The 230,686-nt window shown below is 70.2% G+C and carries 187 protein-coding genes, 3 tRNA genes, 3 pseudogenes and 1 riboswitch (1 of these 194 running past the window's edge); of the genes and pseudogenes, 102 read left to right on the top strand and 91 right to left on the bottom strand.

The window, feature by feature from the left end:
• Window positions 1-606, bottom strand: partial view of a DEAD/DEAH box helicase gene (locus G4Z16_RS10265; RefSeq protein WP_197354310.1) — the 5' portion only. The gene continues 1,164 nt to the left of window position 1, outside the view; the window shows 606 of its 1,770 coding nt (coding positions 1-606); it begins with the start codon at window positions 604-606; the stop codon falls past the left edge of the window.
• Between the two features lie 328 nt (window positions 607-934).
• Between G4Z16_RS10265 and G4Z16_RS10260 the strand changes: the two genes are divergently transcribed.
• Complete coding sequence (locus tag G4Z16_RS10260) at window positions 935-1,666, top strand: ferritin-like fold-containing protein (RefSeq protein ID WP_197350532.1); 732 nt, start codon at window positions 935-937, stop codon at window positions 1,664-1,666.
• Between the two features lie 160 nt (window positions 1,667-1,826).
• Here the strand turns inward: G4Z16_RS10260 and G4Z16_RS10255 are convergent, their stop codons facing one another.
• The 4 genes from G4Z16_RS10255 to G4Z16_RS10240 form a co-directional block, all read right to left on the bottom strand.
• The gene (locus G4Z16_RS10255; protein ID WP_197350531.1) at window positions 1,827-2,117 is read right to left on the bottom strand and encodes a hypothetical protein; all 291 of its coding nucleotides are present in this window, start codon (window positions 2,115-2,117) and stop codon (window positions 1,827-1,829) included.
• 149 nt (window positions 2,118-2,266) lie between these two features.
• Entirely contained in the window at window positions 2,267-2,497 is a 231-nt protein-coding gene (locus tag G4Z16_RS10250; protein ID WP_197350530.1) for a DUF3107 domain-containing protein, read from the bottom strand.
• Between the two features lie 189 nt (window positions 2,498-2,686).
• The gene (locus G4Z16_RS10245) at window positions 2,687-3,310 is read right to left on the bottom strand and encodes a TetR/AcrR family transcriptional regulator (protein WP_070011093.1); all 624 of its coding nucleotides are present in this window, start codon (window positions 3,308-3,310) and stop codon (window positions 2,687-2,689) included.
• Window positions 3,311-3,430: 120 nt separating this feature from the next.
• Window positions 3,431-3,661, bottom strand: a complete 231-nt coding sequence (locus G4Z16_RS10240) for a hypothetical protein (RefSeq protein ID WP_197350529.1) — start codon at window positions 3,659-3,661, stop codon at window positions 3,431-3,433.
• A 114-nt stretch (window positions 3,662-3,775) separates the two neighbouring features.
• Here G4Z16_RS10240 and G4Z16_RS10235 point away from each other — a divergent pair, with 114 nt between their 5' ends.
• From G4Z16_RS10235 to moeZ, 7 genes are all read left to right on the top strand, one after another.
• On the top strand, window positions 3,776-4,807 hold the full coding sequence (locus G4Z16_RS10235) for an alpha/beta fold hydrolase (protein WP_197350528.1): 1,032 nt from the start codon (window positions 3,776-3,778) through the stop codon (window positions 4,805-4,807).
• The gene (locus G4Z16_RS10230) at window positions 4,807-6,354 is read left to right on the top strand and encodes a DUF3152 domain-containing protein (RefSeq protein ID WP_246530777.1); all 1,548 of its coding nucleotides are present in this window, start codon (window positions 4,807-4,809) and stop codon (window positions 6,352-6,354) included. The genes G4Z16_RS10235 and G4Z16_RS10230 overlap by 1 nt, the downstream gene beginning before the upstream one ends.
• Window positions 6,355-6,669: 315 nt before the next feature.
• Window positions 6,670-8,640, top strand: coding sequence for a DUF3492 domain-containing protein (locus G4Z16_RS10225; RefSeq protein WP_197350527.1), 1,971 nt, complete (start codon window positions 6,670-6,672; stop codon window positions 8,638-8,640).
• Entirely contained in the window at window positions 8,637-9,920 is a 1,284-nt protein-coding gene (locus tag G4Z16_RS10220) for a hypothetical protein (protein WP_197350526.1), read from the top strand. Before G4Z16_RS10225 ends, G4Z16_RS10220 begins: the two co-directional genes overlap by 4 nt.
• A gap of 145 nt (window positions 9,921-10,065) precedes the next feature.
• Window positions 10,066-10,989, top strand: a complete 924-nt coding sequence (locus tag G4Z16_RS10215; protein WP_197350525.1) for an NAD-dependent epimerase/dehydratase family protein — start codon at window positions 10,066-10,068, stop codon at window positions 10,987-10,989.
• Window positions 10,977-11,810, top strand: a complete 834-nt coding sequence (locus G4Z16_RS10210; RefSeq protein ID WP_197350524.1) for a spherulation-specific family 4 protein — start codon at window positions 10,977-10,979, stop codon at window positions 11,808-11,810. The genes G4Z16_RS10215 and G4Z16_RS10210 overlap by 13 nt, the downstream gene beginning before the upstream one ends.
• 61 nt (window positions 11,811-11,871) lie before the next feature.
• Complete coding sequence (moeZ, locus tag G4Z16_RS10205) at window positions 11,872-13,050, top strand: adenylyltransferase/sulfurtransferase MoeZ (protein WP_197350523.1); 1,179 nt, start codon at window positions 11,872-11,874, stop codon at window positions 13,048-13,050.
• Window positions 13,051-13,167: 117 nt separating this feature from the next.
• Here moeZ and G4Z16_RS10200 read toward each other — a convergent pair whose 3' ends face one another.
• Entirely contained in the window at window positions 13,168-16,200 is a 3,033-nt protein-coding gene (locus tag G4Z16_RS10200) for a lysylphosphatidylglycerol synthetase family protein (protein WP_246530776.1), read from the bottom strand.
• A gap of 122 nt (window positions 16,201-16,322) precedes the next feature.
• Here G4Z16_RS10200 and G4Z16_RS10195 point away from each other — a divergent pair, with 122 nt between their 5' ends.
• The 5 genes from G4Z16_RS10195 (at window position 16,323) to nudC (ending at window position 26,482) form a co-directional block, all read left to right on the top strand.
• The gene (locus G4Z16_RS10195) at window positions 16,323-16,688 is read left to right on the top strand and encodes an MGMT family protein (RefSeq protein ID WP_197354306.1); all 366 of its coding nucleotides are present in this window, start codon (window positions 16,323-16,325) and stop codon (window positions 16,686-16,688) included.
• A gap of 206 nt (window positions 16,689-16,894) precedes the next feature.
• On the top strand, window positions 16,895-20,344 hold the full coding sequence (locus G4Z16_RS10190; RefSeq protein WP_425508155.1) for an ATP-dependent helicase: 3,450 nt from the start codon (window positions 16,895-16,897) through the stop codon (window positions 20,342-20,344).
• 120 nt (window positions 20,345-20,464) lie between these two features.
• Window positions 20,465-23,944 (top strand): ATP-dependent helicase, encoded by a 3,480-nt coding sequence (locus G4Z16_RS10185; protein ID WP_197350522.1) that lies wholly within the window; start codon window positions 20,465-20,467, stop codon window positions 23,942-23,944.
• Between the two features lie 10 nt (window positions 23,945-23,954).
• A complete protein-coding gene (locus G4Z16_RS10180; protein WP_197350521.1) occupies window positions 23,955-25,436 on the top strand; it encodes a dipeptidase in 1,482 nt (493 codons plus the stop codon).
• Window positions 25,437-25,456: 20 nt separating this feature from the next.
• Window positions 25,457-26,482 (top strand): NAD(+) diphosphatase, encoded by a 1,026-nt coding sequence (gene nudC, locus G4Z16_RS10175; RefSeq protein WP_425508066.1) that lies wholly within the window; start codon window positions 25,457-25,459, stop codon window positions 26,480-26,482.
• 31 nt (window positions 26,483-26,513) lie between these two features.
• Here the strand turns inward: nudC and G4Z16_RS10170 are convergent, their stop codons facing one another.
• On the bottom strand, window positions 26,514-26,756 hold the full coding sequence (locus G4Z16_RS10170; RefSeq protein ID WP_028434153.1) for a mycoredoxin: 243 nt from the start codon (window positions 26,754-26,756) through the stop codon (window positions 26,514-26,516).
• A gap of 157 nt (window positions 26,757-26,913) precedes the next feature.
• Between G4Z16_RS10170 and G4Z16_RS10165 the strand changes: the two genes are divergently transcribed.
• The 4 genes from G4Z16_RS10165 (at window position 26,914) to G4Z16_RS10150 (ending at window position 30,479) form a co-directional block, all read left to right on the top strand.
• Window positions 26,914-29,238, top strand: coding sequence for an ATP-dependent DNA helicase UvrD2 (locus G4Z16_RS10165; protein ID WP_197350519.1), 2,325 nt, complete (start codon window positions 26,914-26,916; stop codon window positions 29,236-29,238).
• 149 nt (window positions 29,239-29,387) lie between these two features.
• On the top strand, window positions 29,388-29,663 hold the full coding sequence (locus tag G4Z16_RS10160) for a hypothetical protein (protein ID WP_197350518.1): 276 nt from the start codon (window positions 29,388-29,390) through the stop codon (window positions 29,661-29,663).
• Between the two features lie 130 nt (window positions 29,664-29,793).
• The gene (locus G4Z16_RS10155) at window positions 29,794-30,159 is read left to right on the top strand and encodes a WhiB family transcriptional regulator (RefSeq protein WP_281393681.1); all 366 of its coding nucleotides are present in this window, start codon (window positions 29,794-29,796) and stop codon (window positions 30,157-30,159) included.
• The gene (locus G4Z16_RS10150; protein ID WP_197350517.1) at window positions 30,156-30,479 is read left to right on the top strand and encodes a hypothetical protein; all 324 of its coding nucleotides are present in this window, start codon (window positions 30,156-30,158) and stop codon (window positions 30,477-30,479) included. Before G4Z16_RS10155 ends, G4Z16_RS10150 begins: the two co-directional genes overlap by 4 nt.
• A gap of 302 nt (window positions 30,480-30,781) precedes the next feature.
• Here the strand turns inward: G4Z16_RS10150 and G4Z16_RS10145 are convergent, their stop codons facing one another.
• Complete coding sequence (locus G4Z16_RS10145; protein WP_197350516.1) at window positions 30,782-32,200, bottom strand: ABC1 kinase family protein; 1,419 nt, start codon at window positions 32,198-32,200, stop codon at window positions 30,782-30,784.
• Window positions 32,201-32,254: 54 nt separating this feature from the next.
• Window positions 32,255-33,355 (bottom strand): ThiF family adenylyltransferase, encoded by a 1,101-nt coding sequence (locus tag G4Z16_RS10140; RefSeq protein WP_246530775.1) that lies wholly within the window; start codon window positions 33,353-33,355, stop codon window positions 32,255-32,257.
• A 192-nt stretch (window positions 33,356-33,547) separates the two neighbouring features.
• On the opposite strand from G4Z16_RS10140, the gene G4Z16_RS10135 reads away from it, so the two are divergent.
• On the top strand, window positions 33,548-34,108 hold the full coding sequence (locus tag G4Z16_RS10135) for a M48 metallopeptidase family protein (RefSeq protein WP_246530774.1): 561 nt from the start codon (window positions 33,548-33,550) through the stop codon (window positions 34,106-34,108).
• A 44-nt stretch (window positions 34,109-34,152) separates the two neighbouring features.
• Here G4Z16_RS10135 and G4Z16_RS10130 read toward each other — a convergent pair whose 3' ends face one another.
• Both G4Z16_RS10130 and G4Z16_RS10125 read right to left on the bottom strand, forming a co-directional pair.
• The gene (locus tag G4Z16_RS10130; RefSeq protein ID WP_197350513.1) at window positions 34,153-34,689 is read right to left on the bottom strand and encodes an NUDIX hydrolase; all 537 of its coding nucleotides are present in this window, start codon (window positions 34,687-34,689) and stop codon (window positions 34,153-34,155) included.
• Window positions 34,686-36,257, bottom strand: coding sequence for a zinc-dependent metalloprotease (locus G4Z16_RS10125; RefSeq protein WP_197350512.1), 1,572 nt, complete (start codon window positions 36,255-36,257; stop codon window positions 34,686-34,688). The genes G4Z16_RS10130 and G4Z16_RS10125 overlap by 4 nt, the downstream gene beginning before the upstream one ends.
• A gap of 265 nt (window positions 36,258-36,522) precedes the next feature.
• Here G4Z16_RS10125 and G4Z16_RS10120 point away from each other — a divergent pair, with 265 nt between their 5' ends.
• The 4 genes from G4Z16_RS10120 (at window position 36,523) to G4Z16_RS10105 (ending at window position 39,757) form a co-directional block, all read left to right on the top strand.
• Window positions 36,523-37,620, top strand: a complete 1,098-nt coding sequence (locus G4Z16_RS10120; protein ID WP_028434161.1) for an SDR family oxidoreductase — start codon at window positions 36,523-36,525, stop codon at window positions 37,618-37,620.
• Window positions 37,621-37,676: 56 nt separating this feature from the next.
• On the top strand, window positions 37,677-38,135 hold the full coding sequence (locus tag G4Z16_RS10115) for a molybdenum cofactor biosynthesis protein MoaE (protein ID WP_197350511.1): 459 nt from the start codon (window positions 37,677-37,679) through the stop codon (window positions 38,133-38,135).
• Window positions 38,136-38,382: 247 nt separating this feature from the next.
• A complete protein-coding gene (locus G4Z16_RS10110; RefSeq protein WP_197355067.1) occupies window positions 38,383-38,637 on the top strand; it encodes a hypothetical protein in 255 nt (84 codons plus the stop codon).
• A 25-nt stretch (window positions 38,638-38,662) separates the two neighbouring features.
• Window positions 38,663-39,757: a YlbL family protein gene (locus G4Z16_RS10105; protein WP_197350510.1), complete on the top strand. Its 1,095-nt coding sequence runs from the start codon at window positions 38,663-38,665 to the stop codon at window positions 39,755-39,757.
• Between the two features lie 69 nt (window positions 39,758-39,826).
• On the opposite strand, the gene G4Z16_RS10100 is transcribed toward G4Z16_RS10105, so the two are convergent.
• Window positions 39,827-40,399, bottom strand: a complete 573-nt coding sequence (locus G4Z16_RS10100; protein ID WP_197350509.1) for a PPA1309 family protein — start codon at window positions 40,397-40,399, stop codon at window positions 39,827-39,829.
• 131 nt (window positions 40,400-40,530) lie between these two features.
• Here G4Z16_RS10100 and G4Z16_RS10095 point away from each other — a divergent pair, with 131 nt between their 5' ends.
• The 4 genes from G4Z16_RS10095 to G4Z16_RS10080 all read left to right on the top strand — a co-directional run bounded on the left by G4Z16_RS10095 (window position 40,531) and on the right by G4Z16_RS10080 (window position 45,730).
• Window positions 40,531-43,401, top strand: coding sequence for a UPF0182 family membrane protein (locus G4Z16_RS10095; RefSeq protein ID WP_197354301.1), 2,871 nt, complete (start codon window positions 40,531-40,533; stop codon window positions 43,399-43,401).
• Window positions 43,402-43,476: 75 nt separating this feature from the next.
• Window positions 43,477-43,550 (top strand) — tRNA-Met (locus G4Z16_RS10090).
• Window positions 43,551-43,735: 185 nt separating this feature from the next.
• A complete protein-coding gene (locus tag G4Z16_RS10085) occupies window positions 43,736-45,517 on the top strand; it encodes a tetratricopeptide repeat protein (protein ID WP_197350508.1) in 1,782 nt (593 codons plus the stop codon).
• A 139-nt stretch (window positions 45,518-45,656) separates the two neighbouring features.
• Window positions 45,657-45,730, top strand: a tRNA-Met gene (locus tag G4Z16_RS10080).
• 107 nt (window positions 45,731-45,837) lie between these two features.
• Here the strand turns inward: G4Z16_RS10080 and G4Z16_RS10075 are convergent.
• A complete protein-coding gene (locus G4Z16_RS10075; RefSeq protein ID WP_028434167.1) occupies window positions 45,838-46,254 on the bottom strand; it encodes a Fur family transcriptional regulator in 417 nt (138 codons plus the stop codon).
• A 65-nt stretch (window positions 46,255-46,319) separates the two neighbouring features.
• Between G4Z16_RS10075 and G4Z16_RS10070 the strand changes: the two genes are divergently transcribed.
• Window positions 46,320-46,466, top strand: a complete 147-nt coding sequence (locus tag G4Z16_RS10070) for a hypothetical protein (RefSeq protein WP_197355066.1) — start codon at window positions 46,320-46,322, stop codon at window positions 46,464-46,466.
• 114 nt (window positions 46,467-46,580) lie between these two features.
• Here the strand turns inward: G4Z16_RS10070 and G4Z16_RS10065 are convergent, their stop codons facing one another.
• Window positions 46,581-46,988: a CBS domain-containing protein gene (locus G4Z16_RS10065; protein WP_197350507.1), complete on the bottom strand. Its 408-nt coding sequence runs from the start codon at window positions 46,986-46,988 to the stop codon at window positions 46,581-46,583.
• 170 nt (window positions 46,989-47,158) lie between these two features.
• Window positions 47,159-47,953, bottom strand: a complete 795-nt coding sequence (hisN, locus tag G4Z16_RS10060; RefSeq protein WP_197350506.1) for a histidinol-phosphatase — start codon at window positions 47,951-47,953, stop codon at window positions 47,159-47,161.
• Between the two features lie 226 nt (window positions 47,954-48,179).
• On the opposite strand from hisN, the gene G4Z16_RS10055 reads away from it, so the two are divergent.
• Entirely contained in the window at window positions 48,180-48,791 is a 612-nt protein-coding gene (locus G4Z16_RS10055; protein WP_197350505.1) for a TetR/AcrR family transcriptional regulator, read from the top strand.
• A gap of 33 nt (window positions 48,792-48,824) precedes the next feature.
• Here the strand turns inward: G4Z16_RS10055 and G4Z16_RS10050 are convergent, their stop codons facing one another.
• The 4 genes from G4Z16_RS10050 to G4Z16_RS10035 all read right to left on the bottom strand — a co-directional run bounded on the left by G4Z16_RS10050 (window position 48,825) and on the right by G4Z16_RS10035 (window position 52,454).
• Window positions 48,825-49,151 (bottom strand): DMT family transporter, encoded by a 327-nt coding sequence (locus G4Z16_RS10050; RefSeq protein WP_197350504.1) that lies wholly within the window; start codon window positions 49,149-49,151, stop codon window positions 48,825-48,827.
• A gap of 102 nt (window positions 49,152-49,253) precedes the next feature.
• Window positions 49,254-50,264, bottom strand: a complete 1,011-nt coding sequence (gene rsgA, locus G4Z16_RS10045) for a ribosome small subunit-dependent GTPase A (protein ID WP_197350503.1) — start codon at window positions 50,262-50,264, stop codon at window positions 49,254-49,256.
• A gap of 14 nt (window positions 50,265-50,278) precedes the next feature.
• The gene (gene aroA / locus G4Z16_RS10040) at window positions 50,279-51,643 is read right to left on the bottom strand and encodes a 3-phosphoshikimate 1-carboxyvinyltransferase (protein WP_197350502.1); all 1,365 of its coding nucleotides are present in this window, start codon (window positions 51,641-51,643) and stop codon (window positions 50,279-50,281) included.
• Between the two features lie 97 nt (window positions 51,644-51,740).
• Window positions 51,741-52,454 (bottom strand): M50 family metallopeptidase, encoded by a 714-nt coding sequence (locus tag G4Z16_RS10035; protein WP_028434174.1) that lies wholly within the window; start codon window positions 52,452-52,454, stop codon window positions 51,741-51,743.
• 118 nt (window positions 52,455-52,572) lie between these two features.
• Here G4Z16_RS10035 and G4Z16_RS10030 point away from each other — a divergent pair, with 118 nt between their 5' ends.
• From G4Z16_RS10030 to G4Z16_RS09985, 10 genes are all read left to right on the top strand, one after another.
• Window positions 52,573-53,391 (top strand): SOS response-associated peptidase, encoded by an 819-nt coding sequence (locus tag G4Z16_RS10030; protein ID WP_197350501.1) that lies wholly within the window; start codon window positions 52,573-52,575, stop codon window positions 53,389-53,391.
• Window positions 53,392-53,512: 121 nt separating this feature from the next.
• Complete coding sequence (locus G4Z16_RS10025; protein ID WP_246530772.1) at window positions 53,513-54,235, top strand: alpha/beta hydrolase family protein; 723 nt, start codon at window positions 53,513-53,515, stop codon at window positions 54,233-54,235.
• Window positions 54,236-54,480: 245 nt separating this feature from the next.
• Entirely contained in the window at window positions 54,481-55,131 is a 651-nt protein-coding gene (locus G4Z16_RS10020) for a sigma-70 family RNA polymerase sigma factor (protein ID WP_197354298.1), read from the top strand.
• Complete coding sequence (gene rsrA, locus G4Z16_RS10015; protein ID WP_246530770.1) at window positions 55,128-55,487, top strand: mycothiol system anti-sigma-R factor; 360 nt, start codon at window positions 55,128-55,130, stop codon at window positions 55,485-55,487. Before G4Z16_RS10020 ends, rsrA begins: the two co-directional genes overlap by 4 nt.
• Before the next feature lie 222 nt (window positions 55,488-55,709).
• Window positions 55,710-57,200 carry an HD-GYP domain-containing protein gene (locus G4Z16_RS10010; protein WP_197350500.1) on the top strand — a complete coding sequence of 497 codons (1,491 nt, stop codon included), beginning with the start codon at window positions 55,710-55,712 and terminating at the stop codon, window positions 57,198-57,200.
• Window positions 57,197-58,441 carry an HD-GYP domain-containing protein gene (locus G4Z16_RS10005; protein ID WP_197350499.1) on the top strand — a complete coding sequence of 415 codons (1,245 nt, stop codon included), beginning with the start codon at window positions 57,197-57,199 and terminating at the stop codon, window positions 58,439-58,441. Before G4Z16_RS10010 ends, G4Z16_RS10005 begins: the two co-directional genes overlap by 4 nt.
• 174 nt (window positions 58,442-58,615) lie before the next feature.
• A complete protein-coding gene (locus tag G4Z16_RS10000; protein ID WP_197354296.1) occupies window positions 58,616-59,614 on the top strand; it encodes a hypothetical protein in 999 nt (332 codons plus the stop codon).
• 111 nt (window positions 59,615-59,725) lie between these two features.
• Window positions 59,726-60,385, top strand: coding sequence for a peptide deformylase (def, locus tag G4Z16_RS09995; protein ID WP_197350498.1), 660 nt, complete (start codon window positions 59,726-59,728; stop codon window positions 60,383-60,385).
• A gap of 228 nt (window positions 60,386-60,613) precedes the next feature.
• The gene (locus G4Z16_RS09990; RefSeq protein ID WP_197350497.1) at window positions 60,614-61,366 is read left to right on the top strand and encodes a D-Ala-D-Ala carboxypeptidase family metallohydrolase; all 753 of its coding nucleotides are present in this window, start codon (window positions 60,614-60,616) and stop codon (window positions 61,364-61,366) included.
• Between the two features lie 92 nt (window positions 61,367-61,458).
• Window positions 61,459-61,989 (top strand): hypothetical protein, encoded by a 531-nt coding sequence (locus G4Z16_RS09985; protein ID WP_197350496.1) that lies wholly within the window; start codon window positions 61,459-61,461, stop codon window positions 61,987-61,989.
• A gap of 123 nt (window positions 61,990-62,112) precedes the next feature.
• Here the strand turns inward: G4Z16_RS09985 and G4Z16_RS09980 are convergent, their stop codons facing one another.
• The 6 genes from G4Z16_RS09980 to G4Z16_RS09955 form a co-directional block, all read right to left on the bottom strand.
• Window positions 62,113-63,087: a ribonucleotide-diphosphate reductase subunit beta gene (locus G4Z16_RS09980; RefSeq protein WP_246531260.1), complete on the bottom strand. Its 975-nt coding sequence runs from the start codon at window positions 63,085-63,087 to the stop codon at window positions 62,113-62,115.
• Window positions 63,088-63,164: 77 nt separating this feature from the next.
• Window positions 63,165-65,588, bottom strand: a complete 2,424-nt coding sequence (locus G4Z16_RS09975; RefSeq protein ID WP_197350494.1) for a ribonucleoside-diphosphate reductase subunit alpha — start codon at window positions 65,586-65,588, stop codon at window positions 63,165-63,167.
• A gap of 179 nt (window positions 65,589-65,767) precedes the next feature.
• Window positions 65,768-65,890, bottom strand: a riboswitch (cobalamin riboswitch).
• A gap of 51 nt (window positions 65,891-65,941) precedes the next feature.
• Window positions 65,942-66,442, bottom strand: a complete 501-nt coding sequence (locus G4Z16_RS09970) for a GNAT family N-acetyltransferase (protein ID WP_197350493.1) — start codon at window positions 66,440-66,442, stop codon at window positions 65,942-65,944.
• A 76-nt stretch (window positions 66,443-66,518) separates the two neighbouring features.
• Complete coding sequence (gene mctP / locus G4Z16_RS09965) at window positions 66,519-68,147, bottom strand: monocarboxylate uptake permease MctP (protein WP_197350492.1); 1,629 nt, start codon at window positions 68,145-68,147, stop codon at window positions 66,519-66,521.
• Window positions 68,144-68,428 (bottom strand): DUF3311 domain-containing protein, encoded by a 285-nt coding sequence (locus tag G4Z16_RS09960; protein ID WP_197350491.1) that lies wholly within the window; start codon window positions 68,426-68,428, stop codon window positions 68,144-68,146. Before G4Z16_RS09960 ends, mctP begins: the two co-directional genes overlap by 4 nt.
• Before the next feature lie 196 nt (window positions 68,429-68,624).
• Window positions 68,625-69,422 (bottom strand): GntR family transcriptional regulator, encoded by a 798-nt coding sequence (locus G4Z16_RS09955; protein WP_197350490.1) that lies wholly within the window; start codon window positions 69,420-69,422, stop codon window positions 68,625-68,627.
• A 327-nt stretch (window positions 69,423-69,749) separates the two neighbouring features.
• Here G4Z16_RS09955 and G4Z16_RS09950 point away from each other — a divergent pair, with 327 nt between their 5' ends.
• The 6 genes from G4Z16_RS09950 (at window position 69,750) to G4Z16_RS09925 (ending at window position 77,820) form a co-directional block, all read left to right on the top strand.
• Entirely contained in the window at window positions 69,750-71,018 is a 1,269-nt protein-coding gene (locus G4Z16_RS09950; protein WP_197350489.1) for an extracellular solute-binding protein, read from the top strand.
• A 106-nt stretch (window positions 71,019-71,124) separates the two neighbouring features.
• Window positions 71,125-72,120 carry a carbohydrate ABC transporter permease gene (locus tag G4Z16_RS09945; protein WP_197350488.1) on the top strand — a complete coding sequence of 332 codons (996 nt, stop codon included), beginning with the start codon at window positions 71,125-71,127 and terminating at the stop codon, window positions 72,118-72,120.
• Window positions 72,117-73,016: a carbohydrate ABC transporter permease gene (locus G4Z16_RS09940; RefSeq protein WP_246530769.1), complete on the top strand. Its 900-nt coding sequence runs from the start codon at window positions 72,117-72,119 to the stop codon at window positions 73,014-73,016. The genes G4Z16_RS09945 and G4Z16_RS09940 overlap by 4 nt, the downstream gene beginning before the upstream one ends.
• 137 nt (window positions 73,017-73,153) lie before the next feature.
• Window positions 73,154-74,779, top strand: coding sequence for a glycoside hydrolase family 3 protein (locus G4Z16_RS09935; protein WP_197350487.1), 1,626 nt, complete (start codon window positions 73,154-73,156; stop codon window positions 74,777-74,779).
• An 83-nt stretch (window positions 74,780-74,862) separates the two neighbouring features.
• Window positions 74,863-75,963, top strand: coding sequence for an SIS domain-containing protein (locus G4Z16_RS09930; RefSeq protein ID WP_197350486.1), 1,101 nt, complete (start codon window positions 74,863-74,865; stop codon window positions 75,961-75,963).
• A gap of 369 nt (window positions 75,964-76,332) precedes the next feature.
• Window positions 76,333-77,820, top strand: coding sequence for a sensor histidine kinase (locus G4Z16_RS09925; protein WP_197354292.1), 1,488 nt, complete (start codon window positions 76,333-76,335; stop codon window positions 77,818-77,820).
• Between the two features lie 160 nt (window positions 77,821-77,980).
• Here the strand turns inward: G4Z16_RS09925 and G4Z16_RS09920 are convergent, their stop codons facing one another.
• On the bottom strand, window positions 77,981-78,244 hold the full coding sequence (locus G4Z16_RS09920; RefSeq protein WP_016469673.1) for a WhiB family transcriptional regulator: 264 nt from the start codon (window positions 78,242-78,244) through the stop codon (window positions 77,981-77,983).
• 312 nt (window positions 78,245-78,556) lie between these two features.
• Window positions 78,557-79,525, bottom strand: coding sequence for a diacylglycerol/lipid kinase family protein (locus G4Z16_RS09915; RefSeq protein WP_197350485.1), 969 nt, complete (start codon window positions 79,523-79,525; stop codon window positions 78,557-78,559).
• 79 nt (window positions 79,526-79,604) lie between these two features.
• Here G4Z16_RS09915 and G4Z16_RS09910 point away from each other — a divergent pair, with 79 nt between their 5' ends.
• Window positions 79,605-80,042, top strand: coding sequence for a hypothetical protein (locus G4Z16_RS09910; RefSeq protein ID WP_197350484.1), 438 nt, complete (start codon window positions 79,605-79,607; stop codon window positions 80,040-80,042).
• A 57-nt stretch (window positions 80,043-80,099) separates the two neighbouring features.
• Here the strand turns inward: G4Z16_RS09910 and G4Z16_RS09905 are convergent, their stop codons facing one another.
• The 6 genes from G4Z16_RS09905 to G4Z16_RS09880 form a co-directional block, all read right to left on the bottom strand.
• Window positions 80,100-81,113: an RNA polymerase sigma factor SigF gene (locus G4Z16_RS09905; protein ID WP_197350483.1), complete on the bottom strand. Its 1,014-nt coding sequence runs from the start codon at window positions 81,111-81,113 to the stop codon at window positions 80,100-80,102.
• Window positions 81,110-81,532, bottom strand: a complete 423-nt coding sequence (locus tag G4Z16_RS09900) for an ATP-binding protein (protein WP_055486106.1) — start codon at window positions 81,530-81,532, stop codon at window positions 81,110-81,112. The genes G4Z16_RS09905 and G4Z16_RS09900 overlap by 4 nt, the downstream gene beginning before the upstream one ends.
• A 267-nt stretch (window positions 81,533-81,799) precedes the next feature.
• Complete coding sequence (locus G4Z16_RS09895; RefSeq protein WP_197350482.1) at window positions 81,800-82,285, bottom strand: GNAT family N-acetyltransferase; 486 nt, start codon at window positions 82,283-82,285, stop codon at window positions 81,800-81,802.
• 9 nt (window positions 82,286-82,294) lie between these two features.
• The gene (locus tag G4Z16_RS09890) at window positions 82,295-83,206 is read right to left on the bottom strand and encodes a 1-aminocyclopropane-1-carboxylate deaminase/D-cysteine desulfhydrase (RefSeq protein WP_197354291.1); all 912 of its coding nucleotides are present in this window, start codon (window positions 83,204-83,206) and stop codon (window positions 82,295-82,297) included.
• A gap of 128 nt (window positions 83,207-83,334) precedes the next feature.
• The gene (locus G4Z16_RS09885) at window positions 83,335-83,925 is read right to left on the bottom strand and encodes an N-acetylmuramoyl-L-alanine amidase (protein WP_197350481.1); all 591 of its coding nucleotides are present in this window, start codon (window positions 83,923-83,925) and stop codon (window positions 83,335-83,337) included.
• A gap of 85 nt (window positions 83,926-84,010) precedes the next feature.
• A complete protein-coding gene (locus tag G4Z16_RS09880) occupies window positions 84,011-85,579 on the bottom strand; it encodes a helix-turn-helix domain-containing protein (protein ID WP_197350480.1) in 1,569 nt (522 codons plus the stop codon).
• 228 nt (window positions 85,580-85,807) lie between these two features.
• Between G4Z16_RS09880 and G4Z16_RS09875 the strand changes: the two genes are divergently transcribed.
• Window positions 85,808-87,184 (top strand): NsdA family TPR-like regulatory protein, encoded by a 1,377-nt coding sequence (locus G4Z16_RS09875; protein WP_197350479.1) that lies wholly within the window; start codon window positions 85,808-85,810, stop codon window positions 87,182-87,184.
• Between the two features lie 88 nt (window positions 87,185-87,272).
• On the top strand, window positions 87,273-87,803 hold the full coding sequence (locus G4Z16_RS09870; RefSeq protein ID WP_028434204.1) for an NUDIX hydrolase: 531 nt from the start codon (window positions 87,273-87,275) through the stop codon (window positions 87,801-87,803).
• 209 nt (window positions 87,804-88,012) lie between these two features.
• On the opposite strand, the gene G4Z16_RS09865 is transcribed toward G4Z16_RS09870, so the two are convergent.
• Window positions 88,013-88,249: a hypothetical protein gene (locus G4Z16_RS09865; protein ID WP_197350478.1), complete on the bottom strand. Its 237-nt coding sequence runs from the start codon at window positions 88,247-88,249 to the stop codon at window positions 88,013-88,015.
• An 84-nt stretch (window positions 88,250-88,333) separates the two neighbouring features.
• Window positions 88,334-89,242 (bottom strand): LysR family transcriptional regulator, encoded by a 909-nt coding sequence (locus tag G4Z16_RS09860; protein ID WP_246530768.1) that lies wholly within the window; start codon window positions 89,240-89,242, stop codon window positions 88,334-88,336.
• A gap of 68 nt (window positions 89,243-89,310) precedes the next feature.
• Here G4Z16_RS09860 and G4Z16_RS09855 point away from each other — a divergent pair, with 68 nt between their 5' ends.
• The 3 genes from G4Z16_RS09855 to G4Z16_RS09845 all read left to right on the top strand — a co-directional run bounded on the left by G4Z16_RS09855 (window position 89,311) and on the right by G4Z16_RS09845 (window position 92,020).
• On the top strand, window positions 89,311-90,264 hold the full coding sequence (locus tag G4Z16_RS09855) for an EamA family transporter (protein WP_246530767.1): 954 nt from the start codon (window positions 89,311-89,313) through the stop codon (window positions 90,262-90,264).
• Window positions 90,265-90,292: 28 nt separating this feature from the next.
• Window positions 90,293-91,474 (top strand): methyltransferase, encoded by a 1,182-nt coding sequence (locus G4Z16_RS09850; protein ID WP_197350477.1) that lies wholly within the window; start codon window positions 90,293-90,295, stop codon window positions 91,472-91,474.
• 222 nt (window positions 91,475-91,696) lie between these two features.
• The gene (locus tag G4Z16_RS09845) at window positions 91,697-92,020 is read left to right on the top strand and encodes a hypothetical protein (protein ID WP_197350476.1); all 324 of its coding nucleotides are present in this window, start codon (window positions 91,697-91,699) and stop codon (window positions 92,018-92,020) included.
• A 203-nt stretch (window positions 92,021-92,223) separates the two neighbouring features.
• Here G4Z16_RS09845 and sodN read toward each other — a convergent pair whose 3' ends face one another.
• Entirely contained in the window at window positions 92,224-92,619 is a 396-nt protein-coding gene (sodN, locus tag G4Z16_RS09840; protein ID WP_028434210.1) for a superoxide dismutase, Ni, read from the bottom strand.
• Window positions 92,620-92,760: 141 nt separating this feature from the next.
• Between sodN and sodX the strand changes: the two are divergent.
• A pseudogene (sodX, locus tag G4Z16_RS09835) lies at window positions 92,761-93,180 on the top strand (nickel-type superoxide dismutase maturation protease); the annotation flags it as partial.
• Here sodX and G4Z16_RS09830 read toward each other — a convergent pair.
• Window positions 93,126-93,812: a CGNR zinc finger domain-containing protein gene (locus G4Z16_RS09830; RefSeq protein ID WP_425508065.1), complete on the bottom strand. Its 687-nt coding sequence runs from the start codon at window positions 93,810-93,812 to the stop codon at window positions 93,126-93,128. The pseudogene sodX and the gene G4Z16_RS09830 overlap by 55 nt on opposite strands.
• An 87-nt stretch (window positions 93,813-93,899) precedes the next feature.
• Between G4Z16_RS09830 and G4Z16_RS09825 the strand changes: the two genes are divergently transcribed.
• On the top strand, window positions 93,900-94,733 hold the full coding sequence (locus tag G4Z16_RS09825) for a class I SAM-dependent methyltransferase (RefSeq protein WP_197350474.1): 834 nt from the start codon (window positions 93,900-93,902) through the stop codon (window positions 94,731-94,733).
• 129 nt (window positions 94,734-94,862) lie between these two features.
• On the opposite strand, the gene G4Z16_RS09820 is transcribed toward G4Z16_RS09825, so the two are convergent.
• Entirely contained in the window at window positions 94,863-96,059 is a 1,197-nt protein-coding gene (locus G4Z16_RS09820; protein WP_281393680.1) for an NAD(P)-dependent malic enzyme, read from the bottom strand.
• 651 nt (window positions 96,060-96,710) lie between these two features.
• On the opposite strand from G4Z16_RS09820, the gene G4Z16_RS09815 reads away from it, so the two are divergent.
• The 4 genes from G4Z16_RS09815 (at window position 96,711) to G4Z16_RS09800 (ending at window position 100,669) form a co-directional block, all read left to right on the top strand.
• Window positions 96,711-97,667, top strand: a complete 957-nt coding sequence (locus G4Z16_RS09815; protein WP_197350473.1) for an ABC transporter substrate-binding protein — start codon at window positions 96,711-96,713, stop codon at window positions 97,665-97,667.
• A 227-nt stretch (window positions 97,668-97,894) separates the two neighbouring features.
• On the top strand, window positions 97,895-98,857 hold the full coding sequence (locus G4Z16_RS09810; RefSeq protein ID WP_197350472.1) for an amino acid ABC transporter permease: 963 nt from the start codon (window positions 97,895-97,897) through the stop codon (window positions 98,855-98,857).
• Window positions 98,858-98,862: 5 nt separating this feature from the next.
• Window positions 98,863-99,615, top strand: coding sequence for an amino acid ABC transporter ATP-binding protein (locus tag G4Z16_RS09805; protein WP_197354285.1), 753 nt, complete (start codon window positions 98,863-98,865; stop codon window positions 99,613-99,615).
• 91 nt (window positions 99,616-99,706) lie between these two features.
• Complete coding sequence (locus tag G4Z16_RS09800) at window positions 99,707-100,669, top strand: zinc-binding dehydrogenase (RefSeq protein WP_197350471.1); 963 nt, start codon at window positions 99,707-99,709, stop codon at window positions 100,667-100,669.
• Window positions 100,670-100,724: 55 nt separating this feature from the next.
• On the opposite strand, the gene G4Z16_RS09795 is transcribed toward G4Z16_RS09800, so the two are convergent.
• Window positions 100,725-101,246, bottom strand: coding sequence for a DUF6624 domain-containing protein (locus G4Z16_RS09795; protein ID WP_197350470.1), 522 nt, complete (start codon window positions 101,244-101,246; stop codon window positions 100,725-100,727).
• A 603-nt stretch (window positions 101,247-101,849) separates the two neighbouring features.
• On the opposite strand from G4Z16_RS09795, the gene G4Z16_RS09790 reads away from it, so the two are divergent.
• The gene (locus G4Z16_RS09790; RefSeq protein ID WP_197354284.1) at window positions 101,850-102,440 is read left to right on the top strand and encodes a Uma2 family endonuclease; all 591 of its coding nucleotides are present in this window, start codon (window positions 101,850-101,852) and stop codon (window positions 102,438-102,440) included.
• A gap of 24 nt (window positions 102,441-102,464) precedes the next feature.
• Here G4Z16_RS09790 and G4Z16_RS09785 read toward each other — a convergent pair whose 3' ends face one another.
• From G4Z16_RS09785 to G4Z16_RS09760, 7 genes are all read right to left on the bottom strand, one after another.
• The gene (locus tag G4Z16_RS09785; protein WP_197350469.1) at window positions 102,465-103,478 is read right to left on the bottom strand and encodes a PadR family transcriptional regulator; all 1,014 of its coding nucleotides are present in this window, start codon (window positions 103,476-103,478) and stop codon (window positions 102,465-102,467) included.
• A 1-nt stretch (window position 103,479) separates the two neighbouring features.
• The gene (locus tag G4Z16_RS09780) at window positions 103,480-104,340 is read right to left on the bottom strand and encodes a DUF4097 family beta strand repeat-containing protein (RefSeq protein WP_197350468.1); all 861 of its coding nucleotides are present in this window, start codon (window positions 104,338-104,340) and stop codon (window positions 103,480-103,482) included.
• 200 nt (window positions 104,341-104,540) lie between these two features.
• Window positions 104,541-106,292 (bottom strand): thiamine pyrophosphate-binding protein, encoded by a 1,752-nt coding sequence (locus G4Z16_RS09775; protein WP_197350467.1) that lies wholly within the window; start codon window positions 106,290-106,292, stop codon window positions 104,541-104,543.
• Entirely contained in the window at window positions 106,289-107,680 is a 1,392-nt protein-coding gene (locus G4Z16_RS09770; RefSeq protein WP_197350466.1) for an MFS transporter, read from the bottom strand. The genes G4Z16_RS09775 and G4Z16_RS09770 overlap by 4 nt, the downstream gene beginning before the upstream one ends.
• Entirely contained in the window at window positions 107,677-109,359 is a 1,683-nt protein-coding gene (locus tag G4Z16_RS09765) for an amidohydrolase (protein ID WP_197350465.1), read from the bottom strand. Before G4Z16_RS09765 ends, G4Z16_RS09770 begins: the two co-directional genes overlap by 4 nt.
• 82 nt (window positions 109,360-109,441) lie before the next feature.
• A complete protein-coding gene (locus G4Z16_RS32430; protein ID WP_246530766.1) occupies window positions 109,442-111,214 on the bottom strand; it encodes an urease subunit alpha in 1,773 nt (590 codons plus the stop codon).
• The gene (locus tag G4Z16_RS09760) at window positions 111,211-111,801 is read right to left on the bottom strand and encodes an urease subunit gamma (RefSeq protein WP_246530765.1); all 591 of its coding nucleotides are present in this window, start codon (window positions 111,799-111,801) and stop codon (window positions 111,211-111,213) included. The genes G4Z16_RS32430 and G4Z16_RS09760 overlap by 4 nt, the downstream gene beginning before the upstream one ends.
• A gap of 122 nt (window positions 111,802-111,923) precedes the next feature.
• Here G4Z16_RS09760 and G4Z16_RS09755 point away from each other — a divergent pair, with 122 nt between their 5' ends.
• Entirely contained in the window at window positions 111,924-113,120 is a 1,197-nt protein-coding gene (locus G4Z16_RS09755) for a PucR family transcriptional regulator (RefSeq protein ID WP_197350464.1), read from the top strand.
• A gap of 42 nt (window positions 113,121-113,162) precedes the next feature.
• Here the strand turns inward: G4Z16_RS09755 and G4Z16_RS09750 are convergent, their stop codons facing one another.
• Window positions 113,163-113,345, bottom strand: a complete 183-nt coding sequence (locus tag G4Z16_RS09750) for a DUF6104 family protein (RefSeq protein WP_197350463.1) — start codon at window positions 113,343-113,345, stop codon at window positions 113,163-113,165.
• A 95-nt stretch (window positions 113,346-113,440) separates the two neighbouring features.
• On the opposite strand from G4Z16_RS09750, the gene G4Z16_RS09745 reads away from it, so the two are divergent.
• The 4 genes from G4Z16_RS09745 to G4Z16_RS09730 all read left to right on the top strand — a co-directional run bounded on the left by G4Z16_RS09745 (window position 113,441) and on the right by G4Z16_RS09730 (window position 120,301).
• Entirely contained in the window at window positions 113,441-113,860 is a 420-nt protein-coding gene (locus G4Z16_RS09745) for a CU044_2847 family protein (RefSeq protein ID WP_197350462.1), read from the top strand.
• Between the two features lie 152 nt (window positions 113,861-114,012).
• Window positions 114,013-116,148, top strand: a complete 2,136-nt coding sequence (locus G4Z16_RS09740) for a VMAP-C domain-containing protein (RefSeq protein ID WP_197350461.1) — start codon at window positions 114,013-114,015, stop codon at window positions 116,146-116,148.
• Between the two features lie 73 nt (window positions 116,149-116,221).
• On the top strand, window positions 116,222-117,250 hold the full coding sequence (locus tag G4Z16_RS09735) for an AAA family ATPase (protein WP_197350460.1): 1,029 nt from the start codon (window positions 116,222-116,224) through the stop codon (window positions 117,248-117,250).
• A gap of 6 nt (window positions 117,251-117,256) precedes the next feature.
• The gene (locus G4Z16_RS09730) at window positions 117,257-120,301 is read left to right on the top strand and encodes an SAV_2336 N-terminal domain-related protein (protein ID WP_197350459.1); all 3,045 of its coding nucleotides are present in this window, start codon (window positions 117,257-117,259) and stop codon (window positions 120,299-120,301) included.
• 166 nt (window positions 120,302-120,467) lie between these two features.
• Here G4Z16_RS09730 and G4Z16_RS09725 read toward each other — a convergent pair whose 3' ends face one another.
• Window positions 120,468-120,617, bottom strand: coding sequence for a hypothetical protein (locus tag G4Z16_RS09725; RefSeq protein WP_197350458.1), 150 nt, complete (start codon window positions 120,615-120,617; stop codon window positions 120,468-120,470).
• A gap of 177 nt (window positions 120,618-120,794) precedes the next feature.
• On the opposite strand from G4Z16_RS09725, the gene G4Z16_RS09720 reads away from it, so the two are divergent.
• Window positions 120,795-121,979 (top strand): aKG-HExxH-type peptide beta-hydroxylase, encoded by a 1,185-nt coding sequence (locus G4Z16_RS09720; protein ID WP_246530764.1) that lies wholly within the window; start codon window positions 120,795-120,797, stop codon window positions 121,977-121,979.
• A 76-nt stretch (window positions 121,980-122,055) separates the two neighbouring features.
• Window positions 122,056-125,094 (top strand): FxSxx-COOH system tetratricopeptide repeat protein, encoded by a 3,039-nt coding sequence (gene fxsT, locus G4Z16_RS09715; protein ID WP_197350456.1) that lies wholly within the window; start codon window positions 122,056-122,058, stop codon window positions 125,092-125,094.
• A 92-nt stretch (window positions 125,095-125,186) separates the two neighbouring features.
• On the opposite strand, the gene G4Z16_RS09710 is transcribed toward fxsT, so the two are convergent.
• From G4Z16_RS09710 to G4Z16_RS09695, 4 genes are all read right to left on the bottom strand, one after another.
• A complete protein-coding gene (locus G4Z16_RS09710; RefSeq protein WP_197350455.1) occupies window positions 125,187-129,038 on the bottom strand; it encodes a multifunctional oxoglutarate decarboxylase/oxoglutarate dehydrogenase thiamine pyrophosphate-binding subunit/dihydrolipoyllysine-residue succinyltransferase subunit in 3,852 nt (1,283 codons plus the stop codon).
• Window positions 129,039-129,298: 260 nt separating this feature from the next.
• Window positions 129,299-130,402 (bottom strand): HAMP domain-containing sensor histidine kinase, encoded by a 1,104-nt coding sequence (locus G4Z16_RS09705; RefSeq protein ID WP_197354283.1) that lies wholly within the window; start codon window positions 130,400-130,402, stop codon window positions 129,299-129,301.
• 136 nt (window positions 130,403-130,538) lie between these two features.
• On the bottom strand, window positions 130,539-131,348 hold the full coding sequence (locus G4Z16_RS09700; protein ID WP_246531257.1) for a response regulator transcription factor: 810 nt from the start codon (window positions 131,346-131,348) through the stop codon (window positions 130,539-130,541).
• Window positions 131,349-131,443: 95 nt separating this feature from the next.
• Window positions 131,444-132,193 carry a spermidine synthase family protein gene (locus tag G4Z16_RS09695; RefSeq protein ID WP_246530763.1) on the bottom strand — a complete coding sequence of 250 codons (750 nt, stop codon included), beginning with the start codon at window positions 132,191-132,193 and terminating at the stop codon, window positions 131,444-131,446.
• A 139-nt stretch (window positions 132,194-132,332) separates the two neighbouring features.
• Here G4Z16_RS09695 and lon point away from each other — a divergent pair, with 139 nt between their 5' ends.
• Both lon and G4Z16_RS09685 read left to right on the top strand, forming a co-directional pair.
• Complete coding sequence (gene lon, locus G4Z16_RS09690) at window positions 132,333-134,780, top strand: endopeptidase La (RefSeq protein ID WP_197350454.1); 2,448 nt, start codon at window positions 132,333-132,335, stop codon at window positions 134,778-134,780.
• 210 nt (window positions 134,781-134,990) lie between these two features.
• Entirely contained in the window at window positions 134,991-136,118 is a 1,128-nt protein-coding gene (locus G4Z16_RS09685; RefSeq protein WP_197350453.1) for a hypothetical protein, read from the top strand.
• A 185-nt stretch (window positions 136,119-136,303) separates the two neighbouring features.
• Here G4Z16_RS09685 and G4Z16_RS09680 read toward each other — a convergent pair whose 3' ends face one another.
• A complete protein-coding gene (locus G4Z16_RS09680) occupies window positions 136,304-137,155 on the bottom strand; it encodes a lysozyme (protein ID WP_197350452.1) in 852 nt (283 codons plus the stop codon).
• A gap of 258 nt (window positions 137,156-137,413) precedes the next feature.
• Between G4Z16_RS09680 and G4Z16_RS09675 the strand changes: the two genes are divergently transcribed.
• A complete protein-coding gene (locus tag G4Z16_RS09675) occupies window positions 137,414-137,860 on the top strand; it encodes a MarR family winged helix-turn-helix transcriptional regulator (protein ID WP_246530762.1) in 447 nt (148 codons plus the stop codon).
• Here G4Z16_RS09675 and G4Z16_RS09670 read toward each other — a convergent pair.
• On the bottom strand, window positions 137,832-138,752 hold the full coding sequence (locus G4Z16_RS09670; protein ID WP_197350450.1) for a protein phosphatase 2C domain-containing protein: 921 nt from the start codon (window positions 138,750-138,752) through the stop codon (window positions 137,832-137,834). The genes G4Z16_RS09675 and G4Z16_RS09670 overlap by 29 nt on opposite strands.
• 419 nt (window positions 138,753-139,171) lie before the next feature.
• Here G4Z16_RS09670 and G4Z16_RS09665 point away from each other — a divergent pair, with 419 nt between their 5' ends.
• Genes G4Z16_RS09665 through G4Z16_RS09645 form a run of 5 tightly spaced genes read left to right on the top strand, consistent with a single transcriptional unit; the run spans window position 139,172 to window position 144,772 of the window.
• Window positions 139,172-141,886, top strand: coding sequence for a sensor histidine kinase (locus tag G4Z16_RS09665; protein ID WP_246530761.1), 2,715 nt, complete (start codon window positions 139,172-139,174; stop codon window positions 141,884-141,886).
• The gene (locus G4Z16_RS09660; RefSeq protein WP_197350449.1) at window positions 141,883-142,440 is read left to right on the top strand and encodes a roadblock/LC7 domain-containing protein; all 558 of its coding nucleotides are present in this window, start codon (window positions 141,883-141,885) and stop codon (window positions 142,438-142,440) included. The genes G4Z16_RS09665 and G4Z16_RS09660 overlap by 4 nt, the downstream gene beginning before the upstream one ends.
• Window positions 142,437-142,847 carry a DUF742 domain-containing protein gene (locus G4Z16_RS09655; RefSeq protein ID WP_028434234.1) on the top strand — a complete coding sequence of 137 codons (411 nt, stop codon included), beginning with the start codon at window positions 142,437-142,439 and terminating at the stop codon, window positions 142,845-142,847. The genes G4Z16_RS09660 and G4Z16_RS09655 overlap by 4 nt, the downstream gene beginning before the upstream one ends.
• A complete protein-coding gene (locus G4Z16_RS09650) occupies window positions 142,828-143,469 on the top strand; it encodes a GTP-binding protein (protein ID WP_197350448.1) in 642 nt (213 codons plus the stop codon). The genes G4Z16_RS09655 and G4Z16_RS09650 overlap by 20 nt, the downstream gene beginning before the upstream one ends.
• A gap of 46 nt (window positions 143,470-143,515) precedes the next feature.
• A complete protein-coding gene (locus G4Z16_RS09645; protein ID WP_197350447.1) occupies window positions 143,516-144,772 on the top strand; it encodes a styrene monooxygenase/indole monooxygenase family protein in 1,257 nt (418 codons plus the stop codon).
• Between the two features lie 136 nt (window positions 144,773-144,908).
• Here G4Z16_RS09645 and G4Z16_RS09640 read toward each other — a convergent pair whose 3' ends face one another.
• The 6 genes from G4Z16_RS09640 to G4Z16_RS09615 all read right to left on the bottom strand — a co-directional run bounded on the left by G4Z16_RS09640 (window position 144,909) and on the right by G4Z16_RS09615 (window position 149,758).
• Complete coding sequence (locus tag G4Z16_RS09640) at window positions 144,909-146,003, bottom strand: C40 family peptidase (RefSeq protein WP_197350446.1); 1,095 nt, start codon at window positions 146,001-146,003, stop codon at window positions 144,909-144,911.
• Window positions 146,004-146,146: 143 nt separating this feature from the next.
• Window positions 146,147-146,998, bottom strand: coding sequence for a protein kinase domain-containing protein (locus G4Z16_RS09635; RefSeq protein WP_197350445.1), 852 nt, complete (start codon window positions 146,996-146,998; stop codon window positions 146,147-146,149).
• A gap of 181 nt (window positions 146,999-147,179) precedes the next feature.
• Complete coding sequence (locus G4Z16_RS09630; protein WP_197350444.1) at window positions 147,180-147,443, bottom strand: hypothetical protein; 264 nt, start codon at window positions 147,441-147,443, stop codon at window positions 147,180-147,182.
• 27 nt (window positions 147,444-147,470) lie between these two features.
• Complete coding sequence (gene soxR, locus G4Z16_RS09625; RefSeq protein ID WP_197350443.1) at window positions 147,471-147,947, bottom strand: redox-sensitive transcriptional activator SoxR; 477 nt, start codon at window positions 147,945-147,947, stop codon at window positions 147,471-147,473.
• Window positions 147,948-148,009: 62 nt separating this feature from the next.
• Entirely contained in the window at window positions 148,010-148,765 is a 756-nt protein-coding gene (locus tag G4Z16_RS09620; protein WP_197350442.1) for a TetR/AcrR family transcriptional regulator, read from the bottom strand.
• A 36-nt stretch (window positions 148,766-148,801) separates the two neighbouring features.
• Window positions 148,802-149,758 carry an AurF N-oxygenase family protein gene (locus G4Z16_RS09615; protein WP_197350441.1) on the bottom strand — a complete coding sequence of 319 codons (957 nt, stop codon included), beginning with the start codon at window positions 149,756-149,758 and terminating at the stop codon, window positions 148,802-148,804.
• Between the two features lie 238 nt (window positions 149,759-149,996).
• Between G4Z16_RS09615 and G4Z16_RS09610 the strand changes: the two genes are divergently transcribed.
• The 4 genes from G4Z16_RS09610 to G4Z16_RS09595 all read left to right on the top strand — a co-directional run bounded on the left by G4Z16_RS09610 (window position 149,997) and on the right by G4Z16_RS09595 (window position 154,593).
• Window positions 149,997-151,127 carry a ferritin-like domain-containing protein gene (locus tag G4Z16_RS09610; RefSeq protein ID WP_197350440.1) on the top strand — a complete coding sequence of 377 codons (1,131 nt, stop codon included), beginning with the start codon at window positions 149,997-149,999 and terminating at the stop codon, window positions 151,125-151,127.
• A 304-nt stretch (window positions 151,128-151,431) separates the two neighbouring features.
• The gene (locus G4Z16_RS09605; protein ID WP_197350439.1) at window positions 151,432-152,280 is read left to right on the top strand and encodes a SigB/SigF/SigG family RNA polymerase sigma factor; all 849 of its coding nucleotides are present in this window, start codon (window positions 151,432-151,434) and stop codon (window positions 152,278-152,280) included.
• Window positions 152,281-152,849: 569 nt separating this feature from the next.
• Window positions 152,850-154,283 (top strand): 3-hydroxybutyrate oligomer hydrolase family protein, encoded by a 1,434-nt coding sequence (locus G4Z16_RS09600; protein ID WP_197350438.1) that lies wholly within the window; start codon window positions 152,850-152,852, stop codon window positions 154,281-154,283.
• Window positions 154,284-154,419: 136 nt separating this feature from the next.
• Window positions 154,420-154,593, top strand: a complete 174-nt coding sequence (locus G4Z16_RS09595; RefSeq protein WP_197350437.1) for a CsbD family protein — start codon at window positions 154,420-154,422, stop codon at window positions 154,591-154,593.
• A 216-nt stretch (window positions 154,594-154,809) separates the two neighbouring features.
• Here G4Z16_RS09595 and G4Z16_RS09590 read toward each other — a convergent pair whose 3' ends face one another.
• Window positions 154,810-155,703, bottom strand: coding sequence for an RNA polymerase sigma factor SigF (locus G4Z16_RS09590; protein WP_197350436.1), 894 nt, complete (start codon window positions 155,701-155,703; stop codon window positions 154,810-154,812).
• 291 nt (window positions 155,704-155,994) lie between these two features.
• Between G4Z16_RS09590 and G4Z16_RS09585 the strand changes: the two genes are divergently transcribed.
• The 4 genes from G4Z16_RS09585 (at window position 155,995) to G4Z16_RS09570 (ending at window position 158,307) form a co-directional block, all read left to right on the top strand.
• Window positions 155,995-156,438 carry an ATP-binding protein gene (locus G4Z16_RS09585; protein ID WP_197350435.1) on the top strand — a complete coding sequence of 148 codons (444 nt, stop codon included), beginning with the start codon at window positions 155,995-155,997 and terminating at the stop codon, window positions 156,436-156,438.
• 116 nt (window positions 156,439-156,554) lie between these two features.
• Entirely contained in the window at window positions 156,555-156,974 is a 420-nt protein-coding gene (locus tag G4Z16_RS09580; protein WP_197350434.1) for an STAS domain-containing protein, read from the top strand.
• Between the two features lie 151 nt (window positions 156,975-157,125).
• Window positions 157,126-157,467: an SCO4225 family membrane protein gene (locus G4Z16_RS09575; protein ID WP_197350433.1), complete on the top strand. Its 342-nt coding sequence runs from the start codon at window positions 157,126-157,128 to the stop codon at window positions 157,465-157,467.
• A gap of 273 nt (window positions 157,468-157,740) precedes the next feature.
• Window positions 157,741-158,307, top strand: coding sequence for an NlpC/P60 family protein (locus G4Z16_RS09570; protein ID WP_197350432.1), 567 nt, complete (start codon window positions 157,741-157,743; stop codon window positions 158,305-158,307).
• Window positions 158,308-158,432: 125 nt separating this feature from the next.
• Here G4Z16_RS09570 and G4Z16_RS09565 read toward each other — a convergent pair whose 3' ends face one another.
• Complete coding sequence (locus tag G4Z16_RS09565; RefSeq protein ID WP_246530759.1) at window positions 158,433-159,290, bottom strand: endonuclease I family protein; 858 nt, start codon at window positions 159,288-159,290, stop codon at window positions 158,433-158,435.
• A gap of 480 nt (window positions 159,291-159,770) precedes the next feature.
• Between G4Z16_RS09565 and G4Z16_RS09560 the strand changes: the two genes are divergently transcribed.
• The 5 genes from G4Z16_RS09560 (at window position 159,771) to G4Z16_RS09540 (ending at window position 165,768) form a co-directional block, all read left to right on the top strand.
• Window positions 159,771-162,143 (top strand): isoamylase, encoded by a 2,373-nt coding sequence (locus tag G4Z16_RS09560; RefSeq protein ID WP_197350431.1) that lies wholly within the window; start codon window positions 159,771-159,773, stop codon window positions 162,141-162,143.
• Between the two features lie 192 nt (window positions 162,144-162,335).
• Window positions 162,336-162,626: a hypothetical protein gene (locus G4Z16_RS09555; protein ID WP_197350430.1), complete on the top strand. Its 291-nt coding sequence runs from the start codon at window positions 162,336-162,338 to the stop codon at window positions 162,624-162,626.
• Between the two features lie 30 nt (window positions 162,627-162,656).
• On the top strand, window positions 162,657-163,853 hold the full coding sequence (locus tag G4Z16_RS09550) for a putative T7SS-secreted protein (protein ID WP_197350429.1): 1,197 nt from the start codon (window positions 162,657-162,659) through the stop codon (window positions 163,851-163,853).
• 50 nt (window positions 163,854-163,903) lie between these two features.
• Entirely contained in the window at window positions 163,904-164,623 is a 720-nt protein-coding gene (locus G4Z16_RS09545) for a hypothetical protein (RefSeq protein WP_197350428.1), read from the top strand.
• Complete coding sequence (locus tag G4Z16_RS09540; protein WP_197350427.1) at window positions 164,620-165,768, top strand: hypothetical protein; 1,149 nt, start codon at window positions 164,620-164,622, stop codon at window positions 165,766-165,768. The genes G4Z16_RS09545 and G4Z16_RS09540 overlap by 4 nt, the downstream gene beginning before the upstream one ends.
• Window positions 165,769-165,858: 90 nt before the next feature.
• On the opposite strand, the gene G4Z16_RS09535 is transcribed toward G4Z16_RS09540, so the two are convergent.
• The 4 genes from G4Z16_RS09535 to G4Z16_RS09520 are packed head-to-tail and all read right to left on the bottom strand — an operon-like array spanning window position 165,859 to window position 170,442.
• Window positions 165,859-167,097, bottom strand: coding sequence for a family 1 glycosylhydrolase (locus G4Z16_RS09535; RefSeq protein ID WP_197350426.1), 1,239 nt, complete (start codon window positions 167,095-167,097; stop codon window positions 165,859-165,861).
• Window positions 167,098-167,117: 20 nt separating this feature from the next.
• Entirely contained in the window at window positions 167,118-168,053 is a 936-nt protein-coding gene (locus G4Z16_RS09530) for a carbohydrate ABC transporter permease (protein ID WP_246530758.1), read from the bottom strand.
• On the bottom strand, window positions 168,050-169,030 hold the full coding sequence (locus G4Z16_RS09525; protein WP_197350425.1) for a carbohydrate ABC transporter permease: 981 nt from the start codon (window positions 169,028-169,030) through the stop codon (window positions 168,050-168,052). Before G4Z16_RS09525 ends, G4Z16_RS09530 begins: the two co-directional genes overlap by 4 nt.
• A 53-nt stretch (window positions 169,031-169,083) precedes the next feature.
• Window positions 169,084-170,442: an ABC transporter substrate-binding protein gene (locus G4Z16_RS09520; RefSeq protein ID WP_197350424.1), complete on the bottom strand. Its 1,359-nt coding sequence runs from the start codon at window positions 170,440-170,442 to the stop codon at window positions 169,084-169,086.
• A gap of 322 nt (window positions 170,443-170,764) precedes the next feature.
• On the opposite strand from G4Z16_RS09520, the gene G4Z16_RS09515 reads away from it, so the two are divergent.
• The gene (locus G4Z16_RS09515; protein WP_197350423.1) at window positions 170,765-171,829 is read left to right on the top strand and encodes a slipin family protein; all 1,065 of its coding nucleotides are present in this window, start codon (window positions 170,765-170,767) and stop codon (window positions 171,827-171,829) included.
• Between the two features lie 205 nt (window positions 171,830-172,034).
• Here G4Z16_RS09515 and G4Z16_RS09510 read toward each other — a convergent pair whose 3' ends face one another.
• The 6 genes and pseudogenes from G4Z16_RS09510 to G4Z16_RS09485 all read right to left on the bottom strand — a co-directional run bounded on the left by G4Z16_RS09510 (window position 172,035) and on the right by G4Z16_RS09485 (window position 178,447).
• Window positions 172,035-173,120: a class I SAM-dependent methyltransferase gene (locus tag G4Z16_RS09510; RefSeq protein ID WP_197350422.1), complete on the bottom strand. Its 1,086-nt coding sequence runs from the start codon at window positions 173,118-173,120 to the stop codon at window positions 172,035-172,037.
• 1,188 nt (window positions 173,121-174,308) lie between these two features.
• Window positions 174,309-174,587, bottom strand: a pseudogene (locus G4Z16_RS09505) (hypothetical protein); the annotation flags it as partial.
• Between the two features lie 492 nt (window positions 174,588-175,079).
• Entirely contained in the window at window positions 175,080-175,538 is a 459-nt protein-coding gene (locus G4Z16_RS09500) for a (2Fe-2S)-binding protein (protein ID WP_197350421.1), read from the bottom strand.
• A 10-nt stretch (window positions 175,539-175,548) separates the two neighbouring features.
• Window positions 175,549-177,855: a molybdopterin cofactor-binding domain-containing protein gene (locus tag G4Z16_RS09495; protein WP_197350420.1), complete on the bottom strand. Its 2,307-nt coding sequence runs from the start codon at window positions 177,853-177,855 to the stop codon at window positions 175,549-175,551.
• Window positions 177,856-178,056: 201 nt separating this feature from the next.
• Window positions 178,057-178,221: a hypothetical protein gene (locus G4Z16_RS09490; protein WP_197350419.1), complete on the bottom strand. Its 165-nt coding sequence runs from the start codon at window positions 178,219-178,221 to the stop codon at window positions 178,057-178,059.
• On the bottom strand, window positions 178,211-178,447 hold the full coding sequence (locus tag G4Z16_RS09485; RefSeq protein WP_197350418.1) for a hypothetical protein: 237 nt from the start codon (window positions 178,445-178,447) through the stop codon (window positions 178,211-178,213). Before G4Z16_RS09485 ends, G4Z16_RS09490 begins: the two co-directional genes overlap by 11 nt.
• On the opposite strand from G4Z16_RS09485, the pseudogene G4Z16_RS32425 reads away from it, so the two are divergent.
• The 4 genes and pseudogenes from G4Z16_RS32425 to G4Z16_RS09470 form a co-directional block, all read left to right on the top strand.
• Window positions 178,430-178,741 (top strand): annotated as a pseudogene (locus G4Z16_RS32425) (helix-turn-helix domain-containing protein); the annotation flags it as partial. The gene G4Z16_RS09485 and the pseudogene G4Z16_RS32425 overlap by 18 nt on opposite strands.
• Window positions 178,742-178,889: 148 nt before the next feature.
• Complete coding sequence (locus G4Z16_RS32420) at window positions 178,890-179,420, top strand: DUF5753 domain-containing protein (protein WP_246530757.1); 531 nt, start codon at window positions 178,890-178,892, stop codon at window positions 179,418-179,420.
• The gene (locus G4Z16_RS09475) at window positions 179,396-179,617 is read left to right on the top strand and encodes a DUF397 domain-containing protein (protein ID WP_197350417.1); all 222 of its coding nucleotides are present in this window, start codon (window positions 179,396-179,398) and stop codon (window positions 179,615-179,617) included. The genes G4Z16_RS32420 and G4Z16_RS09475 overlap by 25 nt, the downstream gene beginning before the upstream one ends.
• A gap of 215 nt (window positions 179,618-179,832) precedes the next feature.
• On the top strand, window positions 179,833-181,977 hold the full coding sequence (locus tag G4Z16_RS09470; RefSeq protein ID WP_197350416.1) for a LamG-like jellyroll fold domain-containing protein: 2,145 nt from the start codon (window positions 179,833-179,835) through the stop codon (window positions 181,975-181,977).
• An 81-nt stretch (window positions 181,978-182,058) separates the two neighbouring features.
• On the opposite strand, the gene G4Z16_RS09465 is transcribed toward G4Z16_RS09470, so the two are convergent.
• Window positions 182,059-184,761: a LuxR family transcriptional regulator gene (locus tag G4Z16_RS09465; RefSeq protein WP_197350415.1), complete on the bottom strand. Its 2,703-nt coding sequence runs from the start codon at window positions 184,759-184,761 to the stop codon at window positions 182,059-182,061.
• A 207-nt stretch (window positions 184,762-184,968) separates the two neighbouring features.
• Between G4Z16_RS09465 and G4Z16_RS09460 the strand changes: the two genes are divergently transcribed.
• The 4 genes from G4Z16_RS09460 to G4Z16_RS09445 all read left to right on the top strand — a co-directional run bounded on the left by G4Z16_RS09460 (window position 184,969) and on the right by G4Z16_RS09445 (window position 192,229).
• A complete protein-coding gene (locus G4Z16_RS09460; protein ID WP_197350414.1) occupies window positions 184,969-186,474 on the top strand; it encodes a 3' terminal RNA ribose 2'-O-methyltransferase Hen1 in 1,506 nt (501 codons plus the stop codon).
• The gene (locus tag G4Z16_RS09455) at window positions 186,471-189,173 is read left to right on the top strand and encodes a polynucleotide kinase-phosphatase (RefSeq protein WP_197350413.1); all 2,703 of its coding nucleotides are present in this window, start codon (window positions 186,471-186,473) and stop codon (window positions 189,171-189,173) included. The genes G4Z16_RS09460 and G4Z16_RS09455 overlap by 4 nt, the downstream gene beginning before the upstream one ends.
• 368 nt (window positions 189,174-189,541) lie before the next feature.
• Window positions 189,542-191,368 (top strand): LamG domain-containing protein, encoded by a 1,827-nt coding sequence (locus G4Z16_RS09450; protein WP_197350412.1) that lies wholly within the window; start codon window positions 189,542-189,544, stop codon window positions 191,366-191,368.
• A 297-nt stretch (window positions 191,369-191,665) separates the two neighbouring features.
• The gene (locus tag G4Z16_RS09445; protein ID WP_246530756.1) at window positions 191,666-192,229 is read left to right on the top strand and encodes a hypothetical protein; all 564 of its coding nucleotides are present in this window, start codon (window positions 191,666-191,668) and stop codon (window positions 192,227-192,229) included.
• 152 nt (window positions 192,230-192,381) lie between these two features.
• Here the strand turns inward: G4Z16_RS09445 and G4Z16_RS32920 are convergent, their stop codons facing one another.
• Window positions 192,382-195,165 carry a helix-turn-helix transcriptional regulator gene (locus G4Z16_RS32920; RefSeq protein ID WP_197350410.1) on the bottom strand — a complete coding sequence of 928 codons (2,784 nt, stop codon included), beginning with the start codon at window positions 195,163-195,165 and terminating at the stop codon, window positions 192,382-192,384.
• Window positions 195,166-195,443: 278 nt separating this feature from the next.
• Between G4Z16_RS32920 and G4Z16_RS09435 the strand changes: the two genes are divergently transcribed.
• Window positions 195,444-195,839 (top strand): nitroreductase family deazaflavin-dependent oxidoreductase, encoded by a 396-nt coding sequence (locus G4Z16_RS09435; protein ID WP_197350409.1) that lies wholly within the window; start codon window positions 195,444-195,446, stop codon window positions 195,837-195,839.
• A 78-nt stretch (window positions 195,840-195,917) separates the two neighbouring features.
• Here G4Z16_RS09435 and G4Z16_RS09430 read toward each other — a convergent pair whose 3' ends face one another.
• The 6 genes from G4Z16_RS09430 to G4Z16_RS09405 form a co-directional block, all read right to left on the bottom strand.
• Entirely contained in the window at window positions 195,918-198,209 is a 2,292-nt protein-coding gene (locus tag G4Z16_RS09430; RefSeq protein ID WP_197350408.1) for an FdhF/YdeP family oxidoreductase, read from the bottom strand.
• A 482-nt stretch (window positions 198,210-198,691) separates the two neighbouring features.
• The gene (locus G4Z16_RS09425; protein ID WP_197350407.1) at window positions 198,692-199,396 is read right to left on the bottom strand and encodes a GNAT family N-acetyltransferase; all 705 of its coding nucleotides are present in this window, start codon (window positions 199,394-199,396) and stop codon (window positions 198,692-198,694) included.
• A 475-nt stretch (window positions 199,397-199,871) separates the two neighbouring features.
• Entirely contained in the window at window positions 199,872-200,177 is a 306-nt protein-coding gene (locus G4Z16_RS09420) for a hypothetical protein (RefSeq protein WP_197350406.1), read from the bottom strand.
• 370 nt (window positions 200,178-200,547) lie between these two features.
• Complete coding sequence (locus tag G4Z16_RS09415) at window positions 200,548-201,513, bottom strand: GNAT family N-acetyltransferase (RefSeq protein WP_197350405.1); 966 nt, start codon at window positions 201,511-201,513, stop codon at window positions 200,548-200,550.
• Between the two features lie 222 nt (window positions 201,514-201,735).
• On the bottom strand, window positions 201,736-202,092 hold the full coding sequence (locus G4Z16_RS09410; RefSeq protein ID WP_425508154.1) for a hypothetical protein: 357 nt from the start codon (window positions 202,090-202,092) through the stop codon (window positions 201,736-201,738).
• Window positions 202,093-202,300: 208 nt separating this feature from the next.
• Entirely contained in the window at window positions 202,301-203,272 is a 972-nt protein-coding gene (locus G4Z16_RS09405) for a cation diffusion facilitator family transporter (RefSeq protein WP_197350404.1), read from the bottom strand.
• A gap of 451 nt (window positions 203,273-203,723) precedes the next feature.
• Here G4Z16_RS09405 and G4Z16_RS09400 point away from each other — a divergent pair, with 451 nt between their 5' ends.
• Window positions 203,724-205,883 carry a hypothetical protein gene (locus tag G4Z16_RS09400; protein ID WP_197350403.1) on the top strand — a complete coding sequence of 720 codons (2,160 nt, stop codon included), beginning with the start codon at window positions 203,724-203,726 and terminating at the stop codon, window positions 205,881-205,883.
• A gap of 330 nt (window positions 205,884-206,213) precedes the next feature.
• Entirely contained in the window at window positions 206,214-208,847 is a 2,634-nt protein-coding gene (gene rph / locus G4Z16_RS09395; protein WP_197354276.1) for a rifamycin-inactivating phosphotransferase, read from the top strand.
• 54 nt (window positions 208,848-208,901) lie between these two features.
• Here the strand turns inward: rph and G4Z16_RS09390 are convergent, their stop codons facing one another.
• Together G4Z16_RS09390 and G4Z16_RS09385 are read right to left on the bottom strand one after the other, a co-directional pair.
• A complete protein-coding gene (locus G4Z16_RS09390) occupies window positions 208,902-209,441 on the bottom strand; it encodes a hypothetical protein (protein ID WP_197350402.1) in 540 nt (179 codons plus the stop codon).
• 100 nt (window positions 209,442-209,541) lie between these two features.
• Window positions 209,542-210,057, bottom strand: coding sequence for a putative immunity protein (locus G4Z16_RS09385; RefSeq protein ID WP_197350401.1), 516 nt, complete (start codon window positions 210,055-210,057; stop codon window positions 209,542-209,544).
• A gap of 727 nt (window positions 210,058-210,784) precedes the next feature.
• On the opposite strand from G4Z16_RS09385, the gene G4Z16_RS09380 reads away from it, so the two are divergent.
• Window positions 210,785-212,935, top strand: a complete 2,151-nt coding sequence (locus tag G4Z16_RS09380) for a DUF1996 domain-containing protein (RefSeq protein ID WP_246530755.1) — start codon at window positions 210,785-210,787, stop codon at window positions 212,933-212,935.
• Window positions 212,936-213,652: 717 nt separating this feature from the next.
• Here G4Z16_RS09380 and cydC read toward each other — a convergent pair.
• The 7 genes from cydC to G4Z16_RS09345 all read right to left on the bottom strand — a co-directional run bounded on the left by cydC (window position 213,653) and on the right by G4Z16_RS09345 (window position 221,794).
• Complete coding sequence (cydC, locus tag G4Z16_RS09375; protein WP_197350400.1) at window positions 213,653-215,443, bottom strand: thiol reductant ABC exporter subunit CydC; 1,791 nt, start codon at window positions 215,441-215,443, stop codon at window positions 213,653-213,655.
• Window positions 215,440-217,041, bottom strand: a complete 1,602-nt coding sequence (gene cydD, locus G4Z16_RS09370) for a thiol reductant ABC exporter subunit CydD (protein WP_197350399.1) — start codon at window positions 217,039-217,041, stop codon at window positions 215,440-215,442. Before cydD ends, cydC begins: the two co-directional genes overlap by 4 nt.
• Window positions 217,038-217,757 carry a cytochrome d ubiquinol oxidase subunit II gene (locus G4Z16_RS09365; RefSeq protein ID WP_197350398.1) on the bottom strand — a complete coding sequence of 240 codons (720 nt, stop codon included), beginning with the start codon at window positions 217,755-217,757 and terminating at the stop codon, window positions 217,038-217,040. The genes cydD and G4Z16_RS09365 overlap by 4 nt, the downstream gene beginning before the upstream one ends.
• Before the next feature lie 11 nt (window positions 217,758-217,768).
• A complete protein-coding gene (locus G4Z16_RS09360) occupies window positions 217,769-218,950 on the bottom strand; it encodes a cytochrome ubiquinol oxidase subunit I (RefSeq protein ID WP_197350397.1) in 1,182 nt (393 codons plus the stop codon).
• Window positions 218,951-219,058: 108 nt separating this feature from the next.
• Window positions 219,059-219,724 (bottom strand): response regulator, encoded by a 666-nt coding sequence (locus tag G4Z16_RS09355; protein WP_197350396.1) that lies wholly within the window; start codon window positions 219,722-219,724, stop codon window positions 219,059-219,061.
• Window positions 219,721-220,848 carry a sensor histidine kinase gene (locus tag G4Z16_RS09350; RefSeq protein ID WP_197350395.1) on the bottom strand — a complete coding sequence of 376 codons (1,128 nt, stop codon included), beginning with the start codon at window positions 220,846-220,848 and terminating at the stop codon, window positions 219,721-219,723. The genes G4Z16_RS09355 and G4Z16_RS09350 overlap by 4 nt, the downstream gene beginning before the upstream one ends.
• An 884-nt stretch (window positions 220,849-221,732) precedes the next feature.
• Window positions 221,733-221,794: transfer RNA gene (locus G4Z16_RS09345), tRNA-Ser, on the bottom strand.
• 141 nt (window positions 221,795-221,935) lie between these two features.
• Here G4Z16_RS09345 and G4Z16_RS09340 point away from each other — a divergent pair.
• Entirely contained in the window at window positions 221,936-222,451 is a 516-nt protein-coding gene (locus G4Z16_RS09340; protein WP_197350394.1) for a hypothetical protein, read from the top strand.
• The gene (locus G4Z16_RS09335; protein ID WP_197350393.1) at window positions 222,448-223,344 is read left to right on the top strand and encodes an aminoglycoside phosphotransferase family protein; all 897 of its coding nucleotides are present in this window, start codon (window positions 222,448-222,450) and stop codon (window positions 223,342-223,344) included. The genes G4Z16_RS09340 and G4Z16_RS09335 overlap by 4 nt, the downstream gene beginning before the upstream one ends.
• A gap of 9 nt (window positions 223,345-223,353) precedes the next feature.
• On the opposite strand, the gene G4Z16_RS09330 is transcribed toward G4Z16_RS09335, so the two are convergent.
• Window positions 223,354-224,754 carry an NsdA family TPR-like regulatory protein gene (locus G4Z16_RS09330; protein ID WP_484600478.1) on the bottom strand — a complete coding sequence of 467 codons (1,401 nt, stop codon included), beginning with the start codon at window positions 224,752-224,754 and terminating at the stop codon, window positions 223,354-223,356.
• Window positions 224,755-225,005: 251 nt separating this feature from the next.
• Between G4Z16_RS09330 and G4Z16_RS09325 the strand changes: the two genes are divergently transcribed.
• Both G4Z16_RS09325 and G4Z16_RS09320 read left to right on the top strand, forming a co-directional pair.
• Window positions 225,006-225,575, top strand: coding sequence for a bifunctional DNA primase/polymerase (locus tag G4Z16_RS09325; protein ID WP_246530754.1), 570 nt, complete (start codon window positions 225,006-225,008; stop codon window positions 225,573-225,575).
• A 1,006-nt stretch (window positions 225,576-226,581) separates the two neighbouring features.
• On the top strand, window positions 226,582-228,750 hold the full coding sequence (locus G4Z16_RS09320; RefSeq protein ID WP_281393677.1) for an ATP-binding protein: 2,169 nt from the start codon (window positions 226,582-226,584) through the stop codon (window positions 228,748-228,750).
• A 101-nt stretch (window positions 228,751-228,851) separates the two neighbouring features.
• Here the strand turns inward: G4Z16_RS09320 and G4Z16_RS09315 are convergent, their stop codons facing one another.
• Window positions 228,852-230,234, bottom strand: coding sequence for a YDG/SRA domain-containing protein (locus G4Z16_RS09315; protein WP_197350390.1), 1,383 nt, complete (start codon window positions 230,232-230,234; stop codon window positions 228,852-228,854).
• Window positions 230,235-230,686: the final 452 nt, after the last annotated feature.

Genomic DNA, 230,686 nt, shown 5'->3' with positions numbered 1-230,686 from the left:
GATCTTCTCGACGTCCGGGAGGAAGCCCAGGTCGAGCATCTCATCGGCCTCGTCCAGGACGAGTGTGCGCACGTCGGAGAGCCGCAGCTTCTTCTGGCCGGCCAGGTCGAGCAGCCGTCCGGGGGTTCCGACGACGACGTCGACGCCCTTGCGAAGAGCCTCGACCTGGGGCTCGTAGGCGCGCCCGCCGTAGATCGACAGCACACGTACGTTGCGGACCTTGCCCGCCGTCAGCAGGTCGTTCGTGACCTGCTGGCACAGCTCGCGCGTGGGGACGACGACGAGCGCCTGGGGGGAATCGGTGAGCAGCTCCGGCTCGGCCCGCCCGGACTCGACGTCGGCGGGAACGGTGACGGATTCGAGCAGCGGAAGGCCGAAGCCCAGCGTCTTGCCGGTGCCGGTCTTCGCCTGGCCGATCACATCGCCGCCGGCGAGGGCGACGGGGAGGGTCATCTGCTGGATGGGGAAGGGAGTGTTGATGCCGACGGCTTCGAGAGCCTCGGCAGTCTCGGAAAGGATTCCGAGTTCGCGGAAAGTCGTGGTGGTCAGGATGCTGGCCTCTTCTGTGTGACGCGCGAGGAGGCGGCGAGGAGGGTCGTACCGCATCAACCGGGGCGGCGACTTGCCGGCCCGCCGGTCTGTGCGGGACCACTGGCTCTCGCTCAAGCGCACTTCACGCGAGCGGTCCCTCATGGTCACGGGACGGTGGGGATCACGCGCCTCGCGGAGGGCTGTCGGGGTCGGAGCCGATCGGGCCTCCGACCGGGCATCCGCTATTGCGTACAAGCATCCCGCCGTCCGGCGGGAGCCAATATCACTGTACCCCGGATCCGCGCATGTGTACCGGGGCGATTGTTGTGTACGAGTTCACTGTGGCCTGCGAGGCCGGAACCAGGGGCTTCCGGGCCAGGTGGTGCGGGCTATCGTGCTCAGCATGGAGACCAATGGGAAGAGCCCCGAGACGGTGCACACAGGGATCGCCACCCAGGACTGGACCGAGGCGTCCGCCGATCCCACGTACCGGGCGGCAGTGGTGGATCTGCTGGGTGCACTGGCCTACGGGGAACTTTCCGCCTTCGAAAGGCTCGCGGAGGACGCGAAGCTCGCGCCCACGCTCGCCGACAAGGCCCAGCTGGCCTCCATGGCGTCCGCCGAGTTCCAGCACTTCGCGCAGCTGCGGGACCGTCTGTCGGTCATCGACGCGGAGCCGACCGAGGCCATGCAGCCCTTCGCCGCGGCACTGGACGAGTTCCACCGGCAGACCGCGCCCTCCGACTGGCTCGAGGGCCTGATCAAGGCGTACGTCGGCGACTCGATCGCGGCCGACTTCTACCGCGAGGTGGCCACGCGCCTCGACTCCGACACTCGCGCCTTGGTGCTGGGAGTGCTCGACGACAGCGGGCATTCGAGCTTCGCCGTGGAGAAGGTGCGGGGCGCCATCGAGGCGGACCCGCGCGTCGGCGGTCGCCTGGCGCTGTGGGCGCGGCGGCTGATGGGGGAGGCCCTCTCGCAGGCGCAGCGCGTGGTCGCGGACCGCGACGCGCTCTCGACGATGCTGGTGGGCGGCCTCGCGGACGGATTCGACCTGGCCGAGGTCGGCCGGATGTTCTCCCGTATCACCGAGGCGCACACGAAGCGCATGGCGGCGCTGGGGCTGGCGGCCTGAGCGGGGACCTGCGCGGCGCACGAGGGGGAGCGGCCGTCGTCAGTGGCGCCCTGTGGCTGGTCCCCGACGCCCGAAAGAGCGACGGGGACGGACGGGCGGTGCTTGACCGGGCGTGAGCCGTGCTCGGGACGCTGTCCCGGCAGGCTCCGCCGGCGCGCGCCTACACGTGCGGAGGGCTCGGGACCTCGGCGCCCAGCCGCTGCGTCGGGCGCACGCCCTCGACGAGCAGCAGTGAGAGGATCGCCACACTCACGAGCGCCGCGACCGTCAACGTCACCAGCGAGTGACCCCCGCCGAGAACGATGTGACAGATCAGCCCGCCGAGCAGCGCGGCCGCGGGGCCGGTGGCGAGCACGAGTGAACGGTTGGGGAGTCGCTCGGGCAGCTGCCGGGTGGCGGCGTAGGCGATGGCCAGTCCCACGGCCATGGCGCCGAGTGCCTCCCAGATCATGGGACCTCCTCGGGGTGGACGGCGGCCGGTCCGGCCGCCGTGCAGTTCGAGTCGCTCCCGTACTCCCCTTGTGGCAAGCACGCGAAACGGCGGCTCCCCGAAAGATTCGGGAAGCCGCCGTAATGCCCGACGTATGAGTGCCCGAGCACTCAGATCGTGCCGAACCCCACCTTGCGGCCGCTGTGTTCGCCGATCTCGACGTAGGCGACGCGGTCCGCCGGAACCAGGATCTTGCGACCGTGCTCGTCCGCCAGGTTGAGCATGTTCGAGCCGCTGTCGGCCAGTGCGGCCGACACCGCGCTCTCGATTTCTTCGGGAGTCTGCTTGCTCTCGAAGACGATCTCGCGGGGCGCGTGCTGCACGCCGATCTTGACCTCCACGGCTATGTCCCTCCGAACGGGCAGTTGAATACGCGGTCAGCCGCGCTGTACCGGGCCAACATTAGCCCGAGGGCGGCCGGTCCCGGGGCCCGGCTCCGCACGCCCGGAGCGAACAAGCGGGAGCCCCCGCGGTCTTCCGCGGGGGCTCCTTGCACGCCCGTGTCAGGTCCCCGTCGGGACCCCGTGAGGTCACTGCATGGGGAAGCCGGCGATGCCCCTCCACGACAGGGACGAGATGAGTTTCGCGGCCGCGTCGCGCGGGATGGGGCGGCCCGAGCCGAGCCAGTAGCGCGCGGTGATCTGAGCCATTCCGCACAGCCCCACCGCGAGCAGCATCGACTGGTCCCGCGAGAGCTTGGTGTCCTCGGCGATGACCTCGCTGACGGCTTCCGCGCACTCCAGGCTCACCCTGTCGACGCGGTCGCGTACGGCGGGCTCGTTGGTGAGGTCGGACTCGAAGACGAGCCGGAAGGCCCCGCCCTCGTCCTCGACGTACGCGAAATAGGCGTCCATCGTCGCCGCGACGCGCTGCTTGTTGTCCGTCGTGGAGGCGAGGGCGGCCCGTACCGCCTCCAGAAGCGACTCGCAGTGCTGGTCCAGCAGCGCAAGGTAGAGGTCGAGCTTGCCCGGGAAGTGCTGGTAGAGCACCGGCTTGCTGACACCTGCCCGGTCGGCGATGTCGTCCATGGCTGCCGCGTGGTAGCCCTGCGCGACGAAGACCTCCTGTGCTGCTCCCAGCAGTTGGTTACGTCGGGCCCGGCGCGGCAGGCGCGTGCCACGTGGGCGCGCCTCGGTCTGCTCGATGGCTGTCACGCCGCCTCCCTGATCGGTCTCTGTGCGCGGTATGCGCTGCGCCCGCCATCGTACTTTTCAGTAACCGGACTGTGACTGCCGCGGGCCGAATATTTCATTTCGGCACCGACAGCGGGCGCGTCATCGATACTCATCCTCGTTCACTTCAACCACGCGTGCCTGCTCGGCGGCGTCGGCGGGGTCGACCTCGATGTCCTCGCGGCCGGTGATCGGCTGGTCCCGCTGACGGAGCAGATCGGCGTGCTGTTCCGCGGCGTCATCCGGCGGAGCCTCGATCCCGGTTACTGCGTCGTCCGGCTCCTCCTCGTAGGTGTCCTCGAAGTTGTCCGGGTCGGTCGGGTCAACAGACATGCTCGCTCCCCTTTCCACGAAGGACGCCTCCTATTCGAGGCTACGTCCTGGCCGCAGTGCTCATGTGACGACGAACACCGGTGAACCCGCGTGATCGTCTCGTAATATTGCGCCATGTCATCGACCGAGCAGCCCGGCCTGCGGGACGCACCGGAGCCGGCGCAGACGGTGCCGCCGGCCGGTGATCCGCCGGTCCATGACGGCGAAACCGTACGGTCCGTGTCCCTCACCGGCCTGACTCTGAACGTCCGGTCCCGGCGCCCGTCGCGCGCCGGCCTGCCGCCCGCCGTGTACGTGCACGGACTCGGCGGGTCCTCGCTCAACTGGTCCGCGCTGATGCTGGAGCTCGTGGGCGACGTCGACAGCGAGGCCGTCGACCTCCCGGGCTTCGGCCTCTCCCCGCCGCCCGATGACGGCAACTATTCGCTCTCCGGGCATACACGTGCCCTGATCCGCTATCTCGACGCGTGCGGGCGCGCCCCCGTCCACCTCATGGGGAACTCGCTCGGTGGCGCGGTCGCGACGCGCGCGGCGGCCCTGCGCCCCGATCTCGTGCGAACGCTGACGCTGATCTCGCCGGCGCTGCCGGAGCTGCCGCCCCAGCGGACCGCTGTGCCGACGGCCCTCCTGGCGGTCCCCGGCGTCGCCGGTCTTTTTGCAAGGCTCACAAAGGACTGGTCGGCGGAGCAGCGGACCAGAGGGGTGCTGGGGCTGTGCTACGGCGACCCGGGACGCGTCTCACCAGCGGGATTCTCCGCGGCGGTCGCAGAATTCGAACGAAGGCTGCGGCTGCCGTACTTCTGGGATTCCCTCGCGCGTTCCGCGCGTGGCCTCGTCGACGCCTACACTCTGGGCGGTCAGCATTCGTTGTGGCGGCAGGCGGAACGCGTGCTCGCACCGACACTGCTGGTGTACGGCGGGCGGGACCAGCTCGTGAGTTTCCGCATGGCGCGACGCGCCGCTGCGGCGTTCCGCGACAACAGGATGCTGGCTTTGCCCGAGGCTGGGCACGTGGCGATGATGGAGTACCCGGAGATCGTCGCGTGTGCGATTCGTGAACTGCTCATTGACACAGCACGGTTGACGGCTCATGCCGAGGTGGGCAACCCTTCGCCGCTGAGGCCCGTACCCCCGAAAGGTGACTAGTGGGACGCCATAGCCGCAAGGGGCGCGCAAAGGCCGGTCATCCGTCAGAGCAGTCGGTGCCGCGCGGCGACGCGCCGCCCGCGTACGGCAAGGCGGAACCACCGGCCGGGGCCTCCGGTTTCCGGAACTCCTACGGCCCGCCCGATCCGCGCCCCGCGTCCCCGGGCGATTCCTCCTCCTGGACGAGCGAGGAGCACCCGCGCAGGTACGGCAACGGACGGAACGTGCGCGGCGGTCATCCCGAGCATCGCGAGCCGGGTGGCGGCTGGGGTGCCGACGGCGCGGGCCGCGGTCCCGAAGGGGGCGACGCGGTCGGCCGGGTGCTCCAGGGCATGCCCGGCTCGTCAGCAGGCATGGGACGCCCGTCCGGCCCGCGGCAGGACTACGTCGACGCCTTCGACGACGACGTCTTCGGAAAGAGTGCCACCGGTGCGACGAGAGCCGTGCGGGCTCCCGCCCCGCGTCATCCGGGCAACGGCAACGGCAATTCCAACGGCAACGGGCGGCCCGGCGGCACCGGCCGCACCGGGCCGCTCCCCGTGCGGAGCCCCGGAGGCCGCAGGCCCGGAACTCCGGGGCCGTGGAACGGCTACGAGGGCCCACCGGTCTTCCCCCAGGGCCGGCCGACCGGGGCGGAGCCGTGGCAGGACCCCCGCGAGACCACCGCCGATGGTCTGCCGCGTGCCACCCCCTTCGTGCCCGCGCAGGTTCCGCGCACGGAGAAGGGCGGCAAGAAGGGACGGGTGCTGCTGACAGGCGCGCTCGCCGTGGCCGTGACGACGGTGCTCGCGTTCGTCGTCGCCGGTCAGATCGCCGGGAGCAGCCAGTCCGGCGACGAGAAGGCGGAGGGCGCCGGCGCCGAACGCGGCCTGTCCACGGCGGACGGTCCCGCCTCCCGCTCGGGCAAGGGCCGGGGCGTCCCTGGCGACGCTCAGGGCGCGGCGCCGACGTACACGCAGAAGCTGGCAAAGACCTACAAGCTGGACTCCGGGTTCAAGGGCAAGGGCAAGTTCGACGCGGTCGCGGGCAAGGCCGAGGGCGTCGGCGGCAGCGAGGTCGTGCGCTACCGCGTGGACGTCGAGAAGGGCCTTCCGCTGGACGACAGCCTCTTCGCGGATGCCGTGCACAAGACGCTCAACGACAAGCGCAGCTGGGCGCACGGCGGGGAGCGCAGCTTCGAGCGGGCCGAGAAGGGGAACGTCGACTTCGTCATCACGCTGGCCAGTTCGCCGACCACGGACGAGTGGTGTGCGAAGTCCGGACTGGACACGAGCGTTGACAAGGTCTCCTGTGACTCGGCATCCACGGACCGCGTCATGATCAATGCCTACCGGTGGGCGCAGGGTTCGAAGACCTTCGGGGACGACCGGATGCTCGCCTACCGGCAGATGCTCATCAACCACGAGGTCGGGCACCGCCTGGGCCGCGACCACGTCGGCTGCCCCAAGGACGGCGCGCCGGCGCCGCTGATGATGCAGCAGACCAAGTCGCTGACCACGGAGGGGCGGAAGTGCCGCCCCAACCCCTGGCCGTACCCGCGCGGATAGGGTCCCAGCGCGCCGTTCGGCGCGCTGCTCCCGCGCACCGTGAGGGAACCCTCGGCCCGCTCCTCTGCCTCTCCTGGGGCTCCGGGCCTGCGTGAGCGACGTCGGAGCGACGGTTCCGTTCCATGAGTCCTTATTGGACACCTAGCGCACCGGAACGTCCGACTGGGCAGTAAGTCACCGTCATTCACCCCTTTTGGTGGCGCGACGGACAACCGTCCACCGTGTGCGAACGACGCGCATAGCGTCTTCCGCGTCACGCCATCGGCCCGTTCGGGCGGTGGCCCACTCGGAGAACCGGTCGGGGGTGGTGCGTCCGTGCGCATCGCATTGCTTACGGAGGGTGGTTATCCCTATGCACGCGGTGAGGCGGTCGTCTGGTGCGACCGGCTGCTGCGAGGTCTCGGCGGGCACGAGTTCGAGGTGTACGCGCTCAGCCGCAGCGCCCGGCAGGAGAGCGGGCGCCGGTGTGAACTGCCGGGCAACGTACGCCGGTTGCACACGGCGGCGCTGTGGGGCGCCGCCGCGGGCAGAGGGTCAGCCGAGGCGCGGGCGGGCTCGTCCGGCTCGTACGGACGGCGGGAGAGACGGCGCTTCGAGGAGTGCTTCGGCGAGCTGGCCGCCGCCGTGTGCGGAGCCGGGCGCGGCGGGGGAGGCGTCCCCACGGGCGATGAGGCCGCGGACGGCCTGCTGGCGGACCGTTTCGCCGCAGGTCTCTACGGCCTCGCCGAGCTGGCCCGCGATTGCGGCACCGGGCTCCGCGCCGCGCTCCGCTCCGAACCGGCCGTCCGCATCCTGCAGTCCGCCTGCCGCGCGCCGGGAACGCTCCGCGCCGTGCATTCCGCGCGGGTCAGGGATCTGCTCGCGGTCTCCGAGAGGCTGGAGCGCGCACTGCGTCCGCTCTCCCTCGACTGGTACGGAGACGGGCAGGAAGACGAGGCGGACGGATGCGGTCGGGGTCTGGCGGGCGTCGACGTCTGCCACGCGGTCGGCGGCGGCCCCGCGGCGCTTCCGGGCCTCCTGGCGAAGCGATTCTTCGGAACGCCCCTGCTGATCACCGAGTACGGCGTGCGGGTCCGCGAGCACTATCTCGCCAGCGCCGCGGACGCGGTCGCGCCGGCCGCCGCCGGAGCAGCCGTGCGAGCGCTTCTCGGCTCGTTCCAGCGGCAGTTGGCGCGCGAGGCGTACACGCAGGCGCAGCTGATCACGCCGGGGAACATCCACGCCCGCCGCTGGCAGGAGCGCTGCGGCGCGCCCCGCGGGAAGCTGCGCACGGTCTATCCGGGCATGGATGCCGCGCCCTTCGCCGAACTCGGCGAGGAGGCGGGCAGACCGCGCAGCGAGGTGACCACGGCCCGGAAGGCCAAAGTCGAGGTGCGCTCCGGCGCCTCCGGAGCCGGAACACGGCGTGCCGCGGATGGCGCCACGCTCGTGTGGGCGGGACGCATCGAGCCGTCCAAGGACCTGATCGGCCTGCTCCACGCCTTCGCCGACGTGCGGCAGGCCGTCCCCGGGGCACGGCTGCGCATCGTCACCACCGCGCCCGCTCACGGCAACGAGGCACGCGAGTACGAGTCGAGGTGCCGGGCGCTGGCCGCGCAGCTCTTCCCGGACGAGGCGGCCGACTCCGTCGCCGTCGGCGAGAACCCCGTCTCCTTCGAGGAGTTGGGCACCCCCTCGGTGCCGACAGCGGCCGACGCGTACGGCGCCGGATGCGTCGTGGTGCTCTCCAGCTCCGTCGAGGGCTTCCCCGTCCCGCTGGTCGAGGCCATGTTCAGCGGGCGTGCCACCGTCTCGACGGACGTGGGTGCCGTCTGCGAGGTCATCGGCGGCACCGGTCTCGTCGTACCGTCGCGCAACCCGCGTGCGCTGGCGGACAGTTGCATCGCCCTGCTGCGCGATCCGGAGCGGCGGGAGCGGCTGGGAGCCGCCGCGCGTGCCCGCGCCCTCGAACTCTTCACGGTCGAGCAGAACGTCGCGGCGTTCCGCGCCATCTACCTGGAGCTGATGTCCAGGTGGCCCGTCGGCGCCGGAAACGCCGTTGGTTCGGCCGCGGCCGGCGAGGCCGAGGAGCCGCTGCCCTTCTCGCGGCCCCCCGAGTCCCATGTGCCGGGCCGCTGGGCCGCGGGCACGGCCGGACCGGGTGGCAGCCACGCGGGGCGGCCCGTGCCGGGTGTCCGCGCACCGGTGGCCCTGGTGCCGCTCATGCTCTCCGCGGCGGCGGGCCGTCCGGCCCTTCTCTCCGCAGCACATGCGGGTTCGGAAGACCCGAGGGGTGAGGGCAGATGAGCGCCCACGGATCCACACCCGGCACTGCGGCCGATGCGGGCGCCGGAACCGCCGCGCCGCCCGTCCCGGCGGCCCTGCCGTACGAGCCCCGCACACCGGAGGCCGCGGACCCGTGGGACACCCGCTCCAGGGCGCTGGTCGAAGGGAGCGGGCACCGGCCGGGAGGCGGCACCGGAACGCGGCCCACCGCGGCGGTGCCAGGGCAGAGGACCGCGACGCAGAGGACCGCGACGCAGAGAACCGCGACGCATCCGGTCCATCCCGCTGACCCGGTACGGGAGTTGATGCACCGGCACCGGGAGCTGTGCGAACAGGCCGTCGACCCGCTGGAGATCGCCGCCGCGCTGGAGGCGCACGGCGTCACCGACCGGGTGGCCGCGCGCTTCCGGCACCGGGACGTCTTCTCCCTCGCAGAGGAGCTGTTCGCGCGGGTGCCCCGTGCCGAGGGCCGGGGGTCCGAAGTGACAACTCCGGCTCCGCCGCGAGGAGTCGGCCCTGCCGCCGCACCGGTCCTCGCCGTGCCGCGCGTGCTGCTTCCTCTGCTGGTGGTCCTTCCGGGCGTGCTCGCGGCCGCGGGCGTCGCCGCGGTGGCGTCGGCCGGTGACGGTTCCGGCCAGGGCCCTGGAGCGGGCCGCGCAGGCATCGCCGTCGCCCTCGGGCTCGCATGCGCGCTCGGGCCCGCAGCGTGGTGCGCCCGCTGGTTCGCCGTGCGGGTGCGGCGCAGGCTCGAACGCAGCCGCAGCCTGGACGAGTTCGCCGCCGGAGTGTGGCCGCTGCTGACGGCGGCCACGGTGCTCTTCACCGGTGCGCTGACGGGCGCTCAGCTCGCCGTGCGGGAGATGGCGGCCGTCGCCGGTGCACGGATCGGCGGACCAGGCGGCCGGGACACCACAGTGCTGCCGTCCGAGCTGATCCCGGCCGTCACCGCGCTCGGAGTCCTGCTCTTCGCGGCGCTGCTGCTCGCGGCGCACGGATTCCGCGGGACCGCCGCCGCCGGCGTCGTCGCCGCCTGCGCGCTGCAGGCGGCCGCCGCCTCGGCCGTGGCGGCCGTGCCCCCGCCGGCGGGCGGCACAGATCTGGCCGTCGCGGTCGCCTGCGGATGCACGGCACTGGTCCTGCTGGCCTGCGCTTACCGCCTGCTCAGCCGCGCCTCCGCGCACCGTCCTCAGGACGCCCCGGCGAAGGCCGAGCCGCCAGGCGGGGACGGAGTCCGAGGCGGCCGCGAGCGCTGCGAATGCGAGCGCGACCGCTGCGGGAGCCCCGGCGGCGCGGAGATCTGATCGCCGCCGTTGTCCCCCCGCACCCACACCCCCGCGTACGAGGCCCCGCCGAGGGCTCCGCGCGCGACCCGGAGAACGACAAGGAGCAACACCAGATGAACACTGCACGGCCGCCCTACCCCAAGTCCGAACAGGGGGACGCGCGATGAGAGTGCTCCTGCTGGGCGCCGGCGGCTACCTCGGCCGCTTCGTCGCCGACCGGCTGCTGGCGGACCCCGCCGTACAGCTGACGGCCCTCGGGCGTAACGACGACGCGGACGTCCGCTTCGACCTGTCCACCGGAAGCCCCGGCGCGCTGACCCGCTTCCTGGACGCGGTCCACCCCGGCGTCGTCATCAACTGCGCGGGCGCCACCCGTGGCGGTGCCCGGGACCTGACCCGGCACAACACCGTCTCCACGGCCACCGTCTGCGAGTCGCTGCGCCGCAGCAGCTGCGACGCGCGCCTGGTGCACATCGGCTGCGCCGCCGAGTACGGGCCGTCCACCGCGGGCTCGTCCATCGGGGAGGCGGCGGTGCCGCGTCCCGGCGGGCCGTACGGCGTGAGCAAGCTGGCGGCGACCGAGCTGGTGCTCGCATCGGGGCTGGACGCCGTCGTGCTGCGCGTCTTCTCACCCGCGGGCCCCAGCACTCCGGCCGGTTCTCCGCTGGGGCGGCTGGCGGAAGGCATGCGGCGGGCGATGCAGCAGGGCGACAGCGAGCTGAAGCTCACCGGGCTGAGCGTGCAGCGGGACTTCGTCGACGTGCGCGACATCGCACGAGCGGTGCACGCAGCGTCGCTGTCGGCGGCGCAGGGCGTCATCAACATCGGTACGGGAAGGGCCGTGCGGCTGCGCGAGGCCGCGGGCGTGCTCGCGCGGGTCGCCGGTTTCGGCGGCTCGCTGCACGAGCTGGAACCCGGCGGCGCGCAGACGACGCCCACCGCTTCGTCCACGCCCTACCCGGACGGCTGCGGCAGCTGGCAGCAGGCGGACGTACGGACAGCGCGCGACCGTCTCGGGTGGCGTCCCCGCATCGGCCTCGAGGAGTCGCTGGCCGACATCTGGATGGAGGCGGCATGCCGCATCTGATGACCCCCGGCGGAGCGGTGCGCGCACCGGCCGGGCCGACCGGCCGCACCGGATTCGGCGTACCGGGCTGGGCGCACCCGATGCTCGCGCCCGTCGAGTGGGCGGCGCTGTCCCGGCCGGGGCTGCCGTTGCACTGGGCGGTGCTCGACGTGGCGGGCGGTCCCGGAGCGAGGCCCGACCCGTACTGCCTGGCTGCGGCGGCCAGGCTGCGCGAGTCCCGCGTGACCGTACTCGGCCATCTCGCCATGCGGGACGGGACGCGGTCGTTCGGTGAACTGGTCGCCGACGCGCACCGCTTCCTCGACTGGTACGGCGTGGACGGTTTCTACCTCGCGGACTGCCCCGCGGAGCGTGCCCAACTGTCCGAGACGGCGCGGACGGTGACGACCCTGCGCGCGCTGTGCGCACAGCAGCGCCGCTACCAGGACAGGCACGCCGTCGGCCCTCGCGCCGGTGCGGGGGAGTACGAGCCGGGTCCCCGTCCGCGAGCGGCACTGGTCTTCGGGCACGGTACGCATCCGCATCCCGGATACGCGGACCTGGCCGACCAGTTGGTGACCTTCTCCGGCTGCTGGCCCGACTACCGGTGGTCGCAGACCCCCGAGTGGACCGCGGACCATCCGCCGGAGCGCTTCTGCCACCTCGTGCACGGCGTTCCGCGCATGCACATCGACGAGGCGCTGCGCGTCGCACGATGGCAGGGGGCGGGCACCGTGTGGTTCACCGACAGGACGGACCGGCGCGGCCAGAACCCCTGGGAGGCGCTGCCCGGCTACTGGGACGAGCTCGTCTCGCGTCTCGGACCGGGTGTCTCGGAATGAGACCGTGCGTGGCAGTGTTACGGGAGAACAACCGTACGTTCCACCGACCAACGGAGTCCCCGTGTCGCTGCCACCCCTGGTCGAGCCGGCTGCCGAGCTCACCGTTGACGAGGTCCGCAGGTACTCGCGTCACCTGATCATCCCCGACGTCGGGATGGACGGGCAGAAGCGGCTGAAGAACGCCAAGGTGCTCTGCGTCGGTGCGGGCGGCCTCGGGTCGCCCGCCCTGATGTACCTGGCCGCAGCCGGCGTGGGCACCCTCGGCATCGTGGAGTTCGACGAGGTCGACGAATCGAACCTGCAGCGCCAGATCATCCACAGTCAGTCGGACATCGGGCGTTCCAAGGCCGAGTCCGCAAAGGACACGGTGCTGGGGATCAACCCGCACACCACCGTCCAGATCCACGAGGAGCGTCTCGACTCCTCGAACGTGATGGACATCTTCGCCCCGTACGACCTGATCCTCGACGGGACGGACAACTTCGCCACCCGCTACCTGGTCAACGACGCCTGCGTGCTTCTCGGCAAGCCGTACGTGTGGGGTTCCATCTACCGCTTCGACGGTCAGGCGTCCGTCTTCTGGAGCGAGCACGGCCCCTGCTACCGCTGCCTGTACCCCGAGCCCCCGCCGCCCGGCATGGTGCCGAGCTGCGCCGAGGGCGGCGTGCTGGGCGTGCTGTGCGCCTCGATCGGCTCGATCCAGGTGAACGAGGCGATCAAGGTGATCGCCGGCATCGGCGAGCCGCTGCTCGGGCGCCTGATGATCTACGACGCCCTGGAGATGAGCTACCGGCAGGTCAAGGTCCGCAAGGACCCGGACTGCGCCGTCTGCGGTGAGAACGCGACCGTCACGGAGCTCATCGACTACGAGGCGTTCTGCGGCGTCGTCTCCGACGAGGCGCAGGAGGCCGCCGCCGGGGCGACGATCACGCCCAAGCAGCTCAAGGAGTGGATGGACGACGGCGAGTCCATCGACGTCATCGACGTGCGCGAGCCGAACGAGTACGAGATCGTCTCGATCCCCGGCGCGAGGCTCGTCCCGAAGGACGACTTCCTGATGGGGACCGCGCTGCAGGACCTTCCGCAGGACAAGAAGATCGTCCTGCATTGCAAGACGGGTGTCCGGTCCGCGGAAGTCCTCGCCGTGCTCAAGGACGCGGGCTTCTCCGACGCCGTGCACGTCGGCGGTGGCGTCATCGGCTGGGTCAACCAGATCGAGCCCGACAAGCCGGTGTACTGAGCCGCTCGCACCGTACGAACAGCGGTACCGCGGATCCACGGCCGGGGGCCGGACGCAATGTGCGCGTCCGGGCCCCGGCCGTGCGCGCGTCCCCCGGTGGCCACCAGCCCGGGTGCCTCAGATGGCGCCCTTCCGCGTGAGATACGAGAACGACAGCCAGCCCGGTCCCACCGGCAGCCACAGCGTCAGCAGCCGGAAGAGCAGCACCGCGGGCGTCGCGATCTCCTTCGGCACGCCGAACGTGATCAGACCGGCGATGAGCGCCGCCTCGACCGCGCCGAGACCGCCCGGCGTCGGTGCCGCCGATCCCAGTGCGTTGCCGGCGAGGAAGACGACCGCGATGCTCGCGTAACTCGCCTCGTGGCCGAAGGCCCGCACGCAGGCGGCCAGGCACATCACGAACAGCAGCGTCATCAGCAGCATCCCGCCGATGCCCGTCACGAGCTTCCGCGGGCGCTGCACCACGTCCAGCATGCGCGGCACGACGCCGGCGAAGAGTGAACGAAGCCTGGTGGAGACGAACCTGCGCAGCGCCGGGATGGCCGTGACGATCAGCACCAGCACGGCGGCCGCCAGGAGCCCGGCGATGACGGTCCTCGACGGCGAGAGTGTCGGTGTGTGCTCGGTCCCGGTGACATAGCCGAAGAACAGCAGCAGCGTGATGTGGCTGCCCAGTCCGAAGAGCTGCGAGGCGCCGACACTCGCCACCGCGAGCCCCGGCCGTACCCCGGACCTCTGCAGGAAGCGTGCGTTCAGCGCGACGCCGCCGACGGCCGGCGGTGCGACCAGCTTCACGAAGGATCCCGCGACCTGGGCGACGACGGTGCGCAGGAAGGACACCTTCTCCGGTACGAAGCCCAGCAGCGCCATGGCCGCCGCGAAGTAGGTGAGCGCGGAGAAGAGCGCGGCGCCGCCCACCCAGGCCCAGTTCGCCTCGCCGACGACCTCTCCGAACTGCACCTGCGTGAGCTGCGAGAGCAGGAAGTACGCGGCCAGCGCACCAGCGATGAAGGTGACCAGGGTGCGGGGCCGGACCCTCTCCAGACGCGCCGGCTCTATGGGTGCCTGCGGCCTGACCAGCAGGACCTGCTTGCGGATCTGCGCCAGCAGGTCCTCCTCGCGCGCTTCCTCGAGCGCGTCGTCGATGGCCCGCTTCTCCGCGTTCTTCTCGGCACGCAGCGATTTGCGGTCCGACTTCTGTGCGGCGGCGTGCGACGTGCTCTCCCCGGCCTCGCCCCTGGTCTCCTTGCCACCACGTGAGGCGCTGATGACGGCCTCGCGTTCGCGCTGCGCACGCTCCTTGGCGAGCCTGCGCAGCGTGGTGCGCGTGCGGCGGCTGAGCGCGATCGGCTGGAGCATGGGCAGGCTGTCGGCGACGGAGTCGGGCCCCAGGACGTCGACCGCGGCGGCGACCGCGCGCTCCGCTCCGACACGCAGCCCGAACGTCGTCATCATCTGGGCGATGTCCATGCGCAGCACGACGTCGCCGGCCGCGATCTCCCCGCCCCGCACGTCCTTCAGATAGACCGTCCCGGAGCTGTCCACAAGCAGCGCGTCCCCGACCAGACGCCGGTGCGTGATGCGCCGCGACTGGAGTGCCTCGACCTGCCGCCAGGCCGCCCGCATGAGGTTGTCGGTGATCTCCCTGTCCTGGAGGGAGTCGAGGGTGCGGGCGTCGATGTGCTCGTACACGAGCATCACCGCGTCCGGCCCCAGCTCGGAGGTGGCGACGAGGCGCGGGGCGTTGGCTCCCGCGGCGATGACGGCGTACGCGAGGAGCGCCTCTTGTTCGAGCGCCTGGCGCAGGGACTGGAGGCTGCGGTTCTGGATGATGCCCCGCAGTGTCAGGCGCCGCCACACCCGGTAGAAGAAGCCGTGCGCCTGCTGTTCGCGGTCGACGACGGTCACGTCGATCGGTGGTCCGTTCTCCAGCGTGACGAGGTACCGGCGGCCGTGGTCGCCCGACTCGGTGCCGTCGAACGACTCCGTGTCCTCGACGCGCTTGGCGCTGACCGGGTTGAAGCCGACGCGCCGCAGCCCGGCGAGCAGGGTGTGCCCGGTCGGGCGCACGTTCGGGGTGCCGACGGCGTACAGGGTGCCGTACGCGACCGTCCAGCCGATCAGGACGGTGACGAGGATCGAGAACAGCGTCGAGTAGCCGGGGAAGAGGATGGCGAACGCGTTCAGCAGCAGCACCGCCCACAGCAGCACCCGCCAGCGCGGCCTGCGCGCCATACCCACGGCCGTCATATAGGCGATGACCGGGGCGAGATAGCTGTGCACGGGGGTGGTGAGGTCGTTGTCGGTGATCTGCTTGGTGAGGGCGTCGCGCACCGAGTCCGGCGCCGCCTGCGCCACCCACAGGTCGACGGCCAGCGAGGCGCCGTGAGCCAGCACCGCCGCGAGGACGCCGTCGGCGATGCGCAGCCCGTCGCGCTTGATGAGCCGCTCGATCGCGAACGCCACGGGGACGAGCAGGATCGCGATGCTCGACGCGAGGCCGGTGATGCTGATGAGCAGCGGCGGTGCCTGCTGCGTGCCCTTGTCGATGTCCTGTTCGAGGCCGGCCGTGGTGCCGTGGGCGAAGTTGGCGATGATCAGGACGATCGTGATGCCCAGCAGGCCGAGCCCCAGGCGGAGCAGGTCGGACGGGCGGTGCACGCGTGCCGAGAGCAGCGGTTCGTCGCTGTCGACGGCGCCGGACGGCTCGGATGTCCCGGCGCCCCCGGCCCCCTCGGAGCCTCTGGTGCCGGCAGCACCGTCGCCTTCGCCGCGGGCCTCCGTGCCGGCCTCCGCACCCGCGGAGGTCCCCTCCGCGTCCGCCCGCCCGGCGGCCGCAGGTCTCCCGTCGGCCTCACCGGCGGCCCGGGACCGCCCGGACTCTTCGGACTGCTGGGACTCCCCGGGATGCCCGGCGTCCTCGGGTCGTCCAGATTCGATGGGCCCTTCCCCCTCGCCCGATCCGTTCGGGCCGTGCCACTGCCTGGCGGTGTGCGGCTCGTGCGTCCCCGCGCTTCCGGCGCTGCCGGTGCTTCCGGCGCGCCCGCCGGTCCGTCCGCGGGCAGCACCGCGAGAGGCGCCACCCGCACCCGCGGCGGGTCGCTCACCCTTCCGCTCGCCGGCTGCCGGCCCGTCCTGATCCCGTATCACTCGTCACCGCCCGCACGATGGTGGCACGACGCGGCACGGAGTCGGCCGCCCAGGGTGGCCTCGTACGCCGGGAGAGCCCTGCCTCGGAGCGGCTGTCGGTGGCGTACGGCACCATTGCCGGCATGCATGCGAGCGAGCCGGGGCCGCCGGAACCACCCGGACCGCCCGAACTGCCCGAGTACGCGGAGCGGGTTCTGGAAACCGCCGAACACATCCCGCCGGGCCGCGTCATGACCTACGGCGACATCGCCGAATGGCTCGAAGAAGGCGGCCCCCGCCAAGTGGGCCGTGTCATGGCGCTGTACGGAGGTGCCGTGCCGTGGTGGCGTGTCGTACGGGCCGACGGCGCGCTGCTGCCCGGCAACGAGCTGCGCGCGCTGGAGCGCTACAGGGCGGAGGGCACGCCGCTGCGAGAGGCGGGCCGTGCCACTGACGGACACCTTCCGCGCATCGACATGCGGCGGGCCAGGTGGAACGGCGAGACGTGACCACGTACTGCGGCTGCTCACAGCTACCACCTTCCGCCATCTCCGCTCCCGGCTCGTACCTGGCCACCCGTACGGAGTACACGAGTACCGCGCTGCGGCCCGTGTGCCCGCTGGCGTAGCGTCTGCACCAGTCAGCACAGACCCTCCCCGAGGCGATCCACGTGAGCTCCTCCATCCCGTCCGACGCGCACCGGCCGGGCTCCGGCATCGGTCCGGCCCCGGGCCACGGTCCGGTCGCCGGTACGTACCGGCTGGTGCGCACGCGGCCGGAGCCCGAGGACCCTCCTGCCTTGGACGCACAGCAACGCGAAGTGGTTGACCATTCCGGCGGTCCGCTGCTCGTGCTCGCGGGGCCCGGCACAGGGAAGACCACGACGCTCACCGAAGCCGTAGCGCAGAGGGTACGGGCGGGAGGCGATCCCGACCGCATCCTCGTACTCACCTTCAGCCGCAAGGCCGCCGTGGAGCTGCGCGACCGGATGGCCGCGCGCCTGTCGGGGCTCCCGGAACACACCTCCGCCCCGCAGGCGACCACCTTCCACTCGTACTGCTACGCGCTCGTCCGCGCGCACCAGGACGCCGAACTCTTCGCCGAGCCGCTGCGGCTGCTGTCCGGCCCCGAGCAGGACCTGTACATCCGCGAACTGCTGGAGGGGCAGCTGGCCCTGGAGTCCGAGGGCCGCGGCCGCATCGCCTGGCCCGACGAGCTGCGCGCCTGCCTCACGACGCGCGGCTTCGCCGACGAGGTACGGGCCGTGCTCGCGCGCAGCAGGGAACTCGGCCTCGGCCCGGACGAACTCGGCGACTTCGCACGGCGCACCGGGCGGCCCGACTGGTCCGCCGCGGCGGGCTTCCTCGCCGAGTACCTCGACGTGCTCGACGCGCAGGGCGTGCTCGACTACGCGGAACTGGTGCACCGTGCCGTGCTGCTGGCGGAGAGCGCAGATGTCGCGGACGAGCTGCGCCGGCGCTACGACGCCGTCTACGTCGACGAGTACCAGGACACCGATCCGTCCCAGGTGCGGCTGCTGAGGGCACTGGCCGGAGGCGGCCGCACCCTCGTCGTCTTCGGCGACCCGGACCAGTCGATCTACACCTTCCGCGGTGCCGACGTGAACGGCATCCTCGACTTCCCCGAGGTGTTCCGGCAGCGCTCGGGCGCTCCGGCCCCGGTCCGAGTGCTGCGTGCCGGACGCCGCAGCGGGGGCCGGCTGATGGAGGCCACGCGTGAGATCACCCGTCGCATCCCGCTGACGCGGCTGCCGGCGGAGGCCGTACGGGCGCACCGCGGCCTCGTGGCGCAGCGTCCCGGCGGAAGGGTGGAGACGTTCACGTGCCCGACGGCGGGCGCCGAACTCGACAACATCGCCGACCTGTTGCGGCGCGCGCACCTCGAAGAGGGCGTTCCCTGGTGCGAGATGGCGGTGCTGGTCCGCGCGGGCGGCCGTACGATCCCGGCCGCGCGGCGGGCACTGACGTCGGCGGGCGTCCCGCTGGACGTGGACGGGGCCGACGTGCCGCTGCGCCATGAACCCGCTGTCGCACCGTTGTTGACGGCGCTGAGGTCGGTGGCGCACGCGGCCGCCCACGTGGACCCGGCTCCGGGCGACGGCGGCTCCACGGGCACCACCCCGGACGGGGGCGAGGGCGGCAGCCCCGCGGCCGGGTGGCTCGACACCGCGACCGCCCTCACGCTGCTCGGCTCGCCGCTCGGCGGCATGGACGCCGCCGACCTGCGGCGGCTCGGGCGCGCCCTGCGCGAGGAGGAGCGCGCGGCGGGGGAGAGCGTGCCGCGCCCCTCCGACGTACTGCTCACCGAAGCACTCGCCGAGCCGGAGCGACTGGTGGCGCACGACCCGGCGTACGCGCGCGGAGCGCAGCGCCTCGGTCTGCTGCTGCGCAAGGCGCGGGAGCTGCTGGCGGGCGGCGGCACGGCGGAGGAGGCGCTGTGGCAGCTGTGGGACGGCACGCCCTGGCCGCAGCGTCTTGAGCGCGCCGCCTTCCGTGGCGGAGCCGCCGGGCGCAACGCCGACCGCGATCTGGACGCCGTGTGCGCGCTGTTCGACGCGGCGGCCCGCGCCGAGGAACGCACCGGCGGCCGGGGCGCCTTGAACTTCCTGGAGGAGATCGACGCCCAGGACATCGTCGCCGACACGCTCACCCGCCGGGGTGTACGTCCCGATGCGGTGCGGCTGATGACGGCGCACCGCTCGAAGGGCCTGGAGTGGTCTCTCGTCGTCGTGGCGGGCGTGCAGGAGGGCCTCTGGCCCGATCTGCGGCGCCGCGGCTCGCTGCTGGAGCCCGACCGCATCGGCCGTGACGGACTCGCCGAGCCGCTGTCCCCCGGAGCGCTGCTGACGGAGGAGCGCAGGCTGTTCTACGTGGCGGCGACGCGCGCGAAGGAACGGCTGGTCGTCACCGCCGTGCGGGCTCCCGCGGACGACGGCGACCAGCCGTCGAGGTTCCTGAGCGAACTCGGCGTCGAGCCGAGGACGGTCAACTCCCGCCCGCGGCGCCCGCTTTCGGTCTCCGCGCTCGTCGCGGAGCTGCGTGCCACGACCGTCGACCCGGCGGCCTCTCCGGCGTTGCGGGCAGCCGCAGCCGAACGGCTCGCCCGGCTGGCCGGGCTGAGCGACGAGGAGGGCCACGCGCTCGTACCGGCGGCGCACCCGCACCGCTGGTGGGGGCTGCACGAGCCGACGCGTTCCGCCACACCGCTGCGCGACCGGAACCAGCCCGTCACGCTGTCGGGCAGCGCGCTCGACCAGCTGGCCAACTCCTGTGCGCTGCAGTGGTTCCTGGCCCGCGAGGTGAAGGCCGACGCCCCCGCCACCGCCGCGCAGGGCTTCGGGAACGTGCTGCATGTGCTCGCCGACGAGGTTGCCTCCGGTGGCACGCCCGCGGACCTCGCCGTCCTGATGGAGCGGCTGGAGACGGTCTGGGACGGGCTCGCGTTCGAGGCGCCGTGGAAGTCCCGTCAGGAGAAGCAGAACGCCCGCGCGGCGCTGGAGAGGTTCCTGCGCTGGCACGTGATGCGGAGCGGTGCGCAGGGACCGGAAGGGACGGCGGACGCGGCGCACGCGCCGGACGGCGACGCCGACGACGACAAGCCCACCGTCGCGGGCAGCGAACTCGGCTTCGACGTCACGCTGGAAGCGGGTCAGTACGCGGTGCGGATCCGCGGCAGCGTCGACCGCGTGGAGAGCGACGGCCAGGGGCGCGCGTACGTGGTCGACTTCAAGACGGGGCGCTCCAAGCCGACCGGCAAGGAGGTCGCGCGCCATCCACAGCTCGCCGTCTACCAGTTGGCCGTCCGCGAGGGCGCTGCCGACCACCTCTTCGGGGGGAAGCGCCCGGAACCGGGCGGCGCCGAATTGGTGCACCTGCGGCTCGGGGCGTCCGAACGGGACGGCGGCGACTCGCTGCCCGTGGTGCAGCGTCAGGAGGCGCTGAGCGAAGGCCCCCAGGCGGGCGACGGCGACGGTGCGGAGGGCAGTGAGGGCGAAGGGGGCGAGTGGGTGGGCGAGTTGCTCGCGACGGCGGCCGGACGCGTTCTCGACGAACGCTTCACGCCCTCGCCCGGCTCGCAGTGCACGCACTGCTCCTTCCGCGGTGCCTGCTCCGCCCGCAGTGAGGGGCGTCAGATCGTCGAGTGACCGACTGCCGTGCGCACAGCGGCGGTTGACGAGACGTCGGCCGGGCGGCCCAACGGGTGTTGCCGTACCGCGACGGCCTTTCCACGGCAGTTGTCGGCGGGAGCCGTTAGCGTCTCTCCCGTGCCCGCACGACTCACCAGTACCGGACAGCTCGAAGAGCTCCTCGGTATCCCGTTCACTCCGGAGCAGCTCGACTGCATCACCGCGCCTCCCGCTCCACAAGTGATCGTGGCCGGTGCGGGTTCGGGCAAGACGACGGTGATGGCGGCGCGCGTGGTGTGGCTGGTGGGCACCGGCCGGGTGCAGCCGGAGCAGGTGCTCGGCCTGACGTTCACCAACAAGGCCGCGGGCGAACTCTCCGAGCGGGTACGCAAGGCGCTCGTACGGGCCGGGTTCACCGACCCCGACCCCGACGACCCGGAGAACGCCCGCGGCGAACCGCAGATCTCCACCTACCACGCCTTCGCGGGGCGGCTGCTGACGGAGCACGGGCTGCGCCTCGGCATCGAGCCCGGCTCCAGGCTCCTCGCCGACGCCACGCGCTTCCAGCTCGCGGCGAGCGTGCTGCGCGCGGACCCGGGCCCCTTCGAGGCGCTGACCAAGTCCGTCGCCGCGCTCGTCGAGGATCTGCTGGCCCTCGACGGCGAACTCAGCGAACACCTGGTCCCGCCGGGCGGACTCCGCGCGTACGACGAGGAGTTGCTCGCCGCACTGGACAGCGTCCCTCTCGGCAACGCCGCGCTGCGCAAGGTGCCGCAGGCCGCTCTCGGCCGCAGTGAACTCCTCGGCCTGGTCGAGAAGTACCGCGCGAGGAAGCGTGAGCGGGACCTGCTGGACTTCGGCGACCAGATCGCCCTCGCCGCGACCCTGGCGCGCGAGGTCCCGGAGGTCGGCAGGGCCCTGCGCGCCCAGTACTCCGCCGTCCTCCTCGACGAGTACCAGGACACCTCGGTGGCTCAACGCGTGCTGCTCTCCGGGCTGTTCGGCGCCGGGCAGGACGGTTCGGGTCAGGACGGTTCGGGGCAGGACGGTTCGGGTCAGGACGGCAATGGGCAGAGCGCGGGTCGCGGCGAGGGCGCGGGCCACGCCGTCACCGCCGTCGGCGACCCGTGCCAGGCCATCTACGGCTGGCGCGGTGCCTCCGTGGCCAACCTCGACGACTTCCCACTGCACTTCCCCCACGCCGACGGCCGCCCCGCCCGTCGCTACTCCCTCAGCCAGAACCGCCGCAGCGGCGGGCGTCTGCTCACCCTCGCCAACACCCTCGCGGCCCCGCTGCGCAGGCGCCACGAGGGCGTGGAGGCGCTGCGGCCCGCACCGGGCGCCGAGAGCGACGGCCTGGTGCGGTGCGCGCTGCTGCCCACGCACGAGGAGGAGGTGGAGTGGCTCGCCGACTCCCTCGCCCACCTCGTGCGTACGGGCACACCGCCCGGTGAGATCGCCGTACTTTGCCGCGGCGCGGGCGACTTCGCCGAGATCCAGGGCGCCCTCGTCGCCCGCGAACTCCCCGTCGAGGTCGTCGGTCTGACGGGCCTGCTGCACCTGCCGGAGGTCGCCGACCTCGTCGCCATGTGCGAGGTCCTCTCCGACCCGACGGCGAACGCCTCCCTCGTCCGTCTGCTGACGGGCCCGCGCTGGCGGATCGGCCCCCGCGACCTGGCACTGCTGGGCCGGCGGGCGCGGCTGCTCGTCGAACACGGCGAGGACCACGGCGGCGATCCGGACCGGCGCCTGGCCGCGGCGGTCGAGGGCGTCGACCCGGCAGAGGTCGTCTCGCTCGCCGACGCCCTGGAGACCTTCCTCGACGCCGGCGGCCCGCACGAGGACGGGTTGCCGTTCTCCGCGGAGGCGCGGGTGCGCTTCACCAGGCTCGCAGCCGAGATACGGGATCTGCGGCGCTCGCTGGCCGATCCGCTGATGGACGTGCTGCACAGGGTGCTCGCGGTCAGCGGCCTGGAGGTCGAACTCTCCGCGTCGCCGCACGCGCTCGCCGCCCGCCGCCGCGAGACGCTGAGCAGCTTCCTCGACGTCGCCGCCGGATTCGCCGCCGTCGACGGCGAGGCCACGCTGCTCGCCTTCCTCGGCTTCCTGCGTACGGCGGCCCAGTACGAGAAAGGGCTCGACAGCTCGCTGCCCGGGGGTGAGAACGCGGTGAAGGTGCTCACGGCGCACAAGGCCAAGGGCCTGGAGTGGGACGTCGTGGCCGTGCCCGGGCTGGTGTCGAAGCAGTTCCCCAGCGAGCAGGCGCGCGAGTCGTGGCTCAGCAGGCCGAAGGTCCTGCCGCACGCGCTGCGCGGGGACGCCGCGACGCTTCCCGATGTGGCGGAGTGGACGGCGAAGGGCGTGAAGGACTACGACACCGCGATGCGGGACCACCAGGCCACCGAGGAACTCCGCCTCGGCTACGTCACGTTCACCCGTCCCCGATCGCTCCTGCTCGGCTCGGGCCACTGGTGGGGTCCGCACCAGAAGAGGCCCCGCGGCCCCTCGGCGTTCCTCGACGCCCTGCGCTCCCACTGCGAGGCGGACCCGGCGCACGGCGAGGTCGAGCGCTGGGCGGACGCACCCGCAGAGGACGAGGAGAACCCGGCGCTCTCCGCCGCTGCCGCCGAGGTGCGTGCCTGGCCGCTGCCGCTGGACGAGACCGCGCTGGCCAGGCGACGCGCGGCTGCCGACGCGGTGCTGGAACGCCTCGCCGAGGAGGAGCCGGCGCCGGAGGACGCCGCCGGTGCTCGCGCCCCCGCCGCGGACGCGGACGACGCGACCGACGCCGGCCCGCAGGCCGCAGCCGTCGGGCCCGGTGAGGCGACGGACGGCCTGAGCCCGGAGGAGTCACGGCTCGTCGCGTCCTGGGACCGTGACCTGGACGCGCTCACCGGCGAGCTGCGGCGCTCCCGCGTGCCCGTGCGCGACGTCCCGCTGCCGACCGCGCTGTCCGCGTCGCAGATGCTCAGGATGGCCGCCGACCCGGACGGCTTCGCACGTGAACTGGCCCGTCCGATGCCCCGACCGCCGCAGCCGGCCGCGGCCCGCAGGGGCACACGCTTCCACGCATGGGTGGAGTCCCGGTTCGAGGAATTGACGCTTCCGATGCTCGGCCCCGACGAACTTCCCGGAGCCGGGGAGGAAGCCGTCGGATCCTCCGGTCCCGGCGGAAGCGACGACGAACCGGACGGGATCGCGGACGAGCGCGACCTGGCAGCGCTGAAGGAGGCCTTCCAGCGCTCGCCGTACGCGCACCGCACGCCGTACCGCGTCGAGGAGCCCTTCCAGCTCGAACTGGCCGGGCGGGTCGTGCGCGGCCGCATCGACGCCGTGTACCGCGATGTCGCACCGGACGGGACGGCGACGTACGACATCGTCGACTGGAAGACGGGCCGCGCACGCGACGCCGACCCGCTCCAGCTGTCCGTCTACCGCCTGGCCTGGGCCGAGAAGCAGCGCGTGCCGCTCGAATCCGTCGGCGCGGCGTTCCTCTACGTGCGCGGCGGCGAGGTCGTACGCCCCGAGGGCCTGCTCGGCCGCACCGGCCTCGAGGAGCTGCTCCTCGGCCCCGACGGCGCGGGTACGGATGGGGGCCGTCCCCCGGATGCCGGATAGGCTGCCCGGCATGAGCAGCATCCCGGCAGCTCCGGACGACGCGGTCCGGGCCTGCATCGAAGACAGGCGCGCCGCCTTCCTCGACGACCTCGTGGAGTGGCTGCGCATCCCGTCCGTCTCCGCCGACCCGGACCACGCCGGTGATGTGCGGCGGAGCGCCGAATGGCTCGCCGGGAAGCTGGCGGCGACGGGCTTCCCCGTCGCCGAGGTCTGGGAGACCCCGGGTGCTCCGGCGGTCTTCGCGGAGTGGCCGTCCGGCGATCCGGACGCACCGACCGTGCTCGTCTACGGGCACCACGACGTCCAGCCCGCGGACCGCTCCGACGGCTGGCACTCGGAGCCGTTCATTCCGGAGCAGCGGGACGGCCGTCTGTACGCGCGCGGCGCCGCCGACGACAAGGGCCAGGTCTTCTTCCACACCCTCGGCGTGCGGGCGCATCTCATCGCGACGGGGCGTACGTCACCGGCCGTGAACCTCAAGCTGATCGTCGAGGGCGAGGAGGAGTCCGGGTCACCGCACTTCCGGGCGCTGCTGGAGGAGAAGGCCGGGCGGCTGGGCTGCGACGCCGTGATCGTCTCCGACACCGGCATGTGGTCGCGGGAGACCCCGACGGTGTGCACCGGCATGCGCGGGCTCACCGACTGCCAGATCGACCTGTACGGACCGGACCAGGACATCCACTCAGGCTCCTTCGGCGGCGCCGTCCCCAACCCGGCCACCGAGGCGGCGCGGCTGGCGGCGGGCCTCCACGACGAGGAGCGGCGCGTCACCCTTCCCGGCTTCTACGACGGCGTCGTCGAGCTGACGTCCCGCGAGCGCGAGCTGTTCGCGCAGCTCCCCTTCGACGAGGACACCTGGCTCCGCTCGGCCCACTCGCACGCCGCCCTCGGCGAGGCCGGTCACTCCACGCTGGAGCGGATCTGGGCACGTCCCACCGCCGAGGTGAACGGCATCGCCGGGGGCTACCAGGGGCCCGGCGGCAAGACCGTCATCCCCTCCGAGGCGCAACTGAAGCTGTCCTTCCGGCTCGTCGAGGGGCAGGACGCGGAGAAGATCCAGCAGTCCGTCCGCGAGTGGGTGGCGCGCGGCCTGCCGGACGGCGTCCGTCACGAGATCACTTTCTGGGGAGCGACCCGTCCCTGCCTGACGCCGCTCGGGCATCCGGCGCTGCAGTCGGTCGTACGGTCGATGGAACGTGCCTTCGGGCAGCGGGTCCTCTTCACGCGCGAGGGAGGGTCCGGGCCGGCGGCCGATCTGCAGGACGTGCTCCGGGTGCCGGTGCTCTTCCTGGGCATCTCGGTGCCGTCGGACGGCTGGCACTCCCCGGACGAGAAGGTCGAACTGGACCTGCTGATGAAGGGCGTCGAGACCGCCGCATACCTCTGGGGCGATCTCGCGGAGCACTGGAGCACCGAGGAACGTGCGTCCGGGGTGCGCTCGCAGGACGCCTGGGTAGGTCGGGCAGCGGAGCATCCGGACGGCGGACCATGAAGAGGAGCAGGGAAGCTGAAGTGACCACTGGTACCGACTCGACCGCGGGTTCCGGCGCCGGCACCCGCGACAGCACCGCGGCCGCCGCGACCGCAGGCAGCGCCGCGGGGACGGACACGGACACCGGCACGGACCGCCCGATCACCCTGACCCCCACCGGCGGCATCGACCGCGCCGCCCACCACCGGCTGGACGAGGCGTGGCTGGCGGCCGCCTGGAGCCATCCGACGACGCGGTGCTTCGTCGTCTCCGGCGGCCAGACGCTCATCGAGGACGACGGCGAGGGCAACACCGAGCTGGTGATGATGCCGTCGTTCGACGCGCCCTTCACCGAGGCCCACCGGTACTTCCTCGGCGTCGACGACGAAGGCGTCCGCTACTTCGCCCTTCAGAAGGACTCGCTGCCGGGACGCATGGACGACATCGCGCGGCCTGCCGGGCTGCGCGAGGCGGGCGTGCTGCTCTCCGCCCGCGACGCGGAACTGATGGCGCACGCCGTCGGCCTGGAGAACTGGCAGCGCACGCACCGCTTCTGCTCCCGCTGCGGCGAACGCACCGTCATCGCCGCTGCCGGACACGTGCGCCGCTGCCCGGCCTGCGGCGCCGAGCACTACCCCCGCACCGACCCCGCCGTGATCATGCTGGTGACGGACGAGAAGGACCGGGCGCTGCTGGGCCGTCAGGTCCACTGGCCCGAGGGCCGCTTCTCGACGCTCGCCGGGTTCGTCGAGCCGGGAGAGTCCCTGGAGGCCGCCGTCATCAGGGAGGTCGCCGAGGAGGCGGGCGTGACGGTGGGCCGGGTCGACTACGTGGCCAGCCAGCCCTGGCCGTTCCCCGCGAGCCTGATGCTGGGCTTCATGGCCCGCGCCACCTCACCGGAGATCCGCGTGGACGGGGACGAGATCGAGGAGGCCCGCTGGTTCTCCCGCGAGGACCTCAAGGAAGCGTTCGCCACGGGCGAGGTGCTGCCGCCGTCCGGCATCTCCATCGCGTCACGCCTCGTGGAGCGCTGGTACGGGGAGCCGCTGCCCCGGCCCGGGCGGTGAAGCTCCGGGCAGGGGCGGACGCCCCGGCCGGTCAGGCGCCGACCTTCTGCTGGACCTGAGCCAGCGAGGGGTTGGTCAGGGTGGACCCGTCGGGGAAGAGCACCGTCGGCACGGTCTGATTGCCGTTGTTGGCCTTCTCCACGAAGTCGGCGGACTCCGGGTCGTGTTCGATGTTGATCTCGGTGTACGGGATGCCCGCGCGGTCCATCTGGCCCTTCAGCCGACGGCAGTAGCCACACCACGTGGTGCTGTACATCGTCACGTTTCCCGTCATCGGTCCTGCGCTCCTTCGTGTCCGTTGGTGACAGGGGAACGTGTGGACGGGCCGGACCATTCCCGGACGCGGGAGAGTCGTGAGTGTCGTATGACGATCCGGCTCCGGCTGTGGACAACCGTCACGCCCGCCTCGTACGACCTGGCAGCATGGCGGGGTGACAGCAGCAACTGACTCCACTCTCTTCTCCCACGTCGATCAGGACGCGTTCGCGGGTCCGCCGCGCGACGCGGACGCGGTGCTGGAAGGGCTCGACCCGGAGCAGCGTGAGGTGGCGACGGCGCTGCGCGGCCCCGTGTGCGTGCTGGCCGGCGCGGGCACGGGCAAGACCCGCGCCATCACGCACCGGATCGCGTACGGGGTACGGGCGGGGATCCTGCCGCCCGCCAGTGTGCTCGCCGTCACGTTCACCAGCAGGGCCGCGGGTGAGATGCGCGGGCGGCTGCGGCAGTTGGGGGCGGGGGGCGTCCAGGCCCGTACGTTCCACTCGGCCGCGCTGCGGCAGCTCCAGTTCTTCTGGCCACGCGCGGTCGGCGGCGAGCTGCCAGGGCTGCTGGAGCGCAAGGTGCAGCTCGTCGCGGAGGCCGCGGCCCGCTGCCGGCTCAGGCTGGACCGCAGCGAACTGCGGGACCTCACCGGTGAGATCGAGTGGTCCAAGGTGACGCAGACGGTGCCCGAGGACTATCCGGCGGTGGTGGCCAAGGCCGGCCGGATCCCCCCGCGCGACCCGGCGGAGACCGCCCGGGTCTTCGGGCTCTACGAGCAGCTGAAGCGCGAGCGTTCGGCGATCGACTTCGAGGACGTGCTGCTGCTGACGGTCGGCGTCCTGCAGGACCGTCCGGACATCGCGGAGACGGTCCGCGCCCAGTACCAGCACTTCGTCGTCGACGAGTACCAGGACGTCAGCCCGCTCCAGCAGCGGCTTCTCGAGCTGTGGGTCGGCGACCGGGACAGCCTCTGCGTCGTCGGTGACGCGAGCCAGACGATCTACTCCTTCACAGGCGCCACCCCCGACCACCTTCTCGACTTCCGTGCCCGCCACCCGGACGCCACGCTCGTCAAGCTCGTGCGCGACTACCGCTCGACACCGCAGGTCGTGCATCTCGCGAACGGACTGCTCTCGCAGGCGGCGGGCCGCGCCGCCGAACACCGCCTGGAGCTGATCTCGCAGCGCGAGGCCGGGCCCGAACCGGCGTACACGGAGTACGCGGACGAGCCGTCCGAGGCGGAGGGCACGGCCAAACGCATCCGCGCGCTGATCGACTCGGGCGTTCCTGCCAGCGGGATCGCGGTGCTCTACCGCATCAACGCCCAGTCAGAGATCTACGAACAGGCCCTCGTCGACGCCGGAGTGCCCTATCAACTCCGCGGCGCCGAGCGGTTCTTCGAGCGCCCCGAGGTGCGCGAGGCAGGCGTGGCGCTGCGCAGCGCCGCACGGTTCGGGGGCAACGACAGCCTGCTGGACGGGGCCGTCGGTCTTCCCTCACAGGTGCGGGCCGTCCTCAGCGGCAAGGGCTGGACGGACGAACCACCGGCGGGCTCGGGTGCCGTCCGGGACCGCTGGGAGTCGTTGATGGCCCTGGTGCGGCTCGCCGAGTCCCTCTCGGCAGGGCGCTCCGCGGCGGGCGGCGACGAGCCGACGCTCTCGGACTTCGTCGCGGAGCTGGACGAGCGGGCCAATGCCCAGCACGCGCCCACCGTCGAGGGCGTCACCCTCGCATCGCTCCACTCGGCCAAGGGCCTCGAGTGGGATGCGGTGTTCCTGGTGGGACTCACCGACGGCATGATGCCGATCACCCACGCCAAGAGCGACGCCCAGATCGAGGAGGAGCGCCGGCTGCTCTACGTCGGCGTCACACGGGCCCGCTTCCATCTCAACCTCTCCTGGGCGCTGTCGCGTTCACCCGGCGGGCGCGGCGGGCGCCGCCCGAGCCGGTTCCTCAACGGGCTTCGGCCCGGGTCGACCGCGTCCGGAACGGGGACGGCCGGTGGCCGCGGGGGTATCGAGCGGGGTGGTGCTGCCGGAAGCCGTGGGCGTAAGCGGCGCGGCCCCGTGCGCTGCAGGGTGTGCGGGCGTTCGCTGACGGACCCGGGCGAGATGAAGCTGATGCGCTGCGAGGGCTGCCCGTCGGATCTCGATGAGCAGCTCTACGAGCGGCTGCGCGACTGGCGCTCCGAGCGGGCGAAGCAGCTGGGGCAGCCGGCGTACTGCGTCTTCACCGACAAGACGCTGATGGCGATCGCCGAGACGGTGCCGGGTGACGACGGCGCGCTCGCCTGCATCTCCGGTGTGGGCGCCCGGAAACTGGAGCGTTTCGGGGCGGACGTCCTCGCGCTGTGCGCGGGTGAGGAGTTGGGGTCCACCGCCGAACCCGTGGACGGCGGGACTTCCCGACAGGCAGCTGATGAGGCGGAAGAAGTGCCTCCGGCGCCCTCGTCGGAAGCCGACCCGGAAGGTTTTTCCGAGACGGCGGAAAAATAGTTTGCGCGCGCCGTCCGGAGCCCCATAGCCTTCCGGACGTGGACAGGGCGGGGGCTTTCCGCTCCAACCCATCCATGCTGTACTGACTCTTGCACGTTTGCGGATCGGCTCCGGCTGATCCCCCGAGTCGCCGAGAGGAGGCGAGCCCAGTGATCGACTTCATTAACACCACCAAGATGACCGACCGCTCGGTCGTCGCCTCTTGCCTGCTCGCCTCCCGGATCGATGGCACGCGTCTGTCCCGTGTCGTCCCCGGCGCCGGCGAGCGACCGGCGACGGCACTCGAGGTAGCGGCAGCAGTGGCGCAGGCAGCGGCCTATGCCTTTGCGCTCGCGGCCGCCGGTGCCGGCAACAGCAGCCAGAAGACGAAGCACAACCCGATGTGGGCCTTCCGTGGGCTCGAACCCTGGAGAGATCCAGCCTGATCGGCGAGATCAGGTCGGCACCTTCCAGGGCCGCGGAACCCACACAGGGATCCGCGGCCCTTCTGTTTGCCCCGACCGGCCACGAGCCGGCCGACAACACGACAGACATCAACAGACGAGGAACCCGGCAGTGCACCCCGATACGCACACCCCGTCATCCACGACCGACCTGATGCCGCCCGATGCCACCACGGAGGAACTCGTGACTGCCCCGCTGATCACGCTCACTGAGCTCGACGAAGCCATCGAGCGGCTGGGTGTGACCGTGCCCTGCCGCTCCTACGACCCGGAGGTGTTCTTCGCCGAGGCCCCGGCCGACGTGGAGTACGCCAAGACGCTCTGCCAGACCTGCCCGCTGCGTGAGGCCTGCCTCGCCGGCGCCAAGGACCGTCGTGAGCCCTGGGGCGTCTGGGGAGGCGAGCTGTTCGTCCAGGGCGTGGTTGTGCCCCGGAAGCGTCCCCGTGGCCGTCCGCGCAAGAACCCGGTCACAGCATGAACACCGCAGGCACCATCGACCGCCCGATGACGCGCGATCCCCAGCAGCGTCCCCTTCCGAAGCAGGATCCGACGATGACATCCGACTCCGAGACCCCGAACCACTCCGGAATCGACGCGAACTCCTCGCGCCAGAACAGGACCCGACAAATGCAACTCATGCCAGAATCCCTGGCCCGAGCCCATATGAACGACCGTCTCCACGAGGCCGAGTCAGAACGCAGAGCACTGCGTGTCACCTCGGCCCGCCGCCTCCAGCGCCGCGCGGAACGCGCTTCACTGCGCGCCCGCAGAGCGCTGGCCATGGCGGTCATGCAGTGAACAACCGGGGAGCCGGGGCATACGCCCCGGCTCCCGCCGTTTGCGGCCGGGGCACGCCCGATGCCCCGGCTTGAGCGCTGCGGTACCGGTCGCTAGGCACCTGGTCTTTGTGCACCGGGCCTGTGTGCACTGGGCCTGTGTGCACTGGGCCTGTGTGCACTGGGCCTATGGCACCGGGTTCCCATGGCACCGGGCCCCCTGGGCACCGCACAGGGCCCCGATCGAGGCCCTGTGCACCGGACCTCGATGGAAGGGGCGCCTCGCTGGCGTTGGCCCGTCGCCTGGCCTTGCCGTCCGTCTCGTCAGGCGGAGGCCTCGGCGGCGGTCGGCGAGTCCTCCCCGCCGTCTTCCTCGTCCTGGGTGCCGTCGCCCTGCAGAAGGTCCTCCTGCGTGAAGCCCGGCACCCAGGCTTCCATTTCTTCGCGCATCCGCACTGTCGCCCCCAGCTGGCACAGCACGCCGATGGTGCTCAGCGTCACCCGGTGTATGAGGAGGTAGGCCGGGGGCAGGTTGAGCTGCTTGCCCAACTGGTGCGCCGGAGAGCGGGGGTCGGCGATCCGGGCCGCCTGCTCACGCATCCACCCGCGGTGGAAGTGGAAGCTCTCAGCGCGGGCCGGCTCGATGACGGGCACCAGATAATCCAGCACTGCTGCCGGCTCCAGCTCTATGGAGTCCTTGACGAAGCCCTCCGAGCAGAGCAGTTCATAGACGGCGTCGGCCTCCCCGTCGATGACCATGCGCAACGCCGTACCGATCACGGGCGGCAGCCCTCCGGGGAGCCGGTCCACGGTGCCGAAGTCCATGACGCCGAGCCGCCATTCGCCTTCCCCGACCTCGGCCTCCTCGGCGGGCAGCAGACGGAAGTTCCCCGGGTGCGGGTCCGCGTGCAGCAGCCCCGTGCGGGCGGTGCCGGAACACAGGAAACGAGCAAGCAGCTGCCCCGCGCGGTCCCGTTCCTCCTGGGTTCCATCCGATATGACCTCGGCGAGCGGCACCCCGTCCATCCACTCCGTCACCAGCACTCGCTCGCACTGATGCACCACGTCCGGGATCACGACGTCCGGGTCCTCGGCGAACTCCTCCGCGTAGAGCTTCTGCGCCTGGGACTCCAGGCCGTAGTCCAGCTCCTCGGTGACCCTGTCCCTCAGTTCGGAGACGAGCGGCTTGATGTCCATACCGGGGATGAGTGGCCCCAGCATGCGTACGAACCGGCCGAGCTGAGTGAGGTCCGAGATCAGCGCCTCGCCTGCCCCCGGATACTGCACCTTCACCGCGACCTCGCGCCCGTCGTGCCAGACCGCGTGGTGGACCTGCCCGATCGACGCGGCCGCCGACGGCATGTCGTCGAACTCCTCGAAGAGCTCGAGCCAGTCCTCACCCATCTGTTCGGCCAGCACCTCGTGGACGGTGCTGGTCGGCATCGGGGGTGCGGCTTCCTGGAGCTTGGTGAGCGTCGCTCTGTAGGGCCCCGCTATCTCCTCCGGGAGCGCCGACTCGAAGACCGAGAGCGCCTGCCCGAACTTCATGGCGCCGCCCTTCAGCTCGCCGAGCACCTTGAAGAGCTGCTCGGCGGTGCGCTTCTGAAGGTCGTGCCCGACGAGTTCGGCGGAGAGACCCCCGATCCGCTTGCCGAGACCCCATGCGGAGCGTCCGGCGAACCCCAGCGGCAGTGCGGCCAGTTTGGCTGTACGCGTGACTGCCTTGCGGGGAAGATCAGACATGGGCCCCTCCAACTTCCAGACGGCACTGCCGGAGCGCACCGAGAACGGCGGCCATCAGGCCATTGTGACCTCTTCGACGGCATCCGCCGAGAGCGGGTGATCCGCTGTCACGGAAGAGGCACCGCACGGACACTCGGGATGAGCGGAGAACTGCTCGGTGCTGCCCACGAGATGCGGCAGCGAGAACCGCGTCCGGTATCCCGATGCGCAGGCCCCGTCACCGTCGAGGAAGCTGAGGGCGTAGGAGGCGATGGCACCCGCGACCACCGTCGCCAGCGCCGAGTCGCACGCGGGGACTCCCGACCGCCGTCTCGCCGACATGCGCCACTGTCCCACCACGAGCGGCCAGCTCGGCTCCCGCTCCGCCCGTGCTCGCAGCATGCAGCCGGCGCACGGAGACACCCCGGGCGTGACCAAAGGCCCGACGAAGCCCGTGCTCTCCACGACGCCGCCGTAGAGATGTGGCGTACCAGCCCCGATGAATCCCTCCGCGGCGCCGGGATCCGGCGCGTAGGCGTCGAGGCCGTCCCGCGGCGCGAACACCACGAGCCGAGGAACCGGCCGTGAGCGCGATCGTGGCCTGGAGTTCCACGGCCGCGCACGTGAGACGGCCCGGCGCGCGGCCACGTCGCGCCGCTCTCCGCAGTCGTCCGGGGCGATGGCACCCGGCGCCGTGTCCCAGGGCTCGACCTGGCCGCCGTCCACCACCGCGACCTCCCCCACGCCCGCCGCGGAAAGGACCGACGCGACGAGCGCGCCGACCCTGCCGGCGCCCCGCACCTGAACACTCGCCTCACCGCGGGCCACCAGCCTGCGCAGACCGTCGCCCGGCCGCCGGTGCACGACGGACAGCGAGGCCAGATCCGGCCGGAGCCGGTCGTGCACGCTCGCCGACGCCTCCCGGTCCGCCGTCGCGTCGTCGAGCACCCCGGCCGAGGCGAGCCTGTCGAGGAGTTGTTCCGTGGCGCCCTCGGGCAGCCCCAGCCGGGTTGCTTCCTCCCGCAGCTGCACCAGCGAGCGTGTGCCGTCCATCGACTCCATGAACGCCGCCGTCGTGTTGTCCACCGGCCCGAGCAGCACCGCATGCGCGGGCGCGACGCCGTACTGCACCGTCTGCCTGTCCCGCCATGCCCGCCGAAGCGCCGGCTTGATCATCGGATGCATGCTGCCCCCGGTCCCTCGTGAGTCGTCACTGCCTCGGACAGCATGCGATTGGAGAGCGGGCGGCGCCGAAACTTATCCACAGCCTTGGGAGACAGTCATATGAAGGGAACGGGTATGGGGTGATTGCCTCGAAGCCGTCCGGAGGTGGGACTTCCGCTCCCATCAGCGGGTACGGTTCGATGCGTGTCCGTCGACCCGCTGAACAGCACCAGCCAGCCGGCGGTCGAAGTGCGCCGCAGCGCGCGCCGGAGGCGCACCGTCTCCGCCTACCGCGAGGGCGACCGCACCGTCGTGATGATCCCCGCCCGCATGTCGACGGACGAGGAGCGACGCTGGGTCGACGTCATGCTCGACAAGCTGGCGGCACAGGAGAGCAAGCGCATGCTCGGCGACGCGGAGCTCGCCGAGCGCGCCGCGAGGCTGTCCGAGCAGTACTTCGGCGGCCGGGCCAGGCCGCACACCGTCCGCTGGGTGACGAACCAGAACACCCGGTGGGGCTCCTGCACCCCGGCCGAAGGCAGCATCCGCCTCTCGCACCGGCTGCGCGGCATGCCCGAGTACGTGATCGACTATGTGCTCCTGCACGAACTGGCCCACCTGCTGGTGCCGGGGCACGGTGCACGCTTCTGGGAGCTTCTGGACGCCTACCCCCGCACCGAGCGGGCCCGCGGCTTCCTCGAAGGCGTCGTCGCCGCCGACCGCCTGCCTCATCTCCCCGCCGCTCGCGACGAGGACGAGGAGTAGGACAAAGGGCGCCGGCGCTCTCAGCGCCCTCCGCCTGCGAGCCCTCAGTCCCCGACGAGTGCACGGGCGGACTCGGTGAGCCTCACCACGGACTCGTCGGCGGCCGCCGCCACTTCGTCGTAGCCGTACCAGCGCAGATCCAGCGACTCCTCGCTCACCCGCTCCAGTGCGCCCTCGGGGGCGAGCGCCGCGTACTGCACGTCCAAGTGCCAGGTGCACGGCGTGAGATGGCGGTCGAGACGCAGCGGTCCGCCCGGCAGCAGGGTCAGCCCGTCGATCCCCGACTCCTCCTGTGCCTCGCGCAGCGCGGCCTCGGCCAGAGTGGTGTCCTCCGGTTCGCAATGGCCGCCCATCTGCAGCCACATCTTCAGCTTCCGGTGCAGCGTGAGCAGCACGCGGCCGCCGGCCGGGTCGACCACGAGGGCGCTCGCCGTGAGGTGACCGTCGGAGCACGCCTTCCACATGGCGTCCTCATGGGCCCGGAGGTACGCGAGATAGTCGCGCCGCAGTTCCTCCTGCCCGTCGTCGGTGCCGGGGGACCACTCCGTCAGCGTTCGCGTCGCACTCTCGTGCAGGCTCACAGCTTCTTTCCGCCGTCGTCGCCCTCGCTGCCACCGTCCTCGTCGCCGTCACCGCGGGTCTCGCCCTCGCCGCCGGCGCGGGACTGGTCCTCGCCGCCGGCGCGGCCGGTGCCCGAGTCCTCCGCCGCGGCGTCGCCCAGCAGCGACTCGAGCTCCGAGAAGTCGGCGTTCTCGCGGTGGACGAAGCCGTCCGGGTCGTCCAGATCGTCAGCCGTCGGCAGCATGTCGGGGTGGGCCCACAGTCCGTCACGGCCGTCGGTGCCGCGAGCGTCCGTCAGCGACGCCCACAGCCGCGAGGCGTCACGGAGCCTGCGCGGACGCAGCTCGAGCCCGATCAGCGTGGCGAAGGTCTGTTCCGCGGGGCCGCCGGACGCACGGCGGCGGCGCAGCGTCTCGCGCAGCGCGGAGGCGGAGGGCAGGTGCGGCTCGGCCGCGGCATGCACGACCGCGTCGACCCAGCCCTCGACCAGTGCCAGAGCCGTCTCCAGCCGCGCCTTGGCGGCGCGCTGCTCCGGGGTGTCCTCCGGCTGGAACATGCCCTGCTGAAGGGCCTGCTGAAGTTCCTCCGGGTTCTGCGGGTCGAACTGTCCGACGACGTCCTCGAGCTTGGAGGTGTCGACCTTGATCCCGCGTGCGTATCCGTCCACCGCGCCGAACAGATGCGAGCGCAGCCACGGGACGTGCATGAAGAGGCGCTGGTGAGCGGCCTCCCGCAGCGCCAGATACAGGCGTACCTCTTCCTGCGGCACGCCGAGGCCCTCGCCGAGCGCGGACATGTTCGTCGGCAGGAGCGCGGCCTTTCCGTCCGGCCCGAGCGGCAGGCCGATGTCGGACGAACCGACCACCTCGCCGGCCAGGACGCCCAGCGCCTGCCCGATCTGCGTACCGAACATGGCGCCGCCCATGGAACGCATCATTCCGAGGAGCGGGCCCGCCATGGCTTGCATCTCCTCGGGCAGGACCTCGCCCATCGCCGCGCCGACGCGCTCCGCGACGGGGTCGACCAGGTCCTTCCACACGGGCAGCGTGTTCTCCACCCACTCCGCACGGCTCCACGCCTCAGCCGTGGTCGACCCGGAGGGCAGCGACGTCACACCGTCCAGCCAAAGGTCCGCCAGGCGCACGGCCTCCTCGACGGCCGCCCGGTCCTTGGGGCCGATGCTGGCGTCCTTGGTGCCTGTTCCCTGGCCGCCCTGGCCTTCGGCACCGGAGCCGCTTCCGGGGACCCCGGCGGCGACCGTCTGCCGGGCGATGTCCTTGGCCATGTCCCAGTTCACGGGGCCGCCCTCGAACGAGAGCATCTGGCCCAGCTTCTGGAAGGCCGCACCCAGGTCGTTCGGGTCCATGCCTCCCTGACCGCCGCCGAGCGAACCGAACATCGCCGCCAGCGGATTGTCAGCCGCGGACCCGCCGGCGCCCCCGCCGAAGCCGAAGGGGTTCGGAGTGTTTCCCTGGCCGCTCCGGTCGCCCTGGCCGCCCTGGCCCGCGCCGTCGCCCTTCTTCTTGCCCTCGTCCCCGTCTTCGGGCTCCTCGGGAGGTACGCCGAATCCGAATGGGGTGTCACTCACGGGTTTCCTCGGCTCTGTCGTATGGGTCTCGTGGGTCTTCGTACGGTCGTGCGGGTCTCGCGGGAGGGTGCGCCGGTGCGTCGGCGGCCTGCTCGCAGGGACCGGTGCGTGGACTACGTTGGACTGTCTCGACTGGTCGAAGTGGACCAATCGGGACACGGGCGAGCCTGCTCAGGTGTCACAGGCTCCACCTCCAGCCTAGACACGTGTCAGGCAGGATGGAGCTTGCGCACCTCCTACCAGAAACAACCGCTGGAGACGACTGGTGAGTTCCTCCGACAGCAACGTTCGCGCAGCGCGAACCCCGACCGTCGCCGTCACGGGTGCCGCGTCAGGAGTGGGCGCGCTGCTGACGGAGCGGCTCGCGGCATCGGAGGAGATCAAGAGCGTCATCGCGCTGGACGAGCGCCGCGGCGAGGTGAGCGAGGCCCAGTGGCACACCCTCGACGTGCGTGATCCGGCGATCGCCGACCGTCTGCGCAACGAGGGCGATCCCGTGGACGTCGTCGTGCATCTGGCCCTCGACCTGGACCTGGAGACGGACCCCACGGCCCGTACCGCGCTCAACGTCCGCGGGACGCAGACCGTGCTGACAGCGGCGGCGGCAGCGGGCGTCCCCCGCGTCATCCTGTGCACCTCGACGATGGTCTACGGGGCTCTGCCGGACAACGACGTCCCGCTCTCCGAGGACGCCGAGCTGCGGGCGACCGCCGAGGCCACCGCCGTCGGTGACCTCCTGGAGATCGAACGGCTCGCACGCCGGGCGCCCCGGGCCCATCCGGGGCTCAACGTGACGGTCGTGCGCCCCTCGGTGCTCGTGGGCGCGGGCATGGACACCGCGCTGACCCGCTACTTCGAGTCGCCCCGGCTGCTGGTCGTTGCCGATTCCCGCCCCTGCTGGCAGTTCTGCCACGTCGAGGACCTGGTGAGCGCGCTGGAGTTCGCCGTACTGGAGAAGGCGGATGGCGAGATGGCCGTCGGTTGCGACGGCTGGCTCGAGCAGGAGGAGGTCGAGGAGCTCACCGGCATCCGCCGCATGGAGCTGCCGTCAGCCGTAGCACTCGGGGCGGCCTCACGGCTGCACCGGCTGGGCCTGACGCCCTCGCCGGCGGGCGACCTCGCCTACACGATGCACCCGTGGGTCGTCTCCGGCGCCCGCCTGCACGACGCGGGCTGGCGGCCCCGCTGGACGAACGAAGAGGTGCTCGCGGAGTTGCTGGAGGAGGTCGCCGGCCGTCACACGCTGGCAGGCCGCAGGCTCGGTCGTACGGAGGCCGCGACCGCCGCGGGCGCGGGTGCGACGGTGGCACTCCTGGGCACGGCGGCACTGGTGCGCAGGGCACGCAAGCGCCGCGGCCTGTAGCGGCGGGCGAGGCAGAGGCAGTTCCCTCGGTGCCGGGCGTGGGGCAGCATGTGGCCATGGCACAGAAACACGAACACCCCGGCGAGCGGGCGGCCGCCGATCCCATCAGGCTGCTCGGCATCCGCGACGCGCCCCTCTCCGTCGACGAGGTGTTCAGGGCCGTCGGTGACGACTCCTCGGGCGGCACCGCGCTCTTCGTGGGCACGGTGCGTGATCACGACGGCGGCGCGGACGTCACTCGTCTGGGGTACTCGTCGCATCCCACGGCAGAGGCCGAGTTGCGACGGGTGGCGGAGAAGACCGCCGCCGACTTCCCGGTCCGGGCACTCGCGGCCGTCCACCGGGTCGGCGAGCTGACCATCGGCGACCTGGCAGTGATCGTGGCAGTCTCCTGCCCTCACCGTGCGGAGGCGTTCGCCGCCTGCCACCGCCTCGTCGACGACCTGAAGCGCGAGGTCCCCATCTGGAAGCACCAGATCTTCGCGGACGGGACAGAAGAGTGGGTGGGCGCATAGCGCCGTCGGTCGACACCTCTGACGACAGGGCGGTTCGCGCGGCGCGGTGACCGTCCGGCCGATGGGCGGGTCGGCGTAGCGGCGTCACCGGGGGAGGCGACCGGCGCACCCGTACGGTGCACATTCCGGTTGCGGAACCGGATCCCGGGAAAGAGCGTTGTCATGCCGGGAGTTAATCTGCTCATCGGCCGTTCTGCCCGGCAGGACTCGGTCGGACAGCGTCAAAACAAGGGGTCGGGAGGTCATCATGGCGGCACTCTCCTGGTTGCTGATTCCGATCATGGCTGCGGTCGCTGCCGGTGTCTGGGGCAGCTGGGCCAGTCGGCGTCGGACGGGCATCCCGGATTCCGCGGGCGTCGCCGGCTACGAACGATTCCGCGCGGCGATGGAACGCTCGCGCGTGGATGAGACCGCCGGGGGATTCCGTACGGAAGCTCCCGCGGAGCCCGTTGTGACTGCTGCCGCGCAGGCCACGGATCGTTCCGCCCGCACGGCGGACTGAGGGTCCCTTCCCGTACTGTCGTGCCATGCCACGACGCACCGCGACGATGCTCGCGTCCACGCTGCTTCTCATAGCGATGCTCTGTGCCGGGCTGCTGATCAAGGTGCCTTACGCAGAGATGTCGCCCGGGCCCACCGTCAACACGCTCGGTGAGCACGACGGGGACCCGGTGCTCAACATCAAGGAGCACAGGACGTACGAGACGTCGGGCCATCTGAACATGACGACGGTCCGCGTCACCGGCGCCGACTACCGGATGAATCTTCTGGAGGCCGTCGGCGGCTGGCTGCAGCACGACAGCGCGGTGGTTCCGCATTCGACGCTCTACCCGGAGAACAAGTCCGCCAAGGAGGTCGACCAGCAGAACGCGGAGGAGTTCAGCGCCTCGCAGGAGAGCGCGAAGGTCTCGGCGCTGAGGGAGCTGGGGATCCGGGTGCCCACCCACATCATCGTCGGGTCCGTCGTGAAGGGCGGGGCCTCGGAGGGCAAGCTCCACGCCGGCGATCTCATCCGCACCGTCGACGGCAAGGCGGTCAAGGACCCCAAGGGCGTCGCGGACATCGTCACCAAGCACAAGCCGGGGGAGAAGGTGCGCTTCACGATCATCCCGGCCGCGGACGTCAAGGCGGCCCAGAAGGCGGGGAAGAAGCCCTCGACGCGGGACGCGCGTCAGGTGGTCGTCGGCACCAAAAAGGCAGGGGATGACGGGCGAGCGATAGTCGGCATCCAGCCCGCGGCCGGTCACACCTTCCCGTTCGACATCGACATCAAGCTCGCCGACGTCGGCGGTCCCAGCGCGGGGCTGATGTTCTCGCTCGGGATAGTCGACAAGCTGACCCGCGAGGACCTCACCGGCGGCTCATTCATCGCGGGCACCGGCACCATCGACGACAAGGGCAAGGTCGGAGCCATCGGCGGCATCCAGATGAAGACCGTCGCCGCACGCGCCAAGGGTGCCAAGTACTTCCTGACGCCGTCTGCCAACTGCCCGGCAGCTGCCAAGGACAAGCCTGCCGGCCTCACCCTCGTGAAGACGGGCACCATGCACGACGCCATGAACGCGCTGAAGAAGATCCGCGACGACGACACGGCCGCCCTCCCGCGCTGCAAGGCGAGCTGACGGCCTCGGTTCTCGTCCCCGGCAGGGCCGCTTCCCCAGGTCACAGCACTGCGGAGCGGCCCTCGTCGATCACTCCTCGAACGTCGCCGCCAGCGCGTCGGCCAGCCCCGGCACCAGGCCCGCCCCCGTCAGCACCTCCGTCGAGTCGTCCTTCGAGCGCAGGCGCAGAGCCGATTCACGCGTGCCGTCCCGCAGCACGGCGACCGTGAGCCGCACCTCCTGACGTTCGGGGTGCTCGGCCACCCACTCCGCGAGCTCGTCCTCGGCCCCCTCCCGCTGGAGACTTTCGGGCACCGCTTCCTCCGCGGACTGCGGCAGCATCAGGCGCTCGACGGTCATCGCGCAGCCCGTGACGGCCTCGGGCCAGGCGATCGTCGCCAGGAACTCATCGAGGGGAGCGCCCGTGGGCAGCTCGTCCTGCTCGACGGGCGTGAGCGCGGAGGCCACCTGGCCGGAGTCGTCGAAACCGAGCTGACCTGCGAGTTCGGGCTCTTCCGCGCGCAGCCGGGCGGTGTCGACCAGGGCGAACAGCCGGCTCGGCTGGTCCCAGCCAAGACCTGCCGCGTACTCGTCGAGTTCCAGCACCGCTCGGGTGAGCGGGTCGGAGGCCAGGGGCGTGCCGTCGGTGGGGAGGTTGTCCATGGGTATATCGTGCCCGCTTCCACCCCGGGATCGGGAACTGGGTAAAGCTTCGTTAAGTTGCATGAGTGGGCTTACGATGCTGGGCCCTTCTTGTCACAGCGATCTTCGAGGTGCGCACCTTGGCTTTCCAGATGCCGGACCGCGGTTCAGGCGGTCCCTCCGGGCCACGGATCAGAGTGGGGCGGCCGTCCAGGCGCGCCCGTACGCTGCTGATGACCGTTGGCGTGCTGGCGGTGCTCGCCATGCTCTTCGTCATGTTCGCGGGGTTCTGGACCGACTGGCTCTGGTATCGCTCGGTCAAGTACAGCGCGGTCTTCACCAAGACGCTGTGGACAAAGGTCGGCATGTTCGCCGTCTTCGGTCTGCTGATGTCCGCGGCCGTCGGGCTCAACGTCTGGATCGCGCACCGCATGCGGCCGCCGCTCAGCGCCATGTCGCTGGAGCAGCAGAGCCTCGACCGCTACCGGATGAGCATCGCCCCGTACAAGAAGTGGGTGCTGCTCGGCGTGACGGCTCTGGTCGGGCTGATCGCCGGCGCCTCGGCGGCCGGGCAGTGGCGCACGTGGCTGCTGTGGATCAACTCCGTGCCGTTCGGCAAGACGGACCCGCAGTTCGGCAAGGACATCTCGTTCTACGCCTTCGACCTGCCCTGGTACCGCTTCCTGCTCGCCTTCGGCTTCGCCGCGGTGGTCCTGTCGCTGATCGCATCCGCGCTGGTGCACTACCTCTACGGCGGCCTGCGCGTGACCACTCCGGGTGCTCGCGCGACGGCGCAGGCCACGGGCCATCTGTCCGTGCTGCTGGGCTTCTTCGTCGCCCTCAAGGCCGTGGCCTACTGGCTGGACAGGTACGGACTGGCCGTGAAGTCCGGTGACTTCAAGGCGACGGACAACTGGACGGGTCTGAAGTTCGTCGACGCGAACGCCTACCTCCCGGCCAAGACCATCCTCTTCTGCATCGCGATCATCTGCGCCCTGCTCTTCTTCGCGACCATCTGGCGCCGCACCTGGCAGCTTCCCGTGATCGGCTTCGGCCTCATGGTCCTCTCGGCGATCCTGATCGGCGGCCTGTACCCGGCGATAGTCCAGAAGTTCCAGGTCCAGCCGAACGAGCAGGCCAAGGAGACGCCGTACATCAAGAAGAACATCAAGGCCACGCGTGAGGCCTACGGCATCGACGACTCACAGGTGAAGGACTACTCGGGCACGAGCAAGGCGGGCAAGCAGCAGCTGCGCGACGCCGCAGCGACCACGGCGAGCACGCGTCTTCTCGACCCGAACGTCGTCTCCCCGACGTTCCAGCAGAAGCAGCAGGTCAGGGGCTACTACCAGTTCCCCGCCGTGCTCGACGTGGACCGCTACAAGAACAAGGACGGCAAGGAGCAGGACACCGTCGTCGGTCTGCGCGAGATCAACACGGACGGCATCCCCGAGCAGAACTGGATCAACGAGCACTTCAAGTACACCCACGGCTACGGCATGGTCGCGGCCAAGGGCACCACGGTCGACAAGGACGGCGCACCGTCCTTCACCGAGCAGGACCTTCCGCCCAAGGGCGACAAGGGCAAGTACGAGGGTCGCGTCTACTACGGCGAGAAGACCAACCAGTACTCGATCGTCGGCGGTCCGCAGAAGGAGCTGGACTACGCGGACGACAAGGGCGAGAAGACGTACACGTACAAGGGCAAGAGCGGGGTCAACCTCGCCAACCCGGTCAACCGTGCCGCGTACGCCGTGAACTTCAACGAGCCGCAGATCCTCTACTCCGGAGCGATCGGCGAGGGCTCCCGGATCCTCTACAACCGGACGCCGAAGGAGCGCGTCGAGGCCGTCGCGCCGTGGCTGACGATCGACGGCGACCCCTACCCGGCCGTCGTCAACGGCCGGATCAAGTGGATCATCGACGCCTACACGACGTCGGACAACTACCCGTACTCCTCACGTACGACCCTCGGCGACACCACGGAGGACTCGCTGACGGACGGTCAGCGCGCGGTGGTCGCCCGGCAGAACCGCGTCAACTACATCCGCAACTCGGTCAAGGCGACGGTCGACGCCTACAGCGGCGACGTGAAGATGTACCAGTGGGACAAGAAGGACCCGGTCCTGAAGACCTGGATGAAGGCCTTCCCCGGCACGGTCAAGCCGAAGAGCGCGATCGGCAGCCAGCTGATGGACCATCTGCGGTATCCGCAGGACCTGTTCAAGGTCCAGCGCGAGCTGCTGACCCGGTACCACGTCACGTCGCCGTCGCAGTTCTACAGCGGCAGTGAGCGCTGGCAGATCCCCGACGACCCGACGCACAAGGGCAACGCGGTACCGCCGTACTACCTGAGTCTTCAGATGCCGGACGAGAAGAAGCAGGCGTTCTCGCTCACCACGACGTTCAATCCCAACAAGCGGGAGACGCTGGGCGCGTTCATGTCCATCGAGGCGGATCCGCGCAGTCCGGGATACGGCAAGATCAAGATGCTGAGGCTGCCGTCCAACACGACCGTGTCCGGCCCCTCGCAGGTGCAGAGCAAGTTCAACTCCGATCCCAGCATCGCCGAGTCCCTCAACCTCCTGAAGCGGGGTGACTCGGAGGTCGAGTACGGCAACCTCCTGACGGTGCCTCTCGAGGGCGGTCTGCTCTACGTCGAGCCGGTGTATGTGCGCGGTGCCGGCACCAACTACCCGCGCATGCGGAAGGTTCTGGTCACCTACGGCGAACGCATCGCCTTCGAGAACACCTTGGACCAGGCCCTCGACAAGGTCTTCGACGCCAAGGGCGACCCCGGGGCGTCCGATCCTGGCGAGCAGCCGGAGGAGCCGCCGGCGTCCGGTGACGCATCGGTGCGCGAGGCCCTGAGGAACGTTCAGGACGCGTACGACGCCGGCCAGGACGCGCTGGAGAAGGGCGACTGGAAGGCGTACGGCAAGGCGCAGGACGACCTCAGGGACGCCATCAAGGAGGCGCAGGACGCCGAGAAGGACGCCGAAGAGGGCGCCAAGAAGGAGTAGTTGAGCGCACCCGGGCGGCCCCACCGCCCGGGTGCGGAGCACTCCGTACCGTGGTGTAGAGTTGTCACACAACGGCGCGGGGTGGAGCAGCTCGGTAGCTCGCTGGGCTCATAACCCAGAGGTCGCAGGTTCAAATCCTGTCCCCGCTACTGAAGTCGAAGGGCCCGGATCCTCAAGGATCCGGGCCCTTCGCATGTGTCAACGCATCACACCTCAATCCCCTTTCGTGGCAGACGGTTTGAGGTGTCTCTCTGTCGGGAAGTCGACAAACCTCTGAATTGACCTCACCCGGTGGTGGTATTCCAGGTGTACGTGCGTTGCGGGTGGTGCGAACATGGGCTTCATGGGGGACAAAGTGAGACTGGAGGCTCCGCCGGGTACCGGTACGGCGCCGGCGGACGTTGACAGCGGGGCGGGAGATGTCGACAACGTCGGCGAACTGAGCGTGCTCGGCGCTCGGTTGCTCCGCCGCGGCGATCTCGACGGTGCGGAGGCACCGCTGCGGGCGGCCACCGCTGCGGGTGACCGTGCGGCGGCAAACAACCTGGGCGTTCTGCTCCACCAGCGGGGCCGCACCGACGAGGCCGCGGGCTGGTGGCGCGTCGCCGCCGTCGCCGGATCGGCCGCGGCGGCTCACGCCCTCGGCAGGCATCACCGTGAGCGTGGGGGCGAGGCCGCAGCGCACTACTGGCTCCTGCACGCCGCCGAGTGCGGGCACGCGCTGGGTGCGTACGCCCTGGCGGATCTGCTCGACCACCGTGGTGAGGAAGGCGCGGAGGCCTGGTTCCGTGCCGCCGCCGAACAGGGCCACCGTGAGGCCGCGTACCGGCTCGCGCAGATCATCAGCACCCGCGGGGCCGACGTCACCGGTGAAGGTGAGGACGACGACGAGGCCGTGGAGGCCGTCGAGCGCGAGGCCGAGCAGTGGTACCGGCAGGCCGCCGCCCGCGGTCACCGCCGCGCCGCGCTCCGGCTCGGCGCGATCCTGGAGCGCCGCGGCGAACTGAAGGAGGCGGGCCGCTGGTACCTCACGTCCGCGAAGGAAGGCGAGCCGCGCGCCGCGTGTGCGCTGGGCTTCCTGCTGCGGGACGCGGGGGACGAGGAGAGCGCGGCGGTCTGGTGGCGCCGTGCCGCCGAGGACGGGGACGGCAACGCCGCGAACGCGCTGGGTGCCCTCCACGCCGACCGCGGTGAGCGTCAGGCCGCGGAGCGCTGGTACCGCGTGGCGCTCGATGCGGGCTGTGACAACGGCGCGTTCAACCTCGGGCTGCTCTGCGCGGCGCAGGGCCGCACGGCGCAGGCCGAGCAGTGGTACCGCCGTGCCGCGTACGCCGGTCACCGTGAGGCCGCCAACGCGCTCGCGGTGCTGCTGCTGCAGCGCGGTGACGCGGACGGCGCCGAGCCCTGGTTCTCCAAGGCGGCGGAGGCCGGCAGCGTCGACGCCGCGTTCAACCTGGGCATCCTGCACGTCGGCCGTGGCGATCACCGTACGGCGCGTGTCTGGTACGCGCGGGCCGCGTCGGCGGGGCACGCGGAGGCCGCGCTGCAGGTCGGCATCGCTCTGCTGAGGGAGGGCGACGAGCAGGGGGCGGAGCGCCGGCTGCGCTGCGCCGCCGGTGCCGGCAGCGTGGAGGGCGCTTTCCGGCTCGCCGTGCTCCTGGAGCGCCGTGGCCCGCAGGAGGCGGACTCGACGGGTGCGACCGCGTCCGTGAGCAGCCGCGACGAGCACGAGGAGTGGTACGAGCGCGCGGCCGAGCAGGGTCACCGGCGTGCACAGGTGCGCTTCGGCATGTGCCTGGCGGCGCGGGGCGAGATCGTCGACGCCGCGCGCTGGTACCGGTCCGCGGCGGAGGCGGGCAGCCCCAACGGGGCGTTCAACCTGGGGCTGTTGCTGGCCCGCGAGGGCAGCGAGCCGGAGGCGGCGCTGTGGTGGACCCGTGCCGCCGAGGCGGGGCACGGGCGCGCGGCGCTGCGTCTCGCACTGCTGAGCGCACGCCGGGGCGAGCTCGAGACGGGGCAGCACTGGTGCGCACGCGCGGTCGAGCTGGGCCCGTCCGAGGTGGCCGCGCGCGCGGCCAAACTGCACGACGCCCTGCACTCGGAGCTCACGGCCTGACGTCCGGCCGGCCCCGTCCGGGGCGGGTGGTCCGTACGGTCCGGCCGGGCCGCATCGCGTTCACGCGCGGGCCCGGCCGGGCTGTACAGAGGCGATTTGCGCTGGTCGTCGGCGCAGGGTTAGAGTTGCGGCACAACGGCGCGGGGTGGAGCAGCTCGGTAGCTCGCTGGGCTCATAACCCAGAGGTCGCAGGTTCAAATCCTGTCCCCGCTACTGAAGTCGAAGGGCCCGGATCCTCAAGGATCCGGGCCCTTCGCATGTCTCGCGCTATGGCCGAGTGGCCGGTTCACGGCCCGATGGGACCGTGACGGAGCGACGTGTCAGCCGGCGGCGCACTGGGGGCAGGTGCCCCGGTAGGTGATCGTGGCGTCCGAGATCGTGAACCCGTAGCGCTCCGTCTCGGGAAGGCCGGCCAGCGGGTCGCCGGACGGGTGCACGTCGCGGATCGTGCCGCACTTCGAGCAGACCAAGTGCTGATGTGAATGGCGGGCGTTGGGGTCGTACCGCTTCGCGCGGCCGTCGGTGCTGACCTCGATCACCTCGCCGATGGAGACGAGCTCGCTCAGCGTGTTGTAGACGGTGGCACGCGCGATCTCCGGCAGGCGTACGGCAGCGCGTGCGTGCACCTCGTCGGCCGTGTAGTGCACGTGGTCGCCGTCCAGGACCTCGGCCACGACTCGCCGCTGCGCGGTCAGCCGCCAGCCCCGGTCACGGAGTCGTTCCAGCAGGTCGCTCATACGTCAACCCTAGCAGCGCTGGGGTCCGGGAAAAGAACCCGTATGGACTTCGTCAAGTTCTTGACTTGGACAATGTCCAATGTAGGATCTGTTCAAGCTCGACGCAGGTCTCGGGTGAGGACGTCGTCCAGCGCGCCATCGAGAACTTCCGCAAGGCGGACGAGGGCTACGGCAAGCGGCTGGAGGCCGCGGTTCAGGCCCTGCGCGGCTGATCCGGCAGCTCGCCGTAAGAACCCGGAGGGACCGTGCCGTCGCACGGTCCCTCCGGTGTTGCTCAGATGGGTGAGGCCCGCGCCGCCGCGTTCGCTGCCGCGCGGGCGTCCTGCTCACACGCCCACTGCTCCCACGGTCTCGGCTCTTCCGGTCCAGCAGCGCACGATGTCCCGCACGGACACGATGCCGACGGCCTCCTGTTCGTGCATCACGATCAGATGGCGGAACCCGCCGTGGGTCATGGCTTCCGACGCCTGCTCCAGCGTCCACTCCTCCGTGGCGAAGACGACGTCGGTCGTGGTGTGGGACTGCGCCGTCTCCTGGTCGGGATCCTGGCCCGCGCCGAGGGAGTTGAGGATGTCGCGCTCGGTGAGGATTCCGAGCCCGCTGGTGTCGGGGTCGAAGACCACGGCTGCGCCGACCCGACGGGCCGACATCAGCGTGGCGGCCTGGCGGAGTGTGTGGGCGGGACCGATGGTGAGAACGACCGTGGTCATTGCTTCTCGGACGAGGGTGGGCATGTGCGTGGTCCACCTCCTTGGCGAAACCTCTCCACTTCGAGAAGAGATTCACAAGGTCACAAGCTTACGGAGTTTCATGTTCACATGGCTCCGGGACCACAACAAGGGCACGTACCCGGACAGACAGGGCGCGTGTTTCCCCCATCGCGCCTCGCGTGTCCCGCGTACGTCTACGCGGTCAGATAGGTGAGCACTTCCTCGTGCAGCAGGCCGTTGGAGGCGAGGGCGTTCCCGCTGTGCGGGCCGTCCCTGCCGTCGAGGCCCGTGAACGTGCCGCCCGCCTCCTGCACGATGATCGCGGGTGCCGCCATGTCCCACAGCGACAGCTCCGGCTCGGCGCACGCGTCCACCGAACCCTCGGCCACCATCATGTACGGCCAGAAGTCCCCGTACCCCCGCGTGCGCCAGCAGTCGCGGGTCAGCTCGAGGAAGCCCGGGAACATGCCGCGCTCCTCCCAGCCGTGCAGCGAGGAGTACGCGAAGGAGGCGTCCCGTACGGACTCCACCCGGGAGACCTGGAGGCGCGAGGCCTGCGACAGGCTGCGTCCGGTGTAGGCGCCGCCGCCCTTCGCCGCCCACCATCGCCGGTTGAGAGCGGGGGCCGAGACCAGACCCACCACCGGCTGATCGCCGCCCTCGCCCAGCTCGGTCAGGGCGATCAAGGTCGCCCAGACGGGGACTCCGCGGACGTAGTTCTTCGTTCCGTCGATGGGATCGATGACCCAGCGCCGGGAGCCGTGCCCCTCCGTGCCGAACTCCTCGCCGAGCACGGCGTCCCGCGGGCGCGTCCGCTTGAGCGAGGTACGGATCAGCTCCTCGGCAGCCTTGTCGGCCTCGCTGACCGGCGTCAGGTCCGGTTTGGTCTCGACCTTGAGATCGAGAGCCTTGAACCGCTCCATCGTCGTGGCGTCCGCGGCGTCGGCCAGGACGTGGGCGAGACGCAGATCATCGTGGTAGTCCGGCATGTGTGAACAGTATCGACCAGCCGGATAGCCAGCCACAGGGCAGTGGCGGCGGGAAGCCATGCGAGTGTGTCCGTTCGCGCCGGGGGGTGGTGCCGGAGGCACCATGGGAGGACGGATGGCACCCGGTGTGCCTGCGTCGTGTGCGGGGAGTGCGCCCGCTGTCTTGACAGGAGTTGGCGACGCGTCAATTCTGTCCCGCACCCCAGCCGCCGGGTTCGGAGGCACGATGCCTACTGCACGCGAGACCTTGCTGGAAGCCGCACACACGGCCGTCGGCACACAGCCATGGACAGGAGTGCGGATGGTGGACGTCGCCACCGCAGCAGGCGTGTCCCGGCAGACGCTCTACAACGAGTTCGGGACGAAGGAGGGCCTTGGGGCCGCCCTGGTGAACCGGCTGGTCGACGGCTTCGTCGAGGGAGCGGTGCGCGCGGCGGCCGAAGGGAGCCGCGGCGGCGCCGACCCGGTGGCCTCCTTCGCTGCGGCTGCCGCCTGGATGCTGCGGACCGCCCGTGACGAACCCATCGTCCGTGCGGCGCTCACGGGATGTTGGGGCACGCCGATGCCGCTGCCCGCCGCCGACGCCGCGACCGTCGACGCCGCGGGCGCGCCCGCCGTACACCCCGGCGAACCGGGGGCGCTGGCCGCCACGTTGTGCAAGCGCATGATGGAGGGATTCTCCCCGAACGGTTCCTCCGGACGGCTGGGCCTGGCATGTGAGGCGGGAATCCGGATCGCGCTGTCGTTCGTGGTCGCGCCTTCCTCGGAGCGGCGCGACGAGGACGCGGTGGGCCAGATCCGCGAGGTGGTACGGGCACTGCTCGCGCAGCCGCGTTGAATCAGCGACGCCGCGGCCTCGAAAGGGTCCGGCTCAGTGCGCCGCTCCCGAGAGCTGAAGGCCCACCAGCCCGATGACGACCAGCGAGATCGAGACCAGCTTCAGCGCGGAGACGACGTCGCCGAGGAAGAGCATCCCGTACACGGCCGTGCCGGCGGCTCCGATGCCCGTCCAGACCGCGTAGGCGGGGCCGACCTCGAGGCGCTTCAGCGAGAGCGTCAGCAGTCCGAAGCTGCCGAGCGCGAAGACGCAGAAGGCGACGGTGGGCCACAGCCGGGTGAAGCCGTGGGAGAGCTTGAGGCAGACCGCGAACCCGGTCTCCAGGAACCCGGCGACGATGACCAGCAGCCACGCTGCCATGTGGAATGCCTCCGTGCGTGCGTGTCTGCGTGCCTGGCGTGGTCCGGGCGTGGGCGGCGTACTTCCGGGCGATTATGCCCGTGTATGGCCGTTGTGCGCTGATCAGTCGTCTTCGCGCAGTTCACGCGTCGCCAGCAGCCTGCGCAGGGAGTGAAGCCGCTGCGGGTCGGCGTGGCCGTCCGAGACCCACTGGTCGAGGGCGCAGTCCGGCTCGTCGTGGCTGCACGCGCGCGGGCACTCGGCGGTGCCCGGTTCGAGGTCGGGGAAGGCGCCGATGACGCGCGACGCGTCGACGTGGTGCAGCCCGAAGGAGCGCACGCCCGGGGTGTCGATCACCCAGCTCCCCTCTTCCCGGAGCGGCAGGGCAAGCGCGGATGTCGTGGTGTGGCGGCCGCGCCCCGTCACCGCGTTGACGTGTCCGGTGGTGCGCCGCCGTTCCTCGGGAACGAGGGCGTTCACCAGGGTGGTCTTGCCGACGCCGCTGTGCCCGACGAACACGGTGACCCGCCCGTAGAGCGACTCCCGCACGCGTTCCGCCGCCTCGCCGTCGGCCAGTTCGGCGCGGTTCGTGACGACGTGCGGCACGCCGAGCGGCGTGTACTTCTCCAACAGCGGTTCGGCCGGGGCGAGATCGGACTTGGTCAGTACGAGCAGCGGATCCAGCCCGGCGTCGAAGGCGGCGACCAGACAGCGGTCGATCAGCCGGGGGCGTGGTTCCGGATCGGCGAGCGCGGTGACGATGGCCAGCTGGTCCGCGTTGGCGACGACGACACGTTCGTACGGGTCGTTGTCGTCGGCGGTGCGCCGCAGCACGGACGTGCGCTTCTCGACGCGGACGATGCGCGCGAGGGTGTCCTTGGCGCCGGACAGATCGCCGACGACGGCCACTTCGTCCCCGACGACCACGCCCTTGCGGCCGAGTTCGCGCGCCTTCATCGCGGTGATCGTGCGGCCTTCGACGAGGCAGGTGAACCGGCCCCTGTCGACGGTGAGCACCATCCCCTGCGACGCGTCCTCGTGCTTGGGGCGGGTGTGCGTGCGCGGACGGCTGCCCTTGCGGTTGGGACGTACGCGGACGTCGTCCTCGTCGGTGTGCTTGCCGTAGCGGCGCATCGCCGGGCCCGTCCTCAGGCGCTCTCTTCGATGCGTGAGCCGCCGCTCGTACCGTTCACGCCGTCCGTGCCGAGCATCCCGGCCCACATGCCGTCGAAGCCGGGGAGGGTCTTGCCCGTGGTGGCGATGTCCTCGACCTTCACGCCCTCGGTCACCAGCCCCAGCAGCGCGGCGGCGGTGGCCAGGCGGTGGTCGTCGTAGGTGTGGAAGACGCCGCCGTGCAGGGGACGCGGGCGGATGCGCAGGCCGTCCTCGGTCTCGGTGACCTGACCGCCGAGACCGTTGATCTCCTTCGTGAGCGCCGCGAGCCGGTCCGTCTCGTGCAGGCGCAGATGGCCGACGCCGCGCAGCACCGACTCCGAATCGGCCAGGGCGGCCACGGCGGCGATGCCGGGCGTGAGCTCACCGACGTCGCTCAGGTCGACGTCGATGCCGTGGATACGGCCGCTTCCGGTGAAGGTCAGCCCGTGCTCGTCCAGCACGCACGAGCCCCCCATCTCGGTGAAGATGCGGCGCAGCGCGTCCCCGGGCTGAGTGGTGTGTTCCGGCCAGTCCGGGACGGTGACCCGGCCGCCCGTGATCAGGGCGGCGGCGAGGAAGGGCTGTGCGTTGGACAGGTCGGGCTCCACGACCAGGTCCCGGCCGAGGAGGGCTCCGGGCGTGACCCGCCAGACGTCGGGCTCGCCGCCGTCCTCGGGCGCGTCGACCTGCGCCCCGGCCTTGCGGAGCATGTCGATCGTCATGCGGATGTGAGGCATGGAGGGAAGAGAGGCGCCGACGTGGCGCACCTCGACGCCCTGGTTGAAGCGCGGCCCGGACAGCAGCAGGGCGCTCACGAACTGACTGGAGGCCGACGCATCGATCTCCACGGCACCGCCGGCGAGGGAACCGGTGCCGTGCACCGTCATCGGCAGGGCTCCCCGGCAGCCGTCGTCGATGCGGGCGCCCAGCACCCGGAGCGCGTCGATGACTCCGTGCAGCGGACGTTCGTACGAGCGCGGGTCGCCGTCGAGACGCACCGGGCCGTCCGCGAGCGCGGCGAGGGGCGGCAGGAACCGCATCACGGTGCCCGCGTTGCCGACGTCGGCGGTGGCGGGACCGCGCAGCGCGGCCGGGATCACGCGCCAGAACTCGCCGGTGCCGTCCGAGCCCACGCCCTCCTCGACGTGCACGCCGAGCGCGCGCAAGGCGTCGGCCATCAGCAGCGTGTCCCGCGAGCGCAGCGGGCGGCGCAGCACACCGGTGTCCGCGGCCAGGGCGGCGAGCACGAGACCGCGGTTGGTGACCGACTTCGAACCGGGGACGGCGACGGTCGCGTCGACGGGTGCTTGTGCGAACGGCGCGGGCCACAGAGGGGCGGAGACGGTCTGCTCGGTCATGACATTCACCTTAGTCGTTCGGCCGGTTCGCCGATCTCGGCGGAATCCCGCGCCGGACCACGTTCCCGCAGGCCTCCGCCGAGGCCCGCCCCATGGCTCACAGGCCGAGCAGCCACCGCCCGCCGCCGATCAGCGAGCACATCGACACCAGGTGGAAGAGGAGCAGCCAGACCGCGGCCGGAAGGTGGCTCAGGCGGGAGAGCTGGTCCGCGTCCGAGTCCGGGGCACCTCCGCGGCGCCGCTTCCCCTGGAGCTCGAAGACCGGCCGTACGCCGCCGAGCAGCAGGAACCAGACGACGACGTAGGCGAACCCCGCCTGCACCTGCGGCTCCGTCAGCCAGGAAACGAGGACGAAGGCGCCGCCGGTGAGGAGGACGGTCAGGACGCCATAGGCGTTGCGGATCATGGTGAGCATGGCCAGGAGCAGGGCGGTGGCGCTCCACAGGAGAAGGGTTATGTGGTTCGCGGCCAGCAGCCACGCACCGCCGAGACCGAGCAGCGAGGGCGCCGCGTAGCCCGCCGCCGCGGTGAGCACCATGCCGATGCCGGTGGGCTTGCCGCGGGAGAGCGTGAGTCCCGAGGTGTCGGAGTGCAGGCGGATTCCCTCGAGCTGCCGTCCGGACAGCAGGGCGATCAGACCGTGGCCGCCCTCGTGCGCGATGGTGACCGCGTTCCGTGACAATCGCCACACGCCGTGCGGTACGACGACGGCGAGGGCTATGACGGCGGTGGTGAGGACCAGCCACTGGTCGGGATCGGGTTGTGTACCGAAAACCCGGTCCCACAGGCCGGCGATGCTCGTCGTGTCCATTCTGTCCTTTGTCCTCCCGGCGCGGCATGAACTGCCCCGCACCCCTTCTTCTTGAGCGGAACGTGCTTCTCCGTGAACGCGGGGCGTTCCACATCAGTGCCGTGGCAGTGTGGCACTCATGTGCGGACGCTATGCAGCAAGCCGGAGACCAGAGGATCTCGTAGCGCTCTTCGGTGTGGAGATGTGGGAGCCCAGCGAGACCCTGGCGCCCGACTGGAACGTCGCCCCGACGAAGCAGGTGCACGCGATCCTCGACCGACCCCTGAAGGGAACGCAGGACCAGCGCCCCGTACGGCAGTTGAGGACCCTGACGTGGGGGCTCGTACCCGCGTGGGCACAGTCGCCGGAGATGGGCGCGAAGATGATCAACGCCAGGGCCGAGACGGTGCACGAGAAGCCGGCGTACCGGCGTCCGTTCGCCGCCCGCAGGTGCCTCCTCCCGGCCGACGGCTACTTCGAATGGGTAACAGCCAAGGGCGAGCTCCAGCTGGAGCAGGAGGGCAAGAGGAAGCGGCCGCGGAAGCAGCCGTACTTCGTGACGCCCGTGGACGGATCCGTGATGGCGATGGCCGGGCTGTACGAGTTCTGGCGCGACAGCACGCTGCCCGACGACCACCCGAGGGCCTGGTGGACCACCTGCACCGTGGTCACCACGGAGGCGGAGACAGCGCCGCTGGCGGGGCCGTCCGGCGAGGACGGTCCTAAGTCGCTCGCGGACATCCACCCGCGGATGCCGCTGATGCTGCTCCCCGACCGCTGGAACGCCTGGCTGGACCCGGCCCGTCGGCCGCAGGAGGAGCTGCGGGCGCTGCTCGAGCCGCCGCCCCCGGGGATGATGCGCGCGTACCCGGTCTCCACAGGCGTCAGCAACGTGCGCAACAACAGCGCGGAGCTCGTCAAGGAGCTGACCGGGCCCGAGGTCGGCACGCTGTTCTGACGTGTCCGCCGCCGGCCACGCGACCACTGACCACTGACCAGGGGGACTGGATCCCCTGACGCGCCGGACGGGGGCGGTACGGGGACGGGGACGGGGACGAGACGGGGCAGGATGGCTTTCCATGACCAAGAAAGCCGGAGGCGCCGGACACGGCGCGCACGCCGACCACACCGGGGCCAAGGGGAAGCCCACCCAGAGCGCCCGGACCGTCCCCACCCCCGCCGGAGACGCTCGCATCACCTGGCACACGGCCCTCGATGCCCGTGCCGTGCTCGCCCTCGGCCACGGCGCGGGCGGCGGGATCGAGGCGCGGGACCTGCGGGCGCTCGCCGCGGCCCTTCCTCCGGCGGGGATCACCGTCGCGCTCGTCGAACAGCCGTGGCGCGTGGCCGGTAAGAAGGTCGCGCCCGCGCCGAAGACCCTCGACGCCGCTTGGCGGGAACTGTGGCCTGCCCTGTGCTCGCCGGGCCTTCCCGTCGTCGCGGGCGGGCGCAGCGCCGGCGCACGTGTGGCGTGCCGCACGGGCAGCGAACTGGGGGCCGCGGCGGTGCTCGCGCTGTCCTTCCCGCTGCACCCACCGGGAAAGCCGGAGAAGTCCCGCGTCGAGGAGCTGACCGGTGCGGGGGTGCCGGTGCTCGTGGTGCAGGGCGGGCGCGACCCCTTCGGCCGGCCCGCGGAGTTCCCCGAGGGCACGCGGATCGCGGAGGTGCCGCACGGCGACCACGGCTTCGCCGTTCCCAAGAGCGCCGGCATCGGTCAGGAGGAGGCCATGAGCCTGCTCACGGACGCCGTCACCGGCTGGCTTTCCGGGCTGTCGCTCCCGTCAGGAGGCGGCCGCGGATGACTACCGGACGCGGGAATGAACACCCGTGGCGGATGTGTTCAAGGCAGAGTCAAACTTTCGAGACCAAGGGAGCCGTCAGCATGGGTTCTGTCGCTTGCCCGCAGCGTCCGCAGGCCGCCGACCTGGACTGGGCCACGGTCGCGCTCGCCGGCGGGACGGCGACCGGGGCGGCGCGCGGAGCGGAAGGTCGTCTATTCTCCGATTCGGGCGGGTCCGGCATCGGGCTTGCCGTAGCACCGGAGGAGGTGGGTCCGGTCACCGGGACCGAAGACGGCGAGAATGCCGGACAGGAGACCGAGGCGGAGCGCAGCGCCCGCTTCGAGCGGGACGCGCTGAACTACCTCGACCAGATGTACTCGGCCGCGCTGCGCATGACGCGGAATCCGGCCGACGCCGAGGACCTCGTGCAGGAGATGTATGCGAAGGCGTACGCCTCCTTCCACCAGTTCCGTGAGGGCACCAACCTCAAGGCGTGGCTGTACCGGATCCTCACCAACACCTTCATCAACTCCTACCGCAAGAAGCAGCGCGAGCCCCAGCGCAGTGCGGCGGAGGACATCGAGGACTGGCAGCTCGCGCGTGCCGAGTCGCACATGTCGACGGGGCTGCGCTCCGCCGAGGCGCAGGCGCTCGACCACCTGCCGGATTCCGATGTGAAGGAGGCCCTGCAGGCCATCCCGGAGGAGTTCCGCATCGCGGTGTATCTGGCGGACGTCGAGGGGTTCGCCTACAAGGAGATCGCCGACATCATGGGGACGCCGATCGGGACCGTCATGTCCCGGCTGCACCGCGGCCGGCGGCAGCTGCGCGGCATGCTGGAGGACTACGCACGTGACCGGGGTCTTGCCTCCGCGGGCACCGGGCAGTCGCACGACGGGAAAGGTTCGCGCTCATGAGTTGCGGAGAGCCGCACGAGACGGACTGCTCCGAGGTGCTGGACCACCTCTACGAGTACCTGGACCGGGAAATGCCGGACAGTGACTGCGAGAAGTTCAAGGAGCACTTCGACGAGTGCTCTCCCTGCCTGGAGAAGTACGGCCTCGAGCAGGAGGTCAAGAAGCTCGTCAAGCGCTGCTGCGGTCACGACGACGTGCCCTCGGACCTGCGCTCGAAGGTGATGGGCCGGATCGAGCTCATTCGCGCGGCCGAGGCGGCGGGAGCCGAAGTCCCGGACGGGACGGCCGAGTCGGAGACCGAAGACACCGGTGCGGCGCAGTCGCAGAGCGTCCAGGGGCGCAAGAAGTACGCCTGACGCGACGCATCGCTCTCCGCGCGGAGACAGCCGTGGCGTCGCGTCCCCGGATGCAGCGCATCCATAGGGCGGCGGGGAGCGTCTTGCCCGGTGGATCCGCTCGTTCTCACTCAATGGTGTGAGAACTTGGCGTCCCCTGCGGGGGATTGAGCGGGATGACCCCCACTGCCGCCGCAGTCGTCCTATTCTCCCCTTCCACCGTGGTACGGGGAGGAGTTTCCGATGCGTGCAGGGCGAGCCCGTCTGCCGTGGGCGGCACGCGGGCTCATCGTGTGCGCGGCGTCGGGCGCCTTGTGGTGTGCGGCCCCCGCCCTGCTGGACCCACCCGGCGTCGAGTGGGGCGTCCTGGTGCCGCTCGCCGCCCTCTACGCGATCTGTGAATTCGCCCCGCGCTGCCCGCTGATGGGCCACAAGGTGCCGGGAAACATGGGTGCCTTCTTCCCCGTCCTCCTGACCGGCGTCTTCCTGCTGCCGCCCGCGGCCGCCGCGCTCGTTCCGCTGCCGGGAGCGCTGATCGGCCGCGTCGAACCGCGGCACGCCGCCGCGCGCCGCGCATGGCATGCGGCTCAACTCGCCCTCGCCGCCTGGGCGTCGGCGCAGGTCTGTGCGCTGATCGACGGCAGCCTGTCCCTCCCGGCGCAGGGGACCGGCCCGGGCCCGGGGTCCGCAGCGTTCGTGCCCGGGTTTCCGGCCCTGCTGGTGGCTGCCGCCGCCGCGGCGCTCACCTTCTGCGCGGTGGTCACCACGCTCGACGGCGCCGTACTCGTCGCCGCCGAGCGGTGCGCGCTGCGGGCAGCCTGGCGCGGACAGTTCCAGCGGTCGGCGGCGCCTCAACTGCTGCACGGCCTGGTCGGGTTGATGATGGCCGTGCTGTGGCGCAGCCCGTACGGACCGGCCGCGGCGTTCTTCGTGCTGCTGCCGATGTACATCTGCTGCTGGGTGTTCGCCCAGTACCACCGCGAGCGCGGCGCCCATCAGTCGACGATCCGGGCGCTGGTGCAGGCCGTCGACATCAAGGACCGCTACACCCGCGGACACAGTGAACGGGTCGGCCGTGCGTCCGCCCTGATCGCGCGCGAACTCGGCATGGACGACGAGCGGACCGAGGCGCTTCGCTTCGCCGGCATCCTCCACGACGTCGGCAAACTCGGCGTCCCCACGCGGCTGTTGCGCAAGGAGGGCCCGCTCACGCCCGAGGAGCGCCGCGTCATCGAGCTGCACCCCGAGTACGGGCACGAGGTGGTCCGCGGCATCGGCTTCCTGGAGGAGGCACGCGCGGCGATCCTGCACCACCACGAGCGGCTGGACGGCAGCGGCTATCCGTACGGGCTCGTGGGCGCCGAGATCCCCGAGTTCGCGCGGGTCGTGGCCGTGGCCGACGCCTTCGACGCGATGACCTCCACACGCAGCTACCGCCGCGCGCGGCCGGTCGGGAGCGCGGTGGCCGAGCTGAAGCGCTGCGCGGGTACGCAGTTCGACCCCCGGATGGTGACCGCGCTGTCGCGGGCCCTGGACCGGCGGGAGTGGTCGCCGGCCGTCACGGCGGACCGTACGGGCGGAAACGTGCCGATGGCGCGGGCCAACGCCGAACGGGCCGAGCCCGCCCGGTGGGTGGCGGACGGCAGCGAGAGCCGCCGCTCGGAGGCCGACGGCGCTCCCGCGGACGCCACCCTCAAGGCCGAGGAGGCCAATGCCGGGCGGCCGCCGGCATGAGGTCCGTCGTCGTACTGTGCCGCACCGCGGCCGTCGCCCTCTGCTGTGCCGCGCTCGGCATCACGCTGTGGCGAGGGCTCGAACAGCCTTGGGTGGCGCTTGCGTTCGCCGCTGTCGTCGCGGTCGGCGAATCCGCACGGGTGCGACTGCCCGGCCGCGACCACGACGGCCGCGCTCCCACCAGCGCGCCGCTGGGCGCGGCCGGCGCTCTGGGCTACGCCCTGCTCGGCGAGGTCGGCGGCCAGGCCACCTCGCACGGTGTCTTTCAGGTCGTCGCCGTGGTGATCGTCGCCGCCCTGGCAGGCCACGCGCCCCGCGCGATGAGAGGTCCCTCACTCGAAGTGGACCATGCCTTGCGCGGAGTGCTCGCCGTCGGCTTCGCCGCCACCTGTTTCCAACCCCTGTACAACTCCGGCGCGTTGACGCACTCGGTGGGGCGCGGCCCGTACTACGCGCTCTTGCTGCTCGCCGTCACGTTGCTGACGGGGCTCTGCGACGCCGTCCTTGCGGCCGTGTTCGCCGCGGTCAGCACCCGCAGGCCCGTCGGTCCGCTGCTGCGCGACCAGCTGCGCGCCCGCGTCGGCATAGCCCCGGCCATCGGGGCGACCGGAGCAGTGATCGCGCTCGCCGTTGCCGCCGCCGGGCTCTGGGCCCTGCCCGTCTTCTGCGTACCGCTGCTGCTCACACAGTTCTCCTTCGGCAGGTACGCCTCCGTACGCTCCACGTACCGGCAGACCATCGCTTCCCTCGCGCGCTCCACCGAAGTGGCGGGCTACACGCCGCCCGGCCATGCGCGCAGGGTCGCCGAGCTCAGCTGCGCGGTCGGGCGCGAGCTGGGGCTGAGCGAGCCCGACCTCACCGTGCTGGAGTACGCGGCGCTCATGCACGACATCGGCCAGCTCTCCCTCGTCGATCCGGTCGCTTCGGGCGCCACGGAAGGGCTCGAACCCGAGCTTCAGCGCCGCATCGCGCTGCTGGGCGGCGCTGTGGTGCGTCAGACGGGCGTGGCGTCGGATGTCGCCGTGGTGGTCGAACGGCAGGCCAGTCCTTTCCGTGAGCAACCGCTCACAGCGCGTATCGTCCGTGCCGTCAACGCTTATGAGGACATGGTCGCCGGGAAGGCTTCCATCGAGAGGTCGTTGCGGGCGATCGAGAAGCTCAGGCTCGGGTGCGCACACGACTACGAACCACGCGTCGTGGATGCCCTGTCACGCGTGGTGTCGCGCGGGGCCATGAGTTGACGCCCGGGTAGTGAGCAGGCCTCCGCACGGGCATGGTTGGATGCGAGAGGGGAACTCCGGGGAGGGCGCAGGCCGTGCTCACAGCGGGCACGGGGCAGTCGGACGAACAGCGCCGTGAGCAGGAGCGAGTGCGAGCAGCAGCCGGTCGACAGGCGGGAATCAGGCGGGAACATCGTGAGGATCTTCGGCAGGGTGAGGCATCGTCCCTCCGCCTCGTGGCGGCAGGCGACGGACCGTGCTTTCACGCTCATCGGCGACGGTCGCTACGAGGACGCGGACGCGCTGCTCACACAGGCCGCCGACCTCGAGCCGTGGCTGTCCGAGTCCTGGTTCAATCTCGCGTTGCTGCACAAGTTCCGGCATGACTGGGAGCAGGCCCGCACCGCGGGGCTGCGCGCCGTCGCGCTCCTGGAGCGCCAGACGGGCGCTCCCGACTGGTGGAACGTGGGCATCGCCGCCACGGCGCTGCAGGACTGGCCGCTGGCCCGCCGGGCCTGGCAGGCGTACGGGCTGCGCGTGCCCGGGCAGTCCCAGACCGCGTCGGTCGCCGAACCGTCCGGCATGCAGCTGGGCAGCGCGGCCGTCCGGCTCTCGCCGGAGGGCGAGGCCGAGGTCGTGTGGGGACGCCGGATCGACCCGGCGCGCGTCGAGATCCAGAGCATTCCACTGCCGTCCTCCGGGCGGCGCTGGGGCGAGGTGGTGCTCCACGACGGCGTGCCGCACGGCGAACGCACCACGAGGAGCGGGCCTTCCTTCCCGGTCTTCGACGAGATCGAGCTCTGGGCGCCCTCGCCCGTACCCACATGGGTGGTTCTGCTGCAGGCGGCCACCGAGGCCGACCGTGACGCGCTGGAGCGGCTGGCCGCGGACGCCGGCTTCGCGGCGGAGGACTGGTCGTCCTCGGTGCGGCTGCTGTGCCGCACGTGCTCGGAGAGCAGCATGCCCGCCGACGAGGGTGACGGTTCCACGCACGTCGACCCGCACGACCACAGCTCGCCGGGGCATCCGGGCCCGCTCGGTCACATGACGCCCGGGGGGCCGGGCGACCTGTGGGTCCCCGAGCGCGAGTGCGGGCTGGCCGCGCCGGAGGGCCTCGTACGGGGACTCCTGGACAGCTGGGTCTCGGACAGTCCTGACAGCCGCGAGTGGCGCGATCTCGAAGAGGTCTGCTGACCGGCCTTTTCCGGTGAGGTCCGGGCATACCCCGCTCCCGGAACGGCCGCGCCGTGCATCCGGCTACGCTGTGAGGCGACGGTTCACGTGGCGAGGAAGGCAAGCGGCGGGATGGCGCGACAGCAGCAGGAGATCAGCGGGGAGTCTGTGGTGGGGGCAGCTGCCACGGCAGGTTCCGGCTTCGTGGACGACACCAGGGACTGCGAGGCCCGCGAGAACGCCCATCGTGAGCGCGGAACGGCGCGCCCGATCACCGTCGTCGGGAACCCGGTGCTGCACAAGGAGTGCAAGGACGTCACCTCCTTCGACGACGAACTGGCCTCCCTCATCGACGACATGTTCGCGAGCCAGCGGGCGGCCGAGGGCGTCGGCCTCGCGGCGAACCAGATCGGCGTCGACCTGAAGGTCTTCGTCTACGACTGCGTGGACGACGAGGGTGTGCGGCACGTCGGTGCCGTCTGCAACCCGGTGCTGGACGAACTCCCCGCCGGCAGCCGCAATCTGGACGACTCCAACGAGGGCTGCCTGTCGGTTCCCGGCGCCTACGAGGCCCTCGCGCGCCCCGACTACGCGGTCGTGCGCGGCCAGGACGCCGAGGGCAAGCCCATTGCGGTGGAGGGCACCGGCTACTTCGCCCGCTGCCTTCAGCACGAGACGGATCACCTTTACGGGTACCTCTACATCGACCGGCTCTCGAAGCGTGAACGCAAGGACGCCCTGCGGCAGATGGCCGAGGGCACGCCGCGGTACGAGACCGTGCCCAACGACTGACGCGGAGCGGGATCTCCCGCTCCTCGCCGTACGACCGCCGCCCGGTGCCGATGGTGCCGGGCGGCGGTCGTGCTGCGCGGCGGGCTCGTGGCACCGGCGGTTCGCAGCGGGGTCGCCGGGGTGACCGTCATTCAGTGGCCTTGTCCATTGGCATTTCCTGGCAGTTGTTGACGCGTTCCCTTTGTCACGACAAGCTCTGTGGTCACTCCCCACATCCATGGAGGCACCATGCCCCGACGTATGGTCAGAGCCGTGCTGACACTTGTCATGGTCGCGGCAGCTGTTCTGGTGGGCACGTCCGCCGTCGCGACCGCGGGACCGGCGCGCGCCGCGGACGGCTGTTTCACCTGGAACCGCGATCTCGCAGAAGGCGCTTCCGGGGACGACGTCAAGCAACTGCAGGTCCGGGTGTCCGGCTATCCGGCGAGCGGTGAAGTCATCGCTGTCGACGGCCAGTTCGGTCCCGCCACGAAGGCCGCCGTGACCCGCTTCCAGCAGGCCTACGGGCTGAGCGCAAGCGGCAAGGCCGACGCGGCCACGTACAACAAGATCTACGAGCTGCAGGACGACGACTGCTCGCCCGTCCACTTCGCCTTCGGCGAGCTGAACAACTGCAACTCCGACTGGAGCGGCGGTGCCGTCAGCGCCGCCGAGGCCAAGTCCAACGCGCTGCGAACCATGTGGAAGCTGGAGGCCATGCGGCACGCGCTCGGTGACGAGTCGATCAGGGTCACCAGCGGATTCCGGTCCAAGGCCTGCAACGACCAGGTGGGCGGGGCCCCTTCGAGCCGTCACCTCTTCGGTGACGCGGCAGACCTCGGCTCCGGACCTCACTCGCTCTGCACGCTCGCCAAGGAGGCACGCAACCGCGGCTTCCACGGCATCCTCGGGCCGGGCTACCCGGGGCATGACGACCACACTCACGTGGACCACCGCTCCAGCAAGTACTGGGACGCCCCCAACTGCGGGGTCAGCTCCTGACGTGCACGAACCCCACGTACACGGATCTCACTCGCACGACTCGCTCTCCCAACGCCAGCCCTGATCCATTCCAGGAAGGAAACCAACCCCCCATGAACAGAAAGATCGCCCTGCGGGCAGCCGTCGGCGCTTCGGCGATGGCACTCGCGATCTTCTCCACCGCGTACGTGGCGGAGGCAACGACCGCCGAGCCCAAGGAAGCGAGCCCGCTCGCGAAGATGAGCCACTCCGCCGCGGCGAGCAAGCTCAACGGGGCCGGCATCAGCATCACGTCGAGCGGCGGCTGCTCGGACCGCAACCGGCCGAACTGCACCTCGCTGGAGCAGGTCAACTCGGCGACGATCGACGGGGCCATCACCCTCAAGAACGCCAGCAAGTGCGACCTGACCGTCACGGGCGGCACCGAGACCGGCCACGCGGACGGCACGTACAGCCACTGGAACGGCTACAAGCTCGACTTCCACATGACGAGCTGCCTGACCAACTACGTCAAGAACACCTTCACCTCCATCGGTGGAAACAAGTGGGAGTCCGGGTCGGGGAACATCTACTTCGACGAGACCAACCACTGGGACGTCACGTTCCACAACTGCGGGGGCTGCCTGAAGGGTGGCAAGGGCTGAGCGAACTGGCTCGGCGGGAACAGGAATTGCGAATGAGGGGGCCGCGCCGGAAGCGCGGCCCCCTTGCCCATGCCGCGACTGGCTCGGAGGTCGTGCCGCGACTGACTCAGAGGTGGCCGCCCGTCAGAAGTCGTCGTCGAAGGCGACCGACCCCTCGACGGCCACCTGGTAGGCCGAGGCTCGCCGCTCGAAGAAGTTGGTCAGCTCCTGCACGTTCTGCAGCTCCATGAAGGAGAAGGGGTTGCGGGCCCCGTAGCGCGCCGGGAAGCCCAGCCGCACGAGCCGCTGGTCGGCGACGGCCCGCAGATACTGCTCCATCGACTCGGTGTTCATCCCCGGCAGGCCCTCGCCGCACAGGTCGCGGGCGAACTGCAGCTCCGCCTCCACCGCCTCCTCCAGCATCTCCGTCACCTCCTTCTCCAGCTCGGCGTCGAAGAGTTCGGGCTCCTCCTCGCGCACGGTGTCCACGACGTCGAAGGCGAAGGACATGTGCATCGACTCGTCACGGAAGACCCAGTTGGTGCCCGTCGCCAGCCCGTGCAGCAGTCCACGCGAGCGGAACCAGTAGACGTAGGCGAACGCCCCGTAGAAGAAGAGCCCCTCGATGCAGGCCGCGAAGCAGATCAGGTTCAGCAGGAAGCGCCGCCTGTCCGCACGGCTCTCCAGCCGATCGATCCGCTCCGCGCCCTCGCCCTCCTCGAGCGCCGCCATCCAGCGGAAGCAGAACTGAGCCTTCTCCCGGATGGACGGGATGTTCTCGACGGCCGCGAAGGCCTCCGCGCGCTCGTCGACGTCCGGCAGATATGTGTCCAGCAGCGTCAGATAGAACTGGACGTGCACTGCCTCCTCGAAGAGCTGACGCGAGAGATACAGGCGTGCCTCGGGGGAGTTGATGTGCTTGTAGAGGGAGAGCACGAGATTGTTCGCCACGATCGAGTCACCCGTGGCGAAGAACGCGACGAGGCGGCTGATCATGTGCTGCTCGCCGGGCGTGAGCTTGGCGAGGTCGGAGACGTCGGAGTGGAGGTCGACCTCCTCCACGGTCCAGGTGTTCTTGATGGCGTCGCGATAGCGGTCGTAGAAGCCGGGGTAGCGCATCGGGCGCAGCGTCAGCTCGAAGCCCGGGTCGAGCAGATTCCCCGCGGGGCGGCCGTGGTTGTTCTGAGGGTTGGTTGTCACTGGCACGCCTCGCAGGACTCGGGGTTCTCCAGGGAGCAGACGGCGGCTTCGTCCGCCGGACTCGCATCCCGCTGATCGGGGACGGCAGGGGCTGCCGCCGGGTTCGTGCCTGTGCCGCCCGCGGCGCGGGCGATCCGCGTCGCCGGGCGCGAACGCAGGTAGTACGTGGTCTTGATGCCGCTCTTCCAGGCGTGGGCGTACATCGAGCTGAGCTTGCCGATCGTCGGTGCCGCCATGAAGAGGTTGAGCGACTGGCTCTGGTCGAGGTACGGCGTACGGGCGGCAGCCATGTCGATCAGCGAGCGTTGCGGCAGCTCCCACGCGGTGCGGAAGAGCCGGCGGACCTCCTCGGGGATCCGCTGGATGTCCTGCACCGAGCCGCTGCTCTCGCGCAGTTCCTCCCGGGTGCGCTCGTCCCACAGCCCCAGCCGCTTCAACTCCGCGACCAGATAGGCGTTCACCTGCAGGAACTCGCCGCTGAGCGTCTCCCGCTTGAAGAGGTTGGAGACCTGCGGCTCGATGCACTCGTACACACCGGCGATGGCGGCGATGGTCGCGGTCGGTGCCACGGCGAGGAGCAGGGCGTTGCGCATCCCGGTGCGGGAGATGCGGGCGCGCAGCGCCGACCAGCGCTCCGGCCAGGCCTGTTCGGCCTGCGGAAAGTGGTCGGGGTGCAGCACTCCGCGCGCCGTACGGGTCTCCTCCCAGGCCGGCAGCGGGCCGTGCCGCTCCGCGAGGTCGGCGCTGGTCTCGTACGCGGCGAGCATGATCCGTTCGGAGATCCGCGTGGACAGCTCACGTGCAGCCCCGGAGTCGAAGGGAAGCCGCATGCGGAAGAGGACGTCCTGGAGCCCCATCAGACCCAGACCGACCGGCCGCCAGCGGGAGTTGGAGCGCTCGGCCTGCTGCGTCGGGTAGAAGTTGATGTCCACGACGCGGTCGAGGAACGTCACGGCGGTGCGGACGGTGGAGTCCAGCCGCTCCCAGTCCATCTCGCCCGACTCGCCCACGTGGGCCGCGAGGTTGACGGATCCCAGGTTGCAGACCGCCGTCTCGCCGTCGTCGGTGACCTCCAGGATCTCGGTGCACAGGTTCGAGGAGTGCACGATGCGGCCCGGCCCTGCGGTCTGGTTGGCGGTGCGGTTGGAGGTGTCCTTGAACGTCATCCAGCCGTTCCCCGTCTGCGCGAGGGTGCGCATCATGCGCGCGTACAGCTGGCGGGCGGGCACCTGCCGCACCGCGAGTCCGGCGGCCTCGGCCTCGCGGTAGGCGGCGTCGAACTCCTCGCCCCACACATCGGTGAGCCGCGGTACGTCGGCGGGTGAGAAGAGCGACCAGCCGGCGTCGGCCTCCACGCGGCGCATGAACTCGTCCGGAATCCAGTGCGCGACGTTGAGGTTGTGCGTGCGCCGGGCCTCCTCACCCGTGTTGTCCCGAAGCTCCAGGAACTCTTCGATGTCCGCGTGCCACGTCTCCAGATAGACGCACGCGGCTCCCTTGCGCCGGCCGCCCTGGTTCACGGCGGCGACGGAGGAGTCCAGGGTGCGCAGGAACGGCACGATGCCGCCGGAGTGCCCGTTGGTGCCGCGGATCAGCGAACCGCGGGCACGGATACGGGAGTAGGACAGACCGATGCCGCCCGCGTGCTTCGAGAGCCGCGCCACCTGCTGGTAGCGCTCGTAGATCGAGTCCAGCTCGTCCTTCGGCGAGTCCAGCAGATAGCAGGACGACATCTGGGCGTGCCGCGTACCGGAGTTGAAGAGCGTGGGGGAGGAGGGCAGATACGCGAGCGAACTCGTCAGGGCGTAGAGCTCCGCCACCTCCACGGCCGACTGCTCTGTCTCGTCCGCGGCCAGCCCGCAGGCGACACGCAGAAGGAAGTGCTGCGGCGTCTCGATCACCTGCCGGCTCGTGGGATGGCGCAGCAGATACCGCGAATGGACCGTGCGCAGACCGAAGTAGCCGAAGCGGTCGTCCGCCCCGCCCGCGACCGCGTCCTCGACCAGCGCGTCCAGACGCTCCGCGTGCGCCCGCACGAACTCGGCCGTGCGGTCGGCGATGAGGCCCTCGCGGTGCCCCGTCGCGACGGAGGACGAGAAGAACTCCGCGCCCTGCCCACGGGCCTCGTCGCGGATCGCGAGCGTGAGCAGCCGCGCCGCGAGCTGCGAGTACGCGGGCTCCTCGCCGATGAGCCCGGCGGCCTCCTCTGCGGCGAGCGCCCGCAACTCGGCTTCGCCGGCGCCCTTTCGGCGGCCGCGCAGCACCGCGGCGGCGACGCGCTCGGCCCCGGTGCCCGGCAGGTCGGCGGTCAGCTCGGTGAGGGTGCGCAGCAGAGCGCCGTCGTCGGCCGGGGGCGCCGGCGCGGCAGCGGAGGCGCGTGCGGCTCCCGCCGCGGCTTCTGGTGCGGGTGCGATGGTCACGGGATGTGCTCTCCCTCGCTCAGATCAGCTACCGGGGCACCGGGGGAGCGCACAGGCGGGCGCACAAAGGGCATGCCGCGTCGGCAACGCGGCGGTCCTCGCGGCGTCCACCGGCCCAACCCTCGGGACCCGGACGTCAGTCGACACGGCCGGCAGGCACTCGGACTCGCGACGACGGCTCATCGCAGCTCATGCCGGAAGGGTTCCGGGCAGAGCAGAGCAGCACATCGCACACCGTTGCGGGACAGTTCCGGATTCGCACCGGATTCCCCTGCGCGGCAGCGAGCACGAGCATACATCTAGTAGCGGGATGCGCCACTCGCCCCCACATGTTGTGTCGGGGGAGTGGAAGATCACAGTTCCAGGGCGAACGCGCGCAGAAACAGGCCCGGATATGGCTCCCAGTCCCGCTCCGGTGTGCGGACGAACCCCAGTCGTCCGTACAGCCGGTGCGCCGCCGACATCTCCTCGGTGCTGCACAGCACGAGCCGTATCAATTCCCGTGCACGCGCCCGGTCCACACACGCCCGCACCAGGGCCTCGCCCGCCCCGCGCCCGCGCCCCTCGGGTTTCACGGCCAGCATCCTGAACTCGCCCTCGCCGGGGCCTGCCAGGTCCGCGTACTCCCCGCCGTCCCCGACGAAGGCGACAGCGCCGAGCATCGAGTCCGTGGCGGTGTCGACGGCGACGAGCAGTTCCGTGTGCCGCGCGCGGCGCCGCGCCGCACGCAGTTCGGCCAGATACGGGTCCTCCGCGCCGAACGTCAGCAGCCCGTCCCCGAGGTACGCACGCGCGGTGAGCTCGCCCACATCCTCCAGCTCGTCGTCCCGCGCGGGTCTGATGGTGATGTCCATGGAACGAGCATGCCGCGCCCCACTGACAATCGAGCTGTCAGTGGGGCGCGGGCGGTATCCGTGGTGGTGAGTGCGATCAGCCTGCGGCTGTCGGCGCGGGCAGTTCCTCCTTGACGCCCGGGTCGCCGGCGTCCGCCGTGTAGTCCGAAGGCCGCGTCTCGTCGACGCCGTCCGGGGCCTTCACGGCCCGCAGCACGAAGGTGAGCGCCACGGCGACGACCACGTTGAGCACGAAGGCCGTCAGGCCGATGTACCCCATCTCCCCGATGCCCGGGATGATGTCGTTGGGCCCGCCGAAGTGCTTCTGCGACGGCAGCGTCGGCGACGGGACGCCGTACGCCGTGAGCGTGCCGTAGAGCATGCCCACGGCCCAGCCCGCCAGCAGCGCCCACCGGTGGAACCAGCGGGTGAAGAGGCCGCCGACGAGTGCCGGGAACGTCTGGAGGATCCAGATGCCGCCCAGCAGCTGGAAGTTGATCGCCACCGTCTTGTCCATGCCGAGCACGAAGATCAGCGCGCCGACCTTCACCAGCAGCGAGGTGATCTTGGAGACCTTGGTCTCCTCCGCGGGTGTGGCGTTCGGCCGGAGGAAGTCCTTGTAGATGTTCCTCGTGAACAGGTTCGCGGCCGCGATGGACATGATGGCTGCCGGTACGAGCGCGCCGATGCCGATCGCGGCGAAGGCGACGCCCGCGAACCAGGACGGGAACATGTTCTCGAAGAGCTGCGGGATCGCCAGCTGCCCGTTCTTGACCTTGATGCCCGCCGCGATCGCCATGAAGCCCAGCAGCGCGAGCAAGCCCAGCATCAGCGAGTACAGGGGCAGGATCGTGGTGTTCCGGCGGATCACGTTGCGGCTGCGGCTGGAGAGCGTCGCGGTGACCGAGTGCGGATACATGAACAGCGCGAGTGCGGATCCGAGCGCCAGCGTCGCGAACGCCCACTGGTTGGCCGAGCTGGGCGTCAGCTCGCCCTTCGGCTTCCCGGTGGTCGGGTTGGTCTGCGAGAGAGCGTCTCCGGCCTTGGCGAAGATGTCGTCGAAGCCGCCCAGCCTGATCGGGATGTAGATGATCGCCACCGCGATGACGATGTAGATCAGCGTGTCCTTGACGAACGCGATCAGCGCCGGCGCCCGCAGTCCCGACGAGTAGGTGTAGGCCGCCAGCACCGCGAACGCGATCAGCAGTGGCAGGTCCTTCACGAACCAGTGCGTCGACTCGCCGCCGCCGATGCCCATGACGTCCAGCACCGACTGGATGCCGACCAGCTGCAGCGCGATGTACGGCATCGTTGCCAGGATGCCGGTCACGGCGACGGCGAGCGCCAGCGACTTGGAACCGAAGCGGCCGCGCACGAAGTCAGAGGTCGTCACGTATCCGTGGCGGTGCGAGACCGACCACAGCCGCGGCAGGAAGGTGAAGATGAGCGGGTAGACGAGGATCGTGTACGGGACGGCGAAGAAGCCCGCGGCGCCCGCCGCGTAGATGGCCGCCGGCACCGCCACGAAGGTGTACGCCGTGTAGAGGTCACCGCCGAGCAGGAACCATGTGATCCAGGTGCCGAAGCTGCGCCCGCCCAGGCCCCATTCGTCGAGGCTGTCGGCGTTCTCCGCCTTCCGCCAGCGCGCGGCCAGGAAGCCCATCGCGGTGACGAGGACGAAGAAGAAGATGAATACGGCCAGTGCGACTCCGTTGACCCCGTTCATCGGGCACCGTCCTCTCCGCGGGCGCGCCGCTGCGCCTTGTCACGCTTGACGAGCTTGTACGCGACCGACGTCAGCACCGCGGAAACAAGCACCCACAGCATCTGGTACCAGTAGAAGAACGGCATCCCGATGAAGGTGGGTTCGGTGCGGGCGTAGGAGCTGACCCACAGAAGCGCGACGAACGGGACGAAAAGGCACAGTCCGATGACGACCCGTATCGGCGTGATGGCGGGTGGCTGCGACTCCGGCGCGGTCTCGGGTGTTTCGGGGGGCGCTGACATGCCTCGGCTCCGTCCGTCGGGTATTCCTGTCGAGACGCGCAGGAAATCTAAACGAGCGGTTCGGCCCCCGTCACTACCTGCACGGATAACGGAACGGCACCTTTTGTTTCGCGGGAGACGAGATGCGCCCTACGCGCCTCGTGCAAGCCCGGTCCGCCTCAAGGGAGTTCGAGATCTTTGTCCCGTATGAGCGGTATCAGCCGTTCTGATCGGGGTGCGGGCGCTGGAGGTTGGCGACGAACTTGTAGCGGTCGCCCCGGTACACGGAGCGCACCCACTCCACCGGTTCCCCCTCCGTGTCGAGCGAGTGCCGCGAGAGCATCAGCATGGGCAGGCCGACGTCGGTGCCGAGCAGGCCGGCCTCGCGGGGTGTGGCCAGCGAGGTCTCGATCGTCTCCTCGGCCTCGGCGAGATGGATGCCGTAGACCTCGGCCAGAGCCGTGTAGAGCGACGTGTACTTCACCAGGCTTCGGCGCAGCGCGGGGAATCGGCGCTGTGAGAGGTGGGTCGTCTCTATCGCCATCGGTTCGCCGCTGGCCAGGCGAAGGCGCTCGATGCGCAGCACGCGTCCGCCGGTGGGGATGTCGAGGGCGTCAGCGAGGCGGTCGTCGGCGGTGACGTAGCCGATGTCCAGCAACTGCGAGGTCGGTTCGAGCCCCTGGGCGCGCATGTCCTCCGTGTACGAGGTGAGTTGCAGCGCCTGGGAGACCTTGGGCTTGGCGACGAAGGTTCCCTTGCCCTGGATCCGCTCCAGCCGCCCCTCGACGACGAGTTCCTGCAGGGCCTGGCGCACGGTCGTACGCGAGGTGTCGAACTCGCTGGCGAGGGTGCGCTCGGGAGGCACCGGAGTGCCGGGCGGCATGGTCTCGGTCATCTCCAGCAAGTGCCGCTTGAGCCGGTAGTACTTGGGCACGCGAGTGGTCCGCGCGCCGCCGTTGCCGCTTCCCGACTCCGGCTCTGCCGCGGCTGTGACCGCGCCCGCGTCCGTGCTCATCGCTCGCCTTCCCGTTCGTGTCGTGCCCCGTCACCGGATGCCTCCGTGTGCGCGGGCCGTGCCGACTGCCCGCCCCTCCGGCTCCGGTTACGGCACCGGCGCGGCGGCGTTTCCGGTGGTGTTCCGGCCTCCGCCCTCCGTTCCGGCTGTACTTCGCGGCTCACATCGTGGCACGTGCTCGGCCCTGCGGGACTCTCCCGCCCAGATGTCGTTCCGATAACGGAACCGGCGGCTCGGATTCTGCACCGTTGACAGGGCTATAGGTCTAGGCCAAGCTGCGGACTGGTCTAAACCATTAGACCAGATCCAGGCGTTGGGGAGGATGCCGTGAGACGAGGACTCATCGCCGCGACAGGAATCGCGGCTCTGATGGCGGGCGTTGCGGCCTGCGGCCCGGGTGGTGAGTCGGAGTCCGGTGCCGACGGTTTCAAGGGCCAGACGCTGACCCTGTGGGCCATGGACGGATCCACTCCCAAGAAGTGGGAGAAGGACGTCAGGGCGGCCTTCGAGAAGAAGACCGGAGCGAAGCTGAAGCTCGAGGTCCAGCAGTGGAACGGGATCCAGCAGAAGTTGACCACCGCGCTCTCGGAGTCCGACCCGCCGGACGTCATCGAGGTCGGCAACACCCAGACCCCCGCGTACGCGAAGACGGGCGGCCTCGCCGACCTCGGTGACCTGAAGAAGAGCATCGGCAAGGACTGGACGGAGTCCGTCAACAGGTCCGCGGTGTACGGCGGTAAGCAGTACGCGGCACCCTGGTTCGCGGTCAACCGCACCGTCATCTACAACAAGCGGATCTGGGCGGACGCCGGCGTGGACAAGACCCCCGAGACACGTGCGGAGTTCTTCGACGCGCTCGACGCCATCGAGAAGAAGACCGATGCCGAGCCGCTCTACCTCCCCGGCCAGAACTGGTACTTCTTCGACGGCCTGCTCATCGGCAAGAAGGCCGAGCTGATCAAGAAGCAGGGCGGCAAGTGGGTCTCGAACCTCGACGACCCCGAGGTCGGCGCTGCCATGGAGCTCTACGAGAAGTACGCGTCGTACTCCAAGGCCCCCAAGGACAAGGACGAGGCCACGCCGCAGCAGGCGGAGATATTCGCCAAGGGAAGGACGGGCGCGTTCATCGGCCTGGGATGGGAGGCAGCGACCGCCGTCGAGGCCAACCCTGAGATCAAGAAGGACATCGGGTACTTCACCATCCCCGGGGAGAGTGCGGACAAGCCCGAAGGCGTCTTCCTCGGCGGCTCCAACCTGGCCGTCGCAGCGGGAAGCGAGAAGCAGGAACTCGCCAAGGAATTCCTCAAGATCGCGCTCTCCGACAGGTTCGAGGGCGCCCTCGCGAAAGAGGGCGGCGTGATACCGAACAAGACCTCCCTGCAGAAGAGGCTCGAGGGCAACCCGGCCGCCGAGGCGGCGGCGCCCGCCGTCGCGGACGGCGGACTGACGCCGCTGATCCCCCAGTGGGCCGCCGTGGAGAACCCGCCGAACCCCGTGAAGAGCTATATGACCGCCGTGCTGAAGGGGAAGTCGCACGCCGCGGCTGCCAAGTCGGTCGAGGACGAGATCAACAAGAGGCTCTCGCAGAAGCAGTGACGCCCCCGGGCTGCCGGGGTGCAGGCAGTCGTGTTGCCGGAGGGGGTGGCACGACTGCCGGCACACCGGCAGCCCGGGCTCTTCGACCACGGGAGCTGGAGCACAGATGTCAGTGCAGACCGACGACGCGCCGCCACCGGTGCGCAGCACACCTCGCACAACACCGCCCGGGACGCGCCCTTACGCCGACGACCGGCCCGGCGGGCCGAAGCAGACCACCGGCAGGCTGCCGTACCTGCTGCTGCTCCCGGCGCTGGCGGCAACCGCCGTGCTCCTCGGCTGGCCGCTGGTGATGAACGGCCTGCTCTCCTTCCAGAACCTCAACATGACGCAGCTGATCCAGCACGTCACCGATTGGGCAGGCACTGACAACTACCGCGCCACGCTTGGCAGTGAGGACTTCTGGCGGGTCACGTTGCGGTCGGTGCTCTTCACCGCCGTCAACGTCGCCGTGATCATGCTGTTCGGCACGCTGACGGGGCTGCTGCTCGCCCGGCTCGGCCCGCGCATGCGGCTGCTGCTCTCGTCCGGCCTCGTGCTCGCCTGGGCGATGCCGGTCATCGCCGCTACGACCGTCTACCAGTGGCTGTTCGCGCAGCGCTTCGGCGTCGTCAACTGGGTGCTGGATGCAGTGGGCATCCACTCCATGGCCGGCTTCAACTGGACCGGCGGGCAGATCCCGACGTTCTTCGTCATCTCCCTGCTCATCGTCTGGACGTCGGTGCCGTTCGTCGCGATCAACCTCTACGCGGCGACGACGACCATCCCCAAGGAGCTGTACGAGGCCGCCGCGCTGGACGGTGCGAGCGCGCGGCAGAGCTTCGCGACGGTCACCCTTCCGTTCCTGCGGCCGTTCCTCCTGGTGATGACGTTTCTCGAAGTCATCTGGATATTCAAGGCGTTCCCGCACATCTTCGCGATCAACGAGGGCGGGCCGGACCGCCTCACCGAGACCCTGCCCGTCTACGCATTCGTCGAAGGCGTCGGCAACCAGCACTACGGCACGGGCGCGGCCATCTCCGTCCTCACCATCGTGATCCTGCTCGGGCTGATGTCGTACTACCTGCGCGCCGCCATGCGCCAAGAGGAGGACGAGAAGTGACAGCGACAGCAACGCCGGTGGGCCGGCCGCGCCCGGTACGGGCGGTGAGCCGGCGGCCCCGTCGCGGACGCGCTCGTGTGTGGGCTCGCGTGTGGCCCAACGCGACGGCCCTCGTGCTCTTCGCGGGCTTCGTCTTTCCCGTCTACTGGATGTTCAACACGGCGTTCAAACCGAACAGCGACATCGTCACCGACACCCCGGTCTGGTTCCCCTCGCGCCCCACGCTCGACCACTTCGCCACCGCCGTACGGGCCGAGAACTTCCTGACGCTGGTGCGGAATTCCGTCACCGTGACGCTTCTCGCGGTCGTACTCGCCCTGCTCATCGCGCTGTTCGCAGCGTTCGCCCTGGCGCGCATGCGCTTCGCGGGACGCAAGAGCATCATCCTGACGTTCATGGTCGCGCAGATGGCCCCGTGGGAGGTCATGGTCATCGCGATCTACATGACCGTGCGGGACGCCGACATGCTCAACAGCCTCGTACCGCTGACGCTGTTCTACACCGTCATGGTGCTGCCGCTGACAGTGCTGACGCTGCGCGGCTACGTGGCAGCCGTGCCGAAGGAACTGGAGGAGTCGGCGATGGTGGACGGCTGCGGCCGCACCCAGGCGTTCCGCAGGGTGATCTTCCCGCTGCTGGCCCCCGGCGTGATGGCCACCTCGCTCTTCGGGTTCATCACGGCATGGAACGAGTTCCCGATGGTGCTCATCCTCAACAAGGACGCACAGTCCCAGACCCTGCCGCTGTGGCTGTCCGGGTTTCAGACGGCGTTCGGGGACGACTGGGGTGCCACCATGGCGGCCGCCTCGCTCTTCGCCGTGCCGATCCTGCTGCTCTTCCTGTACCTCCAGCGGAAGGCGGTCAGCGGGCTCACCTCCGGCGCGGTGAAGGGATAGCCGAGCGCAGACCGTGAGCGCCGTAGCGCCGCACGGACGACGACGGAAGGACGAACAGGAACGGCAGGACGATCCGCACGACGAGCCCGCGACCGATCTCCCGGCGAGGGGCCACCAGTGAAGGGACAATGCGCCACATGACCACGCTCGCAACCGGCACCGAGAGCCTCACCCGGGACGCTCTGACCGTGCTCCAGCCCGGCTTCACCGGCACCAGCGCGCCAGAGTGGCTGCTGCGGCAGCTCGGTGAGGGGCTCGCCTCCGTCGGCCTGTTCGGACGCAACATCGAATCGCCGGAGCAGCTCGCCGCGCTCACCGCCCAGCTGCGCGAGGTGAGGCCCGAGGTACTGGTCGCGATCGACGAGGAGGGCGGCGACGTGACCCGCCTGGAGGCCCGGACGGGATCGTCCTTCCCCGGAAACCTCGCCCTGGGCCACGTCGACGACACCGCTCTCACGCGCGCGGTCGCGCACGAGCTCGGCCGCCGTCTCGCCGCGTGCGGGGTCAACCTCAACTGGGCGCCCTCCGCGGACGTCAACTCCAACCCCGACAACCCCGTCATCGGCGTCCGCTCCTTCGGCGACGACCCGCTGCTGGTCGCCAGACACACCGTCGCGTACGTCGAGGGGCTTCAGTCCGCCGGCGTGGCCGCCTGCGTGAAGCACTTCCCCGGACACGGTGACACGGCCGTCGACTCCCACCACGCCCTGCCCCGCATCGACGCCGACATGGGCACCCTGCGCGAGCGTGAACTCGTCCCGTTCCAGGCGGCGATCGACTCGGGCGCCAAGGGCGTGATGAGCGCCCACATCCTGCTGCCCGCCCTCGACGAGTCCCTGCCTGGCACGCTCAGTCCCGCCGCTCTCATGGGTCTGCTACGCGCGTCACGTGAAGACGGCGGCCTCGGACACACCGGCCTGATCGTCACTGACGGCATGGAGATGCAGGCCATCTCCGGCACCTACGGCCTGGAGCGTGGCAGCGTCCTGGCAGTCGCCGCGGGAGCGGACGCGCTGTGCGTCGGCGGGGGGCTGGCCGACGAGGAGACCGTGCTGCGGCTGCGCGACGCACTCGTACGGGCCGTTCACGACGGCGAGTTGACGGAGCAGCGCCTCGCCGATGCCGCGGCCCGCGTGCGTACGCTCGCGCGCTGGACGAACGGCGCCGGCGCCGCCGCCCGGGGCGGGGCACGGGCGGAAGCCCCGGAGGTCCCGGAGTCCGGCGGGGCACGGGCCGGCACCGCCACCGGTGTCGGCCTCGAAGCGGCCCGCCGCGCCTTGAGCGTCACCGTGCCCGGCGCCGGCGCCGCCGCCTCCGGGACGCTGCCGTTCGAGCCGCTCACCGGGCCCGCGTTCGTCGCCTCGTTCTCACCGGCCGCGAACATCGCCGTCGGCGGGGAGACCCCGTGGGGTGTCGCCGCCGAACTGACACGGCTGCTGCCGGGCACTGCCACCGCGACGTACGCGGCGGACGCGGCCCGCGCCGGGTCGTCCGGGCCGGTCGCAAGCGTGCTCGCCGATGCGGCGGACCGTAGGATCGTCGCCGTGGTACGCGACGTGCACCGTCATCCGTGGATGGCCGACGCGCTGGACGCCCTGCTCGCCTCACGTCCGGATACCGTCGTGGTCGAGATGGGAGTGCCGCAGGCGCCGCCCGCCGGAGCGCTGCACATCGCCACCCACGGAGCCGCCCGGGTGTGCGGACTGGCAGCTGCCGAGGTCATCGCCGGACAGGCTGCTGGCACTGACACGCGGGGTGACTGACACCCGGGGTGCCCCACTCGCCTCCGTCCCTCCGCCCGCTCGTGCGTCACACAGACCTGACAACTCAACTGGAGGCAGCAAGCATGTCCGCCACGTCGGCATCGACACCCGAGCAGGCCTCATCGCCGGGCCGTTCCCGCAGCGCGCCGGGCAGGGTGATGTCCGGTGAGATGGCCGAACAGCCGGCCGTGCTGCGCCGCATCCTCGACGAGGGGGCGCCGAGGATCCGCGAGATCGCCGAGGAGGTCGCGGCCCGCAGTCCCCGCTTCGTGCTCCTGACCGCCCGCGGCACGTCCGACAACGCCGCGCTCTACGCGAAGTACCTGCTGGAGATCCTTCTGGGCAAGCCCTGCGGCCTGACGTCGATGTCGACGACCACTGCCTACGGTGCCAGGCCGGACCTGACGGACTGCCTCGTCATCACTGTCAGCCAGTCGGGCGGCTCGCCGGATCTCGTCGCCTCCACGCGGGCGGCGCGTGAGGCGGGTGCGCTCACCCTCGCGGTGACGAACAACTCCGCCTCGCCGCTGGCGGAGGTCAGCGAGTTCCATATCGACGTCCTGGCCGGCGAGGAGAAGGCCCTTCCGGCGACGAAGACCTACACGGCCGAACTCCTCGCGCTGTACCTCTTCGTGGACGGTATGCGCGGCGGCCAGGGCGCCGGCAAGGCGGAGCTGCTGCCGGACCTGGCGCAGTCGGTGCTCGACCGGCGGGGGGAGGTCAAGGCGCTCGCCGGGCGCTACCGGTTCGCCGAGCGGATGGTGCTCACCTCCCGCGGCTACGGCTACCCGACGGCGAAGGAGGCGGCACTGAAACTGATGGAGACCAGCTACATTCCCGCGCTGTCCTACTCGGGCGCCGATCTGCTGCACGGCCCGCTGGCCATGGTCGACAACATCTCGCCGGTCATCGCCGTCGTCACCGACGGCAAGGGCGGAGAGGCGCTGCAACCCGTACTCGACCGCCTCCGTGACCGCGGGGCCGACCTCGTCGTCATCGGCAGCCGCGAGGAGGTGGACCGTGCGTCCGCGGGCTTCGCTCTGCCGACGGAGGGGCTTCCGGAGGAGCTTCAGCCCATTCTCGAGATCATCCCGCTGCAGATGCTCGCGTACGAGGTCACCATCGCCCGCGGCCAGGACCCGGACGCACCCCGCGCGCTGGCCAAGGTGACGGAGACGCGCTGAACCTGGGGCGCCGTCAGTCCCGGGAAGCCGGGGGAGCGGCGCCGCAGATGTGACGGGAGCCGGACACACCTCGGGCCACGGCGCCGGGACGGGACCCTCAACCCGTCCGGCACCGCAGCCCGATGCCGGAGACCACGGCGCAATCAGGGCAGACGACGCCCAGGTCTCTCTCCGCCCTCCTGTGCGGGGAGGGCAGAAGTCAGTACGGCTTGTCTACCTGAAATTGTGGACTAGACCACTCTTGCCTGTCCATGCCATCGGCAAAGTTCATCAGGAACGTATGAATTCCGGGCGGATGCGGCAGGAGCCGGGAGAAGACGGCCACGCCGCCCGGTACGGGCCGCAGGTAAGGTCGCCGGTGTGCCCTCCATGAACGACCTCGTACGGCAGCACACGGCCCTCTCGGACACCGACCTGGAGTGGCTGCATCTGCTGATCTCCGAGTGGCAGCTGCTCTCGGACCTCTCCTTCGCGGACCTCGTGCTGTGGGTGCCCACGCGGGACGGTACGCGCTACGTCTCCGTCGCCCAGATGCGCCCCAACACCGGGCCGACCTCCCACCAGGACGACATGGTGGGCCACCTCGTGCCGCGCGGCCGGCGGCCGCTGCTGGACGCGGCACTCGACGAGGGCCGCATCGTGCGCGAGGGAGACCCGGAGTGGCGCGAAGAGGTGCCCGTACGGGTCGAGTCCATCCCGGTGTGCAGGGAGAACCGCGTCCTCGGCGTCATCGCGCGCAACACCAATCTGCTGACCGTGCGCACGCCCAGCCGGCTCGAACTCACCTATCTGCAGAGCGCGTCCGACCTCGCCCAGATGATCGCCGCGGGCTCCTTCCCCTTCCCCGGCGAGCAGCTAGACATCGATCATCTGCCGCGCGTGGGCGACGGGTTGATCCGGCTCGACTCGGACGGCATCGTCCAGTACGCCAGCCCGAACGCCCTCTCCGCGTATCACCGGCTCGGTCTGGCCACCGAGATCGTGGGGCTGCACCTCGGCCGGGTCACCGCCGAACTCGCGCCCTCCCGTGCCCCCGTCGACGAGGCTCTGGTGAAGCTGGCCAGCGGCTGGGCCCCGCGCGGCGCGGAGGTCGAGGCCAACGACTGCGTCGTACAGCTGCGCGCCATCCCGCTCGAACCCAAGGGCACGCGCATCGGTTCGCTCATCCTGCTGCGCGACATCACCGAAGTGCGGCGGCGCGAGCGGGAGTTGATGACCAAGGACGCCACGATCCGCGAGATCCACCATCGGGTGAAGAACAACCTGCAGACGGTTGCCGCGCTGCTGCGTCTTCAGGCCCGCAGGATGGACTCGGACCGTGGGCGGGACGCGCTCAACGAGGCCGTGCGGCGGGTCGGTTCGATCGCCATCGTCCACGAGACGCTCTCCCAGACCCTGGACGAGAGGGTCGAGTTCGACGAGATCGCCGACCGAGTGCTGGCGATGGTCGCCGAGATCTCTCCCGGCCGGGTGACCGGCCATCGCACGGGCCACTTCGGGGTGTTGGAGGCGGAGGTCGCCACACCCCTTTCGATGGTGCTGACGGAGGTCCTGCAGAACGCACTGGAACACGGCTTTGGGCCGGGCGAACAGGGCACGATCGAGGTCGGTGCGGTGCGCTCGGGAGGCAAGGGCAAGGGCAAGGAGCCGGGGCGGCTGCTGGTCACCGTCCAGGACGACGGGCGCGGCCTGCCCGAGGGCTTCGATCCCAAGCAGACGGGCAACCTCGGGCTGCAGATCGTACGGACCCTGGTCGAGGGCGAGTTGGGCGGAGAGTTCGACATGCTCCCCGCACCGGAACGCGGCACGCGCGTCGTCCTCGACCTCCCGGTCTCGGTGGAGAAGCGCGAACGCTGACCCGGGGACGGCCGGCGCGAGAACGAGTCCCGGTGCGAGAACGAGTCAGAGCCCCGGCCCTGTAGGGCCGGGGCTCTGACTCTGTATGAACGCGGTGCGCTTTGTGGCACTGCGCGCTGCGGCTCGGGATGCAGCGAGTGGCAGGGTGTGGGCGTCAGTCTCAGGCGGTCGCGGCGTTGTTCCGCGCCCGGTTGCGGGCGGCACGGCGCTTCATCGCGCGGCGCTCATCCTCGCTGAGGCCCCCCCAGACACCGGAGTCCTGGCCGGACTCCAGGGCCCACTGCAGGCACTGCTCCATGACGGGGCAGCGACGGCAGACGGCCTTCGCTTCCTCGATCTGCAGCAGCGCAGGACCAGTGTTGCCGATGGGGAAGAACAGCTCGGGGTCTTCCTCGCGGCAAACGGCGTGGTGACGCCAGTCCATGGCTGCTACCTCTCCTCGTGAGTGTGCTGGGCTTGTGAATGTGAACGCTTTCACGAATCCTCTCGCAAGGGAAGGGGCGCCGATCGACTGTGATACGGGTCCCAGCGGAGTGAGAGAAAGGATTCGGGCACCTGGGGGCCGCCGTGAGGGGCCGCCCGATCGCCATGAAGAGACTCGCAAACCTCAGCGGCGGATACAACCCCCTCCGCCAAGTTTTTTTTGATTCCTTGGTGTCGCATCACTCACAGGCGTACTTCCAGGGGGTGGACCCTGGCCTAAACGTTCGAGTGGAAGGACTTTTGGCCCTTGGACTTAAGCAATCACACGCAGTGCACGGCGTACGCCTGTGAAGTTCACGCTGTTCCGCACTCCCAGGTGGTCACCGTCCATCTGAAACGGCAGTGGAACCTGCGAATGCAAGGTGAAGTCCACCACGTCATGGAGGGTTACCGCGTGTTTACCGCGGGGCCCGCGCTCGGGGCTCGACGTGAGCAATTGAGTGCCGTACCGGCTCATGGCCAAGGGCGTCAGCCGCGAGAGTCCGAGCACGTCGAGGGCGGTGTCGAAGGAGGCCTGAGGGGCGGCGTAGACGGGACGGTTGCCCAGGTAGGTCCACGGCGCGGTGTTGCAGACTATCGACGCCACGAGATCCTCGAGCGGCTCGTGGCCTTCCCGCTCCAGCCTGATCGTGCCGCGGCTGCGGTGCTGTTCCTTCGCGAACTGCTTCAACACCTGCCGCACGTACAGAGCATGAGTCGAACGCTTGCCGAGTTCCCTTTTCTGTTCGACGCGGCCCACCACTCCCGCGTCGAAGCCGAGGCCGGCGCAGAAGGTGAACCAGCGCGGACGCAGACACGCGTCCTCGGTGTCCGGTACTCCCGAAGCAAGACCGAGGCCGATGGTGCGCTCACGGCCCGATTCGATGGCGTCGAGCAGCTGGCCGGTCGCCTCGACGGCGTGGTTCGGCAGGCCCAGCGCGCGGGCGAAGACGTTGGTGGAGCCGCCGGGCACCACCGCGAGACGGGGGAGTCCTTCGGGGTCCGGCCCCTGGTGCAGCAGACCGTTCACGACCTCGTTGACGGTGCCGTCGCCGCCGAGCGCGATCACCAGCTTCGTCTCGCCGTTCTGCGCCGCCAGCCGTGCGAGTTCGCGGGCGTGCCCGCGGGACTCCGTCGTCACCACGTCCAGCTCGAGGTCACTCGCGAGTGCATGGGTGATCACCTCACGAGTGCGCAGGCTGGTGGTGGTGGCTACCGGATTGACGACGAGGAGTGCGCGCATGGAGGGCAGCGTACATATCCGGTGGAGTGCCGCCCCCGGCCTTGGAGACGTCTGCACGCGTGGGACTACGCTCTTCACTGTGCCGACACCGAATGAGACCTCTTCCTCCCGGGACCTGCCCGAGGGCCGCCGCCCGCGACGCCTCACGGCCGCCGCCGCGCTGACCGCGATCGAGGGGGTGGTCGTCGCCGCCTTCGGTGTCGTCTCGCTCGTGAAGCTCCTGACGGACGAACCGGACGGGATGGTGCAGGCGGTCACGATGGCAGTGACCGTGCTGGCGCTGTCCGCGCTTCCGCTCGCCGCCGCGCGCGGGCTGTGGCTGCGCAGGCGGTGGAGCCGGGGCCCGTCGATGATCGTGCAGCTGATCGCGCTGCCGACGGGCTACCAGATGGCCCAGAACGGCGGCGTGTGGACGGCCGCGGGCATCGTCATCGCGCTGACGGGCGTCGCGGTGCTCGGCTGTCTCATCAATCCCACCGCGACGGAGGCGCTGGGCATCGGCCCGCGCGACGCGTAGGACACGCCCGAATCCGCAGAGAGCCCGGCCGATTCCCGGCCGGGCTCTCTGCGGTGGTCACTCCTCGATCAGCAGCCTGTCGCGCAGCTGCGCCAACGTCCGTGCCAGCAGGCGCGATACGTGCATCTGCGAGATGCCGACCTCCTGCGCGATCTGCGACTGCGTCATGTTGCCGAAGAAGCGCAGCAGCAGGATCTTCTTCTCGCGCGGCGGCAGTTCCTCCAGGAGCGGCTTGAGCGATTCGCGGTACTCCACACCCTCGAGGGCGTCGTCCTCCGCGCCCAGGGTGTCCGCGACGGCCGGCGACTCGTCGTCCGTGTCGGGAACGTCGAGGGAGAGGGTGCTGTAGGCGTTGGCGGACTCCAGGCCCTCCAGCACCTCCTCCTCGGAGATCGACAGACGCTGGGCCAGCTCGTGAACCGTGGGGGCCCTGCCGTGGAGTTGGGACAGCTCCGCCGTCGCGGAGGTGAGCGACAGGCGCAGTTCCTGGAGACGGCGCGGGACGCGCACGGCCCAGCCCTTGTCCCGGAAGTGGCGCTTGATCTCGCCGACGACGGTGGGGGTGGCGTAGGTGGAGAACTCCACGCCGCGCTCCGGGTCGAAACGGTCGACCGACTTGATCAGACCGATCGTCGCGACCTGTGTGAGGTCGTCCAGGGGCTCGCCCCTGTTGCGGAAGCGGCGGGCCAGGTGCTCGACCAGCGGAAGGTGCATCCGCACCAGGTGGTTGCGCAGTTCGGCGCGCTCGGGGGAGCCGTCGGGAAGACCGCGCAGCGCGATGAACATGCCCCGGGCTCCGCTGCGGTCGTGCGGATCGAAGTGCGCGAACTGCGCGGCCCGTGCCGTACGGGCACCGTGCTGGCCGGCGCCGAGCTGCTCGTGACCGCGTGCGGTCTCGTGTCCGTGCGTCTCCTGCTGCTGCTGCATGTCCATCGCGTCCGCCCGCTCTGCCTGCTCCGGTAGCTGACTGCTGGGGTCGGCGGGGTGCGGCCTGGCCTGCTCAGGCACGACCTGGTCGGCCGACGCACCGATGCGGCCCGCCCGATGCTCCCGTGCCTCGTGGCCGGTCACGGCGCTCCGGGGCCGGCACCGCGCTTCTTGTGCAGGCTGATGCTGACCGTACGGTCGTCGGACACCGCCGAATCCACCTCGCCGGCCAGGGCGGAGAGCACTGTCCAGGCGAAGGTGTCGCGCTCCGGCGCCCTGCCGTCGGTCGTGGGTGCCGAGACGGTGACCCTGAGGGAATCGCCGACGAGCCTGAAGACGCAGCTGAGCACGGAGCCCGGCAGCGCTTGCTGGAGGAGGATGGCGCACGCCTCGTCGACGGCGATCCGCAGATCCTCGATCTCGTCAAGGGTGAAGTCCAAGCGGGCTGCGAGCCCGGCCGTGGCCGTGCGCAACACCGACAGATAGGCACCCGCCGCGGGCAGCCGGACCTCGACGAAGTCCTGTCCGTCCTGCCCCACGGGCTCACCTGCGATCTGGGACACCCTCACCTCCAAAGTGGCACAAGCCGGTTCGGCTCGTTCGCTGTACGAGTGCGTCGGTCCGCCGCCCTGGCCCGTGGATCTCTCCCACGGAGAACCAACGGACTGACGCCGTCGATGGTTCGCCTGCGACGCTATCGCGATCCGCGAGCTGATGTCGCCCGCACGGATCTACGACGAGCTGCGGCGTCCCATCACATGAGCGTCACCCATAGTAAACATATGGGTACTGTCTGTGGCTAGGGGTCGGAGGTCGTGAATCCCGAATCGTTACGCTGTGTTGCCGTCGGCCAGCTTCCTCAGTGGTTCCCCTGACATCCGGAAGACCGTCCACTCCTCCATCGGTTCGGCGCCAAGTGATCTGTAAAAACCGATTGAGGGGTCGTTCCAGTCCAATACCCACCACTCGAAGCGTTCATAACCCCGTTCGACACAGATTCCGGCAAGGGCTGAAAGCAGTTGCTTCCCGTGCCCGGCGCCGCGCGCGGACGGGCGCACGTACAGGTCCTCCAGATACACACCGTGAGTACCGGTCCATGTGGAGAAATTGAGGAACCACAGAGCGAAACCGACGGGGTCACTCTCCGTGGTCCCCTCGGCGATCAGAGCGAAGACCGCGGGGTGTTCGGAGAACAGGGCGTCGTGCAACTGCCGCTCCGTTGCCTTCGCGTGCTCCAGTGCCCGCTCGTACTCGGCGAGTTCGCGGATCATCGCGTGGATGGCCGGTACGTCGGACGGGGCCGCGACTCTGATCATTCCTCCACGCTAACGCGGGCCGGTGACGACGGCCGTCACGGTGCTGCCCGGCGCGAAGGCACCCTCGTCCGCGAGCGTGGTGAGTGCGAAGAGCAGCTTGGCGACGTAGATCCGTTCCAGCGGCGGCAGGGAGTGCCGGCGCTCGAAGTCCCGGGCGAATTCCTCCAGTTGGGGGTCGCTTCGGGCGTAGCCGCCGAAGTGGAAGCGCTCGTCCAGGCGCCATGTGCCGCGGGGGCCGCCGAACGTACGACGTTGCAGTTCACGGATGTCGCCGGCGAGGAAACCGCCGCGCAGGACGGGCACGCCGAGGGCGCGCTGCCCCGGCCCGAGTCCGGCCGCGAGTCCGGCCAGGGTGCCACCGGTCCCGCACGCCACGGCGGCGACGTCGGTGCGGCCGCGCAGCTCCTCGCCGAGGGCCGTGCACCCGTGCACGGCAAGGGAGTTGCTGCCGCCCTCGGGTATGCGGAAAGCCTCCCGGGCCGTCCTCGTCGCAGCGCTGCCGCCGAGCACCCGCTCGGCGAAGTCCGGGTCGCGGCGGCGCCGGTAGTCGGAGCGGGAGACGAAGCGCAGCGCCATGCCGTCGGCGGCACACCGCGCGAGCGAGGGGTTGAGCGGCCGTCGGGCCAGTTCGTCACCGCGCACGACGCCGACGGTGGCGAGTCCGAGCATCCGGCCGGCGGCGGCGGTCGCCCGGAGATGGTTGGAGTAGGCGCCGCCGAACGTCAGCAGTGCCGTGTGGCCGCCCTCGACCGCGGCACGCAGGTTAGGGACGAGTTTTCGCCATTTGTTGCCCGGAACGCGCGGGTGTATCAGATCGTCGCGCTTGAGCAGCAGCCGTATGCCGCGTCCGGCGAAGCGCTCGTCGTGGATCTCCTGGAGCGGCGAGGGGAGCAGCGGCGGAGGGTCGAGAGCGGCGAGCAGGCCGTCGGCCGAGAGCGCGCCGGCGCCTCCGGGCCCCGGGGGGCCGGGGTGCGGGGGAGGGGCGGGGGCGCTGCTGTTCACACGTGCATTGTCGCGCCGTCCGCCCCTCCCGTCGCCTCAGAATCCCCTCACTTCAGGCGGGCGGCGATGCGCTTACGCATCGCGTCCATGGTGAAGCCGCGCGGGTCCGACTTCTGGTTCGTCCACTCCAGATGACCTATGACCGAGCCCTCGGTCCAGCCGTGATGCCTGCACAGTGCGGCGGCGGCGCGTTCGATGGCGTCGAGTTGCTCGTCGGGCCACGGGTCGTCGCCGTCGCCGAGGTTCTCGCATTCGAAGCCGTAGAAGTACCGGTTGCCGTCTGTGTTCATTTGGTTGGGTTCGGGCAGATCGTCCTCCGCTGTCACCGCGCGTAGCACGTCGTCGTCGCCGAGTCCCGCGTGGTTGGCGCGCCCGTGGCCGACGAGATGCACGGTGCCGTCCTTGGTGATGACGCCGTGCGCCAGAGGTCCGGGCAGATCGGAACGTCCGTCGTAGATGAGGTCGACCGTCTCCTTGGCGCCGCTCGTCACGGTGTGGTGGATCATGATTCCGTGAACCGGGCCCCAGGGGCCCTTGTGGTTGCGGTTGTGATTGCGCCAGTCGCGGACCTCCTCGACCGTCACGCCCTCCTTCTTCAGGGCTGTGATGAAGGCGCTTGCTGTGATGGGTGTGGCCATCTCTGCCCCGTACCTTCCCTTTGCGCTCTCGTGTGTTCGAGGGTGATGCCCATCAGGCCGTGCGCTTACTCCGTTCCCAGGCGTTTCAGGGCAAGCCCGCACGCGTCAACAGGCCCTGGACACACGCCTCGTGCGCGAAAGGACGCAGCAGGTGCGGCATCCGGTCGCGGGCACGGCGTGCACGGCCCGACCGTACGAGCGCAGAGTCCTCCAGGAAGCTCTGCCACGCCGAGCACGCCTCCTCCACGCGCCCCCTGGAGAGCAGCAGTTCCGCCAGTTCCGCCTCGCTGAGGGCGCGGGAGCGGCGTTCGCCGGCCGGGCGCGAGCGCAGCGAGGCCCGCAACTCGCGGACGGCCCCGTCGCGGTCTCCCAGCGCGGCCCGTACCTGGCTCGCCTGGTAGTGCAGCGCCGCGTCCTGGTAGGCGCCGACGGGCTCGCCACCGTCAGGGGACTCCGGCCCGGTCGTCAAGTCGGCCGGCGCGCGGGCGAGTTCGTGCTCGGCGCGGCCCAGGGCGGCCAGAGCCGGTGTGCGTGCGCCCTCCGCGGCCTGTGCGACCGCGAGCCCCGCGTACAGGAACGAGCGCGTCGACGGTGCCGAGTCCGGGGGCGCCGTCTCGCAGGCGGATTCGGCGAGAGCGAGGCTCACGCGACGGTGACCCAGCTGGTGCGCCTGCGAACTGAGCGCCCGCTGCACGAGCGCCACGCATTCGGGGTCATCCCCCTCGGCGGCGAGCTGCGCGGCGGTGTCGAAGGCGCGCTGGGCGAGACCGTGGCGCTGTTCGTCCGAGTAGACGCGGCCCAGCAGATAGCTCAACCGGGCCGCGCCCGCGACGAGTCGGGGGTGGTACGGGCCCTCCCCGCCGGAATGCAGCCGGCGCACCAGCCCCGCCAGGCAGGCCGCGAGCGGCGTGCGGATGTGGCCGCCGCCGTGGCGGTCCGCCTGCTGGGCGAAGAAGCGCGCGTGCTCGCGTACGGAGGCCACCTCGTCCGGCGTGGTGCGCCGGGAGGGCCGTCCGCCCCGGGGGAGGGAGGGGAAGTGTGCCCGGGGCGGACGGGGGCGGAGGGGTTCGGCGGTTTCGCTGGGCTCGTCGCCGATGCCGCGCTCGCGCGGTGCTGTCGTACTCGTGGCTCCCGATGTGCTCGCCGTGCCCGGTTGCGCGACGGCCGCGCCCAGCGTGAGGCGGTACGGCGCGGGCGGCGGTGCGTCCGCCCGTGGCGGGCCGACCACGGCGGCCGTGAGGGCCGCCAGCCGGTCGGCCGGGGGCGCGCCGTCCTGGAGGGCGGCCAGGTTCGCGTCGAACTCCCCTTCGTTCGCGAACAGTTCGGCGGCCTCTCCGCCCGCGGCGTTCCTGGACCGGGGGCCGGGCCCGCCGGACCGGCCGTCGCCCATGCCCAGTTGGGTCACGCTGACAGGACGGCCCAGCCGCCGGGAGAGCGCCTCCGCGATGAAGCCCTGCACCCGGGGCGAGGGACGGCTGCCGCGCAGCCAGTGGGCGATCGAGGTGCGGTCGTAGCCCAGCCGGACGCCGGCCTCGTGGCCCAGCCTTCCGATGGCACGGGCGAAGGCCTCCTGCGTCCATTCGCTCTCCTCAAGTAAGGAGCGCAGCGCGGCGTTCGGGGTCGGGTCCCGGCGGTGGCGCTCACCGGGCCGCATGCGGGGCCACCTGAGAGATGCCGAAGCGGAATCGGATCGGGTCGTTCACGGGAATTCCCTCCTTGTGTGCTCCGACGCGAAGTTGCGTACGGAGTGCTCCCAAGCGAACCGCGTCTTCCGCTTCTTGGGGAGCATGTGAGGTGCGCACGCAGAGGTGCGACTTTCACACCCCGTGTGAACGGTTCTCCGTTACTCTCTGAAACAAGGGTTGGACGACCGGAGGGCGAGATGGAGCCCAACAGTCAACTGGACGTACTGCTTGACCAGTCGGGAATCTCCCGGGCAGGTCTCGCTTCACGGATCAATCGTCTCGGCGCGGAGCACGATGTGACTCTGCGTTACGATCACACGGCTGTCGCGCGCTGGCTCAAGGGGCAGCGTCCGCGGGGCCGTGTACCGGAGTTGATATGCGAGGTACTGGGCGCGCGGCTGGAACGCACGCTGACCCTCGCGGACATAGGCATGGCCGGACCTCCCGGCGCGCTCCCGGCGCCGCACCCCCTCTCATCCGGAGGCGCGGGCGAGGACGACGAAGGGGCCACGCTGGGCCGCTTCGTGGAGCGGGCGGCAGTCTCCTGGCGCTCCGACCAGATGCACGCCGACACCCCCGGACCGGCCCTGCTGACGGGAGCGGCGGCGGTGGCGCCGGTGTGGGAGTGGGAGAACCCTCCCGACGACCTGGACGTCTCCCACCAGGGGAAACGCGGGGTCTCGGAGGCGGACGTCGCGCTGCTGCACGCCGCTCGCGGCCACTACGAACACCTCTACCGCAACGCGGGCGGAGTCGCCACGCGCCCCCGCGTCGTCGGCTTCCTGACCGGTGAGGTGGCGCCGCTGCTGCGCGGGGACTACGACGACGGGACCGGCCGCGAACTGTGCCGTGCGGCGGGCGCGTTGGCCGCGGTGAGCGGCATCTGCGCCTACGACGCCGACGAACAGGGCCTCGCCCAGCGGTACTTCCACCAGGCTCTGCGCCTCGGCAAGGCCTCCGGCGACCGCCTCTTCGGCGGCTACGTCGTCTCGCTCCTCGTCAACCAGGCGCTCCATCTCGGCGACAACCGGCGCGCCATCGCCTGTGCCGAGGCGGTGTTACGCACGCCGGGGCCGCACTCGACCCCGGCCCTGGCGACCGACCTGTACGCGATGCAGGCGAAGGCGTACGCGCGCATCGGCGATCGCAGGGGTGCGCACAGCTGCATGCGCAGTGCCGAGACCTGCTCCACACGCATACGTCCCGAGGAGGAGCCCGAGGAGACCGGCTACGTCCAACCGGGCCTGGTACAGGTCCGATTGGCGGAGGCGTTGCTGGTACTCGGTGAGCTGGAACCGGCCCGCCGGTATGCCGAGGAGGCCGCGAGGGCACCCGCCCATGTGCGCGGCCGGGTCAACCGGCTGGTCACGCTCACGGGCGTCGAGTTGCGCACCGGCTCACCGGAACGCGCTGCGGAGACGGCGGTGCGGATGGCCGATCAGGCGCAGGGCATCGAATCACAGCTGCTGCGGCAGCGCATGCGGCAGGTCCGGGAGCGTCTCCTACGGCACCCCGGCACCCCGGCCGCACAGGCGGCGGAGCTGATCGAGGAAACGTTGCGGGTGCCTCTCTGAAGGGAGGACGGCCGGACGGCGCCTCTGTCAGGGAAGCGCCGCGGCGTGCTGGGATGTGCCCAACCTCCGTCAGGAAGGGGGCACATACGTGCGATGGAAGAACCTGGGTGAACACACTGTGTACGAGAACCAGTGGCTACGGGTCAATCTCGCGGACGTGCTGCTGCCGGACGGCCGTCACCTGGATCACTATCTGATCCGGCTGCGGCCGGTGGCCATGGCCACCGCGGTCAACGAACGCAACGAGGTGCTGATGCTCTGGCGGCACCGCTTCATCACCGACAGCTGGGGATGGGAGCTCGCGGCCGGAGTCGTCGAGGACGGCGAGGACCTCGCCGCCGCGGCGGCGCGCGAGATGCTGGAGGAGACGGGCTGGCGGCCCGGGCCGCTGCGTCATCTGATGACTGTGGAGCCCTCCAACGGGCTCACCGACGCACGGCATCACATCTACTGGTCGGACAGCGCCGCCTACGCGGGCCACCCCGAGGACGACTTCGAGTCGGACAAGCGTGAGTGGGTGCCGCTGAAGGAGACGCCGGACCTCATCGCCGCAGGCGAGGTCCCCGCCGCGAACACGGCGGCGGCACTGCTGATGCTGTACCGGCTGCGCTTCGGCTGACCGGAGGGCTAACCGGACCGGCCGGGTCGGACCGGCCGGGTCGGACCGGGGCCGCGGCGATCTGGACCGGGCCGGACGACAGAGCCGGAGAGCCGGACCGGCCCCCGGTCCGCCGAGTGCGGCGGGCCGGGGGCCGGAAGGTCCTCTCGTGCGCGTCTCGCGCGCTTCCGGCGGAAGGAGCGCCTGTCATGCGCCCCCTCACGCCTTTCTCACTTGCCGCGCAGGAAGCCGTCCCCGTGCTGTGCGATGTGCTGCTCCAGCGCGGAGAGCGCCTGCTGCACCTCGGCGGAGGTGCCGCTGCCACGCTGCTCGGCGTAGTAGGCGGCGCCCAGGCGCTTCAGCAGGTCGCTGCCCTGCCGCTGTGCCTGTACCTCCTCCATCTTCTCCTTGCCCTGCGTCAGGCCGCGCTGCGCCTGCTCCTTGGCCCTGTCGAGGAAACCCGCCATCGTTCCTGCCTCCTGTGCCTGCGTCGCCGGGGGGAATTGCCCGGAAAACTCCCCTGTCCTTGCCCGTCCAAACGTATGCCGTGATCAGCTGGTTCCCTGCTCATCCTCGGCCAGTACGTCGAGGGCCACCCGTACGAGCTGCGGCACGGCGGGATGACCGGGCCTGCCCGAACCGACGGGGCTCTCACGCCAGATGAGCATCAGCGGTACGTCGCCCGTGCCGGCCAGCGGCCGGTACACGACGTCCGGGTGCGGGTGCATCTCCGCCGTGGCGGACGTGGAGACGCCGACGGCGTTGCCCGCCGCGATGGCGCCCAGCCAGTCGTCCGTGTTGGCGACGAGCACCGCAGAGTCCGGGTCCGGGCGGATCTCCTCCGGCCATAGTTCGAGCGTGGTCAGACCGGAGACGGTGTTGAGGGCGATGGGGTGGTGCGCCAGCGAGGCGAGGTTCAACGGGCCCGCGTGCGTGGCCAGTTCGCTGTCCGCGGGCACAGCCGCCACACGCGTCTCGTTGCACAGCCACTCGCCGAGCAGGCCGTCGGCCTCCCGGGGGATCAGCGGTGCCCGCATCAACGCGACGTCGACCTTGCCGCTCAGCAGGCCTGCCGACCGCTCGTCCACGCGCAGCAGCTCCAGCGGCGTCTGCGGGTACAGCTCCTTCCAGCGCCGCAGCAGCGGAGTGGTGTGCCGTCCGAACGCCGACCACGCGTGGCCCAGGCGAAGCGGCCACGGGCGCAGCCGTGCGGGGTCGAGCGCCTCGTCGACGGCGGCGACCGCGGTGGTCGCCTTGTCCAGGAAGCGCCGTCCGTCCGTGGTCAGTTCCAGGTGGTGGGTCGTGCGGTCCACCAGCCGCACTCCCAGGTGCGCCTCGAGCTGACGCAGGGTCCGGGAGAGGGCGGGCTGGCTCATCCGCAGCACCGCCGCGGCGGACGTCACGCTGCCCGCGTCGGCGATGGCGAGGAAGGCGCGCAGATGACGCAGTTCAGCGGTCATGCGCACGGAGCATAGCCGCAGGCCGAGACGCATTTCACAGGGCGACGCGGCGGTCATAACGTGTGCTCATGAGCTCTGGTGACAGCACTGCCGCGCGGAACCCGCCCCGGACCGGGCCCGGCTCCGGCGCCCACGGCCCGTACGCACGGCAGGGCCACGGGCGGCTCGGCGCGGTCGGGATGGTCATCGGCAGTGCCATGTCACTGCAGTTCGGGTCGGCGGTGGCCGCCACGCTCTTCCCGCGGGCCGGCGCGCTCGGTGTGGTGGCGCTCAGGCTGGTCTTCTCCGCGCTGCTCATGCTCGCCGTGTGCAGGCCGCGGCTGCGGGGCCACTCCCGCACGGACTGGGCGGCCGTCACCGGGCTCGGCGTCGCGCTCGGCACCATGAACACGCTCTTCTACCAGGCCATCGACCGCATCCCGCTCGGTGCCGCCGTCACCCTCGAACTGCTCGGCCCGCTCGTGCTGTCCGTCGTGGGTTCGCGGCGCCTGCTGAGCCTGCTGTGGGCAGGGCTCGCGCTGGCGGGCGTGTATCTGCTGGGCAGCAGCGGTTTCGGCAGCATCGACTTCGCCGGGGCCGCGTTCGCGCTGGCCGCCGGTGCCATGTGGGTGGCGTACATCCTCTTCAACTCCCGTACGGGCGCCCGATTTCCGAAGGCCGACGGGCTTGCCCTCGCCATGGCACTGGCCGCCCTGCTCAGCGCGCCGCTGGGTGTGGCGAGCGCCGGCCGCGCGCTGCTGGACCCTGTGACGCTCGGGCTGGGCGCGGCGGTGGCGGTGCTCTCCTCGGGGGTGCCGTACACGCTCGAACTGTTCGCCCTGCGAAGGCTGCCCGCGGCGACCTTCGCGCTGCTGATGAGCCTCATGCCGGTGGCGGCGGCGTCGGCGGGGTTCCTGGTGCTCGGCCAGCGCCTCGAGTTGCCGGAGCTCGTCGCCATCGCCCTGGTCATCGTCGCCAGCATGGGCGCGGTACGTACACCTCCCGCCGCCCGCACCAGGGGTGCCGGGCCGCCCGTGCCGTGAGGTCCGCCGTGCGCCATAGGCTGGGCCGGTGAGCGAGCGCGAGCGGCCGGTGGCCGTCTGGACCGAGGACGGCGTCGAACGCACCGCACTGTGGCGTTCGGAGAGCGGCGCGAAGCCCCCGCGGCACGTGCGCGTCGCGGACGACCGCATGACCGCCGACTCCGCCTACAAGCTGGCCTGTGAGGGCACGGCGCTGCTGTGGCGCGGCGACTATCACCAGGCGCGGCAGATGCTGTCCGCGCTGGCGCGCCGGGTCGACCGCAAGCCGCCGAAGGCCGGCGGTAGTCCGCGGGAGACCTTCCACCTCCAGCGCCAGGCGCAGTCCCGGCGGGCGCGGATCCTGGGGATGCTGCTGGTGCCACTCGACGCCGGGGGCGGGGACGGCAGGGCCGGGGACGGCTACTCGGTACCGCTCCGCCGCGCGCCCGACGTACGGGAGGCGTGCCGCGAGGCGTACGGACCGCCGGAGGGCACCGGGGTGCGGCACTCCCTCGTGGCGCTGCGCGAACTGCTCGGCGTCGTCGGCGCTCACGAGTGGCGGCACAGGGGAGTACCGGTGCCGGCGCTGGGCGGTGAACGCGTGCACCCGGCGTACGGGGTCTTCTCGCCCGTGCGCGGCGAGTACGTGGACCTGGTGGCCGGCACCGAACTGCCCCCGGGCGGGCTCGCGTTCGACATCGGCACGGGTACCGGGGTGCTCGCCGCGGTGCTCGCCCGGCGCGGGGTCACCAGTGTCGTCGCGACCGACCAGGACGAGCGGGCCCTGGCCTGTGCCCGTGAGAACGTCGAACGGCTGGGCGTGTCAGGGCAGGTGAGCGTCGTCGCCGCGGACCTCTTCCCGCCGGGCACCGAGCAGGCCTCGCTCGTCGTGTGCAACCCGCCCTGGCTGCCCGCGAAACCGGCCTCGCCGCTGGAACACGCCGTGTACGACCCCGGCAGCCGCATGCTCCGCGGTTTCCTCTCGGGGCTGGCGGAGCACCTGACCGCTGAGGGCGAGGGCTGGCTGATCCTCTCCGACCTCGCCGAGCATCTGCAGCTGCGTACGCGCGAGGAGTTGCTGGCCTGGATCGCCGAGGCGGGCCTCGCCGTCGCCGGCCGGGAGGACACCCGTCCCCGCCACGCGCGTTCGTCCGACGCCTCCGATCCGCTGCACTTCGCCCGCGCCGTGGAGATCACGTCGCTGTGGCGGCTGAGGCGCGCCGGGGGCTGACCGGGGGCTCCGGCGAACCCGGGCGGGCGACCCAGACTCACGAAGTGGCCGGCGGGGAGCCGCCGTTCACGGCCCCCACACCGGCACGGAAGGCGTTCCGCAAGTCTCGGGAGACGCCCGGCGGTGCTCCGGACCCGGGGCCCGACGGTCCGCTCCCGTCCCTGTACCTTCCCTTCCGTCCCCCGAGAAAGCGGAGAGGTGAATCCCCTGTACGGTCCGCGCGTGCTGCTGTGGTGCCTGGCAATCGGTGGCCTCTTCCTGGCCTTTGTCTCCCTGTCCGCGCACCAGCGCCCCCTGGCCGTCGTGGGGTTCGTCCTCGTCATCCTCTGCCCCGGCCTGGCCGAGGCGTACGCGCAGCGCAGGCGGCGCAGCGACTGGTACCGACGCGAGTTCGGGACGCAGGAGGAGTTCGTCAGCTCCCTCGACCAGGCCGACCTGCGCCGCATCCGCGACGAGAAGGGGTTGGCGGAGGCGGTCCGCGCCCTGCGCCGCCGGCACCCGAAGCTCCCGTTGAAGGTTGCCGCGGACACCGTCAAACAGCTCTGAACGGCCCGGGGACGCTCCCGACCCCGCGGCTCCTCAACTGCCGCCGCTGAAGGACCGAATGGGCCTGAGCGCGCAAGGCGCCGGTCGGCGCGGTGCGCGCGTATGTGGCCGGGCGAAGAAGACTGCACCCGGTTCGACGTGGACACCTTCGTGAGGCGCCGTGACGAACCGGGTGCGGTCGAAGCCCGGGAGGACGAAGGGCGTCAGCCCTTCTTGGTCTCCCAGAAGATCTTGTCGATCTGGGCGATGTAGTCGAGGGCCTTCTGGCCAGTGGCCGGGTCGGTCGAGCCCTTGGCCGTGGAGAGGGCCTTGAGGGTCTCGTTGACCAGCTGGTGCAGGTCCGGGTACTTCTCGAAGTGCGGGGGCTTGAAGTAGTCGCTCCACAGCACCGAGACGTGGTGCTTGGCCAGTTCGGCCCGCTCTTCCTTGATCGTGGTGGCGCGGGCGCGGTAGTGCGGGTCGTCGTTGGCCTGGTACTTCTCCTGGATGGCCTTGACCGACTCCGCCTCGATGCGGGCCTGCGCCGGGTCGTAGACACCGCAGGGCAGGTCACAGTGGGCGCTGACCTTGACCGTGGGCGCGAACAGACGGGAAAGCATAGAGCCGTCCTTCCTCGTGATCGTCTTCTCACCTGTGAGATTACTCCGTAGGGGAGGCCTTTTCGCGTGTGCCCCCGAGGGCTTAGGACAAAAGTCCAGTGTTGGGCGAACGTGAGGACGGGACCGAGGTGAGGCGCACAGATGCCGGAGCGGGTGCGGGAATCGCGAGGGTACGGACAGCAGAGGAGCGGGGCTTTGAGCGGGTTGCTGAAGCGGATCGGGCTCGCCGAGGTCTACAACCCGTCGATGCTGCCCACGCTGCGCCCCGGTGACCGTCTGGTCGTGAAGTACGGCTCCCGCGTGCGCCCCGGAGCCGTGGTTCTGCTGCGGCACCCGCTCCAGCACGACCTGCTCATCGTCAAACGGGCCGTGGAGCGCCGTTCGGGTGGCTGGTGGGTGGTCGGTGACAATTCGCAGGTGCGCAATGACAGCCGGGAGTTCGGCGCCGTCCCGGACGACCTGATGGTGGCGCGTGCCTGGGTGCGGCTGCGGCCTCCGCGGGGCCCTCAGCGCTCGCTGCGGCCCGTACTGCCGTGGGTCTTCTCGGCGGTGCGGCCGCTGGTGGTGCTGCCGGCGGGGCGCTCCGGTACGGCCTCCGCGTCGTCGTCTTCCCTGACGTCCTTGCTGTCCCGGCTCTCCAGGCGCTTGCGGGCGCGGTAGGCGGCGACGTTGGCGCGCGTTGCGCAGCGGTCGGAGCAGTAGCGGCGGGAGCGGTTGGTGGAGGTGTCCAGGTACGCCTTGCTGCACGGCGCCGCCTGGCAGATCCCGAGCCGTTCCACGCCCAGGTCGGTCAGGTGGAAGGCGAGGCCCATGCAGGCCGTGGCCGTGTAACCGGCCGCCGCCGTGACGGGGTGCTCCGCGAGGTGCATGTGCCAGCGCGGGCGTCCGTCGGCCGCCAGGTCGCCGTGACCGCTGATCTGAGGGCTGGCGGGGAATTCCATGAGCAGCGCGTTGAGAAGGTCCACGGCGCGCGTCTCGTCGCCCTCGGAGGCGGCGCCGAAGACGGCGCGCAGCCGCGTCCGTACGGCCCGCAGCCGGGCCACGTCGGCCTCCGTCGCCCGGCGGGCCGTCTGCCGGTTGGCGCCGCACAGCTCCCGCACGGACTCGACCGACGTGAGGGTGTCCACGCCGCGCTCGGGCTCCTCGGTGTTGACCAGGCGCACCGCGAAGTCGGAGTAATAGCTGAGTTCCACTTGTGGTCCTTACAGCAGCGGGGCTATCGTCGGCCGTGCAGGTAATGAGCGAGTTCGGTCAGAGAGTATTACATCCAGGAGGATGGCGTGGCTGCCTACACGGACGACGCGGACATCGCAGGAGCCGGTGCGGACTGGCGAGCATGGCAGGAGAGTTGGGACCGGCAGCAGGAGTTCTACCTCCCGGACCGCGAGGAGCGGTTCCGGGTCATGCTCGACATGACCGAGGCCCTGGCCGCTCCCTCTGCCCCCGCAGAGGAGGACGGCTCCGGCGCCCCCGGGCCCGTGGTGCTCGACCTGGCCTGCGGCACGGGCAGCATCTCGCGGCGGCTGCTGCGCCGCTTTCCCGGGGCGCAGTGCACGGGAGTCGATCTCGACCCGGCGCTGCTGATGATCGCGCGCGGCTACTTCGCGGGGGACGAGCGCGTGGAGTTCGTGAGCGCGGATCTGACCGACCCGGAGTGGACGGACAAGCTCCCGCACCGCTCGTACGACGCCGTGCTCACCGCCACCGCCCTGCACTGGCTGCGCACCGACGAACTCGGCGTGCTCTACGGGCAGATCGCGGGCGTGCTGCGCGACGGCGGTGTGTTCATGAACGCCGACCACATGCCGGACGAGACCACGCCCCGCATCAACGAGGCCGCGCACACCTTCGACAAGGCGCGTCGTGAGCAGGCCGAGGAGCTGGGCAAGCAGGACTGGGCCGCCTGGTGGGACGGGCTGTCCCGGGAGCCCGCGGTGGCCGACGCCGTCGCCGTGCGCTTCCGCACCATCGGCAACCCGCTCGCCGGCGACCACTCCGACGGCGAGGTGCAGTCCCCGGCCCGCCATGCCGAACTGCTGCGCGCGGCGGGCTTCGCGGAGGCACGGCCGGTGTGGAGTTCGCCCCTCGACGCGCTCGTGCTGGGCCTGAAGTAGTCTCCGCGCGCCGCGAAGCCGTATGCGCGTGAGGGCGGTACGGGCAGAGGCTGCCCGTACCGCCCTCACGCGCTTGTCCGGCCGTTCCGGCTCCCGCGCATCCCGCGCCGGAGCCGGGTGACGGCGAGGTCAGCGGCGGGCGACGCCTTCCGCGCGTGCCGCCGCGGCGACCGCGGACGTCACGGCGGGAGCGACCCGCTCGTCGAACGGCGACGGGATGACGCAGTCGGCGCTCAACTCGTCGGAGACGACGGCCGCCAGGGCCTCGGCCGCGGCGAGCTTCATTCCCTCGGTGATGTCGGTCGCCCGCACCTGCAGGGCGCCGGCGAAGACCCCCGGGAAGGCCAGCACGTTGTTGATCTGGTTCGGGTAGTCGCTGCGGCCCGTGGCCACGACCGCCGCGTACTTGGAGGCGACGTCCGGGTGGATCTCCGGGTTCGGGTTGGCCATGGCGAAGACGAAGGAGTCCTCGGCGAGTGTGGCCACCGCCGACTCCGGCACCGTGCCGCCGCTGACGCCGATGAAGACGTCGGCGCCGTCCATCACCGACTCCAGGGAACCGGTGCGCCCTTCCTTGTTGGTGAAGCCCGCCAACTCCCGCTTGACGTCGGTGAGATCGTCTCGGTCCGCGGAGACGACGCCCTTGCGGTCGCACACCACGACGTCGCCGATGCCCGCCTCCACGAGGATCTTGGCGATCGCGAAACCCGCCGCGCCCGCACCCGAGATGACGGTGCGCAGGTCGCCGAGCACGCGGTTCGTCAGGCGTGCGGCGTTGCGGAGCGCCGCGAGCGTGACGATCGCCGTGCCGTGCTGGTCGTCGTGGAAGACCGGCACATCGAGGCGTTCCTTGAGCTTTGCCTCGATCTCGAAGCACCGGGGTGCCGCGATGTCCTCCAGGTTGACGCCTCCGAAGGACGGTGCGAGGCGCGCGACGGTCTCGACGATCTCGTCGGTCTCGCGGCAGTCCAGCGCGACCGGGAACGCGTCCACGCCGCCGAACTGCTTGAAGAGAATGGACTTGCCCTCCATCACCGGGAGGGATGCCTCCGGGCCGATGTCGCCGAGCCCCAGCACCGCGCTGCCGTCCGTGACGACGGCCACCACCTGGGACTTCCACGTGTAGTCCGCGACGAGCTCGGGCTGGCGCGCGATGGCGCTGCAGACCTTGGCCACGCCCGGCGTGTACGCGAGGGACAGTTCGTCCGCGTTGCGGACCGGGACGGTGGCCTGCACGGCCATCTTCCCGCCACGGTGCAGAGCGAAGGCCGGATCGATCACGTCCTCGTCCAGTCCGTCCTTCGAATTGACGATCTCCGCTGCCACTTGTCGAACCCCTTTGTCGAAAAACCTTTGTGAGAGAGGCCGCTCCCTGGTTGAGGAACGGGCGGGCACCACGTACGCCGGCCGCGCGGTCCATGGCCCTGGTGGGAGCCCCGGGCGAGGCCCGGTTGTGGATCCCCTCAGGCCCTGGGCCGAGGGGGCGGGTCCCCCGGCCCGCTGGCCGAGGGGGAGGAGCGAACGCCGGGCGCGCCGCACACGCGCCCTGGTCCCCGGGTGAGGGGTGTAATCGACCTTTGTACCGGACGAAGCCCGTCGGTTACGACCCGCTTTCCCCATGACCGAGAGCAGGCAACCGGACATTAACCGACAGAACGGTCCGAACGTGTGCGGGGGTCGACTATCTCTCGACCACAACACACCTGTCGGTGAAGGGTCTTCGGCGTAACCCGCGGATGTGCTCAAGGTCTCCTGCGGGTCTCCGGTCCAACGGAACGCGACGCGGTGTATGCGACGCGTTAGTGCCCTGTATGCGGAACCGGGCCTCCGTTATCCGATTTTGACTCGCGAGTCCTCTGTAACCGCTCGAACGGATGGCAGGATTTCCACCATCCATCGGCAGCATCCTTACGCGGTCGCGACACCCGAAGGTGTGTGCCCGACCGGACGCTCCCTCATCCGCAGGAGGACCCCGCAATGACCGCACGCAACTCCCGGCGCCCGGCGGACGTGCGCCGCCGCAGCGCTCGTATGGCCGCGCCCATAGCCGTGCTGGTCACCGGCGCCCTGATGCTGACAGGCTGCGGCGACCAGACCGGTTCCGCGGGCGGCGGCGCCGACAAGCAGGGCAGCAAGGCCCCGCTCTTCGACAAGCTGCCGAAGAAGATCCAGAAGGCGGGCGTCATCAAGGTCGGTACGGATGCCGCGTACAAGCCGATGGAGTACAAGGAAGGGCAGAAGATCGTCGGACTCGACCCCGACCTCGCCAACGCGATGGGCGAGCAGCTCGGTGTGCGGTTCCAGTTCACCAACGGCACCTTCGACGGGCTGATCACCTCCATGCAGACCGGCCGCTTCGACATGATCATGTCGTCGATGACGGACACCAAGGACCGGCAGGAGGGCCTGGACGACAAGGGCAAGAAGGTCGGCAAGGGCGTCGACTTCGTCGACTACCTCACCGCCGGCTCCTCGATCCTCGTCAAGAAGGGCAACCCGGAGAAGATCGAGTCGGTCGACCAGCTGTGCGGGAAGAAGGTCGCCACGCAGCGCGGAACCACCTCGCACGAGATCCTCAAGAAGCAGATCGACAAGTGCAAGAAGAACCGTGAGCGGCCGCTGACGATCGAGCCGTTCGACACCGACGACGAGGCGCGCGTGCGGCTGAAGGCCGGCGGCGTCGTCGCCGACATCTCCGACTTCCCCGTCGCGGCCAACGCCGCGAAGAGCGGCGACGACTTCGAGGTCGTCGGCGAGCAGATGGAGTCCGCGCCGTACGGCATGGCCGTCTCCAAGGGCAACGACGAGCTCAGCGGCGCCCTCAAGGAAGCCCTGACGAAGATCATCGAGGACGGCTCCTACAAGAAGGCGCTCAAGAAGTGGGGCGTCGAGGACGGCGGAGTCTCCGAGGCGAAGATCAACAGCGGTACCTGAGCCGCGTCGCGGCCCACCGGCCGGCCGGTCCAGTCGTCACGGACCGGCCGGCCGTGCCACGGCCACCGCGAACCGGCGTCGCACCGACGCTCGCCGGCAGCGATGTCCGCGAGTCCGCGACCGCCACTCCCGCAAGGCGCCCCGCCGGGTCCCCCAGCCAGTGCTGGGCGGGGCCCGGCCCGCCGGGGGAGTGCCCCCAGCCCACCGATCGACAGGCAGCAACCTCCATGACCGCACCCCTCGACAAGGCGCCCAGCGCGCCCCCATCCGCCGGCACGGCACCCGAGGCGATCAAGGCGATACCCGTGCGGCACTACGGCCGCTACGTCTCCGCCGCCGTCGTCATCGTGCTCCTCCTCCTCGTCGTCAAGGCGTTCGCGGAGGCGGACCTCACCTGGGGCTCGGTCGGCAGCTTCTTCTTCAACGACCAGATCATGGAGGGCGTCAAGAACACCCTCGTCGTCAGCGTGCTGTCCATGCTGATGGGCCTGGTACTCGGCATCGTCCTGGCAGTGATGCGGATGTCGAAGAATCCGGTCACCAACTCGGTGGCGTGGGGCTACATCTGGTTCTTCCGCGGCACGCCCGTCTACGTGCAGTTGCTGCTGTGGTTCAACCTCGCGCTGATCTTCCCCGTCCTCAATCTCGGCCCGATCTACAAGGACGAGATGACGGACGTCATGACGCCGTTCATGGCAGCCCTGCTGGGACTCGGCCTGAACGAGGCGGCATACATGGCAGAGATCTGCCGCGCCGGCATCCAGTCCGTGGACGAGGGGCAGACCGAGGCCTCGCAGGCTCTCGGCATGACCAACGGGCAGAACATGCGCCGGATCGTGCTGCCGCAGGCGATGCGCGTCATCGTGCCGCCGACCGGCAACGAGTTCATCAACCTGCTCAAGACCTCCGCCCTGTGCGCCGTCGTGCAGTACGAGGAGGTGCTGCGCAAGTCGCAGAACATCGGCAACAATTCGGGCGCCGTGGTGGAGATGCTGTTCGTCGCCACCATCTGGTTCCTCGTGATCACGACGGTCTTCAGCATCGGGCAGTTCTACCTGGAGCGGCACTACGCGCGGGGCTCGTCGCGGCAGCTGCCCGCAACCCCGTGGCAGCGGGCGCGGCAGCTGGTGTTCACCTTCAGCCGTGGTACGGGATCGGGCTCAGGCTCGGGAGCGGGAGGCGCCGCATGAGCGCGATGGTCAAGGCGGAGGCCGTACACAAGTCCTTCGGCCCGGTCGAGGTGCTCAAGGGCATCGACCTGGAGGTCGCGCCGCGCGAGGTGTTCTGCATCGTGGGGCCCTCGGGGTCGGGCAAGTCGACATTCCTGCGCTGCATCAACCATCTGGAGAAGATCAACGCGGGACGGCTGTACGTCGACGGCACGCTCGTCGGCTACCGCGAGCACGGCAACAAGCTCTACGAGCTGCGGGACCGCGAAGTCGCCGCGCAGCGCCGCGACATCGGCATGGTCTTCCAGCGCTTCAATCTCTTCCCGCACATGACCGCGGTGGAGAACGTGATGGAGGCGCCGGTGCTCGTGAAGGGCGAGAGCAAGGCGAAGGCGCGGGAACGCGCTGCCGCGCTCCTGGACCGCGTGGGCCTCGCCGAGAAGACGGACAGCTACCCGGCGCAGCTCTCCGGCGGGCAGCAGCAGCGCGTCGCCATCGCCCGCGCGCTGGCGATGGAGCCCAAGCTGATGCTCTTCGACGAGCCGACCTCCGCGCTCGACCCGGAGCTGGTCGGCGAGGTGCTGGACGTCATGCGCGACCTCGCCCGGGACGGCATGACGATGATCGTCGTCACGCACGAGATGGGCTTCGCGCGCGAGGTCGGCGACTCGCTGGTCTTCATGGACGACGGTGTGGTCGTGGAGTCGGGCAACCCCCGGGACGTCCTCAACGACCCGCAGCACGAGCGGACGAAGTCCTTCCTCTCGAAGGTGCTGTGAGGCCGAGCGCATTCCACGCGTCCGTGACATCTGTCGCTTCGCCGGGGCGGGGGGTGGCTGGTCAGCCCCCCGCGCGAGTAGCGTCCGGATCATGTTTGCTGCATACGCCGCACGAATCGACAAGGACCAGCCGCTGGACGGGCTGGAGCTGGGTGACCGTCCGGAACCGACGGTTCCGGACGGTTGGACGACCGTCGACGTCAAGGCGGCGTCGCTCAACCACCACGACCTGTGGTCCCTGCGTGGCGTCGGCCTCGGCGAAGAGCTGCTGCCGATGACCCTGGGGTGCGACGGCGCGGGCGTCGACGCCGACGGCAACGAAGTCGTCCTCCACTCGGTCATCGGTGCCACCGGTCACGGCGTCGGCCCGAACGAGAAGCGCACCTTGCTGACGGAGAAGTACCAGGGCACGTTCGCCGAACGCGTCGCCGTGCCCAAGTGGAACGTGCTGCCCAAGCCGAAGGAGCTCTCCTTCGCGGAGGCCGCCTGTCTGCCGACGGCGTGGCTCACCGCGTACCGGATGCTCTTCACGAACGCGGGCGTACGGCCCGGCGACAGCGTGCTCGTCCAGGGCGCGGGCGGCGGCGTCGCGACGGCCGCCATCGTGCTCGGTGCCGCTGCCGGGCTGCGGGTCTTCGCCACCAGCCGGCACGAGGACAAGCGCAAGCGTGCCGTCGAACTCGGCGCGGAGGCCGCCGTGGAGACCGGTACGCGGCTGCCTCAGCGCGTCGACGCGGTGCTGGAGACCGTGGGCGCGGCCACCTGGTCGCACTCGCTGAAGTCCCTCAAGCCCGGTGGAACCGTCGTCATCTCGGGTGCCACGAGCGGCCCCAACCCGGACGCCACGGAGCTCAACCGGATCTTCTTCCTCGAACTGAAGGTCGTCGGCTCGACGATGGGCAGCAAGGAGGAACTGGCGTCGCTGCTGGACTTCTGCGCCGCCAAGGGCGTGCGTCCCGTCATCGACTCGACGCTGCCCCTGGACCGTGCCCGTGAGGGCTTCGCGAAGATGGCGGACGGTGAGCTGTTCGGCAAGGTCGTGCTGACGGTCTGACGCTGACGGTCTGACGGTCTGAGGGACCTGCAGGTCGGCCCCGTCAGCGGTCCCGTCAGAGGGCGGGGGACGCGGGCGGTGCGTGCCGCGCGGTGTAGGCGGCGAAGGGCTCGATGCCGGCTTCCGCTCGGCGCTCGTCCAGCCGGTCCGGCTCCTCGCAGGGCCACGGCACGGGCTCGCCGTCCCGCACGGTCGCGATCTGCGTGCCGCAGGGCTGCTCGCGTCCCTCGTTGACGTACGTGCGGTCGCGGAGGAAGGCGAGTTGAGCAGCGCTCGACTCGCCCGCCTCCACCGCGCGTTCCATCAGCGCCAACGCCCGCCGCTGCACGTCCAGTTGACGGTCCGCGTGCTGCGCGATCAGCCACGCCGCACGCGCCGCCTCCTCGCCGACCAGCGACTCCGTCGGCCAGCCGTGCTCCGCCATGATCGCGTTGAGGCGGTCGCCGTGCCGCGCGGTGAGCCGGCGCCAGAGGAGCTGTTCGGCGAAGTCCTCACTGAGAGCTCCGGCGGACGCCTCGTGGTCGGCCGCCGCCATGCGCTTCAGCTCGTCGGCCAGTGCGATGTGCGTCGCGTCCATCGGGTCCCGCTCCCTCTCGCTCGTTCTCCGCATCTCCCGTCCGGGCTCTAGGGTAGGCGGGCGGGAGCGTGCGGAGATCATCCGGGAGCAGGGCGACACGAGGGCCGGTGCGCAGGGGCGGCGGAGTCGCGCCCCATGACGCCGCCGGAGCCGGCGCTCAGGCCATGACCTTCTCCATCCTCGCGTCGCCGAACATCATGGCGCGCGTCAGCGGATCGGCCAGGAAGTCGTGGGGGAAACCGAGTTCCACGGCGTGCGGCTGCCGCGGTGGTCAGCACCTGAGGTCGCCGTGCCGTGCGGTGAGCGTCGCGTCCATCGGGTCCCGCTCCCTCTCGCTCGGTCTCCGACTCCCGTCCGGGCTCCAGGCAAGCGGACGGGCGCTGCGGAGATCGTCTCCGGGGATGGTGCGAGCGGGGTTGTGAGCGGGGAGAATGGAATCCTGCACGGGCAGGGTGACCAGCCCTGGCACCAGCACGGCGGGTGGGGGCGTGCATCGCGAAAGCGTCACCTGTGCCGCTTTCGACTGAGTGTCCGCTGCCGCGGGCGGCGCCGACGCAGCCAACCTGGAATCGTCGGCCGGTGACGAAGGAGGACCACGTGACGATGGCAGCCCCAGAGCGTGAATCCGACGTGGCGGCCGGCGACGGTACGGAGTCATCGGTGGAGCACGCCTTCGACGCGTTGAGCGCGGCATCCCCCGAGGGGTGGCGCGTGGAGTTGATCGAGGGGGAGATCCACGTGGTGCCACCGGCCAACGGCGAGCACGAAGAGATCGTGTCCGAGGTGTCGGACCAGGTGACGGAACGTCGCAGGGACAGGGAGTTGCGCACATACACCGGCCTCGGACTGTTCGTCCCCGATGCCTCGTCGACCGGCAAGGTGGTCCCGGACCTGGTCATCGCCCCCAAGGGCAGCTTCGGTGACGAGGCCGAATACCACGACCCCGCTCCCGTCATGCTCGTCGGCGAGGTGACTTCCCGCTCGACCGCTCAGCAGGACCGCGGGCCGAAGCTGCGGGGATATGCGCGCGCCGGCGTTCCCTGCTATCTGCTGATCGACCGTGAGGCCGGCGAGGTCGTCGTGTTCTCCGAACCTGCCGGTGACTCGTACACCCGCAGGGCCGAGGCGAAGCTGTCCAAGACGATCGAGCTGCCCGAGCCGCTGGGGTTCGAGCTGGACACCGGGCAGTTCTGAGGACGGTACCGGTCCTGCGACGGCTCAATCGCTGAGGTCGCGCTCCCCGTTGCGTCCGGGATCGCTGAGGAGAGCGACCAGGTGGGCGGCCCCGGCCGAGAGCTGACGGCGAGCCTCGCGCAGCTGCTGTTCGGTCACACCGTGATCGCGTGCCGCGTCGCGTACGTCATCGCGGAAGTGGTCGAGGAGGCGCTCCAGGTCCCGTCCGGGATCGTCGCTCGGGGTGTCCTGCTCCTTCGCCCAGTCGGGGGCCTGGGGGCCCGCCGCCTCGCCGCCGCCTTCGGAGGACTCCTGCCGCAGATACGGGAACCAGGACGTGGCGTGCTCCGTGATGCGGCCCAAGTTGCCCATCTCGCGGGCCAGTTCGGACATGCCGTCGCGGACCGCCCCCGGCCAGTCGCCCGACTTCGCCCGTGACTGGACCTGCTCCTGCACCTGCCGGGCGATGCGCTGCACCTCCTCGACGGCGGCCGCGCGAGCCTGGGCCTCCTTCGCCTGGCGCTTGGCCTGCTGGGTCTCCTTCTTGGCGCGGCGGGCCTGTTCCTTCCACTCCTCCTTGGCCCGCTTCATCTCCTCATTGGCCTGCTGCCATGCCTCCTTCTCGGCCATGCCGGGCCAGCCGCCGGAAAGCCCGCCCGTTCCTTCCGCGCGGGTACGGCGGGCCTGCTCGCGCATCTCGCGCCGCAGATCGCGGGCGGAGCCGCTGACGTCCTCGCGGATGTCGGCGGCCAGGGACGTCAGGGATTCGCTGATCTCGACCTCGAGCTCCGCCAACTCGTCCTCGCGCTCGGCCAGTTCGGCGCGGCCGGCGTCGGTGATCGAGTAGACCTTGCGGCCGCCGCCCTCGGTCGTGTGACTGACCAGGTCCTCGGCCTCCAGCTTGGCCAGGCGCGGGTAGACGGTGCCCGCCGACGGCGCGTACAGGCCCTGGAAGCGCTCCTCCAGCAGCCGGATCACTTCGTAGCCGTGCCGTGGCGCCTCGTCGAGGAGCTTGAGCAGATAGAGGCGGAGCCGGCCGTGAGCGAAGACGGGAGACATGTCAGGCGTCCTTGCTGAGGAGGAGGTCGTCGTCGTGGAGCGGCTCGGCACGCCGCAGGAGCGCGATGGAGCCCGAGACGCTGCTGGCCTGCAGGCGGCCCCTGCCGGAGCCGAGGGTGCCCTTGACCTTCTTCGCGCCCCACTGCCCCTCGACCTTGAGCTCGTCGAACGCGCTGGAGACGCCGCCGCTCGCGGTGCTCACCTCCACGGTGGCGTCCACGGGGTTCGACATGCGCAGGGCGACCTCGCCGGAGACGGTGCCGACGGCGACGTCCGTCTCGCCGTCGCTGCCGCCGGTGTGCAGGTCGAGGATCATGGAGCCGCTGACCGAGTCGGCCTTGACGGCGGGCCGGCCGTCGATGACCGTCAGGTCGCCGGAGACGGAGTTGAATCCGATCCTGCCGGTGAGGCCCTGCGTCTCGACGTTGCCGGACACGGTCTCGGCGCGGACCGGGCCGTCGATCCCGACGAGGGTGGTGTCGCCGCTGACCCCGCGCAGATCCGTACGTCCCGTGACGCCGGAGACGAAGGCGCTGGCCCCGACGACGCCGACGGAGAGCCGCACATGTGCGGGCACCGAGACCGAGACGACCACGTGGCGGTTCCAGCCCTTGCGGTCCAGCCACTTGAGGAAGCCCTTCCAGGGGACGTCCTCGTAGGCGACGACCAGTGAGTCGCCCTCGCGCGTCACCGTGAGGGGCGGCCCCTCCACCTCGCCGACCTCGACACGGGCGCCGGGCTCGCCGGTGCCGACGACATTGACGCTGCCGCCCACGATGCGTACCTGGAGCGATTCGACGGGGTCGTCGATCTGGAGGGTCTGTGGCTCGGAGATCGACCACGAGGAGCGTTCGGCGGGCACGGCGGCCTCCCGGGTAGGCGTACGGCGGCGGCGAGCCCGAACACCGCCGCGCGCCGTCGCCGGAAGCCACGGCGCACAGCGACATATCGCGTTCGCTCAGGAACACGATATGTCGTGTGTGGGCCGGGAGGCAAGCAGGAGTACGTGCCGGCCCTCGCGTGGCCGTGCCGTCAGGGTGCCCGGTCGCCTCCCGGACGGGTTCACCGGGGTCCGGCGGACTCCCGGGTGGCCTGTTCCCGCAGGGAGGCGACCGTCATGCCCGGGGCGAGGCGGCCCTCGGCGGGACGCAGCGCTATCAACGCGGCCCTGCCGGAACGGCAGTTGGCGAGCGAGCGCTCCAGGGCGGGGCCGAACTCCTCGGTGACGCTGACCGTTTCGCCGTGGGCGCCGAACGCGCGGGCGTAGGCGGCGAAGTCCGGGTTGACCAGGTCGGTGCCGCTGACCCGCCCGGGGTGGGCGAGTTCCTGGTGCTTGCGGATCGTGCCGTAGGTGCCGTTGTCGACGACGAGGATCAGCGGCGCCGCGTCCTCGGCGACGGCGGTCGAGAGTTCCTGGCCGTTCATCAGGAAGCAGCCGTCGCCCGCGAAGGTGACGACCTGCCGCCCCGGCATGGTGACGGCGGCGGCCACGCCCGCGGGGACGCCGTAGCCCATCGAGCCGTTTCGGGGCGCGAGTTGGCGCATGCCCTCCCGGTAGGTGAGGAAGCGCTGCGCCCACAGCGCGTAGTTGCCGGCGCCGAACGTGACGACGGCGTCGGCGTCGAGCCGCGCGTCGAGCGTGGCGAACACGGCGCCGAGATCGAGGGGTTCGGGGTCGTGCAGCGTACGGCTGAACTCCAGATGGGCGGCGCGGTCCGCACGTGTGATGTCGGCCCACGGGACGGGCGCGGTGGGCCGGAGATCCGCGACGGCCCTGGCGAACGCGGCCGGTGCGGCGAGCAGCATGAGGTCGCTGCGGTGCCAGGCGCCGGGCGGCGGCCACTCCGGCAGCACATGGACGATCCGCCGTGAGGCATCCGGTCCTTGAGGCTGCTCCAGCAGCGTGTAGCCGTCCGTGCTGACATCGCCGGGCGCTGCGCCGACGCAGATCAGCAGGTCCGCCGAGGCGAGCCGTTCGGCGAGCGCGCCGGAGCGTCCGTAGCCCAGATTCCCGGCGAAGATGTCGCTGTCCCCGGGTATCAGGTCCTGGCAGCGGAAATCGACGGCCACCGGGAGCGACCATGCCTCGGCCCAGGCCCGCACGTCCTTGCGCGCGGCCTGGGTCCAGCGGCTGCCGCCCAGCACGACCAGCGGGCGTGCCGCCTGCACCAACAGGGCTTCCAGCTCCCGGAGTTGCTCCGCGGACACGGCGCCCTCGGGCACCGGCAGCGGCAGCGCGTCGGGTACGCGCGCCGTGTCGGTGAGCATGTCCTCGGGCAGCCCGACGACCACCGGCCCCGGCCTGCCGCCGGTCGCGACGGCGAACGCGCGGGCCGTGATCTCCGGCAGGCGCGCCGCCTCGTCGGCCGTCTCGACCAGCTTGGCGTTCGCGCCGAACGTGCCGCGCAGATCGAACTCCTGGAACCCCGCACGGCCGGTGTGGCCACGCGGCACCAGACCGACGAAGAGGATCAGGGGCGTCGCGTCCTGGTGAGCGGTGTGCAGCGCCACCAGCGCGTTCGCCGCGCCGGGGCCGCGGGTCGTGAAGCAGACGCCGGGGCTGCCGGTGAGCTTGCCCGCGGCCTCGGCCATGTAGGCGGCGCCGCCTTCCTGGCGGCAGACGACCATCCTCACGGAGGAGTCGTGCAGCGCGTCCAGGACCTCGAGATAGCTCTCGCCCGGCACCCCGAATACCGTGCCGACGCCGTGCGCCGCCAGCTGGTCGACGAGTATCTGCCCGCCGGTGCGCGGGAGTTGCCGTTCCGGCCGTGACTGCGACTGCGGCTGCTCCTGCTGCTGTTGTCCCTGTGTCACGCGATCGCCTTCGACGTCTCGTGCTGCTTGCTGGGGTCGTGGCCCAGACGCCTGCCCAGTTGCGGACCGGCGAGGTACGAGCCGACGGCCGTGCACCCCGCGATGAGGATCAGCAGCAAGGCGGCGGTCCACGAGGCACCACCGGAGAGGCCCAGCAGCGAGGCGGCCACCAGCGGAACGAACCCGGACAGCACGCCCGCCAGGTTGTACGACATGGCGACGGCGCTGTAGCGGAAGTTCTCGGGGAACATCCCGGAGACGACGGCACCGATCGGCGCGTACGGGATGGAGATCGCACCGATGCCCAGCGCGACGCCGAGGACGACGAGTGGGGTGCTCTTCGTGTCGACGAGCCAGAAGGTCGGGAAGGCCGCGAGCACGGAGACGATGCCGCCCACCACGCACACCTTCCACGGGCCGGCCCGGTTGGCGATCCGGCCGCCCACCACGAGCACCCCGATCTCGACGACCGCACCGACGAGCGTCGCGTTGAGCATCACGGACTTGTCCACGCCGAGCTGCTCGGTGCCGTAGGAGATGATGAACGTCGTCAGCAGGAAGAAGCCCCCGATGCCGAGGAACGCGGCGGCGATCCCGATGAGGATCCGTCCCCAGGTGCGGCGGAAGGCCTCCAGCAGCGGCGCGGGCGGCGGCCCGTTCTTCTCGCTCTCGGCCATCATCGCCTTGAACACGGGGGATTCCTCGATCCGCAGCCTCATGTAGAGGGCGACGAAGAGCAGCACGAAGGCGAACAGGAACGGTATGCGCCAGCCCCAGGAGTAGAACGCCGCGTCGGGCAGCATCCCCACCAGTGCGAAGGCGCCGCTGGAGAGCAACGTGCCGACGGGGGAGCCGAGTTGGGGGACGGCCGAGTAACTGCCGTGCTTCTCACGGGGAGTGTGCTCCAGCGTCAGCAGCATCGCACCGCTCCACTCGCCGCCCACGGAGATGCCCTGCAGGAAGCGGAGCGTGGCCAGCAGCGCCGGTGCCCAGATGCCGATGCTTCCGTAGCCGGGCAGCAGCCCGATGCAGCCGGTCGTGACGCCCATCAGCACGACGGTCATGATCAGCGCCGTTCGCCGCCCGTACCGGTCGCCGATGTGCCCGAAGATGGCGGCGCCGACCGGGCGGGCCACGAAGCCGACCGCGAAGGTGATGAACGAGGCGATGGTGCCGACGGCCGGATCCAGGCTCGGAAAGAAGAGCTTGTTGAAGACGAGGGCCGCGGCGGTGCCGTAGAGGAAGTAGTCGTACCACTCGAGTGCCGTGCCGATGAAGGCCGCGGACAGCAGGCGTTTGATGTCGGCGGTGCTCGTGGTCTTCCCGGCGGTCGCGGTCACATCGGATGCGGGTGTGGAGGGGGACGGGGGAGGGGGAGGGGTGCTCATTCGGTCTCCTCGGGGACGGTGACCAGACGGTGCGGATCGTGGGCGGCGTCACCGCCGACGGCGGTGGCGAGGACATTGATGGCGCCGATGCGGTCGGCGTCCGTGCGGAGGGGGTCGGCGTCGAGTACGGCGAAGTCGGCGAGCATGCCCGGGCGCAGACGGCCCTTGGCCGGCTCGGCGCCCGTCGCGCGCGCCGAGCCGACCGTCCAGGCACGCAGCGCGCTCTCGGCGGTGACGCGTTCGTCCGGGCCGAAGGGCGCGCCCGAATCGGTCAGCCGGCGCACCATCGCCTCGATGGCGGGCAGCGGTGCACCGGGGGCGACGGGCCGGTCCGAAGAACCCGGAACGCTCAGCCCGAGGTCGAGGAACGAGCGGAGCCGGTAGGTCCAACCGGTGCGCTCCGGGCCGAGGTTGGCCGCCATGGCGTCGCCGAATGCCGCGAGGAAGTTGTGCTGCGGCACGGGCACGACGCCCAGTTCGGCGAAGCGCCGCAGCTGCTCGGGGCGCACGATCCCGGCGTGCTCGATGCGGTGGATCACGTCCGGGCCTGGATGTTCGCGCTGTGCGCGCTCGTACGTGTCGAGGGCCAGGTCGACGGCCCGGTCGCCGATCGCATGCGCGGCGACGCTCCAGCCGGCGCGGTGCGCTGCCAGTACGAGACCGGTCATCGCGTCGGGGTCGTCCTGGAAGTACCCCGTCTGCTGGTCGTTGCCGGCGCCGGGGGCGTGGCCGCAGCCGCAGAAGGGTTCGGTGACGGCTGCCGTACGGCCCAGGAGCGAGCCGTCCAGGAAGATCTTCACCGGGCCGACCGACAGCCGGTCGTCACCGAGGCCCGTGCGCAGCCCGAGATCGAGTCCCGTGGTGATGCCGTCACCCGGGTGTGCGCCGACCAGCGGGTGCAGCGCGTCCGAGGCGATCATCAGCTGGGCTCGCGCGTTCAATCTCCCGGTTTCCAGGGCGAGTTGGTACGCGGCGAGTTCGACGGGCGTCTGACCGATCCAGCCGCCGCCGATGCCCGCCTCGGTGAAGCTGGTGATGCCCTCGGCGAGGTAGCGGCGCGTCGCGGCCTGGACCGCGTCGGCGACCGTCTCGACCGGGTACGGAAGCACCTGGTCCTGCGCGAGCTGCTGCGCGGTCTCCTCCAGCAGGCCGTCGGGGCTGCCGTCCGCGTCGCGGGATATGACTCCGCCGACGGGCGCCTCGAAGCCGGGGTCCAGCGCTCCGGCGCGCCGCAGCACCTCGCTGCTGACGTAACACAGGTGCCCCGAGTTGTGCTTGAGCCATACGGGACGGCCTCCGGCAGCGCGGTCCAGCGCTTCGCGGTGGGGGCGGCCTCCGGTCCTGTGGTGGTCGAGCCCCGCGCCGACGACCCACGCGCCCTCGGGGAGGGTTCCCGCGTGCCGGCCGACAGCCGCGTAGACCTCGTCCAGGGAGCGGGCGGTGGACAGGTCGAGCTGGGAGAGCGTGAGCCCGTACCAGGCGGTGTGGCAGTGGGCGTCGTTGAACCCCGGCACCACGGTGGCCCCGCCCGCCTCCAGGACGCGGTGGGCGCGCAGCCCTTCGATCTCCTCGTCCATGCCGACGACGCGGCCGTGCAGCACGCCCATGCTCCGCGCGGAGGGGCGGTCCTCGTCCAGGGTGACGACGTTCGCGTCCCGGACGATCAGATCAAGTCGCATGCGTGGTACTCCGTACTCCTCGTCGCCGTTCCCCGTCCGCGCCCCCGGGTCTGCGTCCGCCTCAGGTCAGGGACGCGGTACGTCAGGCCAGATGGTGGAGTTGGGCCAGGGGGACCCCGGTGGCGGCTTCCGTCGCGGTGGGTTCGCCGTCGACGAGGACGGGCCCGGGGGAGCGGGGCACTTCGACGCGCGGCGTCGCCGTGTTGTGCAGCATGTCGGCGCGCGAGAGGCCGCGGCTGTCCCGCACGGCCGCGTAACGCAGCCCGTCCGGAAGGGAGTTGCGGGAACTCGTGTCCGCCAGTGCCTCCGCGCCGACGAAGACGCGGGCGAGCTGTGAGGCCGCGTCGCCGAGCGCGCCGTAGTACGGCCGGTACGTGCGGGGCTGCGTGAGGCGCGTCGACCCGGAACCCGAGCCGGTGTTGCCCCACGCCACGAAGCCGCTCTTGATGACGAGTTCGGGCTTGGTGCCGAACCAGGCCGGATGCCACAGCACGATGTCCGCGAGCTGTCCGGGCGCCACGCTGCCGACCTCGTGCGAAATGCCGTGCGCGACGGCCGGGTTGAGCGTGATCTTCGCCAGATAGCGCAACACCCGTGCGTTCGCGCTGTGTTCGACGCCGGTCTCCCCGCAGCGTGCGGCCTGGAGGTGAGCGAGCTGCCAAGTGCGCCGCACGGTCTCGGCGATACGGCCCATGCCCATCGAGTCGGAGTTGACCATACTGATCGCACCGAGGTCGTGCAGGGAGTTCTCGGCGGCGATGGCGTGCGCCCGGATGCGGCCCTTGGAGATCTCCACGTCGCTCTCGATGTGGTGGTTCTGCCGGTGGACGGTCATCGTCATCGGGAAGAGCTCCTCGACGGTGTTGACCGTGTAGGGAACGGTCGGAGTCGTCGACGAGGGCAGGATGTTCGCCTCGGAGAGGATCTCCAGCAGGTCCGGATGCCCCCCTCCGCCCTCCACGTGGTACGCGTGCACGGTGCGGCCGCGCGTCGCCCCGACGGTGTCGCGCAAGTAGCCGGACTCGTTCATCGAGTCGGTGTGCAGCGCCACCGGCAGGTCGGCGTGCTCCGCCGCGCCCAGGCAGGTGTCGACGATGCGCGGAGTGGCCCCGAAGTCCTCATGGATCTTGAAGCCTCCGGCGCCCGCCAGCACGATCTCGTCCAGGAGCGTGCGCGAACTCGACGAACCCCGCGCCAGGAACGCCACGTTGAGCGGTGTGCCACGCCATGCGCTCATCAGGGTGTGCAGGTTGCGGGCCGGGTTGCAGCCGATCTCCCACATCCCGCCCAGGCCCATGCCGACGACGGTCGTCACGCCCGCCGAGAGCGCCGCGGGCGCGATCTCGGGCGAGGAGAGATGCACGTGGCTGTCGACGATGCCGGGGGTGGCCAGCAGCCCTTCACCGGGGACCATCGAGGTGTGGGAGTCCACGGCGAAGCCGTCGGAGGCGGAGCCCGCGGAACCCGTGGAGCCCGTGGAACCTGCGGAGCCCGGGGAGCCCGCCGCGTTCGCGCCGGTGCCGTTGGCGCCGGTGGCGTGATGACCTCCCGCGCCGCCGACCGACACGACCCGCCCGTCCTTCACGCCGATGTCCGTCTTGCGCACGCCCAGCCGGGGATCCAGCAGCACGACGTTGGTGATGATCATGTCGAGTGCCGAGTCGCGGTCCGAGCGTGGCGAGGCGAGCAGCCCGTCGCGAACGGTCTTGCCGCAGCCGCCGAGCAGTTCGTCGCCCGGGGTGCCGTCGTCCGTCTCGACCTCCACCCACAGTCCCGTGTCGCCGAGCCGGATGCGGTCGCCGGTCGTCGGGCCGTAGAGCGCGTTGTAGGTGCGCCTGTCGACGTGGGTGCTCATGGATGTGCCTCCACCAGTTCGACTTCCCGCTCGCCGCCGGGTTCGAAGACGAGCGCCGTGCCCGCGGGGATGTCGAGCCGCATGCCGGCGGCCGCGTCACGGTCGAAGTGCAGTGCCTCGTTGGTCTCGTCGAGCGGATAGTGCGAGGAGACGTAGACGGCGCGGTCGCCCGTGTTCCGCACGGTCAGCCGGAGCGTCCGCCGACCCTCGTTGATGCGTACGGGCTCGGGTGCCGTGCGGACGGCACCCGGCGCCTCCATCCGCTCCCTCTTCGTGCTGCCGCCCGGCCCGATCGGGTTGTCGACGGCCACCAGCGACGTCCCGCTCGGGAAGAGCGCCTCCACCTGGACGGTGGGCACCATCGCGGCGACCCCCTCCATCACGTCGTCCTCGGTGAGGACCGCGCGGCCCACCGCGATCACCTCGTCCATGGTCAGCCCGTCCCAGGCGGCCTCCAGGACCTCGTCGCAGATGAGGGCGATGGCCTCGGGGGCGTTGAGGCGGCGGCCGCGGGCGCGGCGCTTGCGCGCCAGTTCAGCGGCGGTGAACAGCTGAAGCCGTTCCTTCTCGCGAGGAGTCAGATGCACTGTCGAAGCCTCCGTGGTCGACCGGCCGGTCGGGGGGACGCGAGCGATCGACCCAGGATTGCTCGCGGTGCGCGGAAGACCAACGTTGAAGTATCGCGGACCTGAGCGTCACAATTGTGCATGTGCACAGTCAGGCGGATCCCACGGCCGCGGCCCCGCATCCCCGCGCGGCCGAACTGGCCGTTGAATGCCTCAAGGGCATCGACGGCCTCCTGGGCGACTGGCTGGAGACCGTCCGGCCGCTCCGCGAGCACTACGCGGACTCCGTCCCCGACGACGACTTCCGCGAGACCGCGCTCCAGGCATTCGAGCTGCTGCTGCGCACCGTCGCCGAACTGCCCGTGCCCGCCGAGCTCGCCGGGATCTCGGAGCGCATCGGCGAACGCCGCGCCCGGCAGGGCGTGCCCCTCGACTCGCTGCTCGCCGCGGCCCGGCTGGACTTCCGGGTCGTGTGGGCCGCGCTCGTCGCCCGGGCCGACGACGAGGACAAGGTGCTGCTCGTGGCCTCCGCGTACCACGTGTGGGAGGCGGTGGAGGCGCACGTCACCGGCATCATGACCGCATACCAGCGCACCGTGCTCGAGATGGGCCGGCAGCGCGAGGACGAGCGGCGGCTCTGGTTCGACCGGCTACTGGAGAGCGCGGGCCGCAACCCGACCGTGGTGCGCGACGCGGGCCTGGCACTCGGCTTCGCGCCCGCCGCGTGCTTCCTGTGCGTCGCCGCCCTCCCCGGGCCCGGGCCGGGGGAGGGACTGCACGGCGCGGCAGCCGCGCTGCGCTCCGCCGGTGCCACGCTTCAGCGGCAGACCGTCTCCTCGGCTGCGCTGCTGATCGTCCAGCTGGGATCCCGCGTCACCGAGGAGACCGTGCTCGCGGGACTGGAAGGCGTGCGGTGCGGGGTCTCACCCGTCGCCGACGGGCTCGCCGCGGTGCCCCGCGCGGTCGAGCTGGCCACCGCCACCGTGCGGGCGCTGCCCGAATCGGCGCCCGGGCCCCTGCGGTTGGCCGACGCGTGGCTGGACGTACTGGTCAACAGGGCCGGCCACTTCACCGCGCACCTGGCGGACGACGTGCTCGGCGGCCTGACGGGCGACGGCACGCCGCCCGGCGAGACGGACCGGCTGCTGCACACCGTCCGGGTGCACCTGGCCGGAAGCGGCTCCATCGCGGAGACCGCGAAGGCGCTCTACTGCCACCGCAACACCGTGCAGCAGCGGTTCACACGCTTGCACGAGTTGACGGGGCGCGACATCCGCCGCCCTGAGGACGCGGCGCTCCTGGCGCTCGCGCTGCGGGCGCGGGAGAGCGGGGAGAGGTAGGGAGGAGCTCCGGTCCGGAGCCCTGAGCCGCAACCTCTCCGGTCAGTCCTCCTCGTCCTCGTCGTCGAGCCGGGCCAGCCATGTGGCCAGACGCTCGACGGGGACCTCGAAGTCCGGATTGAGGTCCACGAAGGTCCGCAGCTGCTCCGCCAGCCACTCGAAGGTGAACTCCTCCTCCCCGCGCCGGCTGCTGAGCTCTTCGATGCCGCGGTCGGTGAAGTACAAGGAGCGCTCCTGGAAACGGTGGACTGTGCCGTCCCAAGATTATCGGCGGCAGACTGTCCGCTGCGGGACGGCCGCGAGAAGCGTGGAGGGGACCTGTGGAACGGGGTATCCAGGAGATCGAACTGCCGGGCGGCGAGAGAGTGCTCGCATCCGTCCGTGTGCTGCAGCCGGGGCGGCTACCCGGCACGTCGGGTGTGTACGAGGAGGAGTCCGAGTTCGAGGACACAGCGGCGCCGGACCGGCTGGGCACGCGCGTCGAACGGCTCAACGAGCTTGTCAGCGGGGTCGGTTCGACCGTGCTGGAGGCCGCGAGGTCCGCGCGCCCCGACGAGGTGAGCGCCACGTTCGGCATCGAGGTCATGGCCAAACCGGGCAAGGCCGTTGCCGTGCTGGCCGACGGCGAGGTGAAGGGTGCGATCTCAGTGACGCTCACGTGGAAACGGCCGGAACCCACCTGCGGCGAGGGCGGCCCTGAGGCCGGAAACTTGGGCGGAAACGCGGCGTCCGACGCGTAATCTTGTGGCTCACATGCCTCAGCCAGGAGGAATCGGGGAACGGGGGTGGCGATGGTCGGCGTCGTCTTCAACGGGGGGCCCGGGACACGGGCTGACGCACTGCCGGACAGGGGGGCACGAACCAGTCTGCTGTCGTGCGCCATGCGTGTCTCGTGAGCGCCGTCGAGAGCGCCGTGCGCTCAGCCGTCGTACGGATTGGTGTACCCGGCGAGGGGTATGACCGCGAAGACGACGGCCCGCGTGCGGAGTTCTGGGGAAGCGGCTTCTTCATCGCGCCGGGCTGGGTCCTGACGAGCGCGCACGTGGTGGCCAAGGGGAGGGGTGCCGTGTGGAGCGGTGAGCGCGTCATCGGCATCACGCTGGAGTCCGGTGAGATGATCACCGGCGAGCTGGCGTGCGGACTTCCACGTCCCTCGGGTGCCGAGGACGGGTCTTCACCCTGGGACGATCCCGACCTGGCCCTGGTCCGTGTCCCGGAGACGGCCGGCGCTCCCCATCCCAACGGCCTCTGGCTGAGCGATCGTTCGGCACTGAATTCTTCCAACGTGCAGCTGTCCGGCTACTCGTCCGCGCTGAGCCGTGGCTCGGTGGACTTCATCCAGGTGACGGGGCGGGCCAGTGCCGGCACCGGTGGGCCGATGATGCTGGAGGACGCATATCTGCCGCCGGGTTGCTCCGGCGGCCCCGTCGTGGACCGTGACCGGGGCAGCGTCATCGGTGTCAGCAAGGGGCGCGCCCGGGACGGCCAGATCGCGCGGGCCACACCGATCACCGCGTTGGGTCGCTTCTGCGAGGCGGGAGCGCGCGAGGCGGCGGTGTGGCGGGAGGCGTTGCGCGCTCACGACCGGCACCATCTGGAGCGCTATCTCGCCCTCGACTGGAGCTGGCCGCGAGAGCAGTACGTGCGGGAGCAGCAACGCGACCCGGGCGGGTACGCGAGCGGGTTCACCGCCTACGATCGCGCGGAACTCTTCGGCCGTTTCGCCGAGTTGCCGTCGCCGGTCAGTGCCGGCGAGGTGCTCGAGATGGTGGAGGGGGCGTGCCGCGACGTCAGGCGGGAGACGTTCCGGCTCCATGTCCACGCACCGCGCAGCTGGCGCGAGGGCGTCGGGCTGCTCTACGACATGCACGACGGCGGCGCCCGCGGCGGCGAGGGCAGCCGCGACCGCGAACGGGCAGCCGTGGTGCTGTACGCCGCGCGGGTGTGCCGGGCCCTGTCCGGGCCCGGCCGCAGCACGGTGCCGCGGCCCCGTGCCGTGCCTCACGAGGAGCACACCGGTCATCGGCCCAGCCCTCTCGCGGAGTTGGAGGCCTGGGTCGGCAACGCCGCGGTGACCCTGCCGAACAGCCTCGACAGGGAGCTCGTGCGGGACATCCTGGTTTCCGCGACGGCTGTGTCCCGTCCCCGCTCCTCCTACGCCGACGTGCTCGTCGAGATCGACCCCGACCTCTACGGCACGCATCCCTGGCGGATCAAGCTCGTCCAGGAGGACGGTCAGGTCGCTCCCGTCCGGCAGAACGAGACGGGCGTGCCCCGCGGCGAGCTGGAGCGTGACATCCGCGCCGCCCTCGCCGACGCCCTCGACAAGGGAGACATCGGCGAACATCTGGCAGCGGTGGATTTCATGCTGCCGCGCGCGCTGTTCGACGAGCCGGTGGAAATGTGGCGGGCCAAGGTGGCGGGCCCGGACGAGCCGTTCAGTCCCCACACCCTGCCGCTGGGGCACCGGCGGACGGTCGCGCTGCGCGACCGGCACCGGTGGATGAAGGCGGAACCCATCCCGGAGTGGCACCAGCGCTGGCGAGTCATCAAGAAGGGACACATGGCAGCGGTCCCGCTGTGCCTGGGCGCTCCGGGTGGCGGGGAGGAGGGGCTTCACCACACCCAGCGCGAGAGCGAGCTGGCCGCATACGGAAGGCTGCGCAGCGCCGAACCGCATGCCGTGCCCGTGCACTGCGCGCGGGCCGGCAGCGGTCAGGGCGCCGTGGCTCTGGGTGTTGCGCTGGGGGCTGGGTACCCGGTGGTCATGTGGCGGCGATGCGACGAAGAGCACGCGGATTGCGGAGAGTTCCAGGAACGCGCCGCGAAGCTGCTCCGTTCCGCGGTCTCCGCCGGAGCACCGAAGAGCCTGCGCGAACTCGTACGCGATCTGCGCAACCGGAATGCCGGTCCTGACGACTCTAAGATCGCAACTTCCCGGGCCGGAGAGCTGGTTCTCCTTTACGATCCGCCGCAAGGACCGCAACTTGCCGACGAACCGCTCCGAGCACCCCCGCTCCGCCCGTAGCTTCGGGCACCCACCCGCATACACCGACGTCACGACGACCCCCGAACCGGACCGGAACAGCGAGGAGCTCACAGTGAGCGATTGGCGGATCTACCGGGGAGCGGGCCTCCCGCACGACGGCGCCCGGCACTTACCGGACCCGCCGCCCTGGAGGGATTTCACCCTCTCGAGCGGCTCCGGAAGCGGCGACGCCGAGGACGAACGCGGGGCTGCCCGACGGCTGGGCGTGCAGCGGCAGTTGGTCGAGAACCTGCACCCGCGTCCCGAAGAGGTCGAGGCGATCAACGCGGCGCTGTATCTGCGCCGGCCGCTGCTGGTCACCGGCAATCCCGGCACCGGCAAGTCGACGCTCGCACATGCCGTCGCCTACGAGCTGGGTCTCGGACGGGTGCTGCGCTGGCCCATCGTCAGCCGAACCGCTCTCCAGGACGGGCTCTATCACTACGACGCCATCGGCCGCCTCCAGGACGTACAGCTGGACAGGGCCGTCGGCGGGGAACGGGCCGAACGGCCCCCCATCGGCTCGTACATCAGGCTGGGTCCGCTGGGCACGGCGCTGCTGCCGCAACGCGAGGGCCAGGATGCGCTGCCCCGCGTGCTGCTCGTCGACGAGCTGGACAAGAGCGATATCGACCTTCCGAACGACCTTCTGAACGTGCTGGAGGAGGGCGAGTTCACGATCCGGGAGCTGGAGCGCAGCGCCGACCGGGAGCCGGTCAGCGACGTGCTCACGGACGACGGCGACAAGGTGGCCGTGACCGGGGGCCTGGTCCGCTGCACGACCTTCCCGTTCATCGTCCTGACGTCCAACGGCGAGCGCGACTTCCCTGCCGCGCTGCTGCGCCGGTGCATCCAGCTGGAGCTGAAACCGCCCACCGAAAAGCAACTCGCCGCCATGGTCACGGCCCATCTCGGCGAAGAAGCTCTCGTGGAGGGCGAGGAGTACATCAGGCGCTTCCTGGAGCGCGACGCCGGACAAGTCGTCGCCACGGACCAACTGCTCAACGCTCTGTACCTGACACAGCGGGCAGCAGGCGCGGAGCGGGTGACGCGCAACCGTCTCGCCGAGATGCTGCTGCGGCCGCTCGACCGCCCGAGGTGATCGAGGATGGACCGCAGCGGGCTCCCGAGCGGGCTGCCCCACCGAGCCGGGTCACGGCTGGCCGCGCTCGTCTCACGCATGCGCGAGGCGGGTTGGGAGCCGACGGCGGAAGAGGTGGCAGATGCGCTGTGGCTCGCCCGCTGGGCGGACCCGGGCGCGCGCGAGGTGACGCAACCGGCTCCGGTTCAGGACGGTGAGGAGGCAGCGGAAGCCGCGGGGGACCTGTACGGGCACCGCCGCCAGATGCCGGCTCCGGAGACGGACGAGCCCGAATCGAGGTCCCCGGCCCCGGGGAGGCGGGCAGCGACCCCCTCCCGGTCCACGGTGTCCCTGTACGCGCCGGACCGGCACGGCGGAGCCCCTGGCAGCGCCTTCCCCGTGCGTGCCCCCGCCGCCAGCACCTTGCCGGGCCTGCTCGGGATGCAGCGCGCCCTGCGCCCATTACTGGGCTACCGGCCCCGGCTGCCGTCCCTGCCTTCCGCGCATTCCGTACTGGACGAGGCGGCAAGCGCCGAACTGAGCGCCCGCAGCGGTGCCGTGCGTCCTGTCTTCGGGCCGGCAGCCCGGCCCGAAGCCGAACTGCTGCTGCTGATGGACGCGTCGGCCACCACCTCGGTCTGGCAGCTGACCTTCGACAAGCTCCGCCAGACCTGCGAACGCCTCGGTGCCTTCCGCGACGTGCAGGCCCTCTGCCTGCACCGCGGCAAGGGCGGTACGCCGCTCATCGGCACCGGACCCGACCCTTCCACCACCCGGCTGCGCCCCGCCGACCAGTACCGCGACACCACGGGGCGGCGTCTGACGCTCATCGTCAGCGACTGCGTGGGGCCGCTCTGGCAGGACGGCGGCGCTCAGCGGTTGCTGCACCGCTGGTCCGGCGGATCGCCGACGGCGGTGGTGCAGCCGCTGCCCCCTCGGCTGTGGCCGCGCACGGCCCTGCCGGGCGAACCCGGGCTGCTCGTACGCGACACGGGACAAGGCGGCCCGGTCACCTTCGAACCCGACGGCTACGGGCCGCCGCCCGCGCCCGACGCGCTGCCCGTTCCCGTGCTCCTGCCCACGCCCGCCGCACTCGGCAGCTGGGCGCGTCTGCTGGGGGGCGAGGGACGGCAGACTGTGCGTGGTGCCGCCGCCTGGGTGCGGCCGCGGCACCACGCGATGCCCGCTCCGCAGGGTTCGCGCCGGGCCGACCCCCGCGAACTGCTCGGCGCCTTCCGCGCCTCCGCCTCTCCCGGGGCGCTCGATCTCGCCGTTCATCTGGCTGCCGTACCGCTGGTGCTGCCCGTCATCCAGCTCGTCCAGGAGGCGATGCTCCCCGACACCGGGCCCATGGAGCTGGCGGAGGTGCTGCTCAGCGGGCTGCTGGAGCGGCTTCCCGACGTCGAGGACTCGCCGGGGCCGCGGTACGACTTCGTATACGGCGTGCAGGAACTGCTGTTGCAGTCCCTCGACCAGGGTGCGGCCGAGTTGGTGCTCAAGCACCTCTCCGAGTACGTCACCCGGCGCTTCGGCAAGGGGACGCGCAACTTCCCGGCGCTGGCGGTGGCACGGCTGAGCAGGCGGTCAGTGGGAGAGGAGCCCGCCGAGGACGCGCGGTCCGACATCCGTGACGTGCCTGACGAGCTCTTCGCCCAGATCCCGGCACGCGTGGTGCGCCAGTACATACCCGATCCGGCGGCAGACGCGTCCGGCGGTGCCGCCCAGGCGGAACTGCTGCTGCGCCGCTGGAGGGAGCAGGGCGATCCGTGGCTGCTCGACGAGGCACGCCGCCACGCCGAGGCCGGCGTGGCGGCGGAGGAGGAGAACGCCCGGCTCGTGCTCGGGCAGGTGCTGCGCGCCATGACCAGGACCGGGGCCGTACGCCGGCGTCCGGGACGGGCACAGGAGCTGCTGCGCGAGGCGGAGAGCCTGCTGACCGGCGACGGGATCGAGATCCGGCTCGAACTGGCCCGTGTGCAGTACGAGTTGTGGAAGAACGACGGCGACCTCGCACCTCTGCTCGCCGCGGTGCGCACACTGCGCGGAGCGGCGGGCGGTACGCGGCGCGCGGACGGGACCTTGCGCAAGCGCGTCGAGGCCGAGCGGCGGCTGTGGCTGGGCCGGGTGCTGCTGGAACTGTGCAGGACGGAGGACGGGGGCCACGCCGAGCAGCGCTCCGTCGCCGCGGAGGCTGCCGTCGAACTGGGTGCTGCCGCCGATCTACTCATCACGACCGGACGGCCGGACGACCGGCTCTGCGGAGCGCTGCTCGACCGCAGCTCCGCTCTGCGCCGCTCCGGAGCCGAGATCAGTGAACGGCTCGCGAATCTGGACCGGGCCGAGGTCGCAGCGGGCGAGGACGGCGCGCTGCGGCTGCGCTGTGCACGGGGGCGCGCGCGTGTGCACAGGGACGGAGGCGACCTCTCCGCAGCTGACTCCGCATTCGCCGCCGCGGAGGCCCTCACGGAACGCGACAGCCTGGACCGTGCGGAACTCCTCACGGAGTGGGGGTCGATGCTGCTGGACGACGGCGGGGCGGAGGAGGCGTCCGGGCATGCCGAGGGGCTGCTGCGCGAAGCGCTCACCACCGCGCCCGCCGAGGGGGCGCTCGCGTCCCGCGTCCAGCTCCTGCTCGGCGGCGCACTCGTGGCCCGCTACCAGCGTGAGCAGTTCCTCCCTGACCTCTACGAGGGCTGTCATCTGCTCGAACTGGCCGCCCGCAAGTCCCCCGAGGGCCAATTGCGCGCCGAGGCCTGGCTGTCGCTCGGGAAGGCCCGGCAGCTCTACCCCGCCGGCCACGTCCAGCCGGGCCGTGCCCGCGAGGCGCTGACCCGGTCGCTCAACGAGGCTCTGGAGGCACGCGGCGCAGCTCGGGCATCGGTAGCCGTGGCCCGTGCCCTGATGGGACGGGCCGACCTCCACCGGCGGGCCGACCGCTCCCAGGCCGCCCTCGCCGACTACCGGGCCGCGTCCGACGAGTGGCAGCGTCTCGCGGGCGAGCTGTCCGAAGAACTGCCCTGGGACGAGATCCGCGAGACGAGGGAGCGGATCGCTGCTCTGGAGGCCGGATGAGTGGGGCCCTCGGCCCCAACGGGTTTTCCTTGCAAGGGTGTTGGGAAGAACCCTGCACCGGCGGCGGCAGCCTCCCCGGAGAGGCGGCAGGGAGGAGAAGCGGGTGCCGAAGCAGGGGAGTGGCACGTCCGGCCGGGCCTGGTCACGGGACGGGAGAACGCTGTCCCTACCCGATCTTGCGGGCGTCGACCTGCACGAACTGCGGGTCATGGAGGACCCCGCTCTGCTTGCTGCGGTCGACGAAGTGCTGCGCGGTCCCGAGCTGTTCGACGAGATGTGGGCCGGTGGTGGCGGGGAGCAGGGTGGCGTGTGGCACCCGGTGCCCCCAGGCCGCCGGCCGGGAAGCTCAGGGGCGTGATCGGGCCAATTCTCGTCAGCGGGGAGGGTGAAGGTGCAGCCTGTCACGGCCCCCTCCGCCGTCCCCGCGGGCGGTCTCGCGTCGCTGGCCCGCACCAGGCCACACCCCGAAGACCTCCGGTTGTTACGGGCCGGGATGCACAGCAGGCGGCTGGTCCTCCTCAAGTCCCTGCTCACGCACGCGGAGCGTCACGCCGTGCCCCCGTCGGTGCGGCAACGGCTGAATCGGCACTGGCGGTTGCTCGAGCAGGCCGAGGGGGACGACCCGCCCGCCTTCCGTGAAGCGCTCGCCTACCCGTCCGTGGGCACATGGATCATGCACGCCCTGAGCATGCCACCGGGAGACGGGGACGTACTCGGCGCTCTCGCAGCCGCAGTGGCGCTGAGTACCCGCACCGGCTTCCGCATGACGCTGTCCGCCCCCGGCGGACTGCTGACCCTCCCCGGCATCGGTGTGTACTCGGCCCATGCCGAACTCGTCCGCGTCGTCGCCGGGCCGCGCAGCCTCCGGCTGGCCCCCGCACACCGCCGCAGCGGGATCACGCTGCTGCCCCCCTACAACCGCGCGACGGGTCCTGGCTGGCGGGGACTGCGTCCGCTGCCGGGCAGCAGCACGTTGCTCGACGACCTGGATCCGTGGCGCGCCGGCACTCTCCCCGCTCACCGTTCCGGACCGCCCATAACCGGTGGCGCCGCGGCGGACAGCGGGCGCGCGCGGGACTGGACGGCGCGATGGCAGGCGGCGCTCGCCCTGCTCGCGGGAGCCGACCCGGGCCGGCTCTGGGAGATCGCCGCGCTGGTGCGTTCCGTGGTGCCGATCACGAGGCTCGCGCAGGGCGGCTTCAGCGCCACGCTGGGTTCCGCGCCGGGCGCCGTGATCACCGAACTGCCGGAAACCGCTTGGGGACTTGTCGCCGTGCTCGTCCACGAGACCCACCACAGCAAGCTCACCGTGCTCGAAGACCTGACACCGCTGCGGCTGGAGGGGGGCCGCGCCGTCCACCACGTCGCATGGCGTCCGGACCCGCGGCCCGTCGGCGCGGTGCTGCACGGTACGTACGCCCACCTGGCCCTCGCCGACCTGTGGCACCATCTCGCCGCGCGAAGAGGAGCGACTCCCGACGCCCGCACAGCTGCCCGCGCCCGCCGCGAGGCCTATCGCGGCCAGGTCGCCGAAGCCCTCGTCGTGCTCCGTGGCTCCGGTGAACTGACCCCGGAGGGCGGCCGGTTCACCGACGGCATGGCGTGGCACCTCGCGAGCCTCACGGAACGGTCAGCACGGTACCGCCCACGGAGCCAAGAGCCTGTCACCGGTAGGTGACATACGGTAATCTCGCCGCGGCTCACCGCCCGTTCGGTGACCCGGCCCCACCACGACGATGAGGGAGAACGTGCCGATGGCCGACGAGCGGCACCCGGAGAAGAGCGACGGCTCCGGGGACACCGGGCAGGGCCCACAGCACATTGTTGTGACCTACCCCGGCTATCACCGGGCGTTTGCCACCTGGATCGAACGCCGGCTGGAGAGTCATGGCCACCGGGTGACACTTCAGCGCTGGGATCCGTCCCGTGATCAGCCGCTGGACGAGGCGCTCGGTGATCTGCTGCTCGCCAGGGGGCAGGTGCTTCTGGTGCTCAGTGACTGGTTCTTCCAGATCGGGCCGCGCCGCGAGGGCGAGTGGAACGCTGTGCTGCGCGGCTTCGTGGCCGAGAACGCGGAGCGTTTCGCCGCTGTCAATCTGACCAACCGTCCTCTGCTGCCGGCCACCGCCGTGCTGGAACCCGTCGACCTGTGGGGGGTGAACGAACCGGAGGCCGAGCGGCGGCTGTTGTCCAGGCTCGCACTCACCCCGGCGTCGCCACCGCGCGAACTGCCCTACGCCCCCGGGTCCCGCTATCCGAGCGACCCGGTCGAGGTGTGGGGCGAAGTGCCCCGCCGGAACAGGCAGTTCACCGGCCGCGACGAGCTGCTCAACCAGCTCCAGCAACGGCTGACCGATGCCGGCCAGGGCGCGTCCGTGTGCACCCTCGTCGGCATGTCCGGCATCGGCAAGACCCAGATCGCCGCCGAGTACGCGCACCGCTTCAGCCCTGACTACGACGTCGTGTGGTGGGTCAACTCCGACCAGCGCAACACCCAGCGCGACCGGTTCGGTGAGCTGGCCGTCGAACTCGGCGTGACCGAGAGCTCGGAGCCGGGTGAGCGCATCCGCGCCGTGCGGGAGACGCTGCGCCGTGGTGAGCCCTACAGCCGCTGGCTGCTCATCTTCGACGGCTGGGAGGAGCCCGAGGAGGCCGCCCAGTACATTCCCCAGGGCGGCACGGGCCACGTGCTGATCACCTCCCGCAACCGCTCCTGGAGCAGCCTCACTGACATCGTCGACGTCTCCGGCTTCGTGCGTTCCGAATCCGTCGGCTATCTGATGCGCCGTGCGCCCCACGTGACCGGGGACGAGGCGGACCAGGTCGCGGCGGAGTTCAACGACGTGCCTCTGCAGATGGCTCAGGCCGCGGCGTGGCTGGGCGAGTCGGGCATGGAGGCCGGAGAGTACCTGCGGATGGTGCGGCAGGGCGGCTTCTCCGAGACCGCGGACCGTTCGGTCCTCACCGACTACCCGGAGTCCTCCTTCACCTCCTGGTCGATACTGATCAACAAGCTCCGGCAGACCGAGCCCCGTACGGTCGAACTCCTCACGCTCTGCTCCGCCTTCGCCCCCGGACGCATCCCACTGGGCCTCGTGCGGGGACTGCCCGCGGAGGACCTCCCCGAGAACCTGCGCTGGATCACCTCCGACCTGCCCGCCTGGGCGCGCGCTCTGGACTCGCTGGTCAACTACTCGGTGCTCGCCCGGGATTCACGTGGTGACTCGCGCGGCGCCTCCGGCGATGTACTCGGGCCGCAGCAGGAGTCCGTACACATGCACCGCGTCGTGCACGGCATCGTCGGCGAACTGACCGCCTCCGCAGACCGCGAGGTCTACCGGGAGGTGGTGCGCGGCCTGCTCGCCGAGGCGGACCCGGGCAACCCGCAGGACAGCAGGAGCTGGCCCCGGTACGCGGAACTGCTGCCGCACCTCGGCTCGTCCGGCTCGCTGAGCAGCAGGGCACCCCGCACGCAGACCCTGCTGTTGAACTGTCTGCGCTACTGCTTCAACGGCGGCGAATTCCGCGTCGGGGCCGAGCTTGCTGAGCGGATCCGCGAACGGTGGTCCGAACTCCTCGCACCCGACGCGTCGCCGATGCTGGCCCTCACCACGCTGCAGGGCAACATCTTGCGGGCAGGAGGCCGGTTCCACGAGGCACACGAACTGGACAGCGCCCGGCTGGAGTTGCTGCGGGGCGCCACCACGACCGACGAGGAGGAGCTGATGACGGCCACCAGTTGCCTCGCGGCCGATCAGCGCTTCCTCGGCCAGTGGGGGGAGGCGCTCCAGATGCAACGCGAGGTCGTCTCCACCTCGCTCCGGTTGCTCGGTCCCGATGAGTGGACGACGCTTCTCGCGCACCACAACCTCGGCGTCGGACTCCGCCTGCTCGGGCGCTACGCCGAGGCGTACGAGGTCGACCTCGGCACCCTCCGCAGGCGTGAGGCACTGCTGCGCAACCGCCATCCCGACACGCTCAGTTCGGCCAACGCGTGCGCCCGCGATCTTCGGCTCATGGGCCGCTACCAGGAGGCGCTGTCCCGGCAGGAGATGTGCGTCCGGCGCCACATCCAGGTGCTCGGCCCCCAGCATCCGAAGACGTTGTGGGCGCGGCACAACCTGCTGTTGTGCGAGCGCCGCGCGGGCACGTCCGAGCGGGACAGCGGCGCGGTGCTGGCGAGTCTGCTGGAACAGCAGGAACAGGCCGCCGGGCGGAGCCACTTCACCACCTACGCCCTGATCACGGACTACGGCAACCAGCTGCGCCGCTCCGGCGACCTCGCACAGGCGCGCGAGCTGATCGACGAGGCCGAGAACGGCTGGCGGCGGCTGCTGGGCCAGGCGCACCCGGTGCCCACGGCCATGCAGACCAATGCAGGACTCGTTCTTCAAGCGGAGGGCGACAGGGACGGCGCACTGAACATGTTCGAGCAGGCGCTCGTCGGCACACGAGTCCTGCTCGGCGACGACCATCCGACGACGCTGGGCTGCGCCCTGAACGCCGCGTGCGGCCGGAATTTCGTCGGACGGCTGGACGAGGCCGTGGAGCTCAGCCGTGAAACGCTGCGCCGCTCGGTGCACGTGCTGGGCGAGGACCATCCGCTGACGCTCTCGTGTCAGGTTGCGCTTGCCGCGGATCTGCGTGCGGTGCGGGAGCACACGGAGGCGGGCAAGCAGGAGGAGGACGCCCTTCAGCGCCTGACCCGCACCCTGGGCGCCCAGCATCCGCACACGCTGTCCGCCCGCCAACGGGTGCGTCCCTACTGGGACTTCGAGCCGAACCTGAGCTGAGCGCCCCGCGCCGAACAGACGGCACACACGACGGAGGGCCCGCCGGCAACCGGCGGGCCCTCCGTCGTGCTCTCGGCGCGAACAGCCGAGCCTCAGAGGTCGAAGACCTCCCGGATCAGCTGCTGCTGCTCCTCCTGGTGCCGCTTGCCGGAGCCGACGGCGGGGGAGGAGGACGACGGGCGCGAGACCCGGCGCAGACGGTCCGCGTTGGGGACCGGCTCGGAGCCGATGATCAGGTCCAGGTGGTCCACCAGGTTGAGCGCGATGAACGGCCACGCACCCTGGTTGGCCGGCTCCTCCTGTGCCCAGACGAACTTCTCCGCACCGCTGTAGCGGGCCATCTCGGCCTGGATCTCCGCGCCGGGCAGCGGGTAGAGCCGCTCGAGCCGGATGATCGCGGTGTCCGTCAGACCCCGCTTCTGCCGCTCGGCGTCGAGGTCGTAGTAGACCTTGCCGGAGCAGAAGACGACCTTGCGGACGTCGGAGGGGTCGACCGAGCCGTCGCCGATGACCGGACGGAAGCCGCCTTCGGTGAACTCGGAGGTCTTCGACGCGGCCGCCTTCAGCCGGAGCATCGACTTCGGGGTGAAGACGACCAGCGGCTTGTGGTGCGGGTTGTGGACCTGCCAGCGCAGCAGATGGAAGTAGTTCGACGGCAGCGACGGCATCGCGACGGTCATGCTGTTCTGCGCGCACAGCTGGAGGAACCGCTCGATGCGGGCCGAGGAGTGGTCCGGGCCCTGGCCCTCGTAACCGTGCGGCAGCAGCAGCGTCACACCGGAGGTCTGGTTCCACTTCTGCTCGGCGGAACTGATGAACTCGTCGATGACCGTCTGCGCGCCGTTGGCGAAGTCGCCGAACTGCGCCTCCCACATCACCAGCGCCTCGGGACGGGCCAGCGAGTAGCCGTACTCGAAGCCCATCGCCGCGTACTCGCTCAGCAGCGAGTCGTAGACGTTGAAGCGGGCCTGGTCCTCGGAGAGGTACAGCAGCGGCGTGTAGTCGTTGCCGGTGCTCTGGTCGAGCAGCACCGCGTGCCGCTGGCCGAACGTGCCGCGGCGGGAGTCCTGACCGGACAGCCGCACCGGCGTGCCCTCCATCAGCAGCGAGCCGATGGCCAGGGTCTCGCCCATGCCCCAGTCGATCGTGTCGTCCTCGATCATCGCCGCACGCCGCTGGAGCTGCGGGAGCAGCCGCGGGTGGACGGTGACGTGGTCGGGGATGTTGACCTGCGACTCGGCGATCCGCTTGACGACCTCCTGGCCGACGCCGGTCTCGACATGCACAGGGAACTCGGCCTCGGGCTGCGGGACTTCGGCCGGGGCGGGCGCGTTCGCGGCGTCCCGCACCTCGGTGAAGACCTTCTCCAGCTGGCCCTGGAAGTCCTGCAGCGCCTGCTCGGCCTCCTCCAGCGTGATGTCGCCGCGGCCGATGAGGGACTCGGTGTAGAGCTTGCGCACCGAGCGCTTCTTGTCGACCAGGTTGTACATCAGCGGCTGCGTGAACTGCGGGTTGTCGGTCTCGTTGTGCCCGCGGCGCCGGTAGCAGATCAGGTCGATGACGACGTCCTTGTTGAACGCCTGCCGGTACTCGAAGGCCAGCCGCGCCACGCGGACGACGGCCTCCGGGTCGTCGCCGTTGACGTGGAAGATCGGTGCCTCGATCATCCGGGCCACGTCGGTGGAGTACATCGACGAGCGCGCCGACTCGGGCGCCGCGGTGAAGCCGACCTGGTTGTTGACGATGATGTGCACCGTGCCGCCGGTGCGGTAGCCGCGCAGCTGCGACATGTTCAGCGTCTCGGCCACGACGCCCTGGCCCGCGAAGGCGGCGTCTCCGTGCAGCTGCACGGGCAGGACCGTGAAGTCCGTACCGCCCTTGCCGATGATGTCCTGCTTGGCGCGCGAGACACCCTCGACGATCGGGTCGACGGCCTCCAGGTGGGAGGGGTTGGCGGTCAGCGAGACCTTGATCTGCTCGCCGTCCAGACCGGTGAAGGTGCCCTCGGCGCCCAGGTGGTACTTCACGTCGCCGGAGCCGTGCATCGACTTCGGGTCGAGGTTGCCCTCGAACTCCCGGAAGATCTGCGCGTAGGACTTGCCGACGATGTTGGCCAGCACGTTCAGCCGGCCGCGGTGGGCCATGCCGATCACGCACTCGTCCAGGCGGGACTCCGCGGCGGCGTCCAGTACGGCGTCCAGCATCGGGATGACGGACTCGCCGCCCTCCAGCGAGAAGCGCTTCTGGCCGACGTACTTGGTCTGCAGGAACGTCTCGAACGCCTCGGCGGCGTTCAGCCGGCGCAGGATGCGCAGCTGTTCGTCACGTTCCGGCTTGGAGTGCGAACGCTCGACCCGGTCCTGGATCCACTTGCGCTCCTTCGGGTCCTGGATGTGCATGTACTCGATGCCGGTGGTGCGGCAGTAGGAGTCGCGCAGGACGCCGAGGATGTCGCGCAGCTTCATCATCGACTTGTTGGCGAAGCCGCCGACCGCGAACTCCCGCTCCAGGTCCCACAGCGTGAGCCCGTGTTCGGTGATGTCCAGGTCGGGGTGCTTGCGCTGCTTGTACTCCAGCGGGTCGGTGTCGGCCATGATGTGGCCGCGCACCCGGTAGGAGTGGATCAGGTCGAAGACGCGGGCGGCCTTGGTGACGTCGTCGTCGTGGGAGGCGTCGATGTCCTGGTTCCAGCGCACCGGCTCGTACGGGATGCGCAGCGCCTTGAAGATCTCGTCGTAGAAGCGCTCCTCGCCGAGCAGCAGCTTGCTGACGATCCGCAGGAAGTCGCCGGAGGCGGCGCCCTGGATGACCCTGTGGTCGTAGGTGCTGGTCAGCGTCATCACCTTGGAGACGCCGAGCCGGTTGAGGGTGTCCTGCGAGGTGCCCTGGAACTCGGCCGGGTACTCCATCGCGCCGACGCCAAGGATCAGACCCTGGCCGGGCATCAGCCGCGGCACGGAGTGAACGGTGCCGATGCCGCCCGGGTTGGTCAGCGAGCAGGTGACGCCGGAGAAGTCCTCCATCGTCAGCTTGTTCTGCCGGGCCCTGCGGACGATGTCCTCGTACGCCTGCCAGAACTCGAAGAAGGTGAGCGTCTCGGCCTTCTTGATCGCGGCGACGACGAGCTGGCGGTCGCCGTTCGGCTTCACCAGGTCGATGGCCAGGCCCAGGTTGATGTGGTCGGGCTTGACCAGCGTGGGCTTGCCGTCCTTCTCCGTGTAGGAGTAGTTCATCGACGGCATCGCCTTCAGCGCCTGCACCATGGCGTAGCCGATCAGGTGCGTGAAGGACACCTTGCCGCCGCGGGCGCGCTTGAGGTGGTTGTTGATGACGATGCGGTTGTCGAAGAGCAGCTTCACCGGGACGGCGCGGACCGACGTGGCGGTCGGCAGCTCCAGCGAGGCGTTCATGTTCTTCGCGACGGCCGCGGAGGGGCCGCGCATCTGCACGTACTCCGGACCGGAGGGCTGCTCCGCCTCGGCGCCGGCCTCGCCGCCCTGCGCGGGCTGTGCGGGCTTCTTGGCCTGTGCGGGCTTGGCCTGTGCCTGCTTGGCCGGCGCGGCCTTCGCGGCCGGCTTGCTCTGCGCGGGCTTGGCTTGCGCGGGCTTGGCCTGTGCGGGCTTCGCGGGTGCAGGGGCCTCGGCGGGCTTCGCCGGCGCTGCGTGCGCCGGACCCGCGGCCACTCCCGAAGTGCCTGCTGCGGCGCTCGGCGGTGTGGTCGGGGCCGCCGCGGGTTCTCCCACGGCTCCCGTGGCCTCGGCACCGGGCTTGTAATCGGCGAAGAAGTCCCACCAGGCTCGGTCTACCGAGTTCGGGTCCTGGAGGTACTGCTGGTAGATCTCGTCGACGAGCCACTCGTTTGGCCCGAACACGGCGGCGGGATCGCTTCCCTGACCGTCCTGCTGGGTCGAGACGCTCGAGCTGTTGGGGGACTGTGACGACACGGCGGCAACCGCCCTCTTCCGCGTTCCTTAGATGGTGGACAGCGGGAACAAAGGCTACGCCTCTACCCGCATGACTTGCAGTCCAGCCCCGGTTGTCGTCACGGAAGTCACATCAGGAGACCGGTTTCGGCGCATGACGTGGCGGGAAACAACCAAGGTTCGCGACGGGGTGGAACTGATGGCCCCCCTTCCGCGTCCCACTCCTCGGGTGGCCCTTGTCCGCCCCGTTCTCCCGGGTTGCCCCCGCCATCGAGGCTACGTCAGCCCTGCATCTCCTCCACGCCCGGAAGAGTGACCTGGATGCGGCAGCCGCGAGGCGACTCCGCGACCCTGATCCAGCCGCCGTGCAGGTCGACGGCCCAGCGTGCGATCGCCAGGCCCAGCCCCGTGCCGCCGTCGCCGGCGCCCCGCTGCGAGGACGCCTCCGCGGCCTTCGTACGGTTGAAGCGCTCGAAGACGTGTGCGCGCTCCGACTCGGGGATGCCGGGCCCCTCGTCGAGTACCTCCACTTCGAGGCTCTCCGGCGTCACACCCGGGCGTGCGCGGACCGTGACGCGTCCGTGCGGCGGGCTGTGCTTGACCGCGTTGTCGATGAGGTTGGCGACGACCTGGTGCAGCCGCTCGGCGTCGGCATAGGCCGTCAGTTCGGGCGGGGAGACATCGAGGTGCAGATGGACGTCCGTACGCGAATGCCCTTGCCCCTTGCTCATGTTGGCTTCCTTGAGCACGCCCGCCAGATACGGCCACACCTCGAACCGCCGCGAGTGCAGCGGGACGACGCCGTTGTCCAGCCGGGAGAGGTCGAGCAGGTGCTCCACCAACCTGCCCAGGCGGTCCGTCTGCTGCAGGGCGATGCGCATCGTCTCGGGATCGGAGTCGGAGACCCCGTCCACGACGTTCTCGAGCACCGCCCGCAGGGCCGCGATGGGCGTGCGCAGCTCGTGCGAGACGTTGGCGACCAGTTCCTTGCGGTGCTGGTCGACGGCCTCCAGGTCGGCGGCCATCTGGTTGAAGGTCTCGGCCAGCTCGCCGAACTCGTCCCTGCGGTCACCGCGCACGCGGCGCGAGTAGTCGCCGTCGGCCATGGCTCTGGCCGCGTCCGTCATCTCGTCCAGCGGGGCCGTGAGCGACTGCGCCACGAACTGGGTGATCAGCAGCGAGGCGATGATCGAGATGATGGTGATCACGAGCAGCTCGGTCGCCGAGTTGACCGCGAACAGCGCGAGCAGCGTGGTGATCACCACGGAGACGATCACCAGCGCGCCCAGTGCCGCCTTCACCGAGCGGTACGGGTCGAGGGGGCGCAGCCCCTCCCAGATCCGGTCCAGCCAGCCCACCCAGACGGGCTCCCAGCGCCGGCGCAGGCGCTGGTTCAGGCGCGCCAGGGCGCGCAGCCCGCGCCCCAGGAACTTCCCGGTGACGCGGACCGTGCGCGATGCGCGGATCGGCCGGCGGGCGGACGGCGTGTCAGGCACATCTGTCACGTCGCGACGCCGCCCGTCAGGAGCCGTCCGTGGCCGACGCCGGGTAGCCGCCGCCCTCCGCGCCGGACGCCGCGTTCGCCGAGTTGGAGCCCGACGACGGCGTCTCGAGCGCGTAGCCCACGCCGTGCACCGTACGGATGCGCTCCGCGCCGATCTTCCGGCGCAGGGCCTTGATGTGGCTGTCGACGGTGCGCGTGCCGGAGGCGTCCGCCCAGTCCCAGACCTCGGCCAGCAGCTGCTCGCGCGAGAGGACGGCCCGCGGGGAATGCGCGAGACACACCAGCAGGTCGAACTCGGTGGGCGTGAGGTGCACGTCCTCACCGGTGACCCGGACCCGGCGCTGCGAGTGATCGATCTCCAGCTCGCCGAGGCGGAGTATGCCGCTGCGCGGTGTGTGCGCGGCGAGGGTGGCGCGCTCGACGCGGCGCAGCAGTACGTGCACCCGGGCGGCGACCTCGCGCATGGAGAACGGCTTCGTCATGTAGTCGTCCGCGCCGACTCCGAGGCCGACGAGCATGTCGGTCTCGTCGTCCCGCGCCGTGAGCATCAGCACGGGGACCGGACGCTGGGACTGCACCCTCCGGCAGACCTCCAGACCGTCGAAGCCCGGCAGCATCACATCGAGCACGATGAGATCCGGCTGCCAGGCTTCGGCAGTGTCGACGGCGGCAGGACCGTCGCCCGCCGTCTGGACCTGGAATCCCTCGGCGCGCAGCCGCATCGCGATGGCGTCCACGATGGTGGGATCATCCTCGACGACCAGGATTCGGCGCTGCGCGCCAGGGGTTGTCGTCGAGGACGCGTTGTTGCTTTGTGTCTGTGTGATGTTCTTCTGGTCCATTCGACCCCGCCCCTGCAATGGCCCCGTGGCTTGTTTGTGTGCGTGCTTGCAGCAGCGTAAGGGGATCGTGTCGGCTGCGGCTATGCCGGTTTGGTTGCGAAGTGGACCACGTCGGGGACGCCTCGGATAACGGGGATCTCTTCTGTGCGAATTCGTCGGAATCCGGCATTCCGCAATGCATCCTCGAATGTCGGGGAGGCCTGTGCGGACCACACGGCCAGTACGCCGCCGGGCGCCAGGCTGGCACTGCAGGCAGCGAGCCCTGCGGGGGAGTAGAGGGAGCCGTTGTCCTCCGTGACGGTCCAGTCCGGGCCGTTGTCGATGTCCAGGCACAGCGCGTCGAACCGCTCGCCCCCGCCGAGGTGGCCCAATAGGTCGGCGTGCACGATTTCGGTGCGCGGGTCGCGAAGGGCCCGCGCCGACAGCCGTGAGAGGGGCCCGCCCTCCCGGTGCCAGTCGATGACCGCCTCTTCGCGCTCGACGACGGTGATGCGGCCCCACGCCGGCTCGTCCGCGGCCGCCGCGAGCGAGAAACCGACGCCGAGGCCGCCGATGAGCAGCCGGGGAGGCCGACGGTGCGCTCCGCGGCGCAGCTCCTCCAGGGCGGCCCGTACGAGGAGGCGCTCGGAACGCCCGTCGGAGGTGTCCATGAGGAAGGTGCCGTTGGCGATGATCTGGAGCAGCTGCCCGTGCTGCCGCAGCACGACCTCGCCGTGGGGCCCGTCGCGGCGGTCGAGGACGACGGGTCCCCCGGCGCCGTCGTCGATCGGGGCATGACCGCCGGGGGTGGCGCTGTTGTGAGGGGTGGTGTGGCTGTGCTGCTGGGGCATGCGCCCATCCTGCCGCGTCGTGCGGGCGCCGTGCCGCGCCGGTGATCGCTCCTGGCGAACATGGCGGGCGCCATGGAACATCCCGGCCCCCGCAAGCATTGAGTGGGCATAGCTCAACTTGCCTGCCGAGGGAGAGATCATGGCTTCGACGTCCACACCGCTCACCCTGCCCGTGCTGCCCCTTGATGACGAGGTCGTGCTCCCGGGAATGGTGGTGCCGCTGGACCTGTCAGACAGCGAGGTCCGGGGTGCGGTGGAGGCTGCCCAGGCCGCCGCCACCGGAAAGGACAAGCCCGAGGTGCTGCTGGTGCCCCGGGTCGAGGGCACGTACGGGGAGATCGGCGTGCTCGGCCGTGTCGAACAGGTCGGGCGCCTGGCCGACGGCGATCCCGGAGCCCTCATCCGCGGCCGGCAGCGGGTGCGCGTCGGCGCCGGCACGAGCGGCCCCGGCGCGGCCCTGTGGGTGGAGGGTGTCCTCATCGAGGAGCCCGAGACGGCCGATGACGCCGGGGACGCCGGGGAGAGCGGCGATGCCGGACCGGGCGTCGGCGAGCTGATGACCGAGTACAAGGCGCTCGCCGCGGACTGGCTCCGCAAGCGCGGGGCATGGCAGGTCGTGGACCGGCTCCAGCAGATCGACGACCCCGGCCGCCTCGCGGACAACGCCGGATACTCACCGTTCCTGTCCACCGAGCAGAAGATCACGCTCCTGGAGACCCTCGACCCGCTGGAGCGGCTGCGCTTGGCCGTGAAGACGCTGCGTGACCAGGCCGCCGAGCAGGACGTGGCGGAGTCGATCGCGAAGGACGTCCAGGAAGGCGTCGACAAGCAGCAGCGTGAGTTCCTGCTGCGGCGCCAGCTCGACGCCGTGCGCAAGGAGCTCGCCGAGCTGAACGGCGACCCCGAGGACGAGGGCGAGGACTACCGCGCCCGTGTCGAGGCCGCGGCCCTGCCCGAGCACGTGCACAAGGCCGCGCTCAAGGAGCTGGAGAAGCTGGAGCGCGCCTCCGACCAGTCGCCGGAGGGCGGCTGGATCCGCACATGGCTCGACACCGTCCTCGAACTGCCCTGGAACGAGCGCACCGAGGACGCCTACGACATCGGCGGCGCCCAGGCCGTACTGGACGCCGACCACGCCGGTCTGCAGGACGTGAAGGAGCGCATCACCGAGTACCTCGCGGTGCGCAAGCGGCGCGAGGAGCGCGGCCTCGGGGTCGTCGGCGGCCGCCGCGGCGGCGCGGTGCTGGCGCTGGTCGGGCCGCCCGGGGTCGGCAAGACCTCCCTCGGCGAATCCGTCGCGCGTGCCATGGGACGCAAGTTCGTCCGCGTCGCGCTCGGCGGTGTCCGCGACGAGGCGGAGATCCGCGGTCACCGGCGCACGTACGTCGGTGCGCTGCCGGGCCGCATCGTGCGCGCCGTGAAGGAGGCCGGCTCGATGAACCCGGTCGTCCTCCTGGACGAGGTGGACAAGCTCGGCGCCGACTTCCGGGGCGACCCGTCCTCGGCGCTGCTGGAGGTCCTCGACCCGGCGCAGAACCACACCTTCCGGGACCACTACCTGGAGGTCGAACTCGACCTGTCGGACGTGGTCTTCCTCGCCACCGCCAACGTGATGGAGGCGATCCCGGAGGCGCTGCTGGACCGCATGGAGCTCGTGCAGCTCGACGGCTACACCGAGGACGAGAAGGTCACCATCGCCCGTGACCACCTGCTGCCCCGCCAGCTGGAGCGGACCGGCCTCGCGGCCGACGAGGTCCTGCTGGAGGACGGCGCGCTGCGCAGGCTCGCCGGCGAGTACACGCGTGAGGCGGGCGTGCGGAACCTGGAGCGTTCGGTCGCCCGGGTGCTGCGCAAGGTCGCGGCCCAGCACGAGCTGGGGGAGCGCGAGCTGCCCTTCACCGTCGGCGCGGACGAGCTGCGCTCGCTGATCGGCCGTCCGCACCACACCCCCGAGTCCGCTCAGGACCCGGCGGAGCGGCGTACGTCCGTGCCGGGCGTGGCGACCGGGCTCGCGGTGACGGGCGCGGGCGGCGACGTGCTCTTCGTCGAGGCGTCGCTCGCCGACCCCGAGACGGGCGGCTCCGGACTGACCCTCACCGGCCAGCTCGGTGACGTGATGAAGGAGTCCGCGCACATCGCCCTGTCGTATCTGCGCTCGCGCGGCGCCGAGCTGGAGCTGCCGGTGGCCGATCTGAAGGACCGGGGGATCCACCTGCACGTGCCGGCCGGTGCCGTGCCGAAGGACGGCCCCAGCGCGGGCATCACCATGACCACCGCACTGGCGTCGCTGCTGAGCGGCCGCCAGGTGCGCACGGACGTGGCGATGACCGGCGAGGTCTCACTGACGGGACGGGTGCTGCCCATCGGCGGCGTCAAGCAGAAGCTGCTCGCGGCGCACCGTGCCGGCGTCACGACCGTCGTGATCCCCAAGCGGAACGAGCCCGACCTGGACGACGTGCCGGAAGAGGTGCTGGAGGGACTGGACGTGCGTCCGCTCTCCGACATCCGCCAGGTGCTCGAACTGGCCCTGACACCGGCCGAGTCCGGTTGCCTCGACGCCGGACGGGAGTTTCCGGTGGCGGCCTGACCCTGCCACCGGGTCCCCGGCCCCACCCGCCGCGCCGGCGCTCGTCGCCGGCGCGGCGTCGTGCGTCGTGCGGCTCCCCTGCAAGCCGTGCGGCGTCCCGGGCGACGGGTGCTGCCGTGGCGGCCGGACGGCAGAGCCGGACATGCGGCGCATGCGGACCTCGGCTACATGTCTGAAGGGACTGCCAGTCCCCAGAGCGAGGGATGCCGAATGACTGCCAAGTTCAGACGCGCAACCGCCACTGCCGCGACGGGTCTCGGCCTGTGCCTCACCTTTCTCCCCGCCGGACAGGCACAGGCGCACGCGCCGCAGGCGCCCACCCGCGTGCCCTGCAACGACGTCGCCGCGCTGAAGACCGCCATCACCAGCGCGAACACGAACGGACGCGGCATCGTCCTCGCCCCGCGCTGCACCTACTTCCTCACGGCGGCCGACAACGCGGACGACGGCCTGCCCGAGATCACCGGCAACGTGCGTGTCTCCGGAGGAGAGGGGACCACCATCCGGCGTGCTCCCGGCACCTCGGCCTTCCGCATCTTCCATGTGAAGCAGGGCGGCGGCCTCAGCCTGGAGTCGCTCACCGTACGGGGTGGCGAGTCCGCCCCCGTGAGCGCGAGTGACGGCGGCGGAATCTACAGCGAGCGCGGCACCGTCCGCCTGACGGACGTGACGGTAAGAAGCAACACCTCCAGCGGCCTCGGCGGCGGGATCGCGAGCCTGCGAGGAAGGCTCCTGCTGAAGGACACCACGGTCCGCGACAACAGCGCCTCGTGGGGCGGCGGGGTCGGCACGAGCGGGACGATGACCATGCGGGGCGGCGCCTTGAGCGACAACGAGGTGTCGAACTGGGGCGGCGGTCTCGCGAACGGAGGCGGGACCCAGCTGGACCACGTGTCGGTCGACGACAACGTCACCGGCCAACTCGGGGGCGGCATCGCCACCATGGCCGTCAATGACGAGTCCGGCCCGCTGCGGATGAACTTCACGAGGGTCAGGGGCAACATCGCTCAGATCGACGGCGGCGGCATGTACCTCGGTGCGGACGAGCCGACGACGCTGTTCCGGAGCAGCGTCAGCCGCAACGTCGCGAACGGCGGCCCCGGCAAGGGCGGGGGCATCGCGAACCCCGGGGTCTCCCTCGATCTCCACATCGACGCGGGGACCACTGGCAAGCGGAAGCAGAGCACGGCCGCGCAGACGGGGTTCGAGGTGAACCTCGTCAGGAGTGCCGTCTTCAAGAACACGCCCACCGACTGCGCGCCGCCGGGCAGCGTCCCGCGCTGCGACGCGGTGGGCTCCGCTCCGGGGAAGAACACCACGAAGCCGGGCAGGAGTTGAGGACGTCGAAGGCCCGAGGCCGTATGTGGGGCAGGCGGGAGCTCCCGGTGGCGGTGTGACACCGCCACCGGGCACCCCCTCCCGGCTGGGACCGCCGCGCCGGCACCCTCGCCGGCGCGGCGTCGCACGGCGGGCGTCGGTCCGCCCGCCCGGTTCACCCTGGTGCCGCGTGCCGCGGCGTCACGTCATCCGTTGGCCAGGGCCACCAGACGGTCCATCGCGCCGTTGAACAGGTTGTGGTCGCCGACGGTCGGCCCGGTCGAGGTGTACTGCCAGAACGTGTGGAAGCCCCAGCCGTTCGGGAGCGTGCCGGGCGCGGAGGCGTAGCGGGCGATCCACAGAGGGTTGGTGCTGCCGAAGCCGCCGTTGTTGCCCGTGCACTGCGTCCACCAGTCCGTCGTGGTGTAGATGACGGCGTCGCGGCCGGTGCGTGCCTTGTAGGTGCTGGTGAAGTCCCGGATCCAGCTCACCATCGCGCTCTGGCTCTTGCCGTAGCAGGTGGCGCCGTACGGGTTGTACTCGATGTCGAGCACGCCGGGCAGCGTCTTGCCGTCCTTGCTCCAGCCGCCGCCGTTGGACGCGAAGAAGTTGGCCTGTGAGGCGCCGCTGGAGTTGTCCGGCAGGGCGAAGTGGTAGGCCCCGCGGATCATCCCGACGTTGTAGGAGCCGTTGTACTGCTGGGCGAAGTACGGGTTCTCGTACGACGTGCCCTCGGTCGCCTTCACGTAGGCGAACCTCACGCCGCTGTTCCACAGGGTCGACCAGCTGACGTTGCCCTGATGGCCGCTCACGTCGACGCCGTGGACTGTCGCGTCCAGCGTCTTCGGGGGTGTGCCGTCGGTGGGGTCGCCGCCTTCGTGCATGCGGACGCCCACGCCCATCGACGCCTCGCCGGGCTTGACGGGGTGGTTGTCCTGAGGCGCCGCGCTGGCAGCGCCCGGTGCGGTGAGGAGCAGAGCGAGTGCGGATGTGAACAGCGCCGCCGCGTAGAGGATTCCGCGCCTGCGGCGGGACTTGCCTGGACCATGACCTGGCATCGCTGCCTCCGAGACCGTGGGGGACGGGTGGGGGGGATCAAGTGGGGGGTGCGGTGCGGGTGTTGTCATTCCATGCCCGTTCTGGTGTGGGCATGTCACGTCTTTAACGGTACGCGCGTAGACATAGCCGGGGAAGACGGACAGCTCTCCGCCGGTGGTCCACACCTGCGAAATCGAGCCGGAGCTGCGACGATCGGCGGTCCGCAACGGGAACTTTCCGCGAGGATGACGGAAGAGGGCGCACAGGTGGATGAGTCCATGCGGCAGCACACACCCGAATTGCTCGATCTGGAGCGGGAATTGACGGTGTTCTTGCGCCGTGCGCGCGCCTTCTCGGGCGAACTGGCCCGCGAGGTGCACCCCGAACTGGAGCCCGCCGCGTACGGGCTCTTCGTACGTCTCGACGAGGGAGGAGCGCAGCGGGCCACCGACCTCGCCGCCTACTTCGGCGTCGGCAAGGCGACCATCAGCCGGCAGCTGAGGGTGCTGGAGAACCTGGGACTGATCACCCGGGCCCCCGACCCGGACGACGGCCGGGCCTCCCTGGTGCATCTGACCACGCAGGGCCGCGACCGCTTCAGGACGGTGCGGGAGGCGAGACGGGCCGAGTACGTGCGCAAGCTCGCCACCTGGGACCCCGCCGAGATCGCCGAGCTGGCACGGCTGATGCACCAGCTCAACTCCCTGTCGGACGTGGAGACCTGAGCGGGCGGAGGGCCGGCGGACCGGCTGCCCGTGCGGCCGGCCCCAGCTCAGCGAAGACCACCGAGGCGTCGTCGTGCGTCTTGCCCCGTGGGTACGCCGATCCGTGCGGGTCGGCCCGCTCCGCCTCCCGCACCCGGGCAACGAGCGCCGCGCTGCCTTCCTTCCGTACGAGCCCGAGAAGCGCGGACCAGTCGCCGAGCCGGAACGTCTGGCTCCAGCGCGCGGCGCCGTCGGTGAGCGCCAGCAGAGCCCGTACGCCCGCCCGCGGCGCCGTGCCGGTGACCGCGAGCGAGGCGACGGCGGGGTCGGCGGCGGCGGTGTAGAAGCCCTCGCCTCCGGGAGCGTTGCGCAGCGCCTCGACCGCGCTTACGTACTCGGCGCGTGCCGCGCCCCTTTCGGCGCTTCCCTCCGGCAGGGCGCGCACGCGGCTGCGCAACGAGCTGATGTGCGGGGGCAGTTCGCCCAGCCGGGAGTCGAGCACGGGTGTCACCGAGCCGTGAGGATGCTCCACGAGCAGCGCGGAATCCGACAGGACCAGGTGCTCGACACTCTCTTCGTCCCACCGGGCCGCGACGACGGTCGCCTGAGGGGTACGTCTGTGAGAAAGGTCACAGGTTGAAACATGGCCGGCAGCGGTACGCGAAATGGCCTCGGAGAGACATGCACGGAGCGTCAGATCCCTTCGTGCGGTGGCGAGTTCGAGCAGCGCGCCACCCAGACGGGCCGTGAACCAGGGCACTCCGTGCGTGCATCCGGCCTCGTCCTGTGGCGGTGTCACACCGTCCAGCACCACCAGTGCGCCCCCCTGTCCGGAGGAGGGCAGAGCGGCCGACGCGTAGTCCTCGTTGGGGCGACCGGGATCTCCGGCCTCGCCGGTCATGTCGATGCGCATGCCGTTCAGTCTGCACTCGGACGGTACGGCAGGGCGGTCCGCACAACGCGTGTCAAGAGCCTGGGATCAGGAAGGACGACCAGGTCAGACCTCGCGGCAGGGCTGGAGTTGACCGGAATAAGTGCGTCCGCAAGTATGCGAGCGCGCATCCTGCCAGGGCCCGGGTGGGATTTCCAACCGGTGCCCGTTAGAGGGTGGTTGGGGTGCGCAGGCGGAGTTGTTCGTCGACTCCCGGTTACGGTTCACTCCTTCGGGTGGCCCAGCAGGAGATCGTCACATCGCCTGTCATCCGTGCTGGAAGGGTCGGATGGCGTCCAAGGGGATGCAAGGGACGACAGGACCAAGTCCGCTCCTGCGACACAAGGTTGGACTGCGCCGGGTCGGCCCTGGTGCAGGCCCCGACGAGATTGCGAGCACGGGTGCGGACGAAGCTACTGCGGAAGCCGGGCGGAACGGGCCGACTGCGGATCAGGCCCGGAGACCGGACGACGGCACAGGGCGGCCCCTCGCAGGCGCCCGGCCCCCGCCGCGCGCGGGTCCGGAACCGGCTGCTGGCTTCCGTCGCCCTCTGCTCCCTCGCCGTGCTCGGAGCCGGCACGCCCGCGGTGCTCACTGCGTCCAGCGATCTCGACGAGTCCCAGCAACTGGTCGAACGTGCCGAGCTCGACAAGCACGCCATCGCGCTCGGTCACGCCCTCGCGGACGAACGCGACGGCATGGTCGAGTACGTCGCCGCGGGCCGCACCAGCCGCGACGGTGCCGGAGTGACCGAGGAGCAGCGCCAGCGCGTCGACCGTCAGATCAGCGAGATCCGGGAGACCGCCCCGGCGTCCGTGCGCGAGGCCCTCGGCAAGCTGTCCCGCATCCGCCAGGAGGCGCAGGCGGGGGACACGGGCGCCATCGAGATCCACGAGGCGTACACGGGCACCATCAAGACCCTTCAGGACGTCGGTATCGGCGTCGCCCGGTCCCTGCCCGCGCGCGCGATCGAGTCGTCCGGATCCTCCATCGGGTCCGGGGCGGCGCACGCGCTGCCCGACCTCGGCCGGGCCGTCGAGCAGGCATCTGCCGTGCGCGGGCTCCTGCGCGGTGCGCTCGCCGCAGGAGGGTCCCAGCGCTCCCTGACCACCGAGGCGCAGCGCGCCGGCGTGCGGGAGCAGGCGGCGCTCGCCGACTTCGGCGACGGCGCCGGCGGCCGGGCCCGTGACTCCTTCGCCAAGACCGTCACCGGGGCCGACGTCGCCGTCGCGGAGCGCTATCTGGCGCGGCTGACCGATGAGCCGTACCTGAGTCCCGAAGACCAGGCCATGAACCACGACCGCATCGACGCCACGCTCTCGGCACGCATCGACAGCATGCGCGGCGTCCAGTCGTCCTTCGCCGCCGAAGAGTTGAAGCACCTGGAGCAGCTGCGGGACGACGACGTCGCCGTCCTGGAGTGGCGCATCGCCCTTGTCGGCGCCTGCCTGCTCCTCGCGGCCGGCATCAGCGTGCAGACGGCACGCTCCATGGCACGTCCGCTCTCCGTGCTCAAGCGCGGTTCGCGGAGGCTGGCGGGGAACCCGGCGGGTGAGGAGCCCGTCGTCTTCAACGGCAGGAACGACGAGTTCGCCGAAGTCGTACGTTCGCTCAACACGCTCCACCAGACGGTCATCGGCGTGCACGAGCGCGCCGCGGAGGCCGAGGCCGACAACAACTACCTGGTCCGCCACAAGGACGCGCTCACCGCCGAACGGGACCGTGCACGCGGCGAGTACGCCGAACTGAAGGAGCGCCTCGACGCGCTGTCGGGCGCCGTGCACAGCACCTTCGTCAATCTCGCCCTGCGCACGCTCGGTCTCGTGGAGCGCCAACTCGGCGTCATCGAGGACCTGGAGGACCAGGAGAGCGACCCCGGCCGGCTCAGCACGCTCTTCAAGCTCGACCACCTGGCCACGCGGATGCGGCGCTACAGCGAGAACCTGCTGCTGCTCGCCGGTGCCGAACACGTCACCGCGAACCACTCGGGTCCCGTACCGCTGCTGGACGTACTGCGCGCCGCGATCAGTGAGATCGAGCGGTACGAGCGCGTCGAGCTCGGCACGCTCCCGCCGCACGTGCAGGTCTCCGGATACGCGGCCGACGACCTCAGCCACCTCATCTCCGAACTCCTCGACAACGCTGCCACTTTCTCCCCGCCGGACGCACAAGTGGAGTTGTCAGGCTGGCTGCTGGAGAGCGGCGAGGTGATGCTCTCCGTCGAGGACGAGGGCATAGGGGTGACCGGCAGAAGACTCGCCGCGCTCAACGCGCGGCTCAGCGTGCCCGAAGGGCAGCAGCCCCCGGAGATGGAAGAGGCCGCCACGCAGACCGGGCACCGCAGCTCCGAGGCCGGCCTCGGGATGGGCCTGTACGTCGTCGCCAGGCTCGCGGCCCGGCACGGGCTGCGTGTGCAGCTGCGCGAGCGCAGGCAGGGCGGCGGCATCGCGGCCGTCGTCGCGGTGCCGAGTGCGCTGCTGCCCGCACGGCCCGTCCCCGTCGCAGCGGCGTCGGGCGAGGCCGGGTCGGGACGCGTCCCCACCGCTCCGGCGTCGGGTTTCCCGGGCTCGGTCGCGGAGGCCAACTCCAATGCCCTGCCCGGCCGTCGGGCCGGCGACCCCCTGGTGACCGCCGCCGAGCGGACGCTCCGGGAGTCGGGCACCGTACCGGCGCAGGAGGCTCCGCCCGAGCCGAGGACCCCTTCCGAGGAGCATGGCTGGGCCCCTGGAGACGCCGGCACCCGCGCCGGGCACGACCCCGGCCCCGACGCCGATCCCGGACCGGATACCGACCAGCGGCCCGGATCCGGGGACGAGACCGCTCCCCGGTCCGGGACCGGAACCGGACCGGACGCCGGGATCCCGGAACAGCCGAGGATCACCGACAAGGGCCTCCCCAAGCGGACTCCGCATCACGTGGAGGCGCAGTCGGACCCGGTGCAGCCGCGCAAGCAGAGCCCGAACGCCGAGGAGATGCGCCGCCGCCTCGGAGGGTTCCAGCGCGGAGCCGAGCACGGACGACGTGACGCGGCTGCGGAGACCGGCGCTGAAGAGAACGAGAGTGATCAACCGGGGGCGCAGTCCGATGGTGGTACCGCCGAGGAGGCTCGCAGGTGAACGCGCCCACCACGCGCACGTCCGGCAGCGCCCAAGCGCGCAATCTGCGCTGGCTGTTGGAGAACCTTGTCGAAGAGGTGCCGGGCATCCTGTCCGTCGCCGTCGTCTCGTCCGACGGACTGCTTCTGCTGTCCTCCGACCACAACGCGGATGCCGGAAGCGCCGGCAGGACCGATGGGCCCGAGGACTCCGGCCGCCGGGCGGAGGGGACAGAAGCCAGAGACGTCCCGTCCATCCGCAGGGGACCCAGGCGCAGCCCGAAGGGTACGAGCGCTGACCTGGCCACTATCGTCTCCGGCCTCGGGTCCTTGACCCTCGGGGCCGCGAAGCTGATGGACGGCGGGGAGATCAAGCAGACAGTGGTCGCCATGGACGAGGGCTCGCTCTTCGTGATGTCGATCAGCGACGGCTCCCTGCTCGGCGTGCACGCCACGCCGGACTGTGACATGAGCGTCATCGCTTACCACATGGCGCTCTTCGTGGGCCGCGCCGGCCATGTCCTCACCCCCGAACTCCGAACCGAACTGCGCTCGTCGATGGAGCTGGACCAGTGAATCCTGCTGCTTCTCCGCCCCCCTTGCCCGTTCGACGTGAGAGCGGCAAGTCCAAGAGAGTCCGCCCGTACACCCTCACCGGCGGCCGCACCCGTTTCGGCCATGTGCTGCTGGTCGAGACGATCGTCGCGGCGATCGAAGCCCCTGAGGAGCGCCCGGAGTTGACCTCCGGCGGTCTGCGTGACCGGGTGATGCCCGAGATGCGTGCGATTGTCGAACTCTGCCGCCGCATGCGTTCGGTGGCGGAGATCGCAGCACTGTTGAAGATGCCTCTGGGCGTGGTACGGGTTCTGCTGAGCGACCTCGCCGATCAGGGACGGGTGCGCGTTCACGGCACCGGGCACGGCAGCGACCGGCCCGACCGTGCGCTGTTGGAAAGGGTGCTGGGTGGACTTCGCAGGCTCTGAGCCGGTCGTGGAAGAAGTGAGGAACGCGGAAGGTACCGCGCCCGGAGTGAAGGACTGGCAGGAGGATCTCTCGCAGGCCCCCATATCCACCAAGATCGTGGTGGCGGGCGGCTTCGGTGTCGGCAAGACGACGTTCGTCGGTTCGGTCTCCGAGATCGAGCCGCTGACGACCGAGGCATTGATGACACAGGCGAGCGAGGGCGAGGACGACATCGCGCCGACGCCGGAGAAGACCACGACCACCGTGGCCATGGACTTCGGGCGCATCACCCTCGAATCGGACCTGGTGCTCTATCTGTTCGGCACGCCGGGCCAGCAGCGCTTCTGGTTCATGTGGGACGACCTCGTGCGTGGCGCCATCGGTGCCGTCGTGATGGCGGACACGCGGCGTCTGGAGGACTGCTTCCCCGCTCTGGACTATTTCGAGAGCTGCGGGTATCCGTACGTCGTCGCGGTGAACCACTTCGAGGGGACCACCGCGTACGAGGCCGAGGACGTGCGGGAGGCCCTGTCCGTTCCCAAGCGCGTCCCTGTTGTGATCATGGACGCGCGCGAGCGCCCGACGGTACTGAAGTCCCTGCTCGCGCTGGTGAGTCACGCCCTGGACGTCACACCCGCCTGAACGGGTGCGGCGCGGAACTGCACACGTACGGAGAAGAGAGACCGCCATGCGGAAGATACTCATTGTCGGAGCCGGCCAGGCGGGCCTACAGCTGGCGCTGGGCCTGCAGTCGCAGGGCTACGAGGTCACCGTCATGTCGAACCGCACCGCGGACGAGATACGCGGTGGACGCGTCATGTCGACGCAGATGCAGTTCCACACCGCGCTGCAGAACGAGCGCGACATCGAGGTCAACTTCTGGGAGAGCCAGGCCCCGAAGGTCGAGGGCCTGGGTGTCTCCGTGGCGGACCCGGAGTCCGTGCAGGGCCCCGGTGAGACCCAGCGCGCGATCAACTGGCTCGGAATGCTGGACGGTTACGCCCAGTCCGTCGACCAGCGCGTGAAGATGTCCGGCTGGATGGAGACCTTCGCGCAGCGCGGGGGCCAGCTCGTCATCCACGGGGCGGCCGTCTCCGACCTCAACTTCTTCGCCAAGAAGTACGACCTGGTGCTCGTCGCGGCCGGCAAGGGCGAGCTGGTCTCGATGTTCGAGCGGGACCCGGAGCGTTCCCCGTACGACGAGCCTCAGCGCGCGCTCGCCGTCAGCTACGTCAACGGGCTCGGCCCGCGTCCCGAGCACCCGGACACCGAAGCCGTGCGCTGCAACCTCGTGCCGGGCGTCGGCGAACTGTTCGTCATGCCCTGCCTGACGACGTCCGGCCGCTGCGACATCCTCTTCTGGGAGGGCATTCCCGGCGGGCCCCTCGATGTCTTCCAGGGCATCAAGGACCCGAACGAGCAGCTCGCCAAGACCCTGGAGCTCATGGAGCAGTTCACGCCCTGGGAGTACGCACGGGCCACCAAGGTCGAGCTGACGGACGCCAACGGCACGCTGTCGGGGCGGTACGCGCCGACCGTGCGCAAGCCCATCGGGCGGCTGCCCGACGGCGGCGCAGTGCTCGGTGTGGCGGACGTCGTCGTCGCCAACGACCCGATCACGGGCCAGGGTTCGAACTCCGCGTCCAAGTGCGCGGCCGCCTACCTCGCCTCCATCCTGGAGCGCGGCGACAAGCCCTTCGACGAGGAGTGGATGCAGCAGACGTTCGACCGCTTCTGGGCGGACGTGCAGCACACCACCAAGTGGACGAACGCGATGCTGGCCCCGCCGCCCGAGCACATCCTCAACCTGATCGGCGCGGCCGGTCAGCTCCAGCCCGTCGCCGACCGGATCGCCAACGGCTTCAACAACCCGGCGGACTTCGAGGAGTACTTCTACGACCCGGCGAAGGCCGAGGCCTACCTGGGCAACGTCGCCGGAGGCTGACACCGGCCCCGTGCCGGTCCGGACTGTGGTACGGCCGCCGCGCCCGGTCGTCACGGCGCGGCGGCCCGTCACGGGCGGGGAAGGGGAACCCGCCCGCGGTCCGTGGGTGCCGGTGCGATCCCGGCCTCATGTGCCCTCAGCGCAGCGGCTTCGGCAGCCGGTAGTGGAGCAGCGGCCGCTTCCCCGGGTCGGGCCGCACCGCGCCGCGTACGGACGGGATGGCGCCGACGGGCGAGAGCTTGACGTCGGAACCCGGCCGGGGCGCGTGCACGACCTTGCCGCGTCCGGCGTAGATGGCGACGTGCGAGGCGCTCTTGTAGTAGACGACGAGGTCGCCGGGGCGCAGCTTGTTCATCGGCACGTGCCGCAGCTTCTTCCACTGGCCCTGGCTGGTGCGGGGAATGGAACGCCCGGCCTTCCGCCACGCCTTCGAGGTGAGCCCCGAGCAGTCGAAGGCCCTGGGGCCTTCGGCCCCGAAGCGGTAGGGCTTGCCGATCTGGCGCAGCGCGAACCGCACCGCCTTCGCCCCCGGGCGTGAGGGCGTGCGCCGTACCTTGTGCAGTCCGTGCGCGGACATCAATGAGCGCTGGACGCCCGCCTGTTGGGCCGTCTCCAGCCCGCGCAGACGCGTCAGCTGCTCGTCGGAGAGCGAGGCCAGGGTGCGCTCGACCCGGTGCAGCCGTGAGCGTACGGTCTCCCGCTGCTTCTTCTTGCGGTCCGCGAGCCGTTGCTGACCCGCCAGCGCCTTGCGTGCTCGCGTCGTCAGCTGACGCTGCCTCGCCTCGCCTGCCACGAGCCGCTGCACGGTCAGGGCCTGCCGGCCCGCGGCGCGTGTGAGGAGGTGCAGGCCGTCCATCGGGTTCCGCGCGTCGCGGGCGAGCAGGAGCTGCACCACGGGCGGGAGGCCGATGTCGCCGCGGCGGTACTGCTGGCGGGCGAGGCGTCCGGCCTCGGTGCGGCCTTCGGCGAGCGCGGCGCGCACCGAAGTGAGTGCCCTCTCGGCGTCGTTCGTGCGCTTGCGCTGCCGGGTCAGCTTGACGGTGGTCCTGTTGTACGCGTCCGAGGCCGCCTCGGTCCTCTCGTACATCACCCGCAGGTCGCGCAGCAGCTCGCTGACGGGCTTTCCGATGGGGTCCGCCGCCACGGGCAGCGACTGGAAGGCGAGTGCTGCCGCCACCACCGTGGCCAATGCGCCGGCCGCGACGGAATGTGGGGCACGTAGATACGACACCGACTCGCCTCCGATCAGACTCGCTACCGGAGCGATGGTGCACGGCGGTGCTTGTTACCGGCGGGGTTGCCCGGCCCTCTTCCCGGTCCGTCACCCGAAGGGTGCGCGGGCGTCGCCCGTGCGGCGGCGCACGGACGGCCGGGTCACCTGCCGAAGAGGCGACGTCCCATCACACGGCGGGCGGCTTCGTTCACTTGCCCGATCTCGTGCACGTACGGCTCGGGCAGCCACTCGGAGGCGGGCAGTTCCGCCGTGTCGGCGAGGTCGAGTGCGTGCGTGAGGACGCTGGGGGGCGGACGGGACTCCGGGGTCTTGTGCAGGCACGCGAAGAGCGCGGGGCACAGCCCGTCCGGAACGCCCGTCAGGTCGGGATCCTCGCGCGCCATCGGCAGCATGTTCCCGGCGAAGGGCTGGTGGGCGCTGCATGCGTAGACCAGGGTCGCGCCCAGGTCGAAGACGTCGTCGGCCATTTCGTCGGTGGCCGGGCCGCTCATGTTGCCCAGTGCCAGGCCGTAGTCGACGACCCGTGGCGTGTCCAGTGCGAGCATCACGTTGTGGGGGCCCAGGTCGCGGTGCGTTATCCGTGCCGCATGAAGGGCCATCAGGGACCGTGCCAGCGCGCCGCCCAGGGCGCGTACCGACGACTCCGGCATCGGGCCGTACTTCGAGACCAGGGCTTCCAGGGAGACACCGGGCACGAAGGCGTTGGCTATCCACGGCTGTGCGCTGTCGAGTTCGCAGCCGGCCGCGTCCGCCACGTAGTCACTGCGCACGCCGCTCGCGGCCGCCTGCATCTCCTGGCGCAGGCGTGCGCGCAGCGGCCGGTCGCGGAGCAACTCGGGTCGCAGGGCCCGCACTGCGACGAGTTGCTTGCGCGCGCCGCGCTGCGGTGCCCCCCGCCCGAGGTAGACGGTTCCCATACGGCCGTCGCCGAGTACGCCGTGGAGGCGGTACGGGCCCACCTGTTGGGGGTCTGTGCTACCTAGGCCAGCCATCCCTTGGATCACGCTCGGCAGCCTAGGCGCACAGCGTGTACAAGGGGACGGCAGGAACAGAACCGTCGCAGTTCTTCGCAAACTTCACGTCAGCCTCAGAAATCGTCACGGATGTGCCAGAGGCGACTGCGGCCGCTGGCCCCGCCAGGCCCGGGGGCGGACGGATCGCGGGCGGCCCGTGCTAGTCCCGGCTCCACGGCCAACGGAGCTTCCCGCGGGGGCGTCCGTCAGGTTCGTGCACGTAGCGCCAGCCGCGGGGGATGCCCAGCCGGGGTGTGAAGGCGGCAGGTTCCAGCCGGTAGACGTGGACCACGGCGGGCCCGTCGTCCGCGGACGGTACGGGCACCTCGTAACTTTTCGGTGGACGTCCGTCGATCCCGGTCAGCACCGGCAAGATGCGGCCGTCCAGCGGTCCGCCGACGAAAACGCTGTCCTCGCTGCGCATTTGCTGCTCCAGCCTCCGCTTTCCGGGTCAGCCGCACTCGTCCGAGGCGCAGCCCGCGAGAGAACGCGGGCCGGGTCCGTCCTCGCCGAGCTTGTCGTAGGGATTGGCCAGCGCGCAGTGCTCCAGGGAGAGACAGCCGCAGCCGATGCACTCGGTCAGATGGTCGCGCAGCTGCGTCATCAGCTTGATGCGCTGGTTGAGGTCCTCACGCCAGCACTCCGAGACCCTCGCCCAGTCCTCGCGCGTGGGCGTGCGGTTCTCCGGCAGCAGCGCGAGCGCCTCACGGATGGCGGCCAGCGGCATTCCCAGGCGCTGGGAGGCGCGGATGAAGGCGACCCTGCGCAGGGTGTCGCGGCTGTAGCGGCGCTGGTTGCCGGGGGTCCGGCGGCTGTGGATCAGACCCTCGCGCTCGTAGTAGCGCAGCGCGGAGGTGGCCACTCCGGCGCGTTCGGCGAGCTCGCCGACCGTGGCCTCCTTGGCTTGCCAGGACAGTTGGGTGGACATGGAGCCAGGATAGGAGTTCTTCAAGCTTTCTTTAAGTTCCTTCTTCCGGCCATCCCCTGCGGTCAGGCCTTGCCCGGGACGTCCAGGAGGTGTCCCTTGTCGCCGACGACGGGCAGCATCCGCCGGGCCAGCTCGCCGACCGGGCCGTCGCCCTCCTCCAGGTCAAGGGCGTGCCGGACGATCCGGGCCGTCTCGGCGTCCCTCGTGGCGGACGCCATCAGCAGGGCGACGAAGTGGTCCAGAAGCCAGTCGCGCAGCTCGTTGACGGGCGGCTGCTTGTCCTGGTCCAGCCACATCAGGGACGCGGCCTCGACCACCGTTATCCACGTGCTGACCGTCATGCGCAGCCGGGGACCCGCCACCTGGCCACCCGGCTGGTAGCCGAGGTGGAAGAGGATCTGGTCGGCGGCGGCCCGCCGCACCTCGTCGACGATCGCGTGCGTACGCGAGGTCTGTACGACGCTGCCGCCCTGCAGCAGAGCCATGAAGCCCGCGTCGTGCTGGTCGACGAACGCGAGGTAGCGCTCCAGGGCCCGCACGAGCCGCCGCGTGAGCGGCCCGGTCTGGGCCTCGGCGAAGCACTGCTCCAGTTCGTCGGCCGCGCTGCGCAGGGCCGCCTCGTACAACTGCTGCTTGCCTCCCGGGAAGTAGCGGTAGACCAGCGGGCGCGAGACACCGGCGGTGGCCGCCACGTCGTCGAGCGAGACGTCCTCTGGCGGATTGTGGGCGAAGAGGCCGAGCGCGGTGCCGATCAGCTGCGTACGCCGTTCGTCCACGCTCAGCCTGCGATACGCCGGTGCCGTGCCGCTGCTGCTCATTCCACGAGCGTAACCGGGACACCTCCCGGCGGGTCCCTACCGGGCCAGGAGACCGGAGCTGACCCACAGCTTGCGGCCGATGCCGCGCATGACGCCGATCTCGTCCAGGAAGTCGGTGAGCCGCCGGGCACCGGTCTGCATCACCTCGCGGCGGTGTCCGCTGGCCTTGACCTGCGCCATCGCCTCGCGCTTGTCCAGGCCCACGTTCGTATAGACCTCCGGGTTGATGAAGGAGATCGAGAAGACGCGGGCCGCCTCGCCCGAGCTGATGCGGGTGAACTCCGCCTCCCAGCGGGGGCAGCTGACCATCTGGCGGCGCAGCTCCTCACGCGCGTACCGCACGTGCCGCGCCTCCTCGACGACGTGGATGCGCGTGACGCCTCGCACGAGCGGCTGGATGCGCTCGTCGGGGAACGTCAGGCGCTGCATCCAGTCGAGGATCTCCTCGCCGAGGAGCGTGGCGGTGAAGGACCCGGGGGTCGTGGAGACGGACTTGAGCAGCCGCGCGAGGTTGTGGTGCAGGCGCGAGACGGGGTACGGGGGGACTCCGCTCTTGGTGATCAGCCGGGCGAACATCTTGGAGTGCCGGCACTCGTCCTCTATCTCCGTGAGGGCGTAGCGCACGTGGCTGCTGGTGAGCGGCTTGTCGTAGATGTGGCGCACCAGCAGCTGCATCAGGATGACCTCGAACCAGATGCCGAGGGAGGCGAGCGAGCCGGCTTCGTGGCGGGCGAGGTCGAGGCGCTGCTCCTCGGACATCCGCTTCCACATGGGGGTGTCGTAGAGCGAGACGAGCTCCGGCGGCCAGAACCACTTGCCCTCCTCGAAGGGCGCGTCCCAGTCCAGCTCCTCGTCCGGGTCGAACGAGTGCTTCTTGGAGGAGTCCAGCAGGCGCTCGGCGACCTGCTCCCGGTCCTTGAGCAGGCCGAGGGCGTCCCGGAGCGGCTGGATACCGGTCTTCTCGTCGGTGGCCGTGTCAGGGGTGATCGTCATGCTGGGCACCTCTTCGTGAGTTACCGAAGTTACTTCCCCTCGGTCTCCGGCCCGGGGAGACCCCAAGGCCGTCAGGTCTTATGAGACTGCCTGTCAGTAAGCGAGTCAATCCCTGCGACACACATTGCGCAGCTCTTGTTGACCAGGTGGTAACAGGCGTGTGAGCCTGCCAACTACCTGCTCACGGGCCCTGGTTGCCCCGGGCAGGGCCCCAGCAGCCCGGTGTCAGGAGGCGTCCATGTCCACGCACGACCTCTACGTCCACGGTCCGGGAGCCGCGGAGTGGGAGGTGCCGGCCTCGGGGGCGGCCCGCTTCAGCTGGGACTACGACGACGGACGCGACCGTCTCCTCGCCCTCTACCAGAAGGGCAAGGACAAGCAGTGGGACGGGCAGCTCCGCATCGACTGGGACCTCGAGGTGGACCCGAAGGACCCGCTCGGCACCCCGGACGAGGCCATGTCGCTCTACGGCACGTCCTACTGGGACAAGATGAACGACTCCGAGCGGGCCGATCTTCGGCAGCACTACGCGTCCTGGCAGTTCAGCCAGTTCCTCCACGGCGAACAGGGCGCGATGGTCTGCGCGGCGCGGATCGTGGAGTCCGTCCCCGACCTGGACGCGAAGTTCTACTCCGCGACGCAGACCATGGACGAGGCCCGGCACGCCGAGATCTACGGGCGCTTCCTGCACGAGAAGATCGGGATGGTCTACCCGATCAACGACAACCTCCAGTCGCTGCTCGGCGACACCCTCCGCGACTCCCGCTGGGACATGCCGTACCTGGGGATGCAGGTGCTCATCGAGGGGCTGGCGCTCGCCGCCTTCGGCATGATCCGCGACACGACGAACAAGCCGCTGCCCAAGCAGATCCTGGCTTACGTCATGCAGGACGAGGCCCGGCACGTCGCCTTCGGACGCATGGCGCTGCGTGACTACTACAAGCAGCTCACCGACGCGGAGCTGCGGGAGCGCGAGGACTTCGTCATCGAGGGCTGCTACCTCATGCGGGACCGCCTCAAGGGCGTCGAGGTGCTGGAGAACTTCGGCGTCCCGAAGGAGGAGGCCGAGGCCTTCAGCGAGCAGTCGGACTTCCTGAAGCTCTTCCGGCAGCTGCTCTTCAGCCGCATCGTGCCGTGCGTGCGCGACATCGGGCTGTGGGGCGAGCGGCTGCAGCGCGCCTACGTCGACATGGGCGTCTTCGAGATGGGGAACCAGAACCTGGACCTGCTCATGGCCCAGGATGAAGAGATCGCCGAGAAGCTGGATGCGGAACGGTTCGCCGCGGAGGAAGCGGAAAGGACCACCGAGGTCGCCGACGCGATCGCCGAGGGTGAGCGCGAGGAAGCGGAGGCCGACTCCGGGCGCTGACGCTGACGGCAGGGCTTTGGGGCCCCGGGTGCGCTGCTGCGCACCCGGGGCCTTCGTGCGTCACCGGAAAGCCTCGGGCGAAACACGGCGTACGTGTGGCACAAGGGACGCCAGCGACGTAGTTTGAAGGGGATCGGGAGTAATGACCGGTGTCATTACTCTTCGGGTGCTTTGAGCACCCAATGTGCTTCGGCCAGTAGGCACAGCTGCGGGAGGGCGGTCGGCGCCGCCGCGCTTGATCGCTGTGTCGGTTCCCGTGGTGACGCGCTACCCGTAGTTACCGCGCACCGGGAGGCATCAGGTCATGTCAGCAGTTCGATTCCGTGCGAAGCACGCACGCCACCCGCATGACGATGCACCCGACACCGCCGCACACTTCGAGCGCATCACGTCACTGCCGGACGGGGCGGAGAAGGAGGAGCTGCGCCAGGAGGTCGTACGGGCCTGGATGCCCATGGCCGACCGCCTCGCCCAGCGCTTCCGCAACCGCGGCGAGAATCTCGAGGACCTGCAGCAGGTCGCCGCGCTGGGGCTGGTCAAGGCCGTCGCGCGCTACGACCCGGCCCGTGGGTGCGCCTTCGAGAGCTTCGCGGTGCCGACCATCGTCGGGGAGATCAAGCGGCACTTCCGCGACTACATGTGGGATCTGCACGTGCCGCGCCGCGTGCAGGAGCTGCGCAACCGCGTACGTGCCAGCAGCCGCGAACTGGGCGTCACCCTCGATGACCGCTCGCCCACCGTGGCGCAGATCGCCGAGCACAGCGGACTCAGCCAGGAGGACGTCGTCATCGGCATGGAGGCGCTGGAGAGCTACAGCGCGCTGTCGCTCGACGCCGAGCTGTCCAAGAACGAGGACGGCTACTCCCTGCTCGACACCCTCGGAGCCACCGAGCCCGGCTTCGACCGCGTGACCTACCGCGAGGCGGTCAAGCCGCAGCTGCGCAACCTGCCGGAGCGCGAGCGCTACATCCTCTACCTGCGCTTCTTCTGCGACATGACGCAGAGCAGCATCGCCGAGCAGCTCGGAATCTCCCAGATGCACGTCTCGCGGCTCATCAGCCGTACCTGCGAGCGCCTCCACCGGGAGGTCGAGACCGAGGTGGCAGCCCGGGCTCACGACTCCTCCTCGGAGCGGACCCCGATGACGGTCTAGCCTCGGCCGGCCCGGGGGAGCCCGGCCCGTTCCGCGTCCAGGTCGCCAGGGATGCGGGCGGGCCGTTTCGCCGTCCGTGCGCGGGCGTACGGACTGGACGCGTACGCATGCCTGGTCAGGCGCCCTACGGAGTCGATTTCGGCCCGCCGCTGCGGCGAAATCGACGGGCCTGTCGTATGGAGACCCTATGAAGGTCCGGCCGGACCGCCGGCTACTACTGGTACGACCGGCACAACATCGACGACCCGAAGATCCAGTCGGTGCTCTACCACTGACGGCTGCGGCGCGCCCTGCGCTGCCCGGGACACGTGCGACACCTGCGCCGGCCCTCAACCGACCTGCCGCGCAGGCGGGTTCGCGTGCGGCAGGGCGCTGGCTGCTGTCCACCATCTGTGGACGGTCGCGATTCGCATGCCCGGGCGTGTGGCCGGGCACCACCGCGCGGGCGCGGAAGGTGGCGGTCCGTCACGTGTGCCGTGTGCGGAGGGGGCTCATAGCCTGCGGGCACTCACCACGCCGGACCCCGGCCCGGCCGCCCGCCGGACACAGCCCCCATGGAGGCCACTGCGATGAAACGGGCCAGCAGCGCCGCCGTACGCCCGTACCGCCTCGCGACCGTCGCCGCGCTCACCGCCGCAATGCTCTCCTTCCCCGCATCCGGCGGTGTGGCCGCGCAGCAGGACGCGGACCGCGGCTGTGCCCGGACGGACATACCGCGCGTACCCGGAGCCGAACATCAAAGGTCGGCCTGTCTCGACGAGTTGACGACGGCGGGCACCGTGGAGTCGGGACACACCGATCCCGCCGACTGGGCAGGTCTGACCCCTGCGGGGCTGCCCACGCCGAAGGGTGTGCCGGGCCTCCAGATCGACGGCTACTTCCCGGACACCTCGGCGACGAACACCAACAACGGCTGGCAGCACGACTCCCAGTTCGTGCTGCGGCTGCCCGCCCGCTGGAACGGCGGCCTCGTCGTCAGCGGCTCGCCCGGCAACCGTGAGCAGTACGCCAACGACCGGGCCATCGGCGACTGGGCGCTCGAGCGCGGCTACGCGTTCGCCGCCACCGACAAGGGCAACACCGGCGCGTCCTTCTACCGCGACGGACGGACACCCGGGGACGCGATCGCCGAGTGGAACCAGCGCGTCACGCAGCTCACGCGCGCCGCCCGCGCGACGGTCGCCGATCACTACCGGCGTCCGCCCGAGCGCACCCTGGCAACGGGCATGTCCAACGGCGGCTACCTCGTGCGCTGGCAGCTGGAGAACCGTCCCGAGCTCTACGACGGCGGCGTCGACTGGGAGGGCACGCTGTGGCGGGCAGGCGGCGAGCGGCCGAACCTGCTGACCTTCCTGCCGCAGGCGCTGCGCCACTACCCGGCGTACGCCGCCGGCGGCCCCGGCGCGGCGAAGGCCAGGAAGGCCCTGCACCGCGCCGGATTCCCGCGCGGCTCCGAATTCCTGTGGCCCTACTTCCACAAGAACTACTGGGACCTCACCCAGCGGGTGTACCGCGAGGAGATGGATCCAGGCTTCGACGGGGACACCGAGGCCGGTACCCCGTTCTGCGCGCCCGGGGACCCGGACGGTCCGCCGTGCGACGCGGACTACGAATACGGCGACCGTCCCGACGACGTCCGCCGGGCCGTCGCACGGGCCGGGCTCACCGGGCGGATCGGCAAACCGCTGATCACGCTGCACGGCACCCTCGACACCCTGCTGCCGATCGGCGAGGACTCTGACGTCTACGCCCGCATGGTGCGCGACTCCGGACGCGGCGGGCTCTTCCGCTACTACCGCGTCGAGGACGGCAACCACGTCGACTCGCTCGCGGACACCTTCCCCGACAAGCTGCGGCCTCTCACGCCGTGCCACCGCTCCGCGTTCACGGCACTGGAGCACTGGCTCGACGACGGCACGGAGCCGCCGCGCAGCCGCGACGTGCCCAGGCCGGACGGCGCCTCGCAGGCGGAGCTGACGAGGAGCTGCCCCCTCAAGAGGTGACCCGGGGCGCCGAGTTGGGGCCGAACGTCCTCAACGGCTCGGCACAGGACGGCTTCGGCCGGGTCGTTTCCACCCTTCTTGCGCGGGCACCCGTTGCGGTACATCAGCAGAAATCTCGTGGGGAGGAGGACTCACCGTGGGTGCTGAGAAGAAGCAGCAGGCCAAGAGCGACCAGCTCAGGGGCAAGTTCAAGGAGACCGTCGGCCGCGCGCTCGGCAACGAGCGGCTCGCGGCGGAAGGCCGCCGCGAGCAGTCGAAGGGCGACGCCCGGCAGGCGGCCGAGAAGGCCAAGGACGCCTTCCGGCGCTGACCGCGTGCGCGCCGCGGCTGCCGTGAGCGCGACGACGGAACATCCGAAGGGCCTGTGACGATCTGTCGTCACAGGCCCTTTTCCGTGCCGGATCCCGTGCCGATGGTTTCCGTACCGAATCGCGTGCCGATGGCCGCCGCTTCCTCACCGACGCCATGGACGGCCGGGGCACCCGCCCGAGGCGCCCAGCCGTCCAGGCAGCGACCCGGTGCGCAGTCAGTTCTGCGCGAGCATCCCGGCGCGGAGGCCGGAGAGAGCGCGGCTGAGCAGGCGGGAGACGTGCATCTGCGAGAGACCGAGGTGTTCACCGATCTGCGCCTGCGTCAGCTCGTCGCCGAAGCGCAGCTCGATGATCTTCCGGTCGCGCTCGGAGAGTTCGGCGAGGAGGGGCTTGAGGGCGTGGAAGTCCTCGACCAGTTCCATGGCCTCGTCACGTTCGCCCAGAACGTCCGCGAGGGAGGCCTCGCCCTCCTCGTCGTTGACCGTGGCGTCGAGGGACGAGGAGTTGTAGCCGTTGGCCGCGACCTGGCCCTCGACGATCTCCTCCTCGCTCACACCGAGATGCTCGGCGAGCTCGCTCACGCGAGGCGAACGGCCCAGCTTCGAGGTGAGCTTGTCGTTGGCCCGCGCCAGGTCCATGCGCATCTCCTGCAGGCGACGCGGAACGCGCACGTCCCACGTGGTGTCGCGGAAGAAGCGCTTGATCTCGCCGACGACGTACGGGATCGCGAAGGTGGTGAACTCCACCTCGCGCGAGAGGTCGAACCGGTCGATCGCCTTGATCAGGCCGATGGTGCCGACCTGCACGATGTCGTCCATGTCGTCGCCGCGGGAGCGGAAGCGGCGCGCCGAATACCGTACGAGCGTCAGGTTGATCTCGATGAGGGTGTTGCGCACGTACTGGTACTCGTGCGTGCCCTCCTCGAGGACTGCCAGCCTGTCGAAGAGCGTCTTGGAGAGCTGACGCGCGTCCTCGGGAGCAAGCTTCTCGGGCTCATCGATGACGGGCAGCTCGTGCGATTCCCCTCCGGCTCCCCGCCCTTCGAATACGGATGGCGACCCTGAGGGTGCTTCCTCCGTTGTCGTGACGGTCGGCGTTGCGGAAGTCATCGCGTGGACCTGCCCTTCACTTCGAGTCACTTGGGCGCCGGGCTGTATCGCCTACCCGGCTTCTGGCCGAACAAGCCTCCGGGAACGAAGTGTTGTCGCCTATGGGCAGTTTTGCGGCATCTTGAGGCGTCCGTCGACATCTAGTTGGCATGAGGCTTGCGTCGTTGGGCAAGCGGACCTGGGACCGACCGACAGACAGACCTCGGCGAGAACCCGGATCTCCGTACGCGCGTCGTACGGACGAACGGAGTCCGTCGAGGAGAGCGCGTCCTCGGCAGAGGACGGGAGGTGATGCCTGTGCCTACGGGTCACAGCCCTGCGGCGACAGGCGGAGGGGAACAACAGCAGGAGGCCCTGCTGGTGGATTCGGTGTTCACCGACATCGGGCAGGCACGCAAGGCCGTGGAGGAGCACCTGGCGAGCGAATGCGCCTGGGTGGACCTGAGCGGAGTACTCCTCGTCGTCTCCGAACTCGTGACCAACGCTCAGCGTCACGCTCGGGGGACGTGGCAACTGCGGGTACAGGCCGAACCGCATCGCGTGCGGATCGAGGTCACGGACCCCGTGCCGCTCCCGCCGCGCTGGCGGCAGGGGAAGCTCGACGGCAGCGGCGGCTGGGGTCTGCGCATCGTCGAGCAGTGCGCCGACACGCTGGAAGTGCTGGCGTCGGCCCACGGCAAGACCATGCGCGCGCAGTGGCTGCACCCTGACCGGGCCGGCGCGTCACTCAACTGATCCCACCCGCGTCCTGACTCACCGAGCCGCGCGCGAAGCCGCGTTCCGGTTGCCGCAGGGTGTGGGCCGGGTCGGTTGAGCGGCGGACGGTGCGGCGTGTGACAAGGTAAGACGCTGTGACGACCGGTGACGAGACGACGGGTGAGCCCCCGCAGCGCGGACGGGACGAGGAGACCGGGGGCGCGGATGCCGACGGCATCTCCCCTGTGGTCTCGCGGCGGCGCGAAGAGGGCGTGGAGGTGCTGACCCTCTCCGGCGAACTGGACATCACCACGGTCCAGGACGTCGTCCCCGTCCTGGACGACGTTCTCGACTCGGGCGCCGACAGGCTGGTGGTGGATCTCTCGCAGGTCAGCTTCGCGGACTCCTCGGCGCTCAATCTGCTCCTGCGCACGCGCACCCGCACGTCTCTCCATGTGGCCGGGCCCCTCCAGCCCTTCGTCGGGCGGCTGTTCGAGGTCACTGGCATCACGGGCGTCCTCAATGTGCGCGACACGCTGGACGACGCTGTGCGGGCGGCCGCGCAGCGGACCTGACGCGGGCTCAACCGGCCCTCGGGCCTTCCGGAAAGCCGCGGATCTGAGTACAAGTACTCATGCGCCCGGCAGCGGAGCAGTGGAGGATCTGCCGGAACACGCGCGACCGGCATCTCTCACCGAGATCTCTCCTCGACCGGGAAGAGTGACCATGCGGGACCGCAGTGGCTGGAAGCGAATTCTCTCGGCGGCGACGGACAACTGGCTGTCCCGCGTGTATTTGACAGTGTGTGCGGCATTGCTGGTCTGGACGGCCTTCGATGCCGTTCTCGCGAACGACGAAGGTCCTTCGTTCGCGGGAGTCTGGCCGATTTTCGCCACGCTGCCGACGAGTTTCCTCGTGGTGCTGCTCGCCGGCGGAATCGGTTTTCTGCTGCCGACGGCGGTGACCCTCCCGCTTTTCCTGATCCTGCTCGCCGCGGCGGCACTCATCAATGCCACGGTGCTCGGGCTGTTGCTGCGGTGGCTGCGAAGCCGCACGTCACAGGCCTGATCCGGGACGGCTGCCGCTGCCGGGGCAGACGTGTGCGCATTTCCCGTGAGGCACTTCGAGGGCGGGTGTGAATTTCACCGCCTGACATTCGTCATCGGTATCGGCTGAGGGCCCGGAGTGCATTGACGCGTTCACCTCAATACGCCTAGCGTTCCCCGTCGTCGGGCAACAGGCCGATGAAATCCGCGAGTTGGGACAACCGCCGCGGATTCGTCCGTCGCTGTGCCCGGCTGTCAGCCCGTCACGGGAAATCGGACGAAACACGGGGACCACATGAACCGCAGGACACGAATAGTTCTCCCCATGGTCGCGGGCGCTGCCGTCCTGGCATCCCTCACCCCCATGGCCATGGCCGGTGACGCTCCGGCGGAGCCCACCGCAGGCACCCAGGCGCGTGCGGCGAAGGCGGACGCCGGCGCCGAGGCCACCATCAGCCGCGACACCGTCATCAAGCGGGCCAAGACCTGGCTGACCGCCGTCAACGGTCACCAGGTTCCCTACAGCCAGAGCAAGACGTTCCAGGGCTACCGCACGGACTGCTCCGGCTACGTGAGCATGGCGCTCAAGTACGGGAAGCCGGGCACGAACACCGTGGGTCTGGCCTCCTCGCAGTTCACGAACAAGATCAAGATGTCGCAGCTGAAGAAGGGCGACCTGATCATCGACGCGAACGGCAGCTCCACGACCCGTCACGTCGTCATCTTCGAGAAGTGGACCAGCTCCGCCCACAAGTCCTACCGGGCCTACGAGCAGCGTGGCAGCTACGGCACCGACCACAGCACCCGCAGCTACGGCATCGGGAGCGACGAGTACGACGCCTACCGCCCGAAGAAGTACTGAGGCAGACGGCCGGAGTCAGCGACCCCGCGACTGTGCCCTCGTCCCGGAACAGGGACGAGGGCACAGTGCTGTCCGCGGGTCGGGAGGTGCGCGGCCCTGCTCACGCGGGGCCGCGGTCCGTTCCCTTACTTGTAGATCTCCTTGACCCACTCCGGGTGGTCGATGAACGGGTTCCGGTTCTTCTGGAACTTGTCGAAGATGACCTGGTTGCGGTTCTCCTCGAACTTGTCCGGCGGGTCCTCGTCGCTCCACTGCTTCAGGACCGAGATCCGCCCGATGTTGGGCTTGGAGCCGTTGTTGACGTCGTCGTTGGCTTCCAGGTCCGGGAACTCGTCGTCGCCCTCGTAGCGGACGTCCATGTAGAGGATCATGCGGGCGACATCGCCCTTGACCTCGTCGCGCGGCTCGAAGGAGTCCTCGTCCGTGCGGCTGCCCGGCGCGCCCTCGACTTCCTCGCCGCCCTTGTCGAAGTCCTTGCTGCCGCGGATGCTGTTGACCTTGGTGTTGGTCGGGCGCAGGTGGTGCACGTCCGTACCGGGGCCGTTGCCGGTGCCGAAGTCGCCGTGGGACTTGGCCCAGACGTGCTCACGGTTCCACTGGTCCTCTCCGCCGCCGTTGTTGTCCGCGGAATCGGACTTGCCGCTGTAGAGCAGGATGACGTTGCCCGCGTTGTCCGGGTCCTTGTCGGTCTCCTTCAGCGCGTCCCAGACCTCGTCGTACGAGAGCGTGGTCACGCCCTTGCTGATGATGCCGTGCAGCGCCTTCTTGAGCTCTTCGCCGGTCTTGCCTTCGGCGTCCTTGTAGTACTCGTCGTCTTCGGCGGCGCTGAAGGCCGGCTGTGCGCCGGAGGCCCGTGGGGTGCTCTTGTCCGGTGCGGTGGCCGTGCCCGCGGAGGCGGGGATCTGTATGACGGCGGCTATGAGCGCGGTGCCGGCGAGTGCGCCGAGCGTTCTGCGGCGCGCTGCGGAACGTATGAAGTCCACGTTGGCGTCCTCTCCCCGAGGATGTGGCGCCGTGTGCGCAATGTGGGGGTCACAGCACGGCACCGGCCGATGGGTGGTCGGCCGTGGAAGAGCCTTCCATTGCCTCGAACAACGATGCGGGACGTATATGAAACTGTGCTGTGAAGAAGTCGTGAAGCCTGGTGCGTCGTCACCCTGGGCTGTCCGCACTTCACTCGCTCAATGTCCCCATGATCGGGCTCTGTTGGGCGAACCGGACCCCTTCGCAAGTCCTTCCTGAATCTTGCGGGAAGCCTTTACAGGGGTGTGTGACCCCGTTACGTTCCCTTCAAGTTCCCGCCGATGCACGGGAATCGACGTCCGGCTGCCGGCGCGTGCGGCCTCCCGAGCGATGCGAAGGAGCCGTGGTGCGTGCGTGCACGCCTGCACGGGCCGCGGGCCCGTCTCGACGCACTCCTCGGGCTCACCTGTCCACCCCCCACCTCGAGGAGCTGAACCCCCTTGGGACGCCTGCGCTTTCTCCGACTGGCGGCAGCGGCCGTCACCCTCTCCGCCGTCATCGGCCTCATGCCGGCCGCCGGCCAGCCGGCACGGGCCGCCGCCGCGGATGCTCCGGCCCTCGGAGCCCACTACGACGGCAGCGGCGAGAGCATCACCTTCCGGGTGCACTCCTCCGCCGCGACGCGGATGCTCGTCGAGCTCTACGACAAGGCCGCCGGCGCCGACGAGAAGGCGAGCCTGCCGCTGGAGAGGGAGTCCGGTTCCGACGGCACCTGGACGGCGACAGTGACCGTCGCGGAACTCCGCGAGAAGTACGGCATCGAGGGCACCGTCTACTACGGCTACCGCGCATGGGGCCCCAACTGGCCCTACGACAAGGACTGGAAGAAGGGCTCCGAGGCCGGCTTCGTCTCCGACGTGGACGGCAAGGGCAACAGGTTCAACCCGAACAAGCTGCTCCTCGACCCGTACGCACTCGAAGTCAGCCACGACCCGCTGCGTGAGGGGATGACCGACAAAGGCGTCTACGGCTCGGGCCCCGAGCACCGCGATGAGGACAGCGGCGCGCAGGCCCCGAAGGGCATCGTGCTGCCCGGAACGGGATCCGGCGATGGGGGCACCTCCCAGGCCGAAGGCTCTGGGGGAGGCACGGGCGAGAAGCCACGGCGCGCGCTCAAGGACGACATCGTCTACGAGGTGCATCTGCGCGGACTGACCAAGAACGACCCCGCCGTCCCGGCCGCTGAACGCGGCACCTACAAGGGCGCTGCGGCGAAGGCGGAGGAGCTGGCCCGACTCGGCGTCACCGCCGTGGAGTTCCTGCCCATGCAGGAATCGCAGAACGACGCCAACGACGCCGATCCGGACAGCAGCGCGGACGACAACTACTGGGGATACGTCACCGACAACTTCTTCGCCCCGGACCGCCGTTACGCCGCGGACGACTCACCCGGCGGCCCCACCCGCGAGTTCCGCGCGATGGTCAAGGCGTACCACGACGCCGGCATCAAGGTCATCGCCGACGTGGTCTACAACCACACCGGAGAAGGCGGCCCCTGGAAGGAGGGGGACAAGAACACCTACGGCATCCACTCCTACCGCGGCCTGGACAACCCCACGTACTACTCGCTGACCGACGACCGCCAAGGACCCATGGACAACACGGGCGTCGGCGGCAACTTCAACACCTACAATCCGGTCGCGCAGAGCCTCGTCGTCGACTCCCTGCGGTACTGGAAGGACACCCTCGGCGTCGACGGCTTCCGGCACGACCTCGCACCCGTACTCGGCAACACCTGCGAGCACGGGTGCTTCAAGTACAGCGCCACCGACCCGAAGACCGCGCTGCACCGCATCACCGAGGAGATGCCCGCGCGCGGCGCGAGAGGCGGCGAGGGCACCGACTGGATCGCCGAGCCCTGGGCGCTCGGCGACGGCACGTACCAGATCGGCAACTTCCCGGAGGGCTGGGCGGAGTGGAACGGCAAGTACCGCGACACTCTGCGCGCCGACCAGAACAAGCCCGGAGAGAAGGTGACCCCGGGGCAGCTCGCCACGCGGTTCGCCGGCTCCTCCGACCTCTACGGCGACGACGGGCGGCGGCCCTCCAGCTCGGTCAACTTCATGGTCGCGCACGACGGGTTCACGCAGCGGGACCTCTACTCCTGCAACGAGAAGAAGAACGACCAGGCCTGGCCGTACGGCCCCTCCGACGGCGGGTCGGACGACAACATCTCCTGGGACCAGGGCGGCGGGGCCGCGGCCCAACGGCAGGCCGCCCGCAACGGATTCGCCTTCCTCATGCTCTCGGCGGGCACGCCGATGATGACCGGCGGCGACGAGGTCCTGCGCAGCACGCGCTGCAACAACAACCCCTACAACCTCGACAACGAGGCCAACTGGCTGGGCCACGACCCCGATTCGGACCAGCGCACCTTCCGTACGTACACGCAACGGCTGCTCGAGTTCCGCAAGGCCCACCCGGCGCTGCGGCCCGCGGACTTCTACACGTCGAAGGACACCAACGGCAACGGCACCGGCCAGCTCGACTGGTTCACGCCGGCAGGTTCCGCGCCGGACGACGCGTACTGGAACGACGCGTCCAACCACGCGCTCGCCTGGCGCATCGACGGCACCGAGTTCGATGACCCGGCCGACGGACTGTACGTCGCCTACAACGGGTGGTCGGAGGCGTCCGAGTTCACGCTTCCCTCGCCCGGCGAAGGTAAGGAGTGGCACCGCGTGACCGACACCGGCGCCGCGTCCGAGGGCGCCGACCAGGTGGCCGAGCCGGGCTCGGAGAAGCCGGTCGGCGGCAAGGGCACCAAGTACGAGCTGGGTGGCCGCTCCATGGCCGTGCTGATCGCCGAGTAACCGCCGCGGACCGCCCGCCGGTACGCCTCACGACGAGGCGGCCGGCGGGCGTTTCGTGTGCCCCGGCCGACGAACGGGAGTCGCGCGGGAAATCGTCACGGAATCCTCAACCATGCGACATCCACGGCGAGTTGACGGTGCCACTGCGTCACAGGTGTAGTGGGCCCGAAGCCGGTACAACGGGGAGAGACATTGAGCACGGGCTTTGAGATAGACATCACCGCGGCCGAGCGCGCACTGCACCGACTCGAAGAGTGCGACGAGCGCATGCAGCAGGCCAGGGAGCGCCTCAAGAACGTCGGCCCGAAGACGCTGGGAACGAACGGGCTGGACAACGCCTGTGACACCTTCCAGTCGGAATGGGACGACGGCATCAAGCGGATCGAGGACGCGGCAAAGGACATCAAGGACCGCCTCCGGACCACCATCGACACCTACAAGGCAGGCGAGGAGTCCACCGCCAAGGGATTCGGCGCGAAGTAACGAGGCGGAAGCAACGAGGGGGTACTCCGCATGTCCTATCGCAGCATCTTCATCCTGGGCGACGACGCCTGGCCCGGTCTGGGATTCAACCCTGCCAAGGGCAACCTCGAAGCCATCGACGACCTGGCCTCCGACGTGAAGGCCGTCAGTACCGAACTGGACGAGCTCGACGAACTGCTGACATCCATCGGGAAGAAGGACGGTGCCTGGAAGGGCGAGGCGGCGGACCGGTTCTCGAAGAAGCTCGGCGAACTGCCCAAGTACCTGAAGCAGGGCACCGATTCCATGGGGGACTGCGCGAAGGCGCTGCGCTCCTGGCACGGACAGCTCTCCGCGTTCCAGCGGTCGGCGCAGAACCTGGAGTCCGAGGCCGTCACGGCCCGGCGCGAGGCCGACCGTCTCACGCACGCCTACAACACGGAGAACGACCGTCTCAGGGCGCTCGGCCCCATGCCCGCCGACGAGGCCGACCGGCTCAACAAGAAGCTGGACCGGCAGCGGGCCGAGGTGGATCAGGCGCAGAACAAGCTGGAGAAGCTGATCCGTGAGGCCGAGGAGATCTACGGCCGCTGGAACGACCGGGCGCAGGAGGCCGAGGCGGCCATCATCAAGGCGTCCGAGAACCACCCGCCGGACTTCGGGCTGTGGGAACGGATCAGTGACGGCCTCAAGGAGGTCGCACGCGACGCCGGCGACTGGCTCGCCGAGAACGCCGACTTGCTCTCCACCATCTCCTCGGGCCTCGGAGCGGCGGCCCTCGCCTGCCAGATCATCCCCGGCGTCGGCACCGCCGTAGGCGCCGTGCTGGGTGCCGCTGCGGGCGCCTTCGCCCTCGGCGCGATGGCGGGCCACGCGGTCCAGGGCATGCGCGGGCAGAAGGGCGGCTGGGCGAAGATGGGGCTGGATGCGCTGTCGGTGATTCCCGCGGGGAAGGGTGCCGTGGCGTTGGTCAAGGGAGCCAAGCAGGCCGAGCAAGGAGCTGAAGCGGCAGCCGGGGCCGCCAAGGCGGCTCAAGCCACAACGCGTATGGGTGCTGCAAAGGACGCGGTCAACAGCGGGCTGCGCGAGCCACTCAGCCAGAAATACCTGCTGGGGCCCGCGGAGAAGGCCGTGGCGGGCGCTTTCGGCAAGACGGTCACGAACCCGGAAGCGCTGAACCACGCTTCCCAACTGACGGTCAAATCTGCTTCCTTCGGCTATGGCGCCTGGAACCAAGCCACCCGGTAGGGGAGGACAGGGGAGACCCGTTCACCCGCACACGGTAAGGAGACCCACCGTTGGCCACAGCAGAGGCCCGAGTGCAAAAGGCGCTCCAAGCTGCTCAACGGGCATGCCCGAACGAGAACTTGGAAGGCGTCTTCATCATCAGCCGCGGGGAGATGCCCGACTCGCTGCAGACCCCGTACCGCCAGCGGCCCAGAGTTCTGGAACAGCAGGGAGTGAAGCGAGCACCGCTTCGCAAGCTGGGTGACCTGTTGGGGCGCACGCTCATTCTGGACCTCCTCGGGCCCAAGAAGTCCATCCACTTCAACTCCGATCCGGAGGTCCGTGCCGACAGGCGGCGCCGCTCCACGGGTACTTCCTCCCTCGACCAGGTCGCGTGTCTGTTCTTCGGAGCGGCTGAGAGCCACGCCGGAAAGCTCCTGGTCGCTTCGCTCCCCCGGTCGAAGGCCAACGTTCAGCACCTGCTCTGTGTCACCGAGAGAGAGATCAAGCTGCTCCACGTCCCGCGTACGAAGCGCTTGAAGTACTACGCCAACGCGGTGGAAACCGGTTGGCGCGCCGACCGCAGAGACTTGGCATGGACTCGAAGCACAGCCTGGAGCCACGGTAACCAGGGCATGCAGTACGGGTTCACCGACGGAAGCTGGGTCACTTTCCCGACGCATTCACTGGCGGGGCAGATCCACTTCGCCGAAGTCTTCCCGCACACACTCACCAAGGAAGACCCGATCCCGCCCAACGCGAACTACCCCGAGCCGGAGCCCATGAGATGACGCAACCTGCGACGGGTAGCAGGTCGGAGCTGCACGTCGGGTGGCTCATGCCGGCGTTCTTCCACCCGCTTCCCGTGGATGCCACCGAGCCCGATGAACTGGCCGACAGCATTGTCGACTTGGCGAGGAAGGTGCTGGCAGATCGCAGCACCGACGAGCAGCACTTCTTCGCGCAGATGATGCTGCGGCAGACCGCGCGGCTCATCGAGGCCGAGGCGGAGTACGCAGGCATCTGCTTCGTGGAGCACGAGGACGAGCCGACCATGGCCACGGTCCTGGTCAACCGCGTCCCGTCACTCGCGGAGACCGTGGAGGAGGCGGCGCAGGCCACGGAGTCCCTGCTGAAGCGGCGATACGCGCACGACGACGTCCGCACGAGTGCGCTTGCGCTGCACAGCACTCCCGCCGTGACCCGTCTCGGCAGCCTTGAGGTGACCGTCCCGGCGGAACTGTCCCCCGACGGGCACCCGCAGACCCTCCTGCAGGGCGTCATCCAGACGTACGTGCCGCTGCCCGGGCAGGGCGAGACGATGGTCTTCGAACTGAACTCCCCGTCCCCGGGCGCCTGGGACATGTACAGGGAGATGTTCTCCGCCATCCTCGGCACCCTCGACTGGGCGACCGACGAGGAACTGGCCGAACAGCGGGAGCTGGAGCGAATAGCGGGGACACCCGCCCGGCCCGAACCGCACGAGCAGGCGTCGCAGTCCGAACCCGACGCGGTCGGCCAGGAGTTGGCCGACGCCATCCGTCACCGTTCCAGCCTCATCCTGGACGCCGTCGGAATGCGCGGCCCCGTCCGGGAGGAGTCCGACGACCTCACCTCCGTCACCTGCCCGCCGTGCCGTACCAAGGGACTGACCTCCGGCTGTAGGGTCCTTCACCACTGGGAGATGGTCCAGTTGGCGCCGGCGACGCTGCGGGAGATGCTCGCCGCCGCCCGCGCCCACCTGATCGGGAACGGCTTCACGGAGGACGCCGTGGCCGAAGGGCATGCCGTCTTCACCGGTCCCGGCGACTCCGTCAGCGCCCAGGGCTACACGGCCTCGCTCACCGCCGACACCGAGCAGGGCCGTCTCGTCGTCGACGTGGCGACCGTGTGCACCCGCGGTACCGCCACCTCCGTGGCCGGCGACTTCGGCTGACCGCACCCGCCCGCGGGACGGGCGCGAGCCTGAACCCCTCGGGGCAACCGGGGCAAACGGCGGGGTGAACTCAGGTGCCCTCGACGGCAGTTACCGGCCGCCGCTGTCCCCTTCCGCGCGCGCCTCGCGCGCCAGTTCGCGGAAGCGCGCAACCGCCGGGGTGGCCTTGCGGCGCAGCGTGTTGCCCGCGTCGCGTTCGAGGTCGTAGAGGCCCATCTGGACCAGCCAGTTGTCCGCGGGGTCGTCGGATTCGCGGTAGAGCCAGTCGACGAGGGCGAAGAACGGGAACCAGGTGTAGCCGACGAGATCCATGCCCTCCGCGCGCAGTTCACGGACGGTGCTCACGCTCTCCTCCAGCCACGCCAGCCGTTCCGCGGCCGGGCCGCCCCGGCTGGTCTCGGTCACGAGCAGCGGCTGGTCGTAGCGGGCGGCGTAGGTGTGCAGCAGATCGGTCAGACCCTCGGTGCCGGCCTCGACGGGGTGCGGTGTGCCGGTGTCCGGGTCGTGGCGCGAGGTGGTGAAGGCCGGGTAGTAGTTCACTCCGAGGATGTCGGGCGTCACGGCGTTGTCCCGGAACCACCTCAACTCCTGGTCCGTCGTGCCGTGCCGGGTGAGGTAACCGTGCATGGGGTGGTCCTCGTCCACGCGTCCCAGCACCAGATCCAGACCGATGAAGCGCCGCTCCAGAAGGTGTTCCAGGGGGGCGGGGTGGGTGTCGCCCGCCCACCGGAATCCGGCGTCGACGTGGACGAACACGGCCTCGGGCTGCACCTCGGCGATCCGCCGCTGGGTGAGCACCATGCCGCGCGCGAGCTGGACGATCAGCTTCACGAAGCCGTCGTCGCCGCGCAGGCAGGGCGGCCACAGGCCCTTCTCGCCGCAGTAGATCGCGTTGATGACGGGCTCGTTCAGCGGCGTCCAGTCCGTGAGGCTGCCGCGGTAGCGCTCGGCGACGGCACCCGCGTAGGCGGCGACGCGCTCCGGATAGGCCGCGTTGAGGAACTGGTTGTCCAGCCACAGCGGCGTCCCGTAGTGCATCAGGTCGACGACGCAGCGCAGGCCCAGCCTGTCCATGTGCGCCACGACCTCGTCGAGCCACTCCCAGCGGAAGTCTCCGGGCGCAGGCTCCACCAGGTACCAGGGGATACCCCAGCGGATCAGCTCGGCACCGGCGTCGGCGGCGAGGTCGAGGTCCTCGCGCCACAGCGCGTAGTGCTGGGTGAGTTCGTACTCGTCGAGCTTGCGGTGGCCGGCCGACTCCTGCGGCACGAAGGTGTCCTCGATGCCGACGGCGAAGCGCAGCCGCCCGTCCTCGAACCACCGGTTCACAGGCTCGTCCCTCCCGGCGCTCACTTGAGGCCCGTCGTCGCGATGCCCTGTACGAAGCTGCGCTGGATCAGCAGGAAGAGCACGATCACCGGCAGGAGGGAGAGCACGGCTCCGGCCATGAGCAGCCCGTACTGCGTGACGTGCTGCCCCATGAACAGCGACAGTCCGGCGGGCAGCGTGGCCCGGCTGGTGTCCGAGGTCATGATCAGCGGCCAGAGCAGGTCGTTCCAGTTGAACTGGAAGTGGAACAGGCCCAGCGTCAGCAGCGCGGGACGGGCCAGCGGCAGCACCACGCGCCAGTAGATGCGCCACTCCGACGCCCCGTCGACGCGTGCCGCCTCCTCCAGGTCCCTGGGCAGGGAGAGGAAGAACTGGCGGAGGAAGAAGATGCCGAAGGCGTTGGTCGCCCGAGGGACGATCATTCCCGTGAAGCTGTTGACCAGGCCGAGGTTGTTCAGCAGGTCGTACAGCGGGACGAGGGTGATCTGGAACGGCAGCATCAGCATGATCAAGATGATCACGAACACGGCCTCGCGGCCGCGGAATTCGAGCCTGGCCAGTGCGTAGGCGGCCATCGAGTCGAAGAGCAGCGAGACGACGGTGACCAGGCCGGCGAAGACGATCGTGTTGCGGTACAGCGTCGCGAACGGCAGCTCCTTCCAGATGTCGACATAGTGCTCGAGGGTGAAGGAGCGGGGCCACAGCGTCGGCGGGCTGGTGACGATGTCCTGCTCGGGCCGCAGCGACGCCAGCACCATCCAGATCAGCGGCAGCAGGACGGCCAGCGCGATCACCGCAGCGGCCACGATCGTGCTGATCCGCCAGACCAGAGCGAGGTCGATGCCGCGGCGCCGGGCCGGGGGCGTCCCGGGCTGCCGGGACTTCTGCGGGCCCGTCCGGTTGCCCGAGGTCCACGAGGCCCGCGGGCGCCGCGAGTTCTGCGGTGTCGTCGTCACAGGGTCACCGCCCGCTTGCGGAAGTAGCCGAACTGGAGCATCGAGAGCACGAAGACCAGGACCAGCAGCACCCACGAGATGGCTGCCGCATAGCCGAACTCGTTGCGCTCGAAGCCCACCCGGTAGGTGAAGACGACCAGCGTCTCCGTCTGGAAGAAGGGGCCTCCGTGCGTCATGACGTAGATCTGGTCGAACGCCTGGAGCGTCCCGATCGCCGCCATGATCGAGATGAGCATCGTCTGGTTGGTCAGCAGCGGCCAGGTGATGCGGCGCAGCCGCTGCCAGGCGCTCGCCCCGTCCACGCGTGCGGCGTCGTGGAGTTCGGGCGGGATGCCCTGCAGGCCGGCGAGGTACATCACCATGTAGAAGCCGAGGTTCTTCCACACGCCGACGGCGATCACGGCCGGCATCGCGTACGCCGGATCCTCCAGCCAGCCCTGCTCGGGCGAAACGCCCAGCCCCGACAGCCACTTGCTCAGCAGGCCGATGTTGGGATCGAGCAGGAACGCCCAGGCGATCGAGACGACGCCCAGCGAGACGACGAACGGAAGGAAGACGGCGGAGCGCAGGAATCCGCGCAGCGCCATCGACCGGTTCAGGAACAGCGCGAGTGAGAACGCGAGCACGACGCTCACCGGCGTGCTGACGACCGCGTAGACGAGGGTGTTCTCCAGGGCGTTCCACGCCTCCGGATCGTCCAGCAGCTGCCGGTAGTTGCCGAGCCCGACCCAGTGCGCCGCCTGCATCAGGTTGTAGTCGGTGAACGAGAGGTAGGCGGCCTGGATCATCGGCCAGACGACGAAGACGGCCAGCGCGGTGAGGCTGGGGGCGAGGAAGAGCCACGCCGCGCGGGTCTGGCGTGCACGCTGCGAACGGCGCGCACCGCGGCGGGGCGGACCCGTCCGCCGGTACGGTGCGGACCGCCGGGTCGCGCGGGCGCCCGGCACCGCGGGAGCCGATCGTGTGCGCGTCGGCATGGTCAACTCCCGCCCGGTGCCCGGTCCGTCGCCCGACGGGCCGTGTGTGTCCGTCACTTCTGCTTGTCGAGTTGCGCCTGCACCTGCTTGTCGGCCTTCTTGAAGACCGACTCGACGTCGTCCTTGCCGTCGAGCGCCCGCTGCAGTGCGGGGTAGAAGATCTGGTCGGTGATGGTCGGCCCGCTCACCAGCCCCGGCAGATGCGGGCGCGCGCTGTCGAGGACCTCTGGGGCGCCGAACTTGCCCGCGTAGGGATTGGCCTTGAGCTCCGCGGCCGAGATGTCCGTACGATCCGGCGGGAATCCGGTGCCCTCGGAGAAGGTCACCTGCGACTTCTTGCTGTTCCAGAAGGAGAAGAACTCGTAGGCGGCGGCCTTCTTCTGCGAGCTCGCCTTGGCGCTCACCCCGAAGGAGGTGACGCTGCTGAACGTCTGCTGTCCCTCAGGGCCCTTGAACGGGCGGGTGACGCCGTACTTCACTCCGGCTTCGGTGAACGGCGTGGTGGCCCACGGGCCGACGATCTCCATGGCGGCCTTCTCGGTCTGGAACAGCTTGTCGGCCTTGGCGCCGTTCAGGCCGACGGGGGAGACGTGCTCCGAACGCACCTGCTTCACCCAGTACTTGAGGGTCTTGAGCGTCTTGGGGTCGTCCAGCGTCGCCTTCTTGCCGTCCTTGCTCACCAGGTCGCTGCCGCCCTGCCAGATCAGGATCGGATACATGGGGACCGTCGCGCTGTCGGCGAGAGCGAGGGCGTACTGGTCGATCTTGCCGTCGCCGTCGGTGTCCTTGCTCAGCTTCGGCGTCATCTCGGCCAGCTCGCCCCACGTCTTCGGCGGCTTCTCGGGGTCGAGCTTCGCTTCCTTGAACATGGTCTTGTTCCAGAACAGCATGAGCGTGGCCATGTTGAGCGGCACGCCGTAGTTCTTGCCGTCGAACTTCGAGCTGCTGACGGCCGCGGGCACCAGCTTCGAGGTGTCCATGTGCTTCTTCGAGCTGTAGAAGTCGTCGAGGGGCTGGAGAACGCCCTTGTCGGCGTACTTGGGCATCTGGCCGGCGTCCATGGCGACGATGTCGGGGCCGCTGCCGGAGCTGACGCTGGTCAGCAGCTTCTGGTAGAAGACGTCCCACGGCATCGGGACGGACTTGACCTTCACCTTCTTCTGCGAGCCGTTGAACTCGCCTATCAGCTTGTCGACCGTCTTGCGGTCGCCGCCGGTGAGGCCGTTCCAGAACGTCAGCGTGGCCTTGCCGTTGGACGAGTCCGCCTCCTCCGAACCGCTGCCGCTGGCTCCCTGACCCGTGCAGGCGCTCAGCGAGAGGGCCAGGCCGGTCACGAGGACGATGCCGGTGCGGCGGAGCGGCCGCCGGGGAACGGCGCGCCGGAACAGGCCGTCGGGGATGTGGTTCCGCATGGGTCCTCCCGGTGTTCGTACCTGGCTGAAAGAGACGAGTGGAGGGGGCGACGGACCGTGGAAGCGGGCGTCGAGGGACCTTATTACAACGTTTACCTCAACGTTGTACAGGGTTGTTTCCAAAGATCTGCGTGGATCTGTGGGGCGGCTGTGACCAGTGAGCAGGCTGTCACCTTCTGTGCCGAAGCCCTCGGTGGCGAACTCCGGCCGCACCCGCTCCCGGGTCCCGGCACATCTCTCGACCAGGTGTCCGCGCGGCGCTACCGTTGAAGGTGGTTCTCTCCCTGAATGCCGGGCTTGTACGGCAGTGCAGGAGGCCCTGATGGTCGTCGAGGTGGTCGTCGGACTCGTGATCGCGTGCGCCCTGTACGCGATGGCAGCGGCACGGGTGGTCCGGCAGTACGAACGTGGTCTGGTCTTCCGGCTGGGGCGGCTGCAGTCCGGGATCAAGGAGCCGGGGTTCACGATGATCGTGCCCGGCGTCGACCGGATGCAGAAGGTCAACATGCAGATCATCACGCTGCCTGTGCCTGCCCAGGAGGGCATCACGCGTGACAACGTGACGGTCCGCGTCGACGCCGTCGTCTACTTCAAGGTGGTCCAGCCGGCAGACGCGATCATCCGCGTCGAGGACTACCGCTTCGCGGTCTCGCAGATGGCGCAGACGTCGCTCCGCTCGATCATCGGAAAGAGCGAGCTCGACGATCTGCTCTCCGACCGCGAGAAGCTCAACCAGGGCCTGGAGTTGATGATCGACAGCCCTGCCGTGGAGTGGGGCGTCACGGTCGACCGCGTAGAGATCAAGGACGTGTCGCTGCCGGAGACGATGAAGCGCTCGATGGCGCGCCAGGCGGAGGCACAGCGCGACAGGCGGGCCCGCGTCATCAACGCGGACGCGGAGCTCGAGGCGTCGAAGAAGCTCGCCCAGGCCGCCGAGCAGATGTCCGAGACCCCGGCCGCGCTGCAGCTGCGGCTGCTGCAGACCGTCGCGTCCGTGGCCACGGAGAAGAACTCCACGCTGGTGCTGCCCTTCCCCGTCGAGCTGCTGCGCTTCCTGGAAGGGCCGCGCGAGGGCACGGTGCCGAACGGCGGCAAGGGCAAGAAGGGCGCCAAGGCCGGCAAGAACGGCAAGGCCGGCAAGGTCAAGGGGGAGCAGAAGAAGTCCCTGCCGGAGGCGGCCACTTCGGAGGACCCGGTCACCGGCGTGGCCATCCCGCCGGACGCCCCCCTTCCGCCGGAGGCGGCCGTACCGGAAGGTCCGGCTCCCGGGGCGATCTCTCCGGACGACGTGCCCGAGGAACCGACCGAGGCGGCGGGCGAGGGGATGCCGGAGGCTTCCGCACCGGAGGGCGACTCGATTCCGGAGAGCCGGCGCAGGCGCAAGTGACCCGGGGCCAGGCCAGTGACCCGGCGCCCGCTGCCGGGGACCGGCCGTCGCGGGCGTGAAGGCAGGAAGGATCTGCCGCCCGGACCGGGTCGGCGCACGACGAAGGCCGATGCGGGCCCAGGGGACGGACGAACCGCCCCGGTGGCCGCACCGGCCTTCGTCGTCGCGGATGGCGGGCCGAGGTGGCCGGCTGCTGCTCCTGGAGTCAGGTCAGCCGGTGCACCGGGCGGCCGTCGCCCCAGCGTTTGATCGCTTCGTCGTCGGCGAATGCCAGCGCCCTCAGCATGTTGCCGCCGTCGCTGGCCTGCACGGACTTGCGCAGGCGCGCGCTGTGGGCGGCGCTGAGCTTCGTCGTGCCGGCCTCGATGGTGTCTCCGTAGAACGGTTCGAAGGCCACGCCCGCGAAGCCTGCCTGCCGCAGCAGGCTGGGCATGGTCTCGCGGGAGTAGAACATCAGGTGGTTGCGGGTGAACCCGTTCCACTGGGAGCCGTACGCCTTCAGCAGCAGTGACTGCGCGTTGACGGTGAGGATCATCAGCACGCCGCCGGGAGCCAGCAGGTTACGGAAGCTGGTGAAGTCGTCGACGGGACGGGGAAGATGGGCCAGCACCGACCAGAGGGTGACGACGTCGAAGCCGCCGGCGGCGATCTCCGGCACGTCCTCGGGGGCGCCGAAGTGCGCCGTGGCCGACGTCAGGCGCTCGTTGGCCTCCTTGACCGAGTCGGGCGAGAGGTCGACGCCGTGTGCGTCGAATCCGCGCTCCTCGGCCAGCTCCAGGAAGTACCCGGCGCCGCAGCCGAAGTCCAGCAGCCGGCGCTTGTCGCCCTCCTCGAAGACGGGCTTGAAGGCGTCCATGGCCTGCCGGTAGCGGCGCTGCCTGTTCGACGCGTAGTTGCCGGTCAGGAAGGTGCTGTAGTTCTTGGAGTACAGGTCGCCGAGGCGTTCCGGAAGGATGTTGGGGTTGCGGTACAGGAAGCCGCAGGACGGGCAGCGCACGACGTGGTAAGACCACGCGGTCTTGCCGTTCTTCTTGAGCTTGGACGGTTCGTAAAGCGGCTGCTGCTTCGACTCGCCACACATGTGGCAGGAGATGAACTCCTCGATCGCGCCGAGCTTGACGCGTGAGCGATATTCATCGAGGGATATCACTGGCGAAGTACGCAGCAGCCTGCGGTACTGCATCTCCCTCAATGCTCGCTCGCCCGGCCTGACATAGACACGCTGCGCCCACGGGATGCTGTCGTAACGCGATCCGTATACGGCACGGGCGACGGCTCGTTTGGCTGACACCATAGGGGTACCTCTCGAGACGGCTTTCGACTCACAGTGTCACCTGTGCACGCCATTGTTCAAATAGTGCTGTGACGCTTTTGTGTGCTGGCCGCCCGCTGTTCGCCTCTGAGTGATCTCCATCTGCTCACGCGGGGAATTTGATGGCGAGGATGTGCGCCGATATGCCCGTTTCATCGGGTGGTTGATACCGGTTTGGTGCTAACCGTCACCGACAGGGCGCCCCTTCCACTTCCGGATGTGCAGCGCCGATGGAGTTCGGGTGAGCCCTGTAATCAGTGGTGGACGGTGCGTGTCTTTTCGGCGGCTCAGCAGGGATTTTCGTGCCCATTGGGCACGCGTATGAACTGCCGAATCCTGCCCCCGGAGGAAGGTCTCCGTCTTGTGCGTGCATCGTCGGCCCACCCGCAACAGGCTGGATCTCCTTCACGGGTCGGGTAATCCGTGCACAAGGCAACGGGCATGGGAAGTCGCGTCCTGACCAGGAGGGGGCCGATGGGATCCGCGTTCCGGCGTAAGAGGCGCATAAACGAATTCTACGAAGCGGTAATGTCACGCAGTGCGACTGTAATGAGTCGGTAACAAAAGAATGCCGAGGACTCTGAATTCCCGCTGCCTTAACGGCAATTGGGCCGTTCATTACCGTCCATTGGTCGTCGCGGGGCCGGATGGGGCGGCTCGCTCGACCCTGGCCCGATGGGCAGGACCGCCCCCGTGTGGGTGCCCTCGCCACCGCCGTGTCATTCCCGCCCGGAGCGCTGCAGCACGGCTCGGAAGGGCTGCCGGCGGGGACCGCGAGGGTCGCGCGAGAGGGGCGCCCAGCGGCCCGCGGGCCTGGAGGGGCAGGCAGCCACGGAAAGGCCGGGCGATCAGCGGACACGACGCCGCCGGTCGGCGTCCCCGGGTACGCGATGGCCCGGCGCTGCCCGAACCGCGCCCGGCACGCGGCATCGCACTGCTCGGGCATCCACAGCCCGTGCAACCCGCCGCACACGGCAGCGCCCCCTGCCCGGCATCCCTGAGGGACGCCGCGCAGGGGGCGCGCGCCGTGGTCGGCCGCGGACTCGCATCGCGCGGTCCGCGGACCTCGGCCCGCCGTCCTCAGGACGCGGGCTGTTCCGTTCCGGTGTCCGCGTTACGCGGCCACTTCTTCTCCGTGGAGGAGTTCCGCGGGGACGGCGACTCCCGTCAGAGCCGGCGGACCCGTGCGGAGATGCCGTGCCCGATGAGCAGGTAGATCAGCGCGGGCAGGCCGTAGTTGAAGAAGACCCGCAGGCCCTCGCTCTCCATCGTGAAGATGTCCTGGGCCCAGGCGGCCAGCCAGTCGGCCGAGCCCTTCACGAACTCCACGAAGGGGTTCGACTGGTTCGCCTCCAGGAGGTAGAGCAGGATCCACAGGCCCAGGATCACGGCGGCGATGTCCGCGATCGTGTGGATGATCAGGGCGGCGCGCTGTGCCCCTTCGCCCCGCGGACGGCGTTCCCGTTCCCGGCGGGGTGCCGGGGGCGGGGGCGCGTTGTATCCGTAGTCGGGAGGCGGCGGGCCACCGCCCTGGTAGCCCGGACCCGGAGGCGGGCCGCCTTGGTAGCCGGGGCCCTGGGGCGGGCCGTAGTCAGGGCCCGGGGGCGGGCCGCCCTGACGGTAGGCCGGGCCCGGAGGGGGCCCGCCCGGCCCGCCCTGGTACGGCTGCCTGGGCATGGGTGCGGTGTCACTCACGGGATCGGTCCCAATCCGACGCGCATACAGCGTCTTGTCGCAGGATTCTCGTCCAAGGAGAAGAACAGTCACGGCCGCAGGAGCGGATGTCCAGAGGGAGCCGTCGGAAATCCGGTGCCCGCATTCCCTCAGCGCCGCGACGTCGCGACCGTGTTACTGCCGTCACGGCACCCACACACCGGCGTCCGCGCACGTCCACGCGCTGCGACCGCCTACTGCGGTGCCTACCCGCCCTGCGACCGACTACTGCATCATCGACGCCGCCTTCTTGATGGCCTCACGGATGCGGAAGTAGGTGCCGCAGCGGCACACGTTCGCGATCGCGTCGATGTCCTCGTCCGAGGGGTTCTTCGTCCTGCGCAGCAGGGCGACCGCGGCCATGATCTGGCCGGGCTGGCAGTAGCCGCACTGGGCGACGTCCTGGTCCAGCCACGCCTCCTGCACCGGGTGCAGCTTGTCGCCGTCGGCGAGGCCCTCGATCGTCGTGACGTTCCGGCCGTCGGCATCGGAGACCGGCACGACGCAGGGGTTCATCGCCCGGCCGTCGAGGTGGCTGGTGCAGGCCTTGCAGACGTCGATACCGCACCCGTACTTGGGGCCCCGCACGCCGAGCAGGTCGCGCAGCACCCACAGCAGGGGCATGTCGTCGGGGGCGTCGACCGTGACGCTCTTGCCGTTGACGGAGAAGGTGTGGGAAGGCAACGGGGGCTCCTCAACGCGGGAAGGGGTCGAAGTCGACGTCGAAGTTCACGGGGAAGGAGCGCGGCTTGGTGCCGGTCGCACGGGCATACGCGTTGGCGATGGCGCCGACCGCCGCGGGCACGCCCAGCTCTCCGGCGCCTCCGGGCTCCCCGCCCTCCTCGGCGGGCATCACATGGATCCGTACGTCCGGTGGACTGTTCTTCTGCCGCGCGTAGTGGAACTGCGAGTAGCTGCCCTCCAGCGGGAGCCCCTTGTCGATGTGCAGCCCCGCCCGCAGCGTCGTGGAGATCGCGTCGGTCAGCCCGCCGAGCATCTGTGCCTCGAGTCCGCGCGGGTTCACGGGCCGTCCGACGTCGACCGCGATGACGGCCTTCGTCACCCGGGGTGCCTTCGGGTCGCGGGCGTCGATCTCGACGAGGCATGCCGTGCGGGACTTGTACTCCTCGTGGAAGGCGACGCCCTGCGCGAAGCCCTCCGGCATCTTCCGGCCCCACTCGCCGTCCTCGGCGACCTTGTCCAGCACCGCGCGCTGGCGCGCGGACTTGAGGAACTCGCGCCGGAAGGCGACCGGGTCCTTGCCCATCTTCTTGGCGATCTCGTCGACGATGATCTCCTCCGCGCCCCGCGTGTTCGCCGAGTAGACCGACCGCCACGATGCCGTGGGCATCCGCAGCTGCACCTCGTTGAGCAGGTGGGTCGTGGCGCCGAAGTTGTACGGGGTCTTCACCGTCGTCAGGAAGATCGACTGCGCGAGGCTCGCGTTCCCCCCGACGGGCAGCTTCGCGGCGGTGGCCGAGAGGATCTCGCCCAGCCCGTGCCGGAAGTCGGTCTCCACTGCGGCGACACTGTGCTCGAAGCTGATCACATTGCCCAGGGTGTGCGTCGCGCGGATCTTGTGATGGGTCGCGGGCCGCATCCGGCCGTGCCGCATGTCGTCGATGCGGGACCACATCAGCCGGATCGGCCGCCGGCTCTTCTTCGAGATGCGGGCCGCCTCCAGCGCCGCGTCGAAGAAGAGCCGCCGCCCGAACGAGCCGCCGCCCTGGATGACATGGACGGTGACCTTGTCCTGCGGCAGCCCCAGGTCGGCGGCGATGGTCTGCTGGGCCACGACCGGCGACTTCAGCCCCGACCAGACGGTGGCCGAGTCCTTCCGTACGTCCGCCACCGCCGAGTTGGACTCCAGCGGTGCGTGGCTGACGAAGGCGAAGTCGAACTCCGCGTCGGTGTGCCCCGTCAGTACGGGAGGCACGGCGACGGGCGGCGCGGCTGCGCGGAGCTTCTTGCGGATGCCGTCGTCGGAGAGATCGTCGACGCTGCCCCTGCCCCAGGAGACCTCCAGGGCCTCCTTGCCGTCGAGCGCCTGCCCGAACGTCTCCGCGACGACGGCGACACCCGTCTCGACGACGACGACGTCCAGCACGCCCGGCATGCCGCGCACGGCCGCCTCGTTGCGTACCGACTTCACCGTGCCGTTGAGCGTTGGCGGCCGTCGCACCATGGTGGGCTTCGCACCGGGGACGTCCAGGTCGAGGGTGTACTCCTGCTGACCGGTCACGATCGCGCGGGCGTCGATGCGGGAGGTGGGCACGCCGACGAGCTTGTGGTCCGACTCCGGTTTCGTCGCGGTGAGGGCGTCGCTCAGCTCCTCGGTCCGCTCTCCGGCCGCGGCCGTGGCGAGGGACGCGTACGAGGCGCTCCGGCCGCCCGGACCCACGACCTGGCCGTCGCGCACGGACAGGGCTTCCGGCTTCATGTCCCACCTGCGTGCCGCGGTGGCGACCATGCGGCCGCGGGCGGCGGCAGCGGTGTGCCGGATGGGGCCGTAGAGCGACCTGATCGAGTTGGAGCCGCCGGTGAGCTGGTTGAACAGCAACTCGGGCCGTGCGTCGTCGAGTTGGACCCGTACGTTCTCCAGAGGCGTGTCCATCTCCTCCGCGACGAGCATCGCGACGGCGGTCGTCAGACCCTGGCCGACCTCTTCCCTCGGCAGCCGGAAGTGCACGGTGCCCTCTTCGTCGACCTTCAGCACGAGCAGCCCGGAGGTGGGCTTGCCGGCGAGGATCAGCGCGTCACCGAGGTCGAGGATGTCGGCCGGTGCCGGGGGTGAGGGGACGGCTGCCTGAGCCTCGCTGGGCGCGGCCGTCTCCGAGCCGATGCTGGTGGCGACGGCGAGCGTCGGAGCGGCGACCAGGTACGTCAGGAACCTGCGCCTGCCGTGCTCCCGTGGGCCGCCCTCGCCCGGATCCGCCTCGCCGGACGTGCTGTGCGTGGCGTGCGCGCCGGCCGTACCGGCGTCCCCATCCGCTCCGGCCATGGCGGGCTCCTTCGCAACAGGACGGCTGCCGGGACGGCGGCCCCGTGATCCGGCTTGCGCACACACTTCCGCGCCCTGTCCTGCCGGGCAATGCGCCTCCCGTGACGATTGTGCGTAAGCGTTGGAAGCGTCTGATCACACTTGGGTCCCGGAGCGGTCGGTGCGCCATGTGTCATGACCGTCCGCGTCGCATCGCCGTGGTCATCGTGGCCGGCCGAGGGCGGGGCTGTCGGGGCCGCTGACGCTCCGCCTGTTGGCCTCGCGGACCTTGGCGAGCAACTGCTTGCGGCGCAGGGCGTGTTCGTCCTCCGCCGCCTCCCCGGGTTCCGGCCCCGCCGCCGGTTCTCCGGGAGGCTCACCGTTCATGCGCGGCGCCCTCGCGCAGCGCGGCGGCGAGCTTCCGCGCCACGCTCGGGGTGCAGCGGCCCAGGTCCACCAGCGGAGGCAGGTATTCGCAGCCGAACGTCACGGTGTCCAGGCCCAGCGAGGGCAGGAGAACGTCGGCCTCCGCCAGTGCCTCACGCAGCTCGTCCCGTGCCGCTTCCGCGTCCTCGATCGCGTCGACCGCGCCACCGTGTTCTGCCCTTGCCATCTCCGTGCTCCGCTCCTGGGGTTCCGGCCGCGTGCCGCTTCCGAGTACGAGCTTGGAGGCGTAGCGATACGATCACCAGGGGTGACAATTTTCGGAGCGCCGGAGCAAAAACGGGGGTCAACAGTGCCCGCACCGAAGGAACTCGACCCGTCCACGTCCCTCGCCGCGCTGTACGGCGTGAAGTTGCGCAAGCTGCGGCTGCGGTCCGGTTGGACCCAGCGGGAGCTCGGCGACAGGATCCCCATCGCCCACAGCCGCATCGCTCAGTTCGAGTTGGGCAACGAGACGCCTCCCGAGGACGTCGACTCCAAGCTGGACGAGCTCCTCGGCGCGGACGGCGACCTCACCCAGCTGTGGGGCCACGTCCGCCGGACCCCGTTCCCGGACTGGGTACGGAAGTTCATGGGAGTACGAGGGCAGGGCGAATGCCATGCACAAGTACATGGCGCACAGCGTGCCTGGGCTGCTGCAGACCGAGGCGTACGCCCGAGAGGTGCTTCGACTCGGCCAACCCTGGTGCACGCAGGGCGAGATCGAGGAGAAGGTCGAGGCCCGCATGGGCCGGCAGAAGCTTCTTCGCCGCCCCGCGCCCCCGTTGCTCTGGGTCGTACTCGACGAGGCGGTCATCCGCCGTCCCGTGGGCGGAGCGGCGTGCATGCGTGAGCAATTGGGCCGCGTACTCGAGGCGGCCGTTCAACCGCGTATCGAGGTACAGGTGTTGGAGTTCGCCGCAGGTGGTCACTCCGCCATGGGCGGTTCGCTCACCCTGCTCTCGTTCGAGAATGCCTCCGACGTCGCCTACCTGGAAGCCGGGCACTCCGGCGAACTGGTCGAGGACAGAGCGATGGTGGCCCTGCACAACTATCGATACGATCTTGTGCAAGCCCGAGCACTGCCGCCGGAAGCGTCAACGGTCTTGATCTGCAAGGCGATGGAGGAGTTCGGAAGATGCGCAGCACAGAATCCGACCTGAGTTCAGCGGCGTGGCGCAGGAGTTCCTACAGCGACGGCGGGGGCGGCGACTGCGTCGAGGTCGGGGACGGCGTTCCCGGAACCGTGCCGGTGCGGGACAGCAAGCGTCACGCAGGCGCGGCCCTCCGCTTTCCCGCCGCCGCGTGGTCCGCTTTCATCGAGGACGTGAAGCGCGGAGCGAGGCAGCCCTCCCGCTGAACTCCCTTGCGCGGGACGGCTTTCCGAATCTCGGCGACCTGGCGAGCGCGGCGGATCCCGGGCGCGTCTAGGTACATATTGCTCATGCCCTGCTGTCACCGTTCTGTGATCCTGGGTGAGGACACGGTGCGGCCGCGGTGCTGCGTCCGCGACCGCCGGTTCGGCTCGGTCTCTTGGTTGAGACGCCGTCAACTGCCCGGGGAATGAACGAGCGGATGGTATTCACGCGCCTGTCTGACGACGAGTTGCGCCGGCTGGCCCAGGACGAGGGGGAGAGGACGCCCGGCGCCCGCGACGAGCTGGAGAAGCGCCATTATCAGGCCGTACGGGCCTTCGCGTTCGTCGTCAGCCCCTCGGCGGGTGACGAGCTGGCGGGCGAGGCGTGGGAGCAGGCCCTGCGGCCGCTGGACGAGGACATCACGGGTGCCATGCGCCCGCGCGCGCTCGCGTCGGTGCTGCGCACGGGCGCGGACTGGCTGGGTGCCGGACGACGTGACGCGCTGGCACCGGAGTTGGTGAACTGGTTCGAGGATCCCGTCGGTGACGGCGAGGCCGACGTGGAGGCGGACGGCGCCGCGGCCGCCGCGAGGCTCGCGGACCTGCGCGCCTCCTCCCTCACGGCACAGGCCTTCGAGCGGCTTCCCGCCCGCAGCCAGACCGTGCTGTGGCATCACGAGGTCGAGCACGACGACGCCGCCGCCGTCCACCAGCTCCTCGCCACCGGGGCGGAGGACGTCTTTCTCCTCAACAGGCGTGCGCGGAGGGAGCTTTACACCACCTACGTCACCCTGCACCAGAACGAGACGGTGGACGACGCGTGCCGCCGGCTGCACCGCATGCTGCTCGCCTACGCGGAGCAGACGTCCATGAACACTCCCGGAGACCTCGTCGCACACCTCGACCGGTGCGAGCACTGCGCGCGAGCGGTGGACGATCTGGAGCGCATGCGCTTCGAGTTCGGGAGCGTCCTGGCCGAGGCGCTGCTGCCGTGGGGAGGCGCCGACTACGCCCTGGCCGCGCACACGGTCTCGTCGGCGACTCTCGACGTCGTCCCGGGGGCGTCCGCGCCGGACCGGCGCACGGGTGCCGGGGCCAGGGCCTGGGCGAGCGCGGCGGGGCCCGGGCGGCGTTTCCTCGACATTCTCCGTGCCCGGGTCTCCGTGCTGCCGGGCATCGCGGCCCTGAAGGGCAAGGAACGCAGCTCGCGTGCCCGCCGGTTCGCGCTGACCGCCGCGCTCGTCGGACTGTGCTCGCTGGTCGTGGCGGTCGCCTACACGGGCGGGCTGCGGCAGGGAGCGGAGAACGGCGCGCAGCCGCGTCCGGGGAACACCTCCAGGGCGCCTGCGCCGCCCGGGGGTTCGGAGCCGACAGCCACCGCCACGTCGACCGTGACGGCGACGAAGCCGCCCGGGAATCGCGGGAACGGCTACCAGCCCTCATCGCCCGTGCGCGGAGCGGCACTTGAGTGGCTGTTCGACTCTGTTGACGACGGGGTCGTTGCGGACACCTCGGGCAACGGCATCGAGGGAACCTTCGACGGCGACCCGTTGCCTGAAGCGGTGAAGGGCGGCATCGAGTTCGCCGGGCAGCAGTCCGTCGTGGCGGACGGCCCCGTCGTCGACACGTCGAAGAGCTTCACCGTGTCGGCCCGGGCCAAGATGAACGACACCGAGGACTTCCAGACGGTGATCAGCCAGGACGCCACGAACATCAGCGGGTTCTCCGTCCAGTACGACCCGGACTCGGACCGCTGGGAGATGATTGTGCCCGAGGAGGACGAAGAGGACTCCGACCTGGTCCAGGCGGGCTCGGGGCCGGGTCCGGAGCCGGACCGGTGGACGTATCTGGCCGGTGTGTACGACGCGGGCGCGCGTGAGATCCGGCTGTACGTCGACGGTCACCTCGAGGACAGCGCGGCGGTCGGCGGAGGCGCGGACGCCGCGGGCGACTACAGCACGACGACCACCACCACGTCGACGACGACCTCCGGCGGAGGCTTCGGCTTCGACGGCAGCGGCAACAGCAACGGGGCCGGCAACGGCGACGAGTTCAGCGGCGGTGGGGGCGGCTTCGGCGGCAGCGGCGGGTACGGCGGTGCCGGGGGCGGGTACTTCGGAGGGGCCTCGCAGGAAGCCGGAGGGAGTGCCGCCGACCTGGCGGGCGGCGAGTTGGCCGACGAGATCTTCAGGAGGGCGACCGGCCGCTTCTACGAAGTCGTCGACGCGGAGGGCGACTTCGCCGTCGGTCGCGGGCTCGCGGGCGAGGAGTTCGTACGGGGCTTCGACGGAACCATCGACGACGTGCGGGCCTTCAAGCGGGCGCTCACCGCGGGCGAGGTGGCTGCCCTCGCAGGCCGGTGAGCGGGCGGTGAGTGACCGGCGGTGGGACGGGAGGCGCGAGCTGCGGATCGACGGCAGCCCGCAGACCCCGGCCCGCGCGCGTCAGGAGAAGTCCTCCTTCAGATACTCCGCCCGCAGCTCCCGCCGGCTGCGAACTCCCAGCTTCCGGTAGATGTTCTGGAGATGGTTGTCGACCGTGCGCTTGGAGATCGTGACGGACTCCGCCACCTCGACGTTCGTGAGGCCCGAGCACACGAGCCCCGCGATCTCCGCCTCCCTCGCGGTCAGATGCTTGGCCGCTCCCAGCACCGTCAGCCCCGGCGTGCGGGCCTGCTCGCAGTTCCGCTGAAGTGAGATGGAGAGGTTCTCGGCCGCCGTGGCAGGCCGCTGCTCGCCACGGTGACTCCACTGCGTACAGGCCGAGGCGGCGGCCTCCGCGGCGACCAGGGACGCCCCGGACCCCGCGAGCACATGCGCGCTCTCCATGAGCCTTTCCGGGTCTCCTGCCGCGAGAGCGGAGACGTACGAGGCGCGGGCGGCGGTCAGCGCGCCGTCAGAGGCCCGTGCGATGTGCAGCAGCCTCGCCTCGGCGCCCCTGGCGTCGCCCAGCCGGGCGATGTCGGTGAGGATCCTGGCCTCGCTGGCCAGGTGGCCCGCGGACCGCGCGTCCTCGGCCGCCTCCCACAGGACGCTGCGCGCCCCCTGCTGCTTGCCCTGGGCGGCGAGCAACCACGCCTGGCCCAGCGGCAGTTCGGAGCGGAAGGCTCCCCAGCGCGGCAGACCGGCGCACGCCTCGACGGCCTTCGCCGCGGCCGGTACGTCCTGCATCAGGGCCGCGGCCTCGGCCTTGCGGGCCAGCGCGATGTGCAGCGTGCCGGGGAAGGAGTTCCGGGAGGCGACCCCGGCGGACTGCGCGGCCCATCGCCGCGCCTCGGCCGGGCGCCCCAGCAGCAGTGAGCAGCGCGCGAGCGCCGCGGCGATCAGTGCCTCCGCGCCGGCGACGTCGTCGGCCAGCGCTTCCTGCCAGCCCCGCTCACCGGTCTTGTACGCCTCGTCGAGCCTGCCTTCCTCCTCCAGCGCGAACATGACGATGCTGAGGTACTCCACCGGGTGCGGGATCGCGGGGGTCTCGTCCAGGCGGACCCGCTCCTCGTACGCCTCGCGTGCCGACTCCAGCCCGGCCCGCACCCTGCCCGTGGCCACGAGCGCCGTCGCCCGTGAGCCGTTTCCGAGTACGCCCGCGAGGCAGTTGCCCTCGAAGCACCGTGAGCGCACCGGGCCCTCGGGGCCCCCGGAGCCCGGGCAGTCCGTCTCGTCCACGACGCGCAGCGCCTCCTCGGGCCTTCCGAACGCCACGAGGATCGCGCCGCGAGCCGCCGTCAGAGCGTCCCGGTGCTTCTGTTCGGAGACCTCCTGTGCCGCCTCCGCGTTGACGTCCAGCGCCTTGCGGGCGTCGATGAATCCCCACGCCAGCAGCCTGGACCTGCCGAGGGCGAGGAGCAGCCGGTCGAACTCTCCGTCCGTCCGCTCCTCCGCCTCCTCGAAGACCTCCCAGGCGCCGGCCAGATCGCCCAGCTCGTAGAGCGACTCGGCGAGCAGCAGCCGGGAGAGGAAGTCCTCGCCCTCACGGCATGCGGCACGCGAGAGTTCGCGCACGGTGCGGAAGTTCTGTGTGCGGCGTGCCAGGGTCGCCGCCCGCAGGAGTGTGTCGGGGTCCGCCGAACCCGTGGCGGCGAGCTGCCAGGACGCGATGCGGATCTTGTCCGTGAACCTCTTCGCACCCCTGGCCCGCACCAGTTCGGCCTCCTCGCCGAGGATGCGCCGGCGTTCGGGCGACGGGATCGCGCCGCGCAGCACCTTCTCGTGCGCCGGGTGCCGCAAGGAGACCGATTCGCGGCGGCCCTCCCTCAACGACCTTATGAATCCCAGGACTTCGAGCTCGTCCATCGCGCCGTCGGGAAGGCTTGCGGCCTCCACGGGCTGGCACAGAGCGATCCGGTTCAGCGTCCTGCGGGTCTCGGGGGACACGCCCGCCAGGCGGCGCTCGATCATCTCCGACAGAAGGGGAGTCGGGCCGACGTCAGAGATCAGCGTCCACGACTCCCCGTCGTCGATGAGGCTCTCCTCCGCCAGCGAGTTCAGGACGAACTCCCGCAGGTAGCAGGGGTTTCCGCCGCTCACCCTGTGCAGCAGGGACACGGTGCGCGGCTCCACCGGTCCGCCGAGCACCCGGACCATGACCTCGCCTGTCTGCGGCTCGCTCAAGGCGTGCAGGTCCGCCCTGCGCGCCTGGCCGCCCGCCTGCAGGCAGTACGCGACGGGGCCCAGGTTCTGCAGGGAGCCCACCGTGCCGAGGAGGAAGACGGCCCCGGCCTCCAGGAGCTGGGCCGTGAGCGACGCCGAGGCCTCGTCCAGCCCGTCGAGATCGTCGACGACGAGCATGAACCTCCGCCCGGCGCGGGTGCCGGTGCGCGTGCCAACGGCTGCGGCCCCCGTGGCTCCTCCCGTGAGCGCTTCGCGGGCGCTCGCGAACAGGGACACCGCGTCGCTGACGCCCGCCCCGGGCGGCAGCAGATGCGCCAGCGAGGCCAGGGGAAAGTCCGGTTCGGAGACCGCGATCGCCCTGCCGGTCGGATGCCCGAGGCTCTCCGCCCGCGCCCGGCAGACCTGTGCGAAGTGCGACTTCCCGATGCCCTGAGGGCCGTGAACGATGAACGCGTGGCACTGCTCGCTGCTCAGCGCCTCGTCGAAATCGTCGAGCTCCCGCTCATGCCCGACGAACGGCCACGCTGTAGGAGCTTCCACGATGTCGCCCCCTTGCAGGAGTCGGATCGGTGCAGAGTAGGGACCCTCTCGCCGGAGGAACCCCGTATGTGCGGGATTTGGCACATGTTGAGTGCTGCGGGCGCGGTCACAGCTGTGACGCATCAAGTCCGCGTCCGGACCCACTCGGCGTGCGCGGAGCGGGAAAAGCAGTGGGGGAGTGCGCCGTGAGCGGTGATACTCGGCCGGGTGTTCCTGACGATAAGCATCACCGGAGATGCCCGGAGCCCGGCCACCGACCTGGGGTTCCTGCTGCACAAGCACCCGGAGCGGGCGCAGCGGTTCTCCACGTCCTGCGGCGACGCCCACGTCTGCTACCCGGAGGCGTCCGAGCAGCGCTGCACCGCGGCGCTGCTCCTCGACGTGGACCCTGTGTCGCTGGTGCGGCGCGGCGGGGGCAAGGGCCGCGGCGGCACCGCCGGCCCGGCGCTGGCGCAGTACGTCAACGACCGCCCCTACGCCGCGTCCTCGATGCTCGCGGTCGCCCTGCGGACGGTCTTCTCCAGCGCTCTGAGGGGCCGCTGTGACGCGAGGCCGGAGCTCCCCGCGCGTGAGCTGCCGCTGCGCGTGGAGGTACCCGTGCTCCCGGCCCACGGCGGCCCGGACCTGGTGCGGCGGCTGCTGGCACCGCTGGGGTGGAGCGTCGAGGCGGACCCGCTGCAACTGGACGCGCACTTCCCGGAATGGGGCGAATCGCGGTACGTGCGCCTCGCGATCGAGGGACGGCTGCGGCTCTCGGACGCGCTGCGCCATCTCTACGTGCTGCTGCCCGTCCTGGACGACGCGAAGCACTACTGGATCGCGCCCGACGAGGTCGACAAGCTGCTGCGCGCGGGCGAGGGCTGGCTGGCGGGGCACCCCGAGCAGACGCTGATCGCGAACCGCTACCTCAAGCGGCGGCGGGCGCTGACCCGTGAGGCCATGGAACGGCTCGAACTGGCCAGGCTCGCCGAGGCGGACGACAGCGAGGCCGAGGAGCTGGACAACGCGGTCGACGAGGATGCGGACACGGACGACCGGCCCGTGCCGCTCGCGGTGCGCCGCCGCGAGGCGATCCTGGCGGTCCTGGATGAGACGGGGGCGCGGCGCGTGCTCGACCTGGGCTGCGGCCAGGGCCAGCTCGTCGGGGCGCTGCTGAAGGAGAGCCGCTTCAGCGAGGTGGTGGGCGTGGACGTCTCGGTGCGCGCGCTGAACGAGGCCGCGAGGCGGCTGCGCCTGGAGCGGATGCCGGAGCGGGAGGCGGCCCGCGTGAAGCTGATGCAGGGCTCGCTCGCCTACAGCGACGCACGGCTGAAGGGGTACGACGCGGCGGTGCTGAGCGAGGTCGTGGAGCACGTTGATCCGCCGAGGCTCCCGGCGCTGGAGCACGCCGTGTTCGGCACGGCCAGGCCGGGCTGCGTCATCGTGACCACGCCGAACGTCGAGTACAACGTCCGCTGGGAGTCGCTGCCCGCGGGGCAGGTACGCCACCCGGACCACCGGTTCGAGTGGGACAGGAAGCAGTTCCGCGCCTGGGCGGACGGGGTGGCCGGACGGTTCGGCTACGGGGTCGAGTACCGGCCCGTCGGCGAGAACGACCCCGAGGTGGGTCCGCCGACGCAGATGGCGGTGTTCCGCAGCACCGGGGCCGCAACGGGCACCGAGGCAGCGACAGGCACCGGGACAGCAGACCGTGCACAGGAGAGCCGCAGATGAGCGACGCCACCGACGCCACCGACACCACCGACGCCACCACGGAGAAGGCCGTGGACACCGCGGCCGGAACGGTCACCGGTGCCCCCGGTGCCGGCTCCCCCGAGGAGGGAGCCGCCGGTGCCGGCTCCCTCCTCGGCGTGCCCGACCTCTGCCTCGTCGTCCTCGTGGGAGTCACCGGGTCGGGCAAGTCCACGTTCGCCCGCAGGCACTTCCTGCCGACACAGGTGCTCTCCTCCGACTTCTGCCGTGGCCTCGTCGCCGACGACGAGAACGACCAGAGCGCCTCCGCCGACGCGTTCGACGTGCTGCACCACATCGCGGGCAAGCGGCTGGCGGCGGGCAGGCTGACCGTCGTCGACGCGACGAACGTGCAGCCGGAGCCGCGCAAGCAGCTGGTGAAGCTGGCACGCGAGCACGACGTGCTGCCGGTCGCGATCGTCCTCGACATGCCGGAGAAGGTGTGTGCGGAGCGGAACGCCCGGCGTCCCGACCGCGCCGGCATGGGACGGCACGTCCTGCCGCGGCAGCGCCGCGAACTGCGCCGCTCCATGAAGGCGTTGCAGCGTGAAGGCTTCCGCAGGGTCCATGTGCTGCGAAGCCCCGAGGAGGCCGACGCCGCGGGCATCGCGCTCGAGAAGCGGTACAACGATCTGCGTCATCTGACCGGGCCGTTCGACATCATCGGCGACGTCCACGGCTGCCGCGCCGAACTGGAGTCGCTGCTGACGGCGCTCGGCTACGAACTCGTGCGTGACGAGGAGGGCCGGCCGGCCGGCGCACGCCACCCGGAGGGCCGCACCGCCGTGTTCGTCGGCGACCTCGTGGACCGGGGCCCCGACAGCCCCGGCGTGCTGCGGCTGGTGATGGGCATGGTCGAGGCGGGGGACGCGCTGTGCGTGCCCGGCAACCACGAGAACAAGTTCGGGCGCTTCCTCAAGGGCCGCAAGGTGCAGATGACACACGGCCTGGCCGAGACCGTCGAGCAGATGGAGGGCGAGGGCGAGGAGTTCGGGGCCCGCGTGGCCGCGTTCATCGACTCCCTGGTCAGCCACTACGTGCTCGACGGCGGTGGGCTCGTCGTGTGCCACGCCGGCCTGATCGAGAAATACCACGGCCGCACCTCGGGCAGGGTCCGGTCCTTCGCGATGTACGGGGACACCACGGGAGAGACCGACGAGTACGGCCTGCCCGTGCGCTACCCGTGGGCCGAGGAGTACCGGGGCCGCGCGGCGGTCGTCTACGGGCACACGCCGGTGCCGTCCGCCTCGTGGGTCAACAACACCCTCTGCTTGGACACCGGTTGCGTCTTCGGCGGGAAGCTGACGGCGCTGCGCTGGCCCGAGCGCGAACTCCTCGACGTCCCGGCCGAGCGGGTCTGGTACGAGCCGGTCCGTCCACTGACGCCTTCTGGGCCCTCCGGCCGGCAGGAGCGGCCGCTTGACCTGAACGACGTGGCGGGACGGCGGATCGTCGAGACGGCGCACCACGGCCGGATATCGGTTCGTGAGGAGAACTCGGCGGCCGCACTGGAGGTGATGAGCAGGTTCGCCGTCGATCCGCGCTGGCTCGTGTATCTGCCGCCGACGATGTCGCCGTGCGCCACCTCGTCCGAGGAGGGATTCCTGGAGCATCCGCGCGAGGCGTTCGCGGCCTACCGAGCGGACGGCGTCGCCCGGTTGGTGTGCGAGGAGAAGCACATGGGCTCCCGCGCCGTGGCCGTGGTGTGCCGCGACGAGGCGGCGGCACGGCGGCGCTTCGGGGCCGGGGACGGGACGACGGGCGCTGTCCACACCAGGACCGGGCGGCCCTTCTTCGACGACCCCGCGGTCACCGAGGAGATCCTCGGCAGGCTGCGGGAAGCGGTCGGCGGTGCCGGTCTGTGGGACGAACTCGCCACGGACTGGCTGGTGTTCGACGCGGAGCTGCTGCCGTGGTCGCTGAAGGCGTCGGGCCTGCTGCGCAAGCAGTACGCGGCGGTCGGGGCCGCGGCGGGCGCGGTCTTCCCTCCGGTTCTCTCGGCGCTGCGGAGCGCCGCGGACCGCGGCGTGGACGTCGGCGCGCTGCTGGAGCGGCAGCTGCAACGGGCCGCGTGCGCGACCGCGTTCACGGACGCCTACCGCCGCTACTGCTGGAGTGTCGACGGCCTCGACGGTGTGCGGCTGGCCCCCTTCCAGATCCTCGCCGCCGAGGGCCGGTCGCTCGCTGCGGTTCCGCACGACGAGCAACTGGCCTGGCTGGACCGGCTGGTGGAGGCGGACCGCACGGCGGCCGCCGCTGCCGGACGGCCTGAGCTGATGCGGAGCACCGCGCGCATCACCGTGGACACCGGCGACGCCGCCAGCGAGGCAGCCGCGGTCGAGTGGTGGCTGGAGGCGACGGCCGCCGGGGGCGAGGGCATGGTGGTCAAGCCGCTGGAGGTGTTCGTCCGTGGCGCGAAGGGCCTGGTGCAGCCCGGCGTGAAGTGCCGTGGCCAGGAGTACCTGAGGATCGTCTACGGGCCCGAATACAGCAGGCCGGAGAACCTCTCGCGGCTGCGCTCGCGTTCGCTGGGGCACAAGCGGTCGCTGGCGCTGCGGGAGTACGCCCTGGGCCTGGAGTCGCTGGAGCGGCTGGCGGCGGGCGAGCCCCTGTGGCGGGTCCACGAGGCGGTGTTCGCCGTTCTCGCGCTGGAGTCGGAGCCCGTCGACCCGCGGCTGTGAACGCGGCGCCCGGACAGCGGGCGGCCGGGCGGCCGGGCCGGGATCCGGCTGCCCGGCCGCTCCGGCTGCCGGGTCCGGACTGGGCATTGCTCCTCACGCCGGAACTCAAACCCCTGTCCACGCGGACCCGCCGGTAACCACCCGATCCGGCTATGGGACATCACTCGGGACCGCCCCGCAGGGTGATTGAACAGCGACATCAAGAGCGGTCCCAGGCTAGGTACATATTGCCTATGGCCTTTTCAGTGTCCTTCCGCTGAGCTGGATGTTGACCATTGCCACCGACACGGTCAGGGCGTCGTCGACCCGAGCGTGAAGCAGTTGACTCGTACGGGGCCCAGGGACTGCCGGGGAGATTGAACGAACGGATGGAATGCGCGCGCCTGTCTGACGCGGAACTGCTCCGCCTCGTACGAGCGGGAGGGGAGCCTTCGACCGCTGCGCTCCGGGAGCTGGAGCAGCGGCACTTCCAGGCGGTCCGGGTGTTCGCGTCGGCGTGCGTCGTCACCTCCTCGGCGGCCGACGCCCTCGCCGGCCAGGCGTGGAAGCAGGCGCTGCGGCCGGAGGACGGCGGTGCCGCGGGCGCGGTCCGTCCCATGGCGCTCTCGGTCGTCCTGCGCACGGCCGCGTCGTGGGCCGGTACCGAGCAACGGAGCATCCTCAACCCGGACTTGACCACCTGGGTCCAGACGCACATTCCCCTGCCGCCGGCCGGTTCCGAGACCGGAGAGGTGGCGGACCTCCTGCCTCCCTCCGTCGCGGCGCGGGCCTTCGAGGGCATCGCCGAGCACAGCCAGACGGTTCTGTGGCACAAGACGGTCGAGCACGACGAGATCGAGCGCATCGAGGAGATACTCGGCCCCGACACCGAGGTCGTCTCCCTGCTGGAGAGGCGAGCGCGGAACGAGCTGTACAACGTCTACGTGCAGACGCACCAGGCCGGACTGGACGACGAGTGCCGTCCCTTCCACCGGATGGTCCTCGCCTACGCCGAGGAGAAGTCCCTCGACATGGCGGCGGATCTCGCGCCGCACCTCGAGGGCTGCGCCGCCTGTTCCCGGGCCGTCGCCGACCTGGGGCGCATGCGTGTCGACTGCGGGGGATTCCTGGCGGAGGCCGTTCTGCCCTGGGGAGGCGAGGAGTACGGCGCCATCAGGGCGGAGGAGGACGCCCCCGTCGGCACCGCTCTCGAACTCCTCCCGTCGGGCGTCCACTTGGCGCACCCGCCCGGCAGGATGCGGCGGCGCCTCTTCGGACGCTGGGGCCCGGCCCGCCCGATGGCCGCCAACCGGCGCGCCAACCGGGTCGTGCAGAGCCTCGCCCTCATCGGACTGGCCTCCCTCGCGGCGGCGTTCGCCTTCTCCGGCAACCTGCGTCCCGGTGCGCCGCAGAGCAGCGAGTCCAATCCCGCCCAGAGCGCGCAGCCGGCACCGGGGAAGCCCGGTCCGGCCCGTACGACCGCCACGGCCACGGCCACCTCCACCGTGACGGCGACCCGCAGCTCCGAGCCGCCCTCCAAGGGCGGCAAGCGACCGCCGCCCGCCTCCAAGCAGCCCGTCGCCGGTGCTCTGCTCGAGTGGGTCTTCGAAGACGTCAACGGCGGGGTGGCGGCCGACACTTCGGGGAACGGGCGCGACGGGCGCCTCACGGGCTCACCCACGGCGAGGGTCGTCGGGAGCGCGGCTCAGCTCGGCGGTGAGCAGGCCGTCGTCTCGGACGGCCCCGTCGTCGACACCGAGAGCAGCTTCTCCGTCTCGGCGCGCGTGCGACTGGACGACACCGAGGACCGTCAGGTCGTGGTGAGCCAGGACTCCGACGAGGCCAGCGGCTTCATGCTCCAGTACGACGCGGACGAGGACCGCTGGGAGATGCGGATCCCCGAGGAGGACGAGGAGGACGCCGAGGAGGCCGAATCCGACGAGGCAGCCGCCGACTTCGGGCCCGAGCCCGGTGAATGGACCCATCTGACGGGCGTCTACGACGATGACGACGGCGAGATCCGGCTCTACGTCGACGGCAGGCTCGAAGACGTCGCCGACCACGAGGACGGCGACTTCGCCGCCGAGGGCGATTTCGCCGCCGGCCGGGGGCTCTCGTTCGGTGAGGGCTTCCGCGGCGTGGTGGGCAGCGTCGACGACGTGAGGGCCTTCGGGCGGGCGCTCACCACCAGCCAGGCGGCAGCCCTGGCGAAGTAGCCCGCACCTCCGGCGTCCTCGTACGCCCCTGCGTGTGCCCCGAGAGCCCCAAGTCCCCTTGTACGACGGGGACTTGGGGCCTTATCGCGTATGCGGGCAGGCGGGGGAAGGCGCGGTCCCACGGCCGGGATTTCTTGCGTATCCGTATATCGCAGGACCCGTATAGGCGCCTCACGGATACGTGAGTACGTTCCTGGCGATCGGTATGGGCCGCGGTTCGGGCCCGAGGATTCGCGGCGGCCCCGGACGGGACCGTGCCGGCGCGGTGCACGCCGCCCCCCACAGAGGAGATTGTCCATGCGTACGCTGCTACGAAGACTGACCGGCGCCGCCGCTCTGGTCTTCGCTCTCGTCTTCGCGTTCCCCACCTCCGCGACCGCTGCCGAGATCGGCGACGCGGCACGTTCGGACGCCGCACAGTCCGTCTCCGCCCAGGCGGCCGGCGAAGCCGCGCTGTCCGACCGCTTCCCGACCGGCGAGGCCCCGGGCATCAGCGCCCTTCCCGACGCGCCCCGCGACGAGCGTTCCGGCTTCACCGCCTGGAGCTACCACATCACCTCGTCGTGCAGCGGCCTCGAAGGCCCGATACGCCAGGGCGCCAACTACTGGGGCGACGCCCAGGAGACGTCTTCCAGCGGCACCCCGGTCGAGTGCACCGGCGGCTATGTGCAGGGCTGCGGCGGCGGCAACGTCGTCGGCTGCAACTGGGGCCAGGGCGACAGGATCATGCTCTCCACCCTCGTCAGCGACTTCGCGCTGCTGGCCGCGCACGAGTTCGGGCACAACTGGTACGGGCACTCCGACCCTGGATGCGCGAGCTGGGCGAGCCCGTACGACGTGATGCGTCCGACGATGTGCTGACCGGTGCCTGCGTCACCCGCCGGCTCCCGTGCCCGTGCGGGAGCAGGTGAGTGACGCGACAAGGTTGCGGGCAGGTGCGTGATGCACGCGCACCTGCCCGCAACCGCTCGTCCGTCGCCACGGCGGGCACGGGGCGGCCGTGGCGACGGCGTTCAGGTGCGTCCCGCGGACGCCGCCCGCTCGGCGAGGGCCTGACGTGAACTGATGCCGAGCTTGCGCATCGCCCGCGCGACATGCTGCTCCACGGTCCGCGGAGACAGATGGAGCGTCGCGGCGATCTCCCTGTTCGTCAGGCCGGTCGCGGCGAGTTCGGCGACCTCCCCCTCACGAGGGGACATCCGCTCCGCGTACGAAGGGCGGCCCGGGGAGCGGCGCCGAGCCGCGGCCGGGTCGTGCGCGCGCAGCGTGGCCCGTACCCGGGCCGCGTCCCACACGGCGCCGAGAGCCGTCAGCCGCTCCACGCACGCCGAGAGGCGACGGGCGGCGGCCTCCGGATCGCTGCCCAGCACGAACGCGCAGCGCCCGGCGCTCTCGGTCATCAAGGCGGACGCGTAAGGGTTCGGCAGCCGGGCGTAGGCAGCGGCGGCCTCCTCGAACCGCCCGAAGGCCTCCTCTGCTTCGCCCGCGGCCTCCGCGAGCAGAGCCCGGCACCACAGCAGCGCCGCCGACGCCGCCGGGGCGTCCCGTCCGGCCAGGCCCTCCGCGAACTCCTCGGCCGCCGCCCGGGCGGCGGCCGGCGCGCCCGCACGGGTGTGGGCCTCGACCACCCAGGGCGCGAGCCCTGCACCCCAGACCCACACGCCCTTCGTCCGCAGCCAGGTCCACGCCGAACCGGCCGCGCGCTGCGCCGCGTCGACGTCCTGCCGTGCCAGGTGGAGCCGTATGCACGCGCCTGCCGCCGTGGCCGCCACGGGGGCCTCGCACGACTCCCACGCCTGCTCCGGCTCGCAGGGGTTCCACGGCTCGCCGTGTTCGCGGTGGGGCGAGGAGGACGAACCGGGGCGCGGCAGCCAGTCCTGTGCCGCGGCCCACTCGCCCTTCGCCAGTGCCAGCAGGGCCAGCACCACGCGGGCGTCGTTCGCGACACCGTCCTCGGCGACGAGCACGGTGCACCGCTCCGCGAGTCCGTCCCATCGGCCCGTCAGCCAGTCGCGGAAGAGCGCCGTGCCGCGCCCCACCCGCTCCAGGAAGGGAGCGCCGCTGCGCACCGCCAACTCCACGCCCTCCGCGAGGAGTTCACCGGCGCGCCGGTAATGCCCCAGGTACACCGCGCCGTTGGCCGTGTTGCACAGCCCGCGCGCCACCTGCTGGCGGCCCGTGCGCTCCGGGCTGTTGCGAGGCAGCTCCTGCACCAGTCGCCAGGCCTCCGGGTCACCGGAGTTCATCAGCACCGTCGCCCGGCAGGCCGCGACAGCCGTGCGCGCGGCGCGGTCCCCGGACGCGGCCGCCGCCGCCTCCGCGCGACGCAGCCAGTCGAGGCCCTCATCGAGGGCCGGGCCGGGGAAGAACGGGTTGGCCAGCGCGGCCGACGCGCGAGCCGCAAGAGCGGGGCGCCCCCTCAACTCCTCTGCCGCGAGCCGCAGTTCCGCCCGCCCCTCGCCGAAACGGCGCTTCTGGCTGTGCAGCAGCAGACCGAGTTCGAGCCGTATCTCGCCACGGGCGGCCGCCGGAAGCGCCGGGTCCTCGACGATCCTGCGCAGCGCTCGCGCCGTGCCCTCCGAGCGCGGCCCCAGCATGGCGCCGCGCGCCAGCGTCAGGGCCAGCCGGCCCCTTCTGTCCGGCGGCAGATCACGGGCCCCCAGCACCTGCTCCAGCAGCGCGAAGCGCGCCTCGTCCTCGGTGACCGCGCCGTCGTGGTCGCCCTCTGAGCCGGCCGCGGCGACCTGTTCCGCCGCGCGCAGCCAGTCCTGCGTACGTCCGCCGCCCCGCCAGTGGTGTGCGACCTCCGTCCAGGGGACCGGCGTGCGTCCCACGAGCATCGCCGCCGCGCGCTCGTGCAGCCGCTCCCGCACGGGCCCGTGCAGCTCCTCGTAAACGGCCGAGGCCTCCATCGGCACGGCGAACCCGTACCGTCCCTGCTCCGTCTCGCGCAGCACCGAGGTCTCCAGGGCCGCGACCAGCGCCTCGTGCCCGGCGTCGCCCCACAGCCCCGCGACGGTCGCCAGATCCCCTGCGCCCGCCGGTTCGCCGAGCACCGCGGCGGCCCGGACCACCGGACGGCACGCCTCCGGGAGGGAGTCCAGGCGCTCCAGCACCAGCTCCCTCAGGCGGACCGGCACCCCCGCCTCGTCCACGTCCCCGGCCGTGAAGTGCTGCCGCTCGCCGGCGCCGCATGCGTCGCGCAGCATGCTCAGGAGATCGACGACGACCTGCGGCACGCCCGCCGAGCGCTGGTGCAGCCGCGTGACGAAGCCCTCGGTGCAGCGCTGCGCTCCCAGTAACTCCCCGGCGAGGGTGCGTACTTGCTGCTCTTCCAGGGGAGGCGGCACGTACCGGGTCACGGAGAGCCGGGCGGGGTAGTCCACGGCACGGCCCAACGGCAGGCCGGTCCGCGCCAGTTGTTCCGGCCGGTAGGTCAGCACCGCCATGAGGCGCGCGGGCGGATCACGCAGCAGGCCGCGCAGCAGCACGAGAGCCTCCTCGCCCGCGTGGTGCAGATCCTCCGCGACCAGCAGCACGGGCCGCACCGAGGCGAGCGATGACTCGAGGGACGGATGGGAGACGCAGGCGGCGGGATCGACGATGTCCGCGGCACCGGACGGCCCGAACGTGACGGCCAGCCGCGGCACCGCCCTCGCGCCCGGCGACTCCAGCAGCCGCCGCACCAGTTCGCTCTTGCCCGTGCCGGCCGAGCCCTCGACCAGCACCAGCGCCGGCCGCGCCTGATCGCCGGCCGGCGCGCACGTCAACTGCCGCTCCCACGCTTGCTCGCACACGAGAGGCCGCTCCCTCGCCCAGTCGTCACGAACTCCTCGCCGTACCGGGCCGCCTGCGAGCGACGCACATGCCACCGATGGCCGGTGCCCGCTATGTAACACGTAGTCGTACTAATGCACCAGAGCTCTGACTTGGCGGCCGTGATACCGCCAAGTCCGGGCCCCGGTACGGCCTACGGCGTCAGGGGAGAGGAGAATCCACCCCGGCCGGCGAGCCGGAGATCCAGCTCGCCGGAGAGACGGCCGGCGAGCCGGAGGAGAGGAGTGTCAGCAGCCAGATGTCCCGCTACCACGAACTCAAGTTCCAGGCGGTCACGGCCTTCCAGCGGAGGGTCGGGAACCCGGTCACGACCCGTCTGCCGGGCCAGGTCCTCCTGGAGACCACCGGACGCAGCTCCGGCCTGCCGCGCCGCACTCCCGTCGGCGGGCGCCGCAAGGGGAACGAGTTCTGGCTCGTCTCCGAGTACGGCGAGAAGTCCCAGTACATCCGCAACATCAAGGCCGATCCGCGGGTCCGCGTCCGCATCCACGGGCGGTGGCACACGGGCACCGCACACCTCGTCCCGGAGGACGACGCCCTGGCCCGTCTGAGGATCCTGCCGCGACTCAACAGCGCCGCGGTGCGGGCCTTCGGCACGAATCTGCTGTCCGTGCGCGTCGACCTCGACGGCTGAGTCCGCTCCGGTCGCGAGCTGCCGCCACCGCGGGCAGGCGGCAGGTGGACGGCCCGCCGCGTCTGCCCGCGTCGCTCCTCACACAGGCCGCCCGGCAGGCTCCAGGCGGCACACGATGCCCTTGGACGTGGGCGTGTTGCTGATGTCCGCGACGCTGTCCAGGGGCACCAGGACGTTCGTCTCCGGGTAGTACGAGGCGGCGGAGCCGCGTGCCGCGGGATACGCGACGACGCGGAAGCCCTTCGCCCGCCGCTCCACGCCGTCGTGCCAGACGCCGACCAGGTCGACCTCGGCGCGGTCGGCGATGTTCAGCTCCTCCAGGTCGTCCGGGTTGACCAGCACGACGCGGCGGGCGTTGTGAATCCCGCGGTAGCGGTCGTTCATCGCGTACGGGACGGTGTTCCACTGGTCATGGGAGCGCAGCGTCTGCAGCAGCAGGTGCCCCTTCGGGGCCTGGAGCATGGTGAACTCGTTGCGGGTGAACACCGCCTTGCCGCAAGGGGTGTTGAACCTGCGCTCGTTGACCGGGTTGCGCAGCCCGAAGCCGCCCGGCACGGCAACCCTCGCGTTGAAGTCCTCGAACCCGGGGACGACGCGGGAGATGCGGTCCCTGATCGTGCTGTAGTCCGCCTCGAACTCCTCCCAGGGAACGGGCGTTGCCTCGCCGAGCGTGGCGCGCGCCAGCCTGCTGATGATCGACACCTCGCTGAGCAGTTGCGGCGAGGCCGGCGGCAACTTGCCGCGGGAGACGTGCACTTCGCTCATCGAGTCCTCGACCGTGACGAACTGCTCGCCGCCGGCCTGGAAGTCCTTGTCGCTGCGGCCCAGCGTCGGGAGGATGAGCGCCGTCTCCCCGCACACCGTGTGCGAACGGTTCAGCTTCGTCGAGATGTGCGCCGTCAACCGGCAACTGCGCAGGGCCTCTTCGGTGGCCTCGCTGTCCGGACTCGCCCGTACGAAGTTGCCCGCCACTCCGACGAAGAGCCGCGCCCGGCCGTCCCGCATCGCCCTGATCGCGTTGACCGAGTCCAGTCCGTGCTTCGTGGGCGGCGTGAAGCCGAACTCCCGCTCCAGGGCGTCCAGGAAGGGCTGCGGCATCCGCTCCCAGATCCCCATGGTGCGGTCGCCCTGCACGTTGCTGTGGCCGCGCACCGGGCAGACCCCGGCTCCCGGCTTCCCGACGTTGCCGCGCAGCATCAGGAAGTTGACGATCTCGCGGATCGTGGGCACGCCGTGCTTGTGCTGCGTCAGTCCCATCGCCCAGCACACGATGACCTTCCGCGAGTCCAGGACGCGTGCGTGCACGGCCTCGATCTCCTCGCGGGTGAGGCCGGTGGCGTTCAGCACGTCGTCCCAGCAGACCTGACGTGCGTGCGACGCGTACTCGCCGAAGCCGGTGCTGTGGGCGTCGATGAATCCGTGGTCGAGCACCTCGCCGGGCGCCTCGTCCTCCGCCTCCAGCAGCAGCCGGTTGAGCGCCTGGAAGAGGGCCAGGTCGCCGCCGGGACGGATCTGGAGGAACTGATCGGCGATGTCCGTGCCGCGTCCGATGACGCCGCGCACCTTCTGCGGGTGCTTGAACCGCATCAGCCCCGCCTCGGGCAGCGGGTTCACGGCGACGACCTGGCCGCCGTTGCGCTTGGTCTCCTCCAGCGCCGAGAGCATCCGCGGGTGGTTGGTGCCCGGATTCTGTCCGACGACGAAGACGAGGTCGGCGTCGTGGATGTCCTGCAGGCTCACGCTGCCCTTGCCGGTGCCCAGGGTCTCCATGAGTGCCGAACCGCTCGACTCGTGGCACATGTTGGAGCAGTCCGGCAGGTTGTTCGTCCCGTACGCGCGGGCGAAGAGCTGGAGCAGGAACGCGGCCTCGTTGCTGACGCGTCCGGAGGTGTAGAAGAGAGCCTCGTCCGGGGAGCCGAGGCCACGCAGCTCGGCGGCGAGCAGGCCGATCGCCTCGTCCCAGCCGATGGGCTCGTAGTGGTCCGACCCGGGGCGCTTGACCATCGGCTCGGTCAGACGGCCCTGCTGGTTGAGCCAGTAGTCGGACTTCTCGTCCAGCTCGGAGACGGAGTGCTCACGGAAGAAGTCGGCGGTGACGCGACGCGAGGTGGCCTCGTCGTTGATGTGCTTCGCACCGTTCTCGCAGTACTCGTTCCGGTGCCTCTTCCCCGGCGCGGGCTCCGGCCAGGCACACCCCGGGCAGTCGATGCCCTTGTCCTGGTTGACGTTCAGCAGCGTCAGCGCCGTACGCCGCACGGAGGTCTGGCCCAGCGAGTACTGAAGGGCGTGGGTGACGCCGGGCACGCCCGTCGCCCAGGTCTTGGGCGGGGTGACGGACAGCTCGTCGTCCGGATCCTCGTTGCTGCGCATGGTCTGCTCGGTCCCCTTCTGGCACGTACCGCGAACTCCGCGCCGCTGACGTTGCGTTGCGGGAGGCGATCCGGCGCGGCCGGAGCAGCCGCGTCTTCAAGAGACGTAGCGGAGACGGGCCGGGTATCGCCGCTTTGTCTGCGTATGGTCCTGTCCGCGGCAGTACCAGCCTTGTTCGACTGCTCCGGTCTGTCAAAGAGTCGTTGCCGATCAGTCGATAGCCCACGTCTATCCGCGGGCCGGTTCCTGATGGTCATGCCGCTCGGGAGCCCGGCGGCGGCCCGGTTTCGTGGCCGATGACCGGTCCGGGAAGGTCACGCCGGGAGAGACATGTGAGTGCGCACGGCTCCGGGCGGCCTGCCTGGCGGGCAGGGAACGTCAGGGGGGACCGTCGCGCCGGGGCGCCGGGCGACGGGGCGGCAGGGAGTCGCGGCGGCGTCAGAGGCGTCGAGGAACGAACCGGGCGGTCAGCGCCGCTCCCCTCACGGCCCGTACCGGTTGCCCGCGTTGGGAGTGCCGACGCGGGGCCGGATGCCCTGGGGAGGCACCGGTGTCGGCCAGGAGATCGCCGCCGGAGCCGGGGGAGCGGGTGCCGCGGGCGCGGGCAACTGCGCCTGGCCGATGGGCGCGGCGCGGCTCGGCGAGAGCAGCGCGTACAGGGCGGTGTCCCGCCATGTGCCGTCCGGCCTCTTCTGGTGCCGGCGCATGAGCCCCTCGCGGAGCGCCCCGATCTGCAGCATCGTGTCGTGGCCCGCACGGTCGAGGTCGTCGAGCTGCCACTGGACCCTGGTGAACCCCAGGTGGAACGCGTGCTGCACCAGCAGCAGATGGATCTCCACGGTGGCGTACGTGCCCGAGAGCGATTCCCCGAGCCAGTGCCAGCCGATGTCCACCCGCTGATCGATGACGTTGATGTTGAGGTACGCGATCCAGCCCGCGGCGCGGCGGGTACGGGCGTCCAGGACCACGAAGATGAAGGCGCCGCCGGCGGCCTGCTGGGCGAGACGCTGCTCCACGATGAATCGCATCTCCGCCTGTGAGCGGGGAGCGAGCACGGGTAGCCAGCCCCAGTCCGTTTCGACGCCGCGCTGAGCGGAGTAGAGGTCCGGGACATGGTCGATCCTGAGCGGCTCCAGTACGACGTGCCGGCCGTTCAAGGCCACGGGAGCGGGGGCCCGCGCTGTCATGACGGCAAGCTAGCGCTCGAACACCGTCCGGCGTAAGTGACGTGGAGTACGTCATTCAACTTGGACAAATCTGCCCGCGCGTCCGCCCCCTCAGGTTTCGGGTCCCTCTGTTCGCGGGAGAGGCGTCCGAATGCCCGGTCGAGGGGGCGGCGGCAGAGGCCGGCCGCGTGGTGCCGCGGCTCCCGTCCGCCCAGGGGCCGACGAGCCCGTGCCGCGGTCAGGAGTTGAAGCCGATGAGGCCACGGCCCTCCAGCGACCTTGCACATCCGCGACGGTGCTCGCGCCCGGCGGCGCCCGCTCGGAGTCCGGCCGCATCCCACCGCACGCACAAGAACGCCCCGCCGCCAGCATCAGCGCTGGTCACAGGGCGTGCGAAAGGCGGAAGCAGCCGGGTCAGGAGTGCCTTCACTCCCTGTCCCGGGAATGCTGCCGAACGCGATGGGGGTCTACGGGTGGCTCCTGCTGAGGGTGCCGTTCAGTCGGGTTCCTCCTCGTTGGGAAGGGACGGGGTGTCGGTGGGGCGGACCGCGGTCTCGCCGTGGAATTCCGGGTCGATCGCGTTCGCCGCACCGAGGGCTGTGAGCAGCCAGTCGTCGTCCTGCGGCCGGAGGCGGGCGGCTTCTCGGTGGGCGAGCGCGGCTTCCAGTTCGTCGAGTGCTGTCTCGAGCCGGGCGGTGTCCGTTCCGGCCGAGGCGTCGCGAACGTGCTGGCGTGCATCCTCCACACCCTGGTTCGCGTCCTCGTACAGGGCGTCGGGCTCGGACTTCTGAGGATCAACCATGCTTCCGAGAGTACGGCGCCCATGCCCCGGTCCGACGAAGAGGTACCGCGAGATCCCGTGTGAGACCGCAGCTGTTTTCGTGACCGATGAGGCTCATGGGGAAAACGTCAAAGATCATCACCTCGCCACAGGGTGATCACGGCCGTCCCAGCCCGCTCCCCGCCGCGTCCGGCTGCCCGCACGGCACCGACCATGGCCGAGCATCCGCACTGGCCACGGGGCCTTCAGGCGGCGCGGCAGGCACCCACGGGCCATCCGTGCACACGCTCCGTGGACAGCGCCCCGCCGTCCGCAGGTGGAGGTGACTGCAGCCGGCTCGGGGCCCGTCGTGAGGGGGTGCGTGCTGTGCCCGGCCGAGGACGCCGGGTGTTCATGGCTTCGGCGCACTCGCGGCCGGAGGCTCCGGCGCGACGGCAGGAAGCGTCAACTCCCAGGTGTCCACGGCGAAATGGAGCGCCATGCCGTGCGCGAGGTAGAGCCGCAGGGCCCCCGTCGCGTTCGTGGTGTCCACGCCGAGGCCCATCGTGTCGCGGCCACGTGCCGCGTAGACGCCGAACGCGTGGTGCAGCAGATACCCGGCGATTCCCCGGCCGCGGGCCTTCTCCAGCACGCCGAGGTTGCGGATCCAGCCCATGGCGGTGCGGTCGTCACGGCTCACGATCACCGCCACGTCGCCCGAGCCCTCCTGCGAGGCGATCCACACGAGCGACCAGTCCATGCCGGCGCCGAGGTCGTCCAGCCAGCTCCGGTAGCCGCGCGGGTGGTGGTCGTAGTGTTCGGCGAACGTCTCCTCGACCAGTTCGTGTGCGCGCCGCCGGTCGGCCTCGTCCACGCAGTCGCGGAGGGTCAGCCCGGCCGGCGGCGCCGGCACGGGGTCCGCGGCCGTGGACAGCGGGCGGGTCAGGACGTTGTACCGGCGTACGGACCGCCATCCCCGGCGCCGCAGGAGCGCGGTGTCGAATGCGGGCCGGACGTTGAGTGCGAGATGGACGACGGCGCGCTCGGCACCGTTCTCCCCTGCGCGTTGGGCGGCCCGCGCCTCCATCAGCTCGATGAGCCTTGCCCCGTCGTCCTGGTGGCCGGGCAGAACGTAGTGGTCCACGTCGATGCGCTCGGCACCGGACTCGTCCCACAGCAGGCCGTAGGCGACCAACTCGCCGTCGCGGAAGGCCAGCCAGGAGTTGCGGACGAGGTCGGCCTCGGGATGGAGCAGATCTGACTCGACCATGCCGAGGTCCGACTCCGGCCGTCCGACCTCGGCGACGTCGACTGCGTTGAGCAGCGCGCATATGGCAGGCGCGTCGTCGGGGGCGGCGGGACGGACGTCGAAGGACATGCGGTCACCTTCCGGACCGGGCCGTCCCGGTGCAAGTGCTTTTCTCCCGGATGGTCCGCTCCGGTCCCTCAACTCACCCTCCGTTCACCCGCAATCCGTGCCGAGCAACGGCGAAGAGCCGGACCCGGCGGAACGGGGTCCGGCTCTTCGCTCGTTCGGCGTCCTCCCACAGCTCCCGAACAGCGCCTGCTGACCGGGGCGTTCAGGGCGCGCTGTGACGTCTCACGCCCCTTGCCGCTCCCCGTGGTACCGCTCGGCGAGGCGGGCGAGCGCGACCGCGCCCAGGAGCAGTCCGAAGTCGCGCAGCGCGACGTCGTAAAAGCCGGGGAGGGTCAGCAGATTGAGGATGATGCCCGCGAGCCAGCCCGCCACCAGCCAGCCCCCGAAGCGCGGGGCGAGGGCGACGACGATGCCCGCGACGATCTCGATGACGCCCACCGCGTACACGGCCGCCTGGGCGCTGCCCGGGACGAGGCCGTTGATCCACGGTGCGAGGTAGCCGGGCCAGTCCACGAGCAGGTTGGCGAACTTGTCCAGCCCGAACAGGATCGGCGCCACCGTGAACCCGGTGCGCAGGATCAGGAATGCCTGGTGGCCCGGCGACGGTCGCTGCTGTGTCCGCCTGGAGCCGGTCGGCTGACCCGGGAGCCCGGCGGTGTTCCCGCGCGGTTGCGTGGCGACGAACGCGAAGTGCCACAGGGCGGGAGTCAGTTGAGCTGAATCCCGCCCTCTCCTCAGCGTCCTCCCGGGCGCTCAGGGATCTCTCGGCGCTTTGCGATGGCGCCGGCTACTGCCCTGCCGCGGTCTTGGTCGCCGGGGCCTCGGTCGCGCCCTTGGGGACGGGGGCCTCGGTGATGTCGAGGAAGATCTGGTCCGCCTCCGGTACGGCCTCCTTGATGGACGCCTTGATGCGTTCCGAGACGAGTTCGAGCTGTTCGCTCTCCAGGCCGGGAACCAGGTCGACCCGGGCGGCCACCAGCGTGGAGTCCATGCCGAGTTGCATCGTCAGCAGCATGTCCACGTTGTGGATCTCGGACTGCTTCTCCAGCACGGCCTCCACCCGTTCCCGCGTCCTCGGGTCGGCGGCCTCGCCGATGAGCTGGGCGCGGGTGTCCGCCCCGAGGCGGAACGCGATCACCATCAGCAGCGCCCCGATGGCGAAGGAGGCGCCCGCTTCCCACAGCGCCGACCCGGTGGCCATGTGCATCGCCATCCCGACGATGGCGAAGCTGACACCGACGACAGCCGTGCCGTCCTCGGCGACGACCGTACGCAGCGCCGGGTCCTTCACCCCCTGCGAACCGGGGTCCTTGCGCACCTGGTGGACCGCCCTGATCAGGGAGCTCGCCTCGGCGAGGAGGGCGACGGCGAGCACCACGAGTCCCACGGCGTAACCGCTGTGGGACTCCTCGGAGGTGCTGGTCAGTGCCTCGTATCCCTGGAAGAAGGAGAAGCAGCCGCCCATGACGAAGATGCCGACCGCGGCGAGCAGCGACCAGAAGAAGCGCTCCTTGCCGTAGCCGAACGGGTGCTGCTTGTCGGCGGGTTTCTTGCTGCGCTTCAGGGCAGCCAGCAGGAACACTTCGTTGAGGCTGTCGGCCACCGAGTGCGCGGCCTCCGACAACAGGGCGGGGGATCCGGCGAGAAGGCCTCCCACAGCCTTGGCGACGACGATGACCAGATTGGCCGCGAGCGCCACGAGGACGGTGATTCGCGTCTTACGGTCCGAGTTCTTCGGCTCCGAGTCCTTCTGAGTCAAGTGGCCTCCATGGGCCCCCGGTTACCCCTGCTTCGTCCCGATACACGCCAGCAGGTGTCCCCTGCGGGCACACCCTCTTCACCCCTCGTCCCCGGGCGTCCCGGACATGTGTGGCGCCCACGAACGGTCCCGGCTCGGGACATCGGTGCGGCCATCCTTCACCCGCAGAGGCACCTGATCCCGCGACGCGAACCGGCATCCGTCCTTCGGGAGTTCGCCCGGGCGCGGGCCGATGGCCAGGAAAGATCCACCTCTCCGGATCGAGCATTTCTTGGCGGGTTGGTGAGAAATCCGCGAACCCTTGAACCGTCCATGCCAACATTTTGCTTGTTGCGGGTGGGATGGGTTCAGACGGCCCAGGCGTGAGAGAGCCGGGCGTCCTGCCGTGCGGCGGCTTCGCGGACCATCGTTCCCCTCCGCGTGAGGGCCGGGCAGATGAGGACAAAAGCATATGGCCAAGGGAAAGCACAGACGCGTCAAGTCGCCGGGGGCGACGGGGCCCACGGCCGTGCGCAAGGCCGTTGTCGGGCTCGTTTCCAGCGTGGCCGTGGCCGGCGCTGCGAGCGCCGCCCTCACGGACGGGGCCGGCAAGAGCCAGGCGTCCGGCCCTCAGCACTCCCGTGCCGACCTCGCGTATGCGGAGGACAGCGAGCCGTCGGACTACAGGACTTCGGACATCGCGCCGCATGGAGTGCCTGCTCAGGCCCTGCAGGCGGGTGGATCGCCACAGACAGCGGCGCAACGTGCGGCGGAGCAGCCTGCAGAGCAACGGGCAGCGGCACAACCGACTGCGGCACAGCGGACTGCGGCACAACCGACCGGGGAGAACTGCGACGCACGTGCGAAGTCCACGCAGCAACTGATCAAGGAGCTGGGTCCCGAGTGCCGGAACAGCACGGCTGAGCGCAGGGCGGCGGCCCAGGAACTCGGGAACCGCGGGACGTTCGTCTCCGATCCGACGACGAACAGGCTGTACTTCCAGCCCATGGCCGTGGCTTCCGAGTGGCGGCTCAGCGAAGCACGTGAGATGTCCACGCAGGACTTGATCGACCGGCTGAACCCGGAACGTGGAGTCAGCCAGGACGCCCGCACGGCTGCCTTCCTGGGGCTCCAGGACCGCGGGTTCCAGATCTTCGACCCGCAAACCCAGGACCTGCACTTCAACCCCCAGTTGCTGGTCGACGGCAACTCGGGCGATCAGTCCGACCCGGGGGGTTCCCAGCTTCCCGTGAACGGGGCTCCGGGCGCTGACCAGTTCGGCGTGCCCAAGGCTCCGGCCCAGGACCAGTTCGGTCTGCCCGAGGTTCCGGGCGCTGACCAGTTCGGTGTGGCTGATTCCTCCAGCCCGAGCCAGGCGGACGTGCTCCCGGCCCAGGCTCCGGCCCCGGAGGCGGCCCCAGCACCAGCACCGGCCCCCGCACAGGCTCCAGCACCGGCGCCGCTACCCGCCCCGGTCTCGGCACCTGTCGCGGCACCGGCACCGGCTGCCCCGTCCGCGGCGCCGAAGGGAGCGGCACCACAGCAGGCCGAGCCCATCGTCGGCGGCAGGATCGAGATCCCCACCGGAACGAATTCCTTCGTCTTCATTCAGGGCGGAGCCAACTCGAAGATCCTCTCGATCACTGGTGGGGGCGGCGTCGGTGCCGGCGGCAACAGGTCGTTCGTCGGTTCGTTCCCCGCACCCCCGACCGGCGTCAACCTCCGTGGCGATGTCTCGCTCGTGTCTCCGGCCGCCAACCTGAAGGGCGAGGCAAGGGTCAATTTCAATCCCGTGACCCGAGAATTCTCCGGCGGTGGTTCCGGAGAGATTCAGGTGAACACCCCAGGTGGAGACGCGGTTTCGAGAAAGGTGTCCCTGGACGTCAAGCCCGACGGCGAAGTGAAGTTCACCGACACCAGCGGCGGGGCAGTCGATCTCGGTGGGCGCAAGCTCAGCGTCGATGCCTCGCAACCTTCCAGTGACGGAAGCCAGTCCCCGTCCTCATTCCGTTTCGGCCTCACGGGCGGGCCGGCCGACGACAGGGCATTCAAGGTGGAGGGGCGGATCGAGGCCGATGCCACGGCCAACGTTCCGTTGGACGACTCCCAGAACACCCGAGGTACTACCCCAGGCGCTCAGGCCCCCGGTCTGACCGACGGTCCTGTCCCTCCGGACAACGGCACCGGTACGCCGACTGCCCCGGCCCCTGGCGGAGTTGAGACCCCCACGCCTGAGGCACCCGCGCCTGAGGCTCCCGCGCCTGAGGCACCTGCGCCTGAGGCACCGGCGCCTGAAGCTCCGGCCCCTGAGGCACCCGCCCCTGAGGCACCCGCGCCTGAGGCTCCCGCGCCTGAGGCTCCTGCGCCTGAGGCTCCTGCGCCTGAGGCTCCTGCGCCCGAGGCCCCCGCGCCTGAAGCTCCTGCGCCCGAGGCCCCCGCGCCTGAAGCTCCGGCCCCTGAGGCTCCCGCGCCCGAGGCACCCGCTGACTTCGGTGGCGGCGGCGGTGCTGACCTTGGTTCCGGTGGCGGTGACTTCGGCGGTGGCGGCGACTTCGGCTCCGGCGGCGGTGACTTCGGTGGCGGCGGTGGCGATTTCGCCGGTGGCGGGGGTGACTTCGCCGGCGGGTTCTGACAATGGCGTGAGTGAGCAGTTTCGATAACTCACCCACGTCCCCACGCAGTTCGAGCAGGAGGGCCGGATCCCCGGCCCTCCTGTCCGCGTTCCGGCGCGCTCATGGCCACGGTGCGGGTAATTCGCGCGCTCACTCCTCGGTCGAGACCAGCGCTCGTGCCGCTCCGCGGGGAATCGCCCGTCCAGGGGCGAGAAAACAACAATGGCAAGGAATCGTTCACTCCCTGCCATGCTCAATTTATAACAGACAGGGGGGATTGCGGCAAGACCCGGGTCGTACTGCAGAATCCTCCGGTCGCAGCCAAAACAGACACATGGGGGAATCGGCGAATGCTTGATACCGACAGCAATGCGGCTGGGTCTTTCGCGACCGACTGCTACGTGCTCGGTCTCCAGGAGATCGACCGGACGCAGGTCGCGTTGGCCGGAGGCAAGGGCGCGCACCTGGGGGAGCTCTCACGGGTCGAGGGGATCCACGTCCCGGCCGGCTACTGCGTGACGACCGACGCGTTCCGGCGGGTCATGGCAGAGGCGCCGTCGATCGATGGTCAACTCGTCCATCTCTCCCGGGTGAACCCGGAAGACAGGGACGCGATCCGCGCGCTGAGTGCGGAGATCCGCAGCAGCATCGAAGGGATCGTCATCCCTGACGATCTGGCGGCAGCGATCACATGCCCGCTCGCCGGGCTCGACGAGGAGGCCGCCTACGCCGTCCGATCCAGCGCGACAGCTGAGGACTTGCCGACGGCCTCCTTCGCGGGCCAGCAGGACACGTACCTGAACGTCGTCGGGCGGGCGGCGATCCTCGAGCACGTCAACCGGTGCTGGGCCTCGCTCTTCACCGAGCGAGCCGTGACCTACCGCCTGCGCAACGGCTTCGACCATCGCAAGGTCCACATGGCCGTGGTGGTGCAGCAGATGGTCTCCTCGGAAGCTGCCGGCATCCTGTTCACGGCGGACCCCGTCACGTCGAACCGGAAGGTCGCCACCGTCGAAGCCGGCTTCGGCCTCGGCGAGGCCCTCGTCTCCGGTCTGGTGAACGCGGATGTCTACAAGGTCCGGGAAGGCGAGGTCGTCGAGAAGGCGGTCGCCAAGAAGCAACTGGCCATTCACGGGTTGCCACAAGGCGGGACGCAACAACGGGCGATCGAGCCCGAGTTGCAGCAGCAGCCGGCGCTGACCGATGTGCAGGTCGTGCGGCTCGCGGAGCTGGGCCGACGGATCGAGGCCCACTTCGGCCGCCCCCAGGACATCGAATGGTGCCTGGTCGACGGCGACTTCCATATCGTCCAGAGCCGGCCGATCACGACGCTGTTCCCCATCCCGGTGACGGAGGACCGGGACAACCACGTCTACATCTCAGTCGGTCATCAGCAGATGATGACCGACCCGATGAAGCCCCTGGGCCTCTCCTTCTGGCAGTTGACAACCCCGCGGCCCATGGCGGAGGCGGGCGGGAGGCTGTTCGTCGACGTCACCCAGGGCCTGGGATCGCCGGCGAGCCGCGACCAACTCCTCGAGATGTCCGGGAAGTCCGACCCCCTGGTCAGGGACGCGCTCCAAACCGTCCTCGACCGCGGCGACTTCGTACCGTCGCTCCCGGAAAAGAGTGCCGGCCACGCGTTTTCCGGCGGCGCGCCGGCCTCGATCGAGACCGACCCCGCCATCGTCGCCGGGCTGATCGCGCGCACCCAGGAGTCCGTTGCCGCCGTCAGGCGTGACATCCGGACGAAGTCCGGACCGGAGCTGTTCGACTTCATCCTGGAGGACCTTCAGGAGCTGAGGCGGCTCCTGTTCGATCCGGAGAGCCTTCCGGTGATCATGGCGGGGATGGACGCGGCCTGGTGGCTCAACGAACAGCTGAACACGTGGCTGGGCGAAGAGAACGCCGCCGACACGCTCACGCAGTCCGCTCCCCACAACGTCACCTCGGAGATGGGGCTCGCACTCCTGGACGTCGCAGATGTGATCCGCCCGCATCCGGAAGTGGTCGCCTTTCTGCAGGACGTCGAGGACGAGGGCTTCCTCGACCGCCTGGCCGGCCTTGCGGGCGGCAGGGAGGCGGCAGGCGCGATTCGGGACTACCTCGACAAGTACGGCATGCGCTGCGTCGGCGAGATCGACATCACGAGGCCGCGTTGGAGTGAACTCCCCACCACACTCGTGCCGATGATTCTGAGCAACATCGAGAACTTCGAACCGGGGGCCGGCGAGCGACGCTTCGAACAAGGACACCAGGAGGCCGAGCAGAAGGAACGGGAGCTGCTGGAGCGCCTGCGGTCCCTGCCGGACGGAGAGCAGAAGGCCGAAGAAACCAAGCGGATGATCGACCGCCTCCGCACCTTCGCCGGGTACCGGGAGTACCCGAAGTACGGCATGGTCAGCCGCTACTTCGTCTACAAGCAGGCTCTGCTGGAAGAGGCCGGGCGTCTCGTGCGGGCCGGACTGCTCCGTGAGCGGGAGGACATCTACTTCCTCAGGTTCCAGGAACTCCACGACGTCGTACGCACGGGACAGGTGGACGACGAACTCATCCGGGAACGCAAGGAGGCGTTCAGGGCGTACCGGGCCCTCACGCCGCCCCGTGTGCTCACGTCGGACGGCGAGGCCATCGCCGGGACGTACCGACGGGAAGACGTGCCGCCCGGCGCGCTCGCCGGCCTGCCGGTCTCCAGCGGGAGCGTCGAGGGGCGGGCCCGCGTCATCCTGGACATGGCCGAGGCCGATCTCCAGGCGGACGACATCCTGGTCACCGCCTACACGGACCCCAGCTGGTCACCCCTGTTCGTCGCGATCAAAGGCCTGGTGACGGAGGTGGGTGGCCAGATGACGCATGGCGCGGTGATCGCCCGGGAGTACGGCCTGCCGGCCGTGGTGGGGGTGGAGAACGCCACCCGCCTGATCCGTGACGGGCAGCGGATCCGCGTGAACGGAACAAGCGGGTACGTCGAGATCCTGTCCTAGGCGTGCAGTGAAGCAGGCGTGGTTGCAACGGAGTTGCGGCGCGTCGTTGACCGGTCAGAGGGGCGGCGCGGGCGGCTCGGGCCGCTGGTCACCAGGCGTCCCGGGCCGCTGCTCACCGGCCGAGGGCCGTGACTGGGCCGGCACCCCGGCCTCACCGGCGCCGGGATGGGGCACGTCCTTCGACGGGGCAGCCGTTTGTGCCGCGGACCTCCAGCGCGGGTTCAGTGCCACGGCGCAGACCGCGAAGGTCAGCCCGAACAAGCCGAAGATGATGGCCAAGTTGCCCTTCGCCTGGACGTCCGCCTGCCGCGCCGCGACCTGAGCGGACCACGCCACGGAGTCCTTCTGGATGCAGTTCCAGAAGTCCTGGTCGGGCGGTTCCTCCCCGGACTGGTAAGGGCAGGCGGAGTCCTCGAAGGGCTCGTATTCGGTGACGCTCTTGTAGTAGCCCTGCGCGACGGTGGGCTCCAGCTTGTCCGACACATGGGAGGTCGCGGTCAGAGCGACAATGGCCGTGATCAGCGCCGCGAGCATGCTGAGCGTTGCGAGAACGATGCAGGCGACAGACCCGGCGCTGCGTACTGGAGACGTCATGGCCGGAGAGAGTACACCGACGGGTTCGTCAACTCCGCCCAGTTCAAGGCAGGTTGCTGTTCCTCGCCGCCCGCCCGGAGGCCGGCGTCGCGACGCGCGCTCAGCAGTCGAACACCGACCAGCAGATGTCGTTCCGCAACCGCTGGTCGTCAAGGACGAGTTCGCGGATGGCCTCGGGGAGCTGGTCGCGCTGCCACTGGCACTCGCGTCTCCCTGCGGCCTCCTCCTCGCCTTCCGGTGCGGCAGCACGCGCGGCCTTGATCGCATAGGCGGCCGCACCGAGCTCGTGCGCGGCGACGTGCGCGACCACCGCGGCCTGGCCGGCGGCGTATGCGGCATGCCGTGCCGCCCCGCGCAGGTCTCTGGCCGCACCCATCGCATGGCCGCCCGCCGCACGAGCCTCCATCATCTTGACCTCGCCGCGCACCCAGGCGTGGGCATGCTCGATCGCTCGACGCGGCCGAGGGTCCTCCGGCCGAGCCGACTCGAAGAGGTCGAGGACGTGCTCCGCGCAGGATGCCGCCCAGAGAGCGAGGAGGTGGTGATCCGGATCGGTGAGGGTCCCACCGCGGCGGATCGTCACGAAGCGAGGGTCCCGGACCTTCGGAAGGATCATGATCGGCACTCCTGGTGACTTGCAGTCGCCCTGCGCCCAAGGCCGCGCACGCGCGCCAGGTACGCCCCGGGCAAAGCCTGCGAACCCAGTTGCCGATCCGCAAGGTTGCCGCGGCATGAGGAGCCTACCGAGATCAATCTCGGGGGCTTTTCCTGCTCCCGCGTGCTGACCTGGGACAACGCCGCCACCGGGGAGGGCCAGAACGTCACGTCGTGGGAATCTCTCAGCAATTCGGCGCAAATCCACTGCGACGCCATTCAATCCACTCGGTGGTGCACTCAGAAGAATGGATGACGGCCGGACGGGAGCATCCGCACCCACGACAAACTTGTTTCATAAGCACGAGAACGCCATCCTCGCGGACCGCCTGCGCTAGGCTCAGCGCCGTCTTTAGGCCTCGTAGGTCTAGGCCTTGTACGCGATCAGACCCGCAATTCAATGGTGTTGTCATTCGCAACGACCAGGGCCAACACCATTTCCCTTGATCATCTCACAGCCCTGGAGGAGACCGGGCTCGTGAAATTCGAGGCGCTGAATGACGCGAAATGAGTGGAGTGAAGTCAATATGGGAAGAAAAGGCCACAGACGCTCGCGCAAGGCGAACAGAACGATAGCTGTCGTCGCAGCGCTGGTGGTTGGGGGTGGCGGCGCAGCGGCGATCGGTGTGAGCGCCTTCGCGGGGTCGGAGAACTCCGGTCCCGCCGCGAGCACGATCGACTGTCCTGATGTGAGCCTTGCACTGGGCCAGATACCCAAGGGCGCCAAGGAGCCCGTGGGTCAGAAGCTTGCCACTCTGGACCAGCAGGTTGCGCAGGCGTACGGCCAGTGGAACTCCCAGGAGCAGAGCTCCCAAGAGGCCCTCGGCCAGTTGAAGCAGCAGCGCGCGGAGACCATCCGCAGCATGGGTGAGGACATCCAGAACGCCGGCGGTCAGGCCCCCGGTGACGTGGAGTCCATGGCTCAGTGCCAGATGATGCAGGATCAGGCCACCCAGGAGGGCCAGGAGGGCGGGGCCGAAGACGGCCAGCAGGTCCAGGGCCCGGTCGCCTCCGACTTCGTCAACATCGAAGACGTCCAGCCCAACGCCTCCAAGGAAGAGGACCCGGGCGGCAGCTTCGAGACGAAGTGCGGCAACAACGAGAACGAGCACTTCAACTCGGACAACGTCATCGCCGCTCCAGGCGTTCTGAACGGTGCCCACCACGTGCACGACTACGTGGGCAACGAGGACACCAACCAGGCGTCCAGCGACGAGTCCCTCGCCGCTGCCAACACCACGTGCGCCAAGGGTGACCAGTCGACCCACTACTGGCCCGTGATCCGTTCACTGGACGGCAACGAGGACCAGCGGGGCGCCGTCCAGGAAGGCGACATCTCGAAGGAGCAAAGCAACCAGGGGCAGGCACAGCCCCAGGGCCAGCGCACCGGAGATGACGCCGGCCAGGACCAGGGCCAGGACCAGGGTCAGGAGCAGCCTCCGGCCGAGGAGGAGGACCAGGGTCAGGAGCAGCCTCCGGCCGAGGAGCAGCCCCCGGCTGAAGATCAGGGTCAGGGCCAGGACGAGGGTCAGGAGCAGCCTCCCGCCGAGGAGGAGGACCAGGGCCAGGAGCAGCCTCCGGCCGAGGAGGAGCCCCCGGCTGAGGGTCAGGACCAGGGCCAGGACCAGGGTCAGGGTGAAGGCGAGGAAGACCAGGTCGGCGGCGGCCAAGGTGCCGAGGCCCAGCCCGGTGACGGCGGTGCCAACGACCTCAACGTCGGCACCATCCTTACTCCCGATCCCACGATCAAGCTGACCTCCGGCGGTGCCGACCAGGTCATCGAGATGCCTCGTTTCCTGCGCATCATCACCGGTGACGCCAAGTCCTTCACCAACGGCGACGAGAACGCCAACGCATCGTGGAGCTGCGAGGGCTTCGAGGACCGTCAGCTGAAGGACAAGTACCCGCTCTGCCCCGAGGGCAAGAAGATGATCCGTACGTTCAAGTTCCAGAACTGCTGGGACGGTCAGAACACGGACAGCGGCAACCACCGCGACCACATGAAGTTCTCGGACGACCAGGGCAACTGCCCCGAGGGATTCCAGAACATCCCGCAGGTGCAGCAGACGATCAAGTACGACATCCCGCAGCAGAACCTGCTCAACACGGACACGCCGTTCGCGGTGGACTCCTTCCCGGAGCAGCTGCACAAGGCCATCACGGACCACAGCGACTTCATCAACGTCATGCCCAAGAAGCTGATGGAAGAGGCCGTGGACTGCATCAACGAGAACAAGGAGTGCCCGGGCGAGTCCGAGGACACGGGCGGCGACGAGGGAACAGACTCGAAGCCGGACTCGGGCTCGAAGCCGGACGACTCCAAGCCGTCGGACTCGGACAAGGACAAGCCGGACTCGAAGCCGTCCGACTCGAACGGTGACTCGGGCTCGAAGCCGGACGAGTCGAAGCCTGACTCTGGCTCCGAGCCGGATGACTCGACCCCGTCCGACTCGAAGCCCGACTCCGGCTCGAATGCGGACTCCGGCTCGGCTTCGAATTCGGACTCGGGCTCCAAGGCGGACTCTGGTTCGAAGTCGGACGACTCCACGTCGTCGGATGCGAACCAGGACAAGCAGTCCTCCGCGTCGGACTCGAAGTCGGACGACTCCAAGTCGTCGGACAAGGCGTTGGGTAACTCCACCCCGGAGGCCGTGAATCGGGACAACCCGGTCGAGGAATCGGACGAGTCGACCCAGCTGGCGAAGGAGCAGGACAGTGACCTCGCCGGTACCGGCTCCAACACCCCGATCGGCCTGATCGTCGGGATCGCCGCGGCAATCGTGGCTGCCGGTAGCGCCCAGGTGTGGTGGCTGCGCCGGAGGAACGCTGCTCGGGACTGACCTGCAGTAGCCCACCGGCTGTGAACACCCAGGTCCCGTACCCGCTCACAACGAGCGGGTACGGGACCTCGCCTGTTCAAGGGACGGCCCACACGCAACAACGCCCTGCTTCCAGCATCCAGGCTGGTCACAGGGCGTTTCGGCACTTCAGAAGGAGTACCCCCGGCAGGATTCGAACCTGCGCACACGGTTCGGAGGGCATGGTCCAACGGAGCACGGCCCGCGGTCTGGCCGGGGTCTTCTGCTCATGGCCTGACGGGTTGACTGCTTGCGTCCACGTCACCGCCGTCTGGACCGGCAACACGCGGCAGGTCCGCAGCGGGGGGCCTTCAAGCCTTGGCGCTGGAGTTGCCGGTACATGAGGCGTCACCCCTTCAACGCTCAGGGGGCACATGGGCGTTCTGAAGCACCGTCGCAGGTCAGCGACAGTGCGCCGACCTGGTTCGAGTGTGGCGAATACGCCCGTTCGCGGCGATGCCGGGAGAGGGTGTCGAACTTGAAGCTGTTCACGGTGAATGGCGGCGTGGCGGAGGTCTCGTCCCGACTTGCGATGCACGAGCAGGAGTTGCATCAGCTGGTCGGGGCAGACCTGGAGACCATGTCGGGGGTGCGGTTCCTGGCGACTGGTCAGCTACCGCTTCCTGGGCAGCGATCACTCCGCTCTGGAGACGGGGGCTTCCGTCGGTAGGCAATCGGCCCTGCCTCGTCCCGCCGGGGTCATGGACACCGGCGGCGAGGAGCGCGGGAGTTGGAGGCTGTCGCCGGTGACGTCGAGGGCGCGAGTTCCAGGTGACGGGTCGTGAGCTGTTCGGCTTCGAGGAGGTCGCGGTACGGGCCGGGGGCTGCGGACAGGTGGGTGTGGGGGCCGCGTTGGACGATGCGGCCGGAGTCCATGACGAGGATCTCGTCGGCATCGTCGAGGACGGTGAGGCGGTGGGTGACAAGGACGAGGGTTCCCCCTGTCGGGGAGGTCAGGAGGTCGCTGGTGATGGCGTCTGCCGTCTGGGCGTCGAGTCCCTCGGTGGGTTCGTCGAGGAGCAGGATCTGCGGGTCTGCCAGGAACGCACGGGCCAGCAGGATGCGCTGACGCTGGCCGCCGGAGAGCGTGGTCGGGCTGATCTCGGTATCCCAACGGGACGGGAGGGAGTCGACGAAGGCAAGGAGGTGGGCGCGGCGTGCGGCGGCCTCCAGGTCCGCGTCCGTGGCGTCGGGGCGGGCCAGCAGCAGGTTGGCGCGGATCGTTGCGGTGAAGATGTGCGCGTCCTGGGTGAGACCCCGGACGGCACGGCGCACATCCACCGGGTCATAGCGCCCCCAGTCGGCTCCGGCGAGGGTGAGCGCACCCGAGATCGGCAGCTCACCGCAGAGCGCCGCCAGCAACGAGCTTTTTCCCGCTCCGCTGGCACCCACCACAGCCACCCGACGCCCGCGTTCGATGTGCAGGTCGACACCGCACAGCGCCGGCCGGCCCCCGTAGTCGGCACGCACCCCGAGGAGCGCGATGCCGAGCGGCCCCGACGGCATCGCCAGCCGACCGTCCGCCCGGCCGGGGAACGCGTCGTCCTGCGGGGTCTCGGCAGGGCGGCGTGGGGGTGGAGGGGCGAGAAGCGCCGCGACTCGGCGTGCGGCGGGGGACGCTGCGGAGAGATGGTGTGCCGCAGCGGTCAGTGGCAGCGCGGTCTCTACGGCGACCAGGGCTGTCAGGCTCAGCATCGCTGTGGTCACAGTGCCCTCGGCGCGGGCGGCGAGGAGCATGGCGAGAGCGGTTGCCGCTTGGACGATGATGCCGACCGCCGTGGCTGTGCCGGTGATCGCTGCGGCGCGGCGTTCGAGGCGGGCCAGGCGCTCCGCTGCTTCGGCGGCCGTGCCCATGGCTCGAGCGGTGGCGCCGAACGCGGCCAGGTCCTCGGCACCCTCGAGCACGTCCAGGCCGGCGAGTGTGAGCTTCGTGCGTGCCTCGGCGATGAGTGCCCCGGTCCTTCTGCTCGTGAGGTACACGGCGCCGGGCACCAGCAGGCCGGCGACGGTCAGGCCCGTCGCCAGCACGGCGCCCGCCGGTGGATGCACCGCGGTCACCAGGCCGAGGGCCGCCGCGCCGGTTGCGGGCGCGGCGAGCGCGGGCAGTGCACAGCGCAGGAGCAGATCCTGCACCCCGTCGACGTCGGAGACCATGCGGGTCAGCACGTCCCCGTCCCGGATCGTTTCCCTTCGCTCAGCGACGGCGTCGAACACCTTTGTCCGCAGATCGGCCAGGACTCTCAACGCGGCGTCATGACCGGCGAGCCGCTCCCCGTAACGGAAGACTCCCTTGAAGATCGCGCACGCGCGCACGGCGACGACCGCCAGCCCGATCGCGGCGAGCGGCGGCTGCTCCGCCGCTCGGGCGATCATCCAGGCCGCCGCCGCGGCCAGTCCGATCCCGCACACCTCCGCCGCCTCTCCGGCCAGCCCGGCCACAAGGAGGCGGCCCATGTGCGGGCGCAGCACTCGCATCACCGGCCTGGTCATCGGGTGGACTCCATGAGCTCCGAGGTGGGGGACAGGGTGATGACGCGGTCGGCGAAGGCCAGGAGGGCCGGGCGGTGGGCGATCACCAGGGCGGTTCGGCCGGTGATGAGGCTGTCTGTCGCTGTGAGGAGGGCTGCCTCTCCGGCGAGGTCCAGGCGCGCGGTGGGCTCGTCCAGGAGCAGGACGGGGACGTCCTTGAGATGGGCGCGGGCAAGCGCTATGCGTTGGCGTTGTCCTGCGGAGAGGCCCTGGCCGCGGTCGGTGAGGGCGGTCGAGTAACCGTCTGGCAGCGCTGAGATGAAGGTGTGGGCCTCGGCCGCGCGGGCGGCGGAGTGGATCTGGTCGTCGGTCGCATCCGGGGAGCCGAGCCTGATGTTGTCGGCGATCGACGTGGCGAACAGGTGGGGGTCTTGCGGGACCCACGCGACGGACCGTCGCCACTCGGCGAGGTCCAGGTCACGCAGGTCTGTGCCGTCGAGGAGGATCCGTCCTTCGGTCGGGGTGAGGAATCCGAGGAGCAGGCGGAGGAGGGTGGACTTGCCCGCACCGCTCGGGCCGGTGAGCGCCACCCGTTCGCTGGGGAGGATCTCCAGGGTGAAGTCACGGACGGCGGGCGCGGTGGCGCCGGGGTAGCGGAACGACACCTGGTCGAAGACGACGTGTGGCCCGTGGGCCGGCACCGGCAGAACGGTCGAACCGGACGTGTGACCGGGCACGGGCGCGTCCAGCGCCGCGAAAGCCTGATCGGCGGCGGCGATCCCCTCGGCGCTGGCGTGGAATCTCGTGCCCAGCGCACGCAGCGGGAGGAACGCCTCGGGAGTGAGCAGGAGGATGAGCAGGCCGGTGGAGAGCAGGAGCGAACCGTCGAGCAGCAGCAAGCCCACCGGAACCGCCACCAGCGCCACCGAGAGAGCGGCGACCAGCTCGAGGACCAGCGACGACAGGAATGCGATTCGCAGCGCCCGCACGGCCGCCTTCCGGTGCTCGCCCGCCAGCTCGGCGATCACCGAGCTCTGGTGCTCGGTCCGGGCATGAGCGCGCAGCGTCGGCAGGCCCACGATCACGTCGTGGAAATGCCCGCCGAGCTTGTTCAGCACGGCCCACTGCCGTTCGGTCAGCTCGGCGGTGCGCATGCCCACAAGCGCACCGAACACCGGGATCAGCGGAAGCGTCAGCGCGACGGCCAGGGCGGAGCGCCAGTCCGCGACCGCGAGTCGAGCAAGCACCAGCAGCGGGACGACCGCGGCCGCGAACAACTGCGGCAGACAGCCGGTGAAGAACGCGTCCAGCGCCTCCAGCCCGCGCGTCACCAGCGTGATCTGCTCATTTCCGCGGCGGAGCAGCGCGAGCCGCAGCCCCGTCTTCACCGAGGTCGCCGTCCGCGCCCCGAGAGCCTGGACTCCATAGGCCGTCGCGCCGCGCAACAAGGCCACAGCCGCCAGCCAGGGCAACGGCCCGGCGTCCAGGTGCGCGATCGCCCGGGACAGCAGCTCGGCTTGCACCAGGATCAGCCCGGCCTGGGCCGCGGCGAGTCCGACCAGCGCCCCCAGCCGGGACCGCGGGACGAGCGTGAGAAGCCGCCGCTCGGTCGCCTTCACAGATACCCCGGCCCCTTCACCCGAGCCCGGAACGTCCACCAGCTCAGGGCCTGCGCACCGAGCATCAGCGGCAACATGACCAGCACGAACACGGTCACGATCTTGAGCGAGGACGGCCCGGCCACCGCATGCCCGAGGTCCAGCCGCGCCCCCGCGGCCAGCGCCAGCCCGGCCAGCGCGACGGCCGTCAACGGATAGCTGCCGACGGCACGGTGCCGCAGCGAGCTGGGGAGCCGCAGCCGCGCGAACCCCGATCCGTGCAACGCGAACACCGCCACGATCGGCAGCCCGTACGGCGCCGATCCGGCGAGCAGGCTGCCCAGCACCCCGCCCAGCGCGAGCGCGAGCGCCCAGCTTCCCGCGACGACCATCGTGTCGCAGCCGGCACGCCACCACGCCGCGTCGAAGCGCCCCCGCCACCACAATCCGGCGTCGCGGACGACCCAGCCGAGCAACAGCAGCAAGAACAGTTGCCGGTGCGCGTAGAGCAACTCGTGCTCCATACCGGGGAACGCCCCCGCCAAAATCCCGGCGACCGCGACGAGCCAGACCTCGTTCCCCAGGAAGAACGGCGCGAAAGCGGCTATCACCGTCCTGCGTTCAGGGGCGCTCCGGCCCAGCCACGGCAGCAGCATGCCGACCCCGATGTCGGCCCCGGCCAGCACCAGGTATCCGGTCGTGAAGACCGCCAGCAGCGCGGTCGCGACAATTTCCATGACGGCGGACCTCAGAACGTCGGGGTGGGCAGGGGAGCGGCGGCCTCGCCCGCCGCGCCGAGCCGGACGACCTCGGGTCCCCGTCTGGCATGGCGGGCGAGCAGCCAGAAGTTCACACCGGTCAGCACGGCGAACAGCGAGACGAAGCAGACGAAGGACAGCTGGGCGGCCCCGGGAGTCAGTGGCGCGACGGCGTCCTCGGTCCGCAGGATCCCCAGCACCGCCCACGGCTGGCGGTTGAGCTCCCGGGTGAGCCAGCCCAGGATCATCGCGAAGTACGGCAGCGGGACCGCCGCGATGATCAGCCAGTGCACCACCCGGGCGCGCAGCAACAAGGGCTTGACGAAGAAGATCACCATGAACCCGAGGGCGAACCACGCCATCACGAACCAGTCGAACGCCATGAAGCCGAACGCCACCTGAGCGAGCGCCGGCGGATCGGTCTCCACACCGGACGGCTCCATGAACGGCATCTGCACCCCGCCGAACACCACCGACGGCATCAGCGAGACGATCACGGTCAGCATCCCGATCCGGATCGACCGGCGGAAGAACTCGACGTCCGGGTGCCGGCGCATCAGGTGGTAGGCGCTGACTCCCGCCACGAAGAACCCGGCTGTCAGCAGCGCCCCGAAGAACACGTGCCAGAACGCGAGAACCGCCGCCGGGTTGGTGAGCATGGCGCCGAAGTCGGTGAGCACCGCCTTCCCGTCGACCATCGCGAACCCGACCGGCTTCTTCAGCCAGCCGTTGGTCACGAGGATGAAGTAGGCCGAGGCGTAGGCGGTGGCCGCGACCACCGTGATCATCGCCAGGTGGACCCACTTGTTGAACCGGTCCCAGCCGAAGATCCAGAGCCCGAGGAAGGTCGACTCGATGAAGAACGCGCCGATCGTCTCCAGGGCCAGCGGCACTCCGAAGACATCTCCGGTGACGCGCGTGAGGCCCGTCCAGACCATCCCGAACTGGAACTCCAGCACCAGGCCCGTGACGATGCCGACCGCGTAGTTGATCACATAGAGCCGACCCCAGAAGGCCACCATGCGCCCGTGCACTTCGCTGCCGGTCACGGTGGCGCGCAGCTGCATCAGCACGACCAGGGTGACCAGGCCGAGGGTCAGGGCCACGAAGAGGAAATGGGCTCCGGCCGTGAGCGCGAACTGCAGCCGGGCGGTGAACACGGGGTCATCCATGCGCTCATGCTCGGCCCCGGGTGCATCCGGCCGGATCAGGCGGAAGCTGTCACCCCGAATACGACTTTGGCGTACATGAAGATCAGGGCGTACATCCGGAGATGTACGTCAGCCGAGCCAGCCCGGTCTGACCAGCCCGGTCTCGTAGGCGAGAACGACGAGTTGGGCCCGGTCGCGGGCGCCGAGCTTGGTCAGCACCCGGCTCACATGGGTCTTCGCGGTGGCATGACTGATCACGAGGCGGTCGGCGATGTCGTCGTTGGACAACCCGGCCGCGACCAGTTCGAGGACCTCCCGCTCCCGCTCGGTGAGCGCGTTCAGCTCCAGCGCGGGCGGCGGCGCGGTGATCCGTGACGCGAACTCGGCGATCAGCCGACGGGTGACGGTCGGCGCCAGCAGCGCGTCGCCGCGCGCCGCCACCCGCACCGCGTGGATCAGCTCGGCCGGCTCGGTGTCCTTCACCAGGAACCCGCTGGCCCCGCCCTTGATCGCCCCGTAGACGTACTCGTCCAGGTCGAACGTCGTGAGGATCACGACCTTCACGTCCTTCAGCCGGGGGTCGGCAATGATCTGCCGGGTGGCGTCCAGCCCGTCCATCACCGGCATGCGCACGTCCATCAGCACCACGTCGGGACGAGTCGAGCCGGCCAGGCGCACGGCCTCGGCGCCGTCCTTGGCCTCGGCGACGACCTCGATGTCCTCCTCGCCGTCCAGCATCGAGCGGAACCCGGCCCGCACCAGCGTCTGGTCGTCTGCCAGCACCACCCTGATCACGAGCCCAAACCTCCCACAGGCAATTCGGCACGCACCCGGAATCCCGAAGGCCCCGGTTCCGCGACGACGGTGCCGCCGACGGTCGCGGCCCGCTCCCGCATGCCGCGCAACCCGTTCCCGAGACGCATCCGTTCCGGATCCGGCTCCGCACAGCCGTTGTCGGCGATCTCAACGATCAGCTGTCCGCTCTCGTGCCCGAGCGACACCACCGCCTCGGACGCCCCGGCATGCCGCACCACGTTGGTCAACGCCTCCTGGACGATCCGGTAGGCGGTCAAATCGACCGGCGGCGCGACCGGCTGATCGGAGGCGCCCTCCAGCCGCACGTCCATGCCCGCCGCCTTGGTCTGCGCGATCAGGTCGGGGAGGGCCTCGAGAGACGGCACGGGCCCCACCGGCGCGTCCTCGTCGGCCTGCCGCAACACACCCAGCACGCCGCGCAGCTCCCGCAGCGTCTCCTTGCTGGCCTGCTTGATGTCGCCGAGTGCGGTGAACGCTTGGTCCGGATCCCGGCGGTGGAGCGCGGCCCCGGCCTGCACGTTGATCAGCGAGATCTGATGGGCGAGCACGTCGTGCAGCTCGCGGGCGATCCGCAGCCGCTCTTCGGTGGCCCGCAGCCTGGCCTCCTCCTCACGCGACCGCTCCGCCGCCTCGGCCCGCTGGACCGCGGCCCGATGATTGCGCCGCACCTCGGCCAAGATGATCGCGAGCAGCAGCGCCCCCGAGGTGCCCGCGATCTCGCTGCCGTCGACGGACAGGTCCGCGTGCCGAAGCCGCCCCACGAGCCCAAACCCGAACACCACCGCGAACGCCGACAACAAGGCGGTCAGCCGCCCGACCTCGAGCGCGACCGAGTACATCGCGATCATGAAAGTGAAGCCCAGGAAGGTGTCCGGATAGCCCAGCGGGTAGTACAGCAGCCCGGCCACAGCGGTGACCGCCAGCACCGTCCGCGGCATGAGCCTGCGGAACAGCAGCGCCCAGGACGCGACGGCGGTCAGCGTCCAGCCCCACGGCCACATAGACGTCTGGCCGGTGTCCGGGCCGACGATCAGGATCTGCACCGAGAGCAGGGTGAACATGCCCGCCGCGAGCACCCAGTCGGTCCAGCGCAGACGATTCATGACCCAACCCTAGGGCTGGAACCTGACGGATGTTGTTGACAGGTGGGTCTCTCATCTCTGAGGGACCTCCATGACCTCGGCCTGCGGTCCGAACAGCGCCGGCATCTCGGTGGGGTGGTCGCCTGGTTGGCGATGACGTGCGGGGTGCGGGTGTCGAATGCGGACTGGGGCGGAGCGGTCCAGGAGAGCGACACCGGCACCTCGACACCGGTGAGTACCAAGAGGAGCCCCCGAAACGGGATTCGGGTGTCGACGGGAGATGAACAGATCGATGCTCGGCTCACTTCATTACCTTGGTCTGGCGGAGACGGAGTCATGGCGCGGGGTTTGTGGGCAGGACTCGGGCGAGCCAGTCGGTCCGAGCTCGGACGGCTGTTCTTCAACGAACGCGGCGGAGTGGTCGGATCGTCGATCCACTCACATGTGTGGTCGGAAGCGCGAGAGTCCGGCCTCCCGCCCGACCTTGTCCAGAGTCCGCTGGCCGATCAGCCCTACGACCTCCGCCCACCGGCGCTCTCCACCTGGCTGAACGCTGGTCCGGACCTAACCGAGGTGGCGGCGCGCGCCGGCAACAGCGTTGAGGTGCTCCTGGCCCGGGATGCCAGATGTCTTCACGGTCGACATACAGTGGCCAACCAGCGAATTGAGAATCTTCTACGCGAATACGGGCGAGGCTCGTCACGCTCGTGACCTCGAGGTTGCGACCTCGGGGCCACTGTTGTGTAGCGCCTTGTCTGTTTCGCTCGAAATGCACCAACTCACAAACAGCCCACAGCGAGGGTCCTGGAGGTGCTTTGAGTGGCACATGGCCGCACACAGCAGCAGACCCCCTGATCCGACGTCACGCCTGATCAGAGGGCCTTTTTGGGTACGTGTCCTGGAAGTACCCCCGGCAGGATTCGAACCTGCGCACACGGCTCCGGAGGCCGGGGAAGCCGTGAGGGGCGCATGGCGGTTGACCTGCGGTGTAGCCGCGCCTGAGCTCGCCCGTAGGCAAGATCATTACGCTCCTATGACGTGGGCGCCCTGTCGAGGCCCATCGGTCGCCCGTAAGGTCGGTACGCGAGCTGTCGGCCGGGGGTGGCGTATGGATGGAACGGATTGGGCTGCGGTCTCCGCGGTGGCTGCGGTGTTGGCGCTCTCCGCCGCTGTAGGGGTGTACCTGGCACAACGGCAGCGAGACGACTTCGCGTTGGCGTGCCAACTGCACGCCGACCTGACGGGCGGGGAAGTGGCCCAGGCTCGGGAAGCTCTTGGCACTTTGGTTCACGACTCGAAGCGCATCGGTGATGACGACCTGGCCCGCGTACGAACCTCCTACTTCGCCCTCCTGTGGTGCTTCGAACGGATCGAAGCCGGACGGCGCAGCATGACTGCTGGCATGAAGGTCGGTAACCGCCCTGTGGCGTTTCTGGACGAAGTGATCGGGTGGCAGGTCGAGTACTGGCACAAGAACTTCCCCGTGGTGAAGGCCGAGCTTGAGCGTCGGATCGGTGTGCCGGTGTCTGATGACCGCTCGCGCGCTGCCTTCGACAGACTAAGCCGTGTCCTGGTTCGCCAGAGCTCGCCGACCGGAGGCGCGAAGGAAGGGCATACAGCGTGACAGCAGACTTCACCGAAGAGTCGGCGGGGGCAGTCCTCAGCGAAGCCTGTGGAGCTGTCGGGCTTGACCCTTCAGGCGCGGAACTTCTTCGGCTCGGGTCTAATGCGGTCTATCGCCTTGCCCGTTCACCGGTCGTCGTGCGCATCGCCCGAGACCCGGCCAGCATGGAGAGCATGACGCACGCCGTGCGGGTCGCGCGCTGGCTTGAGGGAGAGGGCTTCCCGGCCACACGCGTCGTCTCCGGGGTCGAGCAGCCGGCACTCATCAACGACCGTGTGGTGACCTATTGGGAGAACGCTCAGGACACGCTGGAGTACGCGAGTCTGGACGAACTCGGGGACCTGCTCCGCTGGTTGCACTGGCTGGAGGAGCCGGAGGATCTGCGCCTGCCGTACTTCGATCCCTTCGCCAAGGTCTGGCACGGCCTGGGCTTGCTGGACGGCGTAGGCGACGATGACCGGACCTTCTTGGAGGAGCGGGCCGAGAAGCTGCGCAAGGACTACGACGAGCTGGACTTCGTGCTTCCCTTCGGGATGATTCACGGAGACGCCAACGTCGGCAACGCGCTACGGGACCAGGACGGGCGCGCGCTACTCATCGACTTGGACGGTGCCTGCCTCGCGCAACGTGAATGGGACCTGATCCTCACAGCGCTCTACTACGACCGCTTCGGTTGGCACACTCGGAGCGAGTACGAATCCTTCGTACATCACTACGGCTTCGACATCATGAACTGGCCCGGCTACCCGGTGCTGGCTGACCTCCGCGAACTCATGATGACGCTCTGGCTCGGTCAGCAGGTCGGTACAAGTGAGCGCTCGGCAGAGGAGTTTGCGCGTCGCGTCCACGACATTCGCACGGGCGGAAGCCGTCGAGACTGGCAACCCTTCTGAGAGCTCGTCTCAGTACGGGAGCTTCACTTCGCGGGCGTCCTGCCACAGACGGTGTTCCGCGGCCTGGCCGGAGAAGTCCCGTACGGGCGCCGCATTGCCCAACTGCGCCAGATTTTCCCGAAATTCGGCAAGGTAGCCCGCGCAACGCTTGGACTTGAGCTGAGTCCCCATGTCGAGGGCGTCCAACGCGATGTTGCACGCCTCTTCGGCGTCGCCGGCTGCCAGGTGAGCATCCGCTAGAACCATCGTGGCGAAGAAGTCGCTTCGCACGTGGCTACCGCTCATGGCGTTCTCGGCTTGGCTGACCGCTTTCTGCGCCTTACCGATGTCTCGGAAACAGTGGGCCGCTTCGGCCGCGAGTTCCGCCTGGTCGAAGTAGGTGATCCACTCCGGTTCGTCGTCGTTGTTCACGCTTTCCAGCAGCCTCGCTGCTTCGGCCAGTGCCGTTTCACACCCGCGGGCATCGCCTGAGCGCGCGAGGGCGCGGGCTTCCATGGCGTAGAACTGGGCCATCAGCGTCGGCGTCGCCACCCCGGCGATGCCCATGCGGGCTGCACGCGCGAGTGTTGCGGCTTCGGTGAAGTTGCCAATGAATGTGGCCTGGTGACTCATCGCCGAAAGGATGCTCCCGGCAAGTCGACGGTCGTCTCCGTCCTGCGCGAGCCTGAGCGCCTGGAGGAAGTACCGCTGGGCCAATCCGTGGTGGCAGGTGTCGTACGACATCCAGGCGGCCAACAACGTCGACTCAGCGACGGTGGAGAACAACGCGCGGCCAACCGCTTCCGTGTACTGCCCTGTGAGCAAAGGGGCCACATCGCGGCTGAGGTACTGGATGACTGCCTGCCGCCCGTGATCTCCGCCGAACCGGTCGTCCATCTCCGAGAACATGTCGCTGGTGGACTTGACCGCGTCCACATCCGCGAGGCCGACCCGCAGAGTCCCTTTCGGGGATGACACCGGGAAGGACGGCTCGGGTGCGACAAGCCAACGGAGAGAAGCCTCGCTCCAAGCCGGCTGCGACGCTTCCGAGAGGAGCAGCGGCTCATACCCGTGCAGATCAGCACGCCAAAGCTGGTCAACCGAGCGGAAGGCGTCCTCCGGGGTCGGGGGATAGCGAACGTCCAACAACTGGGCGTCTTGGGCGAGGAGATGTCCAAGCCCCAACTCGACTGACGACTTCCCCAACGCCTCGCATTCCAAAGGCCCGTAGAAGTCGTCGGGCACGCTGTGCCCGTTCTCCCAGCTCGCGATTCGGCGCTTCACACTCTCGTCGCCCGGTAGCTGGTCGCCTTTGCGCGAGGCGGCACGCCGCATCTCCGCGATGAGGCGCCCTTGTCCCCAGCCCAATTGCTTTCGGGCGGTGCGCAGTTCGTTCACGGCAGAGCGGGCAGCCTGGTCCTGACTCATCATGACCGCCTCCCCCGTTCCTCTACCTACAATGGCTCTCCGTCTGACGGTAAGGACCTCACGCTTCGGTGTCTTCCCCTTGTTCCTAACCGGCCACTCAGCCTGGAAGTGACTCGAGGGGACGTGCTGTTGCAGGGCGCGTCACCCCACGTCACCTCTCGTCATCTCCCCAGCTCACGGGCGTACCCCGGAAGGTGGTCCCACGACGGCCACCCGGTCGTCGTCGCCAACTGGGGTGAGACGACGTGCAGATGATGAGCAAGCGCGGCATCCAGTGGCTGTCCGCTTCCGCGGACGACCCGGAGGTTTGCCGTGAGCACTGGGCCGCTGATCCGCGTGCACCGTACCCGCTGTCGGCCGGCCGCTACTTCGACGTGGTTTCGGTCGCTCAGCGGGTCGGACTGGAGACCTTCGAGCAGCTGACGCGCCACAACATGCCAATGGGTCCCGTAATGATGGACCGCTCAGCGCGGCGAACGGGCTTCTTTCTGCCGTCCGGCCAGCGGGAGCGCTTCGCCCGCATGGTGTTGAACGAGACGACCGACGCCCTCTCCTACCGCTACCTGGACGAAGGCTCGGTGATCGTCGCGCCCGGACCAATGCCGCTCAGCGCCGACCGATACGCCTGGCTACGTGCTCCGACACGGCGCCCGGAAGCCACGCCTGCGCGAGTCGCGGCTCTTGCGGCGATGCTCGTGGCTACGTCCGCGCTGGTCGACCGCGCCGAGCAGTATGAGCGTGAGCGCGTAGACCTTGAAGCGACGCTCGGTGAACCGCCAGGTCAACTGGAGGCCGTGTCGCCGGAGGCAGCTCATGAACTCTGAGCAGAGCTTCCCGGACGACGCGAACTGGTCACCGCTGGACAGCAGTGAGTGGTACGCCGCGCGTCATGCGATGGCGGCACTGCGCGACGTCCTCATTGCGGCCGGGATGGAACGCGACTTCCCCTACCTGCGCGCCGACTTGAACGCCTTCGGACACGGAATGATCGAGCTTGGCCGCATCGCGCCCCAGACCGCAGAAAGTCTCGCAGAGCTGCTTCGGCTGGCTCTGGAGTGCCCAAGCGACGTGCGCACCACTGAGGGCCGTAGGAACGATGCGAGCGGTGAACGAGGTGAACGGAATGACAGGCAGGCGAGACGTGTGCGCCCCGAGCGCCGAGGACCTTCAATCCGACGTCCCCTACGTACGCGGTTGGATGGAAGGTCGACGTGGAGCTGACGCGTTGGCTGAAGCTCTTCGAGTTCTGGGCCTGGAAACCGATTTGCCGGGCCTACGGGCGGACGTGAATGTCCGGGGTGACGGGATCGTCTGCCTCGGCGAAGTACGCCCGGAAGCAGCTGAATTGCTAACACGCGCCCTGACGGCCGGCCTTTCCGTCGAAATGGCTCGCACCGCCACTGATCCGCACAGCGGTACGCCGCCGGAAGCTCCCCCAGGGTGACCACCTCCGAAAACGCCCCGTACACCGGCTCGGCCCGTCCTTGCCAACGGTGTACGGGGCTTCTGCGAGCCTGCCTCAAGCTGATACTGGGACGGCCGTTGCCCACAGAGCCCAGGTCTGGGCGAGAGGCGATTCGCTCGCTCGGCAAGGTTCTGTAGAGACGCCACAGTCCTCAGCAACTGAGCGCTGATGAATCATGCGGTCTGCCGCCGGTCGAGACCGGCGCCCCAGCGCCGCAGCTCGAACGAGCGGCAGACCGCGGACCTCGTATTCAAGCGAACGTCAAGCGTGGCCTATTGCCCCATCGAGTACGTATCTGGTGCCGACGGATTCGTGCCCAACTGCACGGGTCTAAGCCCTCCGCCCCGAGTGGCACACTCGTCGTTATGAGGGAGCTACCACGAGACGCGCCGGATAGCCCGACAGATGCAGCCGAGTTGCACAACTCTGTCAGCGGCACGGTCAACGGCCCCGTGGTGCAGGCCAGGGAGCTTCATGGCGGCGTTCACATCCACACGGCCAGTCCGGGCTCAGTGATTCCTCGACAGCTGCCTCCAGCGCCCCGCGCTTTCATCGGGCGCGAGGTTGAACTAGCGTCTCTCAACAAAGCCCTGGAAACGAGCGTGCAAGAGAACTCGCCTGTGGTGATCTCTGCTATCGGCGGGAGCGGTGGCATAGGGAAGACGTGGCTAGCACTGCACTGGGCTCACCGGCATCTCGATCGGTTTCCGGACGGGCAGCTCTTCGTCAATCTGCGAGGCTTCGACCCCAGCGACAAACCGGTGGCTCCGCCCGATGCGGTGCGCGGCTTCCTCGATGCCCTCGTCGCGGACCAGAAGGAGATCCCAGCAGATCCCAGTGCCCAACTTGCCCTGTTCCGAAGTCTTGTAGCGCAGCGCCGGATACTGATGGTGCTGGACAACGCCCGGGACAGTGACCAGGTGGCCCAGCTTCTCCCGGGCAGCGCGACGTGCACAGTTCTGGTGACAAGTCGCGATCAGATGGCGGGCCTGTCAGCGACACACGGCGCGCACATGCTCCCCGTCGACGCACTCGGTGGGTCCGATGCACTGGCTCTGTTGAGCCGCCACCTGGGCCAGGACCGGCTGTCCGCTGAACCCGCTGCCGTAACGGAGTTGGTCGAGTACTGCGCGGGGCTACCACTCGCACTGAGCATCGTCGCCAGCCATGCACGCCTCCAGCCCCACGTCCCGCTCGCCGAATTCGCGGAGGAGCTCCGTGATGCCGCCACACGGCTAGAAGCGCTGGACGCAGGCTCATCGGCTACGCAGTTGGAGGCCGTTCTCTCGTGGTCGTACGCGGCCCTCAGCGCAGAGCAAGCCGCCGTTTTTCGGTTGGTGGGGCTGGCTCCTGGCTCTGACCTCAGTGTCCATGCCGCCGCTAGCCTTACTGGCTTGTCGGTTACGGGAGTACGAAAGATTCTGCGGGAGTTGGTGCGCGTCTCCCTGGTGCAGCAACATGCATCCGGTCGCTACCGCATGCATGACCTCGTTCGGCTCTACGCGGCGCAGCGAGCGCGGGCAGATCACCCGCAGGAGGAATGCACTCGGGCCCTGCAACGTCTGACCGAGTTCTGCGCCCGCACCGCGCACGATGCAGACGTACTCATCGCGCCGCATCACGCAGCAATTGAACTGGGTGAACAATCAGATGGGTGTCAGCCGCAACCCCTCGCCGATGCCGGGGCCGCATGGGAGTGGTTCAGCGCCGAACGCGCCAACTTGATGGCGATCCAACACATGGCGGCCGAGAGACAATGGCATGCCCGAGTCTGGCAGTTGGCCTGGACTCTCACCACGTTCCAGCTTCGACAAGGGCACCTCCATGACAACCTGATCGCTTGGCGGGCCGGCGCAGACGCGTCAAAACACCTCAACGATCCCCCCACCCGTACGCGCTCGCATCGCCATCTCGGGCGTGCATGCGCACAGCTGGGTCGCCACGAGGAAGCACTGTCCCACCACAAAGTCGCGCTCGCCGGAGCAGAAGAGGATGGCGACCTTCTAGGGCAGGCGCACACTCACCGGGCCGTCGCCAAAGCGTATGAAGAGCAGGGCGACAATCAGCAGGCACTTCGGCATTCCGAGCAGGCGCTTGAGCTTTACGATGCACTCGGCGTCCCGCTCAGCGGCTCCCATGCCCTCAACGAAGTCGGCTGGTACATGGCAAAACTGGGCCACGTCGACGAGGCCCGCAGTCACTGTGCCCAGGCCCTGAACAGGTGCCGCTCCAGCAACGACCGCAGCGGCGAGGCAAGGACTCTCCTCAGCCTGGGTTACATCGATCACCACACAGGCGAGCCCCGCACTGCGGCTGGGCACTTCCGTCGGGCCATCGCCCTGTATTCCGACATCGGTGACATCACCGGCCAGGCAGACGCACTCGACCACCTCGGAAGTGCTCTTGCCGTCTACGATCCAGGCGAAGCCCGCCACATCTGGCAACAGGCGCTTGAGCTCTACTCAGCCCAGCACCGTAACGCCGATGCCCAGCGCATCCAGGCGCACATCGCGGAGCTCGCTGACCGCTCCTGAACCCACACGGGAGCGAGACGACCTTCTGTTTTACAAGCTGTGGGCAGCTCGGAAGTCTATGGGCGGAGCCCTGCCTCCGTAGCTCTTTTCACGTTCCTGCGTCAGGGAGCTGAAAGTTGGCCGTGGTGGGTGCGGTGGTGGGCGAGGTATTCGCGGCCGATCTGGTGGGTGGCGACCTCGCGGAGTCGCTCTCGGTGCGAGGCGCTTGCGCTGCTGGTGATAGTCAGGTCGTCGGCGATGGTCAGCATGCCGAGGTCAAAGAGTACGTGATGGTTGGGACACAGGCACAAGACGTTGGCGGCGATGTCGGGTCCGGCGTGCGGGCGGCCGAGGGGCTTGATGTGGGCGGCTTCTGCGTATGCGCCAGTCGGGGTGGTCAAGCGGATGTCGCAGACTTGGCACGTGTAGTCGTGGGAGCGCTTGACGAAGTCCGCGACCACAGTGCTGCGTACGATGCGCTGGGTGGTGACCCTTGTGCGTCCGGGAGCTTGCCGTCCCTCTGGCTGCCGAGGGTCTGGGATGGCGGGCTGCGGAGTCGCTGCTGTCTGTGGAAGCTGCTGGGTGAGCCGGTAGCGCCAGACTAGATAGCCGGAACGTCCGCGCTCGGACCAGTAGTCCTCTACGTGGAATAGTCCGTCGTAGCGCAGCCCATTCGCTGGCGAATACTGCCGATCTCCGCCGGCTCCGCGCACCACGCGTACTGGTGTGCCGGTGGTCAGGTTGGTGACCAAGGCGGCGTTGCCTCGTGTGAGTTCCTGGTCGCGTACCTGTCGGCCTGTGTCGGGGTCGCGGCCGCCTTGGCCGGTGTAGACGATCAAGTCACCGTAGTCTTCGTCGTCCTCGTAGCCGCCCGAGACCACGATGGATTCTGCGCCCTGCTCCGCGGTGCCACAGATGCCCGCCTGTCGGGGGCGATGAACGCCTGCCGCTGCCAGCGCTCGGCGGTCTTCAAAAGCTTGGCCCGCATCGATGCCGGGCACCTCACCAAACCCGTCAAAGACTGGGTCGGCCAGTTGGCAGTCCTGTAGTAGCCGGGCGGGAGCTTCGCCTTCGAAGAAGCGGCGCAGCAGCACGTCAACCATTCGCTGCCGTGCAGCCTGGTCCGTGGCCATGAGGGTGTAGACATCGTCGCGCAGGCCTGCACGTGGGTTCTGCGCGGTGAGCCACGGCCGTAGCCGCGAACCACGCGCCTGCGGTACTTCGCCGGCTACACCGTCAAGCTCCCACAATCGGGATCGACTTAGGGCCACGAAGGGATACTCCGGCGAGGGATCCGAACCTGGGCGCCCGTATTTGCTCAGCAGGTGGCGCAATTGGGTGCGCGCATCGGTCCATGGGACCAACCGCGGCTGTCCGGTCGCGGCACGCCCGAGCCCCCACAGCAGCGTGATGGGCTGATGCAGTGCTGGCAACCCGGTGGACTGATCCACTCGCAGCGCCTCGACGGCTGCACAGAGCTCATTCACGTTGTCTTGTTGGAGCACAACGCCCCCCTTCGGGCCGTGATCATGCATTGCCGCGTCTGACTGTAGAGGGCACCGGTGACACAACGATTGGTCCTCATGGCCACGTGGGACGAGCAGCTACGAAGGCTGACAGGAAGGACGTCGCCGGTCATCTAGCAAGGGGCTGGCACAAGACCGCAAACGAAGGAGTCCCCAGTCCTCTGGCCTGAAGACTTTCTCTGGAGCGGCCCATGAGACTCGCACCCGCGCTATGAGCTTGGGAATCACCACCCGTGCAGATCCGTCTAGCGGGGGCCGCTGAGCTGGCATAACGGTTCCTGGGCGGTCGTCCGCGTCGCCGTGTCACGACCGTGGTAACCGGGATTGCCGTCCGTTCTGGTGCACATCTGGTGTGACGGAGCGGGGACCTCGACGGCGGTTGGACCGATGGACGGTCGCTCACAACACGGAGAGGGGCTGTCGGAGGCCGC

The sequence above is a fragment of the Streptomyces bathyalis genome, assembly GCF_015910445.1.
Classification (GTDB): Bacteria; Actinomycetota; Actinomycetes; order Streptomycetales; family Streptomycetaceae; genus Streptomyces; species Streptomyces bathyalis.
Note: the sequence above shows the minus strand (reverse complement) of the source record. Positions and strands in the feature narration are given on the sequence as shown.

Bases quoted from the DNA above. Each gene is read 5' to 3' on its own strand.
- G4Z16_RS10260 (WP_197350532.1), top strand. From the start codon at position 935: ATGGAGACCAATGGGAAGAGCCCCGAGACGGTGCACACAGGGATCGCC.
- G4Z16_RS10255 (WP_197350531.1), bottom strand. From the start codon at position 2,117: ATGATCTGGGAGGCACTCGGCGCCATGGCCGTGGGACTGGCCATCGCC.
- G4Z16_RS10240 (WP_197350529.1), bottom strand. From the start codon at position 3,661: ATGTCTGTTGACCCGACCGACCCGGACAACTTCGAGGACACCTACGAG.
- G4Z16_RS10235 (WP_197350528.1), top strand. From the start codon at position 3,776: ATGTCATCGACCGAGCAGCCCGGCCTGCGGGACGCACCGGAGCCGGCG.
- G4Z16_RS10220 (WP_197350526.1), top strand. From the start codon at position 8,637: ATGAGCGCCCACGGATCCACACCCGGCACTGCGGCCGATGCGGGCGCC.
- G4Z16_RS10215 (WP_197350525.1), top strand. From the start codon at position 10,066: ATGAGAGTGCTCCTGCTGGGCGCCGGCGGCTACCTCGGCCGCTTCGTC.
- G4Z16_RS10210 (WP_197350524.1), top strand. From the start codon at position 10,977: ATGCCGCATCTGATGACCCCCGGCGGAGCGGTGCGCGCACCGGCCGGG.
- G4Z16_RS10195 (WP_197354306.1), top strand. From the start codon at position 16,323: ATGCATGCGAGCGAGCCGGGGCCGCCGGAACCACCCGGACCGCCCGAA.
- G4Z16_RS10180 (WP_197350521.1), top strand. From the start codon at position 23,955: ATGAGCAGCATCCCGGCAGCTCCGGACGACGCGGTCCGGGCCTGCATC.
- G4Z16_RS10170 (WP_028434153.1), bottom strand. From the start codon at position 26,756: ATGACGGGAAACGTGACGATGTACAGCACCACGTGGTGTGGCTACTGC.
- G4Z16_RS10150 (WP_197350517.1), top strand. From the start codon at position 30,156: ATGAACACCGCAGGCACCATCGACCGCCCGATGACGCGCGATCCCCAG.
- G4Z16_RS10145 (WP_197350516.1), bottom strand. From the start codon at position 32,200: ATGTCTGATCTTCCCCGCAAGGCAGTCACGCGTACAGCCAAACTGGCC.
- G4Z16_RS10140 (WP_246530775.1), bottom strand. From the start codon at position 33,355: ATGATCAAGCCGGCGCTTCGGCGGGCATGGCGGGACAGGCAGACGGTG.
- G4Z16_RS10115 (WP_197350511.1), top strand. From the start codon at position 37,677: ATGGCACAGAAACACGAACACCCCGGCGAGCGGGCGGCCGCCGATCCC.
- G4Z16_RS10110 (WP_197355067.1), top strand. From the start codon at position 38,383: ATGGCGGCACTCTCCTGGTTGCTGATTCCGATCATGGCTGCGGTCGCT.
- G4Z16_RS10105 (WP_197350510.1), top strand. From the start codon at position 38,663: ATGCCACGACGCACCGCGACGATGCTCGCGTCCACGCTGCTTCTCATA.
- G4Z16_RS10100 (WP_197350509.1), bottom strand. From the start codon at position 40,399: ATGGACAACCTCCCCACCGACGGCACGCCCCTGGCCTCCGACCCGCTC.
- G4Z16_RS10095 (WP_197354301.1), top strand. From the start codon at position 40,531: ATGCCGGACCGCGGTTCAGGCGGTCCCTCCGGGCCACGGATCAGAGTG.
- G4Z16_RS10085 (WP_197350508.1), top strand. From the start codon at position 43,736: ATGGGCTTCATGGGGGACAAAGTGAGACTGGAGGCTCCGCCGGGTACC.
- G4Z16_RS10075 (WP_028434167.1), bottom strand. From the start codon at position 46,254: ATGAGCGACCTGCTGGAACGACTCCGTGACCGGGGCTGGCGGCTGACC.
- G4Z16_RS10065 (WP_197350507.1), bottom strand. From the start codon at position 46,988: ATGCCCACCCTCGTCCGAGAAGCAATGACCACGGTCGTTCTCACCATC.
- hisN (WP_197350506.1), bottom strand. From the start codon at position 47,953: ATGCCGGACTACCACGATGATCTGCGTCTCGCCCACGTCCTGGCCGAC.
- G4Z16_RS10055 (WP_197350505.1), top strand. From the start codon at position 48,180: ATGCCTACTGCACGCGAGACCTTGCTGGAAGCCGCACACACGGCCGTC.
- G4Z16_RS10050 (WP_197350504.1), bottom strand. From the start codon at position 49,151: ATGGCAGCGTGGCTGCTGGTCATCGTCGCCGGGTTCCTGGAGACCGGG.
- rsgA (WP_197350503.1), bottom strand. From the start codon at position 50,264: ATGCGCCGCTACGGCAAGCACACCGACGAGGACGACGTCCGCGTACGT.
- aroA (WP_197350502.1), bottom strand. From the start codon at position 51,643: ATGACCGAGCAGACCGTCTCCGCCCCTCTGTGGCCCGCGCCGTTCGCA.
- G4Z16_RS10035 (WP_028434174.1), bottom strand. From the start codon at position 52,454: ATGGACACGACGAGCATCGCCGGCCTGTGGGACCGGGTTTTCGGTACA.
- G4Z16_RS10030 (WP_197350501.1), top strand. From the start codon at position 52,573: ATGTGCGGACGCTATGCAGCAAGCCGGAGACCAGAGGATCTCGTAGCG.
- G4Z16_RS10025 (WP_246530772.1), top strand. From the start codon at position 53,513: ATGACCAAGAAAGCCGGAGGCGCCGGACACGGCGCGCACGCCGACCAC.
- rsrA (WP_246530770.1), top strand. From the start codon at position 55,128: ATGAGTTGCGGAGAGCCGCACGAGACGGACTGCTCCGAGGTGCTGGAC.
- G4Z16_RS10010 (WP_197350500.1), top strand. From the start codon at position 55,710: ATGCGTGCAGGGCGAGCCCGTCTGCCGTGGGCGGCACGCGGGCTCATC.
- G4Z16_RS10005 (WP_197350499.1), top strand. From the start codon at position 57,197: ATGAGGTCCGTCGTCGTACTGTGCCGCACCGCGGCCGTCGCCCTCTGC.
- def (WP_197350498.1), top strand. From the start codon at position 59,726: ATGGCGCGACAGCAGCAGGAGATCAGCGGGGAGTCTGTGGTGGGGGCA.
- G4Z16_RS09990 (WP_197350497.1), top strand. From the start codon at position 60,614: ATGCCCCGACGTATGGTCAGAGCCGTGCTGACACTTGTCATGGTCGCG.
- G4Z16_RS09985 (WP_197350496.1), top strand. From the start codon at position 61,459: ATGAACAGAAAGATCGCCCTGCGGGCAGCCGTCGGCGCTTCGGCGATG.
- G4Z16_RS09980 (WP_246531260.1), bottom strand. From the start codon at position 63,087: ATGCGCTACCCCGGCTTCTACGACCGCTATCGCGACGCCATCAAGAAC.
- G4Z16_RS09970 (WP_197350493.1), bottom strand. From the start codon at position 66,442: ATGGACATCACCATCAGACCCGCGCGGGACGACGAGCTGGAGGATGTG.
- mctP (WP_197350492.1), bottom strand. From the start codon at position 68,147: ATGAACGGGGTCAACGGAGTCGCACTGGCCGTATTCATCTTCTTCTTC.
- G4Z16_RS09960 (WP_197350491.1), bottom strand. From the start codon at position 68,428: ATGTCAGCGCCCCCCGAAACACCCGAGACCGCGCCGGAGTCGCAGCCA.
- G4Z16_RS09955 (WP_197350490.1), bottom strand. From the start codon at position 69,422: ATGAGCACGGACGCGGGCGCGGTCACAGCCGCGGCAGAGCCGGAGTCG.
- G4Z16_RS09945 (WP_197350488.1), top strand. From the start codon at position 71,125: ATGTCAGTGCAGACCGACGACGCGCCGCCACCGGTGCGCAGCACACCT.
- G4Z16_RS09935 (WP_197350487.1), top strand. From the start codon at position 73,154: ATGACCACGCTCGCAACCGGCACCGAGAGCCTCACCCGGGACGCTCTG.
- G4Z16_RS09930 (WP_197350486.1), top strand. From the start codon at position 74,863: ATGTCCGCCACGTCGGCATCGACACCCGAGCAGGCCTCATCGCCGGGC.
- G4Z16_RS09925 (WP_197354292.1), top strand. From the start codon at position 76,333: ATGAACGACCTCGTACGGCAGCACACGGCCCTCTCGGACACCGACCTG.
- G4Z16_RS09920 (WP_016469673.1), bottom strand. From the start codon at position 78,244: ATGGACTGGCGTCACCACGCCGTTTGCCGCGAGGAAGACCCCGAGCTG.
- G4Z16_RS09915 (WP_197350485.1), bottom strand. From the start codon at position 79,525: ATGCGCGCACTCCTCGTCGTCAATCCGGTAGCCACCACCACCAGCCTG.
- G4Z16_RS09895 (WP_197350482.1), bottom strand. From the start codon at position 82,285: ATGATCAGAGTCGCGGCCCCGTCCGACGTACCGGCCATCCACGCGATG.
- G4Z16_RS09885 (WP_197350481.1), bottom strand. From the start codon at position 83,925: ATGGCCACACCCATCACAGCAAGCGCCTTCATCACAGCCCTGAAGAAG.
- G4Z16_RS09880 (WP_197350480.1), bottom strand. From the start codon at position 85,579: ATGCGGCCCGGTGAGCGCCACCGCCGGGACCCGACCCCGAACGCCGCG.
- G4Z16_RS09875 (WP_197350479.1), top strand. From the start codon at position 85,808: ATGGAGCCCAACAGTCAACTGGACGTACTGCTTGACCAGTCGGGAATC.
- G4Z16_RS09865 (WP_197350478.1), bottom strand. From the start codon at position 88,249: ATGGCGGGTTTCCTCGACAGGGCCAAGGAGCAGGCGCAGCGCGGCCTG.
- G4Z16_RS09860 (WP_246530768.1), bottom strand. From the start codon at position 89,242: ATGACCGCTGAACTGCGTCATCTGCGCGCCTTCCTCGCCATCGCCGAC.
- G4Z16_RS09855 (WP_246530767.1), top strand. From the start codon at position 89,311: ATGAGCTCTGGTGACAGCACTGCCGCGCGGAACCCGCCCCGGACCGGG.
- sodN (WP_028434210.1), bottom strand. From the start codon at position 92,619: ATGCTTTCCCGTCTGTTCGCGCCCACGGTCAAGGTCAGCGCCCACTGT.
- G4Z16_RS09815 (WP_197350473.1), top strand. From the start codon at position 96,711: ATGACCGCACGCAACTCCCGGCGCCCGGCGGACGTGCGCCGCCGCAGC.
- G4Z16_RS09810 (WP_197350472.1), top strand. From the start codon at position 97,895: ATGACCGCACCCCTCGACAAGGCGCCCAGCGCGCCCCCATCCGCCGGC.
- G4Z16_RS09805 (WP_197354285.1), top strand. From the start codon at position 98,863: ATGGTCAAGGCGGAGGCCGTACACAAGTCCTTCGGCCCGGTCGAGGTG.
- G4Z16_RS09800 (WP_197350471.1), top strand. From the start codon at position 99,707: ATGTTTGCTGCATACGCCGCACGAATCGACAAGGACCAGCCGCTGGAC.
- G4Z16_RS09795 (WP_197350470.1), bottom strand. From the start codon at position 101,246: ATGGACGCGACGCACATCGCACTGGCCGACGAGCTGAAGCGCATGGCG.
- G4Z16_RS09790 (WP_197354284.1), top strand. From the start codon at position 101,850: ATGGCAGCCCCAGAGCGTGAATCCGACGTGGCGGCCGGCGACGGTACG.
- G4Z16_RS09785 (WP_197350469.1), bottom strand. From the start codon at position 103,478: ATGTCTCCCGTCTTCGCTCACGGCCGGCTCCGCCTCTATCTGCTCAAG.
- G4Z16_RS09770 (WP_197350466.1), bottom strand. From the start codon at position 107,680: ATGAGCACCCCTCCCCCTCCCCCGTCCCCCTCCACACCCGCATCCGAT.
- G4Z16_RS09765 (WP_197350465.1), bottom strand. From the start codon at position 109,359: ATGCGACTTGATCTGATCGTCCGGGACGCGAACGTCGTCACCCTGGAC.
- G4Z16_RS32430 (WP_246530766.1), bottom strand. From the start codon at position 111,214: ATGAGCACCCACGTCGACAGGCGCACCTACAACGCGCTCTACGGCCCG.
- G4Z16_RS09730 (WP_197350459.1), top strand. From the start codon at position 117,257: ATGGACCGCAGCGGGCTCCCGAGCGGGCTGCCCCACCGAGCCGGGTCA.
- G4Z16_RS09720 (WP_246530764.1), top strand. From the start codon at position 120,795: ATGCACAGCAGGCGGCTGGTCCTCCTCAAGTCCCTGCTCACGCACGCG.
- fxsT (WP_197350456.1), top strand. From the start codon at position 122,056: ATGGCCGACGAGCGGCACCCGGAGAAGAGCGACGGCTCCGGGGACACC.
- G4Z16_RS09695 (WP_246530763.1), bottom strand. From the start codon at position 132,193: ATGCCCCAGCAGCACAGCCACACCACCCCTCACAACAGCGCCACCCCC.
- lon (WP_197350454.1), top strand. From the start codon at position 132,333: ATGGCTTCGACGTCCACACCGCTCACCCTGCCCGTGCTGCCCCTTGAT.
- G4Z16_RS09685 (WP_197350453.1), top strand. From the start codon at position 134,991: ATGACTGCCAAGTTCAGACGCGCAACCGCCACTGCCGCGACGGGTCTC.
- G4Z16_RS09680 (WP_197350452.1), bottom strand. From the start codon at position 137,155: ATGCCAGGTCATGGTCCAGGCAAGTCCCGCCGCAGGCGCGGAATCCTC.
- G4Z16_RS09675 (WP_246530762.1), top strand. From the start codon at position 137,414: ATGCGGCAGCACACACCCGAATTGCTCGATCTGGAGCGGGAATTGACG.
- G4Z16_RS09670 (WP_197350450.1), bottom strand. From the start codon at position 138,752: ATGCGCATCGACATGACCGGCGAGGCCGGAGATCCCGGTCGCCCCAAC.
- G4Z16_RS09645 (WP_197350447.1), top strand. From the start codon at position 143,516: ATGCGGAAGATACTCATTGTCGGAGCCGGCCAGGCGGGCCTACAGCTG.
- G4Z16_RS09635 (WP_197350445.1), bottom strand. From the start codon at position 146,998: ATGGCTGGCCTAGGTAGCACAGACCCCCAACAGGTGGGCCCGTACCGC.
- G4Z16_RS09630 (WP_197350444.1), bottom strand. From the start codon at position 147,443: ATGCGCAGCGAGGACAGCGTTTTCGTCGGCGGACCGCTGGACGGCCGC.
- soxR (WP_197350443.1), bottom strand. From the start codon at position 147,947: ATGTCCACCCAACTGTCCTGGCAAGCCAAGGAGGCCACGGTCGGCGAG.
- G4Z16_RS09620 (WP_197350442.1), bottom strand. From the start codon at position 148,765: ATGAGCAGCAGCGGCACGGCACCGGCGTATCGCAGGCTGAGCGTGGAC.
- G4Z16_RS09615 (WP_197350441.1), bottom strand. From the start codon at position 149,758: ATGACGATCACCCCTGACACGGCCACCGACGAGAAGACCGGTATCCAG.
- G4Z16_RS09610 (WP_197350440.1), top strand. From the start codon at position 149,997: ATGTCCACGCACGACCTCTACGTCCACGGTCCGGGAGCCGCGGAGTGG.
- G4Z16_RS09605 (WP_197350439.1), top strand. From the start codon at position 151,432: ATGTCAGCAGTTCGATTCCGTGCGAAGCACGCACGCCACCCGCATGAC.
- G4Z16_RS09600 (WP_197350438.1), top strand. From the start codon at position 152,850: ATGAAACGGGCCAGCAGCGCCGCCGTACGCCCGTACCGCCTCGCGACC.
- G4Z16_RS09590 (WP_197350436.1), bottom strand. From the start codon at position 155,703: ATGACTTCCGCAACGCCGACCGTCACGACAACGGAGGAAGCACCCTCA.
- G4Z16_RS09585 (WP_197350435.1), top strand. From the start codon at position 155,995: ATGCCTGTGCCTACGGGTCACAGCCCTGCGGCGACAGGCGGAGGGGAA.
- G4Z16_RS09575 (WP_197350433.1), top strand. From the start codon at position 157,126: ATGCGGGACCGCAGTGGCTGGAAGCGAATTCTCTCGGCGGCGACGGAC.
- G4Z16_RS09570 (WP_197350432.1), top strand. From the start codon at position 157,741: ATGAACCGCAGGACACGAATAGTTCTCCCCATGGTCGCGGGCGCTGCC.
- G4Z16_RS09550 (WP_197350429.1), top strand. From the start codon at position 162,657: ATGTCCTATCGCAGCATCTTCATCCTGGGCGACGACGCCTGGCCCGGT.
- G4Z16_RS09540 (WP_197350427.1), top strand. From the start codon at position 164,620: ATGACGCAACCTGCGACGGGTAGCAGGTCGGAGCTGCACGTCGGGTGG.
- G4Z16_RS09525 (WP_197350425.1), bottom strand. From the start codon at position 169,030: ATGCCGACGCGCACACGATCGGCTCCCGCGGTGCCGGGCGCCCGCGCG.
- G4Z16_RS09520 (WP_197350424.1), bottom strand. From the start codon at position 170,442: ATGCGGAACCACATCCCCGACGGCCTGTTCCGGCGCGCCGTTCCCCGG.
- G4Z16_RS09515 (WP_197350423.1), top strand. From the start codon at position 170,765: ATGGTCGTCGAGGTGGTCGTCGGACTCGTGATCGCGTGCGCCCTGTAC.
- G4Z16_RS09495 (WP_197350420.1), bottom strand. From the start codon at position 177,855: ATGGCCGGAGCGGATGGGGACGCCGGTACGGCCGGCGCGCACGCCACG.
- G4Z16_RS09490 (WP_197350419.1), bottom strand. From the start codon at position 178,221: ATGAACGGTGAGCCTCCCGGAGAACCGGCGGCGGGGCCGGAACCCGGG.
- G4Z16_RS09485 (WP_197350418.1), bottom strand. From the start codon at position 178,447: ATGGCAAGGGCAGAACACGGTGGCGCGGTCGACGCGATCGAGGACGCG.
- G4Z16_RS32420 (WP_246530757.1), top strand. From the start codon at position 178,890: ATGGCGCACAGCGTGCCTGGGCTGCTGCAGACCGAGGCGTACGCCCGA.
- G4Z16_RS09475 (WP_197350417.1), top strand. From the start codon at position 179,396: ATGCGCAGCACAGAATCCGACCTGAGTTCAGCGGCGTGGCGCAGGAGT.
- G4Z16_RS09470 (WP_197350416.1), top strand. From the start codon at position 179,833: ATGGTATTCACGCGCCTGTCTGACGACGAGTTGCGCCGGCTGGCCCAG.
- G4Z16_RS09455 (WP_197350413.1), top strand. From the start codon at position 186,471: ATGAGCGACGCCACCGACGCCACCGACACCACCGACGCCACCACGGAG.
- G4Z16_RS09450 (WP_197350412.1), top strand. From the start codon at position 189,542: ATGGAATGCGCGCGCCTGTCTGACGCGGAACTGCTCCGCCTCGTACGA.
- G4Z16_RS09445 (WP_246530756.1), top strand. From the start codon at position 191,666: ATGCGTACGCTGCTACGAAGACTGACCGGCGCCGCCGCTCTGGTCTTC.
- G4Z16_RS09435 (WP_197350409.1), top strand. From the start codon at position 195,444: ATGTCCCGCTACCACGAACTCAAGTTCCAGGCGGTCACGGCCTTCCAG.
- G4Z16_RS09430 (WP_197350408.1), bottom strand. From the start codon at position 198,209: ATGCGCAGCAACGAGGATCCGGACGACGAGCTGTCCGTCACCCCGCCC.
- G4Z16_RS09425 (WP_197350407.1), bottom strand. From the start codon at position 199,396: ATGACAGCGCGGGCCCCCGCTCCCGTGGCCTTGAACGGCCGGCACGTC.
- G4Z16_RS09420 (WP_197350406.1), bottom strand. From the start codon at position 200,177: ATGGTTGATCCTCAGAAGTCCGAGCCCGACGCCCTGTACGAGGACGCG.
- G4Z16_RS09415 (WP_197350405.1), bottom strand. From the start codon at position 201,513: ATGTCCTTCGACGTCCGTCCCGCCGCCCCCGACGACGCGCCTGCCATA.
- G4Z16_RS09400 (WP_197350403.1), top strand. From the start codon at position 203,724: ATGGCCAAGGGAAAGCACAGACGCGTCAAGTCGCCGGGGGCGACGGGG.
- rph (WP_197354276.1), top strand. From the start codon at position 206,214: ATGCTTGATACCGACAGCAATGCGGCTGGGTCTTTCGCGACCGACTGC.
- G4Z16_RS09390 (WP_197350402.1), bottom strand. From the start codon at position 209,441: ATGACGTCTCCAGTACGCAGCGCCGGGTCTGTCGCCTGCATCGTTCTC.
- G4Z16_RS09385 (WP_197350401.1), bottom strand. From the start codon at position 210,057: ATGATCCTTCCGAAGGTCCGGGACCCTCGCTTCGTGACGATCCGCCGC.
- cydC (WP_197350400.1), bottom strand. From the start codon at position 215,443: ATGACCAGGCCGGTGATGCGAGTGCTGCGCCCGCACATGGGCCGCCTC.
- G4Z16_RS09365 (WP_197350398.1), bottom strand. From the start codon at position 217,757: ATGGAAATTGTCGCGACCGCGCTGCTGGCGGTCTTCACGACCGGATAC.
- G4Z16_RS09360 (WP_197350397.1), bottom strand. From the start codon at position 218,950: ATGGATGACCCCGTGTTCACCGCCCGGCTGCAGTTCGCGCTCACGGCC.
- G4Z16_RS09350 (WP_197350395.1), bottom strand. From the start codon at position 220,848: ATGAATCGTCTGCGCTGGACCGACTGGGTGCTCGCGGCGGGCATGTTC.
- G4Z16_RS09340 (WP_197350394.1), top strand. From the start codon at position 221,936: ATGGATGGAACGGATTGGGCTGCGGTCTCCGCGGTGGCTGCGGTGTTG.
- G4Z16_RS09330 (WP_484600478.1), bottom strand. From the start codon at position 224,754: ATGATGAGTCAGGACCAGGCTGCCCGCTCTGCCGTGAACGAACTGCGC.
- G4Z16_RS09325 (WP_246530754.1), top strand. From the start codon at position 225,006: ATGAGCAAGCGCGGCATCCAGTGGCTGTCCGCTTCCGCGGACGACCCG.
- G4Z16_RS09320 (WP_281393677.1), top strand. From the start codon at position 226,582: ATGAGGGAGCTACCACGAGACGCGCCGGATAGCCCGACAGATGCAGCC.